This is a genomic window from Pedobacter gandavensis, assembly GCF_032678745.1.
GTDB lineage: Bacteria > Bacteroidota > Bacteroidia > Sphingobacteriales > Sphingobacteriaceae > Pedobacter > Pedobacter gandavensis_C.
Genome location: NZ_JAVTST010000006.1, coordinates 57,672 through 288,357, shown reverse-complemented (window position 1 = coordinate 288,357; position 230,686 = coordinate 57,672). Strand labels below are relative to the sequence as shown.

Sequence of the window (230,686 nt, the reverse complement as noted above, 5' to 3'; positions counted from 1 at the left end):
ATACTTTTCTGCAAATTTTCTGATATGTCCTCTCCTTGGGCATCGAATATTAATTCGGATGAGATTTTGTGCTTTTTTAAAAAAGTTTCCTGTTCCTTTGTTATTAGGTGCTTCATTGTCATTTCCAAAATTAGTCATATTAATTGGCTTTAAAATGATTTAGCGCAAACAGGGCGTATTTGTCCAATTAATATTTAATTAATATTTTGATTATCTTTCCATAATACCTCAAATAAGTAGAGGTTAACGCTATTAATCATAACGTAATGTACTCCTGGAGGAAACTTGACCCATAGGGATAGAATCGTCAAGTTAATGTGCTTTTTTAACTAGGATCTTGTCCAAGATTAGCAATATCCGTTCCACATTTCTGTTTTTTGAGCCAAATTTTTAGAAAAATCGGTAGTCCAGCATAAGTATTTTCAGATTGTTTGAGAAGCGCAACCAAATGAAGGATTTAGCAGGAGATTTCCTTTGTATTTTTTATATGTACTAAAGCGGGGAATCCCCCGGAATACCGTAAATTGCGATAAACGATTAGAATATTTTGTAAAAATAACCAGAAAAGTTATGGCTATTAACCTAAGAAAAGGACAGCGGGAGAACATCAATGCTCCGAGATTTACAGTAGGATTGGGATGGGATACGAACAGTGCTACCGGAAATGATTTTGATTTAGACGCTTCGGTGTTTATGCTTGGAGAGAACAAGCGTTTGGTATCAGATGATTACTTTATTTTTTATAACAACCTGACTTCTCCGGATGGCGGCGTGGAGCATACCGGTGATAACTTAACCGGAGCAGGAGATGGGGATGATGAAAGTATTTTGGTAGACCTTTCCAAAGTGGATCCAAAAGTGTCTGAACTTTGTATTGTAGTGACCATTCATGAGGCAGCTAGCCGTAAGCAGAACTTCGGTCAGGTGAGAAACTCATTTGTCCGCATTGTGGATCAAGATGGTGTGGAAATAATGAAGTATGAACTGGAAGAAGATTTCTCAATTGAAACTGCAGTTGAATTCGGTAGGATTTACCGTAGAAATGGAGAATGGAAATTTGAAGCCGTAGGCGCCGGAATGAATGGCGGATTACAGGATTACCTGAATAAATACCAATAGTATCAAAAAAGGTTGTCTGTATCCATTTTAACAGACAACCTTTTCTTTTTTTAGACTTTGAGCTTTTATACTTTGAGCCCGCCAAACATACTAAAGAGTATGATCGTTAATACGATTAAGGTGATGACCACATAAAGCCGATCTTTTTCCAGGATAAAAGAGCATAAAGAGAATACGATTCGCAGAATAGGGGTCGCAATTAAAATTACTACACCCAGCTGGATGATCTCTTTCGCACTTCCAGTTTTTAAGCCTTCAATAATTCCTGTTAAGCTGGTATATCCGGCAGGTTCTCCATTGAATTCTGTATAATGAGGGATTCCTGATCCATTCTGAAATAAGTACCAGATGCCTCCTATAATGGCGACGATCCCTGAGCTGAGTACGCCATATCTTAAAACCTGACCAATCAGCTGCTGCATGTCATAGTCGGTCACTTTTTTATTTTTTTCCATTGCTTTAGAATTTATGATGGATGCCGTTGTAAATCATGTTGAGGGCGATTAGCGTGATGGCAATAGAAAATATCAGTTTCAGTGATTTCACATTGATGCGCATCAGGAGTTTGGAACCGGTAAAGGCTCCGGCAAGTACGCCAATGATCACTGGAAAAGCAATTCCTGGATCTATATATCCCCGTTGCAAGTATACTACCGCACTCGCTGCAGCGGTAACACCTACCATAAAATTACTAGTGGTGGTGCTTACTCTAAAAGGTACACGCATTGCAGTGTCCATAGCCAGCACTTTTAAGGCACCAGAACCGATGCCCAGTAATCCGGAAAGTACGCCTGCAATGGTCATGATGGAAAATCCTCCGGCAACATTCTTTAATTTATAATCCACAACACCATTGTTTGTTGGGTAGCTGCTGTTTAATTTCAATGCGTAAGAAAGGTTGCTGCCTTCTTGTAGTGCATCTTCATGTTTTTTCCTTAAGGTCATCGCTGCGGAAAAAATAAGCATCACCCCAAAGAGAATGGCGACCAGGTTAACGGGTGTATAAATGGCAAGGATGGCACCTAATACCGCACCTGCAGTGGTAGCGATTTCGAGAAACATCCCTAATCTAACATTGGTAATCCCTTCTTTTACATAGGCGCTTGCAGAACCGGAAGAAGTGGCAATGGAGGCTACTAATGCAGCACCAATGGCATACCGGATGTCGACATGGAAACCTAAGGTTAATAGTGGAATAATGACCACACCACCGCCAAGTCCAGTTAAGGAGCCTGCAAGTCCGGCCAGGTATGCCCCTAATAATAGAATGAGGGTAAAGAGTAAAATATTCATAAAGCTTAATAGTTGTTGTCTAAGATGTCGATGGTCAATTGTTCGGCCTGTTTCGGGTCTTGTTTTTTGATGGCTTCAAATAAAGCTTCATGTAAATGCTGACTGTTGCTAAAGTGTTTGATGTCTGCCGCGTCCCTGAGTTCGAAGAAATTGCGGAGTACGGAACTGAAGTTTTCATACAGATCTGAGAGGACTTGATTTCCGGAAGCTTTAGCAATGCTGATGTGGAAGGCAATGTCTGCTTCTGCGCATTTTTTCTGCTGCTGCTCTTCAATTGCTTTTTTCCTTTGGAGGAGGAGGTTTTCCATAGTTGTCAAATCGGCATCGCTGCGGTGCTGACTGGCCAGTTTCACGATTTCTTTTTCCAACAGCGCGCGGACGGTATTGATTTCTTCGAAATCTGCTCTTTTTAAGCGTTGAGACAGGGTTTCATCTTTTATTTTAGAGACTACAAATGTGCCTGATCCTTGTTGTACTTTGAGTATGCCGGAGATGGCCAATGTTTTGATCGCTTCGCGAATGGTTGAACGACCAACACCGTAGTGTTCCATCAATTCAGGTTCCGCAGGGATCTTTTCGCCTTTTTTCAATTTGCCAGAGGCGATGTCTTTCCTGATCTCAATGATGACCTTGTCGGACAGTTTTATCGTTTTCTTCATGTTTAAACGTCTGATGTTTCAAATGTAGTTGCGGCTTCTAAACATCAGATGTTTTAATTTGAAATGTGACAGAAGTTAGACGGAATAGGAGGATAATCCATTAAAATAATGGCTTCGTCTATTTATCCTTTCGGTCAATGAAATTAGCTTTGATGTACTATTCCAATACTCCCATGCGCTTTTACAGCTTCAGCAAATTGCTTTTACTCCTCCTTTTATTTGCTGGTGCTTATCAGCCTGAAGGACAGTTGATCTCCTCATCCGGGATGAAAACGTATGGTCGAAATATAGTCGATCCATATTAGAAGATAATTATTTAAAGATATATGATTAAAAAAGCAATTTATTTATTCCTATTCGGGATTTGCGCGCATACCAGCTTAGTTCAGGCACAAACCAAGCAGCAGAACCTACAAACGGTAAGCTACAATGGCAATAGCATTAAAATTGATGGCAAAGAAACCTTTGTGTACAGTGCCGCATTCCATTATTTTCGATGCCCAAAAGAATTATGGCGCGACAGGTTTCAGAAAATAAAAGCGGCAGGTTTTAATACCGTGGAAACGTATATTCCATGGAATTGGCATGAACGAAATATGCCAAAAGACGTCAATGATTATTCGCAGGTGGATTTTTCTGATCTGAAGGAATGGCTGGACATGGCACAAACTGAATTTGGGTTTTATACGATCCTTCGGCCCGGACCCTTTATCTGTGCAGAATGGGCAGGTGGTGGCTACCCGCGTTGGCTGGCGAAATTCAGACCGGATAACCTGACTGATTTTTGGTTGAGAAGCAACGATCCTGAGCATGTGAAATGGAGTTTACACTGGTACAATGCCGTAGGGAAATTTATTGCTGCGGAGCAAATCACCAACAAGCCTAAAGGAGAAAAAGGGGTGATCCTGGTACAGATTGAAAATGAATATGATGCCGATGAGAGTAAAAACAAGACGGAATTTTTGCAGTCTTTATATCGTTCTGTAAGGAGTTCGAAGATAGATGTCCCAGTTTTCACTTGTCTGACTGCTGAATGTAGGGGAAGTGACGACAGTATGCTTTCGGAAGTTTTTGATTGCGATAATTATTATGTTGGCTTAAATGATGCCATCAGTTGTGCCAAAAGAATGAGCGATTTAAAGCGTAAGCAGCCCAACGCACCTGGGTATGTAACTGAATTACAGGGCGGCTGGTTTTCGACGGTGGAAGGTCGGTTGAGTGAAGAGCATGAGTCGAATTCTAAACATTTTTATGCTGTTGGCATGATGTCTATGCTGGGTGGTGCCACTGGTTTGAACTATTATATGTTTTTCGGAGGGACTCATTTTGATGGATGGGGAGCCAGAGGTCAAACCACTTCTTACGACTATAATGCTGCGATCAGGGAAAATGGCTCGCTATCCGGAAAATACTTTGCTGCGCGCAATATTGGTGCGTTTATTAAGAAATATGAAGCTCAGCTGATTCATTCTAAAGGTGGAGTTTGTGCCTTTGAAAATTCGCCCGCGGAATTAACTGGTGGTGTTAGGGTGGCAGCAGATGGAACCAGGTTTGTTTTTATCCACAACAACTCAGCGAAAAAGAAAATTGCAGGTACGGCAATGGTTAAACCAAGTGTAAACAGTGTCCTTTCAAAGCCTATTTACAATGTAAATCAACATGAGGAAAAAGTCCTGATCACTGTTGATGCCAATGCGGGGAACGATTTGATCGCTGAGCCATCATTTGAAATACATTACGAGCTGGACTCCATGGAAACAAAGGTGTTGATCATTCCTCCAGGGAAAAAGATCAATAAAGGTGTATGGTGGGGAATGCAAGATGATTTAAAAAAGAATACGGGTTTAAGCAGCACAAAAACACAGATTCCAATAAAAAAAGTACTGGCTTTTGATGAAGATTTTAAAGCGAACTGGAAACCTTTGGAGGCAGGTGTTTCTCTACCCGAACTGAAGGTAAATGATGCCCGTTATGTATTGTATCGTTCAACATATAATTTAACGGGAAATGAAGCAAATCAAATGCAGAAGCTGTTATTCAATACTTTTTCAAGAGATATACTTAATGTACAGGTCAATGGAAAATTGGCTATCCGCCTGTATCCAACAGATAAATATGCTGCGGTAGTGAGCAGGAATGTAAATAAGTCCTTTGCCAGGATAAAAGACAATGAGTATGATAATATTTTTGATGTTGCCGGATTGTTGCATGCTGGGGAGAACGAAATTCTGGTGGTTTATGAAAACATAGGACATGAACATGGTTATTTTCCAATGGAGGAACTGTGTGGGATAAAGACAGCCGGACTTTCAGATAACCTTTCAACGATACAAAAAACATTGACATGGGAGCTGGCAACCCAGCTGTCGGGAATTGATCAAGGTTTCACAAGTACAGCGTTTTCTGCCAAAGGCTGGAAAGAAATACAACTGGATAGCAATTTTGTTATTCCAAGAAAAGGAAATCACATACAGCCTAAAGGAAAGCAAACAGCTTTATTGACCTGGTATCGTGCAGAATTTGAAATCCCTGCAAATGCGGATCCAAAAACGATATGGCGACTGCTGATTAGTGCTTCAGGCAACGGCTATATGTATTTAAACGGACACAATATTGGCCGGCATTGGGAAGTTGGTCCGCAACGTGAATTTTATCTGCCAGAATGTTGGTTGAATTTTGGGAAGAATAAAAAGAATGTGATCACCCTCGGACTGCGTCAAACGATGAATGGGGCGGTGGTTAAGGGAATGGAAATAGCAGCTTATTAGTACCTTTTTTATCCTAATAAAAAGTAAATGAACTTTCCAATTGTTTCACCCATGCAGTAAAATATAATAGCAACGACCATCAGCATAATGCCTGCTAATACAGAAATTTGTTTTTGACTTGTATTCATAGTTTTTGAGAAGTTTTCAAATTTAATAGCATTCTTATATTAAGTCAACTGAGTATTTCCCCAGTTTGTTTAATGGAAGTTTTGAATGCAGGCAACAGGTTCGTAACTATGAATTTGAGTTGTGATGGGGTGTTTTGATCAGGAGGGAGGGGCAGAAAAGGTGTAATTGTATAAAGGTGCTGAGGAATTGAACTGACTGCTGGTCCAGCGAAAGGATTTATGCTGTTGGGTAGGCTTTTGAGGAGCTATTGGTGTTGTTTTGGTTTTTTGTTGAACAACAGGTTTTGTTGATTTTTCAGGCGGTGGTGTTTGTAGGTTTTCTATTTCGGTATGATTTAAAGAACCTGCATGAACACTGTTTGAAATTTCTGTTGCATCTTCGTTTATAAAGGAAATATAGGCCTCTATGCGGCTTCCAGCTAGGCTGGGGTCTATTGCGACTACTTCTCTGCCTTCATGTCTTCTGGATCCGCTCATCACCGCAGTAGAGACTTTTGCGTCAGGAAAATGGATCAATAGCATGGCACGGTCGTTTCTATGTTCCCAGAGTAGGTCGGCAGGGACTTCCCATTTGAATTCTATCCCATGTTCATGGTTGGAAATCTCGGTTTTAGCTGCTGGTAAGAGGTTTCCCATGCTAACAAGGGCTTTTGTATAGTCCATCGTGATGTTTGGATATACGCCCTGTACAGCGTGTTTTTTGTTATAGGAAACTGCTTCATTGTAGAAGTTTCTATCTGTTCCAACAGTGATTAACCTAAATCCAGTACGGATAAAGTTTAAGTGTGGTCTTAGGAACTCGTTTATGACCGTCATTTTCTGACAATTGGCTTTTCTAGCAGGGCTTAGTGGCTTGTCGCTATGTCCGATTACCCTGACAATAGGCTTTCCGTTTAATATATAACCGACCAGGTTGCCCACTCGGCCAGAAAATCCTCCAAATAATCCATTGTTTAATTTTCCCATATTTTTTGGTTTTAGTTCATTTACTGTTGTTTGTAAGTGTAAGATACTGAATCCTTTCAGGATAAGTTCATAATGAGGCTTATTTAAATTAATAGTTACAAGGGCTTCAAATAAACCTTATTAGGTCTATTTGACCTAATAAGGACCTATCAACCACCTATGGAAGATTAAGTAAAGACTTTGGAAATGTATCCGCATGTTGGTGTCATATGGGGAGGAGAGGTAACTGCAGAACATAGCTGCAATCTCAAATCATCACCTTTATAATGCTTATCCAAAGAATAACATGGGGGTAGTTTTGGATTGATTTCACCTCTTACCATCCGATAAATAAAGAGTAATTCTAGGGGGAAATTTGGTCTGAAGTACTAATAGGGCATCTTTTCAATAATTCTCTGCCCACCTTTCATCTTTAATGATTTCATAGTTAAAGAAGAATATTTTTGATGTTTTAATTTATCGCATTGTCATATAACTTTTCACCAGGTTTTAAATGAAGGGATATCAGGCTGTCAATGGCTGTATTACTATGTCCTGATCCATCTGCAGGACATTCATAAAATGCCCAATCAAATGCATATTTAGGTTTAGAACCGAACCTAATAGATAAACTATTACTGCTATTATGAGTTACGCTTATAGGGAATCCAGACATTGTAGCTATATCCATATAAATTATATCCTTATTGTTTACATGGTATTCTTTATTAAACAACCCAGTTCTGCTGAAATCTCTGGGTTTTATTCCAGTCGGCTTATCTATAATGATCAAATAAGGGTGGTTACTTTGTTCTATGTTAATATCAACCGTTCTATCTAAATATAGATGTGAAATAAAAAGCAAGGCTAATAACCCAGCCTCAATTACAGAAATCCAAAGCAATTTTATCTTTTTGAAATTCACTAAGCCGTAATCAATCAGTGATGCAATTGTGGCAATAAACATTGCACCTAAGGGGAGTATTCCACCCAAGCTACTTCCTCCGGTTAGCCTACTGTAATTGTACAATGTAGGAATGCCCCAAATAAAAACCACAGGAACTAAAAATAAAAATAGAGTCGGTTTATTTTTAAACCTGTTTATTACTCCCTTAATCATACATCTTACTGCCATTTCCAGTCGAGCTGTACAACATGTTTATTTTGGTTTTTGATCATTACATTTACTATGTCATTTAGTGCAGAAACGGTTTTAGGAATGATCAAGTTAAGTCGGGTACTCAATTTTAAAAAGTAATAATCTTTAATTTCATTCACCTTATATAGTACGTATGTTTAATTATAAATCTTTAATGTAATTGGATTCTTCGATTTCCTAAAATTATGTAATTTGTCGTGATGAATATACATTTTTATTGAATCAGCGATCAATAGGAGTGTATCTTTCTTTTGCTCACATTTACCATCTAGAAAACTAGTAGAAGATCCGGGACCATCACTATACGATATGCTAAATTCATTGTATTTATTCCATTTGGTAATTCTAAAAGTGGTATCCTGTAAATTAAAGCTCCATTGATCAAAATGTTCTTTATATTGATTGCTCATTTCTGAAGTAAAAAGCCAGTAGGTGATTGCAGGTGCGATGATACAATTGATGAAGAACAAAGGACTGTAGACTCTTTTGGTAAAGAATAATATACCTCCAATGATAATATTGACGATAAAAGCAAAAGGTACAACAATATAGATGACCATTGCCGATCCTGGCCCAAGATCTGAATTTATGGCCCAAAGCCAGATGACCAGAATGTCAATAAGTACGAGGATTAATGAATATTTAAAGACTTTTGGGGATGAAAATTTCATATTAAGGGGAGTGTAAGTATTGATCCGTCATGTGGCAATTATATGGCTGTTGCAAGTAGCTTTCTTGTTCTTTGAGTACCGTACTGACGTAGAGCTTCCCTAAAATAGCTTGTGTTCATATCGGTTACCTTTTTGTACAAGTTCTCTAAAACTCTTGGTTGGTCTTCTTCGAGGTCTTTCAAATTATTCAACAACTCAATAAAGATGAATTCTTTTGTAAGATGGTTCGGAAATGAGGTCTTCTTTTTGAATACGAACTTGCGATTGCCTAATTTATACTCACCACTTCTGGAATGATTGTACAGCTGGATTGTACCGGGCTTAGGCTGTTTTTTTAAAGTTTTTGTTTTAGACATTCTATAAATGCTTCACACAAATATACTGATTAGAAATTCTATACGCTCTACAGATGGTTTTTTGTGAAACTAACATATCACTTGTTTTTTGATGTAATTCTTAGTTATTATATTAGATGTGATCCATTTCAATCCATGATACACTGATGTTGTGGTTTGTAGCTCTCGGTGTTTTATCCAGAAAGGTAACTGTAATACCATTAATTGTTGGTGAAATATTATATGGCGTAATGATTAGCGTCTTGCTGTCATTTGGAGCAGTTTTGTTGGCAAACTTATCAGCACTTCAAAACGATTATCTGATCGGGTATAGCAGCTTAAAATAGCCTCTGTGCCATAAGTATACAACAGTCTCTGTCTGATGTTATCCAATCCGAAGTGAATGCCAATATCTCAACACCGGTATTGATTAGATTTATGGTTTTAATCTCAAACTCCGCTTCAGTTATTTTAATGGTAATGGTGGCTGGATGATCCGCTTCAGACAGGTTCCCATGTTTGAAAATGTTTTCCGTTAAGGTGACCAATACCATAGGAATAAAATTGATCAGTTGTTTATAAGCTTGAATTGCATCATTTTGTGCTGAGGTATATAAAAATAGACCTATAAAAATTGAATAGACGTATAAGATGCTTCTATTGTAGTAGAAAATAAATAAATTAGTAATTTGAGTGCAGTACTATAGTGGATTATTTTTCTTTAAATAATATTGGTTGTTTGCTGCCTAATAGGAAGTTGTCTCGGTAGAAAATAAAACCTAGAGGTTATCAAAACCATTGTAGTAGCCAAAATTATCAAAGGTGACTTGATCCAGTATGGATCTGCCTGTATCTCTGATCACCTCATTGATCTCGACAAGAGCAGAGTTTTGAGCAATTTCCGCTGCTCTAGGTATGGTTGCCAGATAGGCATCTGTCGCTTTTGGCAATACCCTGTATAGATCCGAAAAGGCGGTAGGTTCACCACTTATTAGTTTGTAAAATTGGTCTCCCGAAATTTTGTTCACTCGGCTATGACTATACTCTTTACCATTGATGATACTAGTCCATTTGTTGTCAAAACTATCGGTTGCTAAAATCTGTACCCAGTAACAAGTAGATTTTTTATATGTATCAGCGTATTTGGCAAGTTTTTGAAAAAGTGCCTCAGCTGCACTGCTATTCATCGTATTGTGCTTATTCTTAATATCTGCGAAAAGAGTATCGTCATTGGCTTTGATGTCAAATCCGCTCAGATTTCCTACCTCGAAACCATCAATTCCACCAAGTATTTGTTCATGAAAAGTACCTATAGAATTGTTGATTGATTTGTCAATCTGTCTTAATATCTCTGACTCGATTAGTGCCTCCTCATCAATATCATTGAACTTGGTGTCAAAGGTGAGTTTGATTGTATCGACTTTGTTTTTATAGAAATCCTTTTTGGAAACATTATTCTTTGCTCGAATATAAGAGTTATGGAGGTTGGCGATGCACTTTAGAAGATGCTCATCTGTAATGTAACTTAGAAAGGTATTGGACATAATGCTGATTTATGCGGCTAAAGTAATAAATGCTTTTGGTTTTTGCGGTAACTACAGTTTGAAAAATAACACCTGCCTGATGAAGAGAAACTGATTAGGGTTGTAATTTCGGGAAGATCTCTTAATAAGGACCGGTACGGGTGTTTATTAAGGGCATTGTAGGGTGAGAATTTAGAATTCGAACAAGGAGGATTTTTCAATTTCTGACGCTAATTTTAAACAGCCTAGTTCGATTATATTCTCTGTATTCAGGTTCATTATAGTAGTGTGTAAAGCTGCAACTAGGCCAAAGTAAAAATTTTCGTAACCTGTTAAGCGATGCCAAAAATCTGCACCAACAAAAACTGGGTGTATTTTATCTATCTCTTTGTAATGTAGACTGAGTTCAGTCGTTTCACCATAAATAACACCAACTATAAAACTCGAATTACTTATACCCGAAAACGCAATGTTGGTTCTAGCACGATTAATAATTTCAGTAAATTTTTTAATTAATGGTTCCACGTCTTCAGAATTAATAGTATTTGGTCCTGATTTTAGCTGACACCACCTATCAACATTATCTTTTAAATCGAAAAACTCAATATCCATTCCTTTAAGTAGAGAGCCTTTGGCTAACTCAAGTTTTACAAACATTTTCTGAATTCGTGTACCAAAAGAAGTGTTAATTGATGTACTTAATACCCTTGGATAATAAAGAGCCTTGGCAACGCCCAAAGGTGTATAACCATTTTCCAACATTTTGGAAAGATACTTTACAACTATAGGGTTGATTTTATAAGCTTTTAATCTTGAGTTTGTTTTAATAGATGCACTAATGTGGTTTTCGAGTATATCTGTTTTTATATAGCTAACAATTTTGTTGATTAATTCGATTTCCGTTAAAACAATCATGTTTTCTGTAGATTAATATTCTTTTTTTGGTGAGAGCTCTTTTAATACTCTGGCTAAAGATATTAATAAAAAATGAGTTTTTATAACTATTTTCTGATAATAATTTAAGTTATTGGGAATCGTCAAGTTTTACTAAGCACTTATCAATTCCTCATTTTGTTTGCTCACCTCATTTAAAAATTCAACAATACTTTGCCCAATTGCTTTACCCAAGTTAATAGGTACAGCGTTACCGATTTGTTTGTATTGTGCCGATACTGGGCCTGCAAATTTCCATTCATCAGGAAAAGTTTGTATGCGAGCATATTCCCTTACAGTGAATGGGCGGGTTTCATCAGGATGGCAACGTTCAGTTTGTTTTTGTGCCGGGCTACAGGTCAAAGTTAGTGATGGCTCATCCCAGCTAATGCGGCGAGCCATACCTGTTTTGCCCCCCCCTAAGAAGAAGCTTTTTTGCATGTATTCTTTTTGGATATCCAATGGCAAGTCTCTCCAGTAGCCACCTGGAGGAACCAGATCTAATACTTTCTTTTTGGAGGCTGGATATTTAGTGCCTGGTGACTCTGGCACATCGCAATTAAATAACTTGCCTTTTTTTAATGCATCGCTTAAGTTTAAAACTTTTTTGTTGGGGATAGGATAATTAAAGTCGATATCAAGGTCTTTACGTACACCAACCAATATTAATCTTTCTCGTTTTTGCGGTACGTTGTAGTAAATAGCTTTGAGCACTTTAGGATCGATTACCCGATAGCCAATTTCATCCAGGATGGCGATCATCGTTTTAAGGGTACGGCCCCCATCGTGGCTTTGCAAGCCTTTTACATTTTCACCAATACAAATTTTAGGTTTTGTTTCTTGCACTGTACGGGCGAATTCGTAAAACAAAGTTCCTCTGGCATCCTGAAAACCGAAGCGTTTACCTGCATAGCTAAAAGCCTGACAAGGAAAACCTCCAGTAACAACATCCACTTGATGAGCGAACTCGCTAAATGAAATGTTTCTGATATCCCCTTCAAGTACATTCCATTTAGGGCGATTTTCTCTAAGTGTAGCGGCCGCATATTTGTCGATTTCGTTTAAGGCAACGCATTTTAAGCCTGCTTGCTCCATGCCTATGGCTAAGCCTCCTGCACCTGCAAATAATTCGAGTACAGTATATTCATCGCTTGGCTGCGGTTCTTGATGGGTAGTGTGGATGTTCATGGCTTTAACTTCGTCGAAAATATCTAACTGGCTTCTTTTGTAGTATCGGTAATTACTCATTGGTTCACGAAAAGCGGGGAGTTTCCCTACATTATCCCAACGGCGGATGGTTTCCTTGCTTTTACTTAAAAGCACTGCAACATCCTCCAATGAAAGTTTTTCGTCTGTAACCATATTATACAACCTTATACATGGTTACAAATATACAAAGGTGAATTAGATTTATAGTTATACTAATAAAATTAGTTTTCCACAATCATTGTTATTCATATCAATGCAGGGATGGGTTCTACTTTAGCTGATTCAATATACAATACAACTTGGTTTACACACTTTTCCAGACTTTTAGTTACTTCATGATCCCAAAACCGCATTACGGTATAGCCCGCATTTTCAATTTGTTTTTGATTGGCCTTGTCGCGTTGCATATTGCGTTCAATTTTTGGAATCCAGAATTGTGTATTGCTTTTGATACTTTGTTTTTTTTGCTCCCATTGGAAACCATGCCAAAAGCTACCATCTACAAATATAGCTAGTCTGTATTTATTGATTACGATATCTGGCTTGCCAGGCATGTTTTTTACATGAATTCGAAAACGAATATGCTTTGCCCATAAAGCTTTTCTCAAAAGTACTTCAGCCTTAGTGTTTTTACCTCGGATTTTAGACATTAATTTGCTACGTTGGCTAGTGGTGTAAAAACCAGAAGCCTCCTCAAAGCGGGGTACTTTGATTGGGTTTTCAACGTTTGGGTAATTTTTGCTAACCATAATTTAATAACGAGATTTTAAACAGATTAGTTTTTAAAAGCACTTCTTCTTTTAATAGCTTGTGACACTTGTACCAGCTTCATTTCGTGGTTCAATATGTTCAGAGTAAATAGCTAAGGCGTTGTAGTGTTTGGGTATAAGTAATGTCACTTATCTATAATTTATCAGATTACGGTAGAGAAAGTTTCTTTATAAGATTTGGATGTTTTTTAAGATAGTGATCTGCGTCAGTTGTCTTTGGCATTCTTTTGACTTTTGGTGCTCAACTCTTTGATTTTTATCGTCAAAATTTATTTGTCCTGGTGAGTTTCATTATAAGGGGATTTATTCATTGGTTTTTCATACTTCTTCATAAAATTTTCTTAATTTTCACAAAATAATATTTTAGAATGGATAGCTGGAAATATTTAGAAAATTAATTATTGAAATTCAGAAATGAAAGGAATTGGGAACAGTTCCATAAGAGGCAAAGAACAAGACATATTAGCACTCATACTGAAGAAGATGTCTTTGTACGTAATGAACTCTTTAAAAAGTTCGTGCCAAGAGTCTATAACAACCAATGTAGTTTTATAGGAATGAGACTTTCTAGTGCGTTTGGACATTCATTTGTCGATGATTGTAGCCACAGGGAGATGAAGATATGTTGGCTTATACCGTATCATCAGCTTTAAGTAGCACCAAAGTAAACTCTGACGTTCCTGAGATCTTAGAGGAGGTTCCTTATATAATTTAAAATTCTTTTAAGGTATTTGTTAGAAGTCAGTTTTTTAAATGGAAAATGAAAAGCTCGAACTATAAGAACTTATCTTAAACTTTTCTAAAATTACTCGATATTTAATTGTAAAATTAGATTACCTTAAACTCGAGCCTGATTTAATGAACGACTTGAATTCTTTTATCGAAAGTGAACTTACCCATAGAGTGTCTGATTATAGTATTTCGCCCAATTATATCTTGGAACATTACGGTGCGGAAAGGCAAAACATTGAAGCTTATAATGGGCGGCAATTGCTAGAGATGTTGCAAAATGCAGATGATGCCTCATCCTCAGCAGAGAAGAAAAAAGCCGCGTTGTTCCTTCAAGATGGTGTACTCCGGATATCTAATAATGGGGAGCCTTTCGATAAAGAAGGGTTTACTTCACTTATGTATATCCACCGTAGTTACAAACCCATGAAAAAGGATATGATCGGACAAAAAGGTCTTGGCTTCCGATCAATATTGAGCTGGGCAAAGAGTATTTTGATTCAAAGTGGTCAATATCATATAGGTTTTTCCCAACAGCGCGCAGAATCTTTTTTAAAAGATTTAATTAAAAATTATCCATCGATTTACGAATTTCTAAAGCTGCAATCAGAGGAAAAGTATCCGATCGCCATATTGCGGATTCCAGAAATTGTTGAAAAGGAAAAAACGACATACGATTATGATACTAGCATCATCATAGAACTAAAAGAACAGGAAACAGAAAACGAAGTCATTGACCAGATGGAAAACATGATTTCTATGGAGACCATGTTATTTCTAAAGAATCTCGATGAGTTAGAAATTAAAAGTCCCAAGCAACATATCCTGTATAGTCGGAAAATTAAGGAGAACCAGATTCTGGTGGAAAAAACAAATCTCTTATCAGGTGTGAAAACAGTAAAGACATGGTATCTCAATAAGGTCACTGGCACGCATAAAAAGAAAAACTACGAATTAGCTATCGCCTGGAATGATCAGCTGGATGATCAGAGTAATCTGCTTTATAGCTATTTTGAAACACAAGTCAAGTTTCCATTCCCTGCAATCTTACATGGGACGTTTGAACTTACAGCAGACAGGAATTCTATCACCAACGACACGGCTGGCCATAATAAGTTTTTGATCGGAGTGCTAGCTGATCTGTTAGTTGATACAGCGATTGTTATTGCCAATAAAAGTGAGCTAGTATCCTACGAGCCGCTGATGCTATTAGATATTGACTTCGAAGCGATTGACCCTAGGTTACAGGCCTTAGGCTTTAAAGAATTACTTTTTGCCAACATAAAAAGCAAGGCATTATTCCCAAATGTTAACGGAAAATATATCAAGCATGAAAGAGAACCGGTTTTTTATAAATCACAAGTGGCAGATATTATAAATGGGCCTGATGTTTCCGATTTATTAATTACCAGTGTTGACCAGGGAGTGATCGATCTTTTAAACGCGCTTGAAAGTTTTGAATATTCGCTATCGAAAATATGTGAGATCATATCAGCTAGGGTAAAAACACTTAACGCGGAAAAGGCTGCTCAACTACTCCATTTTCTCTTTACTGAACCTATTTATGCAAAGGATTTAAAAAGCAAGGACTTTGATAAAGGGAAATATTCACCATTATTGATAAATTCTAAAAACGAACATATTTCTGGCGATGATCAAATCTTTGTGCAAAACGAACAAGGTAGTACATTTGATCTGCCAAGATCGATCAATATCAGTTTCATCAGTAACACTTTGTATGCTGAGTTGTTAAAGAGGTATGGTGACGACAACTATAGCTTGCTGTTGAGTCATTTGCGATGGTTGGGTGTCAAAGTTTATTCATTTCGAGATATCGTACTAACTGTTATTACGCATTATGCAAATGCTGATAATATGGATATGGTCTTGGAAGGCCATCACTACCTGTATCAATTGTTTAAATTGGAACAGGAGAAAGGTATCCCCGAACAAATCAATACGCAATTGCATGTGAATGCTATCAGTCAAAAGAATAAGATTATTTCTGTCAAATCATTATATTTTGGAAAGTATCATGGCAATGACCTTGCCGAACATTTATACAGTTATGATAAGAATAAAATATTGGCATCTTACACCGATTTCGGATTAGAGGGTGAAGATAGCCACTTGGTAACTGCTTATTTTAAATGGTTAGGTGTAGCATTTTTACCACGTTGTTACAAAAAAGAGATAACTGCCACCAACCCTCATTATGCCGGTTATAAAGAACACATATTAAGAGGTTATGATTACCGCAATCCTCTAGATCCTTATCACGAAAGGTACAAGGATTATAATCATCTGGCCTCTGAATTGATATCCGTTGATGAGATTCAGGTAGCGGAATACGACGAAATCGAAATAATCCTGCTTAGGTCGCGCCCAGAATATATTTTCAAATGGATTAATAGTTCGATGGATCTGCGTTCAACTTTAGAGAGCAATCAAGAGATCTACCCTTCATCTGTTACGAAGTTGACCATAAAATCAAAGGTTTACCAAAGAGAATTTTCTATGGCCAAAATGCGATCTTTCACCAGATGGGTGGTTTCTACAACGCCATGGTTACCTGTAGATTCTGTGGTGCAAAAGGGGGCACCTGATAAATGTTGTTTATCTAAGACCATCACCAAAGACTACAGCCCTTATGTAGAAAAACCAAAGATTGACCTAGAGAAAATAGCTGAAAGGATCAATGTTTCCCAAGATATACTTGAAAACTACCTAGTACTCATCGGTGTTCACAAGGATATCAGTTCTTTTTCAACGAACACGTTATATGATATGCTCGCTTCTCTGGAAAAGGCCGATACGAAACGAACGGTTGGTTCCACTATTTATAGGGAAATTACCAGTAACTATAATGAGTCTAAAATAGATATCCAGCACCCCGCCTATTTGAAATTCTTAGAAGACGGCAAGGTACTTTGTAATAAAGGCAATGAAATGGACTATTTCAAGGTCAATGAATCTTATTATATCAACACGAAAAATTTCGGCAATAATATTTTAAAAAGGTTCGCACTTATCGCGGTTGACAAAAAGAGGGGGGCTCAAAAGGTAAGGAAGATGTTTGGCGTACAGCCACTGCAGAACATTTCGTTCAATATTTTTGGGGAACTGGAATACCATCACTTAAACCCAAAGTTCGAAGAAGAGATCGTTAGGTTTAAGGCATTGATCTATGCGCTCCGGATGAATGTTGACAGCACAGGAGATATCAAAAATAGGATTAAACGAACAAAGATACATTTGGTCGAACGGATATCTGCGGATTTTATCCACGCTGGGAACAAAGAGGACTTTGTTCTAGAACCCTTTGAGTTTGTCAACAAAAAAGGGAAATATTATTTACTAATCCCTGCTGGAATGGATGATCTAGATGAACTCAGATACAGTATCGCTATGGGCGATGCGGTCGCTGAAATTTTTACGTCTGTGATAAATACGGAGGAGTATAGGTCATTCATCAGGGAATTATACTCTACTAGGGAAATCAACCGCGAGGAACTCTTATTAAAAGAAATACAGTTAGAGAATAACGATATCATCATAGCCGCCAAATATGAACTGAATATTGTAGACGACATACGCTTATCTTTTTGGCGGGCGTTCGCGCTTGCTTCGGTGAAGCATATAAAATCGGAAATCAGCAATGAAGCCAAGTTAAGTCAATTCCTGAGTAGTAAATTGAAACTGGAGAAACCTCTGTTAGAAGTGCTGGTTAATATAGAAACCTATTCCAGTTTATCTGATCTAACCAACCAACAGATATTTTATGACCTGTTCCAACAGTTTAAATTGGACTTTACAACTTTCTCCCGTCACTTTACTGGTTTAGATTTTATTTTACTCTTCAAAAATAGATACGAAGATCTTAAGACTACTTATAAACCTGTGTTCATGCAGGCTCTGTATGAGTCCTGTTTGGACACAGGAAAATTAGAAGTTAAAAAAAAATATTTCAGTATCGTTAAGAAATATGACAATGGCAGATTTATTACGTCAGATAGATACCAAATTGATATGATGAAGTACTTTAAAGCACAGGTCAAAAAACACCATCAAATTGAGTTAAACGACCAAGGATCGTTGTTTTCATGCAATGATATCATCAAAGAGCACATTCAACTGCTAGGTACTGAGAATGTGAGGATACCAGAATTGTTATTGGAAAGCGAAGAACTTCTGGCTATGGTGCTTTTTTACGAGACTGTCGAAATAAAGAGGCTCATTGAAAAGTTCAATCAAAAAGAAGCCAATGCCTCTGTTGAGATGAAAGGGGGGAAACAAATTAAGATCAAGGGTAACATATTTACTTTTTCCGACTATCAATCCTTGGCGGAGCAGCTAGCACAAACTACAGATTTCAGTAAATTTGAGATTCAGATTAGTCACATCTTAAAAACTGAATTACCAGGTAAAGGAAATAAAGGTAGTGGTAATTCTAGAGGTAAGAGAAGCGTCAGATTCAATACGGGCAATGAGGAACTGATTGGCTTTATTACGGAGTTTTTCGCCTATAATCAACTCATCCAAAAATACACAGACGAAAAGGTAGAGTGGGTCTCAGAAAATGCTTTCAGAGCAATCAATGCCTATACAAGCGAGGCTGGAAAAGGTTATGATATTGAGTTGGAAGAAAATGGAAAAGTCAGGTACATTGAAGTGAAAGGGGTGGCCAATATACGGGATGGTTTCAAGATGACTGCAAATGAAATGGCTAAGGCAATGGAATACCCTGACAAATACGACCTTTTGATCGTAGAGAATCCGTTGGAAGAAATACCCGTTTTTAGGTACATCAGATCTCCATTCAGATTCAAGAAGGAAGAATCATTGTTATCCAATAAAAAGATGAATGTCTTGAATGATAATTTTATCATTAAATTTAAATGGGAAGCTTGATTTTATGAGGTTTAGAGGGTGTAAAAGGGTATGTAAAATAAACTGCGTCTCTAAGTTAATAATTAACAAGTCGACAGTTTATTTTACACCCTCTTTTTAATTTGCAGAATTGAAATCCTTATTAATGTTATCAACAACTTTCTGAATGGCAGCAAATATAATTTTGGATTCGGCAGTAAAAAATTCTCTTCTAGGATCATCCCTGTAGTTGTCTAGTATCTGGTGGATTTCTTTTTCTGCTTTTCTACAATCTGCTACATTCCATTCATTCATAACCATGTATTGGTCAGGGATGCTTGTTTTTGAAAGTTGTTTTGCCCTTTCATCCGGTGAGTTAGTAGTTAAACCAATCTTGAAGGTGTTTTTAGGAAGATAAGCGTTCCGCATCATATAGATATAACCAGAATTTTGCCCATCATATTCTTTTTTGGTTTTATCTGAGATAATTAAATCATCAGTTTTTGCTTCAAAGTAAGTTTCTTTTCTATTAACCCATGTTTTTCCAGTAATCTGTTCTCCATTTTTGTTCTCACCGATTTCGTCTACATTTAGTTTCTTCCAAAATCCTGATTTTTCTACCTTAAATTTATCATCCCTAATCACAAGCCTATTTGGAGAGAATTTGCCATTTTGGTTCAAAACCCAAAGAGTTTTGGTAAATATTTTGAATCTATTTTCTACATTTTTTAGCTCTCTTCTCTTTAAAGGTGTATTTACGCTTTCTTTATACTTGGTATCGTGCTCCTCACATATTATTTTATCTTCAAAGGTGTTATAATAGGTAGGTAAAAATAATACCGCTTTGGCTAACTCAAAGATAGGCTGATAACTATCAAGACCTTTAATTTGTTCTTTGAATAACTCTTCATGATTAGCGTCTTTGAATTCACCTGTTTGATTGATAAAAGCATCTAGCTCATCAGTCATCACCTTAAATGCCTTTCCGATATCCTTTGCAACATATTTTCCATCAATTACTTTTTGAACAAGATCAAACCTACAGCCAACGAAAGTTTTCCATAGGTTTGGATTGTTATTTAGCTGTACAGCCTCTAACTTTACATTTTTATCGGGATCAATACCAATTTTACCTGGGACATTAGAAGGAGGTATTTCTTCAAGGGATTCTGTGATTTTTTCCGTATCAATGACTTCACCTGCTAAAAATAATACAGTTACTTCATTAACATGTCGAACTATTGACACTCCACCAATTACAAATTCTTTTCCATCTTCAGACTTAAATGTTGTTTCTTTTATATCTGCCCCAATATTATAATTAAAGATTATATCTTCTTCTAAATTATCCAATATCGATTCTGTTTCGATATCAAACGCCTCCGAGGTATAATGTTTGAAAAAATCGGCCAAAGATAGAAGATAGTCTTCTTCTTCTAGAAGCTCAAAGTACATTATAGACTTGTCGTATGTAAAAAAAGCTTCTATAAGATTGAACATCATTGGCATTGATCTAAGTCCAAATTTGACGAGGCGTCCATTGAATTCACGCAAGTAATGTCTTATTTCCTTGTCCATGCTCAATCCAATGCCATTATTATTTTGAACATATCCGGTTTTAGAAGCTTTTTCATACTTTTCCTGAATTACTTTCTTTATAGTAGGATTGATCTCATTCATCATTTTATGAGAACTTATCATTTTTTCATACTCAGGAGTTCCCTTTTCTGGAATAATACCCTGTGCAATTTCTATCCTTCTTTTTCTATGTTCTTTCATTTACCTGATAATTTATTTGACTTAGTAGATCTTTTCTGAAAGCATGTTGGGAATATTCTTAAGTTGATTTCTATTGTTTATCCATTCTGTTGCGGAATTATTTTCCAAAGCCTGATCGTATTTTATGTTGAAAAACTCTGAAGTTTTTTTTAATCATAGAAGACATTTTTTTGTCTTGGAATCTCACAAGTAATTGTAAGATTTGCGAAATTCTAAAGTAGTGATATTTGCTGTGAGGCTTAATTTTATGGTTTTTTACTCATCAAGAGTATTCAACCTTAAATCTTTATAGAGTTTAGTGAAAAATTCACCTGGGGTTTTGTTGTAAGCCAATTCAATAAGATACAATTCTTCAGCAAGTAGTTCTGAGCTGATCTTATTAGAGAGATCACGTAACCGTTCTACTGTAATTCCTGTTTTTGCTGAGATTATTGCTCTACTATTTTCTTCGTTTAATAGAAGAAATCCTAAATCTGTTGAGGTATTTTCAAGTTTTTTGTTTTTCAACCTTTTCTGCCAATCAGGATTTAGTTTTGTCTTTGGGAAGACTTTTGTAAGCATATCAACAATATCTGAATTAATAGCTCTATGTATACGGTAAAAGGTATCCGCTGGTAATCTTGATGTAATTCCACTTGATAGTTTACTTAGATCAGGTGCTCTTAATCCTGTGATTTTACAGATATCTGTGCTCTTTAGAGATTGATTTGCAAGATAGGCACCTAATTCATTTTGGTCTGCTGATTTTTTCAATAGCTTTTTTAATAAAAATAGCCTTAAAACACTCTAGAGCCAATTATCTCTGCTTTTGTTTCTTTTGTTTAATGTTTTTGTTTTATAAAAGAAATAAAACAGATATATTCGTATATGAAAAATGGTTTAACTTAAGTTAACCTGTTTTGTTAAAATGTTAATTGAAGAGTCATTGTTGATGAATTCTCATAGGATAACTGAATAAGAAGGTCTAAAGACTCTTGAAAATTGCGAGCAATAAATTAATTAACGGTCATTTTTAAATAAATAAAGTACTGAACCATGAACTCGTATCCAATATCCCTTTTCGAATTAATTATTTGTCCACCTGAGTGATTTGATATTGAGCCAAAATTACTTGTATAACTTCTACTGATTTTCTATCGATGTTATGCAATTAATAGCACAATAATCTCAGAATACTAACCAATAAATCTTAAAACTATATGAAAAAAACGATACAAATAATCGTAATGGCCGCGCTTTGCCTAAATTTTAACCTGAATGCGCAAGTAACGAAGACCACAACTTCCCAACGGAATGTTCCAGTAAAAGGGAAGGTTGTTGATGAGGGAGGGCTGGGGATACCTGGGGTCTCCATAAAGCTGAAGGGAACTGCACGTGTAGTAAGTTCAAACACTGATGGAGACTTTATCATTGATGTTCCCGAAAACACGGTCTTACAAATTAGTCATATTGGCTATATCAGTAAGGAAGTCACAGTAAATAATGAAACTAAATCAATACGTATTTTTCTGAAAGCTGATTCCAGGCAACTTAAGGAAGTTACTGTCAGCACAGGTTACCAAACCTTGCCGCGGGAAAGGGCGACAGGCTCCTTTGAAGTCATTGATAATAAACTGTTCAATCGCACTACTGGAACTGATGTGTTTTCCAGATTGGATGGGATAACCACGGGCATCTTATTTGATAAAAATAACTCGGGTTTAGTAAAAAGCCCTTATGCCGGAATGCGAATTAGGGGAATCAGTGGGTTCAGGGGCACTAAGCCCTTAATTGTGGTGGATAATTTTCCTTATGAAGGAGATCCCAACAACCTTAATCCAAATGATGTGGAGAGCATCACGATCTTAAAAGATGCAGCTGCAGCTTCTATATGGGGGACACGTGCGGGTAATGGTGTTATTGTGATTACGACAAAAAAGGGAAAACTGAATCAATCCTTACGTCTGAGCCTGAATAGTAATGTAACAGTAATGGATAAACCTGATCTCCATTATTTAAAAACAATGAACAGCTCGGATTTAATTGATGTAGAAATAATGCTGTTTAATAAAGGCCACTACGATAGTAAGCTCGATCCTAAGAGCCCATTTTCTGTATTGACTCCTGTTATAGAGCTTCTTGCAAAGACGCGGCCAGGTGGTTCACTAAACCTTGATCAGGCTAAATTACAAATAGATGCATTGCGGAATAATGATGTCCGTGATGATTTTCTAAAATATTTATATAGGAAAGGTATCAATCAGCAATATGCGTTGAATGCCCTATGGGGTGATGCAAAGTCTAATTATTCACTTTCATTAGGTTACGATAAGAACCTGGAAAGTCTTCGGACCAACGATTATAACCGAATCACTGTTCGTTTTAATTCTACCATTAAACCACTAAAGAATTTAGAACTAGAGACCGGTGTTTTTTACATAAAAAATAACGATCGGATACAAAGTACAGCAGCTTCTGTTCAATACGGGAATGTAGATTTAGGATCTGAAAGAGGAATAGTTCCCTATGCCATGCTAGCGGATGATCAGGGAAATCCTTTGCCATTTGATAAAAACTTTAGAGGTGGATATACAGATACCGTAGGTTATGGACGGTTGTTGGATTGGAAATACCGTCCTCTGGAGGATATGAAGATGAATTCTAATATTGGAAGTTCACAGGATATTCTTTTAAATTTTGGAGCCAGATATACCATAAGCCCGATACTTACTGCAGATCTTAAATATCAATACGAGAAAACGAATGGGGAAAACAATGACCTGTATGGACGAAATTCATTTTACGTTCGCAATCAGGTGAACGCGTTTACTCAATTTAACAAGCAGGGAATCACCTTAAGACCTATGCCTTTAGGGGACATTTTGACCAGGAGCAATCATGAATTTAATGCCCATACGCTTCGGGGCCTGATCAACCTGAATAAAACCTGGAATGATAAACACCAGCTTGCTGTTCTTACAGGAACAGAAATTAGAGAAACTCATTCAATTATAAGCGGGAGTAGATTATATGGTTATGATCCGAATACCCTGACCTTTCAGAATGTTGATTTTGTAACGGTATTCCCGCTTATAAATAGAGAGTATGGGGCTGCAACTATTAAAAATGTAGACCAATCAGCATTTAACGATAATCTATATCGCTTTGTATCGCTATTTGCGAATGCCTCCTACACTTATCACGACAAGTACATTGTTTCTTTAAGTGCACGTAAGGATCAAGCGAACCTTTTCGGTGTGGCCAGTAATAAAAGGGGTACACCGCTGTGGTCGGCTGGTACTTCATGGGTAATTTCTAAGGAAGGGTTTTATAATTCTGAATTATTGCCTTATCTAAGACTCAGAATGACCTATGGCCATAGCGGTAGGGCCGAGGAGTCAGTTCCAGCCTATGCAACGGTGAGTTATCTGCCGGGAAGTACGCCAACAAATTATCCATATGCGCTGAGTAACAATCCACCGAATTCTCAACTGAGGTGGGAGAAAATAGGCATGTTTAATCTGGGGCTGGATTATTCGTTTAGGAATAACAGGATAACCGGCAGTGTGGAGTATTATAACAAGCGTTCTAAGGATTTAATTGCCGCTGCACCTGTTGATCCGAGTACGGGCTTTCAGAGTTTGTTACACAATAGTGCCGAGATTCATGGGCAAGGTGTAGATGTCCAGTTGAACACCATAAATCTTCCTGTAGGTGATTTTCAATGGACTACAAACCTGCTGTTCAGCTATAACAAGTCTATAGTTGCCAAATACTTTTTAAAGAATAGTGATGTGGGAAATTATGTCCGTAATGGAGGCAGAGCAAATGCAGTAGTTGGTATGGACTATTATGCATTGTATGCCTATCCCTTTGCAGGGCTTGATCCTACTAACGGTGATCCAATGGGTTATTTAAATGGTGAACCGAGTAAAGCTTATGTCGACATACTGCGGGCAAATGCGCCGATTTCCGATATCAAGTATTTTGGTTCAACACGTCCTCGTTATTTTGGAGCTGTTCGCAATGATTTTTCATGGAAGGGATTTTCATTGTCCATGAAAATAAGCTATAGGTTTGATTACTTCTTCAGGAGGGAGGGAATTAACTACGGTTATTTATTTGATTCGAGTTTTGGACATGCTGATTTTGCAAATAGATGGCAGCAACCTGGAGATGAGAAAAGAACTACTGTGCCTTCCATGATTTATGGAGATCCTGTACAGTATTATAAAGATCAGTTCTATGCTCTGTCCTCAGCATTAATCGAAAAGGGAGATAACATACGCCTGGATGATGTTAACTTGAGTTATACCTTTCCAAAACAGCAGCTTTTTCTAAAAGAGCTAAAGCTCTTTGCTAATGTATACAATGTCGGCATCCTTTGGAAGGCAAATAAGGTGGGATTAGATCCTGATTATGGAACGGGAAATAACATCCCTCCATCACGCACAATGGTGTTCGGGCTCACCGCAAATTTCTAAACAGAATCTTATGTCTAATCAAAAATATACACTCATGAAGACTAAAAAAATATTTATCGTTTTGCAATTTTTCTGCTGTTTGTCATTTACATCCTGTCAGAAGTTTTTGGATGCTAAACCTGATAAAAAACAGGTGATCCTAAGCTCACTAAAAGATTGTCAGGCCTTACTGGATGATTATCGTACCATGAATGCCAGCTTTCCTTTTGATGGAGAGGTTTCGGCTGATAATTACTATCTCCTAGGTTCTGCCTGGCTGGCCTTAAGAGATGTAAAAGATAGAGATACCTATATATGGAGCCCTATGGGAGAGCATTTCATCTCTCAATGGTTAAATCCTTACAAGGTGATCTACAATGCCAATTTAATTCTGGAGACATTGGATAAATTGCCTAAGGGGCAAGGCCAACAGAAGGAATGGAACGAAATAAAAGGTGCAGCTTTGTTCTATAGGGCTTATGCTTTTTATCAGGTAGCAGTTTTATTTGCACAGCCCTACAAGGCAGAAACTGCCAATCGACTTCCAGGAATCCCTATTCGATTAACTCCGGACCTTGCTTTTCAATCAGAGAGAGGAACCCTGCAACAAACTTATAGTCAGATCATTGAAGATTTAAAGGAATCCCTGGAATTGTTGCCTACAAATCAAATTTTGCCAGTAAGGCCAAGTAAGGCAGCAGCTTACGCTGCCCTTGCACGTACTTATCTGACCATGGAAGATTATGGGAAAGCAGGGGCCATGGCAGATGAATGTTTGAAGCTCAAAAATGCATTGATCAATTACAATGACTTAAACTTAAACTCCGCAGCACCAATGAAGCAGTTTAATGAAGAAGTTATTTTTCATTCTGTGGCTTTAACTGCAACTCCCTTGGCCATTAGCATCTGTAAAGTAGATCCAGATTTAATGCTTTCCTATGTCAGTCCTGACTTGAGGAAGAAAGCTTTTTTTAAGCTGAATACCGACAACTCTTATTCATTTAAAGGGAATTATGATGGTAAGGCCAATGGGATTTTATTTAATGGATTGACAACTGCGGAAATTTATCTCATTCGGGCAGAATGTAATGCCAGGGCAGAAGATGTAGCAGGCGCTATGCGGGACTTGAACACCCTTATGCGCAACCGATGGGATAAGAATATTACCTACATTCCTTTCGTTGCGTTAAATGCGCTGGATGCTTTAAAACAGGTGCTACAAGAACGCAGAAAGGAATTGGTGTTTAGAGGTTTGCGTCTTACGGATTTAAGGAGACTGAATTCAGATCCGCGTTTTGCAATATCCATTGCCCGTAAGCTAACCATCGAAGGAGTAGAGCAAACCTATTCATTACCAGCAAATGATCCAAGATATACACTGTTGATCCCAGAACTGGTGATGCAGTCTACCAACATGATTCAAAACCCTAGACCCTAGATAAGCTGATGAGAACAATTAAATTTTGTCTGATGGCCTTGCTTTGCCTGATGTACTTTAGTGTGGCGGCTCAGACCGTAAACACCCTCAATTATAAAACCCCATTGTTTAAGCTTGATCCGGAACAAGCAGAGAATAAAGGCGATTACCTTCGGTATTCTGTAATATCGGGATACAGAGCAGGAGTTGACCCAAGGATAGGATCATCGGAGGATAGCGTCAGTAAAACCCATCGTTTTTACATGTTGAACTATTCAAGAATGCAGCTTTGCCTGAATGCCTATTCAGAATTTTTTATCCGTCCCAATCAAGTGATTTTGAATGTTAAAGATCCTGCTATGTATCGCAAGAATTTGTATTGCTATGAACTCATTACTCCGGGAAGTATGTATCATCATACTGCTGAGAAAAAGAGAGCAGACTGGGATTGTTGGTATCAATTGATGAAGGACGATGTGCCTGTAAGGTTGGGCGTAAGCTGTAAGCGGATAGATAAATACCCGGTAAAGTGTCTTGTTTTGGTTAGAACTGACAGCAAAGATAGAATTAAGACCAAGGGAGCTGAGTCAAAGGTGCTGGTCGATTCTGAAGTCAAACATTTTTACAATGTTCCAATTCGCCGGCTTGTGGAACAGCTGAATGCCTATCCTGAAAACCCACAGGTTGTGGATGAAACCCAGTATAAGGGAATGGTTGATTTAGCAATTCCGGTAAACTCATTTACAGATATTAAGCAGCTCAGGCTTGCTTTGCAGCCTTATGGCTTGGATTTGAAAGAAGCCGTGAGAGAATTAAAAGTTTTTGTGATTACTGAAAATAAGAAATAATGAAGAAGATAAATGTGTTTGTACTTTGTTTAATGTTTGTCCAACTGGCTGTGCTTGCGCAGAACCCAAAAGCTCCTAAAGGACTTACTGTTGGAGATGCCGTTCCGGATCTTCTGATTGCGGAAATTATAAATTTCAAAACAGGAAAAGCTAGGATCTCTGATTTTAAAAACTCCCTATTGATCTTGGATTTCTGGGATACCAATTGCTCCAGTTGTATTGAGGCTTTGCAACGAATGGATAGTTTACAAAGGCAATTTGGCGACAAGATTACAATTCTCCCGGTAAGCTGGCAGGATAAAGATTTGGTTGCCAAATTCTTTAAAACCAATAAGTATGTGAAAAATCTAAAGCTTCCCTCAGTAGTGGAGGATCAAGTTCTTAAATCCTACTTTAAACATTTGACCATTTCACATGAGGTTTGGATTTACAAAGGTAAAGTGGTGGCCATTACGGGTTCTCCTTATGTAACTGAGGATAATATTAAAGACGTTTTGGAGGAGAAACTGATCAATTGGCCGATTAAAAATGAAATTGCTGGATATGATTATAATCTGCCTTTGATGCATATTGATACCAATGTGTCTAGATATCTAGGTTCCGATTTTATAGAGTATTCAGCCATTACAGGGTATAAAGATGGGGCGTTATGGAAAGCGGGACATACTAAAGATACTTTGAAGAGGACAGTAAGAAATTACATGATTAATTTTCCGATTGTTCAGCTGTACCATCAGGCAATGTCAAAAATAAAAATGGCTCCATTTTCTACTATTCCGGAACATGTGATATTAGAAGGCAAAGATAAGTCGACATATTTTTACAATTCAAGGGATGGTTTTCAGGAAGAATGGACAAGAAAGAATGCCTTGTGCTATGAGACAGTACTGCCAGATTCATTAACAGAAGCAGCGCAAGGGAAAAGAATGGTGGAGGATTTGGACCGTTTGCTGAGGTTAAGGGGGAGGGTAGAACGTAGAAAGATGCCTTGTTTGGTGTTGGTTCAAAAAGGAGAACTGAATCCTAAACAAATGCATAAAACGGATGTGGCGACAAGCATATTCCGGATTGTGATGTCTATAAATATCGAAAGGAAGTATCCTCCCGTTGTTGATGAGACTGGGTTTAAAGGTGAAATCTATTTGGGGAATTGGACTACCGTAGCAGAGCTGAAATCGTTACTGCGGCAAAAAGGATTTGATCTCCTGGAAGAAGAACGTGAGGTAGATACTTTCGTGTTAACCGAACTGGATTAAGCTAAAGAAAATACAGGGGCGCATTTTTGCGCCCCTGTTCTGGTACTGATTAAGAAGTTAGCTTCCTTAAGCTTTTAATTCAACATTAGGAGTACTCGTCGCAGCATCTAATGCGAGCACCATTTCCTTTAAGATTGCTTCATCAATAATAGGTTGGTTACTACCGTCATCAAACGTATTTATAGCACAGATGTGAACGGTTCCGAAACATGATGGTGCTACAGTTGATTTTACATAACTGGACTCTAATGTAGGATCTTGTAATAATTGTCTAACAAACCAAGCGTTCGCCATAATTTTAGTGCTTTTGTACATTAAAAAGCTAAATTTTAATTCATCTGCCTACTCTGTTTAAGGTTTTCAGCGAGTCCCTTTTTTATTCAACTGATTTAACTACACCTTCCGGTGAGGTGTTTGCCAGCATTAAACTTTGCTTGAGTGCAATGTTGGCTTACCAATATTTAGCATGAATACTGGCTTTTGTTGATACGATCGTTTAACATTATCAAATTTAGAAACTTGTTTTTAATAAAAACCAGACGCAAAAGTTGTTTATTTCCAGATAGTATTGTTTATTGGTTATTTTCAGACACAAGTTGTAATTTTTTACAGACAGGCTTTATTAGGTGATTTGTTGCAGTAAAATTTACTTTTTTATAATTAATTTCATTGTTTGATCATTAATTTTAAGCGCTCATGGAAAATTATCAATCAATACTTTGGAATATTAAATGGAAATTGTCTCGCAGGAATGCTAAAAAGAGAATTTATCTCCAATTTGTAGATTTGATTCAAATGGAATTTGAAAGAGGTAATGTTCCTTTTGGTTTAAAAATGCCGGCAATAAGAACATTAGCTTCCGTTTTTAAGGTTAAACCTCATGTTGTGGAAAGGGCTTATGCGTTTTTAGTTTCAAAAGACCATGTTTTATATGCGGTTCCTGGAATCGGGACTTTTATGCACACTCCGGTGATGAAAGATGGCCATATCAAAGAGGTGTTGTTTGGCAAGTTTAAGTTCAATAAAACACTAGGTAAATCCGTTGAGGAGGACACAAAAGGCGTGATGAATATTCTTACGATTGGGTCTGTTTACCAGCCTCCCCGTTCAAAAACTTATGAAGTATTTAACGATATACACCATCAAAAGGATACGATAGAGGTAAGGACTCATGGGAAATATTATTTTCCTGAAGCACTGAAAATTCTTAAAAATAGAGGGATTATAGACAATGAGGATCAGCTTTGTATTATTCCAAGGGGGTTTGCACTCTATAAAGTTATGAGGTGTTTAATAAAAGATGGGGATGATGTGGTATCGGTCTCGGAGGCAGATTTGCAATTCATGGAGCTTTGTCGGAATCTTCATTTAAAAGTTTCTATTACCGGTGCTGATGAAAAGGGAATGAGTGCAGATGGTTTGGAGCGGATTTGTAAGGAAAAGGATGTTAAAGTGGTGATCATTAGACCAAGGCCTGATTTTCCCGTACCTGTTAGTATGAAGAAGGACCGTTGGAAACAGATTGTGGCACTTTCTGTGAAATTCAATTTCTGTTTACTGGTGATGGATTATGATTATGAGTTTTGCAGGTCGGGGGCCAAAGATCTGCAAATTTCCTTGCAAACTGCAACTGTCGTATATATTGCTCCTTTAAGCAACCTCACGCTTCAGTTCCACCAAATTGGTATGGTTGCCGGACCTAAGGATTTTATTTCCTTGTTAAACAAGCGGGTCAAAAAATGTTATGATGGAGGGGATTATTTATTGGAAAGGGGGATGGCTGGATTGTGTGCCAGTGGGGAGTTGAGTTCCTATGTAAGGACGGTGAATAAGCGCTGCAAAGCAGGAGAGTATAGTCTTGATGTGATCTTTAAAAGTTACATAGCGGATGAAGCGCATTTAATCTTGCCCGATTGGGGGACTTTTGCTTTTGTTGGCTTAAATGCTCCGCTCAATCCCGTTTCAATCAGCGCTTTATTAGATACGGAGCTTTATCATAATGAAGGAAACTTATGGTTTAATCCTGATGCTCCTGTAAATGCGTTACGTATTAGCCTCTGTATAGATAGGTGGAATCCTGTAGAAATCATATTCAAAGGGATCAGAGGGGGCAATTAATTAATAGAATAGTTCATTAAAATAAGCGATTTGTCCGAGTAGCGCTGAGGTATCAGGGGGCTTGTTATTTTACTGCAGCACATACTGTTTGGTGGAAGAAGTATAACAATAAAATTTAAACTTATGGTACAATAAAATCATGGTTATTAGGTTTAACGCTTTGTCACTATATTTGAGATATGATTGATGTAATTGATTTCGAACAGTCAGTAAAAGATGGTCGCTTGCCGGATGGATTGCCTGTGTATTTGCAGGCGCTATGGTACGATGGAACCGGTGATTGGAAAACTGCGCATGATTTGATTGATCAGTTAACAGATCCGCGTTCAGCGCATATCCATGCCTACCTACATCGCAAGGAGGGCGACAATTGGAATGCAGACTATTGGTATAAAAGGGCTGGAAAGCGCAGACCTCAGATTAGTTTAAACGAGGAATGGGAAATGCTGGTCAAGGAATATTCCCAATAAATACGGTAATCATTAAAAACTAAACCGGAATGAATAAAGACATACAGGCTTATAATGATTCACAATCGGCTACAGATTCTGAAATCTGCAATGTTTTAATGGCCGAAATCAGTCGCAACTTACCTGAGGCGGAAAGTAAAATCTGGCATGCCCACCCGGTTTGGTTTATAGCTGGCAACCCAATTGTTGGCTATAGTAAACTTAAAGCCGGTATCCGTTTGATGTTCTGGAGCGGTGCTGATTTTGATGAACCTGAGTTAAAAATAAACACCGGGAAATTTAAAGATGCGGCTATTACCTATACTGCTATTGAACAGATCAACCCAGATGACCTGGCACGCTGGATCGAAAAGTCGAAACGCATACAATGGGACTATAAAAACATCGTCAAAAGAAAAGGCGTTTTATTACGATTGAACCCTTAAAATCTAACCTTCAAATCAGCTTCCCGGTAATCAATTTTTGTACAGAACTTTACGGTTTTCCATTTTCTGATGATTTTTTAGTTTATACAATGTTATATTTCAATGAAATAATAAAACACTCATCAAAATGATAGAAGTTTTAATGCCAATGATGAGGTTTTCTCTTCAATGACCTTCCGGTAGATGTTATTACCGAGATGGGGGAAGATTAAAACTAAACGGTTATTTATAACGTCAGCTCGCATTATGACGAAGTACTCCAGAGCATCCAAAAGATTTTTTTTAGCAGATCAATTGTATTATTCATTAAGATTGATCTGCTTTTACGATAGCCAATCTTTAATGGTGGGGATAGTTTAAGAAGGTCTTCGCTAGGGATAAAATCAATGCAAATATTTTTATGTGGAATAATAATGTAATTACCCCAAATAGGTAACTTTTCACCAGTTTTTTTAATTAATGATTGATCATCTTTAAGTGAATTCTTATCGGTATTTAATGATAATATTACATCATTTGTTTCGACTTTTAGGGACTTTCGATATGTTGACCTCCCCCCGCAAAACAGCAACAATTTTTAATTAGTTAATTACCTGCAATTTTACAATATTGCATTGTAAATATTTTTTTATGAAAAAAATTGCGCTCTTAGTACTCTCGTTTTTTATCTCCTACGTAGCATTTTCTAAATCGGATAAGGTTCCAAAGCAATTACAAGGCTTTTGGCAGTATAATAATACAAATGCCGGTAATTGGAATGGACCTTTGATTGGTGAAAATTTTGTTGATTATCAATATCAAATTTACAAAGTTGATAGTGTTACCACTACGGACGATGGCCTTAAACTTTGGTTAAGGTCTGATCAGGACAAATTGAATCTCACCATCACAAATATAAAAGAAGGAAAAGCTGTTCTCCTTTTTAGCACCTGGGAAAAACCATTGAATTGTACCTGGTTTAACACCGATCCAGATGTGAAACTTTACGAAAAGAATAAGAGCCCGGAAAAGTATAATAAGAAATGGGTGCCGGAAGGTTTAAACCCCAACCTCTTCTCGATCTCGAAAAACAAGGTAAGTTATTTGGGAAAAAATTGGGAGCTGATCTGGGCGGGCCGCTATTTAAACAGAGAAGATCGCATTTTAGTAAAGCATAAAGATGATTACCAGATATTGTATATCAGTGATAACGATAAAACTATAAAAATTGTAAGCCAGGCATTTAACGACGTTTTTAGTCCGATAGCAACAAACCCTTCAATTTACAAAATCAAGGGTAACTGGATTGGAGAGGATACGAACGAGTGGGTATATGGATTTTATGAAAATTATGCCATTTACGATAGTAAATTATGGAAGTACAAAACGCTAAACTTCGGAAAGGAAGTTAATACCGTTTTAACTAATGGTACTCAAACTAAAACGCTGTCAATTTCAATATTGAATGACAGTACTGCTGTAATAAATGACGGGGCTGGCCAAAAAACTTTTTACCGTCAGACCGGACCGTTTAGAAACAGTAAGCTGCCAGATCATAAAGAATTTTATGATTCTAAATTTGCAAAAGTCGACACCGCTATCATTACTGGTGTGCTAAGAAATGCAGGCAACAAGCAGCCTTTCTCTGTTGGTATAAAAAATCCACTATTGGGCAAGCAGGAAAATTTTTATGGCGATTTGGATAGCAATGGCTTTTTTACGGTTAAAGTACCTTTATTAAATACATCTCAGGTTTTTTTAGACTGGGGAAGAACTAACGGTAGCGATGTAATTGAACCGGGGGAACGGTATTTTTATTTTGTAGATGAAGCTACTAACCTTAGAACTACTATGGGTAAAAATGCCCGTTTTCATAATGAACTGGGAAACTATAAGATATACGAAGCATTTTATACAACTCAAGACCGATATGAGGCCATGGACAAATTGAAACCAACAGCCTTTTTGATCGAAAAATCTAAAGACTTTGACAAATCAGCCGCAATGATTAAAAAGTATGTTAATGATCACCCTAATCTAAGTAAGCGTTTTAGATATTTTATGGATGAATATAGTAAATATAGGCTGGGGAGTGATTTAATGCAAAGACGCTTTACATTAGATCGCCAAAACAGGGAGCGCTTTCCTGACCACTATATGCAATATGTAACGGATAGCCTATACAAACAACAGCCCCCTAAACCAAGTACATTGATCAGAGATTTTGATATTTTTGCTACTGATTATTATGGTTATTATGGCGACAAAACAGAGGTTTCTGTAAGTCATGCTGATGTATTATTCGATTTAGTAGAAAAGGGGAAAATTCCGGTTAAACCGGAAGAAAAAAAGGCTTTAATTGCAGAAAAGGCGTTCCTTGAATATTCAAAGAACGTAAAAGATAGTGCCCAACTCAGCAGACTTTCGGAGGCTTACAGTCTTGCTTATAGAAAATTAACGGGGGATATTTCAAGTCGGAATAGTGCATTAGTAATGCGTATGGCAGATTATGCGGTCACGTTGAAAGCTGTTCAACGAGATTTTGGAAGTATAGAAAAGGCTACAGAAGAATCATTAAAAAATCTCCTCTTTACAAAAATTTTATTTGGTCTCTATGAACAGATTCACCAGCCAATTGCAGAAGAGGACCTTCAAAAATTCAGGAGGCAAATTAGCAATCCGTTTTTAGTAGCTCTGGTTAATGATAAGCAGGCACAGTATAAAAAATTATCGAACACTAGTATCAGCTATGCGGAAAGCCTGAAACGTACGGATCATTTAAAAGATGCTAAAAATGCAGATTCTCTTTGGACTGTACTGACCAAACCGTATGTAGGAAAAGTAATTTATGTTGATTTTTGGGGCACCTGGTGTGGACCTTGTCGTGCAGAAATGCCTTTTGTAGCCGATCTTAAGAAAGATCTTAAAGGTAAAGATGTGGTGTTTATGTATTTTGCTAATAATTCGCCTATACCAATCTGGGAAAACATAATCAAGGAATTCAATTTAACGGGTGAGCATATGGTGCATTACAATTTGCCCGATAACCAGCAATATATGTTAGAGAGAAGACTTTCCATAAGTAGTTTTCCAACTTACCTCTTAATAGATAAGCAAGGGAATGTAACTAGCATGAAAGCGCCAAGACCAAGTGATCGTGTAAAACTAGTGGAGACCATAAAGGGGATGTTATAAAATACCCTAAATCATTTTACAACTTGTGGCAATTCATTAATTGCCTGCTCATGACGAGACACTGTTATAAAGCCGATAGACCTAGAAATTATTTGACAATCAGGTATAACCCTTTATCATTATCTTTAAAATATGATTGATGTAATTGATTTCGAACAGTCAGTAAAAGATGGTCGCTTGCCGGATGGATTGCCTGTGTATTTGCAGGCGCTATGGTACGATGGAACCGGTGATTGGAAAACTGCACATGATTTGATTGATCAGTTAACAGATCCGCGTTCTGCGCATATCCATGCCTACCTGCATCGCAAGGAGGGCGACAATTGGAATGCAGACTATTGGTATAAAAGGGCTGGAAAGCGCAGACCTCAGGTTTCTTTAAACGAGGAATGGGAAATGCTGGTCAAGGAATATTCCCAATAAATACGGTAATCATTAAAAACTAAACCGGAATGAATAAAGACATACAGGCTTATAATGATGCGCAATCGGCAGCAGATTCTGAAATCTGCAATGTTTTAATGGCCGAAATCAGTCGCAACTTACCTGAGGCGGAAAGTAAAATCTGGCATGCCCACCCGGTTTGGTTTATAGCTGGCAACCCAATTGTTGGCTATAGTAAACTTAAAGCCGGTATCCGTTTGATGTTCTGGAGCGGTGCTGATTTTGATGAACCTGAGTTAAAAATAAACACCGGGAAATTTAAAGATGCGGCTATTACCTATACTGCTGTTGAACAGATCAACCCTGATGATCTGGCACGCTGGATCGAAAAGTCGAAGCGCATACAGTGGGACTATAAAAACATTGTCAAAAGAAAAGGCGTTTTATTACGCTTAAACCCTTAAAATCTAACCTTCAAATCAGCTTCCCGGTAATCAATTTTTGTACAGAACTTTACGGTTTTCCATTTTCTGGTGATTTTTTAGTTTATACATTGTTATATTTCAATGAAATAATAAAACACTCATCAAAATGATAGAAGGTTTAATGGCTAAGAACTTCAATACCTTCAATGGTAAGAGCCCCTATATCGATTACTTCGCTTTCGAAAAGGGAATACAAAGTGGGATGCCTAATTGTGCAAATGCAGAAGTTTTTGTCTTCAATAATTTCCCCGTAGATGTCTCTACCGAGATGGGGGTTGATTTTTTACTGGTGATTGCAGTTGAAGATATCAGTAGAAATTACCATCAAATAATCCAGAGTAACCGTAGGGTTTATCTTCATAATTTGATCTTACCGGTGAAGGTGGTTCCAAATTGGGAGGCTGCTGAGATTGTAGTTGAGGATGGGTTCTTTAAGGCTGGGAATGAGGTGTTGGATTACTCGGAGGAACTTACTGCTCTTGGATATGGGATGAGGGACTATCTTGGGGATAAATGTGGTTTCATCAAGGAGAAAGTTTTTGTTCATCCATTGGTTTTTGTTGTAAATAAGACACTGGGTGCTACGGAAGGACATTTGATGGCGGAGACTTTTAGTTTTGAGGCTTTTCTATATTATTTGAAGTGTTGCGGCCAGGATATCTTTATTTCTTATGCGCCTTGGCGGAATACAGGCGGTTTTAGCCTAATCACTCAGGATGTGAAGCGGATCATAGATCAGGCCTCTAGAGATAGCAAAACGGGCTTTATTACTCAAAAAAAGATTGATAGGATTTCTAAGGAGATTTCGGCCTCACATGATATTTTCGAAGAACTCGGTAAGCGTATGGTGATCATAGAAGGTAAAGCGGGAACTGGAAAGACTTCTGAAATCTTGTTATTAATGATGCGGTGTATCGACTTTGGTCAGAATACCTTATTTCTTACTTTCAATAAGCTTCTGGTTTTTGATATTGCCAGAACGCTAAAATCATACATTTCTCAGCGAGAATACCAAAAGGATCATATTCGGGGTGAGCATTCGGTGATGAATTTACATCGTTATATGCATAAGCTATCCAGGTCTATTGGATTGCTTCATTTGATGTCGGAATCCAGGATATTAGAAGTCGGGAAATTGCTTGACGACCGAGTAGTAATTGTGGGACAGTTTATCAAGGATTTCCTGACTAAAAAGGAAACGCCGACAATGGATTATAAGATTATTAACCCACTTAAGACTGCTTTCCAGAACAGTGGGCTGGAGCGGGGAGTAATTGAGGTGGGAATCGATGTCGCCAATTATATCAATAAAAAGGCTGCATATGATGTCTCCAACATCGATGGTACGTTAAGAAATTTTGCTGGTTATAAAAAAGAATTGCTTTCCAAAATAGAAGGAGATAAAATATTCCTGGCCGACTACTATAAGGTGCTGGAGAATACATTAGTTGCCATCCGAAATCCTGATGAATACTTCGAAAAATATAATATCGGAGATAAGTTTGAACTGTTATCTCTTGCGATGAATCTTTCAGATAAGCACAAGGAAGAAGACGGTTTAAAGATCAACCAGGAAGCATTTTTGTCTAGTATGAATCAAAGGGTTTCGCGGCGAAAACGTAGAAGAACTCTTTTTATTGACGAGGCCCAGGATTGTCATCCATTTGAGCGTGAACTGCTACTTTCTATTTTTGGAGTTAAAAATATTGTAGTGAGTAGTGGGGGCTATGAACAGTTGATCAGACACGTGGAACTCTGCAACTGGAATTTTTTCAATAATAGGAAACTTATAGGTAGCCCAAACCGAAAAAGAAATCAGAAAAAAACTGTTCTTGAAGTTGAAAACCAGTTCAGTATATTCAGTCCAGAGGATTTTTCAGTAAATATGGCAGCTGAAGAAGAGGCTGATTTAGCAATGGATCAGGTAACCTGGTATAAGAAAGGGCGTAAATCTTATCGGGTGAAGAAGTCCATTCTAGATTTCTGTAATTATTTTGCTCAACGTTGTCACATTTCACTCGGTCTTCAGGCAGTCGAATCTGAAGATCAGGGAGAGATTATCTTTGATTTTAGACCCAACCCATCTGAACAGCAAATTAAAATCGAGATCGATAAGTTGCTAAAAGATGCGGATCTAAATGGCTGTACGCCATATGAGGGCTTGCTGATGCTAATTGATGCGAATGCCAAGACCGATGAGATTGGGGGTACAGGATTTCTGAAATCACCAACAATCAATGAATATGGGAATATTGAAGATTCTTACTTTAAACCAAAAAGACTTTGGAAACATTCCGAAACATTACAGGAAGATATTATGCTTTGGGACGGTGCAGTTGAGGATAAGAATGGGTTGGGATTGCCTGCTCCCTACGAGAGCAGATTGATTTATTATGAGTCTTGCAGGGGGCTGGAAGCCTGGTCTGTTGCTTGTTTTAGCCTTGATCGTTTCTTCTCAAGTAAATTGGAGCATCCGGATGCTGAAAAGTATCTGATCGAAGAGGAAAGAAAAAAGGCGATGCAGGGCTTGGAAATTACCAATGAGGATCGTAAGATGATGTTTGCGGGCACCTGGGCATTAATGGCGCTTACCAGGGCAATGGACAAGGTATATATTGGAATTGATAAGAGGGAATCTGAGTTGGGAAAGCTCGTAATGGAATATATCAAGACCAATCCGAAGAATGTAAGGGTAATTAATTAACGATCTCCAAATGAATTTTATAATTACGGGTGCAGCCGGTTTTATCGGCTCACATTTAACAGCCAAGCTGCTTGCCCTTCATCACCGGGTGATCGCTATTGATAATTTATCGACTGGCTTTCTGCATAACCTTGATCTTGTCAAAGATCATCCTAATTTGACTGTGGTTGTTGCTGATGTTCAGCAGTTAACTGACTGGGAGCAATATGCCATTCAGGGTGATGTTATTGTTCATCTGGCAGCTACAGTAGGGGTGAAAAAAGTATGTGCAGATGCTCATGATACGTTAACGAATAATCTGGACAGTACTGCAGCGATACTTGATGTAGCGGGAAGAAAGAAGTGTAAAGTGTTTTTTGCAAGCACGTCTGAAGTTTATGGGCAGTCTGATAAAGGCCATCTTTCTGAAACTGATGCGCTAAGTGTTTACACGACTGATCAGGGGCGTAGTTCTTATGTCATCTCTAAATTGACAAATGAGATCAGTTGCTTAAATTCTCATCAGTTGAAGTCTGTACCAGTGATCATAGGTAGATTTTTCAATGTGACAGGTGGAAATCAGAAAAGTGAATTCGGTATGGTGATTCCTACGTTCATTAACAATGCCATGGCCGGTACAGCAATCACTCTTTACAACGATGGCTCACAACGAAGAAGCTTTTGCTATATCGACGACCTATTGCGCGCTATTGTTGATTTAATTGCAGAACCAGGAGCCTGGGGAAATATCTTTAATATCGGCAGTGATACCTCGATAACAATTAAAGAACTTGCAGAATACATTCGCATGAAATGCAATTCTGCTTCAGAAATTGTAAACACCCCAATGCCACCGGAAAGAGCTGCGAAATCTGAGGTTTACAGCAGACTACCATCATTGGAAAAAATCTATGAATTTATACAGTGGAAACCAGAAGTTCATTGGCAGGATTCAGTTGCGATGATCATTGAAAAAAAGGAAAAGGATCTAAGGGGAGAAATGCTGTGATCAATGGATTCACTATAGATCTGGAGGATTGGTTTTGTTCTCACAATCTATTAGGGGCCATTCGTTATGAGGATTGGGATAAATTGCCTGGAAGGGTAGTTGAACCAACCATGCGAATTCTTGAATTGCTAAGCAAGGCTCAATGTAAGGCTACCTTCTTTGTATTGGGTTGGATAGCGGATCGTTATCCTGAGCTGATTAAGATGATCGCTGCGGAAGGTCATGAGATTGCTTCTCATGGCTATTCACACCGGCTAGTTACAAACATGAACAGCGCATCCTTCAAAGCTGATCTTCAAAAATCTGTTGCCGCTATACATCATGCTTGTGGTATCCAACCAAAAGGATTTAGGGCACCGGCATTTACAGTCGTAAAATCTACTTTATGGGCCTTAGACGAACTTGTGGAACAGGGTTTCCTTTATGATTCTTCCATTTATCCAACGGGTGTACATCCTGATTATGGGATTGGAGATGCGCCGCTTAACATTTTTAACCCATTAAAAGAGCTCATCGAGATTCCTCTTTCCTGCGCTTCCGTTTTCGGGAGAAATATTCCATGCAGTGGCGGCGCATATTTACGCTTTCTTCCTTATCCTGTCTATAAAAAATTGGTGGACAAGGTGATTTCTTCGGGGAGAAGCTATATATTTTACATTCATCCATGGGAAATTGATGCTGAAATGCCTCGCGTTAAATTATCGGGCTTAAAACACATCAGGCATTATACAAACCTATCCTCCACATTTAGCAAAATGGAAAGACTGTTACGGGATTTTGAGTTTACATCCTTAGAAAATGTACTTAGTAAACATCATAGTATGGTTTTAAAAAACGGACCAGGCAAACAACATGGATAAATCTAATGATGCAATCAACTTACCCTATCTGCGTTTTCGTAGGTTTCTTGAACTTTTATTGATTCTGGTTCTTTCGCCTATATTTCTGCTGATCTTTTTACTAGCTGCGGTTTGGATTATTCTGGACTCGCCAGGGGATATTTTATTCTCTCAGCTCAGACCGGGTAAAAATGGAAAGTTGTTCAAAATTTACAAATTCCGAAGTATGTATGATGGCGCTGATTCCAGATTTTTAACCTTAAAAAATGATCATCGCATCACCAAAAGCGGGCAATTCATCCGTCGCTATCGGATAGATGAATTGCCGCAGATTTATAATATTTTAAAAGGCGAGATGAGTCTGATCGGTCCAAGACCTGTACCGGTAGAGTTTCTCGCCCGGTATGAACAGCAAATCCCAAATTATCAATTGCGCCATCGGATCAGACCTGGCATTACAGGCTTGGCGCAGGTTAGGCAAGGATATACTACAACAGTTGCAGAAGAAGCTATAAAATTGAAATACGACTTGTTCTATATCAAATCGCTCTCTTTCCGGATGGATCTGGTTATTATGCTACATTCTTTAAAAGGAATGAGGAAATAAACTAGGATTCGAATTTTTTACTCAAGGCATTAAACAGTGACTCTTCCTGTTTATAAAGATCGATATCCACATTATTTATTTCAAACTCAGTAGTAAAATAAAACGTCATTACCTTGTGAATATGAATTTTGAAGTTTAACTTTATGTATTGGCTTTGTTTGCTGATTGTCAGGTATTTAAATTACGTTTTTTAAGCTCAAAGAACCAATTTCATTAGGATTATTATTAACCAATTTAATATAAAATCTCAAGAAACGCTCATGTGTCAAAAACATAACCCATCGAAAAGGGAATGTATTATTCCTCCGTACATGATGAACAAAATCATGGATACTAATACCGAATCATCCGCATTTAAGCATGCAGTCTTCAGTTCTTCAAATGATAACTATTTCAGAAGTAGGAGAAAATTTTTGTCAAAATTAAAACCTGAGGCACAAATGATGTTGATGGATAAGTCCTTTCAACAGGAGGCTGGAAAGCCGACTGTGAACCGAGAGGTTTATACTGCTGGACACAAGAAAAAACAACCTGGAACATTGTTGCGTTCCGAAGGTGGGAAGCCTGTTGAGGATAAGGATGTTAATCATGTTTATGATGCTGCAGGGTACACCTGGGATTTTTACAACACCATTTTTTCAAGGAATTCCATAGATAACAAAGGCCTTAAACTTATCCAGACCGTACATTATGATTCAAAATACAATAATGCTTTTTGGGATGGGCAACAGATGGTTTATGGGGATGGTGATGGCAAAATATTTGGTTCATTCACGAGTGATATTGATATTATCGGACATGAATTGACACATGGGATCGTCCAGTATGAATGTAATCTTGCTTATAAGGATCAGAGTGGGGCGCTCAATGAAAGTCTTGCCGATATTTTCGGTATCATGATCAAACAGAAGACACTTAACCAGGATGTCACTCAATCGAACTGGCTGATCGGAGAAAATGTACTTAATGGTAAAGATTATGCTTTAAGATCTCTTAAAGCACCGGGAACAGCTTATGTAAATCATCCGGAAATGGGTACCGATCCTCAACCTAATGATATGAGTGGTTATGTGAATGATCCTTTTGATAGTGGGGGAGTTCATTATAATTCCAGTATTCCAAATCACGCATTCTATGTAGCAGCATTTAATACTGGAGGCTATGCATGGGAAAAGATTGGTAGGATCTGGTATGCTGCAATGTGTGATAAAGCGCTTGTTTCGGAAACATGTGATTTTGCTTTTTTTAAAGCCGCAACGCTTTTTTATGCTGCAAAACTGTTTCCAGGAGATACAGCAGTACTTAAAAACGTGCAGGCAGGATGGCAAACTGTAGGCCTATAAACTTTTATATCAAATGAAAATGACACTGATTCAGGCTGGAGGATATATTGGTAGACAAAAAACTGCCGAAAAGGATGTAAATGAAGTTTCTCATCAATTGGACCAGGAGATTAATGCGCTGGTGCATACGGAAGATCATATGCAGAATGCGAAGGTAAGGGATCTGGAAAAATACTACCTGCAAGTTGATGATAAAGCAGCTATTGCCATAAATATTGACAAGCTGACAGGTGAATTGAAAAAACATGTTACTGAGCTAAGAAAGAAGCTGAACTATTGAAATTGACATAAATGATAGTGTATCAAGGAGTACACTTTTATTTATGTCTGTATTTTTAAGGTTGGAATTTTTTACTCAAAGCTTTAAACAGTGACTCTTCCTGTTTATAAAGATCGATATCCACATTATTTATTTCAAACTCAGTAGCTACACACTCAAAAATAGAATCGTGAAACGTGAGGATAAAATGTTTATAGGTCTTCCAGCGCGCTAAATTATGACGAGAATGTATTTGATCTACATTTATTAAAGATTGAATCAAATCTGAATTCTCTAATTCATAAAAACCACATGAATTCATTCCATATTTATAATAAGGATGACCGGCAATGGTTTCATTTGAAGGGGGACCTGTTCTTGAGAATCTACATTGTTTAAATTCAATAATAATTCTTCCAGCACAAGGACTGAAGTCTGATTCGAGAACCCGATTATCTTCAATGTCGGTATTAAAAGAAACGTAGGTATGACCAGGATTGATGATAATATTTGGACAGGGCGCTCCACAATCCATTCTAAAAAGATTTGTGATTTCATTTAGTTTCATGGCTTTGTTTTTAAACCTGTTGATGATGGTCCTAATCATATGTTTTAGAATTTGGATAAATGAGGTTTAAGGCATATTGTTTATTTCATTTCCTTGATCTCAAAAATCTCCTCTAAGTCGTCTTTTACAAAACTAGCCTGAAACTTGAAAGCTATAGTAGTTATTGTATACAAAAATACGAGAACGCCGACAGGGAAAAGGATTTCTGGCCATATGAAATTATCTGTTAAAGTAAATGTTAAGCCTCCAAATAGGAATATGCCATAAAATAGCGCCAAAGCCCCAATTTGTGCTGTTTTAGGTTTTATTATAATATCAATCGTACTTCCTTCGTTGTTCTCACGGATCTCTCCAAAAAAGTATGGGATGGAGTTTCTACTGTTAGACAAAATCTTTGAAATCCTAAACTTATTCCCATTTATTTCTCCTTTAAATGGCTGTTCTAATTTGCCGAACTTCCAATTAAGAAAAGGTGGATTGGGATCAATTTTAACAGATAGTCTTTTCATTGCCTCCTCTTGTGTAAGCGGGCTTCTATAGCTGAGTTTTTCGTAGGGCAGAAATGACATGTATGGAGTTTTACGCCAAGTTAATAAATTTATCCAAATCTTTAGGATTTGGTATTTCTGCAGGGGAAATATCATACATAGTATGACAGATTTAAATGGTTTGTAATTTCTTCCCGATGGTATGGAAACGAATAACCATATAGCTGATATTCTAAGCCATGCTTTTACTTGTTCTATTTAAGTTTTTGATTAATATTTACCTTTAAATAATATTATTGATCGTTATTGTTTATTTAAAGTTTAATATTTAACTTTATGGTAAATTAAAACACATTATTATGAATGGTACTAGAAACAATGAATTCAGAGTTCATCAGGGTAAAAATGTTCAACGATTTAGAGAAATGTTGGGTTTAAGGCAAGAAGGATTGGCAGAGTTAATGGGGAGCGAATGGAATCAAAAACGGATTTCATTAGTCGAAGCTAAGGAAGTTGTAGAGGAGCATATTTTGCTCCTGGTAGCAGATGCTCTAAAGATACCGGTGGAGGTCCTGGAGAATTTTACAGAAGAGGCGGCGATTAACTACTTCAATACTTTTGTTAATAGTGCGAACGGTTCCGTTAATAGTGATAATGCTTCAAGTACAATTAATATTAGTGGCTTCGGTGGTAAATACAATTTGGTAGATCAGTTGATTGAAGCGATGGAAAATCTCAAAATGCTTTACGGGAAAAATACGAACCTTTATGAAAGATTATTGAGTGTAGAAAGGGAAAAAATCGAAATCCTTTCTGCCAAGCTGGGATAGAAATGTCTTGTAAAGTGTTTAAAATCTTGCTATTCCATTTTGGGATAGCAAGATAAGTTATACAATGAAGTTGATGTAACATAAGCTCATTTACATATGTCTTAAGAACTATTAAAATAAGCTACCTTCAATTTTTAATGTTCAAAGATGAAATACACATTTACCTTATGCTTTTTAGCAGCCATTAATTTCCTTACTGTTGCGCAGGAAAACCATAAACCAACAGATACTCGTTTGCAGGGAATGGATTCCTTAATGAATAAGATTTTAAAAGATCAGAATGTAGCAGGTTTTTCTGTGGCGATCATAGAAGGCGATCAGGTACTATACAGCAAAGGTTTTGGATACAGAGATGTAGAAAACAAGAAGCCGGTGACTCCAAATACCCTTTTTGCGATAGGTTCGAGTAGCAAGGCCTTTACCTCTGGTTTATTGGGGATGTTGCAAAAGGAAGGAAAGCTTTCTCTTGATGGCAATGCGGTATCATATCTTCCACAATTGCGGTTTTTTAATGACAACATGAATAACCAGATTACAGTACGGGATATGATGACACATCGTACCGGCTTATCTCGTTATGATCTTTCCTGGTATATTTTTAATACCAGTAACCGCGACAGTATCATTAACCGAGTACGCTATATGGAACCTAATGCGGGTATAAGAGAAAAATGGCAGTACAACAATTATATGTTTTTGGCCCAAGGGATGATTGCCGAAAAATTAACCGGAAAAACCTGGGAGCAGAACATCAAAGAACGATTTTTTTTACCCTTAGATATGAACCGCTCAACGACTTCAGTGCTGGAGTTTGAGAAAGATCCTGACGCTTCCCTACCTTATAAAACAGAGGGGAATAATGTGAAAAAGATGGATTATTATAATATTGATGGTATGGGGCCTGCAGGAAGTATCAATAGTAGCGCAAATGATATGGCCAATTGGGTTAAATTATGGATCTCCAAGGGTAAGTATAATGGAAAAGAAATTCTGCCAGGCAGTTATGTTGCCGAAGCAGCGAGCTCCCAAATGGTTAGGGATGGTGGCTTGCCATCTGCAATACCGGATATTTACATGAACAATTATGGTTTAGGATGGATGATCGGCTCTTATAGAGGGCATTATCAGGTAGAACATGGTGGAAATATAGATGGCTTTAGTGCTAGTGTTTCCTTTTTTCCAAGTGATAAAATTGGTGTGGTTGTATTGACCAATCAGAATAGTTCTGAGGTTCCGGAAATTGTGCTAAACAGCATTGCCGATAGGTTCTTCAAGTTAAAAACGATTGACTGGAATGGTAAAGCTCTTCAAGAAAGGGAAGAAAATAAGAAAAAAGAAGAGTTGGCTAAAAAATCGAAACTTGTAAAAGATATTCCAAACACCAAACCATCGCATCCCTTAAAAGACTATACAGGTTTATTTGCAAATCCAGCGTATGGACAAATAGATATTTCTGTCAAGAATGACTCCTTATTTGCAAAAATGGGGAAATATAGCTTTTGGTTAAAGCATAGCTATTATGACGTGTTTAATTTGAGAGAGGTAGAGAAAGACGGGAAAGCGGATACTTCAGAAAGCAGCATGAAAATTAATTTTGCAGGAGATCTGGATGGAAAAATAAGTAGTTTATCCAGTTCCTTAGAGCGAGGTATGAAAGAAACCATCTTTACTTCTATACCTAGGTTGGTTAAGCTGGACCTTAAAACACTAGAACAATATGTTGGAGAATACATGCTCGGAAAGATCCTGACTAAGGTGTCTGTTAGAGGAAATACCTTGTACATATATGTTCCGGGGCAACAAGAATATGAAACGGTTGCTTTAGGAGCGCATGCTTTTAAAATAAAAGCATTAGATGGGTTTAGCGTTAAGTTTGAGATAAACGACAAGAGAAAGTCTGAATCCATGTTATTTATCCAGCCTAATGGATCATTCAAAGCAATGCGAAAAGAAAAATAATTTGTTCTTCTATTATTAATGAAAAGCTGCTGCAGTACATCTTCCAGGATGACCTGGGGCAGCTTTTTCCTTTCTGTCCAAGACCTGGACTGATTTCAAAACAACACCTCCTTCTTTCTGTTTTTTGGTTGTACTCATTTAAGTTGTGTAATCGTAGGTTTTTGCTAATTAATGCATTATATTTATTTTAATGTCAATAATTAATAAAAATTTGACTCTATAGTATCTTATTAGTTTTCTTGGATGTCTTTTTTGTGATATGCCTTGCTGAATGTATTTACTATAGGGGGGTGTTTCTATCAGTTTAACCTTAAAACACACGCAAATGATCAGGTATCTAAATCCGAAGTAGGCGCAGCTCGCGCGTTAAAAAATCATCTACCATCCTCAATCAATCCTATTGTTAACTATGGAGGCCATTTTTTATAGGCATGGCGACAGCTATGTCCGATTTTGCCTCATTTAAACCCAAACCATTATGAAAATGACTTTAATAAGAATCGAACGGATCTTAAGCAAACTTCTTTTATTAAAAGAAAAGGGTTATTTAATGGAAGCGGTAGTACTTCAAGAAGAAGTGTGGCTGGACATCCAGGATGTGATGAAGTTATTGCGTATTAGCCATAGCACTTTTTACCGGAAACTGAAAGAATGCAATTGGAAGGAAAAGGAAATTGCCGGTCGGAAATACTATTTAAAATCATCCATCCTTTAAGCCCCGGACTGTCATATTAAACCAAATTGTATCAATAAGTCCCAAGTTGAATCACAAGCTTCTCTTTTCTAGGTTCTTAGTTTATGGATTGATACGTTTGAATTGTAATGTTTAAAGCGATTTCTGTGGCGCCCAGAAAAAGCGGCTTGCAAGCAACTTACGATTCAACAGATTAATTAAATTTTAAAACAAAAGAAAATGGGAAGATTATTTGCAGGTCCATGGATGGACGTAAGAGGTAAAGTAGGAAATAACGTAGGACGTTATGTAAACGGCGAAAACATCTTCGCTGTTAAGCCACATAAATCTAATAAAAAACCGACACTAATCCAGTTAAATCAACAGGATGTATTCGGTAAAGTTACCAGTATGGTTAACGGTTGGAAAGATTTGATTGCAGAAGGATTTAGAACGGGTTCTTCCCGACAGAGTCCAAGGAATGCTGCAATAGAATACAATCTAGAAAAGGCAATAACCGGAAAAGCTCCGAACAGAGTACTAGACTATTCAGCATTTACTTTTAGTCGTGGGAGTCTTCCAGGGGCGCAAAATGTGAAGGTGATCAATTCGCTTGATGATCCTTATTTTTTAACCTTTACCTGGTCGAAAGATTCGAATGATTCTGAGGCAAAAGATACCGATTTCATTAATTTCATGATTCATTGCCCATCTACCGGGCGTAACACAAAACTGATCAAAGTTGTTGAAAGATCTGCCTTGACATTGGAGATGCCAATCCCTTTTGATTATAGCGGGAAACAAATTGAGTGTTATGTGAATTTCATGAGTACGGATGGATTGAAGGTTTCTGACTCTCAATATGCTGGAAGCCTACTGAAGGTTTAAATAATGAACACCCATTAGCCAAGGCTGGTGGGTGTTTTTCTTGAAATACATCCAATAATTGAACCTTACAAAGACAAATTATGAAACAATTAAGTATAAATATACCCGATGTGATGTTGGGTGTTACAGGCAAAATGGGCTTATTGCTGATCGCGCTCTTGCTGTTCTGGCCATTCGGACAGCAGCTGATGATGGATTTAGATGTGAATGCAGGTTATATTGACCCGGGAATCTGGCTACTGCTATTACTGAGCATTATCGCCTTTTTAATATTGGTTGGCCTGAGCTATTGGCTGCTCCAATGTTTATGGAAAGGCTTAGGACTTCCAGAGATAGATATCATGGTTTTACAGTTTAGAAAAATCGAATTATGGCAACAGTTAGGTTTATTATGGGCATGCTTTGTATCACTGCTCTTAGCGGGAGTAGGCTGCCTGATCGCGATCTGCTAAATGCAGAGATCACTTCGATTAAGAAGGAAACAGCGATCCGTAAAAGGATTGTTGCGATTGCAGCGCAGGAATTGGGTGTTCGGGAAAAAACAGGAAATAATGATGGCGCAAGGGTGGAGGCATATTTGAAGGCTATTCAACTGGGAAAGGGGCATGCCTGGTGTGGCGCATTTGTGAGCTGGGTATATGGAAAAGCAGGCCAGGCTCAGCCAAGAATTGGTTGGACACCATCTTTGTTCCCTTTCCGGCGCTTAACGAGATCAGCCCTTCCTGGAGATGTATTTGGGGTTTATTTCCCAGCTTTAAAACGGATCGCCCATGCGGGGCTGGTGGAAAAAACCAGTTCTGATTGGGTACTTACCCTGGAAGGAAATACAAATTTGAAAGGGAGTAGGGAAGGTGATGGCGTATATAGAAAAAGAAGGCACAAACGGACGATTTTCCGGTTTGCAAATTGGATTAAGCAAGAACATAAATCATGAAGCACGGTTTTTTTATCCTGATAGGTATTTGTCTTTTTCAGTGTTTTATTGGTTGTTCTTTATTTCAAAAGACCAGATCCAGTAGCTTGAGATCTGCAATGAAAACTAAAGAAGAATCGACTAAATCTGTACAATTGAAAACGATGGATCAGCGCGTTGGCTGGTCCTTATCGAGCATTGATGATTCTTTAAACTCCTCCTCAACAGTCGTTATTTGGCCAAAGGGGGAATTTAGTTTCTCTCCATTAGGCGGTTTTTCAGGCATGGCAGAAAAAGTAATGATCTCCGGACAGCTAAAATCCGGGCGTAAGTCGGTGGAAGAGAAAATACAAGTAGCAGAACAGCATCAGGCTGCGCAGCTTAAAGAGGAGCAGGGAAAGGTAGTAGATGGGAGCCGAAAGGAAACTATAAAAGAGCGGTTTCCAGTTTCGGGATGGTGGTGGTGTGTAATCATTATCCCGATATTATTTGCATTGAGATGGGCATACAATAATTATCAGTTTTTCTTCGGCCAAAGCAAAATATAGATTTTGTTACTGGTGTAAAATATCAGTAAAAAATAAAGAATGCCAATCCATAATTTGTGACTGGTATTCTTAGGACTTTAAGCTAGATTTGGTGATCTATTAAAGAAATATTTTCTGGCAAAGGGTAGGGTTGTTCTTGTAAAGGCAAATCAGTTGTCTACAAAGTATTCCGGGGAGAACTCTGCAATTGGATAAAGTGAATATTATCCTCGTAAATAAATATTAAAAGTTATGTTATATAAATTCTCAGTATTAATATTAGTGCTTGTAATTAGTGGTTGCGTGATGGATAGAAAGAGTGAGGTAGTTGCTATTAATAACAATACAACTTCAGGGGTTCTTGTTGTACAAAATACAAATACAAATATTGCAGATAGTTTGGTTTTTAATGGCTATGTGGATCAGATTCAACTTAGTCCTGGAGAAATTACAAGTATATGGGTGCCTTATATATCTATAAAAAAATTACCAAACAGTGAAAAAACAACTTTTTCCTTTTTTAATGTTGATTCATTAGAAAAATATCGAAAACTAAAAAAAATGAAAGGAATAATTAAATCATCTTTAATCCGAAAGTTTTCAATCCAGTTGAATAAGGTCCAGGATCCTGTAGATATGGTATACGTAATTGAACCGTTTTAACGAAGCACTGTGATTATGGGGCCAGGTTTTATGATCCGGTAATAGGTCGTTTCAACACGATAGATCCACTTGCTGATATTTCTAGGAGAAATAGTCCTTATGGATATGCTTTAAATAATCCTATACGGTTCATTGATGGTATGTATGCAGGGAAGCTGGAATATATAAGAAGGGAGATAAGGATTTTGACGATGTTTTAAGTTACTTTGGAGCCGGAAAGAACAATCAAAACTCCCCCCAAGAACAAGATCAAGAAAAAAAACACGAATAAAAGAGGAGGTACCAAAGACGCTTTAGGTGATGGTGGGAAAGTAAAGTATAACGGGAAAGGATATTTTAAGTCTAATTTTATTGGTCCAGGTCCAGATGTTGATCCTGCAGAATTAGACCTTCAGCCTTTGGATATGATTGATTTAGGAGCCTTCAATCATGACAGGTCATACTTCCAAAATAAAGCAAGTGGACTGTCGGGGGCGTTGTTCGATATGAAAGTAAGGGAAGCCGATATTAAATTAGCAATGGATGCATTGTATGTAATGGAACAATATAAAAAGGGTGGGATTGACCCAGTAACAAAGGAGAAAATCTCTGAACGAACTTATAATATGGCTTCATTGGTTTATTCTGCTTTCTCAAGAATTGGAATTACAAAAGAGGCAAGACATCAAGTGGCATCACCAGTATCCAATTTTTTTAATAACTTAAACGTAAGTTTTAATGCGTTTGTAAAAACATTAAGGCTACAGTAAAAGCAAATTTGTCATATGAAGTATTTTAAATTAAAAAATAAGTTCTTTGTTCATGTTTTCTTTTTTGCATTTTTAGCAGGATGTGTTTCAAAAAATAATGAAATAGAAGTTAATAAATTATTAGATTTCGATATAAGTCCCAATGGGCAGTCTATTGTGTTTTCATGGTTAAAGGAAAATAGTAAGGCCACAGTTTATCAAGCTAATATTGATGGGACTGAACCGCATGAAATTGTCCATCTAAGTGATAGCCTCTCTTCTTATCTTCCGAGGTATTCGCATGACGGAGATAAAATTGTATTAGTACGTCGTAAATTTGGAGCAATAAACAGTTCGATTTGGATTACGGATGCTAATGGATTAAAACAGATTACCGATAGTAACAGTCTGGTCGTTGAGGCGATTTTTTCCCATGATGACGTAAATCTCTATTTTTCTAAAGCTAATGACTATGATTCATATTCTCCCCTAGCTAGTAAAGCTGCTCATGGTTTTGATATCTATTTATTTGATCTTTTCAAGAAAGAGTCTGTTAAAGTATCTAATTTAAATGCTTATAGTTTATACAATATTACAGATTTGAACAATAATGAAATGTTGCTGAGTATGCATCATAAAAACGACGGTGTCTTCATCTACAGAAAAAGCAAGAATGTTTTTGAAAGAATTGTGGCATCAAATGGTGTTGGCAATACATCAGGGTACTCTAATCCCGTTGTAGTTGACTCAGTTAATATTGTTTGTTCATCGTATTATGAGTTAGTGGATTTCAATACAGAATCTAAAACAGAAAAACAAATATTGGCGTCAACAGGAACACATTTTAAAATAATTCGTTTTAATAGAAAATTAAGGAAAATCTTTTTTCAAAAGAGGGATGATTCAAACAGCATTTTTTCTGTTAATATTGATGGTTCGGATTTGAGGGAAATTCCTATTAATATTAAATAAGTATTTGTATATCAGTACGATTATGGGGTAAGGTTCTATGATCCGGTGATCGCTAGTAACATTAGTTTAAAACAACACAGTTCATGGAATACCCCATTTTAAAGAAATTATTTGTCTATACATTGTTGTTGATTGTGGTGGATCTTTTTATAAACATCATACTTAATTTAATTCAGGGCAATCCGGGAATTGTAATTGCCGGATCTGTAATACTTCGTGTCTTTTTTTTATTGCTGTTTTTTCCTTCAGTAGGATGCCTAATGTTTCTTCTATTTAAAAATAGAGGTCACTATATTCCTTTATTTCTAACAACAATTACAGTGTATTTAATGATACCCTCAGTGGTCTATCTTTTAAAGAGTAATAACAAAAATCTCATGGAGGTTTACATAGATTTACATGCTGATTTTTATATGTTTGCGATTATTTTCTTGCCTTATATTCTGGCGAGTTTTATTTGTGTAATAGTGTCAAGTAAAACTAGACTCTTTTGAGTAAACAACTAAACATCTAGCACAATAGGAGGGATTTTGCAGCCTGTTTCATTTCAATACTTATTGAAGGAGATGGACCTTCAGATCATCAACATCATAAATATTCAACAGAAGTGAGAGCAAATCAGTTGTCTACAAAGTATTCCGGGGAGAACTCCGCAATTGGAAAAAGTGAATATTATCCTCGTAAATAAATATTAAAAGTTATGTTATATAAATTCTCAGTATTAATATTAGTGCTTGTAATTAGTGGTTGAGCGATGGATAGAAAGATTCTTGTTGCAAAAAAAACTATTCCACATCTTACAGATAGTTTAGTTTTTATTGACTATCTAGATCAAACTTATATTAATAGTGGGGAAATAAGGGGCATATCGTTACCTTTTGGCAATTTGAAAAATCTACCTGCAAGTGAAATAGCGTATTTTTACATTTTTAATGTTGATTCATTAGAAAAATATCGAAAATTAAAAAAACGGTTGAAGCATTTGCATTTGACGAAGGCTATATAATAGCTAGACAAAAGGATAATAAAGATTGCTCGAAGATTGATTTTTCTAAAATGCCGATGACATATTGGATAATAGATAAAAAGAGAAAAGCTACTTATGGTCCACTGTAAGCTTACCCAAAAGGCGTTCTTGATTGGATTTCAGATGTAGTAAATAAACTTTAATATGATAGATATTGTAAAAATTTTAGAACGCTTTTCAGAATCTTTTAATACAGAATCACATCACATTGATGAATTTGTTACTGAGAGTTCTTTTCAAACTAAAAAAGATATTTTTTTTGATAGTATCAACGTTTTTAATGAGTTTATTTCTAACGCTGCGAATTATTCACTTGCAACTACACAAATTGATTTGCAATTTGAATTATTAAATTGTGGAAATTTTATTAGAACGGTCCCTAAATCTATTGATTCATTAATAAACTTACTAGATGAAAGCACAATGCCAGAAATCACAATATATACTCCTAAGAAGGAAATTTGGAGGCCTAAACTAGAAATGTACTTTTGTCCTATTCCCTTTAATATCAGCGCTGTTGGTGAAGATGTGCATGTTCTGTATGAAGAGTATCGTACAATGGAAGAGCACGAATCAAATGAGGAATTCTTGTCATGGCTAACGTTGTCATATCTCATAAGTTAACCTCATGCTAATTTAGTGGCTTTGTTAATTAACTAATAGACTGCATAAGTGTTTATGTAGCCTATTGTTGGCACCTGGAATACTAAATACTTTGGAATGAAAACCAATGGAGATTTTATAGTTACAGGTGGAAAGGTTGGGATTGGAACTACGATTCCGAATTCATTGTGTCCGGTTTCTAGATGGTGGTGGTTTTTACTGATCATTCCGATTAATTGGATTGAGGTGGCTAATTTCTATCGGAAAATAATGTGATGAACCCAATGTTATATTGGGTTCATCACATTTAAAATTTTAAGATTTTTTTACTATTAAATTGAGGAGTAGTTTTTATTTTCATATTAATATCCCTAATAAATACGAGCTTGTGTACAGACCTTAGTCGTACTTAGCATATGTCGATACGGGCACATACGAATGATACATAATCACCTATTTCTATGTCACCTGGCAAAGGACTATCAAGTTCTAAAATAAATTCTCCAACTTTTACCTGGCTATTGTCTTTATCAATCACACAACCAGATAGGCTATACGCGAAGCCTGTTCCTTCCTTTTCTATGGAAAATACCTTCTCATCTTTCAATAGATATATATGTTCTGCATGCAGCGTATATAAAGGTAAGGGCACTTCATCTCCTACATCCTGATCTAAGGGACATGCAAAACAAATAATATTAAAATTCTCATCAGAAATGTAAACCTCAGCCTCTTTTGCTTCCTCCGACAACCATTCTATTTTATCAATTTTAATCATTTTTATTGTTTCATTTAACGACTAAATGTATTTGGGGCCTTTTTAATAAGGAATGAAAGTGGTTTAATATGGTAGGTTGTAATATTTCCTGTAGCTCTATTCAATCCTACAAAACCAAAATCACTACTTTTTCCACCAAAAAACCTAACATATCCATTCATTTCAGGCACGAAAGTACCATTTTTGATAATAAAATTTGCATCCGTCATATAATTCTTAAGATTGTACGAAGACTCACCGATTTTATTCATAATCTCTTTTCCATGCTTCGAAAAGTGAGCCACCTCCTCATCACCACCGAACTTCTTATCAAAAGCTTTTTGACTCCATAAAGCTGCGTCATTGCTTGCGTCATCAGCGCTTTGATTGATTGTCCTGCCACCAAATTCAACCATTGTCAGCTGTCCTGGGTTTACCTGAGCACCTCTACCAGTCCATATACTCACTCCTGGAGGAGCACTCATTCCTCCCATAGCACCGGCAGTCAATACACTCAATAAGGCTGATTTACCTATAGAACCAGGAGAAATAGGGTCACCAAAATAAGCCATATTACCATAACCCTGAATAGTGGCAGAAAATGTAGAACCTACAGCGCCAACAACTATTCCTCCTAAAACACTGAATGCCAGTAGTACTGGGGTAGTGATGTCTGAAGTTCTAAGCTATGATGATATGGGCAATATTTCCAGCTTAAATAGGGATGGTAAAGGAGTAAGTGCTTATAGTTATACCGGAAATCGGCTTAATAAAGTTACAGGAGATACCTTAACTACAGATTTGTATCAATATGATTTAAATGGAAATGCTGTTTTTGATGGACGGAATAAAGTGCAGCTTACTTATAATCAGTTGAATCTGCCAGCTACAGCTACAAAAACAGGACTGAATTTAAGTTATACTTATAGTGCAGATGGCATTAAATTACAGAAAATAAGCAATGGAACCGTTAGAAATTATATTGATGGCATAGAGTACAATGGGAATATTATTGATGTGATTCATACAGAAGATGGACTGGCCAGAAATAATGGAGGTACGTTTAGTTATGAATATAACCTCAACGATCATTTAGGAAATGTAAGGTATAGCTTTAGGAAGAACACCAATAATGCAATTGAGCGTATTCAGAGTGATGATTATTATGCTTTTGGCTTAAGAAAATCATCTGGTTCTCCAGTTTCATTGAATGATAAGTATCTTTACAATGGAAAAGAGATTCAGGATGAGTTAGGTGGACAGTATGATTACGGGGCACGTTTCTATGACCCGGTGATAGGCAGGTGGAATGTGGTGGATCCCAAAGCTCAACTTCTTGAAATGTCATCGCCATACGTGTATGCATTAAATAGCCCTACTTCTTTTATTGACAAGGATGGAGAACTGCCAATATATATCGGTGGAAAAACTAAATATGATAGCGAGCGTAATAGCAGGACATACTGGGATGCTCAAATACTAGCAACTATTGCTGGCTCAGGAATACCTAATCCTGGTCATAGGCCTTGTTTGTTGACGGCAATCGATATTTGTATCAACTAGGAAACACCAGAGAAGTTAGGCGAGCTGGTCTTGGTGAAGGAGAGGCAGAAGAAGGCCGAATAAGAGCGGGTTATGATGTAGGTAAAGCTGATTTTAGAAAAATACTTTCTCAACTGGAGAGAGATCCTAAGACAGGGAAAATAACAGAGAAAATCCAAATATATACACATAGCAGAGGAGCAGCCTTTGGCGCAGGATATACGGAAGCTTTACTAGAAATGATAAGGCAAAATGCGGATGAATTTGCAGATGCTGTAAATGAAATAGATTTTGTTTACAATATGGCTCCGCATGGAGCATCAAACATAACTTCACCACAAGGAGTAAATTCATATGCTCATCATCATAACAGAGATAAGCTTTCTGAAAACGGCATGAAGGGTGTACTTGGAGACTTTTCAAGTGCTGAAAAAATGCCGGAGGTTTTTTTTGCTGCTCATGCGAATGGATCGTTTGTTAATGATTTGAGAGCTTTTTTAAGTGCATGGAAAAATAATAAAAATAATTCCGCATAATTAATTGATGATTTTGTGAAGATAATGAGGGAACTAGGAATTACAGTAACAGTACATTAACTTAAAACTAAAATATGAAGAAGTCGATTTTCTTAAGATTACTAATATATATTGTATTAGTGATCTTATTTAGAGTAACATACATAATTGTAGGATATTTGCTTGGATTTGGATCCTCATCGGATCATTTTAAATCAGAATTAAATCTTGATATTATATTTTTCTTTTTGAACGTTTTATCATTTTGGATTTTCATTAGATTTATAGCACGGCCTCCAAAAGGATATTTGGAATTTATTATTGTGTCTGCTCTTACACTGGTATTTTATGTGTTGCAATTCGTATATTTCTATCAAAACCATTTCTTCAAGTAAGTCATTCTCCATCTTTTTGTTTTGTAATCTACAAGTTGTGTTTTTGGGTACCCAAAAACTACTTGGCTTCGCTTATGAGCGAAGGAGAAATGAAACCGTCGCAACTAGGTTTCTGTCCCATAGTGCTACTTACTGCCTTTTAAGAGTTCGTTCTTTTCCAGTTCAGCTTGCAGCAGGCGTTCATAAAGTTCCATTACTTTGTCCAGCGGGTTAAAAGTGCACTGGAAGTTAAAAGAACTCTGATCGTGAAAGTAGTTGATAATGGGCATCTTCACTAAAGTTCCTGATCGGATCTGATGAACGATGTACAGTTGTACTCTGGTTCAGGGGAAAATAGCTTCAATAGCATTAGGAAAGCCTTTCATGCCATTTATGTAAGCGATCAGGATATCTTCCAAACCCCGGTTCCTAAGATCGTTAAGTATATTGAGCCAAAACTTGGGACCTTAATATTCTGAACTGTACAGGCTCAGCGCATCCTTTTTGTCCTCAATGTCTACACCCATGATATTGTAGATGGCAGGGGTTTACACCGGTTCATTTATTCTTACTTTGAAGAACATACAGTCCAAAAAAGCAAAGGGATAGACAGTTCTAATGGTCTGTTACGCCATTCTTGTAATTTTCCTGTCAAATATTTTTCATTAGAATTTATTGGTTCATTGGTACGTGTTTTATATATAAATACGTTTTGTCTATTTTTAAGCTTTTATTTTTCTTTTAATGTCTTTCTATTCTTTTTAAAAGAAATAAATCTTATATTCGAATAAGCTATTAATATCATTGGTATTCCGTGTTTTCTAAAATAATGGTAATATATCTTTTATGGTAATTGCATCTGCATTTTGGTATTTCCAATAGAACCAAAAATCCAGTATAGATTACCTAATGTTATTACCTGAAATTTATGGTGTAAGCTTCACGCCATAAAATCAAGGGTTTTTCCTAATCAATTTAACTAATCTCTAAAAATCATGAACATGAAAAAAACAGCGACATCTGTCGCAGGGGCTTTGCTATGCCTATTTTTTGAAGACTCAAAAGATGAATGCAAAAAAAAAGGAAGACTTCCGAAGCTTGCTGAACATAGTCAGCAAATGAGAAGAAGGTTGAAGTGTCGAGTCTTATTGACTGGTTTAGTTTTGGCGACAGGAATTTTTACAAGCCCAAATGCGGTAGCACAGCAGGCGGTAGAAAAACACACTGCAGTGTTGCTAGGAGAAAGATTGCCTTCGATACTATGGGAGAAACCCTTTGTGGTTTACCAGAATGGAAAGTACCACACGGAAAGCCTGTCAAAGTATAAAGGCAAAATCATCATTTTGGAGTTCTGGTCGAGTTCCTGTTCTGGTTGTCTAAAAGGTTTTCCAAAAATTAATGCATTACAGAAGCAGTATCCTGATCGGCTTAAGGTTTTTACTGTGAATACAGGAGGATTAAGAGAAACCATTGAGAAAATCGAACATGCCTATAGTTTGCTGGATAAAGATACCAGATCGCTTCCAAGCATAGTAAATGACCGTTTATTACGCACTTTATTTCCATTTCGGGTACTGTCAAGTTGTGCATGGATTAAGCCTGATGGTTCTTTTTATGCTTTCACACCGAGTGAAATGGTAAATGAGCATAATATCGATCAGGTAATTGCTGCCGAGATGATATTGGAAGAAAGAAGAGAGAAAGTAAGGGCAAAACGTAATAAAGCAAGCGATGAAAAATAAAGTAATAATCATGCTATTCCTGGTGTTTATAGCCTCTGCTATAAAGGCTCAGGATGTCTTTATCAAAGACGCGCAAACAGGTCGTCCAATACCTTCAGTAACTATTAGAATATCAGGAGGACTTATATTTAAAAGCGATACTACTGGTTTTGTAAAACTCAAAGTAAATGCGGGCAGACAAAGATTAGAGATCAGTCATGTGGGGTATAAAACCAGGGATACCAATATTGTTTTTCCATACTCAGGGCGACTCAATATCTTTTTGGTTGCCTTGATCAGCACATTAGAGGAAGTTCAGGTCAATACTGGTTATCAGCGGATCGCTAAAGATCGGGTGACAGGTTCATTTTATCAGTTGTCCCCTTCAGTGATCAACCAGCAGGTGAATTCGAATATTTTGAATCGTATTGCAAGTCAAACTAGCGGAATGCTGGTCGATAAACGCACGGCTGCGGTAACTTATCAGATCAGGGGTTTGGGGACGCTTACGGGCAGTGCCATGATGCCATTGATTGTGTTGGATAATTTTCCTTATGAAGGGGATATCAATAATATCAATCCCAACGATATTGAAAGCGTGACTGTATTGAAGGATGCAGCTGCCAGTGCAATTTGGGGTGCAAGAGCTGGAAATGGGGTAATCGTATTGACCAGCAAAAAAGCAAAAATAGGGCAGCCTTTAAATGTTAATGTCAATAGCAGCTGGGGCATTCAAAATCGTCCTGATCTTTTTAGCGCTAACCAACTTAGCCCTGCCTCTACCGTTGAACTTGAACGTTATTTGTTTAATCAGGGACGTTATAAGGACCTGTTTACAGCCAACTCTAGACCTTTCATACCTGAAGTGGCCGAAATACTTCATAAGGTAGAGAAGGGAAAGCTAGAAGCCAGTGTGGCAGAAATACAGCTAGACAAACTTAAACAACAAGATTTGAGAGATGACATGGTTAAGTACCTTTATCAGCCTGGTATAAGTAGCCAATTTGCGATGAATCTAAGTTCGGGCAGTGGTCCAATTCGGTATTTACTATCTACAGGCTATGATCAAAACCGTGACAACCTAAAAGGAAATGGTAATGATCGGTTTACCCTTAGAACTGACAATAGTATTGACCTGACGAAGAAGTGGAAATTAGATGCCTCCATAATGTTGAGTTTAACTAAGACGGACCTGAATAGCGATGGAGGGTATTCAGCCTATAAGGGCTCATCAGGAGCTGCATCAGTTTATAGTAAACTGGTAGATGAATATGGCAGTCCTTTGCCTTTAGATATCTATTATCGGAGCGTTTATACGGATACAGTTGGGAAGGGTAAATTGTTGGATTGGAAATATAGACCGGTGGAAGCGCTTGCCTACAACGATCGGACAAATAAAAATAATGAAGTAGTCTTAAATTTGGGAAGCAGTTACCAGATTCTAGATTGGCTGACTGCAACGATCAGTTATCAATACCGTCAGAATCGCCAGGAAAACCGTAAATATTATGCTAAGGAAGACTATTATGCACGTAACCTGATTAATCTATTTACCCAGGCGGGCAACGTTCCGAAATATATTATTCCAATAGGTGGAATTCTGGACGAAGGGCGTATTCAAAATTCATCCACATCATTACGGAGCCAGTTAAACGTAAATAAGCATTGGGGTGCTAACCATAGTCTTAACGCGATTGTTGGTGCTGAAAAAAGGGAAAATATTGGAACCTTGCAATCTGTGATGTTGTATGGCTATGATCCAGAAACATTGACAAATACCTCGATTGATTTTAGCAATTCTTATTCGGTTTATGATAATCTCAAAGGGAAATCTTACGTGAATGGTGCTGCAAAGTCAAAAGGCACCAATAACAGGTTTGTTTCAGTGTATGCTAATGCAGCTTATAGCTATCTGAGCAGGTATACGGTTTCTGCGAGTATTCGTAAGGATGCATCCAACCTGTTCGGCATTCAAACCAATCAGAAATGGGTGCCTTTATGGTCGGCAGGATTGCTATGGGATGTAGATAGGGAAACATTTTTCAAACCTGAATGGCTGCCCAGGTTAAAAATTAGAATGAGTTATGGTTTTAGTGGGAACTTAGACCAATCTGCATCTTCGCTAACTAAAATAATATATATAGGTGCTGGATTGTCTCCAATAAACATCCCTTCCGTAAATGTAAGCTCACCACCAAACCCTACACTGAGGTGGGAAAAAACAGAACAGTTAAATCTAGGTTTGGATTTCGGTCTTAAAGGTAACCGGATAACTGGAAGCATAGATTATTTCTCAAAATTCTCTTTTGATTTGATGAATGATGCAATCCTTAATCCGACTACTGGTTTTAGTTTTTTTCGCCAAAATTCTGCGGCTATAAAAGCAAATGGCCTGGATTTGGTGCTGAATGGTCAACAGTTAATTGGCACAATTTCATGGCGGCCAACGTTGCTTTTTAGTTATATCAGATACAGTGTAGTGAGAAGTCTGAATTTTACATATACGGATGGGGTGACTACGAATGGGAATTCCATCCTCCCGATATTAGGTTATAATCCTTATACTATTATCAGTTATAAATGGGCAGGTCTTGATCCTACTACTGGCGATCCAATAGGCTTTGTGAATGGCCAGCCAAGTAAAGACTATGCTGCAATTAGTAGAAATCCAATTGAACAGCAAGTTGTTCATGGTTCTGCTTTACCACCGGTTTTTGGACAGCTTAGAAATGCGTTTGCTTGGAAAGGATTAGAACTTACGGTAAATGTCAGCTACAAATTTGGCCATTACCTTAGACGACCTTCTTTAAACTACAATGGAATGTTCAGGAATAGTCTGGGGTATGAGGAGTACGACCAGCGATGGCAACAACCCGGTGATGAACAACGGACCAATGTGCCTTCAATGAAATATCCAGCTGATGCTATGCGGGATGGTTTTTACAATAATGCCAGTATAAATGTACTCAAAGCAGATTTTGTGAAATTGGATGAGCTATACTTATCCTATCGCTTTCAGCCGAAAGCTTTTTTAAAGCAAGCCGAAGTTTATCTGTTCAGTAATCAGTTGAATATAATGCTTTGGAGGGCAAATAAACTAGGTATTGATCCCGAACAGGTTTATCAGCTCAAACAGCCGAAATATTTTGCAGCAGGAATTAAATTAACACTTTAAGACATCAATATGGAAAAGAAATACAAAATAGAAAGATGGATAGTATGTTTAGTACTGGGCATCCTGTTGACAGGACTTGGTGGTTGCAAAAAGTATTTATCAGAAAAGTCAGATAAAAGCATCACCACGCCTTCAAGTTTGACCGACTTATCAGGGATCCTTGATGATTATAGTATTATGAATGGTCAATTTCCTTTTGCAGGAGAAATCAGTGCAGATGATTATTCTGTATTGAGTACTTCATGGTCAGCCTCCTCTGAAAGACAACGTAATTTTTATATCTGGATGAAATCAGACGATATCTCTGTGGACTGGAATGGGCCATATAGAATTATTTTTAATGCAAACTTAATACTGGAAACAATCCCGGATTTGAATATTCCAATTGCCGCGCAAGTAAGCGCAGAGGTACTTAAGGGACAGGCTTTGTTTATCAGGGCATGGTATCATTACGCATTGGCCAACCTATTTGCTCCTGCCTATCAACCTGATCAGGCAAAAGGAACATTGGGGGTTCCTTTGAAGTTGAAGGCTGATATCAATCAAAAAATAACCAGGAGTAGTTTGTTTGATAATTATCAGCAGATTATAAGGGATGCTCAAATGGCGCTTAGATATTTGCCATTAATAGCTAAAGGTAAGTACCTGCCTTCAAAACCAGCAGCCTATGCATTCCTTGCCCGTGTTTATTTGCAAATGCAGGATTATCAGCAAGCAAAACTATATGCTGATTCCTGCCTTACGATTCATCCTGATCTGATAGATTATAACAATATTTCAGCTACTGATGCGATTCCGTTTAGCCAGTTTAATGAGGAGGTGCTCTATGATTGTCGGACTACTGTTGCCGCAATTCTTGGCCAGAACAGGGCTATGGTTGATGATAGGCTCTATAACAGTTATAAAAATAATGATTTGAGAAAAGCTATATTCTTTAAAATGAATACAGATAAAAGTATCGCTTTTAAAGGAAATTATACGGGGTTAAATACAGCCTCAGTTTTCAGTGGATTGGCAAAAGATGAGGTCTGGTTAATCAGGGCTGAATGTTTATTTCGATTAGGTAAAGTTTCTCTAGCATTGAATGACTTGAACTTTTTACTTTCCAAACGGTTTAAAGCAGGGGATTTTGAGCCATATCGTGATACGCCAGACTTTACATTAGCTGTGATCTTACAGGAAAGGAGAAAAGAGCTGTTGTTTCGTAATCTACGTTGGTCGGACTTAAAAAGGCTCAACCTGGAGCCCCAAACTTCTGTGGTATTGAAAAGGATAATCAATAATGTTAATTATGAACTGTTGCCGAACTCCCCAAGGTATGTGCTGCAAATAGATAAAAATGCAATTCTATATAGTGATATAGAGCAGAATCCATAATAGATAAGGGGCTGTGTTAATAGCCCCTTATCTAATTTTTAATTTCTCATAATAATAGTTGAATTTTGTGGTGTTTTACTTACTTCAGAATTCCAAAGTTGCCCCTTTGCTGCGTCGAATTCATCAGTGTCAGGTTGTGTATTTAAAGGTTGATCTGTTTCCAGGTAAACACCGCATACATGCTCCCCGGTTGGACATGATTCGTCACTTCGTTCATAATTGGCAATGTCCTGAATCTCTGGGAGTGTGTACGAATCTAGTTTGTATTGGAATAAGAAGCCTGTAACGTTTTGCTTAGTGGTTTCTTTGGGGGCAGTAAATGCACTCTGCATTACTACCAGGCCGAATCCTAATAAAAGGACTACAAGGCCTAAATTGAATTTTACTGTTTTCATAATATTTTAATTATAGTTTAGTTGCCTTTGACTTTATCTATGCTGTATATGAAGAGACGCGGATCCGCTGAGGCTTATATCACTAAATCGGCATGGATGCTGTTCATTGCGCAGTTATCCAAAATCATCTGGCAAGATTTTTATCTTGTCTAGGGTAGAGTTTGTTTTATTTCTGCTTTCGCTTAAATCTTTGGTAGTAATAATGGGTAGCCCAGAGGCTGAGCATGAGGAAAAATAGGTTGAACCAAAAATGCATGGTCCAGCTCATATGTTGAAATACGCCGCCACAGATACAAGGAACCTGATCGTAATAATTCAATATTACGAGCGCAACATATCCAGTAAACAGGAACATTAAAATACTGGAAAGGATTAAGCCCATCCATCTGCTTCTAGCAAAAACCAGGCATAATGCAGCAGTGATTTCGCTTATCGGAATAAACCAGAACAACAGATCTGCAAAGCCTTGACTAAAAGTCTGATTGTTGAGTTCGTTTCTAAACTCCTTAACATCCACCAATTTGCTGGCTGCGGTACATGCCCATAGGAGGATGAGCAAGAGTTTAATGATTTCAAAAAACAGAGGTTTTTGATTTTCAATCATTAATGTAAAACTACTTTTGTACGCTTTTCTAGTTGATCCTTCAGTTCCCATTGTGTCGTGATTATCTAAACTAAAGGTAGGGAGGCTTTAGAGGGTAATTTGGGTCATTTGACACAAAGAGGAGCTGAGTATGCGGTAGAATTTAAGTATCTTATAAGGTGGAAAAAATAAGGGGCTTGTTCCTTTCGAAACAAGCCCCTTATTAATTTAAACTGCTGTGGTATTAATTTCCAGCGTCTTTTTTCAGTTCAATCACATTCTGTACTTCTTGAGATAGTGCTGAAAGCAGGTTGTAGCCTGTCGCTTTTTCAATGTCTCTAACAGTAACAATATACTTTTTCCAATCTGGATCGATGGTATTGATGTTTGGTGTATTCAATGCAATCACCCTGGTAGAAGTACTCACTCTGCTTGCATCTCCAGTGCCATTCGGAATAATCACAGCAACCTTCCATACGTTACTCGGTACTGTTACTTTTCCATTATCGATAGTAGTAGTCATAGCTCCTGATTTACCAATACCACCAGTTCCATAACTTCCCATAATGATGTAAACTTCATTTCCTGAAACCACCTGAGCGCGCAGGTAATTTTCAAAATCTGCCCATGGTTTTTGGTTGTTATTTGGTGCTTGAGGAATCATATTGTTCATCAGGAAAGTTGCACCATTTGCAGCTGTTGAGCTGGTACGGTCAGCAGATGGGCAATTATGACCTCTGTCGAAACCTGAATTGTAATAGCTATTGTTAGCCACCTGATAAAAATTAGTAGGTAAACCAGAGTAACCTGCAAAATTGTCTAATCTTTTAGTCACCTGAGTGATGGTTTTTGGATCTAAATGCCAGCTAACCCAGTTTGGTGTACCACGGCTACTGCTATAAGATTGCACATAATAACTCATGTTTAATAAGTAATTGTCCGGGCTTAAGGTATTCGCTGAAGAAGGGTTTCCAAAAAGCGCATTGCTATCATCTCCTTCATTTGGTTGCGCATCTGTACCGATCACTACATCTCTTGAAGCTTCAGTAGCTGGAGGTGTAGAAGGATCTTCACCTGGATCAGTATCTGGAGTGCCTACGATAATTCCTGATTCTCCCTCTCCTTTATAAATAATGTCGTCGATGTTTAGGCGGACAGTAGCACTTGTTTTCTTGATTTGGAAACGTACTTTTCCTTTTGCGGTAATCTGAAAAGAGTCGGTCACCAATTTGGTGTTTTTTTCCTGGATCTCTTCGCCTAGTGGAGTAAAAGTTGTTCCTCCATCCTCTGAGATCAATAATTGCCAGCTGAAATCTTTATCATTACCGTATTTTCCGTGATTGATGTATAATGTTTTTAGACCAGAAACATCGAAATTCATAGTAATTTTTCCTGTTCTTAGGCGAACACTTTTTTGACCGTTTTTAAGATCGGCAGGTAGATTGCCAACTAAGGCATCCTCAAAATTCCATGACCCCGTAGAAATGTTAATGTCGGCAGCAGCATATGCAGTTTTAGTAACATTCTCAAAATCCTCTGTGATTTTGTAGGTTACTGGTCCTTTTTCAATCGGAGCTTCAATTGCTTCCGACACTGTTTTTTTGGAACATCCGGCTAAACTTAAGATAACCAGGGAACTGTAGATAAGTAGATGTTTTATTCTCATAATTTTGAATTGGGCCGCAAAATAATGAGTTTAATATTAATAAAGTGTTAATTAATCACTGGTTTTTATCATTACTTTAATACTTTAGATTTGCTGGTGTTTGATTAAAGGCTTTACTTACAGATGCTATTTGTTGATGCTCAATTCTTCGGCGGTCAAAGCAAAATATAGATTTTGTAACTGGTGTATTCCTGTAATTGGATGGCTATAATTATTACTTTCCGTTTGCCCTTCAGCAGACCAAATATGAAAGCTGCCATCATGAAGTCTTATTTCCAGTTCTCCATTTCCCGGTAGTGGTAGGAAGTAATCTTCGAATCCAAATTTATCCAGCCATATTTTTGACAATGGAATTGGATAAATTTGTTTTGGGAGGACCTGAAAAGGTCTTACTTCAGAATGTAGCTCATATTTTTCACTTAGATAAGTGATATGTTGGGTATCTATTCCAATAACTAATACGGGGATAGGGTCACCATTTTCCATTTCTTTTTGGGAATAAACCAGGTTTCCAATTCTTAGCTCGCTAGTTTTCATATGATCTGATTTTAGATTCGGTTTTATTACCATTGATTCAAAACATTCCAGGGAAGGAATGTACAGCTCGCGATCATAAGACTGGGATAGCGCTTAACTGAATTTAGTGAAATTAATCCGGTATTTCTGTTTTGAATAACAGCGCATTAAAACTAAATCTCGGATATTGATGGCTATAAGTTGAAAATGGCAATTTCAGCTCTTGTTCCAAATCTTGCAGGAAGGATGCTGGTGCCGATACCTTTGGAAACTAATATTGTATTTTCAAAATTCGCAGGCTTAACAAGAAAGAACAAAAAAACTAGCATTATGAGGAAGAAATCTGCAAAAATAATCGTTAAACTGTAGGCTTATCTTAAGCTGAAATTGAAAGTATTTTGTGTTAAATTGGTAGATGTTGATATTATGTTTAACTTGCCTGTGTTAATTTAATATCAAAATATCGCCTCATGTTAAAGAATATATTAAATAAATCGCTTTTTGTTGTAGCATTGATCGCCATGGCTTTTTCAAGTGGCTGCAAAAAGGATATTATGCTTGTAGGTCCTACGTTTGCTTCCTCCGTCTCTGTAGCTTATTCAGACAAGCAAGGTAATGATTACTTAAAGGCTCAAAGTCCAGAAAATATTGCGGGAATAAAACTCTATCATCTTATTGATGGAAAAAAGGTTTATTATAATAAATCCGATAATAATAATGTTGGTAAGGTCGGTTTCCATTTGATTAAACCAAAAGTTGATGGAGAACCTTATAAATTAAGTATTTTGTTACCTATTCCTGAGGGTGTTGGTACGGACGTCAGATCGACTGCTTACCTTCTTTGGGAAAACGGTAGAGAGGACGAAATTGTTGGATCGTTTGATACCAGCTACAATAAGATAGTTAAAAAGTTCTGGTACAACAAGGAAGAAGCTGATGCGAATGGGAAAAAAGTCTATACGTATATCATTGCTGATTAGAATGATGCTGATGTAATTTTTCAAGAGGCACGCTATATGATGACGATAAATCAAATCGCAAAACATTTCAGGGAAGTTCATTTTGGTGGAAACTGGACATCGGTTAACCTTAGGGATACATTATCTGATGTAAGTTGGCAACAAGCCACAACAAATATTTATGATCTAAACACAATCGCAGTCCTGGTTTTTCATATGAATTACTATGTGAATGCCGTCCTGAAAGTCTTAGAAGGCGAAGCTTTGAATTCCAGCGACAAATTAAGCTTTGATCTGCCGCCCATACATTCTGAAGAGGATTGGCAGCAATTAGTCAGTAAAGCCTTGACAGAAGCGGAGCTATTTGCTCTGCAAATCGAGAGGCTAGATGAAGAACGACTCTTTGATGACTTTATTGATCCTAAATACGGAAATTATTATAGGAATCTACATGGAATTATTGAGCATACACACTATCACCTCGGACAGATTTCGCTAATCAAGAAGATCCTGCATATAGAGAAAATAGCTTAGTTTTACTGCTTTAAAGGATTAAATGGAGTTATCTAACGAAAATTATTTTGGGCTGATTGTTATTGCCTTGGGAGTCCTGTTGTTAATGGATATTACTCAAAATTTTAAAGAGCTTAATATGAAGGACCGTAACTATAAGCTCTATTTAGTTGTTCTCGCTAGTTTGTTAATCGGTATCTACTTAGTACTTAATTAATGTCTTTTAGGCTTTTTCGATAACTTTTAATACACGCGATTTTGTGATCTTAATCTCTAATGCAAGCAAGGAGAAAAATAGAATGGCCAAAACAAGAACTACAGCCATTGACTCTACGTTAATTATTCCTCTGATTAAGCCGACGATGATGCTATAAAAGCCAAAAAATATAAATAGACATACTGCCAGCGGGACTGCACTCAATCTTATTTTATATGCTGTTGCCGACTGATCTTTCGGGACACTAACAATTAATTTTGGCAGTAAAAACTCAAAGGATGTTCTGATACGGGTAAAACTCAACGCGTTTTTGCCTTCAAAGCCAAAGAATTTTTTGTCTGTACCGATGTTCATGGTAGAACTTTTAAAATCTAAGGATAAGGTTTTTTTTAGGGAAGCCTTTCTCAAAGCTTCTTCAACCTGAGCTTGCTGGATATGATCTGGAAAAGGTATTGTTTTGAAGTAGAGCATTATTTTTTTGTTTACAAAACGAATTTAGAAGATCTTTTTATTTATCTCTGCATAAATAAAGCTAAAATAGAAAAAGGGGTTGTTTTTGCAACCCCTTTTATTTTATCATTTAATGACCCAGTAACCTAAAGCCAGCCATAGTAGGCCTTTGATCAGGAAGAATAAAAATCCCCAGAAACCAAACTTCTTTACCCATTTAATAATGGTGGCCTTTTTTTCTGATGTGGGTGTATTTGTCATAGTTAAAGCGATTCTTTCAGAACTTCACGCCAGCTCTCTAATTCAGGAATTCCAGGCTTGCGTTTACCAAAAAATTGAACAATCATTTCTCCGTTTTTGTCAAACAATTCGATAGAGTTGACATCGCCATCAGTAGATGGTTTTACCACCTGCCATACGCTGCGAACTTCATCTTCACGAAGGTGCAAATTAAATTCTGGATCTAAAACATTAAACCATGGACCCATGTCAACTAATTTCGTAATATTTCCGCTGTGAATCTGTATACAACCTGTATTTCCAGTGAAAACCATTACTGGAACCTGTTTCTCTGAACAGGCTGTCATCGCTTTTCTAAACCCTTCAACAGTGGTTTCTTTTGCTCTTCCTGCTGGTGCTAATCGCAATGCCTGCGTTCTGGTTACTTTGAACTTTCTCAGCAACATGAAAAACTCATGGCTATCGCCCATTTTGTTCCATGCTTCCTGAAAACCAGTTACATCAATCTCCGAATCCGGGATTTCTACTGCTGGAGCTGCTTCCGGAGCTGCTTCAATGGCTACTGCTTCCTGATCTTCTTTAAGGAATTTGGCTACTAAAGCTTCGTATGCTGCTACATCACTGCGGTCTGTCAGGTAAATTTTATGTAAAGCGTTACCATGGGCATCAAAAAACTGTAAACTCTGACGGTCGTTTTCAGCTACTGCATAACCATGTTTCCAGACACGTAGGAACAAGCGAAGATCGATGTCTGCGCCTAAAACAAGGCCTGCATGTGGCGTAAAGGAAATGTCTTCATAGACTCCTTTTCTTTCATTTACACAGTATTCATTACGTGTTAAAGCCATCACATAACCCAACGAAGTCACGGATTCCAGGATTTTCTCAAAATCAGGTTGTAAAAGCTTAACGGTAGTACCCAGGCCGGTCATCAGTAATTCTGCTTCAGACACCTGTAAATCCTGTGCGGCTTCTCTGATGCGTTTCTTAGGATTGGCAATTTTATAGGCTTCGTATTTTTCTTTTAGGGTGTTGGTTGCGGTAATCATAAAGGGGTGTTGGGTTAAAATGAATTGATTTGTACGTTTGTATTTTTAGGGATAAAAAAGGGTTTCAGTGTTCTTGGATTGGTGAAAACATCGGCGTCGATCTCAAATACCTCATAAATGTTTTTGGTATTCAGGACTTCCGAAGCGGTACCATCGTACCATTTTCTACCGTTTTTAAGCATTAAAATCCGGTCTGCATATTGTGCGGCAAGGTTGATGTCGTGGAGGATGCCAATCACCATAAAACCTTTCTGGGCTAAAGCTTTGGCAATGGCCAGGGTTTGCTGTTGGTATTGTAAATCTAATCCAGACACCGGTTCGTCTAAGAGGAGCAAAGCATTGGGCACATCCCAAATCTGCGCCAGAATTCTGGACAATTGTACTCTCTGTTGCTCTCCCCCGGATAGGCTGAGGTAGGAACGTTCTGCAAGCTGTGTAATACCGGTTAATTTCATCACTTCATCACAGATCTCCTTATCTTTTGCACTTGGATGGTTCTGGTAATGAGGATAACGTCCCATCATGACAATTTCTTGTGCCATGAAGGCCATATTTATGATATTTTGTTGATTTAGGACGGCTCTTTTCAAAGCCAGCGCTGGAGAGGAATAGCTCGAAATACATTTTCCATGTAAATTGATACTGCCTTTGGAAGGTTTTCTTTCGCCACTCAACATGCGCAAAAGTGTAGATTTTCCAGCACCATTGGCACCCAATACCACGAGCATTTCGCCCGGGCGAAGGCTAAAAGAAAGCCCATTAACCAGCGTTCTTTTTCCTGCTTCATAACTGATGTGATCTGCGATTAACATTATAATATCAGTTTCTTTTTGTCTTTGATTAATATATAGAGGAATAACGGTGTACCTAATAGCGCGGTAATGACACCGATTGGCAGCTCTATCGGGGCAATAATTGTCCTGCAAAGCATGTCAGCAAGGGTCAGCATTAAAGCACCCATCAAGGCAGAGGCAGGAAGTACGTATTTATTGTCGACACCAATAAGAAGGCGAATCGTGTGTGGTACCAATAATCCTACAAATCCGATAATGCCGGATACGGCTACCGAAGCGCCAACGGCGAGTGTAGAAAGGATCACTACATTGCGCTTAATCCGGTTTACACGTAATCCGATTTGATTGGCTTGGGTTTCCCCCAAAGCAAAAGCATTGAGCGCTTTTCCCATGTAAGGAAGAATCAATACCGGCAGCATCACAAAAGGCAGAATGGCGATGACGGTTTCCCAGGTAGCACCAGCCAGGCTGCCGAGCATCCAAAAGGTGATGTTTCTCAACTGCTGATCGTCGGCCATATAGGTAATGAGTCCGGTTAATGCCCCTGCTAAAGCATTGATGGCAATTCCGGCCAGCAACATGGTGGCTACATTGGATTTTCCATCGGTACGGGAGATTTGATAAACGACCATGGCCGCAATTCCAGCTCCGGCGAAAGCACCGAAAGCAAGGAGGTAATAGCCTAATAAGTTGCTTAATCCTGCAAAAAGTGCCATTTCTAACACAATCACAATCACCGCCATTAAGGAAGCTCCTGCAGAAATCCCAATCAATCCAGGTTCTGCCAATGGGTTACGGAAGATGCCTTGTACGGCTGCACCGGAGATGCCCAAAGCGGAACCAACGAGGATTCCTAAAACAACCCTTGGAAGTCTGACAATATTCATGACGCCTTCATGCTGGATAGAAACAGAGTATTCAGAAAACAAACCCGCTTTTTTAGCTAGAATCAGCAGTACATCAGTTACCGGAATCTTCACTGCACCTAATCCCAAAGAAAAGGCAGCGGCAAGAAAAAGGGCGAGGGTTAGGGAAATATATAGACTTGCTTTTTTGATTACCATTTACTGTTTAGTTCTTTAATGGCTTGTGGCAGTCGTACTGTGAAACCTGTTAACAATTCGCCGTCCATCTGTACGATTCTTTTATTCTTTCCTGCATTGGTTAGCGATACACCGGGCATTTTTAAAATGCTGTTGATGCCCCCTAAACTTTTATACCCGAAATCAAACATCAGGATCAGGTCTGGATTGGCGTTTACCAGTGCTTCTGTAGTATAAGGTTTATAGTTTGAAAAGCCTTGTGCGGCATTTTTACCTCCAGCAAGGCTGATGATCGCGTCCATATTGGTGCTTTTACCAGCCACCATCATCACCCCTGTGCCACGGGCATAGACGAAAAGTACTTTTGGATGCTTCGGGTTTTTACTAATCTCCGCTAAGGTTTGCTGTAAATTTGAGGAGAGTTGCTTTACTACAACTTCTCCTTTTGGACTTTGTCCTACTGCTGCGGCAACCGCTCTGATGAATTTTGTAGCACCAGCTACCGAAAACTCTTGCTTAATACTGACTACTTTGATTCCTGCTGATTTTAACTGATAGGCAATTGCTTTGGAGATGTCTCCCTCTGGTGCAATTACCAGGTCTGGGGAAAAGGAAATGATCCCTTCTGCTGATAAAACTCTGTTCTGACTTACTCTGGGTAATTTGGCAGCATACGCTGGGTAGATGCTGGTCACATCTACAGCTACAATTTGATTTCCTAAGCCTAAAGCATCTACAGTTTCTGTGATGGCACCACTCAGGGTAATGATTCGCTTAGCTGTAGTAGCATAAGAACCTACATAACATAAGAGGAGGAATAGGCAGGAATGAAGTGTTTTGGTCATTTTTAAAAAGGTGTGTGGCTTGATTAGGATACAAAGGAATGCTTAATTATACTGATTCCAAATAAATAAATTACGCTTGTCGGTATTGGGTGAATTGCTTTTTATGTCCAATAAAAGGCTGCATTTTTATTGGTTTTTATATGTAATTAGTTGTTTTTTAGCTGATTGTGATTTCGTTGCTTAGTCTCGTCTTGCTATCATTCTTATTAATTCTGTCTATAATTTATCCCGATACCGTAAATATTATCCCGAAAAGGTTAAAAATAATCCCTTTTGCGTTGCTAACATATTGGTAAATGTAAGCATATTTGCCTACTTTATTTAGACTGATTAAAAATAACTACTCATATAAATGGCCACTCTTAACGCTGGAAAGAATTACTTATTGCTACTGCTGATCTTCTTAACCAATGCTGGTTTTGCAAAGGATATTAAAGGAAGATTAACAGGAATCGTCTATGACGATACCAATAAAGTGCTTTCCGGAATTACCGTGGCTTTAGAGCCAGATAGAAAACGCGCTTTGACAGATGCCAAAGGAAGTTTTCAAATGGATCAATTGTACCCGGGAACGTATTCCCTACGGATATCTGCCATAGGTTTTGAAACCTATACGCAGGAAGTAGAAGTGGTGTCCGGTGTAAAGAACGCGGTGACCATCAGGTTAGTTCGTAAAAATGAATCCCTGAAAGAAGTGAGTGTGAATGGGGTACATGGCAATCCGGATAATTTTATCGATATGACCCGAACGACCATGCCCAGCACGGTCATCACCAGAAAAGAAATTGAACAAATGGGGAGCCGCAGACTGGATGAAGTACTGAAAGAGCAAACCGGACTGGCGATTGTAAGTGATATTGGTGCCGGAAATAGGGCTGTAGGACTACAAATGCAGGGTTTCGACAGTGGTTATACCATGATTATGATCGATGGGCAACCCATGGTAGGTAGGAACAGCGGCAATTTTGACCTTTCCAGGGTTACCGTGTCTGATATTGAAAGAATAGAAATTATTAAAGGCGCTTCTTCCTGCCTGTTTGGGAGTGAAGCTCTTGCAGGGGTGGTCAACATTGTGACCCGTAAAAATATTACCCAGCCCCAGGGTTTAGCGGCTTTCCGCTATGGTAGTTTCAATATGGTAGATGCCACTTTAGAAGGCGAAACTCCTTTTGCCGGAAAAAAGGGATCGGTCTACCTTTCAGGAAATTACTACCGTACGGATGGTTTTAATTCCAATCCTTACCTGGAAGAAGGAAAGACAGCACCTCCTTTTGATAGCTACTCTTTCCAAAGTCGCGGGCGATATCTTTTAAATGAAATCAGCAGTCTGAGTTTTAATGGACGATATGCCAACAGACATTCGGTAAATGAGATCTCTTATGGCGTTTCGCCAACTAAGGATATCCTTGATGAACATGATTTGAATGGTTCCCTGTCTTTGAATAATAATTTCAGAAATGGCACTAAATTAAGAACGCAGTATTACCTGACCAGGTATCAAACCGCTCAGGATGTGACCGATTTAAATACCAATACCATCATTCCGGGAAGTCGGTTTAAGCAATTCTTACACCGCATAGAAACCCAGGGGAGTCATCAGTTTTTTGAGCAGCTCAACCTGACGGGTGGTGTTGGTGCTGCTTTTGAAAGATTAGACAATTCTTACTACAGAGATAAAAAGGATATGAGCAACTATTTCGCTTATGGACAGGCAGATTGGAACTTATCCTCCAGCTTAAACTTAACAGGTGGTGCGCGCTATGATTACCATGATAAATATGGTGCTAAACTAAACCCGAGTATTGGTTTGCGCTACCAGCCATTCGAAAAATTAACATTAAGAGCTGCGATCGGAACAGGTTTTAAAACCCCAAGCTTCCAGCAGTTGTATATGGTGTTTACCAATGTGCAAACCGGTTATACGGTGTTTGGAGCGGAGGAGTTTTGGCGGGAAATCCAATTGTTAAAAGACGCTGGGCAGATCATGAGTGTTTTCCCTATTGCCAATCAGATCGGCACATTGAGGCCGGAAAGATCGGTTTCCTATAGTGGCGGATTTGCCTATAATCCTCTTGCTTCCCTGAAACTGGATGTCAATGTTTTTTATAACGACATGAGGAATTTCATAAGCGCAGAACCGGTAGCGATAAAAACAAACCAGCAACAGGTTTTTTCTTATATCAATGTTGCCAAAGCTTATACCGCCGGAACGGAGGTTGGGATGAGCTGGAAAGCAACTAAAGTATTGAGTCTCTCTGCCGGTTACCAATTATTATACGCGGTCGACTTAGGTATTGTTGAAGCGATAAAAAATGGTGCCGGCTTATATGCACAAGTGTATGATGGCGTAAATCCACCGAGACGCTCTAAAAGATCCGACTATTTCGGGATGGCCAACAGGTCCAGACATATGGCCAATATCAGGGTCGGTTACGAACACGAACCTACCGGGATTACGGGATCTTTTCGCGTCAATTACCGCAGTAAATATGGTTTTACGGAAGCCAATAGTGCCAACCTGTTTATGGACCCTTATGATACTTATGTGCCCAGCTATTTCCTGTTTAATGTGGCCCTGCAAAAGACTTTTTACAACAAGCATTTGCAGTTGCAGCTAACAGCCGATAACCTGATGGATTATCGCGATCAGCTGATGCCTTCGCAGCAGGGCAGGGCCATTATCGCAGGAATCAACTGGAGGTTTTTTAAAGATTAAGCCTCAGCCGGGAAGCCATTAACTGAAAGCCTTAAAAGATGAAGGCAAAACTAAAGAAAACAATATAAACGCATCAATAATAGAAACATGAACAAAAGTTTAAAATCCTCTTTCCTGGTATTGCTCAGCATCCTGACACTATCTGCCTGTACGAAGAAGGAAATCAAACCTGAATTAGAAGACGGAAAAAGCACGGTAGTTAAGGATTTAGCCGGTGACGTAGGGAACACGGTTGGCAGCGGAAAACCTTTTGAGCCATTCTATTTCAGTATGAAAACAGCAGCGAAAGTACCTGCGTCTGAAAAATTAACTGCATCATGGGATCTGGCATTTGCTAAAGAATACAATTCCTATGTGTCGATAAATAATGGTACAGATGCAAATAGCCTTGGCTTTGGTGGCCCAGGAAAAGGAGCAATGATGGTGGTTAACCAGGCTTATGCACAGTTGAAAACAGCACCTTCAGATGCGGAATTTACAGCCAAAAGCATCAGTAGTACGGGCATCGACGTAGGAAATGGCAACGGTTGGTTTTTCTATGAAATGAATACCCATATCGCTGTGCCGGTAAAGAACAGGACGTTTGTGATCCGCACAGCGGATGGAAAATATGCGAAACTGGAACTGATCAGTATGTATAAAGGCGCACCAGCTGTAGTGAGTGATTTGAACTGGCCGGCACCTTATTTCACTTTCCGCTATTTCCTGCAAACAGATGGCAGCAGAAACCTTTCTACCAAAGATTAACCTTTTAAAACTAAATAAATGAAGACGCTTAAATACTTAAAAAAATATAGCAGCCTGCTGATGATCGGCTTAGTGATCGGGATGGTTAGCGCTTGCTCCAAAGAGGATGATCCAGGTACGGTAGAACCACCTCTGGAACCTGGAAAAGTGGAGTTTTATAAAATTCAACGCGTAGAGAATCTGGCCGCTGAAACCGACGATAAGAACCCTACAGTGCCTAAGAAAGCTGTTTATTTCAGTCTGGAAGATAAGCAGGAGGTGACTGCAGTTATGGCAAAAACTCACCGCTGGGATATGGGCTTAAGTGGCTTGTACAACAGTTTTGTATCTGGAAATAATGGTGATAATACGAGTAATTTTGGTGCTGGTGGTCCTGGGAAAGGTGGAGTAACTATTGTTGAAAAGCCTTTTGAAGAGGTAATCAATATTCCTGCAGATGCAGATTTCAAAACGGGTGTCAGCCAAATAGGAACAGATAATATGGGTGATTTTGGTGAAGGAACAGGTTGGTATATCTATGACTTTGCTGGTGGAATTGTTGGTGATCAAAGCTACGATAAATCGCATGTGGCTTACGCTTTAGGAAGTCCTCTTAAATTGAAAAATGGCACCACCGCAGCAGCAAGAACACTGATCATCCGTACTTCCAGAGGGAACTATGCTAAAATCAAAATGATCAGCTGCTATAAGGATGCATTTACTCCTGATAAATGGTTTAGAAATACACCACATATGTACTTCAGTTTTGAGTATGTAATGGTGCCAAAAGGCAGTACAAAATTCGAAGTTAAGTAAAACCTGAATCCTATCTCATTTAAACACGATACCCAATTTTATGAAACATAAATACACCTATTTTCTATTAATGGCTTTATTAGTCGGCATCACTGCCTGTAAAAAGACGATTGATTTAGAGCCGCTTCCACAGAATAAAATATTAGAATACAAGATCAGCAATTTGAAGGATACCGTAATGTATGCGGCCATTAACCAGTTGAATAATACCATTACAGTTTATCTCCCGGTCTTTTACGGTCTGTCTTTGATTGATCCCGAAATTAAAGTGTCGGAAGGAGCAACATTAACAGAAGTTCCAATGCCTGTAGGCGTTTACGAGCAGGATAAAAAGTATACGGTGAAAGCAGCAGACGGAAGTACCAATACCTATACCTTGAAAATAAAAGTCATGAACCCTGTAAAGTTAAATGCCATCTGGCCGGCAAATTACCTGGTAAATGGAGAAATGATTTCTTACCCACTTAACAGTACTGTTTTTTCAGGGAATTTCAACGCATTTGGAACGGGTTTAATACAAGTTGATCTGATCAATAAGAAGAGCGGAAAGGTCATTAAAGTAAATGATGCAGAGATTGCCTGGCGTCCTGGAACAATAGAGCAGTCGGCCTTTTTTACTCCGAACGCTACAATAGATACTGGTGTTTATCAGCTGAATCTGAAGTATTATGATCAGGACATCATCATGAAAGAACCGCTTCATATTGTACACCGTCAGCCAGATTTACTGATGCCATCGAAGAACGTGAAGCAAGGCGAAAGCATCTCTTTTCCGGCTTTTCAAAGCATCTTTTTAGGTCTTAAATCGGTCAAGGTGAAACTGAATGATAAGGATACTTATGACTTACCTGTAATTGGATTTACACCATTGGAAATGACCCTTAAAGTGCCTGATAATTTCCCGGTCGGCATATACGATTATACCGCCTATTTCACTTTTGAATTTGAAAATTGGAAAGCTGTGAGCAAGCTAGGATCGCTCAGCGTATCCGCTAAATAGACATACAACCGACTTGTGTACAGAGGAGGTTTTATAAATCCCTAATGTTCAACTTAAATACTGATGCTAATGAATTAAATGACAAAAAACGCTTCTACCTCATCAATTAACCTCTCAAAAGAAATCATTTACAAATTTAAATCATTATTAAAAAAACAATATGAAAACTCTTATAAAAACCGTATTTGCCGTAACTGCCATCGCTTTAGCTGTAACTTCTTGTAAAAAACAAAATGAAGGAAATGAATCTGCAGGTGCTTTGAAATCTGCAAAAAGTACTGCTTCAGTAACCCCTGTAACTTCAAATACGATTTATGGCCACTGGGGAAATCCTAGAGGTGGGAGCTTTGGCTCTATCTATTTAAACCTTAGTCAGTCGGCTAGTTTAGATACTGCTTCTGCAAATGATAGCAGATTTGATATTGTATTAACTGGAACCAATAACTCTTTCGTAGAAGGTGTGAATGGTTATACCTTGGAATATATCCAGGATCCTACCTTGACTTTCGCTACAATTGGTATCGGAACTTCAGGAACTGTGGCTACCACAATTGGAAAAAGCACTACACCATTAGCTACTGCAAATGGATGGTACGCTTACGTTGCTCCAAATGGCAATACTTTGGCTGCTGATTTTTACATCATTGCACGTTCAAACGATACCAGACCTGATTATGCTTTAAAATTCACCTCTATCATTGGAGAAGGTACTGCTACACTTAACCGTGGTAAATACGTGATTCAATACGGAGAAATCCTTTAATATCATCTACCTAATGAGCTGCCGGATCGTTCCGGCAGCTCTATTATTTTAACTCATTGATTCTATCAAATTAAAAGAAAAATGTCTGAATATAAGTTTACAAAATCCTTCCTGTTATCCTGCAGTTTATTGGTGTCTTTTCTCCTCCTTTTTGTTGCTTGTAAAAAGGAATATAAGGCCTTCCCATACCATGATATTGAGCAGTTTCAAGTGAACGTTGATGGACAAAGTAATATTGATGCAGTACTGAAAGGGGATAGCATCATTTTATACTGGCCTCCTTTTATCAATATGCCGGATTCAATTAGTCCGCGCATTACCCTGTCTGAGCGTGCCAGCATCCTTCCTGCCTCAGGTCAGAAAGTTCCTTTTTCTGATAAAACCAGGTATACCGTAACTGCCCAGGATGGGAGCCTTAAAGTGTATCACCTGAGAAGGGTAAACAATCAGCCTTTGCTGAATTTTGAGTCGACAAGGACATTGCAAAGAGGGGGAGTAATGGCATTATCCGGAAAATATTTCGTTCCAGATACCGCCAAAACGAGGGTTTATCTGCTTGACAAACAGAATAGATCGGTCAGAATAAACACCATTGTCACTTTAACGGCTTCCAGTTTTGTTGCCCGAATGCCTACAGCAGCAGTGCTGGATACGGGAACTTATCATATTCAAATGATTAGTGGTTCGAGAATGAAAATCAATGGGCCTTTTAAAATACTGCGCTAGAGGACATAATTTAGCCTGCTAATGTATTATGCCAGGAGGAAGAATCCGGTAATTCTGAACGAATTGCCGGTGTTGTCGTTAACAGGAATTCAGGAAAAGAAAATTAAATGTGAAATAAAATATAGAATAGGATGTGCAAAACGAGAGTGTTAAGTACCAAAGGAGATACAGTAATCAGTAGCTGTGTAGGATGTAAAATGTATTATCTGTGGCATAATAATTTGTTGTTGAATTTCAGTATTGGTGCTTTCCAAGCATTTAGAGGGGTTGTTTTTAGTCTACCTTTTCATAAGAACAGCTTGCCATTTCCTGATGAAGTGGAGCGGATTATTCTGCATACACCAAATGACGACATCTGTTTTGCCTTTTGTTATGAAGAGTTTGAAAGCTTTAAGCAGGCTATAGACGAATCGATCTATATGAATGAGGTATATCAGCTCATGAGCAAGTCCTAAACAAGAGAAATGTAAGCAGTAAACACAAAAAAGAATGAAGATTAAATCAAAGATTGAGGGCTCCGAAGACTGGTTATTCATCGAAGAGATTCCTGAAACCTATGTGGCCAATACACCACTTTCAGAAAAGAACATCAATATTAAAATGCCATCGGTAAACAAATTGGTCAACTATCAATTGAGTTCCGGTGGCTTATTTCTAGTTCATTCTACCATGCAGTTTAATGAAAATGTTAAAGTGCTATCAGAGGTAGAAGGGGAGACCATCACCTCTCAATTTATCTTTTATGGCGCTAATCCGGCAGCAGGGGAAAAGGATGCTGCTAAAAACAGCCGGAGGATGGGCAGTAGACACAATATCCGCTACATTCCTTCTTTAAAAGGGAAGTACCCAATGGTTCCCGGCGTAGAATACAAGTATTTTTTACTGGTACTTTCTAAAGCCTATTACTTTCATTTGATTGATCAGCATTCCTTACTACATACGGATTTTGTAAAAGAGATTCTCAAAGGAAAATACACCTCTTTTGTCGCCAAAGACCTTTCTGTAACCCCGGAAATGAGAAGAGTGATCAATGACATTTGCGAATGTAAGCGCTCCGGAGATTTGAAACGGATGCACACAGAGTCTAAGATTCTAGAGCTTTTGATGCTGCAACTGGAGCAAATGCAATCCGGTATGGAGGTCGAAAGATACCAGATCAAACCCGACGACCTGAAAAAAATTGAGCATGCAAGAGAAGTGTTGGATACAGGATACCGTTGTCCACCCACCATCATAGAATTATCTAAAATCACCACCTTAAATGAGTTTAAGCTGAAACGTGCGTTTAAGGAATATTTTGGCATCACCATTTACGGTTACGTTACCCGTTTGCGGATGGAAGAGGCAAAAAGACTCATCCTGGAAGAGAAAATGAGCATCGGACAGGTTGCCACCGCTGTAGGATTCAACCACCAAAGCCATCTTACCGATGCTTTTAAACGCTACTTTGGTATTTTGCCTTCTGAAGTGAACGTCGGAGTAGAATCTTAGATCCCACATAGCTTAAAACCAGGATTTCTTCCTGCATCCGAAGGCCTTTTAATATCGGCCTGATTTTTCAGCATGGCCCAACAATTCATGGCCTTAAAATGAAGAGTTTTTGACTAAAAACAGCAGCAAAGTTCTGCTGTTCTGTATAATTCTAGATGGAAAAGCCCAGTTACTGCGCAATTCCGTTATATTTGTCTAGCTAATACATCGAAAATCAAGTTTTAATCATTGCTTATAAATGAGTACGAATACAGCAGTTTCTCCATCAGAATTTGAATTGGTATCTGGTTTAGAAATCCACGTACAGTTAAATACAAAATCAAAAATCTTCTCCTCAGACAGTGCTTCTTTTGGGGCTAAACCCAATGAACACATTTCTGCGGTCTCCCTTGCCTTACCCGGCGCACTACCAAAATTGAATAAAGAAGTGGTGGCAAAAGCCGTTAGAATGGGTCTGGCCTTGAATTGTACCATCAATGGGCTGAATTACTTTGACCGGAAGAATTATTTCTATGCAGATCTTCCGAAAGGATACCAGATCACGCAAGACAATAAGCCGATCTGTCAGAATGGTTTCCTGAATGTGACTTTACCGAATGGTGAGGAGAAAAGAATAGGAATCAACAGAATTCACCTGGAAGAAGATGCTGGAAAGAGCTTACATGATCAGGACGATCGTTTCTCTTTCGTAGACCTGAACAGGGCAGGAGTTCCACTAATAGAAATTGTAACAGAACCAGATATCCGCTCTGCGGAAGAAGCTTCTGCTTTATTGTTAGAAATCAGGAAACTGGTGCGTCACCTGGATGTGAGTGACGGAAATATGGAAGAAGGCAGTTTGCGTTGCGATGCAAACATCTCGATCCGTAAATTCGGAACTACAGAATTCGGTACGCGCTGTGAAGTGAAAAACCTGAACTCTGTTCGTAATGTACGCAGAGCGATGGAATTTGAGTTCAACCGTCAGCAGGAAGTAATTTCTGCAGGGGGAAGAATCATTCAAAGTACCTTAAACTTCGACGCAGATCAGGGTACAACTGCCCCGATGAGAACCAAGGAAGAAGCTAATGATTACCGTTATTTCCCTGATCCTGACCTTCCTCCGATCCATATCTCTGCAGAATGGCTGGCGCAAATTAAGTATGATATGCCGGCATTACCAGCAGAAATATCTAAACAATTAGTTGCTGATTTCGGCGTTAATGCTTCCGAAGCGGCTATGCTCTCTGAAGACCGCGGCTTGCTGAGCTATTTTAATGCTGCTTTACCGATCGTTGCCAATAAGAAAAGTCTGGTCAACTGGTTAACAGGATCTATCAGAGCTTTGCTAAGCGAGCAGGAGATCAGCATCGCTGATTTTAAACTGGCACCGGCACAATTGGCTGGACTGATCAACCTCGTTGATGATAAGAAGGTTACGCCGCAAATTGCATTACAACAATTGCTGCCTGAGCTGATGAAACATCCCGAAGCAGAAGCAATGGCTACCGCTGCTTCCCTGAATCTTTTGATTGTAGAGAACAGCGATGAACTATCTGGTTTTGTAGACGAAGTACTGGCAAAATTTGATGCCCAGGTACAAGCCTATAAAAAAGGGAAGAAAGGCGTACTTGGACTGTTTGTTGGTGAGGTCATGAAGTTGGCCAAAGGAAAAGCAGATGCGCAGAAAATAAACGAATTGTTACAAGAAAAATTAAAGTAAAAGAACACAAATGAAGAAACTCGGATATCTGTTATTGATCTGTTTTGCATTTACTGCATGTAAAGATAAGAGCAAATTCACCATCAACGGAGAATTTAAAAACGCAACGCCACAAAGTAAAGTATACTTGTACGGCTTACAAAAAGACAATGCATTGCCTTTGGATTCTACGGTGTTTTCTGAAAAAGGAGAGTTTAAATTCTCGCACAGCACCCCAGGCGTAGATTTCTTTAGAATCTCTGCCGGAAATAGCGAATACATGATTATCGCTAAGAATGGTGATGACATTAAGATCGCTGCGGATTTAGCAGATAAAAACTTGGGCTATACGGTTTCCGGTGCAATGGAAGCCGATAAATTACAAGAGTTAAATACGGTTAAAAACCAGTATATGGCTAAACTGTCTGCAATTCAGACGCAGTTTGAAGATGCTGTAGCAACGCAGCCGGATAAAAGAGAGGCTGTTATGGAGCAATTCAAACCTAAATACATAGAAGAAATCAATGGATTGAATAAAGCAGTATTGAAATTCGCACAGGAAAACAGCAATTCATTGGCTGGTTTTTATGCGATCAACCTGTTAAATCCAGCTGAATTCGAGAAAGAAATGGTGGAATACTCAGATAAAATCAAAAGCAATTTCAATGATAACCCTTCGGTAACAGAGTTTATCACGAAAATGTCTAAGCTTAAATCTTTATCAGTAGGACAACAAGCGCCAGACTTTACCATTGCCGGTATTGATGGTAAACCAGTTAAATTATCAGATTTCAAAGGTAAATATGTACTGATTGACTTCTGGGCTTCCTGGTGTAGACCTTGTCGTATAGAGAATCCAAACCTGGTAAAAGCTTACAATACTTTCAAAGATAAGAACTTTACCATCCTTGGAATTTCATTAGATAAAGACGCTAGTGCCTGGAAAAACGCGATTGCAGCAGATCATTTAACATGGACTCATGCTGGCGAATTGAAAGATTTTGACGGTCCGGTTGTGAGAATGTATGAGGTCGAAGCGATCCCAACTTCCTTTTTATTAGACCCTAACGGAAAGATTATTGCTAAAAACCTACGTGGTGAAGAGCTGGATGCTTTCTTAAATAAAACCTTAAAATAATCCTAAATCCGTGTTAACACACTGGAGTTACTTAACAATTTGTTAACTTGGGTTTAACGGTATATTATAATTGATTACTTAATTTCGTAACAAATATTTAAAGCTATGAGCACCGTAAAACAAAAGATACTGATTGTTGATGATGAACCTGATATCCTTGAATTGATTGAGTATAACTTGAAAAAAGAAGGATATCAGGTTTTTCTGGCTAGTAATGGCCAGGAAGGAATTACGGTAGCAAAGAAGGTTCATCCTGATTTGATTATCCTTGATATCATGATGCCTAAAATGGATGGAATAGAAGCCTGCAGGTTAATGCGCGCCATTCCAGAATTCAAAAATACCTTCATGGTGTTCCTAACCGCCAGAAGTGAAGAGTACTCAGAAATTGCCGGTTTTAATGTAGGTGCAGATGATTATATCGCTAAACCAATTAAACCTCGCGCATTGGTGAGTAGAATTAATGCCATTTTAAGAAGAAATTCAAGCGCAGATGAGGTTTCTGATAATAAAGTAGAAATCGGCGATCTAGTGATTGACAGAGAAGCTTATCTGGTATTTCAAGGCGGACAAAAAGTAGTTTTAGCCAAAAAAGAATTCGAATTATTGTACTTGTTAGCCTCTAAACCGGGAAAAGTATATACCAGAGAATCTATTCTTAAAAATATTTGGGAAGACTCAGTAGTAGTAACCAACCGTACAATTGATGTGCATATCCGCAAACTTCGTGAGAAATTAGGCGAGACTTATGTCGCAACTGTGAAGGGTGTAGGCTATAAATTCGAACTTTCTTAGTATTTTTGTGCAGTATTAAATCCACTGTATTGAAATATCCTTCTTTTAAAGATCTTATCCTATTCGAAAACGATGATTATATCGTCGTAAATAAACCTCCATTTGTAGCCTCGCTGGATGAGCGTGGCGGATCAGGCGAGGTCAATATATTACGTTTGGCAAAGCAGTATTCTGCTGACGCACAGGTATGTCATCGTTTAGACAAAGAAACTTCAGGCGCGATTATCATCGCGAAAACTCCTGATGCCTATCGCAACGTTGCGATGCAATTTGAAAAGCGTAAAGTAAACAAAGTATACCATGCTGTGGTAGACGGACAGTTTACTTTTAACGAGCTGTTTATCGACCTTCCTATCCTTAACGATGGGAATAAGAGCGTTACCATCGACAGAAAAGAGGGTAAACGTGCAGAAACCATTTTTAATTCCATAAAAAATTACCGCCATTATACCCTGGTAGAATGTAAGCCAATTACTGGCCGCATGCACCAGATCAGGATCCACCTGGCTACACAACGCGCCGCAATTGCCGGTGATGATATGTACCGTGGAAAACCGGTATTCTTATCGGCCATTAAAAAGGGCTACCGCATTGCAAAAGATGATGAAGAACTTCCGATTATGAAACGTTTTGCTTTACATGCCAGACATTTGGTGTTTAAAGGATTAGACGGTACTGATATCGTAATTGACGCACCATATCCTAAGGATTTTGCAACACTGATTAAACTACTTGATAAATTTGACGCTTAAACGCTAAGATATGTATGTACGGATGGTAAATTATGTAGACAGAATTAACCAATACCGGAAGACTAAAATCTCGAACAGGAACTTTTTGGTAATTGCAGCATTGATTGTTGGGGTCCTTGCCGGACTTGCAGCTTCGCTGCTGAAAGCCATTACGCACCATATTGAGGAATTCCTGCAAACAGGCTTTCATTGGGAATACAAGTATTACCTCTTCTTCTTTTTTCCCTTTATCGGGATTCTATTGTCGGTTATGTATGTCCGACGGTTCATTAAAAGAGGGAAATTTGAAACCGGATTGACCCCTTTGCTGTACACCATCTCCAGAAAATCAAGTAAGGTAGAACCCCATAATATTTATTCGCAGATCATCACAGCCGCCTTAACGGTAGGCTTTGGTGGTTCTACGGGTCTGGAAGCGCCCATTGTAACCAGTGGTGCAGGGATCGGATCTGTAGTTGGACGTTTCCTGGGCTTGTCCTACAAGGAAACGACGATGCTTTTGGCTTGTGGTGCTGCTGCGGGGATCGCAGGAGCCTTTAATAGTCCGATTGCAGGGATTGTGTTCGCTGTAGAAATTCTGCTCCCAGAATTCAGTATTCCGGCCTTTATCCCTTTGTTGCTGGCTTCGGCTACAGCAGCGGTAGTGGCCAGGTTGTTTTATAACGAACAACTGTTTTTCCTGGTTACAGAAGGGTGGAAAATCGATGCCCTGATTTATTATGTGATTCTTGCCGTATTCATCGGATTTTTCTCCATCTATTTTACCAAAGCAAGTGCTTACATCAAAGGTGCTTTTTATAAGGTTAAACATCCTTATAAAAAGGTGGTTTTAGGTGGATTAATGTTAGGCTTACTGGTATTTCTATTCCCTACATTATATGGAGAGGGATACATCACCATCAAAAATCTATTGGGTGGAAATTACTTCACAGTCATCAATAACAGTATCTTTTCTGGTTATAGTCACCTGCCATGGTTAGTGCTGATCTTTACTTTGGCTACGCTTTTTGCTAAATCCGCGGCAACACTGATTACCCTAAGTGCCGGGGGAAATGGAGGAATCTTTGCACCCAGCTTAATTATGGGTGGCCTGATGGGCTTTATGCTTGCATTTACAGTAAATACACTGGGGATTGCACAACTCAATGTGGCCAACTTTATCGTGGCCGGAATGGCTGGCTCTTTAAGTGCCATCATGCATGCGCCACTTACAGGGATCTTCCTGATTGCAGAAATTACCGGAGGGTATGTGTTAATGGTGCCATTGATGATTGTTTCTGCCCTTTCTTACCTGATCAATCGCAGTAAAAATAAATACTCTATCTATACCAAGCCGCTAGCGGAAAAAGGGGAGTTGCTTTCTTATGAAGACAAGGACTCTACGGTATTGAATATGATGAAATTGAGGTACCTGGTAGAAAAAGATTACCTGATTTTATATCAGGACGACTTGATTTCTGATCGTTTAACCGAGATTCTGCAATCTAAAAGGAGTGTGTTTCCGGTAGTTGCTCAGGAAGACCAAAGCTTTAAAGGTTTGATATATCTGGAAGAGCTTTTGAAAAAAGGAATCAACCACGTAGACCACCTTGATGTAACAGCGAACGACTTAATCGAGGAGGCTCCCGATACTGTTCATATCAATGATCCGATGAGGATTGTGATGCAAAAGATGGAGAAAGAAAATGTATGGGCGTTGCCTGTGTTGACAGAGGAAGACCGCTATCTCGGCTTCGTCTCTAAAACAACCATCTTTAACAAATACCGAAAACTATTGGCCCGACAGGCTGATTATATGGAATAACAAACAGCCAGCTCCTTTTAAAGGAAGCTGGCTGTTTACTTTGGCAGATCTGCCGGATGCTGAAGCTTATTCAGCTGTTCTTTTTAGACCGAATTTCTCAATCTTACTGTAAAGGTGACTGCGCTGAATATCGATATCGTCGGCTGTCTTCGATACATTCCAGTTGTTTTTCTCCAGTTTGAATTTGATGAATTCTTTTTCTGCATGGTCTTTATAGTCCTGGAAATTGCTAAAGCTATCGTAATTCTGACTGATGCTACGTGCTGCATGCTGACCTGTTGCATTAGGATTCGCAGCGCCGATATTGGTGCCACCTCCAGGGTTTGCAAATGCAGCTACATCTTGTTCAGTAATGGCTTTATCACTCAGGATAATTAAACGTTCGATCATGTTGTGTAACTCACGCACGTTTCCGGTCCATGGTAAGGCCTGTAAAGCCAGCATAGCCGCATCACCGATCTTTTTAACCGGCATGCCATATTCCTTGCAGATTTCTTCCAGGAAGTGCTGTGCGATCTCCGGGATGTCTTCTACACGTTCTGTTAAATGAGGTACATGGATATTGATCACGTTTAAGCGGTGGTATAAATCCATACGGAAATTACCATCTTCGATTTCTTTTAAAAGATCTTTATTGGTTGCTGCAAGTACCCTTACGTTTACTTCCAGTTCTTTTTCCCCACCTACACGGCTGATTTTATGCTCCTGTAAAGCACGCAATACTTTGGCCTGAGCGGAAAGACTCATGTCACCGATCTCATCCAGGAATAATGTTCCACCATTGGCCAGCTCAAATTTACCAATACGCTGTTTTACAGCAGAGGTAAAAGATCCTTTCTCATGTCCAAACAACTCACTCTCGATAAGCTCGGAAGGGATTGCAGCACAGTTAACCTCTATTAAAGGGCTGTCTGCACGGTTAGATTTTTCATGTAACCAACGGGCAACAAGTTCCTTTCCACTACCATTGGCACCGGTAATCAATACTCGGGCATCAGTAGGGGCAACGCGTTCAATGGTTTCTTTGATTTTTCCGATACTCTCAGAACTACCTAGTATATCTCTTGTTTTGCTGGCTTTTCTCTTTAATACTTTAGTTTCTGTAACTAAAGTGCCTCTGTCCAGCGCATTTCTTACGGTAATTAATAGCCTGTTTAAATCTGGTGGTTTAGAAATAAAGTCGAAGGCTCCTTTTTTACTAGCTTCAATCGCTGTTTCCACAGTTCCATGACCAGAAATCATAATGAAAGGAAGATCCGGACTATAGGCTTGTGCTTGTTCCAGCACTTCCATCCCGTCCATCTTGTTCATCTTAATGTCGCACAAAACCAGATCAAATTTCTTTTTCTTAATCAGGTCTAATCCATCAACACCATTATCAATATCTTCTACATCGTAATTTTCATATTCTAGGATCTCACGAAGTGTGCTCCTTATTGCGCGTTCATCATCAATTATTAATAATTTTGCCATAGGTATTGCTCATCAATTATTTTAGGAATACGAATATATTATTTTCATTTGAATAAAATTACTTTTGGCGCTAATGATGCAGCCTTTCAGCAGTTTATTCTATAGTAAAAATGTTTGTAATCAAGGCTAAACCCTCGTTTATTTGCCTTTAAGCGCGTTGAGATTTAACAAAAAAAATGCAAGCCTATAAGCCGGGTTCTGTAAACTGATTGCTCAGAGTTTCTACCATTAATCCAGTATAAATGTCACCATTTATCTCTAACGACCTACCCACTAACATCGGACGAGCAGCCCTACATACGTTAGCCTATTTGGTCTTTCAACTCCCGGGGTTTACCAGCAATCCGGTTGCCCGGAATACTCGTGAGCTCTTACCTCACGTTTTCAACCTTACCTGTGCTTAAAAAGCCATCGGCGGTATATTTTCTGCGGCACTTTCCATAACTCAGGTATTCATTCCTAAGCCTCTTCCCGTTAGGAAGCGGGATGCTCTGTGTTGCCCGGACTTTCCTCTCCGATAAATCGCAGCGATAGAACAGCTTGCATTTTTTGTGCGACAAAGATATAAAAAAAAGGCGCTTATTTGCTATAAGGCAAGTCCTTTACCATCTTTGAGATCAAATCATCACTAAGGTCGTAGGTATTAAAATTGCCGGTTTTTTTGTAATAGCGCCATAAAAGTGTTCCGCTAGGGCCATCGTTAATGTTCATAGTAAATGCTGCGTAATAAACTGGTCTATCATCTACCGCAGTGCCTGGTTTAGCGGGATCAACCGGAGGTTTTGGTGGAAACCTGTGTCTAGGTAGCTCTGCAACTGGTCTTTCTACTTCATACATTCCAGAAACTACTGCATCAACACCCAGTATTTTAGCAAGTTCAGCTTTGGTGAATTCCGTTATTTTATCATTGACTTCTGCTCTTTTTAATAAAACATTTGTCGTCTCCACATCCTGCACCTCTACCGACATTTTGCTCGATTTAGTCAGGATAAAGCTATATAAATTCGATTGTACGATGGCACTGGTATTCATTTCAGCAATATGCTCAGCTTCCGGGTCGAAATCAAATTGCTGGGTTTTATACATAAACTTCACGTTTACCGGCAAAATCGCAATGGTTTTATGCGTTTTACTGAAATTGCTCATTTTTGGATTGAGGTAAATTTCTTTTGGAAACCCAAATTGGGCCTGACTAAACGTCGCTATCCCCATAGCTAGGAATAATAATAGTGCTTTTTTCATTTAATCATTTGGTTATAGAAAGTATCATACTGCTTTAGCCACAATTTAAGAGGTTTAGGGCAAATGATGGTTTCATTGATGTGTACAGCAAAGTATGTATAATTTTTTAATATTCAAGACTCAGAGAAGAATCGCATCAAACTATATCCGTAACTATTTAAGAAATAAATGAATTTTAAGAGAAATTTTTATTGCCATTAAAATGCACCTGAAATTTGCAAGATAAAGAGGCTTAGTGTTATACTTGAATTTAATGCCTGAAAATATATAAAGGAATTCCAGCCATTATCGGCCCTATAATAGCCCAATAAAATCCGGCTTTTGTTTTGCTCTGCTTTTGTCTGAGCAAAAGAAGAGCAGAACAGTAGCAAGTGTATGCCAAGAAAAAATATGGGGATATTATGGTGTTTATAGGTAGTTAATTAGTAGTTAATTTCATGGGGTAGATCTTATCGCTTTGAGTTTACATGCGGTTTTCCTTAAAGGTGGCTTTAGTGTCTGTGAATTTGTGGTTTATTTTCTTTATAATAGTTATTATATTGTTTTTATTAAAAATATGTATATTTGTCTTCTTAGTTAACAGATGGTCTCACTTAATTTTATTTTATGACTTTTAACGAATCATTGCGTGGCGAATTTGGAAATGGGGCTTTCTCCATGTCTGAAATTGCTTTTGTACTTGGGCTACCTAAAAAGAATATTCAATATTGGATAAAAGAATTATGGGATGGGAAGCTAGGTAAACATTATGATCATAAATATTCCTGGTTTGAAGGCAGAGCCAGGATGACCAATTTCAAAACACTTATTGAGTGTTATGTATACGCCCAATTGAAGGGATTAAATTTCAGTATGGAAGAGATCTTTAACGCACATCATGTGATCGCCGAACAGTTAAATACTGTGCATCCTTTTGCGACATCCCCCTTGTTTTCGGATGGGAAAAGTATTTTTTTTACGCAGAATGATGGAGCTGTAGTAGGGGTAGATCCCAATGAAAAAGCGGATCACAAACAGATGATCAATTCATTCTGCGATAAAGTGATAATTTCCACTGCAAAGCATTCCAACTGCTTTTATCCAATGGGTAAAGATAACCATGTGGTGATTCACCCTCACCATAAATTTGGAGCTCCAACGATTGAAAATACAAATATACCAGCAGAAATCATTGCAGACCTATATGATGGTGGTGAATCGACGGAGTTTATTGCAGGTTTATATGATTTGTCAATACCACAAGTCGAAGCTGCAATTACTTTTTTTAAACCCAAAGCAGCCATATGATCAGGGTATTAATAGATGAAAACATCTCAGAGCATTTTGCCGAAGGACTTAATCAGTTACAATACCCTTTGAAAAATGATATAGAGCTAACCTCTATTCATAAGGAGTTTCACAAAGGTATTTTGGATGAAGATTGGATTCCAAAATGGGCCCTGCAATCAGGCGTTTTTATTACACAAGATTTAGGGATAATCAATAGCGATCAGGCTTTTCTATTAAAAAATAATATTGTGGGCGCTTTTTTTTTAAAACCACCAAAAGGATGTGATTACTGGGATAGAGTGGAATTGGTGATTAACAATTGGACTAAAATTGTTCGGATCATCGAAGAGGAGAAGGTCCCTTATAAATATTTTATAACACCAAGAAAGATAGGAAGGTGCTGATATTTAGGTGTAAAAAAAGCAGCATCTTCTAAGTTCAAATTAGAAGATGCTGCTTTTTTTATATATCAGATCGAAAAAAGGTGTTTCGGTATTTATCCGTTTATTTACACTTTTTAAGGTCTTCATTAGCCTGTTCAAGTGGATACATTCCCTGGTTATTTCCAAACGAATTGGTAATGTATACCACAATCTTTGCGATATCTATATTGCCCAGGGTTTGGAAATCAGGCATTTTCTCCTGGTATTTTTTACCATGAATGGTAATCTCTTCGCTCATTCCGTTTTTAATATAACAAGCTAGCTTATTTCTATTTTCTTTAAGAAAGACCGTATCTGTAAGAGGTGGGGCAAGGGCACCTAAACCTTCACCTTTGGCACCATGACAATTTTGGCAATACTTAATGTAATAGTCTCTTCCGCTCACATAATACATGTCTTTTTTTACCTGATCTGCGTTTTGGCAGGAGTAAATCATCATGATGAAGGTAAAGAGTATAGGAATCGAGATCAGTAGTCTGCGCATGGTTATTTTTTATCTTCAGCAAGTAAAATGGCCACATCTTTCATTAGCTGTGCTACCTGTTTGTCGTCCGTACCATCATAGGCACCACGCAAACGTTTATTTTTGTCGATCAACATCAACCATCCCTGGTGAATATAACCATCTCTATTGGTGCTGTCTTCCATAACTGCAACCAGGTAATCTTTTTCAGCGATTTTATAGACACTATCTTTTGATCCGTATACAAATTGCCATTTCGGACCATCAACACCTAGCTTTTGTGCGTATTTTTTTAAAACAGAAGGAGTGTCGTATTTAAAGTCGATCGTATGTGAAAGAAACATCACTTCAGGGTTTTCTTTATACTGCTCAAAAATAGTTTTCATATTCCTGTGCATAGTCGGACAAATGGTGGTGCAAGACGTAAAGAAAAAATCAGCGATATAGATTTTGTCTTTGAAAGTGTCATTATTGATCAAAACGCTATCCTGGTTTAAGAAACTAAAAGCAGGAATAGTTTTGTAAACTGTATCCACACCCATAGAACCATCGGCATTTTTTACAGTGACTGCTTCTCTTGGACCTAAAATCGGTAGTTTTTTACTTTCCTGACAGGAAGAAACGAAGAGAGCGAGCGCAAATAGAAACGATGTGGAAAGGGAAAAGTTTAGCTTCATAATTTTTTAACATTGAATTTCGGTAAAGGTAACTAAAATGAAATTAACCCTTTCATTTTGGTAAGGTTTACTATTGCCACAACAACGTCATGAAATGAATATTCCCGTGTTAATCAACGATAAAACGCGGCTTTCGTTGATTTTTCCTGCTTAGGCACCCCCTTTGAACAGGGCCTTGGTAAAATTAGAATACTAATGGAAAATCCAATGATCTTTGTGCGTATTGCTACCATAAATGATATAAAATACGTAGATGAAATAATTCAGGAAACGGAATCTTCTGCTATTGCCCGCGGATCGGGTATCTCAAAAAGAACACCAGAATCGCTGGCCCAGAAGATGAGGGATGAAAAAGCTGTGATTGCGGTCACCAGTAGTGGCGAATGGGTAGGCTTTGCCTATTTTGAAACCTGGGAAAATGATCGGTTTATCTCCAACTCCGGGCTAATTGTGGCGCCAAAATTCCGGAAATCAGGAGTAGCCAGAGCGATAAAAGACAGGATTTTCCGGATTTCAAGAAGGCGATACCCAGATGCAAAAGTATTCAGCATTACTTCAGGAATGGCCATTATGAGGATGAATACTCAGCTGGGCTTTGAGCCGGTCACCTTTGCGGAGATTACCCACGACCCTAATTTCTGGGAAGGCTGTAAAAGTTGCATCAACTATGAGGTGCTGGAAGGCAAGAGGAAGTGTAACTGCTTGTGTACCGCCATGCTATTCGATCCGGAAAAAGTAAAACAAGCAGAGGAGCATCCTTTCTCGCCCGAATCTTACCAACGCTACTTCTCAAAAACAAACCTTTCTTCCTAAACAAATTCAAGATGATGAATTCCATAATGCATACCCATTCAGCAACGAGCGCAGGTCAGATGCCAGACCTATATACCTTATCCGAAGATCCGATACAGCTATTAAAAAAACTGATCGCTACCCCTTCTTTTAGTGGCGAGGAAAATGATACTGCTGATCTGATTGAAGCTTTCCTGCAGCAACACGGTGTTTTTACCTTTCGCAAGCGCAACAACATTTGGTGCTATAACAAGAATTTTGATCCTGCAAAGCCGACTTTATTATTGAACTCACACCACGATACGGTGCGGCCAACAAAAGCCTATAATTTCAATCCTTTTCTCCCTTTTATCCAGGAAGGAAAACTATATGGTTTGGGAAGTAACGATGCAGGGGGATGCCTGGTCTCCTTAATCGCTACTTTCCTGCATTTTCATGAATTCGAAAATCTGCCTTATAACCTTTGCCTGGCGGCAACAGCGGAAGAAGAGACCTCCGGTCAACATGGATTAAAAAGCGTCCTTCCCGAGCTGCATAACCTGTCTTTTGCCATCGTAGGCGAGCCTACGCAAATGGAAATGGCCGTTGCTGAAAAGGGATCGATGGTCCTGGATTGTACCAGTTTCGGAAAACCAGGCCATGCGGCAAGAGAAGAAGGAGACAATGCCATTTATAAAGCCTTAATAGATATCCAATGGTTTTCAGACTTTATCTTTCCTATTGAAGGTGATTTGGCTAGTCCCGTTAAAATGACCGTCACAGAAGTGCATGCCGGTTTACAGCACAATATTGTACCTGGAGAATGTGATTTTACGGTAGACATTCGTTTTACCCATAGCTGGACGCCAAAAGAAATTTTAAACACCATTCAAAACCATACCAACTGCCAGATTAAAGTCAGACCAAATATCATGAAGCCTTCATTTATTGATGGCTATCATCCTTTAGTCATGGCGGGCAGAGAGATTGGGAAAACAACTTATTGCTCTCCAACAAGTTCCGATCAGGGCTGGCTGGATATCCCTTCCTTAAAAATGGGGCCGGGTGACTCAGCCAGATCCCATACGGCCGATGAATACATTTATGTAGAGGAAATCAGAGCTGGAATTGTGACTTACATCTGGATGCTGGAGAAATTATTCAGCAACCAGGACCGCAGGAAATCATTAGAAGGTTAAGTTACTGTGTTTGTATTGAGTAACTTATGAGGCGCTTTAGTGCCATTGAAAAACAATAAATCCTGATGGAAACCTTAGTTGTGTCAGATAATTATTATAATTGTTGAAATTAACGATATGCAAGACACCGTCCTAATCATAGACGACGAGAAAAAGATCTGTAGCCTCCTGGCCAGGATCATAGAGCTGGAAGGATTTAAGGTGTTTCAGGCCAATACCGGCAAGGAAGGATTGAAAACCCTCGCCATGCAGGATGTGAATGTCGTGATCAGCGATGTGAAACTGCCCGATTTTAATGGGGTGGAGCTGGTGAAAGAAATCAAAAAAATCAAGCCTTATGTTGAAGTCATCAACCTTACCGCACACGGAACTATTTCTGATGGTGTGATGGCGATGAGGAACGGGGCCTTTGATTACATCACCAAAGGTGATGATAATGATAAGATCATTCCATTGGTGTATAAAGCCATGGATAAAGTGAAACTTCAGCGTAGGGTATACGAGCTGGAAAATAAGATTAGTAAAAAATACAGCTTTAGTTCCATTCTGGGACAATCGAAGGCGATGAAAGAAGCATTGGATCTGGCTCAAAAAGTGGCTGGCACAGACACAACAGTGCTTTTGCTCGGTGAAACCGGTACGGGTAAAGAGGTGTTTGCACAAGCCATACATTACGAAAGTCCCAGGAAAAACAAGCCTTTTGTAGCATTGAATTGCAGTGGATTTAATCCGGAACTACTCGAATCTGAGCTTTTTGGTTATAAACAAGGCGCATTTACCGGAGCGAATAAAGATAAAAGAGGCCTATTGGAAGAAGCCCACGAAGGAACCTTGTTTTTAGATGAAATCGGGGAGATGAACCTGGATTTGCAAGCCAAGCTGTTGAGGGTACTGGAAAATCAAACCTTTATCAAATTAGGGGATACCCAAACGAGTAAAGTGAATGTCAGGATCATTGCAGCCACAAACCGTGGACTGAAAGAAGAAGCGGATTCAGGCAGGTTCAGATTAGATCTCTATTACCGGCTTTCCGTGTTTTCAATTGAACTGCCAAATCTCGCGCAGCGGAAAACAGATATCATGATGATCGCCAATCACTATTTAAAAGAGTTTTCGGCGAAAGTAAATAAGCCCGATTTTACGATGGACGAGAGTTTTGCGGAGCTGCTCATGAAGCATGTCTGGAAAGGGAACATCCGGGAACTGAAAAATGTGATGGAAAGGGTTGTCATCCTTGCGGATGGCAATGTGGCTACCGCCAATCTGCTGCCTTATGAGTTTCATACTGAAGTTCAGGAAGAGGATTCTATGAAAATGCAGGTGATGGAAAGACAGCACATCAACAAAGTATTAAAACACACCAGAGGAAATAAAACGGAGGCCGCCAGGCTGCTTGGGATTGGTTTAACCACCCTATACCGGAAGATGGAAGAGTATAAAATCAGCTAAAAGCTGAAATACCATCCATTCATTTTGATAAAAAACCCTTCCATTTTGGAAGGGTTTTTTTGTTGCTGATTTTTTGTAATTCCTGAAAAGTTGATTTACGGGCTGAAAACCAATGATTTGTGGTTTTCTTCCTGTTTTTGGTATATGGATTGGCATAGGGTAGTCAAAACAAACAATCATATGTTAACAATCACATTACTGCTCGCCCTGCTCCTTATGGTCTGGGTATTTTACAAATCCATCGACTGGTTCGAAAAAATCTAAAAGTTATGATCGCATTATTTCTTATCGCAATCGCAGTATTTATCTATATGGTATACGTGCTGATTAAACCCGAACAATTTTAATTAAAGTTATGAACACTGAATTACTAGGTATTATTGCCACCTACGCCCTAACCTTGCTCATCGGAATACCTCTAGGTATTTATCTGGCAAAGATGTTTGCAGGTGAGAAAGTCTGGACTGACTTTCTAAAACCCCTTGAAAAAGGAATCTACAAATTATCCGGTATTAATCCGGAGGAATCTATGAATTGGAAACAGCACATGAAAGCGCTGTTAATGATCAATATGGTCTGGTTGGTTTATGGATTTTTTGCCCTGATTTATCAGGATAAGTTGCCATTAAATCCTGATGGTAACCTGGGCCAATCACCGGATCTTGCCTTTAACAGTATCATTAGTTTTGTGGTGAACTGTAACCTGCAACATTATTCAGGCGAAAGTGGAGCGACTTACTTCACACAGCATTTTGTATTTATGTTCTTACAATTTGTGAGTGCCGCAACTGGTATCGCTGCTGCAGTAGTCTTATTTAAAGCATTCAGAGATAAAACAACCACTAACCTTGGTAACTTCTGGGTATTCTTTACCCGTTCTATTACCCGATTATTATTGCCGCTTTCGATTGTAGTGGCAACGATCCTAGCATTTAATGGAACAACCACAAGTTATGAAGGTAAAGATCAGTTCATCTCGCTTCAAGGGGATACAGTTAATGTTTCCCGTGGTCCGGCGGCTGGATTTGTAGCCATCAAACATTTAGGAACAAATGGTGGTGGTTGGTTTGGGGTCAATGGCGCGCATCCATTGGAAAACCCAAACTACCTCACTAATATGGTAGAAGTAATTTCACAGGTGATCATTCCCATCGCAATGGTCTTCGCATTCGGGTACTTTATCCGTAGAAAGAAAATGGCCTGGGTGATCTTTGGAATCATGACTTTAGGGATGATGTTATTGCTCGTACCAACAGTCATCTCTGAAACCGGAGGTAGCCCTAATATTGCAAAAATGGGTGTTAGTCAGCTTACAGGGGCAATGGAAGGGAAGGAAGTCCGGTTTGGGCCTACGGCAACCGCGTATTGGAGTACGGTAACTACTATTATCTCTACTGGTTCGGTCAACTCGATGCACGATAGTGCCATGCCTTTAACAGGGATGTATCAATTGATTGCCATGATGATGAACTGCTTCTATGGAGGTTGTGGAGTCGGGATCTTAAACTACTTCATCTTTATCATCATTGCGGTATTCATTTCCGGATTGATGGTGGGTAGAACACCGGAATTCCTCGGACATAAAGTAGAAGCCAGAGAAGTTAAAATCGCTTCCATTATCGCGCTTTTACATCCCTTTATTATCCTGGTAGGAACTGCCCTGGCCGCTTATACCGTCACCAACTTTGCAGATGTGGATTGGGTAGTGAAACCGGCAAATTGGTTGAATAACCCTGGGTTCCATGGCTTCTCTGAAATGTTATATGAAACCACTTCAGCAGCAGCAAATAATGGATCTGGCTTTGAAGGATTGGGCGACAACAACATCTTCTGGAACGTGATGACAGGCTTTGTATTGCTGCTTGGACGTTTCCTTCCGATCATTGGTCCGGTGGCTATCGCAGGATTATTAGCTTCTAAAAAATACATTCCTGAATCCGCAGGTACGCTAAAAACAGATACCCTAACCTTCGGTGTGATGACTTTTGTAGTGATCGTAATTATCGCTGCACTGGCCTTTTTCCCTGCACTTACGCTTGGTCCATTAGCCGAACATTTCAGCATGATCAAGTAAGAAAAACAGGTAACTATAAAAAACAATAAGATTGAAATGAAAAATAAATCCAACATATTATTTGAACCTGCTTTAGTGAATACTGCATTAAGGCAATCATTTATCAAACTTGATCCGCGTTTGATGATCCGGAATCCGGTAATGTTTACCGTAGAGATTGGAACATTTGTAATGCTGTTCGTCACTATATACTCTCTTAGCAATTCCAGTCAGGGTTCTTTCGGATACAACTTTGTAGTATTCCTGGTACTCTTGTTAACTGTTTTGTTTGCCAATTTTGCGGAGGCAATTGCCGAAGCAAGGGGTAAAGCTCAGGCCGACAGCCTACGTAAAACCAGGGAAGAAACCCCTGCAAAAGTAGTGATGAGTGATGGTGCCATTGAGATTCGCTCTTCTAATCAATTGAAAAAAGGAGATGTGTTTTTCTGCGAAACCGGAGATACGATCCCAACAGATGGGGAGATCATTTCAGGTATTGCCACCATCGATGAGTCGGCGATTACAGGAGAGTCTGCTCCAGTGATCCGGGAATCCGGTGGCGATAAGTCTTCGGTAACCGGAGGTACAAAAGTACTTTCAGATCAGATAAAAGTGCAGGTAAGTACCGCTCCGGGCGAAAGCTTCCTGGACAAAATGATCGCTTTGGTAGAAGGTGCTTCCCGTCAGAAAACACCAAATGAGATCGCATTGACGATTTTACTGGCCGGTTTTACCCTGGTATTTATCATTGTATGTATCACCTTAAAACCATTCGCAGATTTTGCAAATACGCCAATTACGATTGCTTCTTTTATTGCGCTGTTTGTATGTCTGATTCCAACAACGATTGGTGGTTTATTGTCAGCCATCGGGATTGCAGGGATGGACAGAGCTTTAAGAGCGAATGTGATTACGAAATCAGGTAAAGCTGTGGAAACTGCAGGTGATATTGATGTGTTGTTGTTGGATAAAACAGGAACAATCACGATCGGTAACCGTAAAGCTACTCACTTTTACCCAACGGCAGGAATCATCATTAAAAGCTTTACCGATGCTTGCGTATTGAGCTCACTGGCGGATGAAACACCAGAAGGAAAATCGATCATTGAACTGGCTGCGGCACAGGATTCTAAATTGATCACAACCGCACCTGAAGGTTCAAAATTCATCAAGTTTACTGCCGAAACCAGGTCGAGTGGTTTAGATACACAAGATGGCAGACGCATTAGAAAAGGTGCTTTTGATTCGATCAGAAACATTGTCCTTTCCGCGGGAAATCCATTCCCAATGGACATTGAAGAGCAGGTGAAAAGAATCGCCAGCAATGGAGGTACACCGCTTGTGGTTTCAGAAAATGAGCATGCATTGGGTGTCATTGAATTGCAGGATATCATTAAACCGGGCATCTCTGAGCGTTTCGAACGCCTGCGTAAAATGGGCGTGAAAACAGTCATGGTTACGGGTGATAATCCATTGACCGCGAAGTTTATTGCACAAAAGGCAGGGGTAGATGATTTTATTGCAGAGGCAAAGCCTGAAGATAAAATGAACTATATCAAAGAAGAGCAGGCTCTGGGTAAATTAGTGGCAATGATGGGTGATGGGACCAATGATGCGCCGGCACTGGCACAAGCAGATGTGGGTGTAGCCATGAACAGTGGTACGCAAGCTGCAAAAGAAGCTGGTAATATGGTGGATCTGGACAACGACCCGACTAAACTGATCGAGATTGTTGAAATCGGTAAGCAATTGCTGATCACCAGAGGAACCTTAACGACCTTCTCTATTGCCAATGATGTGGCCAAATATTTTGCCATTGTACCGGCTTTGTTTATCGTGTCGATTCCTGCATTACGCAGCTTGAACATCATGAACCTGCACAGTCCGGAAACAGCCATCTTATCTGCTGTCATTTTTAATGCATTGGTGATTCCTTTGCTGATTCCTGTGGCCTTACGTGGGGTGTCTTATAAGCCGATTGGCGCGAGTGCTTTATTACGTCGCAACTTGCTGATTTACGGAATAGGAGGGGTAATTGCCCCATTTATCGGAATAAAATTAATTGATATGCTGATTTCTTTGGTGGCTTAATCACAAGCTTCAAAGAATCGCTACAAAAAATATTAAATATAAATTGTCATGAAAAAATACATCATACAATCACTAAGATTAACCGGAGTACTGATGGTACTACTTTGTATCATTTACCCGGTAACAGTTGCTTTTATTGGGAAATTTAGCCCTGGTGAAGGAAGCGGAGAGAAGGTTACCAAAAACGGAAAGGTGGTGGGTTATGCTGCAATCGGTCAGTCTTTTACTAAACCGGAATATTTCTGGGGACGACCATCGGCAGTTGGCTACAATGCTGCGGGTTCTGGAGGTTCAAATAAAGGTGCCACAAATGCTGATTACCTACAACAGGTATCAGGAAGAATTGATACGCTATTGAAATACCATCCTTACCTGAAAAAATCGGATATCCCTGCGGATATGGTGACTGCCTCAGGAAGTGGATTAGACCCTGATATCTCAGAAACTGCAGCCATCATGCAGATCAAAAGAGTAGCTGCTTACCGTAAACTGAGCGATAGAACTGTTGCTGAGCTGGTGGTGAAAAATACCGAAGGCCCATTGTTTGGCCTCTTCGGTCCATCAAAAGTGAACGTACTCAAACTAAATGTTGCCCTCGATGAGCTAAAGAAATAAGTATCCCTCCCGATTGTGCTGCCTGAACTCATCGCGTTTGCCAAACCATAAGGTTTGGCAGCCCGAAAGGGAAACTGATGCTTAGAATTTTGCCCTCAACAGGAATTAAAATCAATGAAAAAAGGTGTGAAGGAGCCTGCTTAAATCCCTTAAAACAAAAAATCGAATTAAAAGAAATGAAAAAATTAATAGCATTATCAGCTGTATTAGGCACTGCCCTTTGTTCTTATGGTCAGGAAGAATCAAAAATTAAAGTCTCAGGTTACGTAGAAACCTATTATGGGTATGATTTCAATAAGCCATCAGATAACAACAGACCTGGTTTTATTTACTCTCATAACCGGAGCAATGAAGTGAATCTGAATTTAGGTTTTATAAAAGCTGCATACGACAATGGTGCCGTACGTGCTAATCTGGCCTTGATGGCGGGTTCTTATGCCAATGCTAATTTAGCTGCCGAGTCAGGCGTCTTGAAGAATATTTATGAAGCTAATGCGGGTATTAAACTTTCTAAAACGCAGAACTTATGGATTGATGCAGGGGTATTCTCCTCGCATATCGGTTTTGAAAGTGCCGTATCAAAAGATTGCTGGGTATTAACCAGAAACATCTCTTCTGAAAATACACCGTACTTTGAGACTGGTGCAAAGATGAGCTATGGAACTCCTGATGGAAAGTTCAGCGCGACTGTTCTTTACCTGAATGGCTGGCAAAGAATTACCCGTCAGCATTCCAACTCTCAGCCTGCTGGTGGATTACAGTTGACCTGGAAGCCTACACCTAAAATCACTGTGAATTATAGTAACTATTTGGGGACTGAGGGAGCGGATTCAGTACGTGTACAACGTTTCTACCATAATGTTTATGGCATATTCCAGGTAACAGAACAGTTTGGTGTAACACTTGGTTTAGATTATGGTACCCAACAAAAGGAAAAAGGAAAATCAGCTAAAAGTGAAGTGCTTTCGCCAGTTGCGATCGCTCAATATCGTTTCAATCCAAAATGGGCAGTGGCAGGTAGAGTAGAGTATTACGAAGATAAGAATGGGGTGTTAATCGCTACCGGAACTACTGAGGGTTTTAAAACAACTGGTTATTCTTTAAACCTGGATTATGCCCCGGTAACGAATGCAGTGGTACGATTGGAAGGAAAACTTTATGATAGCAAAGACAAGATTTTTATGCGTAAAGCGAATGCAGTGAATCACAATGCAGCTATAACCGCAAGTATTGCCGTTGCTTTCTAAATAACATGTTCATCATTTTGTTTTCCAGCTGCATCAGATTCCCCCTTCCTGGCTGCATGCTGAGTTCAAAATGATGAACTTGTTTATTGAAAATGAGAATGAAAAAATAATACGGATATTCATGAGAAAAAGAAAATATAATACCACTGCGGTTAAACTGATTCCCCTGCTCAGCCTGGGCTTGTTATTGGTGATGGTGTTGTGGTATTTGATCGATCAGGCCTACGTGATTATTAAATGGTAAGCAGCAATGGAAGAGCATAAATCAACTGCAGTAAAAGATTTTATAGACCTGGTAAAGCGTTCCAGAAGGGGAAAGTTTAAGGTCTATATCGGCATGAGTGCCGGGGTAGGGAAAACCTATCGGATGTTACAGGAGTCCCAGGCTTTATTAAAGAATGGGATAGACCTCCAAATTGGCTATGTGGAAACGCATAACCGGGAAGAAACCCATGCCCTTTTAGCAGGGATTCCCATCATCCCCAGACGTAAAATCTTTTATAAAGGAAAAGAGTTGGAAGAGATGGATTTGCAGGGGATCTTAACGATTCATCCGGAGGTAGTTATTGTAGATGAACTGGCGCATACCAATGTGGAGGGCAGTAAGAACGCAAAGCGATGGCAGGATGTGGTTGATATTTTAGAAGCAGGGATCAGTGTCATTTCTGCTGTAAATATCCAGCATCTGGAAAGCATGAATGCTGAAATTGAAAAGATCACCGGGATTCCAATTACGGAACGGATTCCGGATAAGATCCTGGAATTTGCAGATGAAGTGGTCAATATAGACCTGACCGCCGATGAACTGATTGACCGTTTAAAAGCAGGGAAGATTTATGATGAAACAAAGATTGCGAGAGCATTAGGGAATTTTTTTCAATCGGATAAAATTCTGCAACTCCGGGAAATGGCTTTGAAGGAAGTAGCGCATCACCTGGAGCGAAAAATAAGTATAGAAATTCCCAAGCAAATCAAATTAAGACCGGAGCGCTTTTTGGCCTGTATTTCCAGTAATCATTTGACAGCAAAAACAGTGATTCGGAAAACCGCAAGACTGGCTTCCTATTACAATTCCCCCTGGATGGTACTGTATGTGCAGAATAGTTCTGAAAGTGGCAATAGAATTAAGTTAGATTTGCAGCGACATTTGATCAATAACTTCAAGCTGGCGACAGAGCTGGGGGCAGAGGTGATCAAAGTAAAGAGTGATGAGGTGACGGAAACAATTATGAGAATTGCAGACGAAAAAGAAGTGACTACGATTTGTATCGGAAAACCACATTTGAATATTTTTCAAGTGGTCTGGAGAACGGCCATTTTTAACCAGCTTTTAAAACACATCTCTACAACAGAAACGGATCTGGTGATTTTGTCCTAAAGGAGGTTTGATTAGTCAGCCGCTAAATAATACCCAAAGACAATTAATCAGCAGGTCATGCTAAATAAAAAAATACAATCATGAAAATTAAAACCAAACTCCGCCTCGGATTCGGATTCCTATTCGTTGTGGTGATCTTTTTTGGCGCAATATCTTTGTTTTACATGAACCAGATTGCACTGAGTTCAAAGGTAATTCTAAAAGATAATTATGAAACTTTAAGCTATACGAGCAGTATGCGTACGGTTTTGGATGAGCAGGCATTGCCTTTGTCTGGTTCTGCAAAAACGCAATTTGAGCGTTTTATGGCAATGGAGGGCAAAAATGTGACGGAGAAAGGGGAGGGTGAAGCCGTTTCTGCATTGCATAAAGCTTATGAAGCAATGTTGCTACCCGGAGCTACAGTAGCAGAGGTGCATCAGGCGGTGAGGGCCATTCGTTCCGAATTAAGGAAGATTGATCAATTGAATATGGATGCCATTGTACGCAAAAATGATACAGCCCAAAAGGCGATAGAAAAAGCAGCGATGTATGTGATCTTTGCAGCCTCTATTTGTTTTCTGATCTTGTTTTCTTTCATTGTCAATTTCCCAGGTTTTGTGGCCAATCCATTACGGGAATTCTCTGAAGCCATCCGGGAAATCAGTCGCAAGAATTACAAACAAAGACTGGAATTTAAAGGTACAGATGAGTTTTCTGAGCTGGCCCTTTCCTTTAATACTATGGCTCAGGAATTGAATAAATGGGAAAATAGTAACCTCTCCAAAATTCAATCGGAAAAGCTAAGAATCGAAGCGATTATTGAACAAATGCAGGATGCAATTATCGGTCTGAATGAGAAAAAAGAAATCCTCTTTTTTAATAAAGTAGCAGCGGAGCTTTTAAACCTGAACGGACAGGAAGTGATCGGTAAGAATGTAGCGGAATTAATGAAAAGAAATGACCTGCTCCAACGCATTATTCAGGATAAACCTTCGGAAAAAGCGATGAAGATTTATGCCGATCAGAAAGAGTCTTATTTTCAATTGGAGAAAAGAGAAATTACGGTGCCAAGCTATGATGCGGAAGCAGATGTAGCCATGTCACAAACCGCGAAAGCAGCCGGTGAAGTCTATATTTTGAAGAACATTACGCAATTTAAGGAACTGGATGAAGCAAAGACCAATTTCATTGCTACCGTTTCTCATGAGCTGAAAACGCCGATATCTTCCATCAAAATGAGTTTAAAACTGATGGACGACGAGCGGGTAGGGCTGATGAATACAGAGCAGAAAGAGTTGGTACAACACATCAGAGAAGATTGTGGTCGTTTGTTGAAAATCACCTCCGAACTTCTGGACCTGGCACAAGTAGAAACCGGAAATTTACAGTTGAATTTTGTGAAATCCGACCCCCGAAAGATTGCCATTTATGCGATGGATTCGGTGCGTTTTCAGGCAGAACAAAAATCAATTGAATTGGAATTGATTAGCAGGAATAACCTGCCTAAAATCTATGTAGATGTAGAGAAAACAGCCTGGGTATTGGTTAATTTTCTTTCTAATGCACTCCGCTACAGTTCTGAAAAATCTAAGGTTGTGATTCAGGTAATTGAAAACGCTGATCATATCGAGTTTTCTGTGCGTGATTTCGGAAAAGGGATCGAAGAAGTCTACCAAAAGAGATTGTTTGATAAATATTTTCAAGTGCCTACAGATGGCAATAATAAATCGGGATCTGGTTTAGGATTAGCGATTTCCAAAGATTTTATTGAAGCCGAAAGTGGGAAGATTTGGGTGGAAAGCGCCTTAGGTGAAGGCAGTAAATTCTGTTTTTCATTGCCTATTGCCCTTTAACATATACCAGGAGAAAGATTTTTCGTTACATTTGCTTCAATAAGTTCTTTCATATATTTCATCATCAACCGGAAGAGGTTTTACTTAGCTGTAGATTAATAGGGAATCGTGTGCAAATCACGAGCTGTCGCGCAACTGTAAGTAACACAAAAAGGTTTTTACCCAATATACATCCACTGTTCCTTTATGGAATGGGAAGGAGGGTGAAAATGTTACAAGTCAGGAGACCTGCCTTTACCGAATTGACAATGCTTTCGCGAGATGAAGCATGGGTCAGGTAGATGTATACACGCATATATGCCCTTATTGGCATGCGCCTGCCTATACATTTGTTTTTCCATATTTCTTCCTTTCGTCAGCATTGCGATTTCAGCAAAGAACTTTTAACTGATCATTTTCATCAATTAAAAAGCAAGACAATGCTAACAAACAATCTAGGCTACCCGCGAATTGGTAGTAACAGAGAACTCAAAAAAGCCTGTGAGCAATTTTGGGCAGGGAAGAGTACGCTTCAAAATCTCGTACAGGTAGGAAAAGACATCCGCCAGCAGAACTGGGAACTGCAAAAAGAAAAAGGAATTGACTTGATTCCTTCTAATGATTTTTCATTTTACGACCAGGTATTAGACCTGTCGCTAACCGTAGGAGCGATTCCTAAGCGTTACCATGAGGTGATCCTCAATGCTGGGAACTCAGAATTGGATTTGTATTTCGCTATGGCCAGAGGCTATCAGAAAGACGGATTGGACATTACAGCCATGGAAATGACCAAATGGTTTGATACCAATTACCATTATATCGTTCCAGAATTCACGAAAGACCAGCAGTTTAAATTATTCTCTACAAAATTATTAGATGAATACAATGAGAGTAAAAGACTAGGCATCAAAACCAAGCCCGTGATCATAGGTCCGGTTACGTATCTATTGCTTGGAAAAGAAAAAGAGAGTGGTTTTGAAAGAATCGACCTGATTAAAAACTTATTACCGGTATACATCGACCTCCTTAAAAAGCTGGAAGAGCAACAGGTAGAATGGGTACAATTCGATGAACCTTTCCTTTCTTTAGACTTGACAGAAAAGGACAAAGCCGCCTTTAAATATGTGTATGCAGAGATAAAGAAGCAATTCCCTAAACTAAAAACCTTACTGACTACTTACTTTGAAGCTTTAAAAGACAATACTGAACTGGCCCTATCGCTACCTGTGCATGCCTTACACATTGATCTGGTTAGAAATCCGGAGCAATTGGAAACTGTTTTAGCTTCGATTCCTGCTCAGTTAAAATTATCCTTAGGATTGGTGGACGGCCGTAACATCTGGAAGAATGATTTCTCTGCATCTTTAAAACTGATCGATCTTGCAAAAGAAAAATTGGGTGCCAACAGGTTGATCATTAGTCCATCCTGTTCTTTAATCCATTCGCCATGCGACCTGGATCTGGAAACCAATGATGCGGTTTTAACACCTGAAATCAAGCAATGGTTATCATTTGCGAAACAGAAAGTTGAGGAGATCGTCACGCTGAAACAACTGGCTGAAAATGATCCATCGGCATTGCCTAAACTGGAAAGCAATATCCATGCACATGAAAACCGTAAAACTTCTACTTTAATCCATAATACTGCGGTAAAACAACGCGTAGCAGGGATTAAGGAAAAAGACGAACACCGATCCGAGCCTTATGCACTAAGGAGTGTGGCACAAAAGGCAGCTTTGAAATTGCCGAATTTCCCAACTACCACGATTGGTTCCTTCCCACAAACACCAGAGGTGAGAAGCTGGAGAGCGAAGTATAAAAAGGGGCTTTTGAGTCAGAAAGAATACGATGATCTGATTGCTGAAGAAACCAAAGAAACCATTTTATTCCAGGAAAAAACCGGGATAGATGTGTTGGTACATGGTGAATTTGAACGCAATGACATGGTGGAGTACTTTGGCGAGCAACTGGCAGGATTTACTTTCAGCAAAAACGGTTGGGTGCAAAGTTATGGCAGCAGATGCGTGAAACCACCGATCATTTATGGTGATGTACACCGCCCGGAACCGATGACCGTTAAATGGTCGGCTTATGCGCAATCGCTGACTGAGAAATGGGTAAAAGGAATGTTGACTGGTCCGGTCACCATTTTACAATGGTCTTTTGTTAGAAATGATCAGCCACGCTCAGAAACCTGTACGCAAATTGCCCTGGCCATCAGAGATGAGGTGGTAGATTTAGAGCAGGCAGGTATAAAAATTATACAGATTGATGAGCCTGCAATTCGCGAAGGATTGCCGCTTCGGAAGGCAGATTGGCAAGATTATTTGCAATGGGCGGTCCGTGCATTCCGTATTTCTGCCAGTGGAGTAGAAAATGAGACACAAATTCACACCCATATGTGTTATTCTGAATTTAATGACATCATTCAAAATATTGCCGATATGGATGCGGATGTGATTACCATTGAATGCTCGCGTTCTCAGATGGAATTATTGGATGCCTTTGCCGATTTTAAATACCCAAATGAAATAGGGCCAGGGGTTTACGACATTCATTCGCCAAGAGTTCCTTCAAAAGAAGAGATGGTTTTCCTACTGGAAAAAGCTCGCGCAGTGATCCCTGCAGCCCAACTTTGGGTGAATCCGGATTGCGGTTTGAAGACCAGACATTGGGAGGAAACAAAAAAAGCACTAATAGAAATGGTCGCTGCAGCAAAAGTACTGCGGGAATATGTTGAAGAAGCTGTAACTTTGTAAAAAAAATATAACAGGCAAGTGGCATGCTTGCCTGTTTCAATAGATACAGCACACAGAATGAGAATACGTAAAAATGCGGTGATAACCGGAGTTGGTGGTTATGTTCCGGAAACTGTTTTGAGCAACCATGATCTGGAAACAATGGTAGATACCAACGAAGAGTGGATCGTATCCAGAACCGGGATCAGGGAGCGAAGAATAGTAAATGATGCGAATGTAGCAACTTCGGATATGGCTACGATAGCCTTGTTGAGGTTAATGGAAGATGGGAATGTAAATCCGGATGATATCGACTGTGTGATTGTATCTACGTCTACTCCAGATTACGTGATGGTTTCTACAGGAAGTATGGTGTGCGAAAAAGCAGGCTTGAAAAATGCCTGGGGTATCGATACCAATGCCGCTTGTAGTGGTTTCCTTTATGCATTGACTTTAGGGGCAAGTATGATCGAAAGTGGTCGTTGCAAACGTGTAGTGGTGATTGGTGCAGATAAAAACAGTTCGATCATTAACTATAAAGACCGCAATACCTGCATTCTTTTTGGTGATGGTGCCGGAGCAGTTTTATTAGAACAGACAGAAGAAGAAGTTGGATTAATTGACAGCTATTTCAGAACGGATGGAAGTGGTAAGGAAAACCTTATTGTAACTGCCGGTGGTTCTAAACACCCAGCATCTCAGGAAACTTTAGATCAGAAATTACATTATGTGCGCCAGGATGGACGTGTAGTGTTTAAAGCCGCAATTCAGGGCATGACAGATACTTGCAGAGAAATCTTAAGAGCAAATGATCTGGACATCAAACAAATCAACTATCTGATTCCTCACCAGGCTAATTTAAGAATCATCCAGGCCGTTGGAGAACAACTGGGTTTAACAGAATCGCAGGTAAAAGTGAATATCGAGCGTTACGGAAATACCACTGCTGCAACTATTCCATTGGTTTTATGGGATTTCAAAGATGATTTCAAATACGGCGATAAACTATTGTTAACCGCATTTGGCGCTGGATTCTCATGGGGTGCTACCTATTTAAAATGGGGCAAACTGAGAGGGAAATAGCATTTCCCTGGAAGGGAAACGATTAAAGAAAAAATAATGATAGTAGAAGATAGCATTACAGTAGAAGACAGAATTAAGGCTTCGGAGACACGTATTTTTAAAGCGGTGTTTCCTAATACAACCAACCACTACGACACCTTATTTGGCGGAACAGCCATGCACATGATGGACGAAGTGGCTTTTATCACTGCCACACGTTTCAGCAGACAAATTATGGTCACCGTAAGCAGCGACAGGATTGACTTTAAGAGGCCTATTCCTGCCGGAACCATTGTTGAGCTTATCGGTACTGTAACACATATCGGAAATACAAGTTTGAAAGTGAGAGTCGAAATATATGTGGAGCAAATGTACTCCGAAGACCGTGAAAAAGCGGTAACCGGAGAATTTTCATTTGTAGCCATCGATGAACACAAGAAACCGATTAAAATATTAAAATAATCAAATGAAAAGCAGGCTCCGGTCTGCTTTTTTTATGGTTTTCTTGGTTAAATCCCCGGATTTGTTCCTTATCTTTGCGCCAGATGTTTATCAAACCAACAGCCATATTGCTTTTGTTCAGTTTACTTACCCTAAACTTTGCCAATGCTTTTGTATTTGCTGGTTTTGAAATGAATCAACGCTATATCGCTGCTGAACTCTGTGTCAATAAAGCCAAACCCCAATTGCAATGTAATGGGAAGTGCTACTTAATGAAAAAGTTAAAACAGGCACAAGACAAAGAACAGAAGCAGGAAAGACAAGCACAGAAAACACAAATTCAAGATGCATTAGTGGTAACGCCATTGGTGTTCAATCAATATCCTTTTGCAGAAATTACACGCCACGTTCCCTTTTCTACCGGAATGCCACAGGCGATTCGTAACTCCATTTTTCACCCTCCTCAATTTATCGGTTAATTCAGAATTATAGGATAAAAAACAAATACTTGTTTTTTGCGCAATAATAATTTGGTCAAATTTCTTTTCAGCTTGAAGGAATAGGTATGCCTATGAAATCGATGTTGAATTTTAAGAAATGAGGACCTGTATACCGGTATTAATAAGAATAAGATGAAGAAATTAGTTGGCGCAATGCTACTGGCGGTAACCGCTATGGCTTGCACACAAGCTGGAAGTTATAAGAAAGAACGCGATGAAGTCATGAAGTTTCATGATGTGGTAATGGGCGACCATAGTACCATTGTAAATTATCAAATGAAACTGGATACCCTCCAGCAGCAAATGGCAGCTTTGAAGACCAGGTTTCCTGAAATTGATACCTTAAAAGAAAAGGAAAATATCCAAACTCTTTTGAAGTCGCTGACCAAGGCGGAAGACAGCATGAACGATTGGATGCATAAATTTGAACCAGACATCAGTGGTAAATCAAATGAAGAAGCCATCAAGTATTTCCAGGACGAAAAAGCAAAGATTGTGGCAGTCGACAGTCTCTATAAAAAAGAGATCAAATCATCAGCAGACTATTTCCTTAAATTCAAGAAGTAATGAGGTTATTTTTAACTGGCCTCATACTCTCTATGTTGTTTCTTTTGAGTTGTAAGGAAAAGCCAAAGCGGCTGCCTTTCCTGCAATTGGAGCAAACTGAAAGGGTAGTAGATGGTAAGAAGGTTATAGATAGTGTTTTTAGGACGATTCCAGCCTTTAAACTCTTTAATCAGGATAGTACAGTGGTTACAGAGAAAGACTTCGATGGGACGATCTATGTGGCTGATTTCTTTTTCACTTCCTGTCCGACGATTTGTCCAACCATGCACCGGAATTTGATGAAGGTGTATGAGAAGTATAAAGGCAATCCAACTGTGAAACTGGCCTCCCATACCATTGATGTGAAATATGATACGCCTTCCAGGATGAAAGCTTATGCCGAAAAACTAGGCGTTAAAGGGACGCAATGGGAGTATTTATGGGGAAGCAGGGATGAGATTTATGCCCTTGCAGAACGCAACTACCTGGTTTCTGCACAAGAAGATAAAAATGCACCCGGCGGATTTATCCATCAGGGATACCTGGTATTGGTAGACAAAGAGAAACGCATCAGAGGTGCTTATGACGGCACGCTGGACGCGGATGTTCAACAATTGATGTCCGATATGGACATCCTGTTAAATGAATATAAAAAATAGGCTCATGTTCAAACGCTTTACCGCAGTCATTTTATTGATCACCTTGCTACTGGCACAGTTCAGTAAGGTTTTCGTGTATGCGGGTTTTGAGCTGAATCAGCAATACATAGCCAGCGTTCTTTGTGAAAACAAAGACAAACCGGAAATGAATTGCAATGGTAAATGCTACCTGATGAAAAAGCTGCAGCAGGCAGAAGATAAAGAAAAGAAACAGGAAAGAGATGCACTTAAGAAAAATGCTGGCGATGTTTTCTTTGTGAGGTCAACGGCCTTACTAATTCTTCCCCTGCTGTTTACAATGCCCGACTTTCCCGGAGAGATTTCTTTTGATCTCCCGGAAAACAATAGCGAGATTCCCCATCCGCCACCCAGTATTCCTTTCCTTTTTTCCTAAAAATAGCCAGGGCTAACCGGCTATTCCTTTACCATTCTCTATTAATTATTAAAATGCCTCTTTTCCGGCGTATCGGAAGGGTTATGGCATCACTATTTCAAATAAAATGAAAAGAATACTTACGATTATTTCCTTATCAGCTTTGCTGTTTACCGCTTGTTCAAAAGATAAAGACCCAATTAATGCTGTAGAAGGTAATGGAAAAACAAGCCTCACTTTCGATGCCAGGTTTGGTAACCAGGATTTTGCCTTGAACACCGATTTTACGGCGGAAGGAAAAACCTTCAACTTCAATAAATTCAGGTACTGGATCAGTAATGTGGTATTGGTGAATACCAATGGCGAAGAGTTCAAAGTACCTGCTTCCTACTATTTGCTGGAAGAAACAGGTACGATAAGCCTTAGCGGTGTAAATAACGACCTTCCTACCACCGTTTATCCGGCAACAAAAAGAGAAGAAGTAGTATTGAAAGACCTGAAAGCAGGTGATTATAAAACGCTGAAATTCTCTGTCGGAGTAGACCCTAAGTATAATGATAACCTGAGCTTATTGTCAGGAGAACTTTCTCCTTTAAACGGGATGACCAATGTTTCCTGGATGTGGCTCACCAGCTATATTTTTACTTCTGCAACAGGTAAAGTAACTGATGGGACAAATTCGAAAAACTTAAAGATCGAAACCGGCCTGAATGCAAACTACAAAACAGTAGTACTGGACTTGCCGCAACCTTTAAAAGTGAGCCCAACAAGTACTTCCGGAATTGTATTAAATGTTGACCTGGCGAAGGCATTGGAAGGAGTTGACCTGATGACTACCCCTGTGGTAGGAGCTGCACAGGCAAGCACCATGGCTGCGGTTGCGGGCAATTACAGTACAAAAGTGTTTACCGTAAAAGCTGTGAACTAAAAGATCATGTGGCCTAATCCTGCATTTCCTCTTTCTGGTGTTGATTCGAAAACTGTTGCTGTAATGGCTCCCCGATTTCGGCTATTTTACTTGCTACTGTTCGCAGTGCCGCTACTGATTTCCTGTAAAAAAGAAGGATTGCCGGAACTGAGTAGTAATGATGGCTTACATCCTGTGGAATTGTTAGTCCCGGCAAATTTTCCAGCGCCGGTAGAACAACCTGATAACCGCCTAAGCGCAGAAGGGATTGAACTGGGCAGACAGTTGTTTTACGATGTTCGATTGTCTGGCAACAACCGGATTTCCTGCGCCTCTTGTCACCGCCAGGATTTGGCGTTCTCGGATGGACTCGCTTTGAGCAATCAGGGTTTTTCGGGGAAAGCATTGAATAGACATGCCCCGGTTTTGTTTAACCTGGCATGGGCAGATCAGGGTTTGTTCTGGGATGGGGGTGCTAAAAACCTGGAATCTCAGGCTTTTGGACCATTAACCAGCGAAGAGGAAATGCATCAGGATCTTTATGAACTGGAAGCCGAGTTAAAGGCCATACCAGATTATGTGAAGCAATTTAAACAGGTATTTAATGCCGAGATCAGGTCGGCTGATGTAGTGAAAGCATTGGCGCAATTTCAACGAAGTCTGATCTCCGGTAATTCTGCCTACGACCGGTACATCCGTCAGGAAACACCAGGCTCCCTGAATGCTGAAGAGCTGCAGGGCATGAAACTGCTGAGGGAGAAATGTAGCAATTGCCATAGCGGAGCGCTATTTACCGATCAAAGCTTCCATAATAATGGTCTTGATGATCAGTTTTCGGCGGAAAACGAGGGCATATATCAAGGGCATTTCAGGGTGAGTTTTAACCCAGCAGACCTGGGTAAGTTTAAAACACCTTCTTTAAGAAATGTGATGCTAACCGCTCCATATATGCATGACGGCAGGTTTAAGACACTGGATGAGGTTCTGGACCATTATCAGAATGATATCAAGATATCTTTAACTACTGATGTCAGCTTGTTTCAGAACCAGGGGAAACCTGGAATTCCGATGTCTAAGGATGAACGAAAAGCCATTATCGCGTTTTTAAATACCCTTAGCGATCATGAATTTATTACCAATAAAAAACACAGTGCAACTAATTAATATCAAAATGAAAAACACAACTAAAATTATAGCCACCATACTTTCTGCCTTGAGCATCAGCTTTGCTGGATGCACTAAGAAAGACAGCCCTACACCTGAGTTTCAGGAAACAAACCTGGCACCATTGTCTATCGAGTTCGACAACATTGTAGGGGATAGGACTTTTACCTTAAATAACACCGGAAGTCCATATAAAAATGCCGCTGGAGAAGAGTTTACCATTTCCTTTTTACAGTATTTTATCAGCAATATCAAGGTAGAAACTGCAGCAGGAAAAAGCTATACTGTAAACCCAGACAGCAGTTATTTTTTAATTAAAGGGGCAGATAAAGCCTCGCGCTTTGCGAAAGTAAGGGTGCCTGAAGGAGATTATACCAAGCTTACTTTTACCCTGGGGGTGGATAGTTTGCGCAGTACGATGCCGATAGATAAGCGTACAGGTGTGCTGGACCCGGCTGCGGGTGGCGATCATGAAAACGGAGGGATGTACTGGGGCTGGAATAACGGCTATATTTTCTTTAAATATGAAGGAAATTCTAAGGTGATTTCTGATGATGCCAAGGGAGATCCTACCGGTAAAAAGCAATTCAAATACCATATTGGATTCTTCGGCGGATATTCTGTGCCTACCATCAATAACATCAAAGTGATCACGATGGATTTAAATGGGGCAGGAATTGCGAAAGTAAGAAAAGACAGAAAAAGCAATGTGCATCTTTTTGTGGATTTAATGAAAGTGTTTAACGGGAAAACGCCATTTAGTATTGCGGCACATCCAAACGTGATGTTCAATGATTTTAGCAGCACGGTGGCCGGCAATTACGTAGAAATGTTTAAGCACGATCATACAGAAAATTAATCCATGATGAAGAAGAAACATTGGATGGTTTTACTGGTTTTCGGCTTGTTTATCCTGGCTTGTAAGAAAGACCATCCCATTAAAGAAGTAATAGAAAAGTTTCTGGGCTTTGAAAAACCATCAAATTTTCCGGAACCGGTGTACAAGTTCGCCAATAATCCGGTTACAAAGGAAGGTTTTGAGCTGGGAAGAGCCTTGTTTTATGAGCCTAGACTGTCCCGAAACAATACGATTACCTGTGGTTCCTGCCACATTCAATCTTCTGCATTTACGCAGCATGGGCATGACGTGAGCCATGGGATTGATGACCGTTTGGGCACCAGAAATTCTCCGCCAATTATGAACCTAGCCTGGAGTAAAGCCTTTATGTGGGGTGGAGGGGTGTACGACCTCGATCTTCAGCCAATTACACCAATTACCACACATGAGGAAATGGATGAAAACCTGGAAAATGTATTGAATAAAATCAGAGCGGTGCCTAAATACACAGCCATGTTTAAGCAGGCTTTTGGGACCGAAGAGGTAACTACTGCCAGATTTATGAAAGCACTATCTCAGTTTATGCTGATGTGTGTAAGTAGTAATTCGAAATATGATCAGGTGATGCGTAAAGAAGGCGCCGTGTTTACTGCTGAGGAGCAGGAGGGCTTTGTGTTGTTCAAAGAGAAATGTGCTTCCTGTCATTCTGAACCCTTGTTTACTGACGGCTCTTTCCGAAACAACGGACTGGGAACAACTGCTGTAAATGACCAGGGTTTATATGCGGTTACGCTGATTGAAACTGATCGTTATAAGTTCAAAGTACCTTCTTTAAGGAACCTGAAATATACGGCTCCTTATACGCATGATGGCCGTTTCTTGTCGCTGGGGGGAATGCTGGAACATTACAATTCTGAAGTTAGGGATACTCCGAATCTGGATCCTTTACTCCGTAAAAATGGGAGATTGGGCATCGAACTCAGCGCAACAGACAAAGTAAAATTAACTGCGTTTTTAGGAACGCTCAATGATGAAGTATTTATCAATGATAAGCGCTTTTCAGAACAATAATAGAGATAGAAATGAGAAAAAAAATAATATTGGTTAGCGTATTGATGCTTTTTGTGCTGACTGCGACTAAGGCTTGTGACATTTGTGGTTGTGGGGTAGGAAGTTATTACCTGGGGATTTTACCGGAATATAACAAGCGCTTCATCGGTTTAAGGTACCAGCATAAATCCTTGCAAACTCACCTTGGGCCAATGGGAGAAAGAACGCCAATTACAGCCGATGAAACTTACCAGAGCATGGAACTTTGGGGAGGCTGGAATTTCGGTACCAAATTCAGGGTGCTGGCTTTCCTTCCATACAATTTCAACGATCGGGTAAGTCAGACTGGAAACGGCACTAAAACAGGTTTAGGGGATATCGCTTTGATGGGATACTACAAATTACTGGACCAGACCGGAACGCTTGGAGACCGTCTGTTGGTGCAGTCGATCTGGATTGGTGGCGGTATAAAAGTGCCAACCGGAAAGTATGAGCCGACGGAGCGCCTGGCAGTCAGCGAATCGCCTAACAATTTTCAACTGGGAACAGCAAGTACAGATTTTACCATCAATGCTGCTTACGACATCCGCTACAATGACCTGGGGTTAAATGCCAATGTCAATTACAAATTGAACACGGAAAACAAATACGAATACCGTTATGGTAATAAATTGACGGCTAATTTATTGGCCTATTATAAGGTTAGGCTGGCCGAAAAGATGACCATTGCACCAAATGCCGGAGTCCTTTATGAAACTGCCCAAAAGGATGTGGAAAACAACAAGTATGAGGTACAGGTGTCTGGAGGTTACTCTTTATCTGCGGTTGTAGGGATGGAAGTGGCACTGAAAGGCCTAACATTGGGGGCAAATTACCAGAATGTAAGGTCGCAAGACCTGGCTGCTGGAAGGGCGAAAGCAGGGAACAGAATGATGGTTCATGTTTCGCTACCCTTTTAAGGGAAAACCGATCATTTGATCGTAAAATACTCAGCAGGAATTGTTAATCCTGCTGAGTCATTTGCTGATTCTTTGTAAAGAAATTGTGATCAACCTTCGGTTTTAATTGTTAAGTTTGTTATAACCAGATCCTAACTAACCTATCTTGCCGACCATATGAATCTCTCAATTCTGACCGATGATGAGCTGATCGTTCTTTTTAAGCACGGCAGCGAATCTGCGTTCAAAGAGATCTATAGCCGCTATTGGAAAGGTGTTTTCCAGGTTGCTTTTAAAAAGGTACACCATAAAGAACTGGCTGAAGAACTTACACAAAACCTATTTGTTGCACTTTGGAATAAGCGGGAAAGCGTCGATATTTCCTCCATTTCGAACTACCTGTTCGGAAGTTTAAAGTACAGCATCATCAATCATTATAAAGCACAGCTGGTACGTACAAAATATCAGGATCACCTCAAAGTTTATAACATTGATCAGGTAGACAATACTGATTATCTGTTGATGTTAAATGAATTGACCCAGGCATTGAATGAAGGCATTGCCAGGTTGCCAAAAAAAACCGGAGAAGTATTTAAACTGAGCAGGATAGAGCATTATTCTGTGAAAGACATCTCCCGGGAACTCAATATCTCTGAAAAAGCAGTAGAATACCACATCACGCAATCGCTGAAATCTATGCGCTTTCATTTGAAAGATTACCTCTTCCTACCCTTGTTTATCTTGCTGTTTCTATAGCCATAAATAATTATTTTATTTTTCTTTAGGGATCGCTCTTCTTTAACTGACATATAGTTTAAAAGCTATAATAATGAGTAGAGAAGCATTTCATCTTTTATTGGATCGGTATCTGGAAGGAAAGTGTACGGCGGAAGAAAAACGTGTGGTTGAAGAGTGGTATGGTATGTTGGACAAACAGGATCTGGAAGAAATTAATCCCAGGGAAATCAATACCATTGAACAGAAACTCTGGGACAGGATCCATACGGACATTTCGGTAACGCCAGAACCATTGCCTAAAATTCATAGCCCCAAAGTATGGCGTTGGACTGCTGTTGCTGCTGCGATTACAGGTTTCTGCTTCATTACGGGCTACCTTTTCTTTAAAGAGCAGGTGGCTAGTCCACAGTTTATCAGTGCAAACCTATCAAATGAGATCCAGCAACAGCTGAATCTGGATGCGAAACCCAAAAAGGTCGTATTTGAAGATGGTAGTTACGTCTTGCTGGAAGCCAATGCCAGTATAAAATATCCTACTCATTTTTTGAAAGATAAAAGAGAAGTGGTATTGGAAGGTACTGGATTTTTCCAGATTACAACCGATGCTTCCAGACCCTTTATGGTCTACAGTAAAGAAGTGGTCACTAAAGTATTAGGAACCAGCTTCCAGGTCGTTGCCAATGCGGATGGCAATGGGACGGAAGTAGCCGTGAAAACCGGAAAGGTTGCTGTAGTTCCAATTTGCAGCAGACTGGCCCTGGTGGACCAACTTCTGGGGCATCCAAAAGAAGTCATCTTAACCCCAAATCAAAAGACTGTTTTTAAAGCAGGCGATCGTAGTTTCGAGCAAAGTCTGGTGAGTAATCCTGAACCATTGATTGCTACGAATAAAACCATAGAAAAAGAACTGTTCTCTTTTAATGATGTACCACTTGCGGAGGTGGTTGCAACACTTAAAAAGACGTATGGGATAGATTTTATAATAGAAGACCCATCCTTGCTGGACGATACTTTTACCGGCGACCTTACGGAACAGAACTTATATAGTAAACTGGATTTTTTATGTGCAGCAGTAAAAGCTTCTTATGAGATTTCAGGAACCACCATCATCATTAAGAATAAAAAATAGCCTTCAATAATGCAGGGCTTGTAATTAACCAAACCTAACCACACTAAACCAAATGCGTATGAAAAAGAGAGACTTTTACTAGGAATACCTCAAAAAAAAACTGACAATGTTGCGGAACATTGCCAGTTAAAATGATTTTGAACGAAACTTTCACATTAACGAACAAAAACTTCTAAAGGTATGAATAAAAAGCGATTTGTTGCTTTAATAATAACAGCAATGCGGATATCTGTAAGCCAAATATTTCTTGTCATCTTGTTCAGCTGTAGCACTTTTGCGAAAAACGCAGAGGCGCAGGGTGTACTCAATAAAGAAATTTCCATAAACATTACCGAAGGTAAAATCAAACAGATCTTAAAGGAAATACAAACTCTGACTAACGTGAAGTTTATTTATAGTCCTTCGGCGATCAAATCTGAAAGGATCACTTCCTTAAATGTTGTCAATAAGCGATTGGGAGATATTCTCGCAGAGGCGCTGGGACCACTAAACATCACTTATAAGGTAGTAGACCAACATATTTTATTATACGATAAAGGCAGTCTTGCCGCGGTTGAAGCCGGTGTAGAGAAACCGGCAGTCACCATTAAAGGCCAGGTTACTTCTGTAAAAGGAGAAACCTTACCCGGAGTAAGTGTGAAAATAAAAGGGACTAACATTGGATCGATGACCGATATCAATGGTAATTACGCCATTAGTGCCAGTAATGCAGAAGTGAGCCTGGTATTTACTTATATCGGTTTTATGACCAAAGAAGTAGCTGCCGCAGGTAAAACACTGCTCAACGTCCAGTTAACTGAAGAACCTACTTCCTTAGGGGAGGTGGTGGTGGTAGGTTATTCCAGCCAGAAGAAGAAAGACCTGACAGGGGCAGTTTCTGTGGTAAACGTTTCTGAAATGCTAAAACAACCGGCAGCCTCAGTAAATAACCTACTGCAAGGACAGGCTTCCGGAGTTACTGTACTCGGTTCCGGACAACCAGGAGATGAGCCTCAGGTAAAAATCAGAGGGATCAACACCTTTGGTAACAACAGCCCTTTGTATGTAGTGGATGGGGTGCCAACAGAAAGTGTTTCCGATATAAACCCTAATGATATTGAATCTGTACAGGTATTGAAAGATGCCGGCGCAGCCTCTATCTATGGTTCCCGTGCGGCAAATGGCGTGATTGTGATCACCACCAAAAAAGGCAAAGGAAAAGTACAGGTAAACTATGATGCCTATTATGGTACCCAGCGTCCAAAAACAGGAAATGTATGGGACATCCTGAGCCCGAATGAAATGGCCATATTGAAACGTCAGATGTTGATCAATTCCGGAGAAACAGACCTGAAAGACGATTTGTATGGTGATGGCCCTAGCTATGTAGTGCCGGATTATATCCTGCCAAAAGGCGCAAAAGAAGGAGACCCTTCTGTAAATCCAGCCCTTTATAATGTGAAGCCATTTTTTACTTCTGATGCAGAATACAAAGCTTTTTATCGGATCACTAAGGCCAATAAAACCGGTACTAACTGGTATGAGGAGATCTTTAGTCCGGCGCCAATTACCAGCCATAATATTTCCGTTAGTGGTGGAACAGATCAGGGAAATTACTTGCTTTCTGCCAATTATTTTAACCAGAAAGGAACCCTGATGAACACTTATCTGGAGCGATATACCTTGCGTTCCAATACGCAGTTTAACATCGGAAAAAGGGTAAGGGTAGGAGAGAACCTTTCTTATTCCATCAGTAGCAATCCTAAAATTGGGGGCTTAAGTGGTGATAATGCTATTGGTCATGCTTTTAGAGAGCAACCGATTATTCCGGTATACGACATCATGGGGAATTTTGCAGGATCTTATGGCGGTGAACTTGGAGATGCCTATAACCCGGTAGCTATGCTCAAAAGAACGAAGAACAATAAAGCGATAGACAACCGCTTATTTGGTAACGTGTTTATTGAAGCGGACCTTCCTGCATCACTGACTTTAAGAAGTTCATTTGGAGGATCTAATTCCACAGGAAATAGTCGCGCGTTTGTGTATCCACAATATGAAAATGCAGAGAACAATACCAGTAATTCTTATTCAGAATCTTCTTATGCGAGTTTTGATTATACCTGGACAAATACCCTGGCTTTTAACAAGCAATTCGGTCAACATAGTTTAAAAGCTTTGGTCGGTACAGAATACCTACGCAACCGCTACAGCACGATGAGTGGCAGCAACAGAGGGTATTTTTCTTTTGATCCGGACTATACCAACCTGACCACCGGTAGTGGACCTAAAGACACCAATTCTGAGCGTGTTGCCAGTGCCATGTTCTCCTTAATTGGCCGCGTAGATTATAGCTTTAATGATAAGTATTTAATAGGCGGTACCCTGAGAAGAGACGGTTCTTCCAAGTTTTTAGAAAATGTATATGGTTGGTTCCCTGCAGTAAGCGGGGGATGGAGGATTTCTCAGGAGTCCTTTTTAAAGGATGTGAAATGGATCTCTGACTTGAAAATCAGAGGCGGATGGGGCGTGATGGGCAACCAGTTGAATGTTTCCGAAGGCAATTCATTTGATACTTATAGCAGCGATATTGCCCCTTCTTATTATGCCATTGGCGGAGGAAACAATGTAGTAGCAGGTTTCTATAAAAACAGAACTGGAAATCCAGGTGCGAAATGGGAAAAGAATACCAATGCGAATATTGGTATTGATGCTACTTTGTTTGAAGGTAAGCTGGAGCTTTCTGCAGATTACTATAGAAAAAACATTACCGACTTACTGTTTAACCCGGAGATGATCGCCACAGAAGGAGCCTCAAGTACACCTTTCCTGAACATTGGTAAAATGAAGAATGAAGGTTTAGACCTGGCCATTACCGGACGTGCCAATATCGGTAAAGACTTTAAATTGAGTGCAACGGCTACCATCACCACTTACAATAACCTGATTCAAAAGGTTTCTGGTGATGCAGACTATTATGATGTGGATGCCCGACGTTTTGATGGAAGCAATATTGTTCGCAACCAGGTGGGACATTCTGTAAGTGAGTTTTTCGGATATAAAGTAGCCGGTTTCTGGCAGTCGCAGGAAGAGATTGATGCCGCAAATTTAAAGGTGCAGAATCAGACTTCAAACCCGAATGCGGTGTTTCAGAATGCCGTGGCTCCCGGTCGTTTCAAATACGAAGATGTGAACGGTGACGGCCTGATTAATGCCGATGACCGTACTTTCCTGGGTAATGCCAATCCTGATTTTAGCTATGGATTAAACCTGAATATGAACTATAAAGATTTCGATATGAGCATGTTTTTCTATGGGGTACAAGGAAACTCGATCTGGAATCAGGTGAAATGGTGGACGGATTTCTCTTCTTCTTTTGGAGGAGCAAAAAGTCATACTGCACTTTACAATTCCTGGACACCTGACAATAGAAATGCTAAGGCACCAATTCAGGAAAAGGAACAGTCATTCAGTACAAATGGGGTACCTAACTCTTATTTTGTAGAAGATGGCTCTTACCTCCGACTAAAAAACATCCAGATTGGCTATACACTGCCAGCTAAGACTTTGCAGAAATTTGGTGTGGGTAGGTTAAGGGTATACCTTTCTGCCGCCAATCTATTCACCATCACTAAGTATTCAGGGATAGATCCTGAAATCGGAACTTCCAGTGAAACGGATAACCAAACTGCTTTTGGAGTGGATGATGGTGCTTATCCAAGTCAGCGGACATTCCTTGTGGGTTTAAGTTTGAAATTTTAATTATTAATGGTTTAAACAGATGAAAAAATCAACATATCTATTGTTAACGGTACTGTTTTTTACCGGACAATCATTTTTTTCTTGCAAGAAGGCATTGGAACAACCACCCCTGGGTTCTTTAACTAAAGAAATTATCACCAATAAAAATGGGGTGAATAATTTACTAATTGGTGCATATGCCGCACTGGATGGAATGGCAGGTGGAAATACCTCCCTTGGTGGAGGGGATGCCTGGGCAGCTTCTCCAAGTAATTGGGTTTTCGGTGCAATTGCCGGTGGAGATGCCTCCAAAGGAAGTGATGGCAGTGATCAGCCAGGAATAGATCCTATTGCCAAATTTTATGCAGATGCGACAAATGCTTTTTTTAATAGCAAATGGAAAGCACTATATGAAGGGGTAAAAAGAACCAATGATGTATTGCTGATTTTATCCCTGGCAACAGACCTTTCTGCCGAAGAGCGTGTGCAAATACAAGCTCAGGCCAGGTTCTTGCGCGCGCATTATTATTTTGAGTTAAAGAAAATGTGGAACATGGTCCCATGGATTGATGAAACAACTACGGTATTTAACCAGCCTAACAATGCAGACATCTGGCCAAAAATTACAGATGACCTTAAATTTGCCTATGATAATTTGCCAGCTACACAGTCCGAAATTGGAAGGATCAATAAATGGGGAGCCGGAGCTTATCTTGCCAAAGCTTATCTGTATCAACATAAATTCAAAGATTCCAGAGACCTGTTTGATGTGGTGATCTCTTCAGGAGTAACCAGCAGTGGTAAGAAATATGAATTGAATGAAGAATTTGCAGATAATTTCAAACCAAGTAAAGAAGACAATTCTGAAGTGGTTTTTGCAATTCAGATGTCGGCAAACGTAGATGCGAGTGGCCCTTCAATGGGTAATAACGGCGATATGCTGAACTTCCCTTATGGAGAAAGTCCTTTCGGTTGCTGCGGGTTTTTCCAGCCTTCTGTGGATCTGGTTAACCATTTCAGAACAGACGAGCAGACTGGTTTGCCCTACCTGAACAATTATAATGACCACGCCATAGCTAATGATATGGGCATAAAAGGTGGAGAAGCTTTTCAACCAGATCAGGGCACTGTAGATCCACGATTGGATTGGACTGCAGGAAGACGTGGACTTCCATATTTAGATTGGGGAATTTATCCAGGAGAACCATGGATCAGAGATCAGCGCTACGGAGGTCCATACGGCCCTAAAAAGAACATTTATTGGCAGGCCACCAGGGCAACTGATGAGGATAAAACTACCTGGGCACCAGGTTCAGCGATCAATTATCTCGTGATTCGTTTTGCTGATGTATTGTTAATGGGCGCGGAAGCAGAAGCTCAGGCAGGAAGCTTGTCTAAAGCTCAGGAATATGTAGACATTGTTAGGGCACGTGCTGCGAATCCAATAGGTTGGGTATATCAATATAAGGATGATGAAAATCCTTTGGGAGGTTTTTCAACCACACCAGCTGCAAATTACAAAGTGAATGAATATCCTGCCGGTGATTTTTCTGGTAAAGGAAAAGATTATGCATTATCGGCTATTTATTTTGAGCGTAAAATTGAGCTGGCGATGGAAGGTCATCGTTTCTTTGACCTGGTGCGTTGGGGAATTGCGGAGACAGAATTGAATGCTTATTTTAATTATCAGGGGAAAATCACCTCTGATGTGAGAAATGGGAAGTACATCAAAGGGAAAAATGATATTTATCCTATTCCACAACGACAAATCGATTTGAGTCGCGCAAATGGTGCATCCGTATTAAAACAAAATACAGGATACTAGTTTAATAATTTTCTATATATTTAATTATGGGGTGGTATCGCCACTCCATAATTTCTTTAACCTCTTTATCTGATTTATTTGATGAACCAACCACAACGTTTTTTATCGCTGGATGTATTCCGGGGCATGACGGTCTGTTTTATGATCATTGTAAACACCCCCGGAACTGGAGCGCAGCCATTCACTATGTTGGAACATGCCGCCTGGCATGGTTTTACGCCAACTGATCTGGTCTTTCCTTCTTTTCTATTTGCCGTAGGGAATGCCATGAGCTTTTCCATGAAAAAGTTTGCGCTGATGAAGGACACTGAAGTGCTTGCTAAAATCTTTAAACGAACACTCCTCATCTTTCTGATTGGTTACCTGATGTACTGGTTTCCCTTTTTTCATTATAATGAGGCTGGTGGAATCAGCTTTTCTCCAATTGGTAATACCAGAATTATGGGCGTATTACAGCGGATTGGTCTATGCTATGGAATTGTTTCTTTGATGATCCATTACCTATCCAAAAGATGGGTAATCCTATTGAGCATCTTGTTTTTAATTGGATACTGGCTGATATTGCTGTTTTTGGGTGATCCAGGCGATCCTTTAAGTATGACCGGGAATGCTGGTCAATACCTGGATCAGTTTTTATTGGGTGATGCTCACCTGTATCATGGAGAGGGTGTTCCCTTTGATCCGGAAGGTATTTTAAGTACGATTCCTTCTTGTGTAAATGTGGTGATCGGCTATTTTGCCGGTAAGTTCATTCAGGAAAAAGGAAAAGGTTTTGAAAGCATTGCCAAGCTATTGTTAGCAGGAGTACTGCTGGTTTTCCTGGCCTGGTGCTGGAATTTCTCCTTCCCGATTAACAAGAAATTATGGAGCAGTTCTTTTGTTCTAATCACTTGCGGTCTGGACCTGATCATCATTGCCGGATTAATTTACCTCATTGAACTGAAATCTTATGTGAAATGGACCGGTTTCTTTACCGTGTTCGGGAAGAATCCGCTGTTTATTTATATTGTTGCAGATCTTTTATTGATCATCGTGAACACGATATTCCCGAAAGCTAATTTCGCTGGTTGGATCAATACCGTGTTTTTTCAGGCAATTGCTCCAGGGCCAATAGGCTCCCTGCTTTTCGCCATCAGCTTTATGCTGGTATGCTGGCTAATCGGTTATATTATGGACAAGAAGAAAATATACATCCGCGTTTAACTGACCTTATATAAATGTGGCGATTCCCCTTTTGGGATTCGCCATTTAAATGCTAATCAATTGAAAAATAGACAAAAGATACGCTTATGAAAATTTACTTCCTCGCTGCTTTTTTTATGATTTGTATGGCCAGCGCTGCCATTGCTCAGGATGCTGAATCCATTTCTGCCGCTGATCTGGGCCTGAACTGGGAACAGACGAATGCTAAAGATGGGATGATATTGACCATAAAGAATAATGGTAAAAACGCCTTACCCGCTTCGGGCTGGAAAATCTACTTCAATTCCAGAGTGTTGAATATTTCCGGAGCAGATAGCCTGCTGGCTGATATTCAGCTTGTAAATGGTGCTTTGTTTCGTTTATCACCCTTAAAACCCTTTAAAGCGATTGCGCCAGGCTCAGCCATTAAGCTGCAACTGAAAACCGAAGCGATGTCTAATCAATCAGAACGGCCGCAGGGATTTTACCTGGTTTGGGATAAGAAACCTGATCAGGGTTCGGCAATTAAAAATGTGGTATTTCAGCCTTTCGCAGCTCATTTAATCGAAGAACAGGAGATTGCTGGAAAAGCTTATCAGGAGAATAAAAAGATTAAAGACATTAAGGAAAGGGATCTCCCTGTGATTTTTCCAAGCCCCTTAAAGTATTACAAAGGGACTGGAGTTTTTGAATTAACTGCAAATGTGGAGATCAAGACTTCGGCTGCTTTTGCAAATGAAGCCGCATTACTGTCTCAGGAGATCACTAAAGTATTGGGTCAAAAGTCAGCTGTTAAGGCAAAATCTGATGCTGAAAAAATCGTCTTCCTAATGGATAAGGGATTGCCGAAAGAGGCTTATCACCTGAACATTAGTCAGGATACCATTCTTATTCATGCATCCGGTTCTGCAGGGGCTTTTTATGCCATACAATCTTTGAAGAGTATGTTTCCTGCAAATTCCTGGTCAAGCTTAAAAAAGGTGATTAAAGTACCGGCAGGTTTTACTCATGACCGCCCAAGGTTTGAATTTAGAGGATTTATGATGGATGTAGGCAGGAATTTTCAACCTAAATCAGAAGTGTTAAAGGTCCTGGATTTAATGGCATTGTATAAATTGAATGTCTTCCATTTTCACCTGACAGAAGATGAAGGGTGGCGACTGGAAATTCCAGGATTACCGGAGTTGACGGAAGTAGGAGGACAGCGGGGACATTCGGTAGCGGAGCAAGAACAAATTTTACCGGCTTATGGTTCCGGACCTAAGCCCGGCTTAAACTCAGGATCAGGTTTTTATACCAAAGCAGATTATATTGAAATTCTGAGATATGCTACCGCAAGACACATCCGTGTGATTCCTGAAATTGAAACGCCAGGCCATGCCAGAGCAGCAATTAAAGCCATGGATGCCCGATATAACAGGTTGATGAAAGCCGGAGACAAAGAAGCCGCGGAGTATTATTTGTTAAGAGATTTGAAGGATGAGAGTAAATACCGCTCCGTACAGGGATTTGACGACAATGTGATCAATGTAGCCTTGCCTTCCAGCTATAACTTCCTGGAAAAGGTGACCAATGAATTGATCGCAATGCATAAGGAAGCAAATGCGCCATTAACGACCATCCATTTTGGTGGTGATGAGGTTCCTGCAGGTGTATGGGAGCAATCTCCGGCTGCGGCTCAATTGGCCATTGCCGAGCCGACAGTGAAAGGAACGGACGAATTGTGGTTTTACTTCTTTAGTAAATTGAACAAAATGCTGCAATCCAAATCGCTGTTCTTGTCTGGATGGGAAGAAATAGGTCTTCGTAAACAAAACGTAAACGGTGAAATGAAAATGCTACCAGAACCTCGTTTCTTTAAACAGGATTTTCATGTTGATGTCTGGAATAACCTCCGTGGTAATGAAGATCTTGCTTATAAAATGGCAAATGATGGGTATAGAGTGGTGTTAACGCCAGTAACGAATTTCTACATCGACCTTACCGTAAATAAAAGCTATGAGGAAACCGGACAAAACTGGGGCGGCTATGTGGATGTCGACAAGCTTTTCTATTTCATTCCTTACGATTATTATAAGAACGTAAAAGAGGATGAAGAAGGCAATCCCGCAGATCCTGAACGTTATAAAAATAAAGCACGTTTAACGATGTATGGCAAAACGAATATCATCGGATTGCAAGCGCCATTATGGAGTGAAAATATTAAAACCCCGGAAGAATTCGAATATATGTTATTGCCTAAGTTATTGGGATTGGCAGAACGTGCATGGTCTAAAGATCCGGACTGGGCGACCGAACCAGATGCCGAAAAAGGAAGGTTATTATATGATCAGGCCTGGTCGGAATTCGTCAATGTATTAGGTAAAAAAGAACTACCTAGGTTAAATCATTACGGAGGAGGTTTTAATTACCGCATACCCACCCCGGGCTTAAGTGTGGAGAATGGTCGTGTTGCCGCAAACTTACAACTGCCAGGATTTATTATCCGCTATACCACAGATGGTAGCGAACCTGAAGCAAGTAGTAAGATTTATGTCAATCCAATTCCCTTCCAGAAAGGACTAAAGTTCCGTGTTTTCAATGGGGAGAATAGAGGAGGACGAAGCATTCAGCTGCAGTGATTTTAGAAAGGCAGCAATGCTTTAAATAAAAAGAGTTTAAACAAAAAAAACAGGGATTAATCGGAGAGATATATCCCTGTTTTAATTAATGGCTGACCCACCACAGATCAACCTAAACCAAACAAACTACAGCTATAACGGATATGGTGGTCAAAAAGTTTTTAGCTTGAAAAATAAAAACAATTTAATGACAATATGCGCTTATTCTTTATCATGATATAAAAATTCCATGCCTTCAGGAGTGATAGAGGCCGCATGCTGAACGCGGTCCCGATTGATGTGGATATATCCTAGTTTTTCCAATTCTTCGTACTCTTCTTCCATTCCTCCTAAAATCGAAGAACTAACTTGCTGGTCAATGATGCCCAGTAATGATTTCATAGCTTCTTTTTCCATGGTCTTTTTGATTATAATCGTATCGAAATTTCTTTTAACTAATATAGTGAAAAAATAGGTTTCATAAAAGCCACGGAAAGAAAGAGGGGGGGAAGAAACTAGTACACCAATTTCGTTTTCAATCACGTGGCTATATGTTAACTTAAGCTTTTCTCTGCCAATAGCAATTGTTTCAGCATTTCCTGGACGGATGAACTATCCTGGAATTTTAATTCAGGAATGAGCGCACGATAGTAGGTGATGCCATCCAGCAATTGCATTTTAAATTTGTTGAAGTATTTGTCCTTTTTTGCCGTGATTTCTTCCAGTTGATTCGCAATATCTTTTTTCAAATAGTCGACATATAAATTGAGCTCATTGATGAATAAATTAGGGCGGATCACATCTGCAAGTAGGTTCTCACGACCATAAATATGATTGATCATCTCTTTAAGAGAATATTTGCCCTGGAAGAAGGCAAGATTTGGCCCAGGGCAAATGCTGACCGCCTTATTTTCTCTTGCTTTCAATATCCCTACTTTCAAATAAGTAGAGGCGCAAAGACCTTCACACAGACATACTTTCTCCGTAATGGATTCAAATTGTCGTTGGTAATTGTCTTCAGAAAGAGTTTGTTCTTTAAGTTGTTTTATTTTTAGGTTTTGATATTCTCTGGATGCCGTACAGATGGGTTCTGCGGTAAACTCTGTATTGGTGCATAGGAATTTTTTAGTGCAGGGACTCCCTGGTCGGCCTTTTTCTATGCGTTGTAAGCGCTGTTCTTCCGCGGTACTCTTTTTGAAGTTATTAAACAGTACACCTAATGGCGAGGAATTGCTTAAGTAATAATCATCTGCAGCTGCGGTTGCCAAATGGTTTAAGGTTTCATCGTCCACATTTGTGGCTTCCGGAACCAATAAAAATGGGCTACCCCATCCGGCAGCGTCCAACTCATAATAGTTGAGTAAAAATTCGTGTTCTTCCGCAGTTCCAATACCACCCTGTGCAGTGATGCGTTGCTCAGGAATAGCTGTTTCCGCCATTTCTTTACTCTTCAAAGCATTGCTGTACATCTGATAAAGTTCTTCTGCCAGCTCCTTACGCTTTTGTTTAAATTCTTCCAGAATAGGGCCCAGTAGGAAACCATCTGTCGCAAATGCGTGTCCGCCACAGTTCAGTCCTGATTCTACACGGAATTCAGCTACCCATAGTCCTTTTTTAGCCAGCATCTTCGCCTGAATTAATGCAGAGCGGAAATCACTTACTTTAAGGATGATTTTCTTTTGAAAAGTACCTGTTGCATCCGGGTAAAAGGCACTGCATTTTTCCATATAAGCATATAGACGAGGGTTTAGTCCCGCTGAAATGATCACGGAAGAGTTCAATGTACTATTGCTGAAGCCGCGCATGGCCGCCAAGGCATCCGTATAATCATCCCCCTGACTTTCATGATTTGCATTATAATTCACCTTGTCTACTTTAGACATAATGTTGACATCAATCGCACCGGGTACCATGGATTGACGCAACTCCGCTTGTAGCTCCTTTTTTTGTGGGCTATCGCTGAGGCTTTTCATTTCCTCATACTTTTGTTTCCAGACAGATCGCTCCGGTAACAGCTCGAAATAATAATCCAACTCTGTTCCTGTCTCAAAAGATTGCGCCTGTAAGGCCTGAAACTGTTGTTTTACCTGCACATCCAAAAGGTCTAAATAGGCGGTAATCCTTCTGGCCCTGCTGTCTGTTTCTTTTTTTGCGATCAGTGTAAATGTGCCTCCAGTTTGTTCCTCATGATATTTTCTCATGCGCTCCGTTAATTCATCATCTACGATGGAAACAACAGAGGAAATGCCATATCTGGCCACTTTTAAAGGAGTATCAATTGAATAGCCTAAGCCTAAAACTGGGATGTGAAAAGTATGGTTCATTGGATCAGATAAATAGTACTTGAATCGCAAAAGAACAGACTATTTAATTTTAAAAACATGATATTAGTCACACTTTTGTATGATTGAGGTTATTAGCCCTGTGCAATCGTTATCATTATATTTGTAAAAAGTACGACATGGAAGAGGCGAGGTTATTAAAGGCCATTATTGAAACTGCAATTGACGGGATTATCACCATTGATGACAGGGGCAAAATAGAAAGCCTTAATCCGGCAGCATTAAAGTTATTTGGATATACTATTGAAGAAGTCGAAGGAAGGAACATTTCCTTTCTCATGCCGGAACCGGATAGAAGTGGCCATGATGGCTATATTCACCGCTACCAATCTACCGGAGAAAAGAGAATCATTGGAAAAGGCAGGGAAGTAAAAGGGCTGAGAAAAGACCGCAGCACTTTTCCTTTTCGCTTGGCAGTGAGTGAAGTGCAGTATGAAAACCGCATCATTTATACCGGATTTATCCATGACCTTTCTAAAGAAAAAGAAGCCGAAGAGCGCCTTAGGGAATATGCTTCGGAATTAGAAGAACTGGTGGAAGAGCGGACCAAATCACTTAAAAAAACAGTGATGGCCCTGAGTGAAGCCAAAGAAGAAGTGAGTCTTTCTCTTGAAAAAGAAAAAGAACTGAATCAATTGAAAAGCAGGTTTGTATCTATGGCCTCTCATGAATTCAGAACGCCTTTAAGTTCCGTACAACTTTCAGCCTCGCTGATTGATAAATATGCTGAGCCTTACGACAATAAAAACATCAGTAAGCATGTCAGTAAGATCAAAAATGCAGTCAGCAATTTAACTACGATATTGAATGATTTCCTGTCGCTGGAACGATTGGAGGCCGGAAAAGTGGAGCCAACTTTTACTGCTTTTGACCTGGTGAGGCTTTCTGAAGAGATCACTGAAGAAATGCAGATGATGGCAAAACAGGATCAAAATATTATTTATCAGCATACCGGATTGGAAAGCACAGTATTGCTGGATCCCAATCTGTTGAAAAACTGCATGATCAACCTGATCTCCAATGCCATCAAATATTCTGGCGAAAATACCTTTATTGAATTCAATACAGAAATTACGGATAGTCAATGTGTGGTGACGATAAAAGACAATGGAATTGGGATTCCTGAATCTGACCATAAGCACCTTTTTCAACCGTTTTTCCGTGCGCACAATACAGGGAATATTCCTGGAACAGGCCTTGGATTGAATATCGTACACCGCTATGCAACGCTGATGAAAGGCGACTTGTATTTTGAAAGTAGCATCCATACCGGGACTAAATTTGTTTTGTCCTTTAATAAATAAAAACACACATGAAGAAGACACTGATACTCATTATAGAAGATAACGATGACATCCGGGAAAGTACTGCTGAGATATTAGAACTGGCAAATTACGAAGTATTACAAGCCAGTAACGGGCGTGTAGGAGTGGATATGGCCATCAGTCAGTTGCCTGATGTGATTTTATGTGACATCATGATGCCGGAACTGGATGGCTATGGAGTACTCTATTTACTCTCTAAAAATGAGCAAACCGCCACGATTCCTTTTATCTTCCTGACTGCAAAAGCAGAGCGTATCGATATGCGTAAAGGGATGGAAATGGGCGCTGATGATTACCTGACAAAGCCTTTTGATGATGTAGAATTGTTGAATGCGATAGAAAGCAGACTGAGCAAAAGAGATAAACAACAGGTTTTCTATAGTCAGTCGCTGGAAAAACTGAGCGTCCTGTTCAGTAATACCTCTGGATTACAGGAGCTGGAAAAGATCATCGCTGCGCGAAAAGTTCGTTCTGTTAAAAAGAGACAAGTGGTGTATTATGAAGGCGATAATGTTTCCGGCCTTTACCTCGTGATGGATGGAAAGGTGAAAACTTTTAAACTGAGTGAAGATGGAAGGGAACTGCTAACTGGAATGTATAGCCATGAAGACTATTTTGGCATTACCTCTTTGTTGCTGAATGCACCCTACACTGAAACTGCTGAAGCATTGGAGGACAGTACGGTATGTATGTTGCCAAAAGATTTAATGGAAGATTTACTCAATCGTTATCCTGATGTTGCCCGTCAGTTTATTCAATTGATCTCTAATAACCTTCAGGATAAAGAAGAACAATTGCTGCAACTCGCCTATCATTCTGTGAGGAAAAGAATGGCAGAAGTACTGGCCAGACTGTGTAAACAGGAAGTCCAGGGGATGGAATTGGTATTGAGAGTTTCCAGGGATAACCTGGCTGCAATGGCTGGAATGGCGACTGAAACGGTGAGTCGAATCCTGAGCGATTTCAAAGATGAAGGCATTATCGAAAGAAAAGGTAGTCAGATCATTGTGCTGGATCAGCTTAGACTTCAACAGATGAAAAACTGACGAAGATCATTTTTTCAATTGATCAAACTCATTCCCCCCGCTACCGCTACATGCTAACTTTGATTATTAATAAATCGAACCAGCATGAGAGTTGTCGCATATAGTATAAAGTCTTTTGAAAAAGAACCATTGGCCATAGCCAATAATAAAAAACATGATATTACATTGATATCCAATTCTTTGGGTTCTGAGACAGCTTCTTATGCCGCAGGTAAAGAAGCTGTAATTGTATTCAATGAAGACGATGTTTCTGCACAGGTAATCAATCGATTAGCTGATCTTGGGGTGAAATTTATTGCGACGCGCTCTACTGCTACCAGTCATATCGACCAGGAGGCCGCTGCCTTAAGAAATATAAAGATTGCAAATGTTCCCTTAGATGCTTTGCTGGCGCTTACAGAGAAAGAATTGCCTATGGCATTGGCCGTAGAAACGATTGTTAATCTCGATAAATGGCAACAAAAGAAGTGTTTAGGGACGGCCTGTGTTTGCTCCAGATCCTGCGATCAGGCACATTCTCTATTAAATCCGAATAGCAAACCTCATCAGCATTAGTATGAATCATCTGATCTCAAAATACCATGTTGCTGCCCCTCGTTATACCAGTTACCCAACCGTTCCCTATTGGAAAACAACAGATTTTACGGTAACTGACTGGGAGAAAGCCGTTGCTCAATCTTTTAGAGAAAGTAACGATAAAGAAGGAATCAGCATCTATATCCACCTTCCTTTTTGCGAGAGTTTATGCACGTATTGTGGATGTAATACCAGAATCACCAAAAACCATAAAGTAGAATCCCCATATATTGAAGCTTTATTGAAGGAATGGCAGCTGTACCTGAATCTTTTTGTAAGCAGACCCTTAATCAAGGAGTTACATTTAGGTGGAGGAACGCCAACTTTCTTCAGTGCGGAGAATTTGAAGACCTTAATGGAAGGGATTCTGAAATATGCGGACCTGCATGAGGAGGCTGAATTTAGTTTCGAAGCGCATCCTGGAAATACAACAGATGAACACCTAATTACCCTAAATCAGTTGGGTTTTAGAAGACTAAGTTTAGGTATTCAGGATTTTGATCCTCAGGTGCAATTGGTCATCAATAGGATTCAAACCTATGAAGAGGTAGAACAAGTGACTTTAAAAGCGAGAGCTTTAGGCTATACATCCATCAATTATGATTTGATTTATGGCCTGCCACACCAAAAACTACATGGGCTTTCTGATACGCTGGACTCGGTGTTGAAGTTAAGACCGGACCGCATTGCTTTTTACAGTTACGCACATGTTCCATGGGTTAAACCTGGACAAAGAAGGTATACTGAGCATGACCTTCCTTCCCAAAGGTTAAAGCAAGAGTTATATGAATTGGGCTGTAAGCGCCTAAAAGAAGGAGGTTATCTTGATGTTGGTATGGATCATTTTACACTGGTTACCGATAGCTTATATGAAGCGGAAATCAAAGGTAAACTACACCGGAATTTCATGGGGTATACCCACCAATACAGTAAATTAATGATTGGATTAGGTGTATCTTCTATCAGCGATACCTGGACCGCATTTGCACAAAATGTGAAAACAGTGGAAGAATACCTGGAAATAGTAAATGAAGGAAAGTTACCAGTGGTAAAAGGACATTTGTTAAACGCAGAAGATATGCTGACCAGACAACACATTTTAAACATCATGTGTAAAGGACATACCTCCTGGAATGCAGCAGAAGAACAATCTCCTGAGTTTTCTGAAGGATTAAAGCGCATGCGCTGGTTGGCTTTGGACGGTTTGGTATTTCTGTCGGACCACAGCCTAAGGGTGACCCCACTAGGTAAGCGATTTTTAAGAAACATCTGTATGGCACTCGATTATAGGTATTGGGCAGATCAGCCCAAAACAGAATTATTCAGTCTTACTTAATAAGAATTTAGTTTTACGTCTCAATGCTAGGATTGGTGACCGCGAAATGCGGTCGCCAATTTTGCTTTATAAGCCATTAGGGTTGCTGGCTTGTTTGATCTTATATTGCATCAATTGTCCGATAGAAGAGGCTCTGGAGATCGCCTGATCCGCTACAGGGCCTTCAAAATGAGTCCTGATCGTCTCTTCCCAGATTTTCATCCAGCGGTCAAAATGCTCGCCATGTAAGGGTACTTCTTTGTTTAAAGCAATGTGCTTCAGCATTGGATTTCCTTTATAAGTGACCACATCCAGTAAAATGGTCTCCCAGAACTTAACCATTACCGGAATATGCGCTTCTAAGGCAAAATTAGCCGCTTTAAAGACTGGTCCGATCAACTCATCTGTTAAGGCTTTATTGTAAAATTCGATCACCAGAAAACGAATGTCTTCCTGATCTTTAATATCTGATTTTATAGCAGTAGCTGTCATTTTGGTACTAATTTACGATGATTTAAGGGGATTACCTGCATTCAGGGGCGCCTTGTTCTGTAGCAGCAGGACTTAGATAGGGAATGTTTAACTCCAATCCTCTAAAGATAAACCAGATGCCCAGACAGAGCATGAAATAAGGTATGATACGATTGATTCTCTTACGGACTAAAGCTCCGGTAAAGCCGATACTGAGTGTAGCGATAAACATCAGGGGTAAGGTGCCCAGTCCAAACCAGACCATATACATGGCAGAACTGCCCACATTGCCGGTATTTAAAGCTCCTGCCATAGCCAGGTAAACAAAGCCACAAGGGAGAAAACCATTGATGATACCTATGATCAAATGATTGGCCTTATGCTTTAAGGCGTAGCCAAATAGCTGATGAAAAGGTTTAAGCATGGCCGAAGGAGTATTCTTCAGCATCTGAATTTTAAATAACCTGGAACAGGCGGCCATAACGATGAGTATGCCACTTAGAATACTCAGTCCCTGTTGTAAACCTGCCATCCATAATTGTTGTCCGATTAAGCCGATAATCAGGCCTAGAAAGCAATAGGATACAATCCTTCCCAACTGGTAAAGTAATTTGTCCAGTACCAGAAAAGCCCAGCCTTGTTTTAAGGATGGGACGGCAAAGGCAAGGGGACCGCACATGCCAATGCAATGTACGCTCCCTAGCAATCCAATCATAAAGGCGAGCTTTTCGTTACTCATTCTATGATGACCTCCTGCTCGTCTAAATAGAATTTGCCTGCACTTTTCCAGTTGATGATCAGTTTCCAATGGCCTTTTGCAATCCCCGTTAAAGGAATTGCTACCCGGTGCTGTTCGTCAGTATTGATTTGGATGAGCTTATCCATACGTTTATCCGCTGTGCGGACCAGGTTTACTTTGCCTTCAGCATTGGCTTTAAAAGTCAATATAATTGCTTCGCTGCTTACCTGTATTTCAGGTTTTGCATGGTCGGTTTTTACCTGCTCTTTAAGCTGATACTCTTTATCGTAATTCAGTCCTTTCTCGTAATAATCATTGTCTACCAGTGCGTCAGGGCTGCTATTAAACATTTTTATGGCAAGGACAATGATAAAGCTCATAAAGCAAAGCATCCCAATCACCAATTTTGTTCCCCAGTTCCATTTCATTTCTTTAATCATTAAGTGGTGCGATGAAGGTCGTTTCAAATGTATCGACAACCTTCCCATCTGATAACAGTTTGAAACCGATATCTGATTTGTATTTCTTTAATTTTTCTTGTGGCATAATGACAAAAAATGTCAGTTTTGCCACGCCACCATAAGCAATGGTATCCTGTTTTTGAATGTATTGAATTTTCACATCAGGATCATCCGGTACGATTTCAAATTTAAGGCCCTTGCTGGTTTTATTGATCAGCTCCGCGTTGAATAAATTGCTCACCGCCTTTTCTTTATCTCTCATTTGATATAAGGTTCCGCTGGCCCGTAGAATGGTAGTTTTAACATCAGTTCGGGTAAATAGCAGGTAGGAGAGTACCGAAATCAACACGATTAAAACAGCAGAATAAGCATAGACTCTTTTGTTGAGTTTAAATGGCTGTTTCGTTTTAATCTCGTCTTCAGATTTGAAGCCAATTAAACGTGTAGGACGTTGAATTTTCTCCATTACCATGTCGCAGGCGTCAATACAGGCCGTACAATTCACACATTCCATTTGCGTACCATTCCTGATGTCAATGCCCGTCGGACAAACCTGTACGCAAAGCTTACAATCAATACAGTCGCCACCAGAATTGGTAACACCTTTTACACGTTTTTCCCGAGGTTCTCCACGTTCATAATCATAAGCTACAATGATACTCTGGTTGTCCAGTAATACGCCTTGCAAGCGTCCATAAGGACAAACTACGGTACAAACCAATTCTCTCATTCTGGAAAATACCAGGTAGAAAACCAGGGTAAATACCCAGATAGAAATGAAGCCGCTTAAATGTAGGGAAACAGGTTCCGTAATGATTTTGATCAGGTTATCAGAGCCAATCAGGTAGGAGAGGAAGATGTTTGCAATAAAAAAGGAGATCAACAGGTAAAGTCCATGTTTTACCGCTTTTTTGAAGAACTTCTCTCCGGTTAGGGGCCCTTCATCCAGTTTTTTACGTTTATTGGAATCCCCTTCTATCCAGATTTCTATTTTTCGGAAAACCATTTCCAGGAAGATGGTTTGTGGACAGGCCCATCCGCAGAAGACCCGTCCAAAAACTACGGTAAACAAGACAATAAATACCAGTAAGGTGAGCAAAGCCAGGACAAAGAGATAGAAATCCTGAGGCCAGAAGATCACTCCAAAGAACACAAATTTTCGCTCTAAAACATTAAGTAAGACCAATTGCTCCCCATTTAATTTAATAAATGGGGCGGCAAATAGTAAGGTCAGGAAAAAATAGCTGACCACCGAGCGATACTGATACAATTTCCCTTTAATCACCTTTGGATAAAGCCATTTACGGCGTTGTCCATCGTCGGTTAAAGTAGAGATCTGATCTCTGAAATGACTTGGGCTTTGTGATGACATAGTTAATCTTTTTTACCCTGAGGTGCTTTCGCGCCCGCAGGATTGCTTCCTTGTATAGAAAGGATGTAATTGGTAATGTCTGATATTTGCTGGGCATTCATAGATTTCTCCCAGGCCACCATTCCTTTATCAGGAACACCATGTTTGATGGTTCTGAAGATGTCTCTTGGTGTTCCGCCATGCAGCCAGTATTCATCTGTTAAATTGGGGCCAACACCACCTTCTCCATGTTCCCCGTGACAAGGGGTACAAGCTGTTTTGAAGAGTGCTGCTCCTTTTTCGATCATTACAGGATCATCGCTTTTCTCGAAGTTGTTCTCATTGACCTTTGGACCACCGGAACCGGGTTTCTGTAGAAAAGCAATGCGATCTGCCTCCGCCTGACGGAGTTCTATTGCATATTCCTCTTCCTGCAATTTGCCCCAGCCAAACACATGGTAGTTGAGCATATAGCCGATGGCAAAAATGATTGTTCCATAAAATAAGACCATAAACCAGGCAGGAGTAGGGTTGTCCAGCTCCGCAATGCCATCAAATTTATGTTCCATCATGATGTCTTTCTCCTCAGAGATAGGTCTCAGGCCCATTAATTTTGTCCAGAAAGATGGTTTATCGGCCTTTTCTGCAGCACGTTTCTCTTCTTCCAGCCTGTATTTCTCCCTTTCTTCTTCAGACGCAAATTTGGTAGGATGAAGTGTTTCCCTGATGTATATTTTGATGACCCTCAATACCAGTATGGAAACTACAAGTATGAGTACTGCAGTGAATAGTAGGGCCCAAATTAGTAAATCTGTCATTGTACATCGTCTTTTAAAGGTAATTCACTCATATATTTTATTTCTTCTTTTTTCATGGTCAGCAATAAGATGCCGACCAGGATAAAAAAGAGCAGGAATATGCCAAGGGAGGTGATTAAATACACCTGGCTTCCATCTACTTGATCTAAAAATTGCTTAAACATAGTGTTGTCGTTTAGGTTTTATTGTGCTTTAATGTCTATTCCCAGACGTTGCAGATAGGCAATCAGCGCAATGATTTCTTTATCATCTTTCACTTTGATGTTGTTCTGACGAAGGTCCGCAGCAATCGCTTTAGCCTGTTTGTCCAGGTCACGGTTAGCTTTGTGTTCATACCCTTCATCATAAGGAACACCTAAAGTCCGCATCGCATTGATCTTGCTGATGGTGGTGGTGGTATCCAGTGTTTGGGTAATCAACCATTCGTAAGGAGGCATGATACTTCCCGGCGACATTGTTTGTGGATCCAGCATGTGATTATAGTGCCATGCATTACCATATTTACCGCCTTCACGTTGTAAATCAGGACCGGTACGCTTAGAACCCCATAAATGTGGGTGGTCGTATACAAATTCTCCAGCTTTACTGTATTCTCCATACCTTTCTGTTTCTGAGCGGAATGGACGAATCATTTGAGAGTGACAACTCACACAACCTTCACGGATGTATAAATCACGCCCTTGTAATTCCAGCGGACTATAAGGCTGCACGCTGGCAATGGTTGGAATGTTCGACTTGATCGTGAACGTCGGCATCATTTCAATCATACCACCAATCAGGATGACAATTAATGAAAGTACCATGAAAACCATTGGTTTACGTTCCAGTACTCTGTGGAATTTCTTCTCAGATCCCTGAGGAACATAATCCGCTGGTAATGGCATCGCCTCAGCAGGCTCATCAGCTAAAAGATTACCTAAGCGAACGGTTTTGATTAAGTTATAAGTCATTACAATTACACCAATCAGGTATAATGCGCCACCTATAGCTCTAAGTACGTACATAGGAAGAATTTGGATTACCGTTTCCAGGAAGTTAGGGTAACGTAGCATTCCATCTTCTGTAAACTCTTTCCACATCAATCCTTGTGTGAAACCAGCGAAATATAAAGGCACCGCATAGAAAAGGATACCTAATGTGCCAATCCAAAAGTGGAAAGAAACCAGTTTTTTAGAGTATAATTCTGTTCTGTAGATTCTTGGAATCAACCAATATAAAATACCAAAGGTTAAGAAACCATTCCAGCCAAGCGCGCCAACGTGTACGTGTGCTACTATCCAGTCGGTATAGTGGGCAATCGCATTGATTTGTTTTAATGCAAGCATTGGTCCTTCAAAGGTGGCCATACCATAAGCGGTAATCCCGACAACCATGAATTTAAGTCTGGAATCTTCTCTTACTTTATCCCATGCGCCACGAAGGGTGAGCAATCCATTGATCATCCCTCCCCAGCTTGGGGCAATCAGCATAATAGAGAAGGCCACGCCAAGCGATTGTGCCCAACTCGGTAGAGAGGTGTATAATAAATGGTGAGGCCCTGCCCAGATGTAAATGAAAATTAAGGACCAGAAATGGAGAATACTCAGCTTATAAGAATAAACCGGGCGATTGGCCATTTTTGGAAGGAAATAATACATCATCCCCAGGAATGGAGTGGTTAAAAAGAAAGCCACTGCATTGTGTCCATACCACCATTGTACCAGTGCATCCTGTACCCCTGCATATAGGTAATAACTTTTAAACGCAGATATTGGAAGCTGGAAAGAGTTGACAATGTGTAATACCGCAACGGTAACGAAGGTTGCAATGTAAAACCAGATGGCCACATACATGTGTTTCTCTCTTCTTTTGATGATGGTACCAAACATATTGACCCCAAAAACAACCCATATTAAGGTAATGGCAATATCGATTGGCCATTCTAACTCCGCATATTCATGGGAAGAGCTAAAACCTAAAGGCAAGGTGATGACTGCCGAAATGATGATCAGCTGCCAGCCCCAGAAATGGATTTTACTGAGTACATCGCTGAACATCCTCGCTTTGAGGAGTCGTTGCAAAGAGTAATAAACACCCATAAAGATCGCATTCCCTACAAAGGCAAAGATCACGGCATTGGTGTGTAATGGCCTGATCCGGCCGAAAGTGGTGTACTGGGAGCCCATATTTAATGCAGGCTTGAACAGCTGCATGGCAATGAGCAATCCGACCGTCATTCCGATGATGCCCCATATAATGGTGGCTACTGCGAAGTTCCTGACGATCTTGTTGTCGTAGTAAAATTTTTCAGTCATGTTAAAAATTGGATTGCTTGTTTATGGATGTAAAATTAGGTCGGCGTGCTTAGGTACAGAATGACATCAATTGTGGCTATGTGTGATCTTGGTCACTTTTTATGTCGTCATTTTTCTCCTGAACTTCATCATCAAAGAGAATCCTGACGGCAGGAGTATAGGTGTCGTCATTCTGACCGGTTTTGCTAGCCCAGAAAAAGGCGGCAAGAAAGATCAATGCCAATAAAATACTAAAGCCGATCAAAAGATAGAGGATGTTCATAAGAGCTGGTTTTTCTTCGCATACAGTCGGACTGCAATACTGGTGAATAGGATGATAGTGATGGTGCTGATGGGCATCAATACCGCTGCAATTAATGGTGATAACATACCTTGTACGGCAAAGTATAAGCCTATCGCATTATAAGTCAGTGAAATCGCAAAGCTGATGTGGATCACCTTTACTGCATCTTTTGCCAGTTTGATAAACATCGGGATCTTTTGAAAGCTGGCACCATCGAGAATGGCATCACAGCCTGGCGAGAAATTATTGATGTTATCGGTAACGGCAATGCCTAAATCGCTTTGTTTTAAGGCGCCTGCATCATTTAATCCATCGCCAAACATCAGCACTTTTCGACCAGAAGCTTGCAGATTGCGAATGTAATCCAGTTTGTTTTGTGGACTTTGGGCAAAATGCATTTGCTGTGCCCTTGGGAAGAAAGGAATCAGTGTTTGTTTGTCCTGATCCTGATCACCCGATAACAGGTGTAAATCCGCCTCTTTACCTAATTTGAAAATCAGGTCTTTAAATCCAGCTCTCCATTGTTGTTTAGAGCAGAAAAAGCCCAGGTAGCGGTTGTTGATGATAATATGTACCGCGGCACCCTGTGTAGGTGTTTTCATTTTCAATCCTAAAAATGAAGCACTACCCAGTTTCAGTTCCTGTCCATTTACGACTCCTGAAATTCCACGGCCTACTTTTTCCATGTATTTTACTGCAGTATATTTGGAAGGACGGTTTAGCCATTTTACCAATTCCCTGCTTAAAGGGTGACCGGAGTTTCTGGCCAGGTCATTTACCCATTGCTTTTCTTCTTCGGTAATGTGTCCGTCGAAGCTGAATCCTGTGTTTTCTGGATTGGTAATCGTACCCGTTTTATCAAATACAAAGGTGTTAATACGGGCAAGTTCTTCTACTACAGCCGTGTTTTTAAGGTAAAACTTGTTCTTGTCGAAAATGCTCAATACCGCGGAAAGGGTAAAAGGAGAACTTAAGGCCAGGGCACAAGGGCAGGCGATGATCAGCACCGCAGTAAAAGAAGCCACCGCTTTTGTGGTTTCTCCCTGTAGGATCCAATAGAGTGCAGCACCGATGGCAATACTTAGTAAAACAATACTGAAGTACTTACTTGCGCGGTCTGCAAAGGTCCTGATCATGGTTTTATCACCAAAAAAAGCTTCGTTGTTCCACAATTGAGTGAGGTAACTTTGGGATACCGGTTTAACGACTTCCAGCTCTATGGCGCCTTTCAGTTGTCGGCCACCAGCATAAACGACTTCTCCTAATACTTTTTTAACGGGTAAGGACTCGCCGGTAACGAAACTAAAGTCCATTTCTGCCTCTCCTTTTAAGAGAATGGCATCTGCCGGAATGATTTCATTGCTTCTGATGAGGATTCTGTTTCCTACTTTTAACTCATTTAAAGGAAGTGGTCTTTCTTTTTCATCATCGATTAAAGTAACCGCAACAGGGAAATATGAACGGTAATCTCTTTCAAATGAAAGGTGGTGATAGGTATGCTGTTGCATCCATTTTCCAATCAAGAGGAAGAAGACCAGTCCGCAAAGGGTATCTACAAAGCCTGCTCCGGTGTTGCCTACGATTTCTACTATGGATCGGATAAACATAACGGCAATACCTAAAGCCAATGGGAAATCGAGGTTTAAAATGCCGTTTTTAAGATTGTACCAGGCAGAGCTAAAATAATCCCGACCGCTATAAAAGACTACCGGGACAGCAAAGGCAAGGTTTAGCCAGCCAAAGAATGTTCTGAACTCCTGCTCCAATGCGCTCAATCCGAAGTAATCAGGGAAGCTGAGTAACATTACGTTTCCAAAGCAAAATCCTGCTACCGCAATTTTGCGGATTAAATGGTTCTCAGAATGATCTGATTGTTGTTTTTTTACCACATCCTGTAAGCTGATCAAAGGCTCATAGCCAATGGAAGCCAGGATTTCTATGACTTTTCTTAAAGATAACTCCTGATTTTTGAAGGTGATGACCACCTGTTTTTTTAGGAAATCAATCCTGGATTGCATGATTGCAGGATTAATCTGGTGCAAATGTTCCAGCAACCAGATACAAGAGCTACAATGAATGGCAGGGATATACAAGGTGATGACGCTTACTTTCTCATCGGTATAATCCACTAAATTGGCGGCAATGGCAGCTTCATCGAGGTATTCAAAATGTGATTTGCTGTTTTTCTGCGTTTGTCCGGGTACTTCGTTGTACGCGTAATAGTTGCCCAGGTTGTGATTGGAGAGTAATTGATAGACACCTTTGCAGCCCAGACAGCAAAAAGACTTGCTGTCCAGCACATAAGGGGTATTTGGAAGATCATCACCACAATGATAACATTGGGTTTCCTGGGCTATGTTTTTTTGTATGATCATAGGGGCAAATTGATGTTTTCAAAGTTCTACCTTCCCCCCAAGTATAAATATGATGACCATCACTTTCGGCCCTGATATAAATCAGAAAAACATTCCTAATGACATCTTTTAAACTTTCTATTTAATATGATAATTAAAACCCTCATATTTATATCATCAACCACAAATAGGACAAATTGTTTTATTAATGAAAAACAAAAAGACATCGCATGAATTATAGGGAAATTTTAGATCAGTTGAGGTTACATGTTGCGAGCGTATTTCATGCGAAAAGCGATTTCAGATTAATCTATCACAATTTAAATCATACGGAGCAAGTTGTAGAGAATGCAATTAAAATTGCCAATCATTATCAGCTTTCTGATGAAGATTTCTTTATTGTGACTGCAGCCAGTTGGTTTCATGATCTGGGATATTTCTTCGATTGTTCACAACATGAGGCCAGTGGTGCTGGCCTTGCTGCCGAATTTTTAAAGGAAAAAGGCCTTGATGAACAGGTCACCAATAAAATAGTAAAGTGTATCATGGCCACTAAGATGCCTCAGCAGCCGGAAGGATTGTTGGAGCAAATTGTATGTGATGCCGATCTGTACCATTTAGGAAGCGATAGTTTTAAGGAAAGAAATAAACTGATGCGCAAGGAAGCAGAAGCTTTCTGTTCCAGAGCATTAGATAAAGACGAATGGAGAATAAAAACCATTCAATTGTTTAAGACGCACCATTACCATACCAGCTATTGTCAGAACTTATTGAATGCTAAAAAGGCGCAAAACCTGGCTGAGCTGGAAAATAAGGCAGAAGAGGCAGAAAAAGCAACAGTTAATCATTCGGGAAATAGCCCAGCTGCGCTTTCCACAGAAAAGAATATCCCTTTGGAACTGAAAAAAGAAAAAAAGAAAAAGAGTGATCGCCCTGATAAAGGAATTGAAACCATGTTCCGGATCACTTCTGGAAATCACCAAAGGTTGAGCGATATGGCCGATAATAAGGCACATATTATGATTTCTACCAATTCGATTATACTATCCATTATTTTGAGTATTCTACTCAGGAAGCTGGAAGATAACCCACATTTAATCGTTCCAACCCTGATTTTGTTGGTGATTTGTGTGGTGACCATGGTATTCTCTATTCTAGCCACCCGTCCATCTATTCCAAAAGGAGTATTTACACCTGAAGACATTAGTCAAAAAAGGGTAAACCTCTTGTTTTTTGGTAATTTCTATAGAATGTCGCTTCCAGAATATGAAGGAGGGATGTTGAAGATGATGGAAGACCGCGATTTTCTTTATGGCAGTCTAATCAGGGATTTATATGCCCAAGGGGTGGTTTTAGGTCGTAAATACCGCCTTTTAAGAGTCGCTTATAATGTATTTATGTTTGGAATTATCGCTTCTGTATTGGCCTTTATTACGGCTTCAGTTTTAGTGACTTTATAAACCAATATGGACGCTGCTGTGTATTTTAACCGGGATTTAAGCTGGCTGAGTTTCAATGAGCGTGTACTCATGGAGGCTGGCAGGGCAGAAGTTCCTATTTTGGAAAGAATTCGCTTTCTGTCGATCTATTCTTCGAATCTTGACGAATTTTATCGGGTAAGGATGCCGGTGATGATGTGGGATTATGAGCTGGCAAAAGCGAAGATTGACCAGCAACAACAACGTTATGGTGAGATCATCAGTACGCAGATTTTGCCTGCTCTGGAAGCGCAAAAAGTCTATTGGTTGTACAATAAGCCGATACCATCCCTCATTTCCCAACAAGTAACTGATCTGTTTTTTAATGAGGTGCTGGCCTATATTCATTCGGAATGTATAGATCAGGAATTGACAGATTTTTTTGCCGAAAACAACAAGCTCTACCAGGTGGCTGTGCTAAGGAATCCGAAAGGAGAGGAACGTATGGAGCTGATCAGCATTCCTTCCGAAGATTTACAACGCTTGTATGCGATTCCAGTTGATGGAGCGCAATATGTTGTATTCCTGGAAGATATCATTAAACATAATCTCAGCTATCTATTCCCTAATGATGAGCTTCAAGGTGCTTTTAACCTAAAAATCACAAGAAATGCCGCCTTAAAAATCGGACAGGATTATTCCGAAGACATCACGATTGCGCTGGAAAAGCAATTGGAAGCCAGGGATTTCGGTTTTGCAACGCGTTTTCTTTTTGAACCAGGAATTCCTTTAAGGAACCTGTACCGGGTTATTTATGCACTAAAACTACAAAAAGCAGCTATAGTACAGGGGGGAGCTTATCATAACCTGAAAGACCTCAACGCTTTTCCTTTAGAGGAGAAGAGTTTCGGTTATCCTAAATGGCCAGCTTCAACAGCATTGAAAATTGCAGAGAAAGAGACCCTATTTGATCATATCCTTGCTAAAGATATTCTCGTAAATGTCCCTTATCAGAACTATGACGCAGTTTTGCGCTTTTTCAATGAAGCTTCAAATGATGTCAATGTCAAGGAGATTTATGTGACCTTGTATCGGGTAGCCCGCAATTCAAGAATCGTAAATGCATTGATGACGGCCGCAAAAAATGGTAAAAAGGTAGTCGTGCTGGTGGAGCTGAAAGCCAGATTTGATGAAGCAAATAACATCAAATGGGCCAAGCAAATGAAAGCAGCAGGGGTAAAGATTATATATAGTAGCATTGACCTGAAAGTGCATGCTAAAGTAGCATTGGTAAAGCGTTTGATGGATGGAGAAATCCAATATCTGGGCTTATTGGCTACTGGAAATCTGAATGAAAGCACGGCAAAATTCTATACTGATCATATTTTATTGACCGCTCATCAAGCGATGCTACAAGAATTAGAGTCTTTATTCAACTTTCTAAGTAGGAAAGATAAGACTGCTGTTCTTGATGATCCTATTGATTTTAAACATCTATTGGTGGCACAATTCAATCTGCATCAGCGTTTTCTGAACCTGATTCAGCGAGAAATCGATCATGCGAAACAAGGTTTTCCATCCGGAATTACCATCAAATTGAACAACCTGGAAGAGCAAGTGCTGATTGCGAAGTTATATGAGGCTTCTCAGGCAGGCGTAAAAATACAGCTGATTATACGTGGCATCTGCTGCTTAGTTCCCGGACAAGTCGGTCTCAGTGAAAACATTTCCGTAAGAAGAATTGTAGACCGTTTTCTGGAACACGGACGGATCTTTATCTTTGCTAATAATGGCCTTGAGGAGATCTATATGGGCTCTGCAGACTGGATGAACCGGAATATCTACAGTAGAATTGAAGTGTGTTTTCCGTTATATGACGCGGATTTGAAACGTCTAATCAAGGAAATTATTACCTTGCAGCTTCAAGATAATATTCAGGCAGTAAATATTACTGCTGAATTGCAGAATGAAGAAATCAATGGTTCCCCTGTAATACGTTCACAGGAAGTTATTTATCATTTGTTACAATCGTTTAATAAGGAATAAATGAACCTATTTTATGAAAAAAAACGCTACTAAATTATTGTATGTGATGCCCATTGTGGCATTGGTCGCATTTTATGCCTGTAAGCCGGTTTCCTCGAAGTTTAGTAGTCCCGTAGGTTATGACCTGGAGCGTCCGGAGAAATTTAATATGCCGGAAAGCTTGTTGGAAATCTCAGGAATTGCCTTTTATAAAGGTCTGCCGGATACCATTTATTCTATACAGGATGAAGAAGGCAGCGTGTTCCGACAAAAATGGGGCGTTAAGCAGCAAAAGAATGTAGGCTTTGCCGATAAAGGAGACTATGAAGATATTGCTATTTTCTCTGAAAAAGTGTTCGTCCTAAAGAGTAATGGCCAGCTTTATGCTTTTCCATTTTCGGAAACGGTAAATGAAAAGGCAACGCAAGTGAAAATACATAAGAAATTGGTGCCTAAAGGGGAATACGAAAGTTTGTATGCCGATCAGGAGAGCAATAAAGTCTATGTATTGTGTAAATCATGTCCGGTAGATAAGAAAAAGAAAACCACAACCGGTTATGTGTTAAACTATGATTCAAAACTAGATAGCCTGATTCCGGAAAGTACTTTTAGCATTGATTTGGAGCAGATCAAAGCACTTAATCCTAAGTTGAAAGCGAGTCTAAGTCCTTCAGCGTTGACTAAAAATCCGATCACAAAAGAATGGTATATTCTTGCATCTGCCAATAAATTGTTAGTCATTGCAGATGAAAACTGGAAAGTGAAAGAAGTACACAGATTGAGTTCTGGAATCTATAATCAGCCGGAAGGCATAACTTTTGATAAAGATATGAACCTATATATCTCCAATGAAGGCGATGAGCTGACAAATGGTAATATCTTAAAGTTTAAAAAAACGACATCAGTAAAAAAGTAACACAATAAAATACGAAAAATGCAAGCTATCACGCTGGATTTGAACAATAGTATTGCTGGTTTAAGAGATCGACCTCCATTGGGGGCTGAAATTAAGTTGTCTTTGCAACCATTTATTACTTTTGTGGAGGAGAAGGCAAATACTGAAAAGACTGCCAAGATTAATTTCTATCGCTATATTCTTGAACAATTTAAGCAATATCCTGAACTGAAAGACCCGATCCCAATGGAGAATGTCCAGAAGTATAATACCTTGTTTGAATTGATTTATACGGCTTTGTCGCCAATTATTAATGAAGAAAAAGAGCATTTCTGGGCCATTAGTACCCCGTTGATGCCTTGTTTTCATTATGGTACCAATGCGTTTTATAATGTGTTGCTGGAGCCTTCTACCTGCACGCTAAAAGCCGATCTTTCACTACCCTCTAAATCAGAATTGAAAAAGAGCATGCTATCTGCTTTTTATAACCTGGTGTTGCATCGCTTTTATAACTTTTCATTAACAGCCAACGAGTTTACGGTCAACTCCATTGTTGACCCGGAAACGAAATTGCCTAAATATTACCGCTTAAACGTAGATACCCGTTTTCTCACGATTACCGCAAATGTGGAATTGCCGGAGTACGACCTGAATATCGTCAAGGAATATATTCAGGATGAGAGCAATACCCTCGATATTCTGACTAAGCTGATCCCACCTGAGATTTTTACAATTGAAGGGATTTCTATCGTTACTTTAACGGATGTAACCGGGGAGTATGCGCTTGAATCGATTAAAAATGTCATGATTGATCACCATGAGTCCAAAAATGTGAACTATGGTAAAGAGATCAACAATGCCCTAAAGGCATTGGCAGGATCTGATCATCTGGAATTCGGACTATTACCTTATCTGAAGTTAAATAATAAACTTTTGATCAATGAGAAGTCTGGTTTCCAAAGTATCCTGATCAAGTTGGCCGAAGAAGCCGGATGGATGGATAATGATGAATTTCATCTGGTAACAGATTATTTGAAGCAGCCAAGGACTTTGATCTTTCCAGAAATTACCCTGGCAGAACAGGAGAGCTACCCGATGCTCCGCTTATTATGGGCAAAAGGAATCAAAGCTTATGGCCTGTTTCCGCTCTATTACAATGCCAGATTGGTGGGTTGCCTGGAGTTGTATACCATGGAATCCAGCTATTTTAATGGAAATGCATTGACCAAAATAGACCTTGCTTTTCCTTTATTAGCACAGTTATATCAAAATATAATCACTGATTTTAATCAGGAAATCGCTGAAATTGTAACGGATAAGTTTACTGCTTTACAGCCTTCTGTACAGTGGCGCTTCAATGAAGCAGCTTATCATTACCTCCAAATGGGAGGGAAAAAGCGCAACCTGCCAGTAGAACAGGTGTTCTTTAAGAATGTACACCCATTTTATGGAGCAGTAGACATTAGGAATTCCAGCATATTGAGAAACATGGCGGTTCGTAAAGACCTGCATGTTCATTTTGAAATGCTGCAAAAAACACTGGATATCATTAAAAGGAAGGTATGTGAGTCGCTGGAAAATGAGCTGCCTCAGAAGTACGAAATCTGGAGTAAATCCAGATTCGAAGACCTTACAGACCGTGAGATTCTCAAAACTGAAGATTACCTGCAAAGACAGATTCCTTCCGCTTTGATCCATTTAAAAGAGACACATCCGGAACTTAAACCCATTGTAGACGAATATCTGGAGTGGACAGCCGTTGATGGGAAAAGCTATGAACACCGCGATAGGTATGAAAAAAGCTTACAGATGATCAATCTGGCAGTAACCAGGCATTTGGACGTGTTCAACAAGGAAATTCAAGAGATTTATCCATGTTACTTTGAAAAGTTCCGTACCGATGGTGTAGAATTCGATATTTATTTAGGTCGTTCTATTGCCCAGGATACTGAGTTTTCAGAAGAGATCCTTCATGAATTTCGTCTGAAACAGCTGAAAGTATTGGCAGAAGTGGCTCAAACCAGTCATAGTTTAGCGCCTTATTTTTCTTTACCATTGGAAACTACTCAGCTGATTTTCGTCTATGAAAAACTAATAGACATCAGTTTTAGAATTGATGAACAACGTTTTGATGTAGAAGGAAGCTATAATATTCGTTACCAGATGGTTAAAAAACGAATAGATAAAGCCCATGTTAAAGATACTACAGAACGGATTACCCAGCCTGGAAAGATCGCTATTGTCTATTTCAATAGTTGGGAAGCCAGGGAATACCTTGGATATATCAAATCGCTACAAAGCATTGGTTTGTTGAACGATGACCTGGAATACCTGGACATTGAAGAATTGCAAGGAGTGGAGGGATTAAAGGCCCTCAGAATAGGAGTAACGCTTAAATAAATTCAGTATGCGTTTTAAAAAGGAGCTGCAAGCGGCACTAATCATAAATATGGCGCTTGGAGCCATTCCTGCCCTGGCTTTCGCACAAGGCGCAGTAAAATCAGATTCTATTACCGTAGCCATCGCTCCGGAATATGATAAAGTAAGTAGTTTTCACCGTTTTTGGTTAGGGGAAAGTTACCGTAAGCTATGGGCAACGCCTGTAACTTTAAGGGTGATCGACCTCCAAAAAGAAAAAGGTGGACTAAAAATCACCAAATTGGGTGGTGGAATGCAAACCCGTTCCTTGCGGTTGGTAGATCCAACAGGGAAAGAATGGGTGTTGAGAACCGTACAGAAGTATGCAGATAGGAGTCTGCCGGAGAACCTTAGGGCAACTATTGCCAGGGATATTACTCAGGATCAGGTATCTACCAATCACCCTTTTGCAGCCCTAATTGTACCGCCATTGGCTGAAGCATTGGATTTGGCACATGCAAAACCGGAAATGGTATATGTCGCTGATGATGCCGGACTCGGTGAATACCGTAAGGAATTTGCTAATGCGGCCTATATATTCGAAGAAAGATCTCCTTCTGAGGAGAAAACTGACAATACAGAGAAGGTACAAAAGAAAATCCAAAAGGATAATGATACTAAAGCAGATCAGAAAATGACGCTTAGGGCGCGTTTACTGGATTTCTTGCTGGGAGATTGGGACAGACACGAAGACAATTGGCGTTGGGCCGGGGATAAAACCCCAGACGGAACCACCTACACGCCTGTACCCCGCGACCGCGACAAGGTATTCTATAAAACTTCGGGTGTATTCCCCTGGATATTGAGTCACCAATGGCTTAAATCTCATTTACAGCCCTATTCTCCAACGATCAGAGATGTAGACCACTGGAATTTTAATGAAAGATATTTCGACAGATATTTTCTAAATGAGCTGAACGAAGAAGACTGGAAAGAAGCGATAAAATTAGTTCAGGCTAAGATGACGGATGAATTGATTGCCAAAGCTTTCCGCGAAATGCCTGATCCGATCTATAAACAGTGTGGAGAGGAGTTGATCTTTAACTTTACTTCCAGAAGAAACCAATTGGAAGAACTGGCGCTTCATTACTACCGTTTTCTATCGATTAATGTAGATATTCCTGCCTCTGATAAGACAGAATTCTTTGATGTAAAGCAGGAAGAAGATGGAAAAGTTAGCGTTCATGTCTTCAATATCAAGAAGGATGGCAGCAATGGACGCCGCTTTTTTAACCGTACTTTCGATCCTCAGGTGACCAAAGAGATCCGTTTATTTGGCTTAGGGGGGAAAGATGTCTTTAATGTTCATGGTAAAAATGAATCCCCGATAAAGCTGAGAATGGTTGGTGGGGATGAAGTGGATGACTTTAAAATTGCCGAAGATGTACCTAATAAATCAGGGCTTTTTATCTATGACCGTTCTGATGAAACGAATATCCTTCCGCCAAAAGGATATGCCAAACTGAGGTTAGCAAAGGATTCTGCAGTGAACCAATTCAATAAAAATGGTTTCTTGTATGACCGAAAAGGGATTTTGTTTGATGGTAATTACAATATTGATCAAGGGATTCAGATAGGATTGGGTTATATTCTAGAGAAACAGGGTTTTAGGAAATCGCCATATGCCTCTAAACAAGAGATCTGGGCACACTATTCTACGGGAAGAAAGTCCTTTATTCTGGATTATACCGGTGATTTTAAGAAAGCAATCGGCAATAATGACCTGAATGTTGCCATCAATATGTTAGGTCCCAATAACCTGAGCAATTTCTTTGGCCTGGGGAATAATACGGTATATCAAAAGGATGATCATAATGAAGATTTGCCTGAAGGTCAGGATCGTGAAGATGGTATCTCTTATTACCGCAACAGATACAACTACCTGAATGCCAATATCAGGTTAAGAAGGATGCTGGACAAGAACTGGACAGTAGAAGGAGGCCTATTATTGTCCTATTATATGAGTAATCGTAAGGATAATGAAGAACGGTTTTTAAATGATTATGATGCCTTACATCCAGAACAGGAAGTATTTTCTGACCGCTTTTATGCCGGTTTAACCGCTGGTCTGGCTTACGATACCCGCAATAACATCGCGATTCCTACTAAGGGTGTTTTCTGGAAAACGACGATCTCGGCGCAACAACGTGTGAACGGTGGTGATGAGCGTTACGGTATCCTAAATACTGAATTCCGCTTTTACCTGAACCCGGGGAAATCTGGTTTTGTGATTGCCAATAGAATTGGTGGGGGAACCACAGTAGGAGATCCGGCATTCTTCCAACACATCCAATTGGGTGGTGTAAATAGCCTTAGAGGATTCAATAGCAGGCGTTTTACCGGCCGTACGGGCTTATATCACAACCTGGACCTGAGAATGAAGTTGTTTAACTTTACGTCGTACCTGGTGCCAGGTACAGTCGGTATGATCGCCTTTAATGATGTAGGTAGGGTATGGCAGCCTGGAGAATCCAGCGGAAAATGGCACCAGGGTTATGGTGGCGGATTGTATGTGATGCCTGGGGATCAGTTCCTGATTCAGGGCACATTGGGCTTTTCAAAAGAAGCAACGATGCCTTATTTCTCAGTAGGATTCAACTTTTAAGTAGTACCTAGGTGTTCGTTTTCCAAACGCCTGTATAAATAAATGAAAAAGCCGGTTATTTATAGAAATAACCGGCTTTTTGTATGGTAATGGAAGGAGCTTAGTCTGCTGCTTCGTCTACGAATAACTTGATTTCGTGGTCAGAGATGATGATTAAACGGTCTCTGTATAAACCACCAATTACTTTCTTGAAAGCACTTTTGCTGATTTTGAAACGGTCGTAAATATCATCTGGCGCACTTTTGTCGCCCAAATGAACCACACCACCGCAAGCCTTTAGTTCATCAAGGATCACATCTTTGTTTTCCAGGATATGACCATAACCCATTGGTTGCAGACTTAAATCAATTTTACCTCCTACACGAATCTTTTTGATCCATCCTTTTCTGATTTCTCCAGGATTCAGTTGGTCAAACAGTTCGTTGGTATACAAAAGACCGATGTATTTATTGTCTACAATGGCGTTGTAACCCAGGTCTGAACGGTCAACGATCAATAAACTTACTTCATCACCTTCTTCCAGGTCAATGTCCTGATCTTCTGTGTAATTGGTTAAGCGGGAAGAGGCTACCATACGGTCATTGCTCTCATCCAGGTATACATAAACTACATGGTTATCCCCTTTAAACATCGGGCGTTTCTGCTCACGTTGAGGAACATAGATGTCTTTGTCGATACCAAGATTCATGAATACACCGTCTTCACCATCATCCACCACGGTTAAGTAAGCGAAATCACCAACACAGGCGAATGGTCTTTTGGTGGTACCCATCAATCTGCCGTCCTTGTGCATATACACGAAAACGTTGATGTTCTCCCCAATTTCGATGTTTTTTGGTACATCTACGTAAGGTAACAATACCTCTTTATCACCTTCTGTTAAGATGAGGCCGTTTTCGGTTTTATTTATAATTCTTAGATCGTTATATCTTCCTATTTCTATCATGTTCTTGCAGGCATTTTTGCAAAGGTAGCGATATCGCTAGTAACATATCCATGATAGACACATCTAAATGCAAAAAAGAAACGAAATTGATCAGATTAGAGCTGCAGCATATTGATAAGAAGTACGGGGATCATGCTATATTTTCTTTTGAGAAATGGAGCCTGGATCATGGTATATACTGGCTTAAAGGGGGAAATGGTACTGGGAAGACCACGCTGTTCAAGGTGATTGCCGGACAAACACCATTTGAAGGGACGCTGATTTTAAATGACATTAGTCTTAAAAATCAGCCGGTTAACTATAGGTCGATGATCAGTTATGCGGAAGCCGAACCACAATATCCGGCCTTTATCACCGGGAATGAACTGCTCAATTACCATATCGAAGTTCGGAAAGCCCAGGCAGAAGCCTCGATTGCTCTGGTTGAAGCTTTAGGAATGAGCCCTTTTATGAATCAGAAAGTAGGAAGTTATTCTACTGGGATGCTCAAAAAACTATCTTTAATCTGTGCATTTGTAGGTGATATACAGCTTTTCATCCTGGATGAGCCATTGATTACCATAGATGCCAATTCGGCGCAGGTACTCTATCAACTCATTAAAACTTACCATGAAAAGGGATGTTCCTTTTTACTTTCTTCTCATCAGGAGCTGGAAATGGGTCAATTGCCAATAAAACAGGTGTTTCAGATTGTAGACCGTCAGTTACAACCATGCTAAAGCTGATTTTAAAAACCTTAACAAAAGAATTTTACGCGGCACATGCCGGTCTTTTTCTCTTTGGTTTTTATCTGGCTTTTGGAGTAGTGGAAGGCTCACAGCTGTTGAGTTACCATCATACATTAATGTTAATGGTGTATTCTTCCCCTCTGATTCTGGTAATGGTCTATGGTTTTTGGGCACTTTACCTGCTCAAATGCTTGTTTTTCATTAGAAAACAGCTAAAGTTGGCGCAATATCGTTTTGTGTTTCTTTTGGCTGCAACAAAAAAACAACAACAGTTTAACCTCTGGCTGAAGGTCTATGTACTGCTTTTCCTACCGATTTTGGGCTATATCATTCCCATGATCTATGTAGGATTGGTGGAAGGATACTACATCGGAGTATTGGCCACCATCAGTTTTACCCTTATTATTTTAAGTGCCGTATCCGCATATATGTTTCGGATCATTAATTATAGCCATGTTCCAGTAAAGGTTTATTTTTCCTTCCCTTGCCCCCAATTGAAGAAACCTTACTGGACATGGCCTTTATATTACCTGTCGACTGAGCAAACATTAATGCTGTTTTTAAGTAAAGTTCTTTCGTTTTCTTTGTTTAATGTAGTGATGTGGATGTTTTCCGATGTCTCGAATGACCTCCGGGTCGCTTTGATTGGGATATTAGCCGCTGTACTTTCTCATAGCATGGTGATACAGGTGATGCTCAAACAGGAAACAGATCAGCTTTCGTTTAGCAGAAGCCTTCCGATAAATTTGAGGACCAGAATAGCGCATACACTCCTGGTTTTTCTATTGATATTCCTCCCTGAAATCTGCTTTTACGGGTACAGAACTCAGGGGGAGATTCAACCTTTTTTAGTAGGAGTCCTGTTTGGAATTGCTGGATTAATGACACTGAGAATGGTGCTGTACTGGATTAAGCTAGACCTGGATCGGTACTTCAAATGGTTGCTGGCTTACTTCTTCATCAGCATGTTTGTGATCCTGAGCGGCTACGCCCTGGCTTATAGTTTAATCATGTTAAGTACTTACTTGCTCTATTTTTTCTTCTTTTATTACCGAACCGATCTTAAAGAAATAGGTTAAGCTCAGCGCTAGAGGTAAGGAGATTCAGCTTAAAGTTTAGCTTTAGTTTTCTCTATTTAATAGGCTGATAATAAATAGCTCTTCGTTTCTTTTTTCGCCGATTATTTTTGTAGCCATTCTGCTTTTTGCCCCTGAAGTACAGCAAAAGACCAGACGATTTTGGAAAGGCAACTGATCGATTTTTTCTTCAAGCTCATATAGCGAAATGTGAATCCCCCCAATGTTGTCGGCCTCAAATTCATGAGCCTCTCTAACATCTATCAAACAAAAAGGCAACTGGTTTGCTTCCCATTCCAGGAGTTCCTTTGGGAAAACTTCCTGATATACGATCGCTTTCTTTGGCCCTGGTTGATTGGCTTGCTCTGAAGTGTTGTTGTTTAGCCTTTGCTGTCCAGGATGTTGATCTTCAGCTTTAAGCTTAGATGAATCGTTTTTAGGGACCTCTGTTTGATTCTCCTGTTCAGGTTGAATGTTAAAAACTTGCATGTCGTAATTTAGCGCATTGAAGATAAGGAGTTTTCCAGAAAGACTATCTCCAAAACCGCATATTATTTTGATGGCCTCATTGGCCATCATGCTCCCAATGATGCCTGGTAAGGGGCCAATTACGCCGCTATCCCCGCAATTTTGGCTGTCCTGTGGGGCCGGAGCCTCAGGGTAACAACTTCGGTAGTTGGGGCCTCCCTGGGAGTTAAAAACCGAAACCTGCCCTTCAAAGCGAAATATAGAACCGAATACCAGTGGTTTTCCCATGGAAACGCAAGCATCATTAACCAGATATCGCGTAGGGAAATTGTCTGAACCATCGATCACAAGATCGTATTCGTTAATGCATTTTTGCGCGTTTTCAATCGTAATGTGAAAAGGAAAGGCCTGCAGGCTCAACTCAGGGTTTAGGAGTTTTAACCGTTCTACGGCTGTTAATGCCTTGTTCTTGCCGAGATCCTGCTGCTGGAAAAGTAGCTGTCTATGTAGGTTGCTTTCTGCTACAGTATCGCCGTCAATTACCCCGATTTTACCTATACCGGCACCGGCAAGGTAAAATAGGAGGGGGCATCCCAGTCCGCCGGCACCAATCACTAATACCGATGTTTTTAATAGCTTTTTCTGCCCTTCAATGCCCAATTCTTCCAATAAGATTTGCCGCTGGTATCTTTTAAGTCCTTTGTTTTCCATAGTTTTATTTCATTAAGCTCAAGTCCCAATCTTTCCATACGGCTTCATAACCTTGTTTATGAATCATTTCTGCGATTTCTGAGGCCGTTCTTTCATCGGAGATTTCAAATTGCTCAAGAGATTGAGGTTCCACAGCATAGCCACCAGGATTGGTTTTTGAACCTGCACTGATAGAAGTAATGCCAAGTTTGATGATGTGGTCTCTGAAAATAACAGACTCCCTTGTAGAAATAGACAATTCGACTTCTTCATTGAAGAGGCGATAGGCGCAGATTAGCTGCACAAGTTCGCGGTCGTTCATGGCGACTTTGGGTTCCAATCCGCCACTAAATGGCCTTAACCTTGGGAAAGAAATGCTGTATTTACTTTGCCAGTACCTCTTTTCCAGGTAGTTCAGGTGCAAAGCCGTGAAAAAGGAATCTGTTCTCCAATCTTCCAATCCTATCAATACACCCAATCCCATTTTGTGGATTCCGGCTTCTCCTAGTCGGTCTGGAGTGTCCAATCTGTATTGAAAATTGGATTTTTTACCCTTTGGATGGTGTTTTTTATAATCTTCTTCATGGTAGGTTTCCTGATATACCAATACGGTGTTTAATCCATAAGGGGTCAATTCCTGATAATCAACAAGGTCTAAAGGCTGCACTTCCATGGAGATATGCGCAAAATGTGGCCTGATCAGCTCTAAAACCTTTTTAAAGTAGTCTGTATGGACGGTTTGGTTTGCTTCTCCGGTTACCAATAGTACATGGTGATAGCCCATTTCCTTGATTACAGCTACCTCTTCCATGATCTCCATGGAGGAAAGGGTTTTGCGTTTCACCTTGTTGTCATAGCTGAAACCGCAATAAGTGCAAATGTTGTTGCATTCATTGCTCAGGTAAAGCGGCACGTACATCTGTATGGTGTTTCCAAATCGCTTTAAAGTAAGCTCCTGACTCAATTTTGCCATTCTTTCCAGGTATGGAGCTGCGGCAGGGGAGATCAGGGCTTTAAAGTCTTCCAAGGTTCTTTTGGAAGCATTTAAAGCCTGCTCTACATCCACACTGGTTTTCGCATAAATGCTTTTGCTGGTCTCTTCCCAGCTCTGGCTTTGAAAAATATCGTTAAATCTCATCTTCAAGAAAAGCGGTTAATGGACTGCTGGCTACAGCCTGTGAATTGATCTGGCCTAATCTGGCGAGGTAGGCCATTCTACCGGCTTCAACAGCGATTTTGAAGGCTTCTGCCATCAAAACAGGGTTTCCGGACACGGCAATTGCGGTGTTCACCAGTACGGCATCTGCACCGATTTCCATGGCTTTTGCAGCATCAGAAGGGGAGCCTATACCGGCATCAATCACCACGGGCACCCGACTTTGACTAATGATGATTTCCAGGAAATCTATCGTTTTTAAGCCTTTGTTGCTGCCTATAGGGGAGCCTAATGGCATTACCGCAGCAGTACCTGCATCTTCCAGCCGCTTACACAGTACGGGGTCGGCATGGATATAAGGAAGGACCACAAAACCGAGCTTGGCGAGTTCTTCGGTGGCTTTTAGGGTTTCTATAGGGTCAGGCATCAGGTATTTAGGGTCCGGGTGGATTTCCAGCTTGATCCAATTGGTTTCCAATGCCTCCCTTGCCATTTGGGCAGCAAAAACAGCTTCTTTGGCATTTCTAACCCCAGAGGTATTCGGGAGCAGGTTTAGTTGAGGATGGCTAAGGTGTTGTAATAGGTCATCCCCGTTATGGTTTAGGTCAACCCGCTTTAGGGCAACGGTAACGAGTTCTGATCCTGAAGCCAGTAAAGCTGCCTCCATAATGGCGCTGGAACTGAATTTTCCTGTGCCTGTAAACAGGCGGGAATGGAAAGTTTTATCTGCTATTTTTAACATGATGCTAAAGGTTTGTTAAGGGTAGGAAATGGGTGGTTTTGAAGCTCCTGGTAGAGCTGTTTAATCAGTATATCCGCATCTTTATTATTGCTAAGTACACCAGAAAGTGCGACGCCATAAACACCGGTTTTAAGCAGCTCAGGAAGGTCTTCTGGTGTAAGGCCACCAATGGCGATCACAGGGATGTTGATGTTGGCATTTCTCATCTGGTCCATGATCTTTTTGAAGCCTTCCAGTCCTAAAATCGGGCTTAAGTTCTGTTTAGTGCTGGTAAAGCGGTAGGGGCCTAAGCCGATGTAATTCGCACCCGCTGCAACGCTTTTTTGTAGGTCTGCAAAAGTGTTTGCAGTTGCGCCAATAATTTTATGATTACCAATTGATAATCTGGCATTTACAATACTTATGTCATTTAATCCTACATGTGTTCCGTCGGCATCGATTGCCTTTGAAATCTCTGGAAAATCATTGATGATTAATTTGCTTGCAAATTTTTTGCAGAGGTCATTTGCAGCTTTAGCCAGGTTTAAAACCTCATTTTCTGCCTGGTTTTTTACACGAAGCTGTATCCACTTTCCACCGGCATTTAGCACTTGTTCGATGGCCTCCAAATGGCTGAATTCAGCACTGGATTGGGAGATATAATGTAGTCTGTCGATCATAGGTTGTGATAGCCCAAAAGGCTGGTGTTACTGTTTAAAAATTGCTCGATATATTGTTTGCCCAACAGGCAGGATTTTGGGAGGGAATTCCCCAAAGCAAGCTGAGCAGTAATGGCAGAAGAGAGGACACATCCGGAGCCGTGTTTCTGGGAGACCGCTGTAGTCCCGGATTTGAATTCCAATGCTTCTTTTTTGTGGAAGAAGTAATCGGTGCCAGGGCTGGAAGGATGGTGTCCGCCTTTGAGTAAAACCGCACAGTCCTCGGACCAACTCCGACATACCTGATCAATTTCCTCGCTTCCCTTTAGGGCCTGCATCTCCAAATAATTTGGCGTAATCAAATAGAGTCGTTTTAAGACGCTTTTGAAAATATCTAGCTCTGGATTCCATTCGTGGAAGTTATATCCAGCACTGGCCTTTAAAATAGGGTCTAGCACGATTTTAATCTTCGGATCAAATGAATTTAAATATTCACAAACTGCTGATAAAGTTTCCAGGTTTTTGATCAAGCCGATTTTAACAGCCTGGATCGGGAACTTTTCAAGCAATGGCGCTAACTGGGCAATGACCTGTTCGGTCTCCAGCCAGTCGTTTTTCAAAAAGGTAGTATCCGTTTGAATAGTCAAGGCGCTGCAAACCCCAAATCCGTAAACGCGATGCGCTTCGAAACATTTCAGGTCGGAGAGGAGACCAGCTCCGGCAGTTGGATCAAGGCCAGCAATGCTGATGACGTATGGTCTGTTGTTCGACGATTTCTTTAGACTGTGGTTTGACATGCTTGTTGTAACCGTTTAAAATTTTTGATGGCCTGTTCCGGTTCATTCCATATGGTCCCTAAAACTGCCACTCCATCAAAATTCATTTGTTGAAGCTCAGTGATTTTCGGGGCAGTGACGCCACCTAGGGCGATTACTTTTGTATCACCGAAAGAGGGCAATTGAAAACCTTCCGTTAAGAAGCCTGGATAGTTTTCTTTAGATATACTTTGGAAAACAGGACTTAAAAAAGTGTAATTAAAATTCAGTAAATCAGGTAAGTGATTTACTGAATGTGTAGAAGTACTTAAGGTTATCTCCTTTTTGCCCTTCAAATGCCAATGAAGCAAAGCCAGGCGTTGTGCCTCTTTGAAATGAAGTCTTTGGATACCAAACTGGCTCGCCAGTTCATGGAACTGGTGCAATGCAATACGGTCCAGATACCTGGGCTCAATTTCGCCTAGCAGTTTCTGGTAAGCGCTTTGATCTCCCCCTTCTTTCCTCAGGTGAAAGCGCTGCATTCCCTGGTCAAACAAACCATTGATCAGCTGCGCTTCCCCTTTGAAAAAGTTGGGTTTTGAAATAACAATCAGTTCCAATTACAAATATATTTCGCTTCCTTTTTCTGCAAACTCTTTGGATTTTTCGGCCATCCCTTGATTTAAGGCTTCGGTTTCTTCCAGCCCCTGCTTGGCGGCATAGTCTCTCACATCCTGCGTAATTTTCATGGAGCAGAAGTTCGGACCACACATCGAACAGAAATGTGCGATTTTAGCGCCATCAGCAGGAAGGGTCTCATCATGAAACTCTTTTGCCGTGTCCGGATCCAGGGAAAGGTTAAACTGATCTTCCCACCTAAATTCAAATCTGGCCTTACTCAATGCATTGTCGCGGTATTGCGCACCAGGATGCCCTTTAGCCAAATCAGCAGCATGTGCAGCAATCTTGTACGTGATCACGCCATCTTTAACATCTTTTTTATTTGGTAATCCCAGGTGTTCTTTCGGGGTCACATAGCAAAGCATCGCAGTACCGAACCAGCCGATCATTGCAGCACCAATCGCAGAAGTGATGTGGTCATAGCCAGGGGCGATGTCTGTGGTAAGTGGACCTAAAGTGTAAAATGGTGCCTCCGAACAATGTTCCAGTTGTTTCTCCATGTTTTCTTTGATCAGGTGCATCGGCACATGGCCTGGACCTTCAATGATGGTTTGGATGTCGTGCTTCCAGGCAATTTTAGTCAGTTCGCCTAAAGTTTCCAGTTCTGAGAACTGCGCTTCGTCATTTGCATCGGCAATACAGCCCGGACGCAAACCGTCGCCAAGAGAAAAGGCTACATCGTAGGCCTTCATGATTTCACAGATTTCCTCAAAATGTGTGTATAGGAAACTTTCTCTATGGTGAGCAAGACACCATTTCGCCATGATGGATCCACCACGGGAAACAATACCGGTCACTCTTTTTGCCGTCATAGGGATGTAGCGCAGCAATACACCGGCATGGATCGTGAAATAATCCACTCCTTGTTCTGCCTGTTCGATCAGTGTATCTCTGAAAATCTCCCAGGTCAGGTCTTCGGCTTTGCCATTTACTTTTTCTAAAGCCTGGTAAATTGGAACTGTACCAATTGGAACAGGGGAGTTGCGGATGATCCATTCTCTGGTTTCATGAATGTTCTTTCCGGTACTCAAGTCCATGATCGTATCTGCGCCCCATCTGCAAGCCCATACGGCCTTTTCTACTTCTTCTTCGATACTAGAGGTCACCGCAGAGTTTCCGATGTTAGCGTTGATCTTAACCAGGAAATTTCGGCCAATGATCATCGGTTCTAATTCCGGGTGGTTGATGTTACAAGGGATGACAGCCCTACCTGAAGCTACTTCTGACCGCACAAACTCGGGTGTGATGTATCCTTTTGGCGTATTTGCGCCAAAGCTATGGCCTTTATGCTGATGAGCCATCACCCCATATTGCGCACCCAGCTGTTCGCTCAAAAGATCTATCCTTTGGTTTTCCCTGATGGCAATGTATTCCATTTCTGCGGTAATGATCCCTTTTTTTGCATAATGCATCTGGGAAACATTCATCCCCGGTTTCGCCTTGTAAGGCTTATTCAAATGAGAAAAACGGAGTTCATTCAATTTGTTGTCAGCCAGTCGCTCCTGACCATAATCAGAAGAAATCTGATCCAGTTGATCTACATCTGCTCTTCCGGTAACCCAACTTTCCCTTAATCTTGGTAAGCCCTTTTTGACATCAATTTCCGCATTCGGATCCGTATAAGGACCACTGGTGTCGTAAATGGTCACCGGAGGATTGGCTTCTGTTGCACCAAAACCATTGTGGATCTTAGTGTCACTTAGCGTGATTTCACGCATCGCTACCTGGATGTCATGAAGCTGTCCGGGAACAAAGATTTTTTTTGAGGCCGGAAAAGGTGTGCGGCTGATGACTTGCTCGTCTGGAGTCTTTTCGTGTTTCATGTTTTTTTTTCTTGGTAAGGAAAATAATAGGGTTTTCTAGAAATCATGGAACTATCCGCCTTGAGTGGCTTTAATAACGGTTAGCCGATCGCCATCCTGCAATAGCCTGATTGGCCATTCTGTCCTGGAAATGATGGTTTGATTGATGGCTACTGCAATCCCCTGAACGGGAATTTGAAGCACGTTTAAAAGCAATTGTTCTACGGAACAAGTTTCGCTAATTGGATAGTTTTGTTGATTTACAGTTATTTCCATTTTTTTGATAAATAGGAAAAACTATAGGCATGACCTTTTTACAGGCATGAAAAGACGGCAAACGGATTTGCTTCTACTTTTCCCTTCGGTAGTACTAACTACATCAGGTTCAAAGGGTATTTCTCAGCGCAAGGCACCCCTAAAGTTTTTTTGTAAAACTAGGTTATTTTTTTGAAAAACAAAATCTGTAGCTAAGAAAAGGGAAATAGCATATTGAAAACAATAAACCCCTCAGGAATAAACCTGAAGGGTTGAATTGAACTTATGTTGATTAAACATTGGGGTATTATTCGGCTGCAGCTTGCTCGTTGATAAACTCTTCAGCGATTTCCGTTAATGCGGCATCAGTTTCTTTTTCATTATCCAAAGTTTGCTGTAGCAATTCGGCCACTTCAGTATGGCCCATATTTAAAGCAAATGTTCTCAAAGTGCCATAAGTAGCAATTTCATAATGCTCTACCTTTTGTGCAGCGAGGATTAAAGCGGCATCACGTACCAATGTGCCCTTCTCAGTATCCTCAATGATCGCATTAGCTTCTTCCAGAAGTCCAGCCATTGCATCACACTTTTTTGCCTGAACTTTTTCTCCCAGTTGCTCGAAAACCTGCTCTAGCGTATCAATGTGGTTATTGGTTTCTTCCCTGTGTTTTTCAAAAGCGGCAGCCAGTTCTGTGCTGGTCGCGGCTTTTTGCATTTTTGGCAAAGCTTTAGACAGGTGTTTCTCTGCCCAGTAAATGTCTTTCAGCTCATCGATAAAAAACTTATGGAATTCTGAATTTTCCATTTTTCCTTTTGTTGATTTGGCTGTTGTCTTAGTACTGTCACTCTTCGTTGTAGTTGCCATAATTCGTTTTTCTTTAAGGTTCGACTTATGCCCACTATAAACCAGTCCATTACAAGAATTGTTTAGCGGAAGGTGAAAAATGACGATTTATCTTTTCCCTCTGGGATCCCAGAGGGTGCTTGTGGTGGTTAGAGGGATGTTGAACCGATTAAAAATAGAAGTTCAAAGATACATTCGTCGCAAAACGTTGTTTCCCCGGACTTGCAATTAAGGCTCTGTCCAGACTTTTAAACTGTATTGCTTCGTTATAAGTTAGCCCTAATTTGATCGCGGTTTGGATCTGTCTATAGGTTGGGAAATTATAGTCTGCCTCTAAGGAGCCACTAAAATAATCTGCAGTATGGTACAGGTAATCATGATAAATGACCGTTTTGGTAAAGATACCCTCAGAAATGATCGGCACAATAAACTGATCATTCAGGTTTTTAGAATAGACACCTTTTAAATTTAGTCCGAAGTTATGATTTCCTGGAAGCTGTCTGACAAAACCTATCCCTAAGCCAGGTTTAATCGCGTTGTAGGAAACCAGATTGCCTCGTAAACCGTCCTGACGTTTCTCTCCATCTTTCTTCAATTCCAATACGTAATTGAAACTTGTTTTTCCAGTTTTACTCAATATGGCTTTGATTCCCCATTGTTCACGGTTATACAGGTAATTATTGGCTTTCTTCTCATGATTGAAATCCTCACCTTCTAAGTTCTCATAGTTGATCAATACCAATAATTGATGTTTTTCCAGTTTCTTTTTCCAGATCAGCTCAAAATGATAGCTGTTTAGGTCATAATCATTAAAGAGTTCTCCGTTGTTGTTATCTGGGAACCTATTGATGAATTTCTGGCTTTCGGTAAGATAGGATCCTGAGCCTGCAAATGTGCCAACAGCAGGACTTTCATAACTCAGGTAAAGATCAACACCCTTCCTGGATTGTTCATTTCGGAAGACCCTGTTCTTTTCTATCGGCTTAGGGTCGCCGTAGCCATTGATGATATGGGTCACAAATTCAGGGGTCAACATATTACCCGCATTTTGAGGATTCTTGTAAGCCACATCTGTTCCCTCCTGACCATAGCCATATTTGCCACCGATTCCCAATTTAAAGGCATTGAAGAGGCGGTAGCCCAGACTCGCCTGCATATTAAACTGATAATCGTTTAGTTTTGCTCTGGGGTCATTTGTCGAATAATGATCGCCAATCCGGTAGTCAATTCCAATCGATAATGGAAGGTTATCTCCAATCATGTTTCGCTGCGCCATGGCATTAAACTGATAGACAGAGCGTTCATAATTTACATTTCTTGCGGAACCAAAATACATTGGGGCAGTGGTGTTATTTCTGGTTTGATGTGCCCAACGGGTGCTATCCTCTCTTACTTTATGGTACACCAGAGCGCCCCATAAGGAAACCCCGGAAAGCGTAGTTTTACCCTCAGTAGCAAAATAGGTGTCATTTGTTTTACTACTTTCCTGATAAGGCATAAACCTGCCTTTTGTCAATTGATGTCCAATGCTTAAAGTATTAAAACCATCAGGCATGGTCGCCGTGAAGAAACTCTTATTTTTCGCAAAATTGTAAAAAGTATAAGCTGCCGAATCTATGGCAAACAGCCTGGACTGCCCACTGGAGATGGAATCTGTTTTTTGAGCATTAGCAACTAAAACAATACAAAGTTGTAACAGCAAAGCAATAGAGTATATTTTTTTCATCCGGGAATTGGAATATTTAACGGTTATGAATAGTTTTTTTGTCCTGCTCATAACCGTTATTTATGACGAAGTTTTTGTTTAATGGAAATGCTATTTAAAACCTCTTGGGTTTGCCTTATCCAGGTATTCAAAGTCTTCAGTAGAGTTGTTCGTGTCTTTTAGTACGATTCGGCCATTTACAGTTTTTGCCGTTTTTCTGATGACCGACTGAGAACTGTAATTTCCTTTAGGGTTAAAGGTAAACCCGGCATCAATAGTAGGACCTAGTTTTTTCGGAAAACGGCTATCTGGAATGTTCGGCTGGATTTCAACACCATCAATCAGGTATTTTACTGGAATCTGGTAATATTTCTTTGCAGTAGGTGATGGCGCGATCTTCGAAGGCTCATTGTATTGTGGCCATTCTCTCACTCTTTGCGTTCCATCAGCTTTAAAAATTACATAACTGTCTTTTCCGTTTGCATCTAAAATCATGTCATTTCCTGAGTAAGCCAATACCTCAACATTGGGAACCTGGGGATTGTTGATGTCGGATGAAAATGGTTTGCCAATCACATCCCCTAAATACACTTCGAAATCCGCGCCACTAAGGTCTATGGTTAATTCAGGGTCTCTTACCGTCACTACTTTACCGTCATTCCCGGTAAAAGGAGCTTTGTGGTTTAATGCAGTTTGTGCAACTAAAATACTCTTTCCAGGTTGAACTGGGTATTGTTTTCCATTACCTGGGATCATGTACAACGTTTTTGCATACACATAATCCTTGTTTGCATTGATGCTTTGATCCATATTCGGTGATTTGCTCCAATCCATCTGTCCGGTAGAGGTGTAGTTCATATTTGGAGAAGGGCTGGATACTCTACCAATGATCTGTGCAAAATACAGGCTATCAGCATACAGAACACGATCGGTATTGTTGTGGAATTCTAAAAACTGATCTCTGAATACGGCGCCATTTGTGGTATTAGAACCCGCATAATAGATTTGCTTGATCAGCCATTCTCCAGGTGTTCCTACAATTAGCTTCAATTCCAGCGTTCCCGTCAACGTAGCATTAATTTGTTTTCCTTTTTCAGAGGCATTAAAGGTTACAGGATTTTCTGTTGGGATGCCAGTAATTCGGGAGTATTCCTCCGCGGACATCGTTAAAACAGCATCAATATCGTACGTCCCGGCAGAGACTGATTTGAAAGCAACCGTTCCTGAAGCGTCAGTAATTAACTCCTGACTTGCTAAAGTCTGGGTATTGGTAATTTTTACTGTGATTTTTTCAAGTGGTAAGGTATATGCTGAACTGATATCAAAAGCGAGTTTAATATCCAGGTCTGTTGGCTGGATTCCAGGGGTTTTGTCTTTTTTACAAGCCAGTAAGCTGGCTACTAAACAAAGGCTAAGTAATAGTTTTTTCATGGATATTTATATTAGAGTTTTAATGATAATTCTGCACCGAAAGTTGGACTGGGGTTAGGATATACCAAGGTGCCCCCGGTAGTAGTATAGGTAGGTTGATAATTGAATACATTGTAAACATTGAAGGAGAATTTGAATCTCTTTTTAATCTCTTTACCAATGCTGAGGTGATAATTAGGGAGAATTCGGGGAATATTTCCTTCTTCATAGGCGTTCTTAGGAACAAGTAAATGACCGTATAATTGATTTTTAGGATCGAAATTAGTGATCGTAATGTATTCAAGAGCATTGTTAAGGTAGGCGATGGGTACACCAGCATTGGCTGGAACTACAGTTTTTTGAAGCAATGCAAATTCAGCCGTAAACTCAGCGATAAGACTGATTTTTGGAATGTGTGTGGTGGCAGAAATCCGGGCGTTACTTTGATAAGTAATCGGTGTGTTACGCCTGTAAATTCCAATGCGGGCATAGTCCAGATTAGTGTTAGTATTTTCTACCTCTTTGTAATTTACGTTCGACTGGTCTTTTGTTTTCGTCCTGAAAATCCCAGTGCTTAGATTAAAGGAGGTGGAGATCGCCTTAATTGCCGGAGTACTCAACATAAATTCAAGTCCGGAACTATTAGAGTTTAAACTGTTCTGGAAAGAGTAGTACGACAATAATTGGTTTTTCATCCCTTCCTGTGTCACTGTAGGTTGTTGTCCAGGGACATATGTAGCCGTATACTTTGGTAATGATACTACCTTCAACTGTTCTACGGTATTGATGCCATTTGTGGCAATTTTATGGAAGGCCGACATCGACAGGTTAAACTTATGCAGTTTTAACTGGGAGGTAAATTCTATGGTCTGATTTTGAGATGATTTTAGATTTTTATTAGTGGGTTCATAACGGTCCAGATAGAGTAGGTAAATACTTTCTTTTACATTTCCATTATAGCTCATCAGGAGTGGAACTTCCATAAAGGTGGGCCCTGGATAGCGCTGTGCTAAACCTGGTGCTTTAAACCCGATACCATAGGCTACACCCAGTCTTAAATTATCGCTAACCTGATAATTGATGTTTGTTCTAGGCGCAAGGGAAGCAAAGCCATTTTGTAAATCCAACCTCAATCCGGTACGTACATTCAGGTCTCTATTTGCAATCTTCAGCTTAAATAGATCTTCTGCATAAAAGCCAATATCTTGTTGTGCCCTGGCCAGTCCGAAATCATAATACCTTTCAGAACCAGTAGATTTGAAAAGAGAAGTTGCTGCGCTCGGATTCATTACTGTACCTGAACGTGGCCTGGAAGGATCAGACATCCGACCCAAACCTTTATTCGCGCTGTAGTTATAACTTGTTCCAAAAGAAAGGTAATGAATAGTTTTACCGGTATTGAATTCTGCATTAAAATCCAATCTTGTAGATAGATTTATTGGGCGGCCATCTACCAGTGAAAGGGCATTGTATACCCCGGAATCAAAATGACCTTCCGTAATCCCCGTTTGAGTCGCGTCTGAATAGAGGATGTAAGCCAGATTTTTCAATTCTTCTCTATAAGTTACCTGATGTCCTTCACTATATTTTACATTTAGTCCAATGTTTTTCAGAAAGTCTCCATTTAACCTGTAGCTGGTTCGGTTTCCGATACCCAGATTCCAGCTGTCAAACCTGGTTTTAGTTGCTGCTGGATCATCAGGATCTTGTTTAATCCCATCCAGGTTTCTCCCGTAGTCAAAACTGAAGGTATTTTTAAATTGCTTTTCCTTGCCAAAGGAATTCGTCCACATCGTGTTTGTGTTGATCCTTTGATAGGCTTTCAGCTTTTCTCGGTTGTCGGAAAAGGAATTGACATAGTTCATACCTACGTTTAAAGTACCTAGATCATGCCCCAGCCTCATGCCTTTGGAAAAAGTATAGGAGGTGGCATTGTCTCTGAGTTGCATCCGGACATAGGCAGGGCCAGAACCAGCCTGGCGCTCAACAATTACTGCACCATCAGAAAGATCACCATATTTTGCAGAAGGCACACCTGCAATGACTTCTATACTTTCAATATTGTCTGCTGGAATCTGACGAAGATCAATACCCCCAAAAGCATAGTCGCCGGAGTAAGCCCTGTTTCTGCCACCACTTAATCCCCAGCTAGAGGGGCTTAATATATTGGAACCGGACATACCTGTTAATCCGGGATTATAGCTTTGCATATTGGCGTTGTTGCTGATCGCCTGTCCATCAATAATAATGGCTACTCCAAATGAATTGTTTAGCGCAAAAGGATCTTTCCCAGTGACCCGATCAGGGAATGTTGCTCTCAAGGTCAGGTTTTGTACACTTTGTAAGGATGGTGGACTGATTTTACGATTTGGAATCAAATTCAGCAAATCGTTTAAACTCAATGCCGGAATCTGTTCGATCATATCCCGATCTATGATCAGGGAAGAGTTCGAAGAGCCTTCTCCGTTTCTTTTAGCACTAATCGAAATCTCTTTTAAACTTAGATCCAGTATTTTCAGGGTGATGACCCCTAAATCAATTTTTTCTTTATTGATCAAAACTGCTTTGCTCAGTTTCTTATAACCAATATAACTGAACTCCAGATTGATCAGCTGATCATTCACTTCAGAGACTTGAATCGTAAAAGTTCCGTCTTTTTTAGTGATGGTATACTGATTGGTTTCTACCAATTTGATGTTGGCCAGGTCGACTGGTTGTTGTGATTCGTCCAGTACTCTCCCTGTAATGATCGAATGTTTTTGAGCGAAAATAGCCGTTGATGCTATTAATAGCAGTGTTGTGTATAGTAATTTCAATTTAGACTGATTCTAATCCCCGGCGCAAAAGTGTAATTTTTACACTTATAAAACAACTTATTTAGAATAATTCTATCTAACGCCTTTTGAATTCATACAATTGTCAGGGAAAATCACTTAAATCGTCCAAAATGATTGCTTACTTTTGCAAAGTAATTCTACCATCTAATGATTTCTAAGCAAAAACATCGTTTCTTTTTAAGTCTTTTCTTTTTCATGTCAGGTTTTAGTTTTGCTACCTGGGCATCAAGAATTCCAACGATAAAGATGGCGTTCGACCTGAATGAAGCAGAATTGGGTAGTATTTTATTGGCCTTGCCAATAGGTTCATTACTGGGCTTACCCATATCCGGTTGGTTGATTTCCCGATTCAATAGCAAAGTGCCGCTGGCTGGGGGATATGCATTAAATGCTTTTTCTTTGGCTTTAATTGGTTTTGCACATAACATCTATAGCCTGGTTGGCGCAGTGATTCTCTTCGCTTTTACTACCCGGATCTTTAATATCTCTGTAAACACACAAGCATTAACGCTGCAAAAGCAATTTGAGAAGAAAATTATTGGTTCTTTTCATGGCTATTGGAGCATCGGTGGTATTGCAGGAATTTTACTTTCTACGTTTTTACTGGCGATAAATGTATCTATTCAGCTTCATTTTACCATCGTAGCAGTTTTCATGTTGGGAATCACCCTCTACTCTTATCAGTTCCTGTTGAGTGGTGACCGTGCTAAAACCGGTAATAAACTGATCTTAAGTAAACCGGATCCTTATATTTTTTACCTTGGAATCGTCGTATTCCTATGTGCAATCTGTGAAGGAGGGATGTTTGATTGGAGTGGTATTTATTTCCAGGAAGTGATTAAAGTAGAAATTTTCACTTATGGCTATCTGATCTTTATGACCTTCATGGCAGCTTCCAGATTCTTATCAGACATCATCATTGGCAAAATCGGAATGCCAAAAACTTATATCATGAGTGCTGCATTTATCGTTTCAGGAATTAGTCTGGCGATTATCTTTCCGGTATTCTGGCCTGCAATGATTGGTTTTTCTCTCGTAGGTTTTGGAACTGCATCTATTATTCCTATGTCATATGCACTCGCCGGAGCTTCAAAAAAATACTCTCCGGGAATGGCGATCTCCATTATTGCCACTTATTCGATTACAGGAATGCTTTTAGGTCCTCCGTTGATCGGTTACCTTGCTCATGCCTTTAACCTTAGAGTTTCCTTTATCATTTTTGCCTTATGTGGACTGATGCTCATTCCCATTACCAAGATGTTTTTCAATCACCAGAAAATCGTAAACAAAGAAGGAGAGTAATTCAAGAATCCTGATTAAAATCATTGCTTAAGGTATGCCTTTGGCTTAGGGCTGCTTTCGAGCTGCTGCCGTACTGTAGTCAAATTTCCTAAATCTCTGATTAATCCTTAATAGGTGGTTGATAGGTCCTTGATAGGTCTAAATGACCTTCCAAGGGCTTATTGAAGCCCTATGGGATACGGAACAAATAAGGACTCCTATAGGGAGCAGTAGGTACTCATTCCGAAATAACAAAAGCCTATTTAGTTACAGCGTAACCGAATAGGCTTTTGGTGATTATAAAAGAAAAGGGAGGGAGGGGAATTAACTATTCAGCACTCTTTCTGCTGTTGATTTTGCATCAGAATCCAGGCTTTGTGCTTTAGATTTTAGTTGGTCTACAATACCCCCAGCAGCATTTAATGCTTCTTTTGATTTTGTTTTTGCTTTATCAATGGCTTCATCTTTAAGTTCGGCCAATTGATCCGCTTCTGATAATACTTTGCTCTTTACAAGATGTAATTTGTCCTTTGCCGCATCAGAGAGGTCTTTTGCTTTATCTGATATTTTCGTTCTGATATCTGAGCCTCTTTGTGGTGCAAACAAAACACCTATTACCGCACCGATCGCCAGCCCGGCTAACAATGCGACTACTGGTAATGTCGAGTCAGTTTTCTGAGCAGTTAATGAAGAAAGTGCCTTACGATAATTGTTGTATTTCATGGGAATAGGTTTTGTGGTTTCATCTAATTGGATGATAACCTGTTTGATATAGGAACAAGTGTTCTTCCAAAGTGTTTGAAAAAAAACAAATTAACCCGCTTGTATTTTACAGAATGAAGACGAAAAAAAGCAAATGATTTAACTAATTTTGCAGTGTGTATTTGTTACACTAACTTACAGTAGATTATGAAGAAAAGCTTACTTACTTTAACGCTTGGCGGATTGGGAATTGGCATTACAGAATTTGTAATGATGGGTCTCTTGCCTGATATTGCCAAAGATTTATCCATTACCATTCCAGAGGCAGGACATTTGATTTCTGCTTATGCTTTAGGAGTTGTGGTAGGCGCGCCATTACTGGTAGCCATTGCCGGAAGTTATCCTCCAAAAAAGATCCTGATTGCTTTAATGGTAATGTTCACCGCATTTAATGCTTTATCAGCTTTTTCTCCGGATTATACCATGATGCTTGCTGCACGTTTTCTTGCCGGACTTCCTCATGGAGCCTTTTTTGGTGTAGGATCGGTAGTTGCCAGTCGCATTGCCGGAAAAGGTAAAGAAGCACAGGCCGTTTCCTTAATGTTTGCAGGTTTAACGATTGCAAACGTAGTTGGGGTTCCTTTGGGAACTTATATTGGTCATCATTATTCCTGGAGATATACTTTTGTCATCATCGTCATTGTAGGGTTAATTACGCTCTTAAGTTTGAAACTATGGATGCCTAACCTTTCTGCAACCAAGGATAGAGACCTGAAAAAAGAACTGGCCTTTTTCAAACTTCCTGAAGCCTGGTTGATCATTTTAATGATTGCGATCGGTACAGGCGGATTGTTCTCCTGGTATAGCTACATTGCCCCATTATTGACCGATGTTTCTGGTTTCTCTGCAGACTCCATTACCTATATCCTGGTACTTGCCGGTTTAGGAATGCTTGTAGGTAATTTTATTGGCGGTAAATTAGCAGACCGTTTCTCACCAGCGAAAGCTTCAGTTTCTCTTTTGATAGCAATGGCAATTTCTCTATTTATCGTTCATTATGTTTCTTACAACCAGACGATGTCTTTAGTGATGACCTTCATTACCGGTGCAATAGCTTTTGCTGTGGCTGCCCCAATACAAATGTTGATGATCAATACCGCCAAAGGTTCTGAAATGATTGCCGCTTCTGTGAGTCAGGCAAGTTTCAATATTGGAAATGCTTTAGGAGCCTTTTTGGGTGGTTTACCATTGGCTGCGGGTTATGATTATACCTCACCGGTATGGGTAGGAACAGTGATGGCCTTAACAGGAGCGGTATTTGCCTGGTTGCTAATTTCCAGAACTAAAAAACTGGCTTTAATACCAATTAGAAAATAATAAAATTTTCTTAATCTTCTAAGACAGCAGACTGTACGCTTATGAACAGTCTGCTGTTCGCTTTTGGACAGCTTTTCAAATGAAATAGTGTATTTTAGGCCTTAACGCTCCATTCAAGGATATGGCATATAGATTGGCTATGGGGTATTAAAATACCTAGCCTTATGTTTCAACATCACTTGTTACTCATTTACCGAAATTTCAAAAGATATAAAAGTTCCTTTCTAATCAACCTGCTTGGGCTTACTGCTGGTCTGTGTTGTGCATTGCTGATATATCTTTGGGTGATGGATGAGGTACATATGGATAAGTTTCATGCCCATAATGATCAGCTCTATCAGGTGATGGAGAATGAAAAAATAGCTTCCGGAATCAATACCAGAGATGCAACATCAGGCTTACTGGGCGAATCTTTAGTGAAGGATATGCCGGAAGTGGAAGGAGCAGTAACGACTTCCCCAGCTTTTTGGTTAGCAGAAAGCAAGGTAAATACAGGAAATAGTCCAGGGATAAAAGCCGGGGGTAAATTTGCAGGAAAAGACTTTTTTAAACTATTTTCCTATCCACTAGTTGCTGGAAAAGTGGATGAGGTAATGACCGGTAAAGACAATATCGCCATTTCTGAAGGATTGGCAAAAAAGCTGTTCCAAACTACTGATGTCATCGGAAAAGAGATGGTATGGAGCAATTCTGAAATGAAAGGCGATAACCATGTTCTCATTTCGGGTGTTTTTAAAGATGTACCAGCAAATTCTTCTGATCGTTTTGATTTTCTTGTTCCTTTAACGGTGCTTTTCAGGGATTCTACCTATTTGAAATGGAGCAATCTCGGTCCGAATACTTTTCTTTTATTGAAAAAAGGAACAGATCCTATTCAGTTTAGCGCCAAAATTGAAGATTTCATGGCCAAAAAAGGTCATCCTTACCGAAGATTATTTATCCGACCAGCTGCGGATGCTTACCTCTACGGGAAATATGAAAACGGCGTAGTGACCGGTGGAAGGATTGATTATGTAAAGTTATTCTCGCTGATTGCCGTTTTTATTTTGGTGATCGCCTGCATCAATTTTATGAATTTATCTACGGCAAAAGCTTCCAGAAGAATGAAGGAAGTAGGGATTAAAAAGGTGATGGGTGCCAGCCGCAAATCATTGATCCTACAGTACATGTCGGAATCTATCATGCTGACCTTATTGTCACTATTCCTTGCTTTACTATGCGTGGAGTTATTCCTGCCGCAATTTAATGCGATTACCGGTAAAAATTTAACACTTCATTTTGATTTAAAAATGATCGGAGTATTGTTAGCCATCGCCTTGTTTACAGGGCTGTTTTCTGGTAGTTATCCCGCATTGTATTTGTCTGGATTTAATCCTGCCGCTGCATTAAAAGGGAAACTGGGAACCACCGTAGCAGAATTATGGACGCGAAAAGGATTGGTAGTTTTTCAATTTACACTCTCGGTAATCCTGATTGTGTCGGTTTTTGTGATTTACAAACAAATTGAGTTTGTACAGACGCAAAGTCCAGGATACAAAAAGGACAATGTCATGTATTTTGAGACGGAAGGAAGGTTACAGGATAATATTAGCACTTTCCTGACAGAGGTTAGAAAAGTACCAGGTGTGATTAAAGCTGCCGGGATGGATAGGAACTTTTTAGGAGATCTTAGTGCTACCACTGGTGATTTTAGATGGGAAGGAAGAGATCCTAAGGAAGTCATAAAATTTCAAAAAGGAAGAATCAGCGCGGATATGGTAGAGGTGTTAGGGATGGAAATGGCCGAGGGAAGAAGCTTTTCTAATAAATATGGTGCAGACAGTTCAAAGGTATTGGTGAATGAAGCCGCTATCAAAGTGATGCGACTTAAAGACCCGGTTGGTAAAATATTTGGGATTTGGGGGGAAGACTTTCAGATTGCAGGTGTGATCAAGGACTTTAATTATGAATCTATGCATCAGGAAGTGAGGCCAATGTTCTTCAAGTATGCAGACAAGAACTTAACCCGCGTGATGATCAAGATGAAAGCAGGATCAGAAAAAGAAACCATTGCGGGAATTCAGGAATTCTATAAAAAGTTTAATCCTGGTTTTGTGTTGACTTACCGATTCCTGGATCAGGATTTTCAGGAACAATATGTTGCCGAAACCAGGGTAGCCATATTGTCCAGATATTTTTCTGCCTTAGCAGTGATCATTTCCTGTCTAGGTTTATTCGGACTGGCTACGTTTACCGCAGAGAGAAGATTGAAAGAGATTGGCATCAGGAAGGTATTGGGCGCTTCGGAAGCCAGTATCATTATGATCTTATCAAAAGATTTTACAAAACCGGTGATTGCCGCTATTCTGATTGCTTTACCAATCAGTTATATCATGACCAAATATTGGCTAAATACCTTTGCTTATCGCATAGAATTGCAACTCTGGTATTTTGTAGCTGCAGGATTATTAGCGCTATTGATCTCCTGGTTAACTGTCGCAATTCAAGCCGTTAAAGCAGCAACGGTAAATCCGATTCAATGTCTTAAGGCGGATTAATAAGGCTTCTATGATACAGGAGGCTATTTACAGCCGATGTTTAAGAATGAAAATTGCTTATATTTGAATGCTATGGATTTCTAGGGACCATAGCATTCAAAATATGCCAGAAATACTCCTGATTTGTGTGTTGTTAATTCCTCAAACTGTAGCTGGTGTCCTTGCTTTTAGTATGGGCAGAAGCTTCTGGTTTTGGTTTTTCATTTCCTTTCTGATTCCTATCATTTCATTGATTGTTTTGTTGTTTATGGATGATAAAGGAGGCACTGCTACAAGCTATGAACTCGCAGATCATGTTCGGGAAAGAGAAAAAGAGACGCTCTGATTTTTTCATTTAAACACATTCTTGCAGTAGAATCTTCAATTCTGCTATTTCTTCCTCTGCCAATGGTAGTAATGGCCCTCTAAGTTCTCCTGCGTCTTCGCCTAATAATTCCAATCCGGCTTTGATAGATCTTGGTAGTCCTTTAGCCAGTAGGAATTTTAAAAGATCTAACTGTTTGTAAAATAGTGATTGTGCAGTCTTTAAGTCGTTTTTGCTGATCGCCTCATATAAGGAAATGTTGAGTTCGGGAATCAGATTGCTGGCGGCTGTACACCAGCCAGTAGCCCCTGCTGCAAATGCAGCTAAAGCCAATGGATTAGAGCCATTAAAAAAGGAAACTTCTTCATCCAGATCTTTGCGTAAAGTGTGCATGCGCTGAAGGTCTCCGGAACTCTCTTTAATCATGGTTACATTTGGAATTTCCAATAGCTTTTTGAGTAAGGCCGGCGACATATCTACACCACCTGTGGAGGGGTTGTTATAGGCCATGATAGGAATGGAAATCGCTTTTGCCACTGCTTCATAATGAGCGAAGATCTCCTTGTCATTGAGTTTCCAATAGCTCATTGGTAAGATCATTACCGCATCAGAACCCGCTTTTTCAGCAAACTTAGCATGGTAAATGGTTCTTTCGGTAGTGAGATTGGAGACGCCAGTAAGTACCGGTACTCTACCGGCAACCTGTTGAATGCTGGCCTCTGTAATGGCTTCTTTTTCATCATCACTCAGGTAGGGCATTACTCCAGTGCTTCCCAGTGGAGCAATGGCATGAGTACCTGCAACAACCATCCGCTCCAGTAATCTTTTGAAAAGTGGAATGTCGATTTGCTCGCGGTCGTTAAAAGGAGTGATCGGGTAGGCGATAATGCCTTTAAATATGGATTTGTTCATGTTTTTGTAATTTAATGATGGATTAATTTTTGCGTTTAGTCTCTGCCTTCTTCTTCTCTAAGTGCTACGCCTAAATGCTGTAATTGTGGGGCATTTTCACAGGCAATGTATTTAGCAGGATTTTTATCGCTTTTATTCTGGTGCCTATGCCATGCCCAAACAGGGATATAAACAGCATCTCCTGCTTGCCAGGCTACTTGTTCTCCTTCGATTTCTGTGTATCCTTCTCCTTCAATCACAAAAAGTACGGTTTCGTAAGTGTGACGGTGTTTGTTCGTGAGTTGCCCCGGTAAAAGTCCGCCGATGGTCATGCTCACATTTTTGGTGGGTAGGTCTACAAAAAATACCGGGTGTTTCCTTTCTAATGAAAACTGGTTGTGGACGCCTGCCTGTTCTACATTTTTATGAATGAACTTTTCAGGACGTTGGTAATTTGGACGGGCAAAGGTTTGATGAAAATCTTTTGATGACAATGGGCTGTTGTTTTCTGTTGATGCACTCATGATCTTTTGATTTAGTTGGAATGTTTTAAATATTAATTCGTTTTGACACTGCAAAATTTGCTTATTTTTGGCTGACTGAAATCATCCAGTTTTCACTAAAACTAATGGGCCAGATGCTAAGACCTTGGAAAACCATATTGAACCTCGAAATAGGAGCAGATAAAGCTGTTTTTCAGCAGATTGCAGATGGACTGATCGCAGAAATCATTAAAGGAAGATTGAAACCTGGTATGTCCCTGCCCGGCAGTCGTATTCTGGCCGAAGATATTGGCCTGAACAGAAAGACGGTAGTGCTGGCTTATGAGCAACTGATTGCAGAGGGTTGGCTGGAAACTGTCTACAAAAAAGGAACCTTCGTTTCGGAAAAACTTCCTATACAAAAGACCAGGCGTAAACAAAGAAATGAGGAGAGTATTTCCTCCGTCAAGAACTTTTCTTTTACCGCTTATAATGAAGGAATTCCAGCGAATATCCCTACTGATGTGCCACTAATTGTATTTAATGATGGTTTGCCAGATGTTAAACTGGCACCTTTGGACGAGCTGGCCAGAGCTTATAAGCGAATTTTTCAGCAGAAAGCCAGGTGGCGAATGTTGGGTTACGCAAATGAAAGAGGAGAAGAGCGACTCCGGATTGCCCTCTCAATGATGTTGAGTATGGATCGCGCATTAAATTTTAATGTCAACCAAATCTGTATCACCAGAGGCAGTCAAATGGCACTCTATTTAACTGCTCAGGTGTTAGTGAAGCCAGGAGATTTTGTAGCCATTGAAAACCCTGGGTATAGGCCTGCATTTGATGTGTTTAAGCATGCAGGGGCCATCATGCTTCCAGTGGGCTTAGATGAACAGGGCATCGATGTGAAACAATTGGAAGAATTGTGCAAGTCGCAGGCAATAAAAGCAGTGTATGTGACGCCGCATCATCAATTCCCGACTACCGTGAGTATGAAGGTAGACCGTAGATTGCAATTGCTGAATCTTTCTAATCAATACGGTTTTGCAATTATAGAGGACGATTATGATCATGATTACCATTTCGGGTCCAGGAGCTTACAACCATTGGCAAGTTATGCAAACGCACATAATGTGATTTATATTAGTTCATTGAGTAAGTTGATCGCACCTGCGGTAAGGGTAGGCTATGTGGCTGGTCCGGAAAGTTTTATCGATTCTTTAGCGGCTTTAAGGATGACGATTGATCGTCAGGGAGACCCTGTAATGGAGCATGCCGTTGCTGAGTTGATGGAAGAAGGCCTGGTCAATAAGCACGCGAAAAAGGCGCTGGGAATATATAGGGAGAGAAGAGCGATGATGGTTAAATATCTGGACTTATATATGAAAGAGGTCGCTGATTATGAACTTCCGGAAGGTGGGCTTGCTTTTTGGCTGGTTTTTAAGAAGCCGGTAAATACCATTCAACTTGCAGCACAGTTGCTGAATAATGGAGTCCAGGTGATTTCCACAGAAAGGTTTTCTTTTGATGAGCAACCTTTAAATGCTTTGCGTTTGGGATATGCTTCTTTGGAAGCGACTGAAATGGAGCGTGGACTCAGATTAATAGTCGCTTCTTTGATACCTGCCAGATATTAATAAATGGCGAATGAGCTTATTTTCCGCAAGACATCAATGGAATTGATAAGCTAAACAGCGAAATCAAAAGACATAAAGGGATATAGGTTCTTGTATCTTCTTTTGCAAATCCAGTTCCTTTAACACTTTTCATCATGCCGATGTACTTAAAATCACCAATGGCGCGTAAAGAAAAGATTCCAGCAATGAAATATGTTGCAATGTGGATGTAATTCATTGGGATAAAGGTTCCGATAATACCGGTGTTGGCTACTGTAATAAAGGCGAAAATGGCCAGTCCAACCGCCACCATTAAAGTTCCTGTTTTGCCAGGTTGTAAGGCTTTTTCGCCACTACTAGAAACAGGGAGCGCATTTTCCAGCGCCCAGGTACCACCAAATGCCCAATAAATATGTAAAAATGATAGGAAAAGAAAAATTAAGGCATTGATTGCCACCAGGAAAAACATCATCATAGTTATAGCTAAAAAAGGGTCGCAATATCGCAATACTTTTGGCTTTCAAGCTATAGAGCGTAGAAAAATATTTTCTTTCTTTTCTATGGCTTCAAAAAATGTTATTTTCATTAGAAAACTAAAGGGTTGTTTTATTTCTCCAGACTTGTTTTATATCTTGTAAATCGAATTGACTACTCATGTATGAGGGCAATTTGTAAATGAATTAAAAACCGCTCAATTATGGAAAATAAATGGAATGAAGATGATTTGAAAGCAGTAGGTAGTCAATTGAGTTCTCCAAAAGGAGAAGATGGAAAGAAAACCGGAGAACGCATGGCGGTTTCCAATGAAAATATGATCAAGCGCACTATCGATGCCATGAAACTTGCTGATCAGCAGCAGGTGTTGGAAATCGGACCAGGCAATGGGAGTCACTTGCCGATGCTGATGGAGCAGGCAACAGGATTACATTATATTGGAATCGATATTTCTGAGACGATGATTGAGGAAGCAAACCGAATCAATCAGGAATTGGTAGCAGCGGGTTCTGCCACTTTTTCTTTGTCGGATGGAGTTCATGTTGATTTTCCTGCCCATTCTTTTCATAAGATTTTCACCGTAAATACGCTGTATTTCTGGAAAGATCCCAAAGCTTATGCAACAGAGATTTATAAGGCGCTAAAACCAGGGGGATATTTCTGCATTGGCTTTGCCGATAAGAACTTTATGGAGCAACTCCCTTTTACGAAATGGGATTTTCAATTGTACGATACACAGATGGTTAAAGATTTACTGGAAGAAGTAGGTTTTGAAGTGATAAAAGTATGGGAGGAAAAGGAACAGGTGATAAATAATATAGGCATGGAGGTTAAAAGAGACATTATTGTCATCACTGCCGGCAAATAAAAGCACGTATTTTAATCCATTTATCAATAGTAGGAGTAAGGAATTCAATTGAAATCAGGGCTAATGTCATTTTTGAAAATTTAGGGCTGACTAAGGATATTCAATGGTACTGAATGTATACATTTGCATTTTTTATGACCATGGAAAACACAATAACTACGACTACATTAGAAAAAATTCAAGCCCATATTGAGCCATTAAGACAGGAGATTATCCAGCATAAAGTTTATGGTGTGATCAACGACCTGGAAGATTTAAGGATCTTTATGGAATACCATATTTATGCAGTTTGGGACTTTATGTCCTTGCTGAAAGCTTTGCAAATCAACCTGACTTGTACCAGCATTCCATGGTTCCCGGTGGGTTCAGGAAATACCCGTTCTTTAATTAACGAAATTGTAGCAGGTGAAGAGTCTGATGTAGACGCACTGGGAAATAAAAAGAGTCATTTTGAGATGTATCTGGATGCCATGCAGCAATGTGGAGCTGATACCAGCGCTATTGAAAGGTTTCTAAATGCTTTAAAATCGGGAGAAACGATGGATGCAGCATATCAGGTTGCAGGAACTCCGATTGAAGCCAGAGCTTTTGTTGATTTTACTTTCCAGGTGATTCATGCACAACAAGCCCATATACAAGCCAGTACTTTTACTTTTGGTAGAGAAGACCTGATTCCAAATATGTTTTTAACCATGGTTAACGACTTAAATCAAAAGTTTCCTGATCAGATTTCTTTATTTAAATATTACCTAGATAGGCATATTGAAGTGGATGGGGACCACCATAGTCACCTTGCTTTGGAAATGACTGCTGAACTTTGTGGAGATAATGAAACAAATTGGACAACAGCAGAAGAAATGAGTATGGAATCTTTGAGAAAAAGAATTGGACTTTGGGATGGTGCTTATCAGGCAATCATGAACCGTAAAAACAAGTTATAGTCTATTTACAGCAGGCCATACCGGCCTTGAAATAATTTAGAAAGGGGCAGAGAACGATGGTTTTCTGCCCCTTTCTGTTTACTATGATGTTGTTGTTGAGTGTTTTAAAGTGTGTCAGGGAATACGTTTTTCAAAAATAATCACCCTAGGTGTTGTTTCGTACGAAAACTTTCCTACCTTTAGATTATGGAAACGAATCATTCTAAAAATCCGAAGCAAATAGAGCCAACAAAAGCGGAATTGGAGATCCTACAGGTGCTATGGGAGAAGGGGCCAAGTACTGTTCGTTTGGTCAATGATAAGCTAAATGAATTTCGGGAGGTCAATTATACTTCTACTTTGAAGTTGATGCAGATTATGGCGGAAAAGGGAATTCTAACCCGTGATGAAAGCCAGATGAAACATATATATCATGTAGCGGAAAAAGAACAAACCACTAAAGATTTTCTGTTGGATAAATTTATTGATACCATGTACAATGGTTCTGCCGGTAACTTAATGATGCAATTGATGGGGAATAAGAAAACCTCTAAAGAAGATCTGGAAGCCATCAAAACCTTATTGAGTCAATTGGAAAAAGAGTAAAATCGATTAGAAATAGAAAATATATAGCACATCCTTAAAGAACCACAGGTATGGAAAGCATCATTTTTAAAACCCTATTACACTCCCTATGGCAAGGCCTGATCCTTGCTTTGCTCACTGCGGCAGTGATCATCTTTACCAGCAGATCCAGCGCCAGATTGCGTTACAATCTATTGATTTCTTGTTTTATCTTATTTTCGGCAGGTGTTTTTGCCAGCTTTATATATGAATGGAACTTTGCAACTAACACGGCTAATTTCGCGGTAATTGGGGATTCAAAATTAAACTCCAGCCTTTGGCCAGGCTTGTTACCCGCAGATTTAAGTCCTGCAGGCAGGGATGCTATCGCCAATGTACAACAGCCCTGGATTTGGATGCAAAATGTATGGTCTTATTTTAATTCCTATGCAACTACTATTGTACTGCTTTGGCTTTTAGTCATCGCTGCAAAGAGTGTTCAGTTATTTGCAGGATTGTACAGCATTAAAAGAATTCGAAATACCAAAATCACAGATGCAGGAGTATATTGGAAAAATAGGGTTCAGGAATTAGCCATCCAGTTTGGAATTAACAAGGTAGTGGCTATTGTGCAGTCTGGATTAGTAAATGTTCCAATGGTAGTAGGCTATTTTAAACCATTGATTCTGGTTCCCATTGGTTTGCTTAATAACCTTTCAAAAGAAGAAGTAGAGGCCATCATTTGCCATGAGCTGGCACATGTGAAGAGAAGAGATTATCTGGTAAATATCTTGCAGAGCTTCATGGAACTGCTGTTTTTCTTTAATCCGGCAGTATTATGGATTAGCGGATTGATCCGGGAAGAAAGAGAGAGTTGCTGCGATGATCTGGCCGTTTTGAATACGAATAATAAAGTCGGTTATATCAACGCTTTGGTTTCTTGTGAGGAGTTTCAAATGAATAAACCGCAGTATGCAATGGCTATTGCAGATCATCCTAATCAATTGTTGAAACGCGTGAAAAGAATGGTCTCCAATGATCATCCTACACTAAGCAAAATAGAACAGCGCATTATGGCGGTTGCCTTACTGACCATAGTGATGCTAAGCATGTCATTTTCATCAGTATTGAATACTCCATCGGCAATTCAAAAAACTAGTCAGAAATCATCGAATACCATTGCCGCAAAGCCGATAAAAGAGAAAACTTTTAAAACTCAGAAGGAAAGCCCAATAACGAAAAAGGAGCGTTCAATCCTTGAAAAGATGGCTGTTGCCACCCAAAAGGTATTGACAGATGCCGGAAAGAAAATATTTGAACCTGGAAAGACAAAAACGGTCATAGACAGGGCTGAATCTAAACACGAAAAATCAACCATTACCCGGAGCTTTGTTTCGGATGATGAAAGTGCGAAACGTTATAACGAGAAAACTCATGATCATATTCTGGATGATTTGATTAAAGACCGTTTAGTGGGGCGACATGAAACGTTTTCTTTCGAAATGAATAAGGATCAGTTTCTTTTGAATGGGGAAGAACTTCCGGAGGAAACCCGGAAAAGATATGCTAAAAAGTATATTAAGAGTCCCGATTGGATCATTTCCTATAAACAGGAGTTTGAGTCAAATAATTAATGTAAATGTTCATTTGGTAAGTTTTTGCTTCATGTAAAACGCTTTTCTTCAAATTAATTCTTAAAGTAAATGAAAGTATTGATCGCGGCATTTTTTGTCGCCTGGCTGAGTACAGCCCAGATTTTAGCCTTTGGTCAAAGCCAGGGTTCCATTAAACCGGCTCCGGTTTCCAATAAAGCACAGGGCGCAGGACAGATTTCAGGAAAGGTATTGAAGGATTCAGGACAAGCTTTTGACCTGGCCACAGTAGCCCTCTTCCAGGTCAGCGATAGTAGTCTTTTGAAAAGCACTTTTACAGGGGAGGATGGGAGATTTTCTTTTGATCATTTGAATCAGGGAAGTTATCAATTGAGAATTTCTGCGATGGGTTATCAGAACCTACAGACTGCGGTGCTTGTCTTGAAAGGGTCGGATATGAGGATTCAAATGCCGGGATTAATGCTGATATCAGGCGCAAAAGACCTGAAAGAAGTGGCTATTTTGGGTAAAAGGGCTTTTATTGAACGTAAAATCGATAGGACGGTGGTGAATGTCGATGCGCTGATTGCCAATTCGGGAACTACAGCCATGGATGTGCTGGAGAAATCACCAGGTGTCATCGTAGATCAGAATGGAGTCATTAGTCTCAAAGGAAAACAAGGCGTTTCCATATTTATTGATGGGAAACCGAGCTATTTGTCAGGTGCAGACCTGGAAAATTACCTCAGGTCTTTACCCTCTTCTTCACTGGATCAGATTGAACTGATGACCAATCCTCCGGCAAAATATGATGCAGCTGGACAGGGTGGTGTGATTAACATTAAAACCCGTAAAAATAAACAGACAGGTTGGAATGGCGGATTAAATCTAGGTTATACTCAGGGGCAACTTGCCAGAACTAATAACAGTTTTAATATGAACTTCCGAAAAGATAAGTTGAATTTTTTCAGCAACCTCGGCTATAGTTATCAAAATAACTTTACCGATCTGGACTTATTTCGAAAGTATAAAAATGTGGATGGCAGTACTCAATCCTTCTTTGAACAAAACAGTTATATCCGTAGAAAGGGTAATATGCTGAATGGGAAAATTGGAATGGATTATTATCAATCTGAGAAAAGTACCTGGGGATTGGTTTTAACAGGTATGGATAGAGCTGGTAAGCAAACTACAGATAATGTAAGTCAGCTTTTAAATTCAGGGCGGGAACTGGACTCTGTGGTGAAAGCGCTCAGCAAAGAAAAAGAAAGCTTTAAAAATTTGGGTGTTAACCTGAATTATCGCCATGATTTTGATAAAGCCGGTCAGCAGATTGCCTTAGATGCCGATTATCTGGTTTATAAAACCAACACCCATCAGCAGATCTTCAATTCTTCTTATTTGCCGGATCAAAGCTTAAAATCAAAAGACATCCTTCATGGAGAATTGCCTGCGAATATTAAAATTTATAGCCTGAAAGCAGATTATACCAAGCCTTTTAAGAACAATTGGAAAATGGAAGCAGGCTTAAAATCAAGTTATACCAAGACCGATAATATAGGAGCGTATAGCAATACGATTGGCGAAATCACGCTGCCGGACTTTCAAAAGAGTAACCATTTCATTTATAAAGAGAATATCAACTCCGGGTATCTGAACTTAAGCAGGGAAAGCGGTAAATGGTCTATACAATTTGGATTACGTGCAGAAAACACGATTTCTGATGGCCATCAGCTAGGAAATCCTTTGAAACCTGATTCTGCTTTCAATAGAAAATATACCAGCCTGTTTCCTACCGCCTATGTATCTTATAAGCTGGATACGCTAGGAAACAATCAGATTGGTTTGAATTATGGTCGAAGGATTGACCGCCCTTATTTCCAGGACCTGAACCCTTTTATCTCGCCACTGGATAAGTTCACTTATTATGAAGGAAATCCTTTCCTGAACCCTTCGTATACCAATAGCATCGAGCTTTCTCATACTTTTAAGAATAAGATTACCACAACTTTGAGTTATAGCGATACTAAAGATGAGGTGAATGAAACCATTGAGATTCGTGATGGGATCTATTACAGCAGACCTGGGAATATTGGCAGGAAAATAGTGAAAAGTCTGAGTGTAAATTCGGGGCTGGACTTGTTTCCCTGGCTAACCTGGCAATTCTATGGAGAACTGACCAATCTGGATGCAAGGAGTGAAGATTTTTACAGTGGAGCCTTACATACAAAGGGAACTTTCTTCTCGACTAACAATACTTTTCAATTTAAATTGAGCGAAAGTTGGACAGCTGAATGGAGTGGTTTCTATCGGACTAAAATCACCAATGCACAGTTTGTGGTAGGCCGGATGTATGGATTTAATGCAGGTATTCAAAGGAAAATTTCTCCAAGTTCCACGATAAAAATAAATGGTAATGACCTCTTTTATACCCGGATTACTAATGGGCAGATCAACAATCTAAGAAATACGGAAGCAGGCTGGCGCAATCGTTCAGACTCTAGAAATGTGGTGCTAAGTTATAGCTATCGCTTCGGGAAAACGCTTTCTGGACTAAGAAAACATAAGAATACAGGTGCAGAAGATGAGCAAAATAGAGTGAAAAATTAATATTTTCACCATCTTAGCGGCTCAACAAACAAGACGAAGCTAATTTTTATGAGTTCAGTATCATTTTTTAAAAGACAAGAAGAAGAAGCCATCCGCCTTTCCAGGATGGACTCAAATATGGCCATCTCTAACCAGGATGTTGCAGGAGTTGCTAAATATTGGATGGATGATATCATTGTGATTTCCGGTGAAGGTGGACAATATTCAGGAAAAGCGAAGTTATTGAAAACATGGAAAGAGATGTTTTCAGCTAAGCCACCTTTGTTTGAGCGTATTCCTTCATCGATTGTGATCGGAGATAGTGGTATTCTGGCTTGGGAAACTGGTGCCTGGAATTATAAAACTGAATCCTTCAGAGGCAATTATTCTGCGATGTGGCGCAAGATAAATGGCGTATGGCTGACACAGTCAGAACTATTCGTTTCGCTGGATTAACACCGGAAGAGATTTCTAAATAAAGATTTAAATCCGCTTACTGACCATTTAAAATGGAACAGCAAGCGGATTTTATATTGTCTAGCAGATTGGATTTTTGGAAATCCTGTTTAGATATGTATTAAGAATTAATATGGAAACTAGGTATGCATAAATAAATTATCTTCGGCTATGATTGAAGTTTGTTGTGCAATTATAGTGAATGAGGAAGGACGCGTATTGGTTACTCAGCGGAGCGCCAGGATGTCTATGCCTTTGAAAATGGAATTTCCGGGGGGTAAAATAGAACCTGGGGAAAGTCCGGAGGCTTGTCTGATCAGAGAAATAAAAGAAGAGCTGGATTTAAGCATTGAAATTATCGCTCCAAGACCTGCTTCCCAACATCAGTATCCAGCGTTTTCTATTCTTCTTCTTCCTTTTATATGCCGCATAGTTGGGGGAACTATTCTCTTAAAAGAGCATGCTGCTTATGCTTGGATGGAGCCATCAGAATTACTAAATTGCGATTGGGCCGAAGCTGATATTCCCATTGTCCATCAGTATTTGAATCCCTCAAATCACGTATCATCATTAACGAATAAATAGAATTTATGAAAAACTCAGGCAAAGGGTTAATATTTCTCGCCGTCATGCTTCCATTTCTTGCGGAAGCCCAGCTGAGTAATACCCCAAAAAAGACTATGATTTACCCTGAAACGAAAAAAGAAAACGTAAAAGACACCTACTTTGGCACCACTGTAGCAGATCCTTACCGTTGGTTGGAAGACGACCGGTCAGCAGAAACGAAATTATGGGTGGAAGCACAGAATGCGGTCACTAAAGCCTATCTGGCGCAGATTCCTTATAGAAATGACATCAAGGAACGTCTGAAAAAACTAATGAATTATGAAAGGTATTCTCAGCCATTTAAAGAAGGAGGGTATACTTATTATTATAAAAACACAGGCTTACAAAACCAGAGTGTGCTTTACCGTCAGAAGGAAGGTGGCGAACCAGAGGTTTTTCTTGACCCGAATACCTTTTCAAAAGATGCAACCAGCTCAATGGCAGGAATTAGCTTTTCAAAAGATGGGAGTATGGTGGCTTACCAGATTTCAGAAGGTGGTTCTGACTGGACTAAGGTAATTGTCTTGAAAGCCAGTGATAAATCAGTGGTTGGTGAAACAATAACGGATGTGAAGTTTTCCGGCATTGCCTGGCAAGGAAATACAGGCTTTTATTACAGTAGCTATGATAAACCAGTTGAAGGAAGTCAGTTATCAGGACTTACGCAATATCATAAATTGTTTTTCCATCAATTGGGGACTCCGCAAAAAGACGATCAAATGATTTTTGGTGGCGATAAAACTCCGAGACGTTATATTGGAGCCGGTTTAACGGAGGATGAGGGCTACCTAATCATTTCTGCAGCAAATTCAACTTCTGGAAATGAGCTGTATATTAAAGACCTGACCGCTAAAAACGGAGCGATTGTTCCTGTAGTTTCTAATTTTGAAAAGAATAACAACATCATTGATAATATTGGATCTAAGCTGTTTATCTATACCAATCTAAATGCGCCAAATGGCCGCGTGGTGACGGTAGATGCCGCTAATCCAGGTGTTGAAAACTGGAAAGAGCTGATTAAAGAAACAGAAAACGTATTGAGCCCTTCTACGGGCGGTGGTAAATTGTTTGCCAATTATATTAAAGATGCCGTTTCGATGGTATTGCAATATGATATGAATGGTAAGAAAGAACATGAAATTAAACTTCCTGGGATTGGTACTGCTGGTGGTTTTGGAAGTAAAAAAGAAGACAAAGAGCTATACTATACCTTCACTTCCTATGTTTATCCTTCAACCATTTTTAAGTATACAATTGCTACCGGAAAATCAGAAGTATATAAAAAATCAGGAGTAGATTTTGATCCTGCAAACTATGAGTCAAAGCAGGTATTTTATCCTTCAAAAGATGGTACAAAGGTACCGATGATCATTACTTATAAAAAAGGGATAGTATTGAATGGTAAAAATCCTACTGTTTTATATGGTTATGGAGGTTTTAATGTGAGTCTGACTCCAGCATTTAGTACGGCTAATATTGTATTGATGGAGCAGGGGGGGATTTATGCTGTGGCCAATCTTCGCGGTGGTGGAGAGTATGGCGAAAAATGGCACCTGGCAGGCACAAAATTGCAAAAGCAAAATGTCTTTGATGATTTTATTGCTGCGGGAGAATTTCTGATTGCGAATAAATACACTTCAAAAGATTACCTGGCCAGTATGGGTGGTTCAAATGGTGGATTGCTGGTTGGCGCAACAATGGCACAACGTCCGGATTTGTTTAAGGTGGCCTTTCCTGCAGTGGGGGTGATGGATATGCTCCGTTACCATAAGTTTACTGCCGGTGCAGGTTGGAGCTATGACTATGGAACGGCTGAAGATTCAAAAGAGATGTTTGAATACCTGCATAAATATTCGCCGGTTCATGCCTTAAGACCAGGGGTTAAATATCCTGCTACGCTGATTTCAACTGCGGATCATGACGACCGTGTGGTTCCTGCTCACTCTTTTAAATTTGCAGCGACCTTACAGGAAGATCAGGCGGGGGATGCACCGGTTTTAATCAGCATTCAGACCAATGCAGGGCATGGTGCAGGGAAACCAACAGATAAAGCAATTGAAGAAATTGCAGACAGATGGGCTTTTCTGTTTTATAACATGGGGGTTAATTATAAAAAATAACCCCCATAAAGATTCATAAAGAGATGTGTTTGAATTCCTTATTTCATTAGATTAAGGAATTTGGGCACATCTTTTTCATTACTGGAGAATAAGATCAATTTTTTGTCTGCTCCGTAAAGGTATAATGATGGATATTGTTTAGGATGGAATAGTGGGATGAAAACATAGTCTTTATCTTGTAAGGTACTGACGTTTTTCATCGTTTTTAAAGGCTTGGCAAAAGTATCCACGAAATAATTAATGGAGCGGAAAACATCCTGAGAAACCAGGTACAGGTTCACATTTGACAGCTCCTTCGTGTTTTTGCTTAGGTTGCCCGCTACTTTCTGACAATGCTCGCAAGTGGCATCAAAGAACATGATCAGTGATTTTTTACCTTTAGGGATCTGATCTGTAGAAAATTTCGTGGTATTCTCCTTATAAAAAACAGCCTGAGGCATCGCTGATCCTGGGGCTAGTCCTTGCGCAAAGGCGCCAATTGAAAATGCAGTGAATAGAAAGGAAAAGAAAAGTGATTTCATAAATTCTTTTTATTGATTAATATTGGCAATATCGCGTTCTCATTTGAAGAATGTGTCATTTGAATTAAAAAATACAATTCCTATATTTAGCGCTTGAGGTACCAAAATGGAAAAAAGTAAGTTTAGTGGTCTGGCGGGAAAGGTGCTGATCTTAGTAATTATATTGCTGAATGTAGGCTGTGATCAAATCAGCAAGGCCATCGTAAGAGAACATATCGATTATTATGAAAATATAAAACTTTTCAGTGATCATTTTACGCTGACTAAAGTTGAAAATTCAGGTGCTTTTCTAAGCATGGGTGATTCCCTGCATTCGGGCGTTAAATTTGTGTTACTTTTATTATTACCAGTGCTGGTTTTAGCGATGGGTATCTATTTTGTGATGACTAGAAAAGATCTGAGTCCTAGTATGGTATTTGGTGTTTGCTGTGTGATTGGTGGGGGAATAGGTAATTTATACGATAGAATTCTTTATGGATCAGTTACAGATTTTCTGCACATTGATTTTATTATATTTCAAACCGGGGTTTTCAATGCTGCTGATATGTCCATTATGGGAGGTATGCTATTGATTATTCTTGATTCTTTTCAAAAGAAAAAAGCTATACGACAACTTCATCCAGAAGCATAGGAACGTCTGCTTTTTCAGGCAATCAAAGGTTGCCTTTATCCTTAAGCATTATAATAATTACGTTCATAGCGCTGTTTAAGCGTTGAAGAACGGCATTGTATTGCTTAATTTGATTTGTTAATGAATTTAGGCGCTTTCTTTGTGGTAGAGGATAGAAACATAATTCATTTACCATGAAAAGAAAACTATTATTGGCAGTAGCTCTGCTGTTCTCAGGCCTAACTTATGCTCAGGATATCCCTGCAAAAGACGTTCCTTTGGAGGTACGCAATTCCTTTCAAAAAGCATTTCCAAATGCCACTAAAGTTGAATGGGAATTGAAAGGCGATTTGTATAACGCAGATTTTGATATCGGCAGACGTGACCATGAAGTTTGGTTCACAAATAAAGGTGCCATAGTTAAGCATAAAAAAGAAATCAGTGCGAAAGAGCTACCGGTAGCAGTATCAAATGTCATCAAGAAAAATTATACTGGCTATAGAATTGATGATGTAGATCAGTTTCAAGAAGGAAAAGTAATCCTTTACAAAGTAGAACTGAAAAAAGTAGGAGATGAAAAGAAAATAGTTTTTGACGCCAAAGGAGGTATAGTCAACCGCATATTATAATTGCCTTATTTTAAAGTTTATACCCAGCACAAAACGTCATCCTGAATAAAATCATGATGACGTTTTGTGTTTATGGCTGACTTTCAGGCTTGGGATTTACATCTTTCTTACTTTCATTGGTCGAAGTTATGGTTAGTATTGGTTGGTTTGAGGCCACTTTTTTTGAAGACAGTCCTTTTACCCTTATAGTTGCAGCTGGTTCTTTAGCTACCTTACTATAACCTATAGTCGTTGTAGGAGCTGTGGTCACTTCTACTTTTTTGTCATCCCTTACAATTGGAGCTGCGAATTTTATGACTTGATTCTTTTTGCTTTTGGATGTTTTTTTAACAGGTTTTTTATCCCTCGTTATTATGGGAGGTGGAAATTTGATCTTGCTAACTGCTCCTGGAGGGGGCGGTGGTGGTGGCAACTTGATTTTGCTAACTGCTCCTGGCGGCGGCGGTGGTGGGAATTTTGGTGTTTTGACTGGCTTGGGTTTAACCGGTTCCTGGTTTTTCGGCGATTGAATTGCCTGTTGTTTCTCTGCCGGACTGATATTGCTAGCTACCCTTTCCGGGTATAAATCTACCAGACTATAATCCTTAGTGAATGCCATCGTGGATGTTCCTAACATTGCAGCGGCAATTGGCAATGCAAACAGAATTTTGAGCCTGGCTCTTCCTGTTGATTTTTCTTTGTTTAACATGTTGATTCTTTGTTTTAGTACGGATTGATTAAAGATGTGATTACTCAAAGGGTTGGCTTCCATTCCAAAAGAATTCTTAATCAGAAATAAGGCATAATCATATTTTCCAATCTCTTTTAAAGTGGTCTGTTCGTCGGCAATGTATTCATGTAGGAGTTTAATGTCTTTTTTAATTAAATAAGTAATGGGATTAAACCAGTTCAGTATCTGAATGATTTCGAAAAAGATAATGTCCAGACTATGTCCCTGACGAATGTGTACCAATTCATGTTTCAAAATGGTTTCTTTTCCTTGAACATCAGATTGGATGAATAAGAGATTGAAAAATGAAAAGGCGGCATTGTGATGATTTAAAATCACATAAGTAACCTTGTCTTTTTGATAGCGTTTAGATCTTCTGGAAAGTGCGAAAATCTGATAAAGGTCTCTTAATAGTTTTAAAATAAAGAAAATAGCTACTCCTGAATAGAGGACGTAAATTGCCAGATCCAGGTCTGGGAAGGCTGATTCCTGATTGCCAGTTTCCAGCAAAACAGGATTTACTACTTGCTCAATTCGGCTTTCAAACAGCTGATTCAGGTAACCTATTTGTAATAAAGGTAAGCTGAAAGCCATTAAAGTGCTGAGGATTAAAAAGAACCTGTTGGTCGAATAAAAGGTTTCATTGTGCAGCAACAAGCGGTAACAGCCGTAAAAAACGGCGAGGTATAAGTTAGCCTCCAGAAGATAATAGAACCAGTTCATCATTTCTTGTTTTTAAGTTTTTCTGCCATTTGTATCAACTCATCCAATGCCTCCATATCCATATTTTTCTCTTTTACGAGGAAAGACACCAGACTTTCATAGGAGTTTTCAAAATAGTTGTTCATTACCTTATCAAATGCAAAGTGTTTATACTGGTCTTCCGTAATGACTGGAAAATAGATATGGGTATTGCCTACGGCCCGATGGTCAATAAAACCTTTGCCTTCTAATACGCGGATTACAGTAGATACGGTATTATAGGCTGGTTTTGGGGGCTCCATTCTTTCAATTACGTCCTTGGTTAAGCCTTCTTTTATTTCCCATAGAATCAACATCACTTGTTCTTCTGCCTTTGTAAGTTCTCTCATTTTATAACGGTATTAATTGTTAATTAAAGCTACGACTATTTTTATAGTTAGCAAACTATTTATGTAGTTTTCTAACTATTATTGTAGTTTTGCTATGTAAGTAGCTGTAATACAGGTGTTAAAAATTCAAAAATTTCCAGTAACTGATTCAACTTCATGTCGATACAGCTTGGGGGAACTTTGTTTTTTATGGAATAGGGGGAAGCCTCAATGGCTTTGTTCGGGCCAATTGAGTAGCATGGAGTGTGTTTTTTTAAGGAAAAATTAAGGTGAAGGTAGTACCTTCCTTTACCTTTGAGCTCACCAGGATCTCGATATCATGGTATAGTGCAATACTTTTTACGATGGAAAGGCCCAGCCCATAACCTACATTTTCAGTCAGGTTGGCCTTTCTAAAGCGATCAAAGATGAAATCCAGGTCTTCTTCAGCAATTCCGATTCCGGTATCCTGAATCACGATGGCATAAGCATTTTCAGCTGTGTATTTATCGCTGATCAGGATCTTTCCTTGATAAACATTGTATTTGATGGCATTATTAATCAGGTTGTAGAACAATTGGAACAACAAGTCCTGGTTCACATTGGTCAATCGCTGATCGATGCTTAGTTCTACTTTGAGGTCAATTTCCTGATCAAGCAGCCGGTGATTAATTTCTTCCAATACTTCATTGATGATTACAGAAGGTTGGATGCTGGCAGATTTTAGAAACTGTTGGTTTTCAATTCTGGAGATGAGCAATAGGGAGTTGGAAATTTTCTTGAGACGGCTCAATGTTTTCATCATCTCAATAATTTTCAATACAGCACTTTCCGAAAGAGTTTCATCTCCCAATAAGTTTTCCATCTTGTTTTGCAGGATACTGATTGGGGTCATTAATTCATGAGAAGCGTTGGCAGTAAACTCTCTTTCCTTTTCAAAAGCTTCATTGATCTGGTCCATCAAAAGAATTAGTGATTCATCCAGGTATTTAAAGTCCTGCGTGCTGGTGGGCACAGGAGGAGAATGGTCTTTAAACGGGAATTTTCTATTGATCAGTTTACTTTTTATGATTTTACCTAATGGTCTGATCAGAATCCGGGTAAAGATGAGGTCTATTAAGAGGGTGAGGGCGATGAGGCCCATCAGTACATACAAAGCTGTTTTTTGTAAAGTTTTGTTGTATTGGTTGATGCTGCTGAGGGTTTTACCAATTTCCAACAAGTAATTTTTCTGGTCGTAACTGAAAGTATGAATGAGAATTTTATAGGTCAACGTATCTCGTTCTACAATCCTTTGAGCAGTTTTTATAGTGTCTATGTATAGGTTTTTTGCAGCAGGTTCCAGTGCGATATACTCTTCCTTAAGCATGGTATAACTTCCATAACTATCATCGCCCTGCAGGTAATGTTCGATGCCGTTCTTCTGTACGACATCGATCACCTTGTTTTGTTGACTTCGTAGAGAGTAATTGGTGTATTCAGAAACAATCCGATTGACCAGAAAAGGTAATGAAAAGACAAATAACAAGACAACAGCCAGTTTAGAACTGGTGATAAACAGGATGAGCTTTGATGATAATTTCATTTATTTTCTTATTCTGTAGCCTACACCACGCACGGTTTCCAGGAAATCTGCGGGGGCCCAGGCATTCAATTTTTTTCTGATGTTCTTAATGTGTGCATCGATATAGTTGGAATCATAATCGTCGTCTGCAAAAGTACCCCATATGTGTTCACTGAGCTGCATTCTGGTCAGCACGCGGTTGTTATGGAGGAAAAGATAACTCAGTAGGTCAAATTCTTTTCTGGAAAGCTCTATTTGATTCTCTTGAAATAGGATCAGCCTTTTTTGCAAATCAAGTTGAAAATCTCCCAATTGCAATAATTCCTCTTTGATGTTGAATTTCCGTCGGGCAATGGCTTGCATTCTGGATTGTAGTTCCAATAAGGAAAAGGGTTTCGGAAGATAATCGTCCGCCCCAAGGTCTAGTCCGGCAATGCGGTCTTCCAGGTTTCCCCTGGCCGTTAGGATGATGTATGCAGCATCAGGGTTATGTTTTTTTGCTTTAGGCAAGAGGCTAAGGCCGTCGCCATCCGGAAGCCCGAGATCCAGCAGAATAAAATCGTAACTGTTACTTTCCATTTTCTCCAGACCATCTTTAATGGTATGGGCCAGATCACAGATATAGAAAGCCTTTTTCAGGAAGTCTTCCATTTCATATGCCAGCGTTTTTTCATCTTCTACAATCAGAACTTTCATGCTGGTTTTTTAGTCTCTTTTTCTTTTATTATCCCTGGATGGGCGCTCTCTTTTTTCAGGTTTTACTTCTCCTGGCTTTTCCTGTCTCCTGGATTGTGGAACTTCTTTAACATCAGGTTTCTTCCTTTCCTTGCCACGTTCCTGTCTCTTATCTCTATTGTCCTGATAAAAAAAATCCTTTGAACTGATGTTTTTCTCTTTGGAAAACAAGGGCATAGTGGAGGTTTCGCTGGCAAAAGAACCAAGGGGAAGTCCTAAGAAAAGTAGGGCTGTGGTATATGAACGTAAGAATTTAATATTGCTCATGATGTAAATATATGGAAAGTTTGCCTCTTCCGAGGCAAACTAGCCCTCCCTCATTAAAACATTGTGTGTGTGTTTTATTATCCGCGCCACTTGTATTGAATGATACGAAGATGAGGACTCAACATGAAAATAAGATGAAAAAAAAGAATAATTAAATAAATCTAAAATTTCATGTTCATTTCATGTTCGCTATAGACATTTGAATCAACAAACACACAAATGAAACATTAAACATAGGGTTATGAAAAAGTTAATAGTATTAGGGCTACTTGGAGTAATAGGATGGATGCCCTTTAAGGCTTCGGCACAAATCAGTGTCAGTTTGAATATTGGTTCTCAACCATTATGGGGACCTGTAGGCTATGATCATGTAGATAGTTATTATTTACCGGATATAGAATGCTATTACAGTGTACCGAGACGTCAGTTTATTTATATGGATGGTGGTCGTTGGATATATGCTTCGAACCTGCCTTCAAGATATAGAGGATATGACCTATATAGTGGTTATAAAGTGGTAGTCAATTCGAGAGATCCTTACCGTGATTTTCATTCTCACCGCGTAAATTATGCGAGATATAGAAATGTAAGAACCCAACAGGTGATCAGACATAGCCATGATTCGAGATATTATGTGGTAAAAGGTCATCCTTATTATGGCAGAGGCGATAGACGTGTTTATAGAGATAACGACAGAGGCCACGATAATTGGAAAGGTAATAAGAGATATGACCGCGACAATGATGATCGCTATGAGAGAAGAGAAAATGGACGTGGAGATCATGGTGATAGAAGAGGTAGAAATGAAGGTAGAGGAGATCGTGGTGGCGACAGAGGGCATGATCGTGGCAACAGAGGCCATGGTAGAGGTTAATCATTTGATGATAAAAGACAATTGAGATGAAAAAGTTAATGATCATAAGTTTGCTTGGAGCAATGGGGATATTATCCTCACCGGCAACTGCACAAATCAGCTTAAATGTAAATATTGGATCCCAACCTTTATGGGGTCCGGTAGGCTACGACCATGTAGAGTATTATTACCTGCCTGATGTAGAAAGCTATTATTACGTTCCAAAGCAACAGTTTGTATATCAGGATAGAGGAAGATGGATTTTTTCAAGAACCTTACCTTCAAGATACAGAAGTTACGACTTGTATAGTGGCTATAAGGTAGTAGTGAATTCCAGAGATCCTTATCGTAATTTTGATCGGGATCGCCGTCAGTATGCGAGGTATAAAAATGTACGTACGCAGCAAGTGATTCGAAATAGTAATGATAAGCGGTATTATGTAGTGAAAGGCCATCCACATGGAATGCCTCCAGGACAGGCAAAGAAATATCCATCAAGGGTTGAAAGGCCACAAGCGAGAGACAATGATAGGAATCAGCGAGGAAACGATCATGATAGAAAAGGGAATGGCCCTGAAAAGCGTGGTAATGATAAGGGCAGAGGCCATTAAGTAGAAACACACACAAATAGACGATAGGTAATTAACCCGTCTTTGCTTCAGGTAAAGGCTGGTTAATTGAAAGAGCGCCTGATCTCATAAGATCAGGCGCTCTTTTTTGACTAGAGTCTATTTATTATTGATCAGTTTTAGGATTGCTTTTTGTTCTAATCCTGTTGGAGCCAGTATTCCAATGCTTAGAATGGTATACACCTCTCCAGCTTTAAATTCTGCGTCTACCAGTTCAGATTTCATTTCTCCTGTGGCTTTGTCTTTAATTTGTAGCGTCTGTTTTTTAGCTTCTACTTCAATAAAGGTACTGTTTGCTTTGTAGGCTTTATCGCCGATTAGGATTGCACCATCTTTAACACCTAGATCTAATGCCGCTGCATCAGGTGATAGGTTGATGAAACGGATCATTGCTTTGTCCGTTGGCCGCTTAGCAATTTCATCATTGATCACTAAATAATCCAGTTTATCATCTTTTCCAATTAGAAAAAGAGAATAAGACTTGTTATTTTCCATAGCTACTTTTTTAGTAATCAAGCTTTCTGTACTACTCGCAGTTGTAAATTTAATGGAGTGTTCACCAGGAGCGATTCTAGAATAAGGCATGGCGCCACCAAATGGAAGCGCACCAGTATTTGCCTGTCCGCCGTTTACATAAATATTGTAAGTAGCAGGCGTAGGGGAGGTGTTAACGAACATCACTGCAGCAACTTCCGGAGTTGGAGCTTCTTTAGTAGAGCAGCTGCTAAGAAATAAAACGCTCATTGCGACTAAGGTGCCGGTCATCAGCTTGTTTAAGCTTCCGGTAATTTTGATTGTAGAAAGATTCATATAAAATGAGTTTTAGATTGTTGTTTGCTAAAACGAGCGGACTTACTCAAACGCTACAGTCGCCTAAATGAAACAGGAGAGCGGAATTGGGAATGAAATTTGTATACCTTTTAAGATGAGAGTTATTCTAGGTTCGGACCATGCAGGGTTCCCGTATAAGACGATATTAGCTGCAACATTGCAAGAGGCAGGGTATGAGGTGCTTGATCTAGGCACGCATACCGTTAGTCCGAGTGACTACCCTGATCATGCTGCAATGGTTGCGGAGGCGATTCTCAATCAGGAAGGAGATCGGGGGATTTTAATTTGTGGCAGTGCGGTTGGTGTAAGTATTGCTGCAAATAAATTTAAAGGCATCCGTGCTGGTGTGTGTCATGATACTTACTCTGCCCATCAATCGGTAGAGCATGACGATGTTAATATCCTATGCCTGGGCGCGCGCGTTATTGGTTTGGAGTTGGCAAAAGATATTGTTTTTGCGTTTTTAAAAGCCGAGTTTTCTGCTGAGGAACGTCATGTTAAACGCTTGGCAAAGATTGCGGCAATAGAAGCAAGCTGGACAATTAAAAAGGACGAATAGGATCTTTATTTGATGTTGATAACTATGTGTAAAACCTGTTGATAACAAGTTGACAACCTGTTGACAATATATTGTAAATAATTCACAATTATCTTTGCATTAGTTAGTTATAGTTTGTAAATTAGATGTATCAAAAGGGAAGTTCTTTAGCCGTTTGAAAGAAAGACTTCAAAAAGAATATGTGCCGAAGGGCAAAAGATTCTGAAGCTTTCAAAGAATAAGTAAAAGATCAAATTCGAAGGAAACGGAGAAAATGATGCTTAAAATACCTACACTGTTTAGAGCAGGTATATTCACTATATTCGGGACAAACATTAAACTAATTCATTGTTCTACGGAAGGATGAGCAAAGTAAATTTCTGAGGGATCAAAGTTGAAATACACTAAGAGTAACAAAGGAGGTTAGAATGACAGAGATTTTGATGCTTTTTCAATGCTACGGCAACGAAAAGGTGGAAACGGAGAACCAAATCGCTAGAAGAGGGACTCCGTTTTCTTTTTGCCCATTTTTTCTGGACTGCATCCCCCATACATCCCATTAATTCCTTTTAGCAGGCTTATTGTTAACTAAAAGATTTCTTAACATTAAGGGAACATGTCTGAGGTAGATTTGGAGAAATTACCTTGGGGGGATCATCAAATGATATCAGAAACTGAATTGCTTTCGCTACTACGGCGTGGAGAACATACAGCAATGGAGGATATTTACCAGTATTATTGGGAGGATGTTTTGGATGCGGCTTATAAGCGCTTGCGTGATGAAGAAATTGCCCAGGACATTTGTCAGGAGATTTTCATCTCCCTATGGGAAAACCGGGAGCGTGTTCAGGTGAAAGGACCACTGTCTGCTTATTTCCTTGGCGCGGTAAAATATCGTGTGATCAATTATTTTCGTTCTTCCCAGATTAAAGAAAAACATCAGGAAGATTTGCGCCTATTGGTTTATGGAGAAACTGAATTTTCTGCAGCAGAGGGTTTAATGCTCAAAGAGCTGCACCAGCAGGTGGAGGAGGCGATCCAGGAGCTCCCCGAAAAAATGAGAGTAGTGTTTTCTATGAGCCGACAGGAGGAGAAATCCATCAGAGAGATTGCTGAGGAATTGGATCTCTCCGCTCAAACGGTAAAAAATCAAATCTCATCTGCACTAAAAGTCATGAAGAAAAGATTGTCTTATCTGGTGTTTCTTCTTTTGATCCTTCTTTATATAAACTTAACCCAAGCTTAACAGACTTCGCTAGTACCATCTTTCATTTCATTTGACTTAGGTGTAGATGACAAAGGAAGAACAAGCGCAATCGCTGCTCAGTAAATATTTAAATGGAGAGACCAGTTCGGAAGAAGCGGCACAGGTAGAACAATGGTACCATTCTTATGAAACACAGGCGCCAATAGCAAAGGGTAGGAAATCTGAAATTGCCGCTGCGGTACTTTTAAATTTGCAGGAGGAAATGCAGCAGAAAGCGACAGGTAAAACTTACGCGCTTACTTCGTTATCGCAATTGGGGAAAATTGCAGCGGCAGTCTTTGTTGTGATGGCAACTGGGCTTGGTTATTGGTCTTTTCAAAAGAAAGCAGTGGTTGAAGAAAGATTTTTCACCCTGAACACCAGCGCCACAGAAAAGAAAATTGTAGTTTTTAGTGATGGTTCCAAAGTCATCATGGCGCCCCTTGCGCAATTGGTATATCCACAAAAATTCAATAAGCAGGATAGAACCATTGCGCTGACTGAGGGAGAAGCTTTTTTCAATATTGCTCATGAGGAAAATAGAACTTTCATCGTGAAAACCAGCAACCAGCTTTACACAAAAGTACTGGGGACTTCCTTTCGGATTAAATCTTTTAAAAATCAGCCTCGCATTTCTATTCAGGTAGCCACAGGAAAAGTGGCCGTTGGAAATACACATCAGGTATTTGGAACATTGGTTAAAGGACAAGAGATTTCTTATGATAAAATAAATCAGTCGGCCGAAATAAAACAAACCGCAATCCCGCTACCAGTGGAGCTTAAGTTTGAGGGTATTGCCCTGGAAGATTTAATCGCCAAACTGGAATATGCCTACAATATTCATATCACATTAGCTAGTCCTACGCTAGAGAAATTAAAATGTACTGGAATTTTTAATACCAAACAAAGCCCTGAAGAGATTCTGGAGATCATCTGTAGCCTCCATCAATTGAAATTCAGTGTAACCGAAAATCATAAAACCTTTAATGTGTATAGAAAATGAGGATATAAATCGAATCAATAAACCGGTACTGATCAGATCAGTACCGGTAAATGTAAAACCGGCTTCCTAACGACAATTACAAAGCCGGAATATTTTAAAACCCTATCAAAGTTATAAAACAACTAAAAATATGAAAAAATCCTCAGTAAAGAGGTCACCAGCTCTTTTGAAAGCCATGAAATATTCATTGTTAACTTTTTCTATACTCTGCACCTTTTGCGGTGCATTATCTGCCTCCTCTACGATGGCGCAGGTATTAGAGAAAAGCAGGGTAACGATTAAGGTCGGCCCGAACCGTGCTACTGTCGCGATCCTCAAAGAAATTGAAGCAAGTACCGGACTTCATTTTGTATACAATCCGGATGCGGTACGCAACCATCAGATTCAGGAAAATGCAGCATTAAAAAATGAGCGCGTTTCTTCCTTACTAACCCTAATGGGATTTAGTTTCCAGGAGAAGGCCGGCCATATTATCCTTAGAAAAATCCCTGTTCCGGCAGCCAAACCAGACCGCAATGTTTCTGGAAAGGTGACAGATTCTTTAGGGATGGCGATGCCGGGTGTATCGGTAAAGGTGTTAGGTATGCCCAGAGCCACCACTACTGATGTAGATGGAAAGTTTAGGATCGCGGTTGGCGAAAATGCTAGCTTATCCTTTTCCATGGTAGGTTATAAAACAAAAACGCTGAAAGTAGAGGGAAATCAGGAACTCAATGTGGTGTTGATGGAAGATAAATCATTGCTATCGGAAGTGGTAGTGGTGGGTTATGGAACACAAAAGAAAGCAACGCTATCAGGTGCGGTGAGTACCGTTTCTTTAGATAAGGTCTCTTCAAGATCAGTAAATAGTATTGGAGAGGTACTGGCAGGAAAAGCGCCTGGCGTGATCGTAACCAATGAAGGTGGTGATCCAACTTCTGGCCCGAGGGTGAACATCAGGGGTTCTGGTGGGATCAATGGAGAGAATGTACTTTATGTAGTTGATGGTTCTATTTTTCCGGGAACTCCAGTGCTTAATCCAAATGATATCGAGGCTATTTCTGTATTGAAGGATGGTGCCGCGGCAATTTATGGAGCAAGGGCATCTGGTGGTGTGGTCTTAATCACCACAAAAAAAGGGAAGACCGGTAAAATGGAAATTAACTTCGATGCGAAAGCTGGTGCGCAAAGTGCCTGGAGAAAATTAACGCCGCTAAACGCCGAACAAAGGGCTATGGTTGCGGAAACCGCCGCAAAGAATGGGAAAACGGCATTACTTCCTGCTTTTGATGCATCGAAATACCCGGAAGGAAGAATTACCCGTACCAATTGGATGGATGAGGTATTCAGAACTGGAAAAACGCAGGATTATAACCTTGGACTTTCTGGTGGATCTGAAAAATCAACGATGTATTTAAGTTTCAACTACCGTAAAGCCGAAGGCATTGTATTGAATACGGAGGTACAGCGTTTTAATTTTAGAATCAATTCTGATCATAAATTGAACTCCTGGTTGAAAATTGGAGAAAACCTCTCATTTAGCAGCACGAATGGAAGAGGTGCAAATACGAGTAGTGATTATACGGGAGCGTTATTATCTGCGATTTATTATCCGGCTAATGGAACTCCATATAACCCGGATGGCAGTTTTGCTGGTTTACCGGGTGGCGCTTTTGCCGGCGACTATGGAGACATTGTGAATCCGGTTGCAGAATTGAAACGAATTGACATCAACAGGCCTGAGAATGTACTTTTGATTAATCCATATGTGATTTTGGACCTTGCAAAAGGTTTGACGTTTAAGTCGAACTTTAGCTTAACAAAGGAATTTAGCAATAGAAAAATTTTCACACCAAAACGTCCGGAAGTTGGAAAGCCTGTACTGATCAACTCTTTGGAAGAAGGCTCAGGTAGGAAAAATGACCTCTTAGCTGAACAGATTTTGAGTTATAAAACGATAATCGGAAGTCATCAATTAGATTTCACTGGGGGTTTATCTTTTCAGAAAACCAGGTACGATGAATTTTATGTAGTGGGTAAGGGTTTTGATGATGAAGCACCTTCCAAAAGATATCTGGTGAACGCTTCTGTATTTGAACCGGCGGTGAGCAGGATGCAAGAAACAGCCCTGTCCTCATTATTTTTTAGAGCGAATTATAATTACAAGGAAAAATACCTGTTGTCTTTGATTGGTCGTCGTGATGGAACATCTATGGTTCCTAAAGCGAAGAATAAATTTGGAGATTATTACTCTGCTTCTGCAGGTTGGGTGCTGACAAAGGAGAATTTCCTCAAAGAAAGTACCTGGTTAAGTGAATTGAAACTGAGAGGCAGTTATGGGGTATTGGGAAATCTAGGGAGTTTAGCTCCTTCGGATGTGAGCCCTTTATTGGTGAGTACCTTGTCGTATTTTGGTCAGACACCTGCTAGTGCAAATGGCTATGTATCCACTGTGTTAGAGAATCCAAACCTGACCTGGGCACAATCGAAACAAACCAATTTTGGTTTGGATCTTGGTATTATGAAAAACACTTTTACCTTAACCGCAGATTATTTTATCAAAAATACCGATAGAATGATCTTCACCAAACAGCTTCCAGGTACCGCAGGTTTAGAAACGCAAACCATTAATGCAGGTTTGATCAGGGATAATGGGGTTGAATTGGGGATCAGCTATAACAGTAATGCTCAGAAAGCATTTACTTACACGATCGGTGCAACCTTAACGAAGGTGAATAATAAAGTGATTAAGCTGGCTCCTGGTTCAGAAAGCTTTCCGGTAAATAAGAACTTTAGAAATGAATTGGCTCCATTGTTCATCAAAGAAGGACAGCCTTTATACAGTTATTACGTTTTGAAAACTCAAGGAATCTTCCAGACTCAGGCAGAAGTGGATAGTTATACGAATGCTAAGGGTGAAAAAATTCAGCCTAAGGCAAAACCTGGAGATTTTAAATTTGCGGATCTGGATAAAAGTGGTTCCATTGATGGTGGGGATCGTTATTTTGCGGGTAGTGCATATCCTGATTTCTCATATGGCTTCAGCTTTAATGCTGCTTACAAAAACTTTGACCTGAATATTTTTGCTCAGGGTGTACAAGGGAATAAGTTGTTCAATGCAGTAAAGAGAACGACGTACAGTGCCAGTGGACCATCTTACAATAAATTAACGGGTATTCTTGATGCCTGGTCGCCGGAAAATCCAGGGGCTAAAGTTCCGATCATTTCTACTTCTGATGACAATGGAAACTTTAATGCCTCTGATTTTTATATCGAAAATGGTTCTTATTTACGCATTCGTAATGTGACCCTCGGTTATACTCTTCCTAAATTAATCACCAACAAATTGAAAACAGGAGCCATTCGCGTGTATGGTACTGCAAACAACCTATTTACCATTACTAATTATTCAGGTTTTGATCCGGAAATCGGAATGGATAACTATGGAATGGATGTAGGCAGGTATCCTCAGGCAAGAAGTTTTCTCCTGGGTCTTAGTGTGAATTTGTAATTATCAAAAGAAAGAAAAATGAAACAAAATATAAAGTATCTGGCCATTGTAGCATTGGCAGTTTTAAGCTCATGTAAACATCAATTGAATATCATTCCGGAGGGAGCCCCATCTGCTCAGAATTTCTGGAAAACACCGGAGGATGCGTTGAAAGCAGAAAATGGTTTGTATGAGAAGTATAATGATGAGAATTTTTATGGGCGAGGGATGTTCTGGTTCATCAATGCGAGTGATGATATGGTGACAGGCAGGAATAAACCGGAGGCTGATAATATTAAAAACTTCAACAAAACATATGTTGGTGGGGGATATACAGAAACGCAATGGTCTATGCGTTATGCAGTGATTAAACGTGCAAATGATATCATAAAGAATGTTCCGGCCATTCCTATGGATGAAAACCTAAAGAAACAAGTGATTGGTGATGCTTACTTTAATGCGGCATTGGTGTATTTTCAGTTGGCAGCAAATTATGGAAATGAAAAAGCAGGGATACCTATTGTAAGCCTGGAAACAGACCCCTCTAAAGCCATTCCGCGAGCGAAAAATGTGAATGAGAATTATGACTACATCATTCAGCTATTTTTGAAGGCAGCAGATCAATTGCCATATTTTAAGGATATGAAAGCTACGGATTATGGAAAAGCACATAAAACGGCTGCCTGGGCATATTTATCGAAGGTATACCTGTATAAAAAGGATTATCCGAATGCAGCAAAATATGCGGATATGGTGATCAATTCTGGTCAGCATGACTTGGTAACGACTAAGTTTTCAGATGTTTTCAAAGCAGCAAACAACTGGTCAAAAGAATACATCTGGTCTGTGGTGTGTACGCCAAGTGGTGGTGGTACAGGCTGGGGAAGTAAGCTTCCTGGTGTCATGTTAACCAATAAAGGATGGGGTATTTACAATGGCTGGGGCTATTATCTGCCGACTAAGGAGTTGTATGATTCCTATGAAGCGAATGATCAGCGTAGAGAAGCAACTATTTTGAAGACCGGTGATAAGTTCTTCTACTTTGGTCAGGAGCGTAGTTTTACTAAAGATGGTGGGGCAACTTCAGACTATCAGTTTAAAAAATATATGGAGCCATTCTCTTATGAGAATCCAATACCGACGCATGTGAATCCGAATGGTGACAATGGGACTACCGATTTGAATGTGCCTTTGATGCGTTATGCGGAAGTATTGTTGATCAAAGCAGAAGCAGCGATCATGAGTTCCGGAGCAGGAGCCGGTGATACGGAATTGAATAAGATTAGAGTACGTGCCGGATTATTGGCCAAAGCAGGAATGGGATTGGCTGATTTGAAAAGGGAACGTCGTAGTGAGCTTGCTGGTGAATGGGCAGATCGACATAGAGATTTAGTGCGCTGGGGCGATGCTCAGGCCACATATGCCTTGCCATTGCATGATTCACAAGGGAATGTGATCTGGCCATCCAGAGCATTTAACCCTCAGGTTCATGATGTATGGGCGGTGCCACAAAGAGAAATTGACAATAGTGCTGGGGTAATTACTCAAAATCCAGGTTGGTAATGTATAGGAAAAACATCCTCCGCTCAGCGGTATTTGCAATTGCGTTATTTGCCTTGGATGCAAGGGCACAGCAACACACTTTAAGTTATAATGCTGGTCATAGTCATAACGATTACCACCAAAATATCCCCTTACTGACCGCGTATTACGCGGGTATGGGGGCTATTGAAGCCGATGTTTTCTTGAAAGATGGCGTTTTGTATGTGGCACATGATCGTTCAGAAATTAAGGTAGAGGCTACATTGAAAGGACTTTACCTGGATCCTTTAGCTAAATTTTATCGGCAGAATAGCAATAAGCCTTATGCCGACGCGAAAATGAAACTGCAATTGGTGGTTGATATTAAAGAAAATTATCCAGCGGTTCTGGCGCAATTGATCAAAGACCTTTCCGCTTATCCGGGAGTTTTCAATGATCAACTTAATCCAGATGCGATCCACATTGTCATTAGTGGAGATATGCCTAAACCTCAGGATTTTGGTAATTATCCGGTCTACTTTTCTTTTGATGGTAGACCGAATGTAGAGTATACACCTGATCAATTGAAAAGAATCGCCATGATCAGCGATGATTTGAAGAATTATACGGCATGGAATGGAAAAGGAAATCCGACGCCAGGGGATCTTGCGACCCTAAAGAAGTTGATTGATGCTGCACATTCGCAACATAAGCCCTTTAGGTTTTGGGGAACGCAAGACAGTCCCAATACCTGGATTGTTTTGGAAAGACTTGGGGCAGATTGGATCAATACGGATCAGCCGGGGAAATTAAAGGATTTCTATCTTCATAAGGATAAGCTGACTTATACCAATCCGGTCGCTTATTCGGTATACGAACCGGAGTATAAAGTAGACGGACTGCATAAACCGGTTAAAAATGTGATTCTATTGATCGGTGACGGAATGGGCCTGGCGCAGATTCATGCAGGCTATATTGCCAATCATGGACAGCTAAATATCAGCAATGTTCGGCATATTGGTTTTTCTCAAACGGCTGCTGCCGATGCCGGAAATACCGATTCTGCTGCTGGAGCTACTGCAATGGCTGTTGGTGAGAAAACGAATAACCGCTATATCGGTGTTGCTGCGGATGGGCGAAAACTAACCAATCTTGTGGATACCTTGGCTGGTTATGGGATTAAGAGTGGGATCATTAGTGTAGGGGATATGACTGATGCAACTCCTGCCGCATTTTACGCACATCAGCCGGATCGGGCAATGTCGGAAGAGATTGCTGCAGATTTGTTGCAGAGTAAAGCAGAGATTTTACTAGGCTCCAATCAAAAAAGTTTCCTGAAAAATAAAGACAGGGAATTGATGAACAAATTGAAAGCTCAGGGTTTTCAATTGAGTACTCAAAGCTCTGATTTTTTTAAACAAACAGGGGGCAGACAATTGGTTTTATTACCGGATATTGACACCAGACCTGTAAAGGATGGCCGTGGAGATTTACTCAAAGCCAGTTTGGACCATAGCCTGAAAATGTTGTCGGCTAATAAACCAGGATTTTTCATCATGGCAGAAGGGGCGCAAATTGATTATGGGGGGCATGTGAATGATCTGCCTTATGTAGTAACGGAACTTCATGATTTCGATAAGGCAGTGGCGGCAGCGCTAAAATTCGCAGATCAAAATAAAGAGACCTTAGTGTTGATTACTGCTGATCATGAGACCGGTGGATTAACCTTATTGGATGCCTCCGCAGAAAAAGGGATGATAACAGGTTCATTTAGCACCAATGACCATACGAACATTATGGTTCCGGTTTTCGCTTATGGCCCCGGATCAGCAGAATTTATGGGCACTTATCCTAATCATGAGCTGTTTCATAAGATTCTTAAAGTAATGGAATTGAAAAATAAAAAAAAGCAGGATAAAAAGTAGTTCAGCGAAGCCTGATTTATGCCCCCAAACTCAACTATACAAGCCTTCGGAATGCGCAAAATTTCCGGAATGGCGCAGTTGTAATTTGGGGGCATTTTTTTTTGAAAGGAGAGCTGGAAGATTGGCGAAATTTCGGTAATTTTAAGTACCATGACTAAACCTTCCTTAAAGCGTAATTCTGCGAAAAAAAAGATCTTTGTACTGGATACTTCAGTGATTCTGTATGATCATAATGCCTTTAATAATTTTCAGGAACATGATGTAGCGATTCCCATACAGGTATTGGAAGAGCTGGACAATATGAAAAATGGGAATGAAACCAGAAACGCAGAGGCCAGAAGTTTCATACGTTTAATGGACCAGGCTTCCGGAGAAAAGATGATGAACCAATGGATCCCTTTGAAAGGGGCGAAACAAGGGCATTTTAAAGTGGTGATGGATCGAAAACCTGCAGTTCTGGATGCGGAAGTTATTTTTGGTACAGATAAATTTGACCATCGCATTTTGAATGCGGCATTGAGTCTACAAGAAGAGTTTCCGGAAAAAAAGGTGGTGCTGGTTTCCAAAGACATTTGTTTACGGTTAAAAGCGAAGTCATTGGACCTTCATGCGGAAGATTATGAAACAGGGAAGGTAAAGAATCTGGAGGCACTGTATACCGGAAAAACAATTCTTCCAAATGTAGATGCCCAGCTTTTTGATGCTTTAAAGAATGAAGGTAGTGTTTCAGCTGCGGCTTTGGAGCTGGGAACAATAGAGGGGAATCATTTTTATGTCCTGAAAAGCAAAAGAAAAACTCAGACCGCTTACTATGATGTTCAAACTGATCGCTTGATTCGGGTTAAGTCTCAAAAAGTTTTCAATATCTCCCCTAGAAACGAGGAGCAGAGTATGGCTATCGACGCTTTAATGAATCCTTCAGTAAAGCTGGTGACTATTCAAGGTAAGGCAGGCACAGGGAAAACCTTGCTGGCAATTGCTTGTGCTTTGGAATTGCGCAAAGATTACCGACAGATTTATGTAACCAGGCCAATTGTAGCCCTAAGCAATAAGGACATTGGTTTTCTACCTGGTGATGCGAAATCTAAGATTGATCCTTACATGGCGCCAATATGGGATAACCTGAGGTTCATTAAAGAACAATATCAACATGATCCTAAAACTCAGGCCAGGATTGAAGAATTTGTACATACCGAGAAGATTTTGATCGCCCCATTGGCTTATATCCGAGGGAGAACGCTTACGAAAATCTTTTTTATCGTAGATGAAGCACAGAATCTGACCCCTCATGAAATCAAAACTATTATCTCCCGGGCGGGCGAAGAAACTAAGATTGTATTTACGGGTGATATCTATCAGATTGATACACCCTATCTGGATGCAGAAAGTAATGGTTTATCTTACCTGATTGAAAGTGCGAAAAACCATTCGTTGTATGCACACATTACTTTGGATAAAGGGGAACGTAGCGAGTTGGCCAATCTTGCCAATGATTTGTTGTAATGATGATCACCTGGCTTTATGTGCTAAGAGTTTTTTATCATTTCATCTTTGTTATACGTAAAAAAAAAACCGCTCTTCCTTAGAACGGTTTTTCGTTTTGTAGCTGAGGCTATTAAAGTGATCAGGACTAAAGTGATTGCAGGTTACAGTTTTGCGATCACAAAATCTGTTTGGTTTAATTTTGAGACATTATTTCTAACCAGGTGGTGTTCATTTGATGATCCGCTTAATTTTAAATCAGATTCACCGCTCATCTCTGTGTAAAGACTACCAACAACTGCATTCACTTTTGCTTTAGCGTTATCTTTTAAGAAAATCTGTAGGACGGCCAGGTCAAATGTTCCACGGGTTTTTACCGTTGCAGTTTCTGCAGCATCAATTCTTTGCAAGTCTTTTACATGGACATAAATAGTGCTTTTATTATTAGAGTTGATGTACAGGGTATATCCTTTTTGTTGAACAGTAGTGCTGCTGTTTTGAACTTCATCATAACTGTTGATACTTTCTGTATTGCCCTGGATCAGGACCACATTCGCATTCCCGGTAACTACTACTTTATTGAATTTTACGCTTGCGCTATTGCTTGTTGGCGATTTCTCTTTGGCTATAGTAGTAAAAGCTGAAGAAGTTAAAATGATAGCAGTTAAAGCTGAAGCGAATAAGGTTTTGATGGAAGTTTTCATATCTTTTGTTTTTAAGTTTTTTAAGGTTTTTTGTAGTTAAGACCAGTTCAAATGAGAAAGGTTACCGAGGTTTTTGCTGCTTTAGACCATATCAAAAGAACTGTCGACGAATCGGCATAACTTCTCGACCAATCGATGAAAATATTTTCGTCGATGTTTATTCAGCTAATAGTCATCTTTTTATAAGCAGATGATTACTTACCATAGGTCAACATTGCAAGAGAAAATAAACAGGAAATTTGAACCATCATAAATAATAAATGACATGGGACATCTCCTGAGGAAAAATTCAGCATTGGCTGTTAATGAAATTTTAAACAGAGTAAACACTGAAAAAACATATTTCGTTTATACGGATAAAGGCGCGCGAATCTTTAAGATTGCGGCAATTCTAGTATTGACTTTTCTGATTGGCAATTGGTTTTTTAAGGCTGATGGAGCGGTGGTTCAGGTTCGTCAGGTGGAGCAGGTTGCTGGTCAGCATATTTATGGTGATCCTTTGAAAAATGTAGACCTTATTGATTTGGCGGCAGTAAGGCCATATATGAAAAGGAGAACTGAAGCAGAATTGAAAATTAAAGGATTGGTTACTTCAGTTGCAGATAACGGGCAATTGGAAATGGTACTTGATGACGGCAGTCTGCTGAAAGTGAAACATCAAATGAAAACAGAAGAAGCTGAAAATTTGAGGTCGAAGAAAGTAGTGATGGCAGGAAAACTATATAAAACTGAGGATAAAGGAAATCTGGTCTATGAGTCCAGCAGTTTAACGGTATTGTAATTCGTATTGGTCTTTCTGACTGTAGACCCAGGATATGGTAAAGAATAGTTTAGGGGAATTTTTATAACTTGTCCTTCATAGATTCAAATTTATGAAGGACTATTTTTTTAACCTACTGGCTTTTGACTATTGGACAAATGTCAGGCTTTTTCAATCCATGCAAAGTACTGCTGATATCCCGCAACGTGCAAAAGATCTTTTTAACCATTTAATCGCCACCACTAGGGTATGGAGAAGCCGGATGGTTGGAGAAATGCAGGATGTGGAAGTCTGGGAGAAGTTTGAAGAAAATGACTGGCAGCAATTGCTGGATCAAAACCATCAGCTGATGACTAGTTTTCTGGAGCAGTTAGAAGAAGCAGACTTTCAACGTAAAATACGTTATTATAATACTAAAGGAATCGCTTATGAAACCATCATATCCGACATTTTAACCCACCTTATTGTACATTCTGGATACCATCAAGGACAAATCGTTAGCCTGATAAAACCTTTTTTAAGTACGCCGCCGGATCTGATGTACATTACCTATACCCGTGAAAAGAAATAATAAGAATTTGCACTGCAAATTACCTTTTCAATTTAGCGAAAGAATAGACAAAAAACTTAAATTTGAAATTCAAGGATTTCAAAAGCAATCAGTAGATCATGGCAACTAAAGTAAATATAACTTCCACAGGGATTAAAAAAGTTTTGCGTCTATACAATGAAAAACAAGCCCTTGCAGAGTACATCTGGAATGGTTTTGATGCAAAGGCAGATACCATTTTGATTGATTACGACTTTAATGCTTTGGGTTCTATAGAAAGCTTAAAGGTGGCTGATAACGGTTATGGCATCAACTTCTCCTTACTAAAAGATAAGTTTAATCCATTTTATGAATCTGAGAAAGCATTGGAACAGCGCATCCATTTGCATAAGTCGACCATGCATGGGAAGAATGGGGTAGGGAGACTTACCTTTTTTACTTTTGCTCATGCTGCGGAATGGAATACGATTTATGAAGAAAATGGCTCGTTCAAAAATGGAAGTATTAAAGTGGCTATTGGTGGATTGAATAATTATGAAGCTCAGCTTTTAAATGAAGATGTAAAAGGGAAAACGACCGGAACTACCGTTTCATTTTCAAATGTGCAGTTTTCAAAAGAAGCCATGGAACTGAGTATAATTCCTTATTTGCAAGCTGAGTTCTGCTGGTTTTTGGAATTGCATAAGAAAAGTGGTTTTTCTATTGTCATCAATGGGCAGCCATTAGCCTATCAGGACAATATCGTGGATCAGGAAGACAATCTGCTGTTTAGATATCCGGAGAGCAATACGGTATTTAGCGTTAAATTTATACAGTGGAAAGAATCTCTACACAAAGAATTGTCGAAGAACTATTTTATCAATCATAAAGGCCAGGAAGTATATAAAGATTACACTACCTTGAATAAGAAGGCCGATGAGTACTATCATAGTGTATATATAGAAAGCGAATTTTTTGATGAGTTTGATTTTAATAGTACAGATTATGATGCTCAGGTAAAACTTTATGCCCGTACAAAATCAGCTCCTGAGTATAAGTTTCTGATTAAAAAGGTCAATGAGTTGTTGAGGACTAAAAGGAAACCATTCCTGAAAGAGTTTTCAAATAAACTGATGGAAAAGTATGAATTAGAAGGTGTATTACCCGTTTTCCAGGAAGAGCAGGCTGCGCAAAGAACAGATCTGCTGGAAACCTTGAAATTGATGTATGAACTGCAACCAAAGTTATTTAGTGGTTTAAGCATAGATCAAAAGAAAGCTTTTGTAAGCTTAACCCATGTCTTATTGAACTCAAATGAAAGGGAACAGTTGTTCCAGGTGATAGAAAGAATTGTGGAGTTGGAAGTAGAAGAAAAGCAAGAACTGATGAGCTTTTTAGCGCTCAATGATTAAATTTCATTGAGCGATATTTCAGAAAATCAGCAATTATAAAACTTCTTTTTTAGAGGTCAGTGTAGCACCAGCACTGGCAATTACCACTAAAGCCACAGCCAGATATTCAAAAAGAGAAAGGTGTTCATGTAAGAAGATCAATCCGCATAATGACGCTACTGCAGGCTCCATACTCATCAAAATACTGAAAGTACGTGCTGGCATTTGTCCGAGGGCACTCATTTCTAAAGTGAAAGGAATAGCGCTTGATAAAAGCGCTAATGCTCCACCAAGTAACAACAAGGTTGGGGTGATTTCATTGAATCCACCACCGATAAATCCAAAAGGAACCACCAGTAAAGTTGCGAAGATCATCCCGACAGAAACTGCATCTCCGCCTTTCATGATTTTAGAAATGCGGCTACCCAATACAATATATGCAGCCCAGAATCCGCCGGCTAGTAAGGCCAATAGCACTCCAATCAAGTCTAATCCCTGGTTAGACCAGGGTGCGATCAAGGCAATACCTACCGCGGCAAGCAATACCCATAGGTAATCCAGTCCGCGTTTGGAATTAAATACTGCTAACAATAATGGACCGATAAATTCCAGTGTAACTCCTAAACCAAGTGGAATACGTTTAATCGCCATGTAAAAAATCACATTCATCGCGCCCAATGCCAATCCATAAGGAATTACCGCTTTCCATTGCGCTTTTGTTAGCTTAAATAAGTTTGGACGATTTGCAATCAATAAAATGATAGCCGATAGTCCGATTCTTAAGGAAGCTGTGGCAGTAGGGCCTATGGCCGGGAAAAGTCCTTTTGCAATTGCTGCACCCGCTTGCACACTAATGATGGCCAATAACACTGCGGGTAATGGTGGAATAAGAAGCAGGGCATTTTTTTTCATAATGTGGAGGTATTAAATGGGAAGTAAACAAACGTTTGCATGGTAGTATGAAACGCGATCCTGAATAAGGAGCGCAAAATTACGAAAAGCAGACGAGAATATTTTATTGATCTTTTTATATCTTAGACAGCAATGAAAAAACTCGTTTTATTTGCAGGAATTCTCGTTCAATTTGTTTTAGGCTTAATGCCAGTTAATAATTGTTTTGCCCAAAGAAAGCCAAATGTCATCTACATTTATGCGGACGACCTCGGCTACGCGGAAATTGGTGCTTACGGACAAGAAAAGATCAAGACTCCCCATCTGGATCGACTGGCAAAAGAAGGCATGAAGTTTACCGATCATTATACAGGTACACCGGTTTGTGCCCCTGCAAGAGCGATGCTCATGACCGGAAAACATGGCGGCCATGCTTATATCCGAGGCAATCATGAACTTGGTGGTTTTCCGGATGCAGAAGAACGTGGTCAGATGCCTCTGAAAGAAGGGACCTTTACAGTTGGTCATTTGATGCAACAGGCAGGTTATAAAACTGCTTTGGTAGGAAAATGGGGGCTGGGGATGAATGGTACATCCGGTTCTCCCCTGAAACAAGGTTTTGATTATTACTACGGATTATTGGATCAAAAACAAGCGCATAGCTTTTACCCGACCCATTTATGGGAAAATGACCAGAGAGATCCGCTGGACAATACTTTTATCAATGTACATCAGGCACTGGATCCTAAAAAAGCGAAGGATGAAGATTTCGACTACTATAAAGGAAAAGTATATGCCCCTGAAAAAATGACGGAAAAGGCTTTGTCTTTTATCGATCAAAACAAAGAAAATCCTTTCTTTTTATACCTTCCTTATCCTTTGCCTCATGTTTCTTTGCAGGTTCCAGATGCTTATTTGCAACCTTATCTGGGCAAGTTTGAGGAACAGCCCTATTACGGCCAGCAGGGATATACACCAAATAAATACCCATATTCGACTTATGCCGCAATGATTACCTTTTTAGATGGACAGGTAGGAATCATTCTCAAAAGAGTAAAAGAACTTGGTTTAGATGAAAATACGATCATTATGTTTTCCAGCGACAATGGTACTACGTTTAATGGAGGTGTAAATGCCAAATATTTCAATAGTGTGGATGGCTTGAGGGGATTGAAAACAGATGTCTATGAGGGAGGGATCAGGGAACCCTTTCTAGCCAGATGGCCAGGGAAAATTAAAGCAGGTGCTACTAGTAAGCTGATCTCCGCTCAGTATGATCTTTTGGCAACATTAGGGGAGCTGACTGGACAAAAGGTAGAAAATACAGATGGCATTTCTTTTCTTCCCACATTGATCGGAAAAGAAAAAGCACAGCAAAAACATGAATATTTATATTTTGAATTTCCGGAAAAGGGAGGGCAACTGGCCATCAGAATGGGCGACTGGAAAGGTGTCCGAACCAATGTGAGAAAGGATCCAAATAGTCCGTGGCAGGTTTATCATTTGAAAACTGATAGAAATGAAAGCAAAGACCTGGCAGCTAATTACCCCGAATTGGTTAGGAAATTTCAGGAGATCGTAAAAAAGGAGCATCAGGACTCTCATTTGAAGGATTGGAACTTTTTGTAAGCCGAATGTCATTAAGAACTAATCCGGGAAATTATTTGATTTTCATAACTAATGGTTTGAACGGAATACTTTGATTTTCCAGGCAGCAGATAAATTTGCGGTGTAATCTATACACCATGCCTAAACCTTTATTACTAATGGCTGTACTCCTGGGGTTTTTAATCCTGAATACGACCAAAACCGATGCACAAACGCTCTATTTAAAAGATGCGATCAATACCGCGCTGACTAATTACGGAAGCATTAAGGCCAAGAAGAATTACGTAAGTGCTTCAGAAGCCGGGCTACAACAAAGCCGTAGAGATTATTTACCTAACCTCAGTTTATCCGCCCAACAAGACTATGGGACGATTAATGGTCAAAATGGGCCTTCCTATGGCTTAGGTGGTCTTGGCGTTGCTTCCAGCGGACCAGCCCTTGATCAGCAAAACTGGAACTCAGCCTTTGGCGCTTTGTACCTTGCCAATATCAACTGGGATTTCTTCAGCTTTGGAAAGATCAAGGAACGGGTAAAAGTCTCCGCAGGGATACTGAAAAGGGATCAACAGGACCTGGTACAGGAACAGTTTCAGCAGGAAATTCGTGTGTCAGCGGCCTACCTCAACCTATTGGCGGCACAGCGACTTAGAAAATCGCAGGAAAACAACCTTCAAAGAGCCATCACTTTTAAAAATACAGCCGTAACCAGGGCAACCAATGGCTTGATTGCCGGAGTGGATTCTTCCCTGGCTAAAGCCGAAGTGTCCAGTGCAAAGATTGCCCTAACGAAAGCGAAAGACCTGGAGCAGGAGCAGGCCAATAGGCTTGGTGTTTTGATGGGGGTGACGGTAACCAGCCTGGTACTCGATACGGCTTCTATCACCCGAATCCCTATGGATTTATACCCAGACAGTACACTCCATGAAAAATCACATCCCTTATTACAGTTTTACCGTAGTAAGGTGGAGCTAAGTGATCAACAGGCGCATTTGTTTCGCAAGTCCTATTATCCCACTTTTTCCATGTTTGGGGTGATGCAGGGCAGAGGATCTGGCTTTAGTTCTACTTACGCCCAGAATCAGACTGCTTTTACCAGGAACTACGCGGATGGTATTAATCCGGTACGAGGAAATTACCTTGTTGGACTGGGAATGGTTTGGAATCTAACGACCATCCTGAGGACACATCCGCAGGTAAGGGCACAGGAATTTCTCTCAAAAGGACTACAAAATGAGTACGACCTTGCTGAACAACAATTACAGGCACAAGTAGCCATTGCAGATACCAAATTGAAAAATGCAATTGACAACTATAAAGAAGCACCAATCCAGGTCAAAGCGGCTTCGGATGCTTATTTACAAAAGAGTACGCTTTATAAAAACGGACTCAGCACTATTGTAGACCTGACGCAGGCATTGTTTATCCTCAACAGAGCAGAAACTGACCGTGACATTGCCTATAACAATGTCTGGCAGGCGCTATTGCTAAAATCAGCAGCGCTTGGGAATTTTGACCTGTTTATCAACGAATTTTAATTAGCTATATACATGGATTTAATCCGTTTCGCACTTCGTAAACCCATCTCTATCCTGGTGCTTGTTGCCGGATTGTTTTTCTTTGGACTTGGTGCCATCAAAGATATCAAGGTAGATATTCTGCCAAAAATGAACCTTCCTGTGATCTATATTGCGCATCCTTTTGGGGGATATACTCCTTCTCAGATGGAGGCCTATTTTGGAAAACAATACATCAATATCCTGCTTTTTGCCAATGGAATTAAAGCCATTGAAACGAAAAATGTGCAGGGCCTGATGCTCATGAAACTGACCTATTATGAAGGAACAAATATGGCACAGGCCGCTGCGGAACTCAGTGCCCTGTCCAATCGGGCACAGGCGATTTTCCCACCTGGCTCGCAACCGCCCTTTATCATTCGTTTTGATGCTTCCTCTTTACCGGTTGGACAGCTGGTATTAAGTAGTCCGATCCGGAGCAATAATGAATTGCAGGATTTTGCAAATACTTATGTCAGGGCTTCTTTTACCGCGATTCCAGGCTTACTTTCTCCTGCACCTTTTGGAGGTAGTGTGCGGACGATAGAGATCAATGTAGACCCGGAATTGCTCCGTGCGCATCAGCTTACCGTGGATCAGGTGGTAGAAGCGATCAAAGTAAACAACCAGACTGCACCTTCAGGGAATGTCCGGATGGGAGATAAAAATTACCTGACACCCACTAATTACACGATAAAGAAAGTCAAAGAATTTGAAAACATTCCTTTGTTTAAAGGAGGGGTGCAGAACCTTTATCTACGCGATGTAGCGGTAGTGAAAGACGGAGCGGATGCTACAGCCGGATACGCATTGATTAACGGTAAACGCTCGGTTTATTTAAGTATTGCGAAGTCTGGTGATGCCTCTACCTGGGATGTGGTCAGCAAGTTAAAAGAGAACTTGCCGATGATCCAAAACACCTTACCTGAGGATGTAAAACTTTCTTATGAGTTTGACCAATCAGTATATGTGATCAATGCCGTGAAAAGTTTGATCAGTGAAGGGGTGATCGGGGCTTTATTAACGGGTTTAATGGTACTGCTGTTTCTTGGTGATAAACGTGCCGCATTGATCGTGATCCTGACCATTCCTACTTCCATTGTGGCAGGTGTATTGTTTCTGAAACTTTTCGGACAAACGATCAATATCATGTCTTTGAGCGGACTGGCATTGGCCATCGGGATTCTGGTTGATGAATCTACGGTAACTATTGAAAATATACACCAGCATTTTGATATGGGAAAACCGAAGGCTTTAGCCATTTGGGATGCCTGTAAAGAGATTGCTTTTCCGAAGTTGCTGATCTTATTTTGTATTCTGGCGGTATTTGCACCTGCCTTTACTATGACGGGTATTCCTGGTGCCTTGTTCTTGCCTTTGGCATTAGCTATTGGCTTTTCCATGATTGTTTCTTTCTTTTTATCTCAAACGTTTGTACCCATTATGGCCAACTGGTTAATGGTAGCACACCCAAAGAAAGCAAAGCCACATGCCGATACCATTACTGATGATGAGGCTGTTTTTCTGGAAACCGGACTAAGTCTGGAATCAGAGAAAGATACCCTGAATCAGAAAAAGATTCTGGTAGAAAGAGCAGACTTCAACAACGACGGAAAATTGAGTCTTTTTGAACGTTTCAGAAACCGGTTTATGCGTTTTCTGGATCGCATCATGCCTTATCGGAAGCCAGTAGTATTGGCTTATCTGGTAGTCATCATTGCGATTGCTGCTGCTTTACTGGCCAATATCGGAAGAGATGTTTTGCCTAAAGTAAATTCCAGTCAGTTTCAAATGAGAATGCGGGCGCCTGATGGTACTCGATTGGAACGTACTGAAGAAAAAGTACAGGTGATCCTGGCAGAATTAAAGAAAATGGTAGGGCCGGAACATCTTGCAATTTCTTCTGTATATGTAGGTCAGCATCCCGCTTTGTTTTCGGTGAATCCGATTTACCTGTTTATGGCGGGTCCTCATGAAGCTGTTTTTCAGGTGGGACTGAAAGATTATCATGTGGATATGGAGGAGTTTAAAGACCTGTTGAGGGCTCGTGTGAAAGCATTGGAGCCTGATGTGAAACTTTCATTTGAACCAATAGAACTGACGGATAAAGTATTGAGTCAGGGCTCTTCTACGCCCGTGGAAGTTCGCATTGCGGGAAAGAATAAAAAAGAAAATGAGTTGTATGCAAATAAGATCATGAAGGAATTGAAGAAGATCAGCTACATGAGAGATATACAAATTGCGCAACCCATCAAATATCCAGCGCTTAATATTAATATCGACCGGATTAAAGCGGCGCAAGTGGGTGTGGATCTGAATGATGTATCCAGATCTTTGGTCGCCTCCACCTCTTCCTCCAGGTACACGGATAAAAATGTTTGGGTAGATGAAAAGATTGGCCTTGCTTATGGCGTGCAGGTACAGGTTCCTTTCAATAAAATGAGTAATAAAGATAACCTCGGAGAAATTCCTCTTTTGAGAAATTCAAATCGTCCGATCCTGAGTGATGTGGCTAGTATTACGGCTGATACGACCTATGGAGAAAATGATAATGTGGGCGCCACACCTTATTTATCGGTCACGGCCAACCTGAATAAAAAAGACCTGGGTACCGCTTCAAAAGATGTGAATCAGGCAATTAAAGCCTTGGGTGAGTTGCCAAGGGGATTGATTGTACAGCCGGTAGGAATGATTAAGGTGCTGGATGATACGCTGGGTAGTCTGCAATCCGGATTATTAGTGGCAATTGTGGTGATCTTTTTGATGCTTTCCGCTAACTTTCAATCTTTTAAAGTGCCTTTAGTGATTCTAGCAACTGTACCGGCGGTGGTATTGGGTGCTTTATTGCTGTTGATGTTGACGGGGTCTACGCTGAATCTGCAGTCTTATATGGGAATCATCATGTCGGTGGGGGTGTCTATTGCGAATGCGGTGTTGTTGATTACCAATGCGGAACACCTGCGTAAACACAATGGGGATGCCCTGGAATCAGCAAGAGAAGCAGCAGCTTTAAGGATTCGCCCGATCATTATGACTACTGTGGCAATGATTGCCGGGATGTTGCCAATGGCGATAGGACATGGAGAAGGTGGAGATCAGGTTTCACCTTTAGGAAGGGCTGTAATAGGTGGTTTAATTGCGTCTACCTTTGCGGTACTGGTGATTCTGCCATTGGTATTCGCCTGGGTACAGGGAAGGGTTTCTACCGAATCAATTTCACTGGATCCGGAAGATAAAGAGAGTAAACATTACATTCATGGTTTGTCGGAATAATACCGATTTTAAGCACAGATATTCATCATCATTAAGATATAAAAACATAGCATAAATGAAAAAATATATATTTCCATACGCCCTTTGCATTACTGGAGGAATGGCATTCCTAACTGTTTTGAATGGTTGTACCGCCAATGCTAAAAGAGAGGAGATTGCGACCGAAAAAGCAACTGCAATCCCTACTTTTAAGCTACAAAAAGAGAAATTGGAGACTGCTTTACAGCTTCCCGGTGAGCTGAGTGCTTTTCAGCAGGTAGACCTTTATGCGAAGGTGAGCAGTTTTGTGAAAACCTTAAATGTAGATATTGGTTCTGAGGTCAAAAAAGGTCAGTTGTTGATGACTTTAGAAGCGCCGGAAACCAATTCCCAGCTCGCAGCGGCAAAGAGCAGGTTGAAAGCTCAGGAAGCTTTATATCTGGCAAGTAAAGCACATTACGACCGTCTTTATGAAACCAGTAAAACACCGGGTACCATTTCTAAGAACGACCTGGATCAGGCGATTGCCCGCAGGAATTCTGATTTGGCACAGTTTGAAGCCGCTAAGGCTTCCTATCAGGAAGTCGGCTCTCTTAGAGATTACCTGGAGATCCGCGCGCCTTTCAATGGGATCATCACGGCTAGAAATGTGAATTTAGGCGCTTATGTAGGCCCTTCAGGAAAAGGTTCTGAATTTCCATTGTTTACTTTACAGGAGCAGAAGCATTTGAGGCTGGCGATTGCAATTCCGGAAGTATATACTGGATATTTAAAAGCGGGGGATGAAGTGAGTTTTACAGTACGCTCTATCCCGGAACAGGTGTTCAGGGCTAAGGTAAAGCGCCTATCCGGTGCATTGGATTTACGTTTACGCTCTGAAAGAGTGGAAATGGATGTGCCTAATAATGATAAACAACTTTTACCAGGAATGGTCGCAGAGGTTCATATTCCACTTCCAGCAAATGCCAGCACTTTTATTGTGCCTAAAAAAGCAGTTGTTGAAACAGCAGAAGGCATCTATGTATGGAAGGTAGCAGGAAATAAAGCGGAGAAAGTGAATGTAAAGAAAGGCAGGGAAACAGAGGATCGAACAGAGGTTTTTGGACTGTTGAATGTTGGTGATGAACTTGTTACAAGTCCATCCGAAGAATTGCGTGCAGGAACGCCGATCAAACCCTAACTTTGTGATAAGATTAATTGTATGTTGACTAAAAATCAGGACCTTTATCTAGTGAATAAGAGTGAAAGCTTAAAAGATTACTATGATCATTTAAAGATTCAGCGTCCGGAAATTACGGTTCCAAGCTTCGAAATGGTTAGTGATATCGGGCATTTCGGTGTTTTCAAAAGATCTGCTTATTGTCACCTGAATCCGACCCCTTATAACCGGAGGGATTTTTATAAAATCTCTTTAATTATCGGTTCCGGTGTACTGCATTATCCGAATGAAAAGATTGAAGTGAATGGAAGAGCGTTGTTGTTTACGAATCCAAATATCCCCTATGCCTGGGAATCGACATCCGAATCCCAGACAGGTTATTTCTGCCTTTTTACAGAGAATTTTATTCATAAGAGAAACGAAAGTTTAAGAGAGTCTTTGTTGTGGAGAATCCAGGATTGTCCGGTAGTGTTGATCAATGAAGAACAGGAAGAGACTTTCAAAGGGATTATGATGAAAATGATGGAAGAAATGGAAGGAGAGTATGTCCATAAATACGATCTTTTGCGCAATTATATTCATTTGATCGTTCATGAAGCGTTGAAAGTCCGCCCAGCAAGTACCATTTTTAAAGAAAATAATGCTTCTGTTAGGCTCACTTCTCTGTTTTTGGAATTATTGGAACGCCAATTTCCTATTGGTTCTTCAGATCATGTGCTGGAATTGAGAACCGCGCATGATTTTGCGCATAAACTTTCCGTGCATGTCAATCATTTAAACCATAGTGTGAAAGAGGTGACCGGTAGAACTACTTCAGACCATGTGTCCAGAAGAATTGCAACCGAAGCAGTGGCCCTATTGAAACATACCGAATGGAATGTGGCACAGATTGCCTATTGTCTGGGCTTTGAATATCCAGCTAACTTTAATATCTTTTTTAAGAAACACCTGCAGTGTACACCTAAGTCCTTTAGGTAGAATATTTCTAATACTACTTAATTATCCTGTTTTTATTATATTTTTAGACAAAATTAAACAACTATGAAAAAGTTTATCACCCTCATGTTTTTCGCTATGCTGGCAATGGGCGTTCAGGCTCAGGAGAAAACAAAAAAAGCGGCTACTGTCATTAATTTTGAAAAACCACATGTGGTAGAAACCGCTTGTGGGGAATGTAAATTTGGGCTACCTGGAAAAGAATGTGACCTTGCGGTACGCATTGATGGTCATGCTTATTTTGTTGACGGATCGGATATTGACGATCATGGCGATGCGCATGCTAAAGACGGTTTTTGTAATAAAGTCAGAAAAGCAGAAGTGACTGGGAAAGTGGTAAATGGAAGATTTAAAGCCACATCTTTCAAATTATTGAAAGAGGAAAACGCAAAACCAAACACTAAAATATAATATGGGATTATTTTCTGCCCTGATGGGCAATGCAGGTATCGTAAATAACGATCAGTTGAACAAGGATTATCATAAACTTCTTACCGAAGGAGAAATCATAGAATTGGGATTCAAACTGCTCAGAGATACTTTTATTTTCACTTCAAAACGTCTAATCCTGGTAGATGTACAAGGATTAACAGGTAGTAAAACAGAATTTATGTCTGTTTCTTACAAAAGCATTTCTCGCTTTAGTGTAGAAACATCCGGCACTTTTGATCTGGATGCAGAACTTAAAATCTGGATCTCAGGAGAGGCACTGCCTAGCATAAGAAAGCGATTTAACAAGTCGGTAAATGTATTTGATGTACAGAATGTACTGGCTTTTCATGTATTGAAATAAACATTGTTGATGAAGGCTATCTCTACAGAGGTAGCCTTTTCTATGATACTCCTCTACGCATTATTTCCTCGAAAAATGTAGGATACTTGTGGTTAAGCGCTAACTTTGAAAAAGCAGAAAAAAACCATCAGATATGTTTCATAAAGACGAATATATAGCAAGAAGAAAACAACTCTCCGGACAATTCAAGTCTGGAATTCTACTTTTCCTGGGCAATGAAGAAAGTCCCATGAACTTCTTAGACAATGCCTATCACTTCCGACAAGACAGTACTTTTTTGTATTATTTTGGGATTCCCGAACCACAACTGGCTGCAGTAATTGACCTTGACGAAAATCAGCAGACGCTTTTTGGAGATGAAATGAGTATGGATGCCATTGTATGGATGGGGAGACAAAAGACACTAAAAGAAAAGGCAGCTGAAGCAGGCATCACTACACTTGTGCCTTTTAGCCAGTTGGATCAGTACCTTGCCAAAGTAAAAAACCAAGGAAGGGAAATACATTTTCTACCACCATATCGTGCAGAACACAAGATTAAACTGGCAGAATTACTGGATATAAAACCAGCAGCAGTAAAGGCGCAAGCATCAGTGCCATTGATTAAGGCTGTTGTAGCGCAACGTTCTGTCAAGTCAGCACTGGAAATCATTGAGCTGGATAAGGCTTCTGTGATTTCGGCAGATATGCACTTGAAAGCAATGCAGCTTGCCCGACCAGGCATGTCAGAAAATGAATTGGCGGCTGCCGTTCATGAGGTCGCTTTAAAGGCTGGTGGACAGTTGGCATACCCGATCATTTTAACAGTAAACGGGCAAATACTACACAATCATTATCATGGAAATATCTTAAAAGAAGGCGATTTGGTCTTGAATGATTCTGGTGCAGAAACACCTATGGGCTATGCTGGCGACCTGACCCGTACTTTTCCTGCCGGTAAGAAATTCTTGCCGGAGCAAAGAGATGCCTATAACATTGTACTTCATGCCTATCAGGAAGCGGTACAGACTTTAAAACCAGGCGTAAGGTACATTGATGTACACTACCAATCTTGCCTCAGCCTCGCTGAAGGCTTAAAAACTCTTGGTTTGATGAAGGGTAATCTGGAAGATGCAGTGACTAAAGGGGCACATGCCTTGTTTTTCCAATGCGGTACCGGACACATGATGGGACTCGATGTTCATGATATGGAAAACCTTGGTGAGCAATATGTAGGGTATACCGACGAGCTGGTTAAAAATACCACTCAGTTTGGCTTGAAATCGCTGAGGTTAGGAAAAGCACTGGAACAAGATTATGTTGTGACAGTAGAGCCAGGACTATATTTTATCCCTGAATTGATCGATCAATGGCAAGCAAGTAATCAGTTTTCAGAATATATCAATTATGATAAAGTGCAAGCCTACCGAAACTTTGGTGGCATCAGGGTAGAGGACGATTACGTGGTAACGGCTGATGGCTTTAGAAAATTAGGTAAGGACCTCGCCATTACCGTGGAAGAGGTAGAAGCAATTAGAAGTAATGTCTAAAAATAAGCTGTTATTGAAATTACAGTTTTTATACAAACGTTTGCATTAAACTATTGTTATAAGTAATAATTGTTTAAATCCTGATTAGGAGAGCGGGAGATTTATCTTTTCCTAATCAGGATGTTTTTAAAGAAAAATCTCGAAAACGTTATAAGATTTATGGGGAATAAAGTAGCCAATCATTGGAATGAAAAAGAAGAACTAATTAAACTGAAAGCAGGGGATGAGCTTGCTTTCGGCAAACTTTATGCACATTTCAGTGGGAAGATCTATGGGCAATTGCTACACCTCCTAAAAGATCAGAATTTGGTGGATAAGTTGGTTCAGGATTTATTTCTTACCATTTGGGACAATAGGGGAAGTTTTCCTTTAAAGACTGCTTTTGAAACTCATTTGAATACTACTGCAGAAAATCTGGTCTTTGATTATTTCCGAAAGTTTGTGAGCGATGAGGAAACTGAACTTTTGATCGCGCATTTCGGAACATTATCAGAAAAGGAATTGCGGTTACTGATTCGCAAAGCCTTGTCGGACGACTTGCCTGCAGGTTTTATCGACCTGCGCTTAAAGAAACACATTGCCAATCTTTACCCATCTCTGAGTTCGGTTATTAAATCCACTGATCAAAAGATAAAGCTCATTCCATTTTATAAGCAAAGGTCTTTCGCCTATCTCGCCATCGCCTGCACCGCTTTATTGGTGACGGGTTTTATGTCGATGTTTTATCGGGAATTCAGATCTTCGAAATTTGATGATCCGATTACAGGATCCGCCTCTTATGGCATTGTGCCTGGGAGTAATAAGGCCGCCCTTTTATTGCCGGATGGGCAAACGATTAATCTGAGTGAAGTAAAAAGTGGCTTGCTGATTACTGAATCAGGAATCACCTACAATGATGGAACCGAATTACCTGTGTTTACCGATGGATTGGATTTTACCCTCAAAACTCCAAATGGGGGTCAGTATATGCTCACCTTATCTGATGGTACTAAAGTGTGGTTAAACGCCGCTTCCTCTCTTAAATTTCCGGGGATCTTCTCCGCACAGAAATTGCGTAAGGTAACACTTAGTGGTGAGGCTTATTTTGAGGTAACAAAGGATGCCGCAAGCCCCTTTGTAGTCAAGTCTGCCAGACAGGAAGTAAAGGTTTTAGGAACTCATTTTCAGGTTAGCAGTTATCCAGACGACGCCACTGTGAACACTGCTTTGTTGAATGGCAGTGTGTTGGTTGAGCATTCATTTTTGCAAAATAAAGAAACATTATTGAAACCCGGAGAAGAGTTGCTACTCAGCGAAAGCACTGCGAAGGTAGAAAAGGCTAATGTTGAAGATCTCCTGGCCTGGAAAAATGGTTTGTTTGTATTTAAGAAAGAGCCAATAGGGAGCATCATGAAGAAAATTAGCCGATGGTATGATGTGGCTGTTGTTTATGAAACAGGGGTTGATCAGGATCAGGTACTTAGCTCCGAAGTTTCCAGGTTTGATGAACTTTCTACCGTATTGAGCCAGTTGGAATTATCAGGTGTGGTACATTTTAAACTGGAAGCGAAGAGAATCCTCGTATTGAAATAGGTTCCTGTAAAACAAAATTACCGATATAATGTTGTTTTAGAATGCCAGAAAACGCCTCGAAACTTCAGGACATTCCAAATACACCGACTATACAATTTGTAAGGAAACTTTCTTATTTGATGGATGAGCAATTTCGCATTCCAGGTACAAAATATCGCTTTGGACTAGATCCACTATTTAATCTTATTCCGTTTGCAGGCGACCTGACTGGATTTTTAATATCCAGTGGTTTGGTATTGGCGATGTCCAGTAAAGGGCTGACCAGTAAAATTGTGGTGTTAATGTGCATTAATATCCTTTTAGATACTGCTATTGGCGCTATTCCCGGGATTGGACAAATCTGGGATTTCTTCTTTAAATCCAATACCAGAAACATGAAACTCATGGAGCAGTACTACCTGGAGGGTAGACATCAGGGAAGTGGCAAGAACACAATTGTGATTGCTTTTATTGCGCTGTTCATTGTTTTCCTACTCTTGTTATTGGGCATGTGGTTCCTGATTGCCTGGTTAGTAAGTCTGTTCAATTAAGGGATTTCCGATATCTGGTTTTCAGGGATGTTCAATAGCCTATTGTTAATTTTGGTTAAGCCAATTTAAGGAGATAGACTGAATGCATCAAAATGGCTAGAACCCACCTCTTCAACATTCAGTCTAGGTACAATATAGCGACTAGCTAAGGCTAGTTCTCTCTAACACTCTCATTGGGAATAAAGTCTTGTGGGCTACAGCCGAAATCTATGGCTATTTTATTGAGTTGATCGTAAGTGTACATCGCTGGCCATCTTTCTCCTTCTATTTGTCCGATGTAACCATCTGAGACTTTAAGTACTGTGGCGATATAGGTTTGACCTTTGTTTTTTTCTTTTCTGATCGTCCGTACTTTACGGACAATTTCTAGTTCAAACTTCGATTTTGTATTCATAATGAGCGCAATAAAAAGGAAAAATACAAGGCATACTGATCAAATAAATCAATAAACGTATTTATCTTTTCATCTTTTGGTTTGGTTTAAATTTGGTTGATTGTTGGTGGTGCTTAGGTTTTTTGCGTAGTGGTGGGTGTTTTTTCTATAATTAGTTTGTTTTAGATGGTTTAAAATTTGGTTCAGTTTAATTTTAGTTCGATTCTAAATTAAAGTTAAAAATTAAATAAAATACTATGCAAGAAATAATTTACTAAGAAAACAAATTTGAGCCAGGCTTTTCAGTGCTGCGATCAGCGATATAGCTCATCGAAATAGCGCCTGGGATTGCTAAATGAATTTGCAAGAGGGGAAACTACAGCGCATAAAAAAGGCCCGCAACAATATCACAATTGATGTAGGCCTGAGTTGGAAAAGCTAAATAATTAGACTTTTTTCACGTTTACGGCATTTAAGCCTTTTTTACCCTGAGCTACTTCGTAACTAACGGTGTCATTTTCACGAATAGGTTCCTTTAATCCTGAAGAATGGACAAAAATTTCTGGGCTTCCATCTTCAGGAACAATAAACCCAAATCCTTTTGTGGTGTTAAAAAATTTTACTGTTCCTTTTTGCATATGATATTTTTGTGGTTTTATATGACAAGTTAAGGGGCTATCAAGCACCAATATCACCGGAACAAACAATGTATAAAAATGTTTATACTTTAAAATGATTTGAACCTTTCTTGCTAGATTTCAGGTATTTTACGGTCGGAAAGTACGTGTTTTTCTTTCGATTGATAGCGTATAAATACCTGATTTTATCGCTAAAAGAGGTCGGATAGTGCTAAATATATACTTTGTGCGTTACTGTTGATATCCAGTGTCTTTTAGCTTAAAAAAACTCTTTTATCATGGCTTTGTTATTTAGAATATTAGGTTTTGTTCCCTATTGTATATGATCAGTATTTCTCAAGAAAAGCCCCAAGATGTATCTGGAAATTCCAGCGCGGTAAATATTTTGAATTTAATGGATGTAGCTTGTCTACAGTTCGATGAAAACCGTAATCTTTTATATGGAAATAGAAAAGCGGCTTCTCTTTTTCAATTGGATTTTTCAGAAATCCTTGGCATGAATCTATGGGAGATCTTCGATAAAGAGGTTTGTCAGGATGCTGCTTTTGCCATTCATAAAGCTACTATCGAGGAAACAGCAAGTACCACCGAATATTTTTGTAACGTCATCGAAATCTGGATTTCTCTTCGTGTGATTCCTGATGAAAATGGGATCCTATTAACGTTTACAGAGATCACTGCAATTACAGTTGCCAAGTTGAAATTATTAGAAGAGCAACGTCGATTGAAATTAGCACAGGAATTGGGTAACATCGGCTATTTTGAAGGATCAATCGAAGCCGATGCACTTTATTTAAGTGATGAATTGTACCGTATTTACGGATATTCGCCGCAAGAAAAAATCCTGGATTTTGAATTACTTTTCTCTTACTTCCACCCTGAAGACCAGGCTCAAGCCATCCATACGTTTGAGCAGCAGTTCTCTGCCAGATGCCCTTTTGAAGATAACTATCGCATTATAACGGCTAAGCAGGAAATAAAAGTGATCCATATGAAGGTGGAGTTTTTGCTGGATATCACCACTGGGTTGACTCGTGTTTATGGAGTTATTCAGGATGTCAGCCTGCATCATCGGATGACAATGGAGTTAAAGGAAAGTAAAGAATTGATTGAGTCTGTTTTTAATGCAAGTTTAATTGGAGTCTCCTTATTAAGGGCAGTTAGGAATTTTAAAGGCGAAATCATCGATTTCCGAATTGAGATGATGAGCCGGGAGATGGAAAAAGAAGCGAAACGGGATGATTTGGTGGGGAAACTTTATTTGGAAGAATTTCCAGGAGTAAAAAATTCAGGGTTGTTGGATCTGATGCTCAAAGTGATGGAAAGTTCGGAGCCGGAACAAATAGAGTATTACTATAATTATGATGGTTTTAATGAGTGGTTCTCTAGTATGTTTGTGAAAATGGAGGATGCTTTAGTGGTCACCACTGAGAATATCAGTACCCGTAAGTTTGCCGAACAGGAGCAGCTAAAAAACCTGATGATTTTACAGCAGTCGGAAGAACTTGCAAATATTGGGAGTTGGGAATATGACCTCGCCACGGAAGCCTTTCGCTGGTCGGACGGAATGTACCATCTTTTTAATCTTCCCAAAGTGCTAATGCCCGTACCTGAAATTTATCTTCAATATGCTACTGCAAACTATATTTCTGTGGCAGAGAAAATTATTGAACTTATGAAAGCCGGGGAGCAGGGTTTTGAAGAAACCATCGAGATTATAGTAAACCAAGTACCTAAAACATTAAAAATAAAGGCTTCCATACATAGGAATGAGAATGGAAAGCCTTTAAAAGTATTGGGTGTGGATATAGATATGACGTTGCAGGTAGAACTCTCCAGGAAAAATGAATTATTGCAAAAGGAGATTTTCAGAACTATTTTGGACACACAACAGGAGGAACGTAAGCGGATTGCAGAGAACCTACACAATGGACTAGGACAATTACTTTATGGCGTTAAGCTGAGTTTATCTAAAAACATGATTAATCATGCCAGTTTAATTGCTGTTGAGCATTTAAAAGAGTTGAAACAAACAGATGATCTACTGGCGGATGCCATTAAGGAAAGTCGGAGGCTCTCTCATCAACTCTTACCTGCTGTTTTGGAAGACTTTGGATTAAAGGTCGCATTGGATGACATTTGTAATCAATTCCAAATTGGAATTCATATCCGATCGATATATACCGGATTGGAAAATAAACTGGATAAATTCTTGGAAACTGCCATTTATAGAGTGGTTCAGGAACTCATGATGAATGTGGTAAAGCACGCAGAAGCCAGCAAAATTACACTCAAAATTAACGCTAATGAAGAGGTGATTCATATTCAGGTACTCGATAATGGGAAAGGATTTGTCCAGGAAGAGGTATTACATAAAGGGATTGGATTAAAGGCAATTCGAAATAAGGCAAATCTCTTAAATGGCTGTCTGGCGATCAGTTCAGTTTTAGGGAAAGGAACGGCAGTTTCGGTATTGATCCCAAATGTCCCCTTCTAATTGAATGCTGTTAATTTATGAGTAAATCTTTTTAATTAGGAATAAACACGTGTTGGATTACCGTATTTCTACGGGATTTTACTGAATTAAGTTGAAATACTTCTTCTTTTAGAGCTGAGTGTTGTATTTTTTCTCGAAATTCATATTCATGGAAGCGCTAAGAGTTGTGTTAGCTGAGGACCATCACATTGTGAGAGATGGAATCCGGTTATTGTTAGGACAAGAAGAAAGTATTAACGTTGTTGGTGAAGCAACAAATGGTACCCAGGTCATCAATTTATTGGATCAGGGCCTGGAAGTAGATGTGATCCTTGCGGATCTTAATATGCCTCAGATGGATGGTATGACCCTCCTTAAAACCTTACAAACTCGCTACCCAAAGGTCAATGTCGTTATTCTTTCTATGCTCGATCAGCAGAAATATGTTTTTGAAGCCTTTTCTGAAGGTGCAAAAGCCTATTTATTGAAAAGCGTAGGAGTTGAAGAGCTTTTATTCGCGTTGCATCAGGCAAATAATGGTCAGAAGTACCTATGTACTGAACTAGGGCTCCAATATTTAGAGGATACTGTTCATCGCCAAAATCAGTTTTCAGAATATTTAGACCAAACACCGCTAGATCTTTCTTCCAGAGAGGCTGAAGTACTTCAGCTGATTGGTGAAGGATTAACTAATAATGAGATTGCAGATCAATTATTTATTAGCAAACGAACTGTGGAAGGACACCGGCAGACCCTCATAGAAAAAGCAAGGGTACGAAATACGGCATCACTAATCCGCTATGCGGTGGTCAACGGTTATTTGAAATAAAATCTATTTTTGGACATCAAAATGTTTCTATACAGTAAATTGCAGCCTTAAGTATTGATTTAGGCTGTTTTCGTCGTTTAATAAAATTTCATCACTTCCAGAATAACCTTACATTAGCTATAAATATAAATAGGCTATGAATATGGATCAAAATAATTCAAATCAGCAATTAAACACTGCTGGTTTTTCTGAACTTACTGAGGAGTTGATGGAGAAGAGTAAGCAAAGGAAGTTTTTTCCAATTATTGCAATGGGAGGATCGGCAGGATCTTTTCATGCATTCGAAGCTTTCTTTAGGCATACGCCTAAGGACACCGGTTTCGCTTTTGTCATCATCATGCATCTGGATCCTGATCAGAAAGTAGGACTTTCTGAATTGATTCAAAAATCGACTGCTATGCAGGTCGTAGAAGCAGAAGATGGGCTAAAATTAACCCCGAACCATATTTACGTCATCCCGCCAGCCAAAGACATGGGCATTCACAATGGTCATTTGCTCCTGTTTAAAGAATCAAGGTCAAAAGGCGCACATATGTGTATTGATTATTTCCTGCAAAGTTTAGCGGAAGACCAATGGAATTATGCCGTAGGCATTATTTTTTCTGGAATGGGTGCGGATGGTGAAACAGGATTGAGAATGATCAAGGAAAAACTGGGAATGGCAATGGTTCAACTCCCGGAATCTGCGGAATATAGTAGTATGCCTGAAGCTGCGATAAAGACAGGGATGATCGATTATATATTGCCGCCGGAAGAAATGCCGGGTAAATTAATTCAATACCTAAATCATCCGGCATTAAAAACAGTTGGGACAGACGAGTTATTAAAAGAAAGAAATAACCATACGCATTTGAATAAGATTTTAATGATGTTGCGCTCACACACCGGGCATGATTTTACATTATATAAGAAAAATACCATCACCAGACGTGTAGAAAGAAGGATTGCCTTCCATCAGCTTCCGGATTATATCAATTACGTGAATTTTCTGAGAGAAAATCCACAGGAAATAGAGGTCCTTTTTAAGGAACTATTGATCGGGGTAACTAAGTTTTTTAGAGATGTTCCAGCATTTGAACAATTAAAAGAGCATTTATACGCCAGACTAATTAAGAAAAGCCCAGAAGAGCCCATTCGAATCTGGATTGCAGGATGCTCTACAGGAGAAGAAGCCTATTCTGTCGCGATTTTTGTGATGGAATTCTTAAATGCAATGAAATCAAGAACACCGCCTAAAGTCCAGATTTTTGCTACAGACCTGGATCCGAATGCGATTGATCATGCACGTGCCGGCTTTTACTTCTCTAATATCATTTCTGAAATCTCTGCCGAACACCTCGACAAATACTTCATTAAGAAGAATAATGGATATGTTGTGAAAAAAGAAGTTCGGGAACTGATTGTTTTTGCCCAACA

The 230,686-nt window shown here is 39.7% G+C and carries 206 protein-coding genes, 1 other RNA gene, 2 pseudogenes and 2 riboswitches (2 of these 211 only partly in view); of the genes and pseudogenes, 135 read left to right on the top strand and 74 right to left on the bottom strand.

Annotation, left to right across the window (positions count from 1 at the left end):
- A protein-coding gene (locus R2S10_RS19035) for a GIY-YIG nuclease family protein (protein ID WP_316841999.1) crosses the window boundary here: on the bottom strand, positions 1 to 2 show a 2-nt sliver of it. The gene continues 553 nt to the left of window position 1, outside the view; only 2 of the gene's 555 nt are visible here; its start codon straddles the left edge of the window (only 2 of its three bases are visible, at positions 1 to 2); its stop codon lies beyond the left edge, outside the window.
- A gap of 568 nt (positions 3 to 570) precedes the next feature.
- On the opposite strand from R2S10_RS19035, the gene R2S10_RS19030 reads away from it, so the two are divergent.
- Positions 571 to 1,119 (top strand): TerD family protein, encoded by a 549-nt coding sequence (locus tag R2S10_RS19030; protein WP_316841998.1) that lies wholly within the window; start codon positions 571 to 573, stop codon positions 1,117 to 1,119.
- Between the two features lie 65 nt (positions 1,120 to 1,184).
- Here the strand turns inward: R2S10_RS19030 and R2S10_RS19025 are convergent, their stop codons facing one another.
- The 3 genes from R2S10_RS19025 to R2S10_RS19015 are packed head-to-tail and all read right to left on the bottom strand — an operon-like array spanning position 1,185 to position 3,071.
- Complete coding sequence (locus R2S10_RS19025; RefSeq protein ID WP_316841997.1) at positions 1,185 to 1,574, bottom strand: DUF1634 domain-containing protein; 390 nt, start codon at positions 1,572 to 1,574, stop codon at positions 1,185 to 1,187.
- Positions 1,575 to 1,578: 4 nt separating this feature from the next.
- The gene (locus R2S10_RS19020) at positions 1,579 to 2,412 is read right to left on the bottom strand and encodes a sulfite exporter TauE/SafE family protein (protein WP_316841996.1); all 834 of its coding nucleotides are present in this window, start codon (positions 2,410 to 2,412) and stop codon (positions 1,579 to 1,581) included.
- A 5-nt stretch (positions 2,413 to 2,417) separates the two neighbouring features.
- Entirely contained in the window at positions 2,418 to 3,071 is a 654-nt protein-coding gene (locus R2S10_RS19015) for a FadR/GntR family transcriptional regulator (RefSeq protein WP_316841995.1), read from the bottom strand.
- A 137-nt stretch (positions 3,072 to 3,208) separates the two neighbouring features.
- On the opposite strand from R2S10_RS19015, the gene R2S10_RS19010 reads away from it, so the two are divergent.
- Positions 3,209 to 3,376 (top strand): hypothetical protein, encoded by a 168-nt coding sequence (locus R2S10_RS19010; protein ID WP_316841994.1) that lies wholly within the window; start codon positions 3,209 to 3,211, stop codon positions 3,374 to 3,376.
- A gap of 21 nt (positions 3,377 to 3,397) precedes the next feature.
- Entirely contained in the window at positions 3,398 to 5,839 is a 2,442-nt protein-coding gene (locus tag R2S10_RS19005) for a beta-galactosidase (protein ID WP_316841993.1), read from the top strand.
- A gap of 266 nt (positions 5,840 to 6,105) precedes the next feature.
- On the opposite strand, the gene R2S10_RS19000 is transcribed toward R2S10_RS19005, so the two are convergent.
- From R2S10_RS19000 to R2S10_RS18965, 8 genes are all read right to left on the bottom strand, one after another.
- Complete coding sequence (locus tag R2S10_RS19000; protein ID WP_316841992.1) at positions 6,106 to 6,933, bottom strand: DUF6266 family protein; 828 nt, start codon at positions 6,931 to 6,933, stop codon at positions 6,106 to 6,108.
- 451 nt (positions 6,934 to 7,384) lie between these two features.
- Positions 7,385 to 8,032: a hypothetical protein gene (locus tag R2S10_RS18995; RefSeq protein WP_316841991.1), complete on the bottom strand. Its 648-nt coding sequence runs from the start codon at positions 8,030 to 8,032 to the stop codon at positions 7,385 to 7,387.
- A gap of 176 nt (positions 8,033 to 8,208) precedes the next feature.
- Positions 8,209 to 8,742: a hypothetical protein gene (locus tag R2S10_RS18990; protein ID WP_316841990.1), complete on the bottom strand. Its 534-nt coding sequence runs from the start codon at positions 8,740 to 8,742 to the stop codon at positions 8,209 to 8,211.
- Positions 8,743 to 8,780: 38 nt separating this feature from the next.
- Complete coding sequence (locus R2S10_RS18985) at positions 8,781 to 9,098, bottom strand: hypothetical protein (RefSeq protein WP_316841989.1); 318 nt, start codon at positions 9,096 to 9,098, stop codon at positions 8,781 to 8,783.
- 758 nt (positions 9,099 to 9,856) lie between these two features.
- Positions 9,857 to 10,621, bottom strand: coding sequence for an Eco47II family restriction endonuclease (locus tag R2S10_RS18980; RefSeq protein ID WP_316841988.1), 765 nt, complete (start codon positions 10,619 to 10,621; stop codon positions 9,857 to 9,859).
- 171 nt (positions 10,622 to 10,792) lie between these two features.
- Positions 10,793 to 11,515 (bottom strand): PmeII family type II restriction endonuclease, encoded by a 723-nt coding sequence (locus tag R2S10_RS18975; RefSeq protein WP_316841987.1) that lies wholly within the window; start codon positions 11,513 to 11,515, stop codon positions 10,793 to 10,795.
- 132 nt (positions 11,516 to 11,647) lie between these two features.
- Positions 11,648 to 12,895, bottom strand: coding sequence for a DNA (cytosine-5-)-methyltransferase (gene dcm, locus R2S10_RS18970; protein ID WP_316841986.1), 1,248 nt, complete (start codon positions 12,893 to 12,895; stop codon positions 11,648 to 11,650).
- A gap of 92 nt (positions 12,896 to 12,987) precedes the next feature.
- On the bottom strand, positions 12,988 to 13,491 hold the full coding sequence (locus tag R2S10_RS18965) for a very short patch repair endonuclease (protein ID WP_316841985.1): 504 nt from the start codon (positions 13,489 to 13,491) through the stop codon (positions 12,988 to 12,990).
- An 879-nt stretch (positions 13,492 to 14,370) separates the two neighbouring features.
- On the opposite strand from R2S10_RS18965, the gene R2S10_RS18960 reads away from it, so the two are divergent.
- On the top strand, positions 14,371 to 19,152 hold the full coding sequence (locus R2S10_RS18960; protein WP_316841984.1) for a DUF3883 domain-containing protein: 4,782 nt from the start codon (positions 14,371 to 14,373) through the stop codon (positions 19,150 to 19,152).
- A gap of 96 nt (positions 19,153 to 19,248) precedes the next feature.
- On the opposite strand, the gene R2S10_RS18955 is transcribed toward R2S10_RS18960, so the two are convergent.
- Both R2S10_RS18955 and R2S10_RS18950 read right to left on the bottom strand, forming a co-directional pair.
- Positions 19,249 to 20,889 carry a GIY-YIG nuclease family protein gene (locus R2S10_RS18955; protein WP_316841983.1) on the bottom strand — a complete coding sequence of 547 codons (1,641 nt, stop codon included), beginning with the start codon at positions 20,887 to 20,889 and terminating at the stop codon, positions 19,249 to 19,251.
- 255 nt (positions 20,890 to 21,144) lie between these two features.
- The gene (locus R2S10_RS18950; protein ID WP_316841982.1) at positions 21,145 to 21,642 is read right to left on the bottom strand and encodes a hypothetical protein; all 498 of its coding nucleotides are present in this window, start codon (positions 21,640 to 21,642) and stop codon (positions 21,145 to 21,147) included.
- Between the two features lie 446 nt (positions 21,643 to 22,088).
- Between R2S10_RS18950 and R2S10_RS18945 the strand changes: the two genes are divergently transcribed.
- Genes R2S10_RS18945 through R2S10_RS18930 form a run of 4 tightly spaced genes read left to right on the top strand, consistent with a single transcriptional unit; the run spans position 22,089 to position 28,852 of the window.
- Positions 22,089 to 25,352, top strand: a complete 3,264-nt coding sequence (locus tag R2S10_RS18945) for a SusC/RagA family TonB-linked outer membrane protein (protein WP_316841981.1) — start codon at positions 22,089 to 22,091, stop codon at positions 25,350 to 25,352.
- A gap of 34 nt (positions 25,353 to 25,386) precedes the next feature.
- A complete protein-coding gene (locus R2S10_RS18940) occupies positions 25,387 to 26,769 on the top strand; it encodes a RagB/SusD family nutrient uptake outer membrane protein (RefSeq protein ID WP_316841980.1) in 1,383 nt (460 codons plus the stop codon).
- 8 nt (positions 26,770 to 26,777) lie between these two features.
- Positions 26,778 to 27,596, top strand: a complete 819-nt coding sequence (locus tag R2S10_RS18935; RefSeq protein WP_316841979.1) for a hypothetical protein — start codon at positions 26,778 to 26,780, stop codon at positions 27,594 to 27,596.
- On the top strand, positions 27,596 to 28,852 hold the full coding sequence (locus tag R2S10_RS18930) for a TlpA family protein disulfide reductase (protein ID WP_316841978.1): 1,257 nt from the start codon (positions 27,596 to 27,598) through the stop codon (positions 28,850 to 28,852). Before R2S10_RS18935 ends, R2S10_RS18930 begins: the two co-directional genes overlap by 1 nt.
- Positions 28,853 to 28,918: 66 nt before the next feature.
- Here the strand turns inward: R2S10_RS18930 and R2S10_RS18925 are convergent, their stop codons facing one another.
- Entirely contained in the window at positions 28,919 to 29,146 is a 228-nt protein-coding gene (locus R2S10_RS18925; RefSeq protein WP_316841977.1) for a hypothetical protein, read from the bottom strand.
- Positions 29,147 to 29,548: 402 nt separating this feature from the next.
- Between R2S10_RS18925 and R2S10_RS18920 the strand changes: the two genes are divergently transcribed.
- The 12 genes from R2S10_RS18920 to R2S10_RS18865 all read left to right on the top strand — a co-directional run bounded on the left by R2S10_RS18920 (position 29,549) and on the right by R2S10_RS18865 (position 42,669).
- Entirely contained in the window at positions 29,549 to 30,970 is a 1,422-nt protein-coding gene (locus R2S10_RS18920) for a hypothetical protein (protein ID WP_316841976.1), read from the top strand.
- A gap of 179 nt (positions 30,971 to 31,149) precedes the next feature.
- A complete protein-coding gene (locus R2S10_RS18915; RefSeq protein WP_316841975.1) occupies positions 31,150 to 31,440 on the top strand; it encodes a hypothetical protein in 291 nt (96 codons plus the stop codon).
- A 29-nt stretch (positions 31,441 to 31,469) separates the two neighbouring features.
- Positions 31,470 to 31,865, top strand: coding sequence for a DUF1801 domain-containing protein (locus R2S10_RS18910; RefSeq protein ID WP_316841974.1), 396 nt, complete (start codon positions 31,470 to 31,472; stop codon positions 31,863 to 31,865).
- Positions 31,866 to 32,495: 630 nt separating this feature from the next.
- Positions 32,496 to 35,039: a TlpA disulfide reductase family protein gene (locus tag R2S10_RS18905; RefSeq protein ID WP_316841973.1), complete on the top strand. Its 2,544-nt coding sequence runs from the start codon at positions 32,496 to 32,498 to the stop codon at positions 35,037 to 35,039.
- A 132-nt stretch (positions 35,040 to 35,171) separates the two neighbouring features.
- The gene (locus R2S10_RS18900; RefSeq protein ID WP_316841972.1) at positions 35,172 to 35,462 is read left to right on the top strand and encodes a hypothetical protein; all 291 of its coding nucleotides are present in this window, start codon (positions 35,172 to 35,174) and stop codon (positions 35,460 to 35,462) included.
- A 29-nt stretch (positions 35,463 to 35,491) separates the two neighbouring features.
- A complete protein-coding gene (locus R2S10_RS18895; protein WP_316841971.1) occupies positions 35,492 to 35,887 on the top strand; it encodes a DUF1801 domain-containing protein in 396 nt (131 codons plus the stop codon).
- Positions 35,888 to 36,014: 127 nt separating this feature from the next.
- A complete protein-coding gene (locus tag R2S10_RS18890) occupies positions 36,015 to 38,612 on the top strand; it encodes a UvrD-helicase domain-containing protein (protein ID WP_316841970.1) in 2,598 nt (865 codons plus the stop codon).
- Between the two features lie 10 nt (positions 38,613 to 38,622).
- Entirely contained in the window at positions 38,623 to 39,600 is a 978-nt protein-coding gene (locus tag R2S10_RS18885; RefSeq protein WP_316841969.1) for an NAD-dependent epimerase/dehydratase family protein, read from the top strand.
- Positions 39,597 to 40,460, top strand: a complete 864-nt coding sequence (locus tag R2S10_RS18880) for an XrtA system polysaccharide deacetylase (protein WP_316841968.1) — start codon at positions 39,597 to 39,599, stop codon at positions 40,458 to 40,460. Before R2S10_RS18885 ends, R2S10_RS18880 begins: the two co-directional genes overlap by 4 nt.
- Complete coding sequence (locus tag R2S10_RS18875) at positions 40,453 to 41,046, top strand: sugar transferase (protein ID WP_316841967.1); 594 nt, start codon at positions 40,453 to 40,455, stop codon at positions 41,044 to 41,046. The genes R2S10_RS18880 and R2S10_RS18875 overlap by 8 nt, the downstream gene beginning before the upstream one ends.
- A gap of 311 nt (positions 41,047 to 41,357) precedes the next feature.
- Positions 41,358 to 42,389, top strand: a complete 1,032-nt coding sequence (locus R2S10_RS18870) for a M4 family metallopeptidase (RefSeq protein WP_316841966.1) — start codon at positions 41,358 to 41,360, stop codon at positions 42,387 to 42,389.
- A gap of 13 nt (positions 42,390 to 42,402) precedes the next feature.
- Entirely contained in the window at positions 42,403 to 42,669 is a 267-nt protein-coding gene (locus R2S10_RS18865) for a hypothetical protein (protein WP_316841965.1), read from the top strand.
- A gap of 55 nt (positions 42,670 to 42,724) precedes the next feature.
- Here R2S10_RS18865 and R2S10_RS18860 read toward each other — a convergent pair whose 3' ends face one another.
- Complete coding sequence (locus tag R2S10_RS18860; protein WP_316841964.1) at positions 42,725 to 43,216, bottom strand: hypothetical protein; 492 nt, start codon at positions 43,214 to 43,216, stop codon at positions 42,725 to 42,727.
- Between the two features lie 80 nt (positions 43,217 to 43,296).
- Positions 43,297 to 43,785 carry a hypothetical protein gene (locus R2S10_RS18855; protein ID WP_316841963.1) on the bottom strand — a complete coding sequence of 163 codons (489 nt, stop codon included), beginning with the start codon at positions 43,783 to 43,785 and terminating at the stop codon, positions 43,297 to 43,299.
- 278 nt (positions 43,786 to 44,063) lie between these two features.
- On the opposite strand from R2S10_RS18855, the gene R2S10_RS18850 reads away from it, so the two are divergent.
- Together R2S10_RS18850 and R2S10_RS18845 are read left to right on the top strand one after the other, a co-directional pair.
- The gene (locus R2S10_RS18850) at positions 44,064 to 44,534 is read left to right on the top strand and encodes a helix-turn-helix transcriptional regulator (protein ID WP_316841962.1); all 471 of its coding nucleotides are present in this window, start codon (positions 44,064 to 44,066) and stop codon (positions 44,532 to 44,534) included.
- 147 nt (positions 44,535 to 44,681) lie between these two features.
- Positions 44,682 to 46,493 carry a serine hydrolase gene (locus R2S10_RS18845; protein WP_316841961.1) on the top strand — a complete coding sequence of 604 codons (1,812 nt, stop codon included), beginning with the start codon at positions 44,682 to 44,684 and terminating at the stop codon, positions 46,491 to 46,493.
- A gap of 15 nt (positions 46,494 to 46,508) precedes the next feature.
- Here the strand turns inward: R2S10_RS18845 and R2S10_RS18840 are convergent, their stop codons facing one another.
- Positions 46,509 to 46,631, bottom strand: a complete 123-nt coding sequence (locus R2S10_RS18840; RefSeq protein WP_316841960.1) for a hypothetical protein — start codon at positions 46,629 to 46,631, stop codon at positions 46,509 to 46,511.
- Between the two features lie 346 nt (positions 46,632 to 46,977).
- Here R2S10_RS18840 and R2S10_RS18835 point away from each other — a divergent pair, with 346 nt between their 5' ends.
- The 11 genes and pseudogenes from R2S10_RS18835 to R2S10_RS18785 all read left to right on the top strand — a co-directional run bounded on the left by R2S10_RS18835 (position 46,978) and on the right by R2S10_RS18785 (position 53,763).
- Positions 46,978 to 47,208, top strand: a complete 231-nt coding sequence (locus tag R2S10_RS18835; RefSeq protein ID WP_316841959.1) for a hypothetical protein — start codon at positions 46,978 to 46,980, stop codon at positions 47,206 to 47,208.
- Between the two features lie 198 nt (positions 47,209 to 47,406).
- Positions 47,407 to 48,054, top strand: coding sequence for a DUF6266 family protein (locus R2S10_RS18830; RefSeq protein ID WP_316841958.1), 648 nt, complete (start codon positions 47,407 to 47,409; stop codon positions 48,052 to 48,054).
- 80 nt (positions 48,055 to 48,134) lie between these two features.
- Entirely contained in the window at positions 48,135 to 48,506 is a 372-nt protein-coding gene (locus R2S10_RS18825) for a hypothetical protein (protein WP_316841957.1), read from the top strand.
- A complete protein-coding gene (locus tag R2S10_RS18820; RefSeq protein ID WP_316841956.1) occupies positions 48,425 to 48,988 on the top strand; it encodes a peptidoglycan-binding protein in 564 nt (187 codons plus the stop codon). Before R2S10_RS18825 ends, R2S10_RS18820 begins: the two co-directional genes overlap by 82 nt.
- Positions 48,989 to 49,086: 98 nt before the next feature.
- Positions 49,087 to 49,515 carry a hypothetical protein gene (locus tag R2S10_RS18815; protein WP_316841955.1) on the top strand — a complete coding sequence of 143 codons (429 nt, stop codon included), beginning with the start codon at positions 49,087 to 49,089 and terminating at the stop codon, positions 49,513 to 49,515.
- Between the two features lie 231 nt (positions 49,516 to 49,746).
- Positions 49,747 to 50,157: a hypothetical protein gene (locus R2S10_RS18810; protein WP_316841954.1), complete on the top strand. Its 411-nt coding sequence runs from the start codon at positions 49,747 to 49,749 to the stop codon at positions 50,155 to 50,157.
- 11 nt (positions 50,158 to 50,168) lie between these two features.
- Positions 50,169 to 50,357: pseudogene (locus R2S10_RS18805) on the top strand (RHS repeat-associated core domain-containing protein); the annotation flags it as partial.
- 6 nt (positions 50,358 to 50,363) lie between these two features.
- On the top strand, positions 50,364 to 50,906 hold the full coding sequence (locus tag R2S10_RS18800) for a hypothetical protein (protein WP_316841953.1): 543 nt from the start codon (positions 50,364 to 50,366) through the stop codon (positions 50,904 to 50,906).
- Between the two features lie 15 nt (positions 50,907 to 50,921).
- The gene (locus R2S10_RS18795) at positions 50,922 to 51,857 is read left to right on the top strand and encodes a hypothetical protein (protein ID WP_316841952.1); all 936 of its coding nucleotides are present in this window, start codon (positions 50,922 to 50,924) and stop codon (positions 51,855 to 51,857) included.
- 1,171 nt (positions 51,858 to 53,028) lie between these two features.
- Entirely contained in the window at positions 53,029 to 53,508 is a 480-nt protein-coding gene (locus tag R2S10_RS18790) for a hypothetical protein (RefSeq protein ID WP_316841951.1), read from the top strand.
- 96 nt (positions 53,509 to 53,604) lie between these two features.
- Positions 53,605 to 53,763: a hypothetical protein gene (locus tag R2S10_RS18785; RefSeq protein WP_316841950.1), complete on the top strand. Its 159-nt coding sequence runs from the start codon at positions 53,605 to 53,607 to the stop codon at positions 53,761 to 53,763.
- Between the two features lie 133 nt (positions 53,764 to 53,896).
- Here R2S10_RS18785 and R2S10_RS18780 read toward each other — a convergent pair whose 3' ends face one another.
- Together R2S10_RS18780 and R2S10_RS18775 are read right to left on the bottom strand one after the other, a co-directional pair.
- Entirely contained in the window at positions 53,897 to 54,265 is a 369-nt protein-coding gene (locus tag R2S10_RS18780; RefSeq protein WP_316841949.1) for a hypothetical protein, read from the bottom strand.
- Positions 54,266 to 54,279: 14 nt separating this feature from the next.
- Positions 54,280 to 54,816, bottom strand: a complete 537-nt coding sequence (locus R2S10_RS18775) for a hypothetical protein (RefSeq protein WP_316841948.1) — start codon at positions 54,814 to 54,816, stop codon at positions 54,280 to 54,282.
- A 19-nt stretch (positions 54,817 to 54,835) separates the two neighbouring features.
- Here R2S10_RS18775 and R2S10_RS18770 point away from each other — a divergent pair, with 19 nt between their 5' ends.
- Positions 54,836 to 55,807: an RHS repeat-associated core domain-containing protein gene (locus R2S10_RS18770; RefSeq protein WP_316841947.1), complete on the top strand. Its 972-nt coding sequence runs from the start codon at positions 54,836 to 54,838 to the stop codon at positions 55,805 to 55,807.
- A complete protein-coding gene (locus tag R2S10_RS18765) occupies positions 55,771 to 56,322 on the top strand; it encodes a hypothetical protein (protein ID WP_316841946.1) in 552 nt (183 codons plus the stop codon). Before R2S10_RS18770 ends, R2S10_RS18765 begins: the two co-directional genes overlap by 37 nt.
- Positions 56,323 to 57,022: 700 nt before the next feature.
- Here the strand turns inward: R2S10_RS18765 and R2S10_RS24735 are convergent.
- A pseudogene (locus R2S10_RS24735) lies at positions 57,023 to 57,142 on the bottom strand (transposase); the annotation flags it as partial.
- Positions 57,143 to 57,676: 534 nt separating this feature from the next.
- Here R2S10_RS24735 and R2S10_RS18760 point away from each other — a divergent pair.
- The 3 genes from R2S10_RS18760 to R2S10_RS18750 are packed head-to-tail and all read left to right on the top strand — an operon-like array spanning position 57,677 to position 62,948.
- Positions 57,677 to 58,417 carry a hypothetical protein gene (locus tag R2S10_RS18760; RefSeq protein WP_316841945.1) on the top strand — a complete coding sequence of 247 codons (741 nt, stop codon included), beginning with the start codon at positions 57,677 to 57,679 and terminating at the stop codon, positions 58,415 to 58,417.
- On the top strand, positions 58,407 to 61,571 hold the full coding sequence (locus R2S10_RS18755) for a SusC/RagA family TonB-linked outer membrane protein (protein ID WP_316841944.1): 3,165 nt from the start codon (positions 58,407 to 58,409) through the stop codon (positions 61,569 to 61,571). Before R2S10_RS18760 ends, R2S10_RS18755 begins: the two co-directional genes overlap by 11 nt.
- 9 nt (positions 61,572 to 61,580) lie before the next feature.
- Positions 61,581 to 62,948 (top strand): RagB/SusD family nutrient uptake outer membrane protein, encoded by a 1,368-nt coding sequence (locus R2S10_RS18750; RefSeq protein WP_316841943.1) that lies wholly within the window; start codon positions 61,581 to 61,583, stop codon positions 62,946 to 62,948.
- 38 nt (positions 62,949 to 62,986) lie between these two features.
- Here R2S10_RS18750 and R2S10_RS18745 read toward each other — a convergent pair whose 3' ends face one another.
- The 4 genes from R2S10_RS18745 to R2S10_RS18730 form a co-directional block, all read right to left on the bottom strand.
- Positions 62,987 to 63,343, bottom strand: coding sequence for a hypothetical protein (locus R2S10_RS18745; protein WP_316841942.1), 357 nt, complete (start codon positions 63,341 to 63,343; stop codon positions 62,987 to 62,989).
- A 166-nt stretch (positions 63,344 to 63,509) separates the two neighbouring features.
- Positions 63,510 to 63,998, bottom strand: a complete 489-nt coding sequence (locus R2S10_RS18740; RefSeq protein WP_316841941.1) for a MauE/DoxX family redox-associated membrane protein — start codon at positions 63,996 to 63,998, stop codon at positions 63,510 to 63,512.
- Positions 63,999 to 64,170: 172 nt separating this feature from the next.
- On the bottom strand, positions 64,171 to 65,592 hold the full coding sequence (locus R2S10_RS18735; protein ID WP_316841940.1) for a DNA/RNA non-specific endonuclease: 1,422 nt from the start codon (positions 65,590 to 65,592) through the stop codon (positions 64,171 to 64,173).
- A 126-nt stretch (positions 65,593 to 65,718) separates the two neighbouring features.
- Positions 65,719 to 66,129, bottom strand: coding sequence for a hypothetical protein (locus R2S10_RS18730; RefSeq protein ID WP_316841939.1), 411 nt, complete (start codon positions 66,127 to 66,129; stop codon positions 65,719 to 65,721).
- 449 nt (positions 66,130 to 66,578) lie between these two features.
- Between R2S10_RS18730 and R2S10_RS18725 the strand changes: the two genes are divergently transcribed.
- Positions 66,579 to 67,088, top strand: coding sequence for a hypothetical protein (locus R2S10_RS18725; RefSeq protein WP_316841938.1), 510 nt, complete (start codon positions 66,579 to 66,581; stop codon positions 67,086 to 67,088).
- 36 nt (positions 67,089 to 67,124) lie between these two features.
- Positions 67,125 to 67,601, top strand: a complete 477-nt coding sequence (locus tag R2S10_RS18720; RefSeq protein WP_316841937.1) for a DUF1572 domain-containing protein — start codon at positions 67,125 to 67,127, stop codon at positions 67,599 to 67,601.
- Between the two features lie 202 nt (positions 67,602 to 67,803).
- Here the strand turns inward: R2S10_RS18720 and R2S10_RS18715 are convergent, their stop codons facing one another.
- The 5 genes from R2S10_RS18715 to R2S10_RS18695 all read right to left on the bottom strand — a co-directional run bounded on the left by R2S10_RS18715 (position 67,804) and on the right by R2S10_RS18695 (position 72,218).
- Positions 67,804 to 68,268 carry a hypothetical protein gene (locus tag R2S10_RS18715; RefSeq protein ID WP_316841936.1) on the bottom strand — a complete coding sequence of 155 codons (465 nt, stop codon included), beginning with the start codon at positions 68,266 to 68,268 and terminating at the stop codon, positions 67,804 to 67,806.
- Between the two features lie 242 nt (positions 68,269 to 68,510).
- Positions 68,511 to 69,536 carry a hemin-degrading factor gene (locus R2S10_RS18710; protein WP_316841935.1) on the bottom strand — a complete coding sequence of 342 codons (1,026 nt, stop codon included), beginning with the start codon at positions 69,534 to 69,536 and terminating at the stop codon, positions 68,511 to 68,513.
- 14 nt (positions 69,537 to 69,550) lie between these two features.
- The gene (locus tag R2S10_RS18705; RefSeq protein ID WP_410479002.1) at positions 69,551 to 70,462 is read right to left on the bottom strand and encodes a heme ABC transporter ATP-binding protein; all 912 of its coding nucleotides are present in this window, start codon (positions 70,460 to 70,462) and stop codon (positions 69,551 to 69,553) included.
- Complete coding sequence (locus tag R2S10_RS18700; RefSeq protein ID WP_316841933.1) at positions 70,348 to 71,394, bottom strand: iron ABC transporter permease; 1,047 nt, start codon at positions 71,392 to 71,394, stop codon at positions 70,348 to 70,350. Before R2S10_RS18700 ends, R2S10_RS18705 begins: the two co-directional genes overlap by 115 nt.
- Positions 71,388 to 72,218 carry a hemin ABC transporter substrate-binding protein gene (locus R2S10_RS18695; protein ID WP_316841932.1) on the bottom strand — a complete coding sequence of 277 codons (831 nt, stop codon included), beginning with the start codon at positions 72,216 to 72,218 and terminating at the stop codon, positions 71,388 to 71,390. Before R2S10_RS18695 ends, R2S10_RS18700 begins: the two co-directional genes overlap by 7 nt.
- Positions 72,219 to 72,570: 352 nt before the next feature.
- Between R2S10_RS18695 and R2S10_RS18690 the strand changes: the two genes are divergently transcribed.
- The 13 genes from R2S10_RS18690 (at position 72,571) to R2S10_RS18630 (ending at position 86,626) form a co-directional block, all read left to right on the top strand.
- On the top strand, positions 72,571 to 74,934 hold the full coding sequence (locus tag R2S10_RS18690) for a TonB-dependent receptor (RefSeq protein WP_316841931.1): 2,364 nt from the start codon (positions 72,571 to 72,573) through the stop codon (positions 74,932 to 74,934).
- A gap of 87 nt (positions 74,935 to 75,021) precedes the next feature.
- Complete coding sequence (locus R2S10_RS18685) at positions 75,022 to 75,681, top strand: HmuY family protein (protein WP_316841930.1); 660 nt, start codon at positions 75,022 to 75,024, stop codon at positions 75,679 to 75,681.
- An 18-nt stretch (positions 75,682 to 75,699) separates the two neighbouring features.
- On the top strand, positions 75,700 to 76,476 hold the full coding sequence (locus R2S10_RS18680; protein ID WP_316841929.1) for an HmuY family protein: 777 nt from the start codon (positions 75,700 to 75,702) through the stop codon (positions 76,474 to 76,476).
- 40 nt (positions 76,477 to 76,516) lie between these two features.
- Entirely contained in the window at positions 76,517 to 77,476 is a 960-nt protein-coding gene (locus tag R2S10_RS18675; protein WP_316841928.1) for a hypothetical protein, read from the top strand.
- 160 nt (positions 77,477 to 77,636) lie between these two features.
- Positions 77,637 to 78,239 (top strand): hypothetical protein, encoded by a 603-nt coding sequence (locus R2S10_RS18670; RefSeq protein ID WP_316841927.1) that lies wholly within the window; start codon positions 77,637 to 77,639, stop codon positions 78,237 to 78,239.
- Between the two features lie 81 nt (positions 78,240 to 78,320).
- Positions 78,321 to 78,965 carry a hypothetical protein gene (locus R2S10_RS18665; protein ID WP_316841926.1) on the top strand — a complete coding sequence of 215 codons (645 nt, stop codon included), beginning with the start codon at positions 78,321 to 78,323 and terminating at the stop codon, positions 78,963 to 78,965.
- Positions 78,966 to 79,096: 131 nt separating this feature from the next.
- Positions 79,097 to 79,420 carry a DUF6686 family protein gene (locus R2S10_RS18660; protein ID WP_316841925.1) on the top strand — a complete coding sequence of 108 codons (324 nt, stop codon included), beginning with the start codon at positions 79,097 to 79,099 and terminating at the stop codon, positions 79,418 to 79,420.
- Positions 79,421 to 79,454: 34 nt separating this feature from the next.
- Complete coding sequence (locus R2S10_RS18655) at positions 79,455 to 80,456, top strand: AraC family transcriptional regulator (RefSeq protein WP_316841924.1); 1,002 nt, start codon at positions 79,455 to 79,457, stop codon at positions 80,454 to 80,456.
- A gap of 238 nt (positions 80,457 to 80,694) precedes the next feature.
- Complete coding sequence (gene gatB / locus R2S10_RS18650) at positions 80,695 to 82,158, top strand: Asp-tRNA(Asn)/Glu-tRNA(Gln) amidotransferase subunit GatB (RefSeq protein WP_316841923.1); 1,464 nt, start codon at positions 80,695 to 80,697, stop codon at positions 82,156 to 82,158.
- A 10-nt stretch (positions 82,159 to 82,168) separates the two neighbouring features.
- Positions 82,169 to 83,275 carry a redoxin domain-containing protein gene (locus tag R2S10_RS18645; RefSeq protein WP_316841922.1) on the top strand — a complete coding sequence of 369 codons (1,107 nt, stop codon included), beginning with the start codon at positions 82,169 to 82,171 and terminating at the stop codon, positions 83,273 to 83,275.
- Between the two features lie 105 nt (positions 83,276 to 83,380).
- On the top strand, positions 83,381 to 84,070 hold the full coding sequence (locus tag R2S10_RS18640; RefSeq protein ID WP_062549537.1) for a response regulator transcription factor: 690 nt from the start codon (positions 83,381 to 83,383) through the stop codon (positions 84,068 to 84,070).
- A 29-nt stretch (positions 84,071 to 84,099) separates the two neighbouring features.
- Positions 84,100 to 84,822, top strand: coding sequence for an RluA family pseudouridine synthase (locus R2S10_RS18635; protein WP_316841921.1), 723 nt, complete (start codon positions 84,100 to 84,102; stop codon positions 84,820 to 84,822).
- Positions 84,823 to 84,832: 10 nt separating this feature from the next.
- Positions 84,833 to 86,626 (top strand): chloride channel protein, encoded by a 1,794-nt coding sequence (locus tag R2S10_RS18630; RefSeq protein ID WP_316841920.1) that lies wholly within the window; start codon positions 84,833 to 84,835, stop codon positions 86,624 to 86,626.
- A 66-nt stretch (positions 86,627 to 86,692) separates the two neighbouring features.
- Here the strand turns inward: R2S10_RS18630 and R2S10_RS18625 are convergent, their stop codons facing one another.
- The 3 genes from R2S10_RS18625 to R2S10_RS18615 form a co-directional block, all read right to left on the bottom strand.
- Positions 86,693 to 88,099 (bottom strand): sigma-54 dependent transcriptional regulator, encoded by a 1,407-nt coding sequence (locus R2S10_RS18625; protein WP_316841919.1) that lies wholly within the window; start codon positions 88,097 to 88,099, stop codon positions 86,693 to 86,695.
- A 171-nt stretch (positions 88,100 to 88,270) separates the two neighbouring features.
- Positions 88,271 to 88,646: RNase P RNA component class A (gene rnpB, locus R2S10_RS18620), an RNA gene on the bottom strand.
- A gap of 32 nt (positions 88,647 to 88,678) precedes the next feature.
- Positions 88,679 to 89,341 (bottom strand): hypothetical protein, encoded by a 663-nt coding sequence (locus tag R2S10_RS18615; RefSeq protein ID WP_316841918.1) that lies wholly within the window; start codon positions 89,339 to 89,341, stop codon positions 88,679 to 88,681.
- Positions 89,342 to 89,947: 606 nt separating this feature from the next.
- Between R2S10_RS18615 and R2S10_RS18610 the strand changes: the two genes are divergently transcribed.
- On the top strand, positions 89,948 to 90,628 hold the full coding sequence (locus R2S10_RS18610; protein WP_316841917.1) for a DUF433 domain-containing protein: 681 nt from the start codon (positions 89,948 to 89,950) through the stop codon (positions 90,626 to 90,628).
- Entirely contained in the window at positions 90,625 to 91,014 is a 390-nt protein-coding gene (locus R2S10_RS18605; protein ID WP_316841916.1) for a hypothetical protein, read from the top strand. The genes R2S10_RS18610 and R2S10_RS18605 overlap by 4 nt, the downstream gene beginning before the upstream one ends.
- Before the next feature lie 100 nt (positions 91,015 to 91,114).
- Here R2S10_RS18605 and R2S10_RS18600 read toward each other — a convergent pair whose 3' ends face one another.
- Both R2S10_RS18600 and R2S10_RS18595 read right to left on the bottom strand, forming a co-directional pair.
- Positions 91,115 to 91,537 (bottom strand): cytochrome c, encoded by a 423-nt coding sequence (locus R2S10_RS18600; protein ID WP_316841915.1) that lies wholly within the window; start codon positions 91,535 to 91,537, stop codon positions 91,115 to 91,117.
- Positions 91,538 to 91,539: 2 nt separating this feature from the next.
- Positions 91,540 to 92,193, bottom strand: coding sequence for an SCO family protein (locus tag R2S10_RS18595; protein WP_316841914.1), 654 nt, complete (start codon positions 92,191 to 92,193; stop codon positions 91,540 to 91,542).
- A 195-nt stretch (positions 92,194 to 92,388) separates the two neighbouring features.
- On the opposite strand from R2S10_RS18595, the gene R2S10_RS18590 reads away from it, so the two are divergent.
- The 29 genes from R2S10_RS18590 (at position 92,389) to R2S10_RS18455 (ending at position 127,241) form a co-directional block, all read left to right on the top strand.
- The gene (locus R2S10_RS18590; protein ID WP_316841913.1) at positions 92,389 to 93,006 is read left to right on the top strand and encodes an N-acetyltransferase; all 618 of its coding nucleotides are present in this window, start codon (positions 92,389 to 92,391) and stop codon (positions 93,004 to 93,006) included.
- Positions 93,007 to 93,065: 59 nt separating this feature from the next.
- Positions 93,066 to 94,163 carry a M20 family metallo-hydrolase gene (locus tag R2S10_RS18585; RefSeq protein WP_316842067.1) on the top strand — a complete coding sequence of 366 codons (1,098 nt, stop codon included), beginning with the start codon at positions 93,066 to 93,068 and terminating at the stop codon, positions 94,161 to 94,163.
- A gap of 117 nt (positions 94,164 to 94,280) precedes the next feature.
- Entirely contained in the window at positions 94,281 to 95,612 is a 1,332-nt protein-coding gene (locus tag R2S10_RS18580; RefSeq protein WP_316841912.1) for a sigma-54 dependent transcriptional regulator, read from the top strand.
- A gap of 269 nt (positions 95,613 to 95,881) precedes the next feature.
- Positions 95,882 to 95,959 (top strand): potassium-transporting ATPase subunit F, encoded by a 78-nt coding sequence (locus R2S10_RS24730; RefSeq protein WP_410479004.1) that lies wholly within the window; start codon positions 95,882 to 95,884, stop codon positions 95,957 to 95,959.
- An 8-nt stretch (positions 95,960 to 95,967) separates the two neighbouring features.
- Positions 95,968 to 97,686 (top strand): potassium-transporting ATPase subunit KdpA, encoded by a 1,719-nt coding sequence (gene kdpA, locus R2S10_RS18575; RefSeq protein WP_316841911.1) that lies wholly within the window; start codon positions 95,968 to 95,970, stop codon positions 97,684 to 97,686.
- A gap of 36 nt (positions 97,687 to 97,722) precedes the next feature.
- Positions 97,723 to 99,756, top strand: coding sequence for a potassium-transporting ATPase subunit KdpB (kdpB, locus tag R2S10_RS18570; RefSeq protein WP_316841910.1), 2,034 nt, complete (start codon positions 97,723 to 97,725; stop codon positions 99,754 to 99,756).
- Positions 99,757 to 99,804: 48 nt separating this feature from the next.
- Positions 99,805 to 100,371 carry a K(+)-transporting ATPase subunit C gene (locus tag R2S10_RS18565; protein ID WP_316841909.1) on the top strand — a complete coding sequence of 189 codons (567 nt, stop codon included), beginning with the start codon at positions 99,805 to 99,807 and terminating at the stop codon, positions 100,369 to 100,371.
- 176 nt (positions 100,372 to 100,547) lie between these two features.
- Positions 100,548 to 101,618, top strand: a complete 1,071-nt coding sequence (locus R2S10_RS18560; protein ID WP_316841908.1) for a porin — start codon at positions 100,548 to 100,550, stop codon at positions 101,616 to 101,618.
- Positions 101,619 to 101,739: 121 nt separating this feature from the next.
- Positions 101,740 to 101,862 carry a hypothetical protein gene (locus R2S10_RS18555; protein WP_316841907.1) on the top strand — a complete coding sequence of 41 codons (123 nt, stop codon included), beginning with the start codon at positions 101,740 to 101,742 and terminating at the stop codon, positions 101,860 to 101,862.
- Between the two features lie 6 nt (positions 101,863 to 101,868).
- A complete protein-coding gene (locus tag R2S10_RS18550) occupies positions 101,869 to 102,996 on the top strand; it encodes a sensor protein KdpD (protein ID WP_316841906.1) in 1,128 nt (375 codons plus the stop codon).
- 80 nt (positions 102,997 to 103,076) lie between these two features.
- Entirely contained in the window at positions 103,077 to 104,831 is a 1,755-nt protein-coding gene (locus R2S10_RS18545; RefSeq protein WP_316841905.1) for an ATP-binding protein, read from the top strand.
- A gap of 58 nt (positions 104,832 to 104,889) precedes the next feature.
- Positions 104,890 to 105,082: riboswitch (cobalamin riboswitch) on the top strand.
- Positions 105,083 to 105,250: 168 nt separating this feature from the next.
- Complete coding sequence (gene metE, locus R2S10_RS18540) at positions 105,251 to 107,569, top strand: 5-methyltetrahydropteroyltriglutamate--homocysteine S-methyltransferase (protein ID WP_316841904.1); 2,319 nt, start codon at positions 105,251 to 105,253, stop codon at positions 107,567 to 107,569.
- Between the two features lie 57 nt (positions 107,570 to 107,626).
- Positions 107,627 to 108,631 (top strand): beta-ketoacyl-ACP synthase III, encoded by a 1,005-nt coding sequence (locus R2S10_RS18535; protein WP_316841903.1) that lies wholly within the window; start codon positions 107,627 to 107,629, stop codon positions 108,629 to 108,631.
- 36 nt (positions 108,632 to 108,667) lie between these two features.
- Positions 108,668 to 109,072: an acyl-CoA thioesterase gene (locus R2S10_RS18530; RefSeq protein ID WP_410479000.1), complete on the top strand. Its 405-nt coding sequence runs from the start codon at positions 108,668 to 108,670 to the stop codon at positions 109,070 to 109,072.
- 83 nt (positions 109,073 to 109,155) lie between these two features.
- Complete coding sequence (locus R2S10_RS18525) at positions 109,156 to 109,530, top strand: hypothetical protein (RefSeq protein WP_316841902.1); 375 nt, start codon at positions 109,156 to 109,158, stop codon at positions 109,528 to 109,530.
- 153 nt (positions 109,531 to 109,683) lie between these two features.
- Positions 109,684 to 110,118, top strand: a complete 435-nt coding sequence (locus R2S10_RS18520) for a hypothetical protein (protein ID WP_316841901.1) — start codon at positions 109,684 to 109,686, stop codon at positions 110,116 to 110,118.
- On the top strand, positions 110,118 to 110,756 hold the full coding sequence (locus tag R2S10_RS18515) for an SCO family protein (protein WP_316841900.1): 639 nt from the start codon (positions 110,118 to 110,120) through the stop codon (positions 110,754 to 110,756). The genes R2S10_RS18520 and R2S10_RS18515 overlap by 1 nt, the downstream gene beginning before the upstream one ends.
- A 4-nt stretch (positions 110,757 to 110,760) precedes the next feature.
- A complete protein-coding gene (locus tag R2S10_RS18510; RefSeq protein ID WP_316841899.1) occupies positions 110,761 to 111,150 on the top strand; it encodes a hypothetical protein in 390 nt (129 codons plus the stop codon).
- A 106-nt stretch (positions 111,151 to 111,256) separates the two neighbouring features.
- A complete protein-coding gene (locus tag R2S10_RS18505; RefSeq protein ID WP_316841898.1) occupies positions 111,257 to 112,057 on the top strand; it encodes an MbnP family protein in 801 nt (266 codons plus the stop codon).
- A 6-nt stretch (positions 112,058 to 112,063) separates the two neighbouring features.
- A complete protein-coding gene (locus R2S10_RS18500) occupies positions 112,064 to 113,200 on the top strand; it encodes a cytochrome-c peroxidase (protein WP_316841897.1) in 1,137 nt (378 codons plus the stop codon).
- Between the two features lie 7 nt (positions 113,201 to 113,207).
- The gene (locus tag R2S10_RS18495) at positions 113,208 to 114,059 is read left to right on the top strand and encodes an MbnP family protein (protein WP_316841896.1); all 852 of its coding nucleotides are present in this window, start codon (positions 113,208 to 113,210) and stop codon (positions 114,057 to 114,059) included.
- 3 nt (positions 114,060 to 114,062) lie between these two features.
- On the top strand, positions 114,063 to 115,109 hold the full coding sequence (locus tag R2S10_RS18490; protein WP_316841895.1) for a cytochrome-c peroxidase: 1,047 nt from the start codon (positions 114,063 to 114,065) through the stop codon (positions 115,107 to 115,109).
- An 11-nt stretch (positions 115,110 to 115,120) separates the two neighbouring features.
- Positions 115,121 to 116,047, top strand: a complete 927-nt coding sequence (locus tag R2S10_RS18485) for a transporter (protein WP_316841894.1) — start codon at positions 115,121 to 115,123, stop codon at positions 116,045 to 116,047.
- Positions 116,048 to 116,203: 156 nt separating this feature from the next.
- Positions 116,204 to 116,782, top strand: a complete 579-nt coding sequence (locus tag R2S10_RS18480; protein ID WP_316841893.1) for an RNA polymerase sigma-70 factor — start codon at positions 116,204 to 116,206, stop codon at positions 116,780 to 116,782.
- 73 nt (positions 116,783 to 116,855) lie between these two features.
- Entirely contained in the window at positions 116,856 to 117,893 is a 1,038-nt protein-coding gene (locus tag R2S10_RS18475; RefSeq protein WP_316841892.1) for a FecR family protein, read from the top strand.
- A 219-nt stretch (positions 117,894 to 118,112) separates the two neighbouring features.
- Complete coding sequence (locus R2S10_RS18470; RefSeq protein WP_316841891.1) at positions 118,113 to 121,634, top strand: TonB-dependent receptor; 3,522 nt, start codon at positions 118,113 to 118,115, stop codon at positions 121,632 to 121,634.
- Positions 121,635 to 121,653: 19 nt separating this feature from the next.
- Entirely contained in the window at positions 121,654 to 123,438 is a 1,785-nt protein-coding gene (locus tag R2S10_RS18465) for a RagB/SusD family nutrient uptake outer membrane protein (protein WP_316841890.1), read from the top strand.
- 81 nt (positions 123,439 to 123,519) lie between these two features.
- The gene (locus R2S10_RS18460; RefSeq protein WP_316841889.1) at positions 123,520 to 124,641 is read left to right on the top strand and encodes a DUF5009 domain-containing protein; all 1,122 of its coding nucleotides are present in this window, start codon (positions 123,520 to 123,522) and stop codon (positions 124,639 to 124,641) included.
- 86 nt (positions 124,642 to 124,727) lie between these two features.
- Positions 124,728 to 127,241 (top strand): family 20 glycosylhydrolase, encoded by a 2,514-nt coding sequence (locus R2S10_RS18455; protein ID WP_316841888.1) that lies wholly within the window; start codon positions 124,728 to 124,730, stop codon positions 127,239 to 127,241.
- Positions 127,242 to 127,442: 201 nt separating this feature from the next.
- Here the strand turns inward: R2S10_RS18455 and R2S10_RS18450 are convergent, their stop codons facing one another.
- Both R2S10_RS18450 and R2S10_RS18445 read right to left on the bottom strand, forming a co-directional pair.
- Positions 127,443 to 127,763: a hypothetical protein gene (locus tag R2S10_RS18450; RefSeq protein ID WP_316841887.1), complete on the bottom strand. Its 321-nt coding sequence runs from the start codon at positions 127,761 to 127,763 to the stop codon at positions 127,443 to 127,445.
- A gap of 11 nt (positions 127,764 to 127,774) precedes the next feature.
- Positions 127,775 to 129,544 (bottom strand): hypothetical protein, encoded by a 1,770-nt coding sequence (locus tag R2S10_RS18445; protein ID WP_316841886.1) that lies wholly within the window; start codon positions 129,542 to 129,544, stop codon positions 127,775 to 127,777.
- Positions 129,545 to 129,681: 137 nt separating this feature from the next.
- Between R2S10_RS18445 and R2S10_RS18440 the strand changes: the two genes are divergently transcribed.
- From R2S10_RS18440 to hemN, 4 genes are all read left to right on the top strand, one after another.
- On the top strand, positions 129,682 to 130,866 hold the full coding sequence (locus tag R2S10_RS18440; RefSeq protein WP_316841885.1) for a PAS domain-containing sensor histidine kinase: 1,185 nt from the start codon (positions 129,682 to 129,684) through the stop codon (positions 130,864 to 130,866).
- Between the two features lie 8 nt (positions 130,867 to 130,874).
- On the top strand, positions 130,875 to 131,933 hold the full coding sequence (locus R2S10_RS18435; RefSeq protein WP_316841884.1) for a response regulator: 1,059 nt from the start codon (positions 130,875 to 130,877) through the stop codon (positions 131,931 to 131,933).
- A gap of 84 nt (positions 131,934 to 132,017) precedes the next feature.
- Positions 132,018 to 132,488 carry a lactate dehydrogenase gene (locus R2S10_RS18430; RefSeq protein WP_316841883.1) on the top strand — a complete coding sequence of 157 codons (471 nt, stop codon included), beginning with the start codon at positions 132,018 to 132,020 and terminating at the stop codon, positions 132,486 to 132,488.
- A 1-nt stretch (position 132,489) separates the two neighbouring features.
- The gene (gene hemN, locus R2S10_RS18425) at positions 132,490 to 133,845 is read left to right on the top strand and encodes an oxygen-independent coproporphyrinogen III oxidase (protein ID WP_316841882.1); all 1,356 of its coding nucleotides are present in this window, start codon (positions 132,490 to 132,492) and stop codon (positions 133,843 to 133,845) included.
- 66 nt (positions 133,846 to 133,911) lie between these two features.
- Here hemN and R2S10_RS18420 read toward each other — a convergent pair whose 3' ends face one another.
- The 9 genes from R2S10_RS18420 to R2S10_RS18380 form a co-directional block, all read right to left on the bottom strand.
- The gene (locus tag R2S10_RS18420; RefSeq protein ID WP_316841881.1) at positions 133,912 to 134,316 is read right to left on the bottom strand and encodes a group III truncated hemoglobin; all 405 of its coding nucleotides are present in this window, start codon (positions 134,314 to 134,316) and stop codon (positions 133,912 to 133,914) included.
- 31 nt (positions 134,317 to 134,347) lie between these two features.
- A complete protein-coding gene (locus R2S10_RS18415) occupies positions 134,348 to 135,034 on the bottom strand; it encodes a sulfite exporter TauE/SafE family protein (RefSeq protein WP_316841880.1) in 687 nt (228 codons plus the stop codon).
- A complete protein-coding gene (locus R2S10_RS18410; RefSeq protein ID WP_316841879.1) occupies positions 135,031 to 135,462 on the bottom strand; it encodes a FixH family protein in 432 nt (143 codons plus the stop codon). Before R2S10_RS18410 ends, R2S10_RS18415 begins: the two co-directional genes overlap by 4 nt.
- A gap of 4 nt (positions 135,463 to 135,466) precedes the next feature.
- Complete coding sequence (gene ccoG / locus R2S10_RS18405) at positions 135,467 to 136,867, bottom strand: cytochrome c oxidase accessory protein CcoG (protein WP_316841878.1); 1,401 nt, start codon at positions 136,865 to 136,867, stop codon at positions 135,467 to 135,469.
- A gap of 2 nt (positions 136,868 to 136,869) precedes the next feature.
- Complete coding sequence (locus R2S10_RS18400) at positions 136,870 to 137,664, bottom strand: cbb3-type cytochrome c oxidase N-terminal domain-containing protein (protein ID WP_316841877.1); 795 nt, start codon at positions 137,662 to 137,664, stop codon at positions 136,870 to 136,872.
- The gene (locus tag R2S10_RS18395; RefSeq protein WP_182959486.1) at positions 137,661 to 137,828 is read right to left on the bottom strand and encodes a hypothetical protein; all 168 of its coding nucleotides are present in this window, start codon (positions 137,826 to 137,828) and stop codon (positions 137,661 to 137,663) included. Before R2S10_RS18395 ends, R2S10_RS18400 begins: the two co-directional genes overlap by 4 nt.
- A gap of 18 nt (positions 137,829 to 137,846) precedes the next feature.
- Positions 137,847 to 139,958 carry a cytochrome-c oxidase, cbb3-type subunit I gene (ccoN, locus tag R2S10_RS18390; RefSeq protein ID WP_316841876.1) on the bottom strand — a complete coding sequence of 704 codons (2,112 nt, stop codon included), beginning with the start codon at positions 139,956 to 139,958 and terminating at the stop codon, positions 137,847 to 137,849.
- Positions 139,959 to 140,034: 76 nt separating this feature from the next.
- Entirely contained in the window at positions 140,035 to 140,220 is a 186-nt protein-coding gene (ccoS, locus tag R2S10_RS18385; protein WP_316841875.1) for a cbb3-type cytochrome oxidase assembly protein CcoS, read from the bottom strand.
- Positions 140,217 to 142,616, bottom strand: coding sequence for a heavy metal translocating P-type ATPase (locus R2S10_RS18380; protein WP_316841874.1), 2,400 nt, complete (start codon positions 142,614 to 142,616; stop codon positions 140,217 to 140,219). The genes ccoS and R2S10_RS18380 overlap by 4 nt, the downstream gene beginning before the upstream one ends.
- A gap of 209 nt (positions 142,617 to 142,825) precedes the next feature.
- Here R2S10_RS18380 and R2S10_RS18375 point away from each other — a divergent pair, with 209 nt between their 5' ends.
- Genes R2S10_RS18375 through R2S10_RS18355 form a run of 5 tightly spaced genes read left to right on the top strand, consistent with a single transcriptional unit; the run spans position 142,826 to position 151,956 of the window.
- Positions 142,826 to 144,055, top strand: a complete 1,230-nt coding sequence (locus R2S10_RS18375; protein WP_316841873.1) for a Pycsar system effector family protein — start codon at positions 142,826 to 142,828, stop codon at positions 144,053 to 144,055.
- 6 nt (positions 144,056 to 144,061) lie between these two features.
- On the top strand, positions 144,062 to 146,059 hold the full coding sequence (ppk1, locus tag R2S10_RS18370) for a polyphosphate kinase 1 (RefSeq protein WP_316841872.1): 1,998 nt from the start codon (positions 144,062 to 144,064) through the stop codon (positions 146,057 to 146,059).
- Between the two features lie 13 nt (positions 146,060 to 146,072).
- Entirely contained in the window at positions 146,073 to 146,954 is an 882-nt protein-coding gene (locus R2S10_RS18365; RefSeq protein ID WP_316841871.1) for an SdiA-regulated domain-containing protein, read from the top strand.
- A gap of 18 nt (positions 146,955 to 146,972) precedes the next feature.
- Complete coding sequence (locus R2S10_RS18360) at positions 146,973 to 149,333, top strand: GAF domain-containing protein (RefSeq protein WP_316841870.1); 2,361 nt, start codon at positions 146,973 to 146,975, stop codon at positions 149,331 to 149,333.
- A 7-nt stretch (positions 149,334 to 149,340) separates the two neighbouring features.
- Positions 149,341 to 151,956 carry a BamA/TamA family outer membrane protein gene (locus R2S10_RS18355; protein ID WP_316841869.1) on the top strand — a complete coding sequence of 872 codons (2,616 nt, stop codon included), beginning with the start codon at positions 149,341 to 149,343 and terminating at the stop codon, positions 151,954 to 151,956.
- 100 nt (positions 151,957 to 152,056) lie between these two features.
- Here the strand turns inward: R2S10_RS18355 and R2S10_RS18350 are convergent, their stop codons facing one another.
- Positions 152,057 to 152,902: a S1 RNA-binding domain-containing protein gene (locus R2S10_RS18350; protein ID WP_316841868.1), complete on the bottom strand. Its 846-nt coding sequence runs from the start codon at positions 152,900 to 152,902 to the stop codon at positions 152,057 to 152,059.
- Positions 152,903 to 152,952: 50 nt separating this feature from the next.
- Here R2S10_RS18350 and R2S10_RS18345 point away from each other — a divergent pair, with 50 nt between their 5' ends.
- A complete protein-coding gene (locus R2S10_RS18345; RefSeq protein ID WP_316841867.1) occupies positions 152,953 to 153,621 on the top strand; it encodes an ATP-binding cassette domain-containing protein in 669 nt (222 codons plus the stop codon).
- Complete coding sequence (locus tag R2S10_RS18340; RefSeq protein ID WP_316841866.1) at positions 153,615 to 154,709, top strand: hypothetical protein; 1,095 nt, start codon at positions 153,615 to 153,617, stop codon at positions 154,707 to 154,709. Before R2S10_RS18345 ends, R2S10_RS18340 begins: the two co-directional genes overlap by 7 nt.
- Positions 154,710 to 154,751: 42 nt before the next feature.
- Here the strand turns inward: R2S10_RS18340 and R2S10_RS18335 are convergent, their stop codons facing one another.
- From R2S10_RS18335 to R2S10_RS18280, 12 genes are all read right to left on the bottom strand, one after another.
- Entirely contained in the window at positions 154,752 to 155,885 is a 1,134-nt protein-coding gene (locus R2S10_RS18335; protein ID WP_316841865.1) for a HesA/MoeB/ThiF family protein, read from the bottom strand.
- A gap of 4 nt (positions 155,886 to 155,889) precedes the next feature.
- Positions 155,890 to 157,002 carry a 2-iminoacetate synthase ThiH gene (thiH, locus tag R2S10_RS18330; protein WP_316841864.1) on the bottom strand — a complete coding sequence of 371 codons (1,113 nt, stop codon included), beginning with the start codon at positions 157,000 to 157,002 and terminating at the stop codon, positions 155,890 to 155,892.
- Positions 156,992 to 157,762, bottom strand: coding sequence for a thiazole synthase (locus tag R2S10_RS18325; RefSeq protein ID WP_316841863.1), 771 nt, complete (start codon positions 157,760 to 157,762; stop codon positions 156,992 to 156,994). Before R2S10_RS18325 ends, thiH begins: the two co-directional genes overlap by 11 nt.
- Positions 157,756 to 158,421, bottom strand: coding sequence for a thiamine phosphate synthase (locus R2S10_RS18320; protein ID WP_316841862.1), 666 nt, complete (start codon positions 158,419 to 158,421; stop codon positions 157,756 to 157,758). The genes R2S10_RS18325 and R2S10_RS18320 overlap by 7 nt, the downstream gene beginning before the upstream one ends.
- Entirely contained in the window at positions 158,418 to 159,197 is a 780-nt protein-coding gene (locus R2S10_RS18315; protein ID WP_316841861.1) for a hydroxymethylpyrimidine/phosphomethylpyrimidine kinase, read from the bottom strand. Before R2S10_RS18315 ends, R2S10_RS18320 begins: the two co-directional genes overlap by 4 nt.
- Complete coding sequence (locus R2S10_RS18310) at positions 159,179 to 159,775, bottom strand: thiamine phosphate synthase (protein WP_316841860.1); 597 nt, start codon at positions 159,773 to 159,775, stop codon at positions 159,179 to 159,181. The genes R2S10_RS18315 and R2S10_RS18310 overlap by 19 nt, the downstream gene beginning before the upstream one ends.
- A complete protein-coding gene (gene thiC, locus R2S10_RS18305) occupies positions 159,776 to 161,659 on the bottom strand; it encodes a phosphomethylpyrimidine synthase ThiC (RefSeq protein WP_316841859.1) in 1,884 nt (627 codons plus the stop codon).
- 51 nt (positions 161,660 to 161,710) lie between these two features.
- Positions 161,711 to 161,914 (bottom strand): sulfur carrier protein ThiS, encoded by a 204-nt coding sequence (gene thiS, locus R2S10_RS18300; RefSeq protein WP_316841858.1) that lies wholly within the window; start codon positions 161,912 to 161,914, stop codon positions 161,711 to 161,713.
- 63 nt (positions 161,915 to 161,977) lie between these two features.
- Positions 161,978 to 162,065: riboswitch (TPP riboswitch) on the bottom strand.
- Between the two features lie 135 nt (positions 162,066 to 162,200).
- Positions 162,201 to 162,758, bottom strand: a complete 558-nt coding sequence (locus R2S10_RS18295; RefSeq protein ID WP_316841857.1) for a ferritin-like domain-containing protein — start codon at positions 162,756 to 162,758, stop codon at positions 162,201 to 162,203.
- A 148-nt stretch (positions 162,759 to 162,906) separates the two neighbouring features.
- Positions 162,907 to 164,463 carry a DUF6850 family outer membrane beta-barrel protein gene (locus R2S10_RS18290; RefSeq protein ID WP_316841856.1) on the bottom strand — a complete coding sequence of 519 codons (1,557 nt, stop codon included), beginning with the start codon at positions 164,461 to 164,463 and terminating at the stop codon, positions 162,907 to 162,909.
- 90 nt (positions 164,464 to 164,553) lie between these two features.
- Positions 164,554 to 165,873: a DUF4876 domain-containing protein gene (locus R2S10_RS18285; RefSeq protein WP_316841855.1), complete on the bottom strand. Its 1,320-nt coding sequence runs from the start codon at positions 165,871 to 165,873 to the stop codon at positions 164,554 to 164,556.
- 11 nt (positions 165,874 to 165,884) lie between these two features.
- Positions 165,885 to 168,668, bottom strand: coding sequence for a TonB-dependent receptor (locus R2S10_RS18280; protein ID WP_316841854.1), 2,784 nt, complete (start codon positions 168,666 to 168,668; stop codon positions 165,885 to 165,887).
- Positions 168,669 to 168,836: 168 nt separating this feature from the next.
- Here R2S10_RS18280 and R2S10_RS18275 point away from each other — a divergent pair, with 168 nt between their 5' ends.
- Positions 168,837 to 169,991 (top strand): MFS transporter, encoded by a 1,155-nt coding sequence (locus R2S10_RS18275; protein ID WP_316841853.1) that lies wholly within the window; start codon positions 168,837 to 168,839, stop codon positions 169,989 to 169,991.
- Positions 169,992 to 170,294: 303 nt separating this feature from the next.
- Here the strand turns inward: R2S10_RS18275 and R2S10_RS18270 are convergent, their stop codons facing one another.
- Positions 170,295 to 170,693, bottom strand: coding sequence for a YtxH domain-containing protein (locus R2S10_RS18270; RefSeq protein ID WP_316841852.1), 399 nt, complete (start codon positions 170,691 to 170,693; stop codon positions 170,295 to 170,297).
- A 186-nt stretch (positions 170,694 to 170,879) separates the two neighbouring features.
- Here R2S10_RS18270 and R2S10_RS18265 point away from each other — a divergent pair, with 186 nt between their 5' ends.
- The 3 genes from R2S10_RS18265 (at position 170,880) to R2S10_RS18255 (ending at position 174,911) form a co-directional block, all read left to right on the top strand.
- Positions 170,880 to 172,049: an MFS transporter gene (locus R2S10_RS18265; RefSeq protein ID WP_316841851.1), complete on the top strand. Its 1,170-nt coding sequence runs from the start codon at positions 170,880 to 170,882 to the stop codon at positions 172,047 to 172,049.
- A 164-nt stretch (positions 172,050 to 172,213) separates the two neighbouring features.
- Positions 172,214 to 174,586, top strand: a complete 2,373-nt coding sequence (locus R2S10_RS18260) for an ABC transporter permease (RefSeq protein WP_316841850.1) — start codon at positions 172,214 to 172,216, stop codon at positions 174,584 to 174,586.
- Positions 174,587 to 174,689: 103 nt separating this feature from the next.
- Positions 174,690 to 174,911, top strand: a complete 222-nt coding sequence (locus R2S10_RS18255; protein WP_316841849.1) for a hypothetical protein — start codon at positions 174,690 to 174,692, stop codon at positions 174,909 to 174,911.
- 9 nt (positions 174,912 to 174,920) lie between these two features.
- On the opposite strand, the gene R2S10_RS18250 is transcribed toward R2S10_RS18255, so the two are convergent.
- Both R2S10_RS18250 and R2S10_RS18245 read right to left on the bottom strand, forming a co-directional pair.
- Positions 174,921 to 175,802, bottom strand: a complete 882-nt coding sequence (locus tag R2S10_RS18250; protein ID WP_316841848.1) for a dihydrodipicolinate synthase family protein — start codon at positions 175,800 to 175,802, stop codon at positions 174,921 to 174,923.
- 35 nt (positions 175,803 to 175,837) lie between these two features.
- Positions 175,838 to 176,305 carry a cupin domain-containing protein gene (locus R2S10_RS18245; protein WP_316841847.1) on the bottom strand — a complete coding sequence of 156 codons (468 nt, stop codon included), beginning with the start codon at positions 176,303 to 176,305 and terminating at the stop codon, positions 175,838 to 175,840.
- A 104-nt stretch (positions 176,306 to 176,409) separates the two neighbouring features.
- Between R2S10_RS18245 and R2S10_RS18240 the strand changes: the two genes are divergently transcribed.
- Complete coding sequence (locus R2S10_RS18240) at positions 176,410 to 177,897, top strand: PLP-dependent aminotransferase family protein (RefSeq protein ID WP_316841846.1); 1,488 nt, start codon at positions 176,410 to 176,412, stop codon at positions 177,895 to 177,897.
- Between the two features lie 16 nt (positions 177,898 to 177,913).
- Here R2S10_RS18240 and R2S10_RS18235 read toward each other — a convergent pair whose 3' ends face one another.
- Positions 177,914 to 178,351 carry a DUF3995 domain-containing protein gene (locus R2S10_RS18235; protein WP_316841845.1) on the bottom strand — a complete coding sequence of 146 codons (438 nt, stop codon included), beginning with the start codon at positions 178,349 to 178,351 and terminating at the stop codon, positions 177,914 to 177,916.
- Between the two features lie 222 nt (positions 178,352 to 178,573).
- Here R2S10_RS18235 and R2S10_RS18230 point away from each other — a divergent pair, with 222 nt between their 5' ends.
- The 8 genes from R2S10_RS18230 (at position 178,574) to R2S10_RS18195 (ending at position 188,086) form a co-directional block, all read left to right on the top strand.
- Complete coding sequence (locus R2S10_RS18230; RefSeq protein WP_316841844.1) at positions 178,574 to 179,239, top strand: class I SAM-dependent methyltransferase; 666 nt, start codon at positions 178,574 to 178,576, stop codon at positions 179,237 to 179,239.
- A gap of 140 nt (positions 179,240 to 179,379) precedes the next feature.
- Positions 179,380 to 180,180 carry a DUF3050 domain-containing protein gene (locus R2S10_RS18225; RefSeq protein WP_316841843.1) on the top strand — a complete coding sequence of 267 codons (801 nt, stop codon included), beginning with the start codon at positions 179,380 to 179,382 and terminating at the stop codon, positions 180,178 to 180,180.
- A gap of 186 nt (positions 180,181 to 180,366) precedes the next feature.
- Positions 180,367 to 180,765: a BlaI/MecI/CopY family transcriptional regulator gene (locus R2S10_RS18220; RefSeq protein ID WP_316841842.1), complete on the top strand. Its 399-nt coding sequence runs from the start codon at positions 180,367 to 180,369 to the stop codon at positions 180,763 to 180,765.
- Between the two features lie 50 nt (positions 180,766 to 180,815).
- Positions 180,816 to 182,357 (top strand): M56 family metallopeptidase, encoded by a 1,542-nt coding sequence (locus tag R2S10_RS18215; RefSeq protein WP_316841841.1) that lies wholly within the window; start codon positions 180,816 to 180,818, stop codon positions 182,355 to 182,357.
- A 69-nt stretch (positions 182,358 to 182,426) separates the two neighbouring features.
- Entirely contained in the window at positions 182,427 to 184,925 is a 2,499-nt protein-coding gene (locus R2S10_RS18210) for a TonB-dependent receptor (RefSeq protein WP_316841840.1), read from the top strand.
- A gap of 48 nt (positions 184,926 to 184,973) precedes the next feature.
- Positions 184,974 to 185,360 (top strand): nuclear transport factor 2 family protein, encoded by a 387-nt coding sequence (locus R2S10_RS18205; protein ID WP_316841839.1) that lies wholly within the window; start codon positions 184,974 to 184,976, stop codon positions 185,358 to 185,360.
- Positions 185,361 to 185,531: 171 nt separating this feature from the next.
- Positions 185,532 to 185,945, top strand: a complete 414-nt coding sequence (locus R2S10_RS18200; protein WP_316841838.1) for a (deoxy)nucleoside triphosphate pyrophosphohydrolase — start codon at positions 185,532 to 185,534, stop codon at positions 185,943 to 185,945.
- A gap of 5 nt (positions 185,946 to 185,950) precedes the next feature.
- A complete protein-coding gene (locus tag R2S10_RS18195; protein WP_316841837.1) occupies positions 185,951 to 188,086 on the top strand; it encodes a prolyl oligopeptidase family serine peptidase in 2,136 nt (711 codons plus the stop codon).
- A gap of 38 nt (positions 188,087 to 188,124) precedes the next feature.
- Here R2S10_RS18195 and R2S10_RS18190 read toward each other — a convergent pair whose 3' ends face one another.
- On the bottom strand, positions 188,125 to 188,607 hold the full coding sequence (locus R2S10_RS18190) for a TlpA family protein disulfide reductase (RefSeq protein ID WP_316841836.1): 483 nt from the start codon (positions 188,605 to 188,607) through the stop codon (positions 188,125 to 188,127).
- 106 nt (positions 188,608 to 188,713) lie between these two features.
- On the opposite strand from R2S10_RS18190, the gene lspA reads away from it, so the two are divergent.
- A complete protein-coding gene (gene lspA / locus R2S10_RS18185) occupies positions 188,714 to 189,238 on the top strand; it encodes a signal peptidase II (protein WP_316841835.1) in 525 nt (174 codons plus the stop codon).
- A gap of 173 nt (positions 189,239 to 189,411) precedes the next feature.
- Positions 189,412 to 189,846, top strand: coding sequence for a PepSY-like domain-containing protein (locus R2S10_RS18180; protein WP_316841834.1), 435 nt, complete (start codon positions 189,412 to 189,414; stop codon positions 189,844 to 189,846).
- A 70-nt stretch (positions 189,847 to 189,916) separates the two neighbouring features.
- On the opposite strand, the gene R2S10_RS18175 is transcribed toward R2S10_RS18180, so the two are convergent.
- The 5 genes from R2S10_RS18175 to R2S10_RS18155 form a co-directional block, all read right to left on the bottom strand.
- Positions 189,917 to 191,281: a M56 family metallopeptidase gene (locus R2S10_RS18175; RefSeq protein ID WP_316841833.1), complete on the bottom strand. Its 1,365-nt coding sequence runs from the start codon at positions 191,279 to 191,281 to the stop codon at positions 189,917 to 189,919.
- Positions 191,278 to 191,646: a BlaI/MecI/CopY family transcriptional regulator gene (locus tag R2S10_RS18170; RefSeq protein WP_316841832.1), complete on the bottom strand. Its 369-nt coding sequence runs from the start codon at positions 191,644 to 191,646 to the stop codon at positions 191,278 to 191,280. Before R2S10_RS18170 ends, R2S10_RS18175 begins: the two co-directional genes overlap by 4 nt.
- A 253-nt stretch (positions 191,647 to 191,899) precedes the next feature.
- A complete protein-coding gene (locus R2S10_RS18165) occupies positions 191,900 to 193,210 on the bottom strand; it encodes a HAMP domain-containing sensor histidine kinase (protein WP_316841831.1) in 1,311 nt (436 codons plus the stop codon).
- Positions 193,211 to 193,885, bottom strand: a complete 675-nt coding sequence (locus R2S10_RS18160; RefSeq protein ID WP_316841830.1) for a response regulator transcription factor — start codon at positions 193,883 to 193,885, stop codon at positions 193,211 to 193,213.
- Between the two features lie 9 nt (positions 193,886 to 193,894).
- Entirely contained in the window at positions 193,895 to 194,191 is a 297-nt protein-coding gene (locus R2S10_RS18155) for a hypothetical protein (protein ID WP_316841829.1), read from the bottom strand.
- Between the two features lie 241 nt (positions 194,192 to 194,432).
- Between R2S10_RS18155 and R2S10_RS18150 the strand changes: the two genes are divergently transcribed.
- Together R2S10_RS18150 and R2S10_RS18145 are read left to right on the top strand one after the other, a co-directional pair.
- On the top strand, positions 194,433 to 195,065 hold the full coding sequence (locus tag R2S10_RS18150) for a hypothetical protein (RefSeq protein WP_316841828.1): 633 nt from the start codon (positions 194,433 to 194,435) through the stop codon (positions 195,063 to 195,065).
- A gap of 26 nt (positions 195,066 to 195,091) precedes the next feature.
- The gene (locus tag R2S10_RS18145; protein ID WP_316841827.1) at positions 195,092 to 195,655 is read left to right on the top strand and encodes a hypothetical protein; all 564 of its coding nucleotides are present in this window, start codon (positions 195,092 to 195,094) and stop codon (positions 195,653 to 195,655) included.
- 117 nt (positions 195,656 to 195,772) lie between these two features.
- On the opposite strand, the gene R2S10_RS18140 is transcribed toward R2S10_RS18145, so the two are convergent.
- Positions 195,773 to 196,483: a DUF4397 domain-containing protein gene (locus R2S10_RS18140; RefSeq protein ID WP_316841826.1), complete on the bottom strand. Its 711-nt coding sequence runs from the start codon at positions 196,481 to 196,483 to the stop codon at positions 195,773 to 195,775.
- A gap of 115 nt (positions 196,484 to 196,598) precedes the next feature.
- On the opposite strand from R2S10_RS18140, the gene rpiB reads away from it, so the two are divergent.
- The 7 genes from rpiB (at position 196,599) to R2S10_RS18105 (ending at position 207,709) form a co-directional block, all read left to right on the top strand.
- Entirely contained in the window at positions 196,599 to 197,063 is a 465-nt protein-coding gene (rpiB, locus tag R2S10_RS18135; protein ID WP_316841825.1) for a ribose 5-phosphate isomerase B, read from the top strand.
- A 595-nt stretch (positions 197,064 to 197,658) separates the two neighbouring features.
- A complete protein-coding gene (locus R2S10_RS18130; protein ID WP_316841824.1) occupies positions 197,659 to 198,288 on the top strand; it encodes an RNA polymerase sigma-70 factor in 630 nt (209 codons plus the stop codon).
- A gap of 46 nt (positions 198,289 to 198,334) precedes the next feature.
- Positions 198,335 to 199,291 (top strand): FecR family protein, encoded by a 957-nt coding sequence (locus tag R2S10_RS18125; RefSeq protein WP_316841823.1) that lies wholly within the window; start codon positions 198,335 to 198,337, stop codon positions 199,289 to 199,291.
- Between the two features lie 130 nt (positions 199,292 to 199,421).
- The gene (locus R2S10_RS18120; RefSeq protein WP_316841822.1) at positions 199,422 to 202,781 is read left to right on the top strand and encodes a TonB-dependent receptor; all 3,360 of its coding nucleotides are present in this window, start codon (positions 199,422 to 199,424) and stop codon (positions 202,779 to 202,781) included.
- A gap of 18 nt (positions 202,782 to 202,799) precedes the next feature.
- A complete protein-coding gene (locus tag R2S10_RS18115; RefSeq protein ID WP_316841821.1) occupies positions 202,800 to 204,323 on the top strand; it encodes a RagB/SusD family nutrient uptake outer membrane protein in 1,524 nt (507 codons plus the stop codon).
- A complete protein-coding gene (locus tag R2S10_RS18110; protein ID WP_316841820.1) occupies positions 204,323 to 206,206 on the top strand; it encodes an alkaline phosphatase in 1,884 nt (627 codons plus the stop codon). The genes R2S10_RS18115 and R2S10_RS18110 overlap by 1 nt, the downstream gene beginning before the upstream one ends.
- Before the next feature lie 150 nt (positions 206,207 to 206,356).
- Complete coding sequence (locus tag R2S10_RS18105; protein WP_316841819.1) at positions 206,357 to 207,709, top strand: PhoH family protein; 1,353 nt, start codon at positions 206,357 to 206,359, stop codon at positions 207,707 to 207,709.
- A gap of 143 nt (positions 207,710 to 207,852) precedes the next feature.
- Here the strand turns inward: R2S10_RS18105 and R2S10_RS18100 are convergent, their stop codons facing one another.
- Positions 207,853 to 208,392, bottom strand: a complete 540-nt coding sequence (locus tag R2S10_RS18100) for a GIN domain-containing protein (RefSeq protein ID WP_316841818.1) — start codon at positions 208,390 to 208,392, stop codon at positions 207,853 to 207,855.
- Positions 208,393 to 208,657: 265 nt separating this feature from the next.
- Here R2S10_RS18100 and R2S10_RS18095 point away from each other — a divergent pair, with 265 nt between their 5' ends.
- From R2S10_RS18095 to R2S10_RS18085, 3 genes are all read left to right on the top strand, one after another.
- A complete protein-coding gene (locus R2S10_RS18095; RefSeq protein WP_316841817.1) occupies positions 208,658 to 209,173 on the top strand; it encodes a hypothetical protein in 516 nt (171 codons plus the stop codon).
- 91 nt (positions 209,174 to 209,264) lie between these two features.
- Positions 209,265 to 209,723 (top strand): DinB family protein, encoded by a 459-nt coding sequence (locus tag R2S10_RS18090; RefSeq protein ID WP_316841816.1) that lies wholly within the window; start codon positions 209,265 to 209,267, stop codon positions 209,721 to 209,723.
- Positions 209,724 to 209,821: 98 nt separating this feature from the next.
- The gene (locus R2S10_RS18085) at positions 209,822 to 211,093 is read left to right on the top strand and encodes an ATP-binding protein (RefSeq protein WP_316841815.1); all 1,272 of its coding nucleotides are present in this window, start codon (positions 209,822 to 209,824) and stop codon (positions 211,091 to 211,093) included.
- Positions 211,094 to 211,126: 33 nt separating this feature from the next.
- On the opposite strand, the gene R2S10_RS18080 is transcribed toward R2S10_RS18085, so the two are convergent.
- Complete coding sequence (locus tag R2S10_RS18080) at positions 211,127 to 211,984, bottom strand: DMT family transporter (protein ID WP_316841814.1); 858 nt, start codon at positions 211,982 to 211,984, stop codon at positions 211,127 to 211,129.
- Between the two features lie 132 nt (positions 211,985 to 212,116).
- On the opposite strand from R2S10_RS18080, the gene R2S10_RS18075 reads away from it, so the two are divergent.
- The 10 genes from R2S10_RS18075 (at position 212,117) to R2S10_RS18030 (ending at position 224,954) form a co-directional block, all read left to right on the top strand.
- Positions 212,117 to 213,592 carry an arylsulfatase gene (locus R2S10_RS18075; protein WP_316841813.1) on the top strand — a complete coding sequence of 492 codons (1,476 nt, stop codon included), beginning with the start codon at positions 212,117 to 212,119 and terminating at the stop codon, positions 213,590 to 213,592.
- 137 nt (positions 213,593 to 213,729) lie between these two features.
- Complete coding sequence (locus R2S10_RS18070; RefSeq protein ID WP_316841812.1) at positions 213,730 to 215,106, top strand: TolC family protein; 1,377 nt, start codon at positions 213,730 to 213,732, stop codon at positions 215,104 to 215,106.
- A 12-nt stretch (positions 215,107 to 215,118) separates the two neighbouring features.
- Complete coding sequence (locus R2S10_RS18065) at positions 215,119 to 218,397, top strand: efflux RND transporter permease subunit (protein WP_316841811.1); 3,279 nt, start codon at positions 215,119 to 215,121, stop codon at positions 218,395 to 218,397.
- A gap of 55 nt (positions 218,398 to 218,452) precedes the next feature.
- A complete protein-coding gene (locus R2S10_RS18060; RefSeq protein ID WP_316841810.1) occupies positions 218,453 to 219,556 on the top strand; it encodes an efflux RND transporter periplasmic adaptor subunit in 1,104 nt (367 codons plus the stop codon).
- 21 nt (positions 219,557 to 219,577) lie between these two features.
- Positions 219,578 to 220,513: a helix-turn-helix transcriptional regulator gene (locus R2S10_RS18055; RefSeq protein WP_316841809.1), complete on the top strand. Its 936-nt coding sequence runs from the start codon at positions 219,578 to 219,580 to the stop codon at positions 220,511 to 220,513.
- 63 nt (positions 220,514 to 220,576) lie between these two features.
- Entirely contained in the window at positions 220,577 to 220,942 is a 366-nt protein-coding gene (locus R2S10_RS18050; RefSeq protein WP_316841808.1) for a DUF6370 family protein, read from the top strand.
- Between the two features lies 1 nt (position 220,943).
- The gene (locus R2S10_RS18045) at positions 220,944 to 221,324 is read left to right on the top strand and encodes a PH domain-containing protein (RefSeq protein WP_316841807.1); all 381 of its coding nucleotides are present in this window, start codon (positions 220,944 to 220,946) and stop codon (positions 221,322 to 221,324) included.
- Positions 221,325 to 221,457: 133 nt separating this feature from the next.
- A complete protein-coding gene (locus tag R2S10_RS18040; protein WP_316841806.1) occupies positions 221,458 to 222,852 on the top strand; it encodes an aminopeptidase P family protein in 1,395 nt (464 codons plus the stop codon).
- 159 nt (positions 222,853 to 223,011) lie between these two features.
- Complete coding sequence (locus R2S10_RS18035) at positions 223,012 to 224,424, top strand: FecR domain-containing protein (protein ID WP_316841805.1); 1,413 nt, start codon at positions 223,012 to 223,014, stop codon at positions 224,422 to 224,424.
- A 41-nt stretch (positions 224,425 to 224,465) separates the two neighbouring features.
- Positions 224,466 to 224,954: a DUF4112 domain-containing protein gene (locus tag R2S10_RS18030; RefSeq protein ID WP_316841804.1), complete on the top strand. Its 489-nt coding sequence runs from the start codon at positions 224,466 to 224,468 to the stop codon at positions 224,952 to 224,954.
- Positions 224,955 to 225,105: 151 nt separating this feature from the next.
- Here the strand turns inward: R2S10_RS18030 and R2S10_RS18025 are convergent, their stop codons facing one another.
- The gene (locus R2S10_RS18025) at positions 225,106 to 225,348 is read right to left on the bottom strand and encodes a helix-turn-helix transcriptional regulator (protein WP_316841803.1); all 243 of its coding nucleotides are present in this window, start codon (positions 225,346 to 225,348) and stop codon (positions 225,106 to 225,108) included.
- A 425-nt stretch (positions 225,349 to 225,773) separates the two neighbouring features.
- Complete coding sequence (locus R2S10_RS18020; RefSeq protein WP_316841802.1) at positions 225,774 to 225,965, bottom strand: cold-shock protein; 192 nt, start codon at positions 225,963 to 225,965, stop codon at positions 225,774 to 225,776.
- A gap of 322 nt (positions 225,966 to 226,287) precedes the next feature.
- On the opposite strand from R2S10_RS18020, the gene R2S10_RS18015 reads away from it, so the two are divergent.
- The 3 genes from R2S10_RS18015 to R2S10_RS18005 form a co-directional block, all read left to right on the top strand.
- On the top strand, positions 226,288 to 228,462 hold the full coding sequence (locus tag R2S10_RS18015; RefSeq protein WP_316841801.1) for a PAS domain-containing protein: 2,175 nt from the start codon (positions 226,288 to 226,290) through the stop codon (positions 228,460 to 228,462).
- A gap of 148 nt (positions 228,463 to 228,610) precedes the next feature.
- Positions 228,611 to 229,270, top strand: coding sequence for a response regulator transcription factor (locus tag R2S10_RS18010; RefSeq protein WP_316841800.1), 660 nt, complete (start codon positions 228,611 to 228,613; stop codon positions 229,268 to 229,270).
- Between the two features lie 136 nt (positions 229,271 to 229,406).
- Positions 229,407 to 230,686, top strand: the 5' end (the start) of a protein-coding gene (locus R2S10_RS18005; RefSeq protein ID WP_316841799.1) for a CheR family methyltransferase. It continues 1,681 nt past the right edge of the window; only the first 1,280 of its 2,961 coding nucleotides appear in the window; the start codon lies at positions 229,407 to 229,409; the stop codon falls past the right edge of the window.

What these genes read in the sequence shown, in the direction of transcription:
- R2S10_RS19030 (WP_316841998.1), top strand. Translation starts at nt 571, where the DNA reads ATGGCTATTAACCTAAGAAAAGGACAGCGGGAGAACATCAATGCTCCG.
- R2S10_RS19025 (WP_316841997.1), bottom strand. Translation starts at nt 1,574, where the DNA reads ATGGAAAAAAATAAAAAAGTGACCGACTATGACATGCAGCAGCTGATT.
- R2S10_RS19020 (WP_316841996.1), bottom strand. Translation starts at nt 2,412, where the DNA reads ATGAATATTTTACTCTTTACCCTCATTCTATTATTAGGGGCATACCTG.
- R2S10_RS19015 (WP_316841995.1), bottom strand. Translation starts at nt 3,071, where the DNA reads ATGAAGAAAACGATAAAACTGTCCGACAAGGTCATCATTGAGATCAGG.
- R2S10_RS19010 (WP_316841994.1), top strand. Translation starts at nt 3,209, where the DNA reads ATGAAATTAGCTTTGATGTACTATTCCAATACTCCCATGCGCTTTTAC.
- R2S10_RS19005 (WP_316841993.1), top strand. Translation starts at nt 3,398, where the DNA reads ATGATTAAAAAAGCAATTTATTTATTCCTATTCGGGATTTGCGCGCAT.
- R2S10_RS19000 (WP_316841992.1), bottom strand. Translation starts at nt 6,933, where the DNA reads ATGGGAAAATTAAACAATGGATTATTTGGAGGATTTTCTGGCCGAGTG.
- R2S10_RS18995 (WP_316841991.1), bottom strand. Translation starts at nt 8,032, where the DNA reads ATGATTAAGGGAGTAATAAACAGGTTTAAAAATAAACCGACTCTATTT.
- R2S10_RS18990 (WP_316841990.1), bottom strand. Translation starts at nt 8,742, where the DNA reads ATGAAATTTTCATCCCCAAAAGTCTTTAAATATTCATTAATCCTCGTA.
- R2S10_RS18985 (WP_316841989.1), bottom strand. Translation starts at nt 9,098, where the DNA reads ATGTCTAAAACAAAAACTTTAAAAAAACAGCCTAAGCCCGGTACAATC.
- R2S10_RS18980 (WP_316841988.1), bottom strand. Translation starts at nt 10,621, where the DNA reads ATGTCCAATACCTTTCTAAGTTACATTACAGATGAGCATCTTCTAAAG.
- R2S10_RS18975 (WP_316841987.1), bottom strand. Translation starts at nt 11,515, where the DNA reads ATGATTGTTTTAACGGAAATCGAATTAATCAACAAAATTGTTAGCTAT.
- dcm (WP_316841986.1), bottom strand. Translation starts at nt 12,895, where the DNA reads ATGGTTACAGACGAAAAACTTTCATTGGAGGATGTTGCAGTGCTTTTA.
- R2S10_RS18965 (WP_316841985.1), bottom strand. Translation starts at nt 13,491, where the DNA reads ATGGTTAGCAAAAATTACCCAAACGTTGAAAACCCAATCAAAGTACCC.
- R2S10_RS18960 (WP_316841984.1), top strand. Translation starts at nt 14,371, where the DNA reads ATGAACGACTTGAATTCTTTTATCGAAAGTGAACTTACCCATAGAGTG.
- R2S10_RS18955 (WP_316841983.1), bottom strand. Translation starts at nt 20,889, where the DNA reads ATGAAAGAACATAGAAAAAGAAGGATAGAAATTGCACAGGGTATTATT.
- R2S10_RS18945 (WP_316841981.1), top strand. Translation starts at nt 22,089, where the DNA reads ATGAAAAAAACGATACAAATAATCGTAATGGCCGCGCTTTGCCTAAAT.
- R2S10_RS18940 (WP_316841980.1), top strand. Translation starts at nt 25,387, where the DNA reads ATGAAGACTAAAAAAATATTTATCGTTTTGCAATTTTTCTGCTGTTTG.
- R2S10_RS18935 (WP_316841979.1), top strand. Translation starts at nt 26,778, where the DNA reads ATGAGAACAATTAAATTTTGTCTGATGGCCTTGCTTTGCCTGATGTAC.
- R2S10_RS18930 (WP_316841978.1), top strand. Translation starts at nt 27,596, where the DNA reads ATGAAGAAGATAAATGTGTTTGTACTTTGTTTAATGTTTGTCCAACTG.
- R2S10_RS18925 (WP_316841977.1), bottom strand. Translation starts at nt 29,146, where the DNA reads ATGGCGAACGCTTGGTTTGTTAGACAATTATTACAAGATCCTACATTA.
- R2S10_RS18920 (WP_316841976.1), top strand. Translation starts at nt 29,549, where the DNA reads ATGGAAAATTATCAATCAATACTTTGGAATATTAAATGGAAATTGTCT.
- R2S10_RS18915 (WP_316841975.1), top strand. Translation starts at nt 31,150, where the DNA reads ATGATTGATGTAATTGATTTCGAACAGTCAGTAAAAGATGGTCGCTTG.
- R2S10_RS18910 (WP_316841974.1), top strand. Translation starts at nt 31,470, where the DNA reads ATGAATAAAGACATACAGGCTTATAATGATTCACAATCGGCTACAGAT.
- R2S10_RS18905 (WP_316841973.1), top strand. Translation starts at nt 32,496, where the DNA reads ATGAAAAAAATTGCGCTCTTAGTACTCTCGTTTTTTATCTCCTACGTA.
- R2S10_RS18900 (WP_316841972.1), top strand. Translation starts at nt 35,172, where the DNA reads ATGATTGATGTAATTGATTTCGAACAGTCAGTAAAAGATGGTCGCTTG.
- R2S10_RS18895 (WP_316841971.1), top strand. Translation starts at nt 35,492, where the DNA reads ATGAATAAAGACATACAGGCTTATAATGATGCGCAATCGGCAGCAGAT.
- R2S10_RS18890 (WP_316841970.1), top strand. Translation starts at nt 36,015, where the DNA reads ATGATAGAAGGTTTAATGGCTAAGAACTTCAATACCTTCAATGGTAAG.
- R2S10_RS18885 (WP_316841969.1), top strand. Translation starts at nt 38,623, where the DNA reads ATGAATTTTATAATTACGGGTGCAGCCGGTTTTATCGGCTCACATTTA.
- R2S10_RS18875 (WP_316841967.1), top strand. Translation starts at nt 40,453, where the DNA reads ATGGATAAATCTAATGATGCAATCAACTTACCCTATCTGCGTTTTCGT.
- R2S10_RS18870 (WP_316841966.1), top strand. Translation starts at nt 41,358, where the DNA reads ATGATGAACAAAATCATGGATACTAATACCGAATCATCCGCATTTAAG.
- R2S10_RS18865 (WP_316841965.1), top strand. Translation starts at nt 42,403, where the DNA reads ATGAAAATGACACTGATTCAGGCTGGAGGATATATTGGTAGACAAAAA.
- R2S10_RS18860 (WP_316841964.1), bottom strand. Translation starts at nt 43,216, where the DNA reads ATGAAACTAAATGAAATCACAAATCTTTTTAGAATGGATTGTGGAGCG.
- R2S10_RS18855 (WP_316841963.1), bottom strand. Translation starts at nt 43,785, where the DNA reads ATGTCATTTCTGCCCTACGAAAAACTCAGCTATAGAAGCCCGCTTACA.
- R2S10_RS18850 (WP_316841962.1), top strand. Translation starts at nt 44,064, where the DNA reads ATGAATGGTACTAGAAACAATGAATTCAGAGTTCATCAGGGTAAAAAT.
- R2S10_RS18845 (WP_316841961.1), top strand. Translation starts at nt 44,682, where the DNA reads ATGAAATACACATTTACCTTATGCTTTTTAGCAGCCATTAATTTCCTT.
- R2S10_RS18840 (WP_316841960.1), bottom strand. Translation starts at nt 46,631, where the DNA reads ATGAGTACAACCAAAAAACAGAAAGAAGGAGGTGTTGTTTTGAAATCA.
- R2S10_RS18835 (WP_316841959.1), top strand. Translation starts at nt 46,978, where the DNA reads ATGACTTTAATAAGAATCGAACGGATCTTAAGCAAACTTCTTTTATTA.
- R2S10_RS18830 (WP_316841958.1), top strand. Translation starts at nt 47,407, where the DNA reads ATGGGAAGATTATTTGCAGGTCCATGGATGGACGTAAGAGGTAAAGTA.
- R2S10_RS18825 (WP_316841957.1), top strand. Translation starts at nt 48,135, where the DNA reads ATGAAACAATTAAGTATAAATATACCCGATGTGATGTTGGGTGTTACA.
- R2S10_RS18820 (WP_316841956.1), top strand. Translation starts at nt 48,425, where the DNA reads ATGGCAACAGTTAGGTTTATTATGGGCATGCTTTGTATCACTGCTCTT.
- R2S10_RS18815 (WP_316841955.1), top strand. Translation starts at nt 49,087, where the DNA reads ATGAAAACTAAAGAAGAATCGACTAAATCTGTACAATTGAAAACGATG.
- R2S10_RS18810 (WP_316841954.1), top strand. Translation starts at nt 49,747, where the DNA reads ATGTTATATAAATTCTCAGTATTAATATTAGTGCTTGTAATTAGTGGT.
- R2S10_RS18795 (WP_316841952.1), top strand. Translation starts at nt 50,922, where the DNA reads ATGAAGTATTTTAAATTAAAAAATAAGTTCTTTGTTCATGTTTTCTTT.
- R2S10_RS18790 (WP_316841951.1), top strand. Translation starts at nt 53,029, where the DNA reads ATGATAGATATTGTAAAAATTTTAGAACGCTTTTCAGAATCTTTTAAT.
- R2S10_RS18785 (WP_316841950.1), top strand. Translation starts at nt 53,605, where the DNA reads ATGAAAACCAATGGAGATTTTATAGTTACAGGTGGAAAGGTTGGGATT.
- R2S10_RS18780 (WP_316841949.1), bottom strand. Translation starts at nt 54,265, where the DNA reads ATGATTAAAATTGATAAAATAGAATGGTTGTCGGAGGAAGCAAAAGAG.
- R2S10_RS18775 (WP_316841948.1), bottom strand. Translation starts at nt 54,816, where the DNA reads ATGGCTTATTTTGGTGACCCTATTTCTCCTGGTTCTATAGGTAAATCA.
- R2S10_RS18760 (WP_316841945.1), top strand. Translation starts at nt 57,677, where the DNA reads ATGAAAAAAACAGCGACATCTGTCGCAGGGGCTTTGCTATGCCTATTT.
- R2S10_RS18755 (WP_316841944.1), top strand. Translation starts at nt 58,407, where the DNA reads ATGAAAAATAAAGTAATAATCATGCTATTCCTGGTGTTTATAGCCTCT.
- R2S10_RS18750 (WP_316841943.1), top strand. Translation starts at nt 61,581, where the DNA reads ATGGAAAAGAAATACAAAATAGAAAGATGGATAGTATGTTTAGTACTG.
- R2S10_RS18745 (WP_316841942.1), bottom strand. Translation starts at nt 63,343, where the DNA reads ATGAAAACAGTAAAATTCAATTTAGGCCTTGTAGTCCTTTTATTAGGA.
- R2S10_RS18740 (WP_316841941.1), bottom strand. Translation starts at nt 63,998, where the DNA reads ATGGGAACTGAAGGATCAACTAGAAAAGCGTACAAAAGTAGTTTTACA.
- R2S10_RS18735 (WP_316841940.1), bottom strand. Translation starts at nt 65,592, where the DNA reads ATGAGAATAAAACATCTACTTATCTACAGTTCCCTGGTTATCTTAAGT.
- R2S10_RS18730 (WP_316841939.1), bottom strand. Translation starts at nt 66,129, where the DNA reads ATGAAAACTAGCGAGCTAAGAATTGGAAACCTGGTTTATTCCCAAAAA.
- R2S10_RS18725 (WP_316841938.1), top strand. Translation starts at nt 66,579, where the DNA reads ATGTTAAAGAATATATTAAATAAATCGCTTTTTGTTGTAGCATTGATC.
- R2S10_RS18720 (WP_316841937.1), top strand. Translation starts at nt 67,125, where the DNA reads ATGATGACGATAAATCAAATCGCAAAACATTTCAGGGAAGTTCATTTT.
- R2S10_RS18715 (WP_316841936.1), bottom strand. Translation starts at nt 68,268, where the DNA reads ATGCTCTACTTCAAAACAATACCTTTTCCAGATCATATCCAGCAAGCT.
- R2S10_RS18710 (WP_316841935.1), bottom strand. Translation starts at nt 69,536, where the DNA reads ATGATTACCGCAACCAACACCCTAAAAGAAAAATACGAAGCCTATAAA.
- R2S10_RS18700 (WP_316841933.1), bottom strand. Translation starts at nt 71,394, where the DNA reads ATGGTAATCAAAAAAGCAAGTCTATATATTTCCCTAACCCTCGCCCTT.
- R2S10_RS18695 (WP_316841932.1), bottom strand. Translation starts at nt 72,218, where the DNA reads ATGACCAAAACACTTCATTCCTGCCTATTCCTCCTCTTATGTTATGTA.
- R2S10_RS18690 (WP_316841931.1), top strand. Translation starts at nt 72,571, where the DNA reads ATGGCCACTCTTAACGCTGGAAAGAATTACTTATTGCTACTGCTGATC.
- R2S10_RS18685 (WP_316841930.1), top strand. Translation starts at nt 75,022, where the DNA reads ATGAACAAAAGTTTAAAATCCTCTTTCCTGGTATTGCTCAGCATCCTG.
- R2S10_RS18680 (WP_316841929.1), top strand. Translation starts at nt 75,700, where the DNA reads ATGAAGACGCTTAAATACTTAAAAAAATATAGCAGCCTGCTGATGATC.
- R2S10_RS18675 (WP_316841928.1), top strand. Translation starts at nt 76,517, where the DNA reads ATGAAACATAAATACACCTATTTTCTATTAATGGCTTTATTAGTCGGC.
- R2S10_RS18670 (WP_316841927.1), top strand. Translation starts at nt 77,637, where the DNA reads ATGAAAACTCTTATAAAAACCGTATTTGCCGTAACTGCCATCGCTTTA.
- R2S10_RS18665 (WP_316841926.1), top strand. Translation starts at nt 78,321, where the DNA reads ATGTCTGAATATAAGTTTACAAAATCCTTCCTGTTATCCTGCAGTTTA.
- R2S10_RS18660 (WP_316841925.1), top strand. Translation starts at nt 79,097, where the DNA reads ATGTGCAAAACGAGAGTGTTAAGTACCAAAGGAGATACAGTAATCAGT.
- R2S10_RS18655 (WP_316841924.1), top strand. Translation starts at nt 79,455, where the DNA reads ATGAAGATTAAATCAAAGATTGAGGGCTCCGAAGACTGGTTATTCATC.
- gatB (WP_316841923.1), top strand. Translation starts at nt 80,695, where the DNA reads ATGAGTACGAATACAGCAGTTTCTCCATCAGAATTTGAATTGGTATCT.
- R2S10_RS18645 (WP_316841922.1), top strand. Translation starts at nt 82,169, where the DNA reads ATGAAGAAACTCGGATATCTGTTATTGATCTGTTTTGCATTTACTGCA.
- R2S10_RS18640 (WP_062549537.1), top strand. Translation starts at nt 83,381, where the DNA reads ATGAGCACCGTAAAACAAAAGATACTGATTGTTGATGATGAACCTGAT.
- R2S10_RS18630 (WP_316841920.1), top strand. Translation starts at nt 84,833, where the DNA reads ATGTATGTACGGATGGTAAATTATGTAGACAGAATTAACCAATACCGG.
- R2S10_RS18625 (WP_316841919.1), bottom strand. Translation starts at nt 88,099, where the DNA reads ATGGCAAAATTATTAATAATTGATGATGAACGCGCAATAAGGAGCACA.
- R2S10_RS18615 (WP_316841918.1), bottom strand. Translation starts at nt 89,341, where the DNA reads ATGAAAAAAGCACTATTATTATTCCTAGCTATGGGGATAGCGACGTTT.
- R2S10_RS18610 (WP_316841917.1), top strand. Translation starts at nt 89,948, where the DNA reads ATGACTTTTAACGAATCATTGCGTGGCGAATTTGGAAATGGGGCTTTC.
- R2S10_RS18605 (WP_316841916.1), top strand. Translation starts at nt 90,625, where the DNA reads ATGATCAGGGTATTAATAGATGAAAACATCTCAGAGCATTTTGCCGAA.
- R2S10_RS18600 (WP_316841915.1), bottom strand. Translation starts at nt 91,537, where the DNA reads ATGCGCAGACTACTGATCTCGATTCCTATACTCTTTACCTTCATCATG.
- R2S10_RS18595 (WP_316841914.1), bottom strand. Translation starts at nt 92,193, where the DNA reads ATGAAGCTAAACTTTTCCCTTTCCACATCGTTTCTATTTGCGCTCGCT.
- R2S10_RS18590 (WP_316841913.1), top strand. Translation starts at nt 92,389, where the DNA reads ATGGAAAATCCAATGATCTTTGTGCGTATTGCTACCATAAATGATATA.
- R2S10_RS18585 (WP_316842067.1), top strand. Translation starts at nt 93,066, where the DNA reads ATGCCAGACCTATATACCTTATCCGAAGATCCGATACAGCTATTAAAA.
- R2S10_RS18580 (WP_316841912.1), top strand. Translation starts at nt 94,281, where the DNA reads ATGCAAGACACCGTCCTAATCATAGACGACGAGAAAAAGATCTGTAGC.
- R2S10_RS24730 (WP_410479004.1), top strand. Translation starts at nt 95,882, where the DNA reads ATGATCGCATTATTTCTTATCGCAATCGCAGTATTTATCTATATGGTA.
- kdpA (WP_316841911.1), top strand. Translation starts at nt 95,968, where the DNA reads ATGAACACTGAATTACTAGGTATTATTGCCACCTACGCCCTAACCTTG.
- kdpB (WP_316841910.1), top strand. Translation starts at nt 97,723, where the DNA reads ATGAAAAATAAATCCAACATATTATTTGAACCTGCTTTAGTGAATACT.
- R2S10_RS18565 (WP_316841909.1), top strand. Translation starts at nt 99,805, where the DNA reads ATGAAAAAATACATCATACAATCACTAAGATTAACCGGAGTACTGATG.
- R2S10_RS18560 (WP_316841908.1), top strand. Translation starts at nt 100,548, where the DNA reads ATGAAAAAATTAATAGCATTATCAGCTGTATTAGGCACTGCCCTTTGT.
- R2S10_RS18555 (WP_316841907.1), top strand. Translation starts at nt 101,740, where the DNA reads ATGAGAAAAAGAAAATATAATACCACTGCGGTTAAACTGATTCCCCTG.
- R2S10_RS18550 (WP_316841906.1), top strand. Translation starts at nt 101,869, where the DNA reads ATGGAAGAGCATAAATCAACTGCAGTAAAAGATTTTATAGACCTGGTA.
- R2S10_RS18545 (WP_316841905.1), top strand. Translation starts at nt 103,077, where the DNA reads ATGAAAATTAAAACCAAACTCCGCCTCGGATTCGGATTCCTATTCGTT.
- metE (WP_316841904.1), top strand. Translation starts at nt 105,251, where the DNA reads ATGCTAACAAACAATCTAGGCTACCCGCGAATTGGTAGTAACAGAGAA.
- R2S10_RS18535 (WP_316841903.1), top strand. Translation starts at nt 107,627, where the DNA reads ATGAGAATACGTAAAAATGCGGTGATAACCGGAGTTGGTGGTTATGTT.
- R2S10_RS18530 (WP_410479000.1), top strand. Translation starts at nt 108,668, where the DNA reads ATGATAGTAGAAGATAGCATTACAGTAGAAGACAGAATTAAGGCTTCG.
- R2S10_RS18525 (WP_316841902.1), top strand. Translation starts at nt 109,156, where the DNA reads ATGTTTATCAAACCAACAGCCATATTGCTTTTGTTCAGTTTACTTACC.
- R2S10_RS18520 (WP_316841901.1), top strand. Translation starts at nt 109,684, where the DNA reads ATGAAGAAATTAGTTGGCGCAATGCTACTGGCGGTAACCGCTATGGCT.
- R2S10_RS18515 (WP_316841900.1), top strand. Translation starts at nt 110,118, where the DNA reads ATGAGGTTATTTTTAACTGGCCTCATACTCTCTATGTTGTTTCTTTTG.
- R2S10_RS18510 (WP_316841899.1), top strand. Translation starts at nt 110,761, where the DNA reads ATGTTCAAACGCTTTACCGCAGTCATTTTATTGATCACCTTGCTACTG.
- R2S10_RS18505 (WP_316841898.1), top strand. Translation starts at nt 111,257, where the DNA reads ATGAAAAGAATACTTACGATTATTTCCTTATCAGCTTTGCTGTTTACC.
- R2S10_RS18500 (WP_316841897.1), top strand. Translation starts at nt 112,064, where the DNA reads ATGTGGCCTAATCCTGCATTTCCTCTTTCTGGTGTTGATTCGAAAACT.
- R2S10_RS18495 (WP_316841896.1), top strand. Translation starts at nt 113,208, where the DNA reads ATGAAAAACACAACTAAAATTATAGCCACCATACTTTCTGCCTTGAGC.
- R2S10_RS18490 (WP_316841895.1), top strand. Translation starts at nt 114,063, where the DNA reads ATGATGAAGAAGAAACATTGGATGGTTTTACTGGTTTTCGGCTTGTTT.
- R2S10_RS18485 (WP_316841894.1), top strand. Translation starts at nt 115,121, where the DNA reads ATGAGAAAAAAAATAATATTGGTTAGCGTATTGATGCTTTTTGTGCTG.
- R2S10_RS18480 (WP_316841893.1), top strand. Translation starts at nt 116,204, where the DNA reads ATGAATCTCTCAATTCTGACCGATGATGAGCTGATCGTTCTTTTTAAG.
- R2S10_RS18475 (WP_316841892.1), top strand. Translation starts at nt 116,856, where the DNA reads ATGAGTAGAGAAGCATTTCATCTTTTATTGGATCGGTATCTGGAAGGA.
- R2S10_RS18470 (WP_316841891.1), top strand. Translation starts at nt 118,113, where the DNA reads ATGCGGATATCTGTAAGCCAAATATTTCTTGTCATCTTGTTCAGCTGT.
- R2S10_RS18465 (WP_316841890.1), top strand. Translation starts at nt 121,654, where the DNA reads ATGAAAAAATCAACATATCTATTGTTAACGGTACTGTTTTTTACCGGA.
- R2S10_RS18460 (WP_316841889.1), top strand. Translation starts at nt 123,520, where the DNA reads ATGAACCAACCACAACGTTTTTTATCGCTGGATGTATTCCGGGGCATG.
- R2S10_RS18455 (WP_316841888.1), top strand. Translation starts at nt 124,728, where the DNA reads ATGAAAATTTACTTCCTCGCTGCTTTTTTTATGATTTGTATGGCCAGC.
- R2S10_RS18445 (WP_316841886.1), bottom strand. Translation starts at nt 129,544, where the DNA reads ATGAACCATACTTTTCACATCCCAGTTTTAGGCTTAGGCTATTCAATT.
- R2S10_RS18440 (WP_316841885.1), top strand. Translation starts at nt 129,682, where the DNA reads ATGGAAGAGGCGAGGTTATTAAAGGCCATTATTGAAACTGCAATTGAC.
- R2S10_RS18435 (WP_316841884.1), top strand. Translation starts at nt 130,875, where the DNA reads ATGAAGAAGACACTGATACTCATTATAGAAGATAACGATGACATCCGG.
- R2S10_RS18430 (WP_316841883.1), top strand. Translation starts at nt 132,018, where the DNA reads ATGAGAGTTGTCGCATATAGTATAAAGTCTTTTGAAAAAGAACCATTG.
- hemN (WP_316841882.1), top strand. Translation starts at nt 132,490, where the DNA reads ATGAATCATCTGATCTCAAAATACCATGTTGCTGCCCCTCGTTATACC.
- R2S10_RS18420 (WP_316841881.1), bottom strand. Translation starts at nt 134,316, where the DNA reads ATGACAGCTACTGCTATAAAATCAGATATTAAAGATCAGGAAGACATT.
- R2S10_RS18415 (WP_316841880.1), bottom strand. Translation starts at nt 135,034, where the DNA reads ATGAGTAACGAAAAGCTCGCCTTTATGATTGGATTGCTAGGGAGCGTA.
- R2S10_RS18410 (WP_316841879.1), bottom strand. Translation starts at nt 135,462, where the DNA reads ATGAAATGGAACTGGGGAACAAAATTGGTGATTGGGATGCTTTGCTTT.
- ccoG (WP_316841878.1), bottom strand. Translation starts at nt 136,867, where the DNA reads ATGTCATCACAAAGCCCAAGTCATTTCAGAGATCAGATCTCTACTTTA.
- R2S10_RS18400 (WP_316841877.1), bottom strand. Translation starts at nt 137,664, where the DNA reads ATGACAGATTTACTAATTTGGGCCCTACTATTCACTGCAGTACTCATA.
- R2S10_RS18395 (WP_182959486.1), bottom strand. Translation starts at nt 137,828, where the DNA reads ATGTTTAAGCAATTTTTAGATCAAGTAGATGGAAGCCAGGTGTATTTA.
- ccoN (WP_316841876.1), bottom strand. Translation starts at nt 139,958, where the DNA reads ATGACTGAAAAATTTTACTACGACAACAAGATCGTCAGGAACTTCGCA.
- ccoS (WP_316841875.1), bottom strand. Translation starts at nt 140,220, where the DNA reads ATGAACATCCTCTATCTTTTGATCGGCTTTAGTATTTTATTGGCATTG.
- R2S10_RS18380 (WP_316841874.1), bottom strand. Translation starts at nt 142,616, where the DNA reads ATGATCATACAAAAAAACATAGCCCAGGAAACCCAATGTTATCATTGT.
- R2S10_RS18375 (WP_316841873.1), top strand. Translation starts at nt 142,826, where the DNA reads ATGAATTATAGGGAAATTTTAGATCAGTTGAGGTTACATGTTGCGAGC.
- ppk1 (WP_316841872.1), top strand. Translation starts at nt 144,062, where the DNA reads ATGGACGCTGCTGTGTATTTTAACCGGGATTTAAGCTGGCTGAGTTTC.
- R2S10_RS18365 (WP_316841871.1), top strand. Translation starts at nt 146,073, where the DNA reads ATGAAAAAAAACGCTACTAAATTATTGTATGTGATGCCCATTGTGGCA.
- R2S10_RS18360 (WP_316841870.1), top strand. Translation starts at nt 146,973, where the DNA reads ATGCAAGCTATCACGCTGGATTTGAACAATAGTATTGCTGGTTTAAGA.
- R2S10_RS18355 (WP_316841869.1), top strand. Translation starts at nt 149,341, where the DNA reads ATGCGTTTTAAAAAGGAGCTGCAAGCGGCACTAATCATAAATATGGCG.
- R2S10_RS18350 (WP_316841868.1), bottom strand. Translation starts at nt 152,902, where the DNA reads ATGATAGAAATAGGAAGATATAACGATCTAAGAATTATAAATAAAACC.
- R2S10_RS18345 (WP_316841867.1), top strand. Translation starts at nt 152,953, where the DNA reads ATGATAGACACATCTAAATGCAAAAAAGAAACGAAATTGATCAGATTA.
- R2S10_RS18340 (WP_316841866.1), top strand. Translation starts at nt 153,615, where the DNA reads ATGCTAAAGCTGATTTTAAAAACCTTAACAAAAGAATTTTACGCGGCA.
- R2S10_RS18335 (WP_316841865.1), bottom strand. Translation starts at nt 155,885, where the DNA reads ATGGAAAACAAAGGACTTAAAAGATACCAGCGGCAAATCTTATTGGAA.
- thiH (WP_316841864.1), bottom strand. Translation starts at nt 157,002, where the DNA reads ATGAGATTTAACGATATTTTTCAAAGCCAGAGCTGGGAAGAGACCAGC.
- R2S10_RS18325 (WP_316841863.1), bottom strand. Translation starts at nt 157,762, where the DNA reads ATGTTAAAAATAGCAGATAAAACTTTCCATTCCCGCCTGTTTACAGGC.
- R2S10_RS18320 (WP_316841862.1), bottom strand. Translation starts at nt 158,421, where the DNA reads ATGATCGACAGACTACATTATATCTCCCAATCCAGTGCTGAATTCAGC.
- R2S10_RS18315 (WP_316841861.1), bottom strand. Translation starts at nt 159,197, where the DNA reads ATGTCAAACCACAGTCTAAAGAAATCGTCGAACAACAGACCATACGTC.
- thiC (WP_316841859.1), bottom strand. Translation starts at nt 161,659, where the DNA reads ATGAAACACGAAAAGACTCCAGACGAGCAAGTCATCAGCCGCACACCT.
- thiS (WP_316841858.1), bottom strand. Translation starts at nt 161,914, where the DNA reads ATGGAAATAACTGTAAATCAACAAAACTATCCAATTAGCGAAACTTGT.
- R2S10_RS18295 (WP_316841857.1), bottom strand. Translation starts at nt 162,758, where the DNA reads ATGGCAACTACAACGAAGAGTGACAGTACTAAGACAACAGCCAAATCA.
- R2S10_RS18290 (WP_316841856.1), bottom strand. Translation starts at nt 164,463, where the DNA reads ATGAAAAAAATATACTCTATTGCTTTGCTGTTACAACTTTGTATTGTT.
- R2S10_RS18285 (WP_316841855.1), bottom strand. Translation starts at nt 165,873, where the DNA reads ATGAAAAAACTATTACTTAGCCTTTGTTTAGTAGCCAGCTTACTGGCT.
- R2S10_RS18275 (WP_316841853.1), top strand. Translation starts at nt 168,837, where the DNA reads ATGATTTCTAAGCAAAAACATCGTTTCTTTTTAAGTCTTTTCTTTTTC.
- R2S10_RS18270 (WP_316841852.1), bottom strand. Translation starts at nt 170,693, where the DNA reads ATGAAATACAACAATTATCGTAAGGCACTTTCTTCATTAACTGCTCAG.
- R2S10_RS18265 (WP_316841851.1), top strand. Translation starts at nt 170,880, where the DNA reads ATGAAGAAAAGCTTACTTACTTTAACGCTTGGCGGATTGGGAATTGGC.
- R2S10_RS18260 (WP_316841850.1), top strand. Translation starts at nt 172,214, where the DNA reads ATGTTTCAACATCACTTGTTACTCATTTACCGAAATTTCAAAAGATAT.
- R2S10_RS18255 (WP_316841849.1), top strand. Translation starts at nt 174,690, where the DNA reads ATGCCAGAAATACTCCTGATTTGTGTGTTGTTAATTCCTCAAACTGTA.
- R2S10_RS18250 (WP_316841848.1), bottom strand. Translation starts at nt 175,802, where the DNA reads ATGAACAAATCCATATTTAAAGGCATTATCGCCTACCCGATCACTCCT.
- R2S10_RS18245 (WP_316841847.1), bottom strand. Translation starts at nt 176,305, where the DNA reads ATGAGTGCATCAACAGAAAACAACAGCCCATTGTCATCAAAAGATTTT.
- R2S10_RS18240 (WP_316841846.1), top strand. Translation starts at nt 176,410, where the DNA reads ATGGGCCAGATGCTAAGACCTTGGAAAACCATATTGAACCTCGAAATA.
- R2S10_RS18235 (WP_316841845.1), bottom strand. Translation starts at nt 178,351, where the DNA reads ATGATGATGTTTTTCCTGGTGGCAATCAATGCCTTAATTTTTCTTTTC.
- R2S10_RS18230 (WP_316841844.1), top strand. Translation starts at nt 178,574, where the DNA reads ATGGAAAATAAATGGAATGAAGATGATTTGAAAGCAGTAGGTAGTCAA.
- R2S10_RS18225 (WP_316841843.1), top strand. Translation starts at nt 179,380, where the DNA reads ATGGAAAACACAATAACTACGACTACATTAGAAAAAATTCAAGCCCAT.
- R2S10_RS18220 (WP_316841842.1), top strand. Translation starts at nt 180,367, where the DNA reads ATGGAAACGAATCATTCTAAAAATCCGAAGCAAATAGAGCCAACAAAA.
- R2S10_RS18215 (WP_316841841.1), top strand. Translation starts at nt 180,816, where the DNA reads ATGGAAAGCATCATTTTTAAAACCCTATTACACTCCCTATGGCAAGGC.
- R2S10_RS18210 (WP_316841840.1), top strand. Translation starts at nt 182,427, where the DNA reads ATGAAAGTATTGATCGCGGCATTTTTTGTCGCCTGGCTGAGTACAGCC.
- R2S10_RS18205 (WP_316841839.1), top strand. Translation starts at nt 184,974, where the DNA reads ATGAGTTCAGTATCATTTTTTAAAAGACAAGAAGAAGAAGCCATCCGC.
- R2S10_RS18200 (WP_316841838.1), top strand. Translation starts at nt 185,532, where the DNA reads ATGATTGAAGTTTGTTGTGCAATTATAGTGAATGAGGAAGGACGCGTA.
- R2S10_RS18195 (WP_316841837.1), top strand. Translation starts at nt 185,951, where the DNA reads ATGAAAAACTCAGGCAAAGGGTTAATATTTCTCGCCGTCATGCTTCCA.
- R2S10_RS18190 (WP_316841836.1), bottom strand. Translation starts at nt 188,607, where the DNA reads ATGAAATCACTTTTCTTTTCCTTTCTATTCACTGCATTTTCAATTGGC.
- lspA (WP_316841835.1), top strand. Translation starts at nt 188,714, where the DNA reads ATGGAAAAAAGTAAGTTTAGTGGTCTGGCGGGAAAGGTGCTGATCTTA.
- R2S10_RS18180 (WP_316841834.1), top strand. Translation starts at nt 189,412, where the DNA reads ATGAAAAGAAAACTATTATTGGCAGTAGCTCTGCTGTTCTCAGGCCTA.
- R2S10_RS18175 (WP_316841833.1), bottom strand. Translation starts at nt 191,281, where the DNA reads ATGATGAACTGGTTCTATTATCTTCTGGAGGCTAACTTATACCTCGCC.
- R2S10_RS18170 (WP_316841832.1), bottom strand. Translation starts at nt 191,646, where the DNA reads ATGAGAGAACTTACAAAGGCAGAAGAACAAGTGATGTTGATTCTATGG.
- R2S10_RS18165 (WP_316841831.1), bottom strand. Translation starts at nt 193,210, where the DNA reads ATGAAATTATCATCAAAGCTCATCCTGTTTATCACCAGTTCTAAACTG.
- R2S10_RS18160 (WP_316841830.1), bottom strand. Translation starts at nt 193,885, where the DNA reads ATGAAAGTTCTGATTGTAGAAGATGAAAAAACGCTGGCATATGAAATG.
- R2S10_RS18155 (WP_316841829.1), bottom strand. Translation starts at nt 194,191, where the DNA reads ATGAGCAATATTAAATTCTTACGTTCATATACCACAGCCCTACTTTTC.
- R2S10_RS18150 (WP_316841828.1), top strand. Translation starts at nt 194,433, where the DNA reads ATGAAAAAGTTAATAGTATTAGGGCTACTTGGAGTAATAGGATGGATG.
- R2S10_RS18145 (WP_316841827.1), top strand. Translation starts at nt 195,092, where the DNA reads ATGAAAAAGTTAATGATCATAAGTTTGCTTGGAGCAATGGGGATATTA.
- R2S10_RS18140 (WP_316841826.1), bottom strand. Translation starts at nt 196,483, where the DNA reads ATGAATCTTTCTACAATCAAAATTACCGGAAGCTTAAACAAGCTGATG.
- rpiB (WP_316841825.1), top strand. Translation starts at nt 196,599, where the DNA reads ATGAGAGTTATTCTAGGTTCGGACCATGCAGGGTTCCCGTATAAGACG.
- R2S10_RS18130 (WP_316841824.1), top strand. Translation starts at nt 197,659, where the DNA reads ATGTCTGAGGTAGATTTGGAGAAATTACCTTGGGGGGATCATCAAATG.
- R2S10_RS18125 (WP_316841823.1), top strand. Translation starts at nt 198,335, where the DNA reads ATGACAAAGGAAGAACAAGCGCAATCGCTGCTCAGTAAATATTTAAAT.
- R2S10_RS18120 (WP_316841822.1), top strand. Translation starts at nt 199,422, where the DNA reads ATGAAAAAATCCTCAGTAAAGAGGTCACCAGCTCTTTTGAAAGCCATG.
- R2S10_RS18115 (WP_316841821.1), top strand. Translation starts at nt 202,800, where the DNA reads ATGAAACAAAATATAAAGTATCTGGCCATTGTAGCATTGGCAGTTTTA.
- R2S10_RS18110 (WP_316841820.1), top strand. Translation starts at nt 204,323, where the DNA reads ATGTATAGGAAAAACATCCTCCGCTCAGCGGTATTTGCAATTGCGTTA.
- R2S10_RS18105 (WP_316841819.1), top strand. Translation starts at nt 206,357, where the DNA reads ATGACTAAACCTTCCTTAAAGCGTAATTCTGCGAAAAAAAAGATCTTT.
- R2S10_RS18100 (WP_316841818.1), bottom strand. Translation starts at nt 208,392, where the DNA reads ATGAAAACTTCCATCAAAACCTTATTCGCTTCAGCTTTAACTGCTATC.
- R2S10_RS18095 (WP_316841817.1), top strand. Translation starts at nt 208,658, where the DNA reads ATGGGACATCTCCTGAGGAAAAATTCAGCATTGGCTGTTAATGAAATT.
- R2S10_RS18090 (WP_316841816.1), top strand. Translation starts at nt 209,265, where the DNA reads ATGAAGGACTATTTTTTTAACCTACTGGCTTTTGACTATTGGACAAAT.
- R2S10_RS18085 (WP_316841815.1), top strand. Translation starts at nt 209,822, where the DNA reads ATGGCAACTAAAGTAAATATAACTTCCACAGGGATTAAAAAAGTTTTG.
- R2S10_RS18080 (WP_316841814.1), bottom strand. Translation starts at nt 211,984, where the DNA reads ATGAAAAAAAATGCCCTGCTTCTTATTCCACCATTACCCGCAGTGTTA.
- R2S10_RS18075 (WP_316841813.1), top strand. Translation starts at nt 212,117, where the DNA reads ATGAAAAAACTCGTTTTATTTGCAGGAATTCTCGTTCAATTTGTTTTA.
- R2S10_RS18070 (WP_316841812.1), top strand. Translation starts at nt 213,730, where the DNA reads ATGGCTGTACTCCTGGGGTTTTTAATCCTGAATACGACCAAAACCGAT.
- R2S10_RS18065 (WP_316841811.1), top strand. Translation starts at nt 215,119, where the DNA reads ATGGATTTAATCCGTTTCGCACTTCGTAAACCCATCTCTATCCTGGTG.
- R2S10_RS18060 (WP_316841810.1), top strand. Translation starts at nt 218,453, where the DNA reads ATGAAAAAATATATATTTCCATACGCCCTTTGCATTACTGGAGGAATG.
- R2S10_RS18055 (WP_316841809.1), top strand. Translation starts at nt 219,578, where the DNA reads ATGTTGACTAAAAATCAGGACCTTTATCTAGTGAATAAGAGTGAAAGC.
- R2S10_RS18050 (WP_316841808.1), top strand. Translation starts at nt 220,577, where the DNA reads ATGAAAAAGTTTATCACCCTCATGTTTTTCGCTATGCTGGCAATGGGC.
- R2S10_RS18045 (WP_316841807.1), top strand. Translation starts at nt 220,944, where the DNA reads ATGGGATTATTTTCTGCCCTGATGGGCAATGCAGGTATCGTAAATAAC.
- R2S10_RS18040 (WP_316841806.1), top strand. Translation starts at nt 221,458, where the DNA reads ATGTTTCATAAAGACGAATATATAGCAAGAAGAAAACAACTCTCCGGA.
- R2S10_RS18035 (WP_316841805.1), top strand. Translation starts at nt 223,012, where the DNA reads ATGGGGAATAAAGTAGCCAATCATTGGAATGAAAAAGAAGAACTAATT.
- R2S10_RS18030 (WP_316841804.1), top strand. Translation starts at nt 224,466, where the DNA reads ATGCCAGAAAACGCCTCGAAACTTCAGGACATTCCAAATACACCGACT.
- R2S10_RS18025 (WP_316841803.1), bottom strand. Translation starts at nt 225,348, where the DNA reads ATGAATACAAAATCGAAGTTTGAACTAGAAATTGTCCGTAAAGTACGG.
- R2S10_RS18020 (WP_316841802.1), bottom strand. Translation starts at nt 225,965, where the DNA reads ATGCAAAAAGGAACAGTAAAATTTTTTAACACCACAAAAGGATTTGGG.
- R2S10_RS18015 (WP_316841801.1), top strand. Translation starts at nt 226,288, where the DNA reads ATGATCAGTATTTCTCAAGAAAAGCCCCAAGATGTATCTGGAAATTCC.
- R2S10_RS18010 (WP_316841800.1), top strand. Translation starts at nt 228,611, where the DNA reads ATGGAAGCGCTAAGAGTTGTGTTAGCTGAGGACCATCACATTGTGAGA.